Origin of the sequence: uncultured Dokdonia sp., assembly GCF_947492815.1 — a bacterium.
GTDB lineage: Bacteria > Bacteroidota > Bacteroidia > Flavobacteriales > Flavobacteriaceae > Dokdonia.
On the sequence record NZ_CANLOB010000002.1, the window covers coordinates 57,672 to 288,357 of the forward strand.

Genomic DNA, 230,686 nt, shown 5'->3' on the forward strand with positions numbered 1-230,686 from the left:
CAAGCACTCACCCGTGTGAATAGAACCTATAAAGACTATCAATATGGATTTGTTGTAGACTTTGCTGATATCTCTAAAGAATTTGATAAAACCAACCGAGCGTATTTTGATGAACTTCAAGAAGTGCTAGGCGATGAAATGGAGAGCTATTCAGATCTATTTATGTCTCGGGAAGAGATGGAAGAAAAAATACGAGATATTAAAGAAATATTAGCCGATTATGATGTAAAGAATGGAGAACATTTCTCTATGCAGATTTCTGAAATTTATAATCGTGGTGAGATGCTCAAGATTAAAAAATCTCTAGAAGATGCAAAATCGTTGTATAATATCATTCGTTTAGTAGGAGATTACGAATTGTTAGAGCGTCTTGATTTTAGAAAACTAAGTGCATTACGTATTATGGCAGTAGATAGACTTGCCTTACTCAATGCAAAAGAAGCCTTTAAAAACAATGATGAGGTAGGCAATTTATTAAACATTGCTTTAGAAGACATTCTATTTGAATTTACCAAAACGGGAGAAGCAGAAATGATTCTGGGCGATGCTTTAAAAGATATCCTTAAGAAAACCAGAGAAGCTCTTGGAAATAATTTTGATCCTAAAGACCCACAATGGGTAAGCCTATATGATGAACTAAGACGTTTGTTTGAAAATAAGAATTTGAATGAAGTCACTCAAGATGAGATGCGAGATAATATGAAATCGCTCAAACATATCCATGAAGCCATCAAAGAACTTAACCGTAAAAACGACCTCTTAAAAAGTAAATACGAAGGCGATCCTAAATATGCACGTGTACAAAAACGATTACTGGAAGCAGGTCGCCCTTCTAAAATAAAAACTGCGATCATAGAAGCATTGCAAACTATAAAAGCAGCAACAGACACCCGAGTGTTGCAACAAAATGATATCTTGACCAACGAAAGCTATTTTACAAAACAAGTAGCCAAAATGGTCAATAGTACCTTTAAAGAAACCCTACAACAATCGCTAGATTATGATACGGTCGTTTTTATAAGCGACATTATTGTAAAAGAATACCTAGACGAATATTTTGACAGAACCGCATGACAGCAGATATTACAACGCAACACATTATAAAAACCAAAGAACTTATAGACGACTTAAAAGCTGTCTGTGTTAGTTTTGGATTAGGTAATGATGGAGATGAATTTAAAATTATTACCCAAATATTTTTATATAAATACCTCAATGATAAGTTTACGTATGAACTGAAGAAAATACATCCGGATTGGTTTACAGATGACCAATGGATAGAGAATCTTAAAGCATTGCCTGATGATGATTATAAAAAACTAGAGTTTGAAATAGATAGCGATATTGCGTTTTTAAAGCCACATCATTTTTTACCCTATTTATTTAACAGACAAGACGAACCCGATTTTGCAAAGCAATTGGATGAAACCTTGCTAGATATTGCAGCAGAAAATAATGAACTTTTTGCTTTAACTACGGCAGATGGTGTCAAGGTTAGACTGTTTACAGCTATTACAGAATATGTGAAAAGTAAGCGAGACGCCTTTGCCAAAGCCTTAATCAATAAGTTGGTGATCTTTAATTTTGAAGATGTGATGGGAGAAGGTTTTGATTTTTTCTCTACTATTTTTGAATACTTAATCAAAGGTTATAACAATGATGCAGGAGGCACATATGCAGAGTATTATACGCCACATGCGGTAGCTAAAGTTATGGCAGCCATTATGATTCCTTCTCCTGTAAGTAATGTCACTATTTTTGACCCAAGTGCAGGCTCAGGAACCTTATTGATGAATTTGGCACATGCCATAGGGCCTAAAAAATGTACGGTATATTCTCAGGATATATCTCAGAAATCCTCCAATCTATTAAGATTAAATCTCACACTTAATAATCTCGTACATAGTATTCAGAATGTCATAGAAGGAAATACCTTAACAGAACCTTATCATCGCGATCAAAAATTTGACTATATCGTGAGTAATCCTCCTTTTAAGTTAGATTTTAGTGATGATTTAGATGCGCTTTCGCGAAAAGAAAACAAGCAACGTTTCTTTGCAGGATTACCGAATGTTCCTAAGAAAGCCAAAGATAAAATGGCCATCTATCCTTTATTTATCCAACACATCATGCACGTATTGGCTGATCATGGAAAAGCAGCGGTTGTTGTCCCTACAGGATTTATTACCGCACAAAGTGGGATAGAAAAACGTATCAGAACCAAACTTGTAGAAGAAAAAATGTTGGCAGGTGTAGTGAGTATGCCAAGTAATATTTTTGCGACCACTGGCACCAATGTTTCCATCTTATTTTTAGATAAAACCAATAGCGCAGATGATGCTAAAGTGGTATTAATAGATGCTAGTGGTTTAGGAAAAACCATCAAAGAAGGCAAAAATCAAAAAACAGTCTTACAGCCCGACGAAGAACAGCAAATCATTAATACGTTTATCAAGCAGGAAGTCATAGACGATTTTTCAGTAGCTGTTAGTTATGATGAGATCAAAGAAAAAAACTATTCTCTAAGTGCAGGGCAGTATTTTGAAATTAAGATTGAATATGATGAGATTAGTGAAAATCAATTCAATTCGATAATTAATAAAAAGCAAGAATATGTTGATGCGCTTTTTAGCAAATCAAAACTACTAGAAAAGAAAATATCTGAAACCTTAAAATCTATTTCTTATGAATGATTGGAACAGGTTGGGTGATTATGTTTCTTCTTCACTAAAGGGTATTACTCCTAAGTATGTTACTAATAGCTCTATTATTGTACTAAATCAAAAATGTATTCGTAATAATAGAGTTGATTATAGCTTTTCAAAGTTTCATAATGGTGATAAACCGTTTAATGAAAATAAAATTGTTAAGGTGGGGGATCTATTGTTTAATTCTACTGGGCAAGGTACGGCTGGTCGTTGCGCTTTTGTACGAAAACTACCAATTGATAAAACTGTAATTACCGATAGCCATATTTTAATAATTAGGATAGATGATTATTACTTATCAGAATGTTTTAGTTATAGTTTATATAAAGAAGAGGATCTTATTCAGTCTTTTATGGACGGAAGTACTGGTCAAGGAGAGTTAGATAAACTCAGATTGTTCAATATTGAATTTAAATTGCCAAGCATAAAGTATCGAAAGAATGTATGCGTATTTTTAAATACAATAGATCAAAAAATAGAGGTTAATAACAAAATCAACCAAGAATTAGAGTCGCTAGCCAAATTAATCTACGACTATTGGTTTGTTCAGTTTGATTTTCCAGATGCCAATGGCAAACCGTATAAATCTTCTGGCGGGAAGATGGTGTATAATGCCGTGTTAAAACGGGAGATTCCTGAGGGGTGGGAATCTGGAACTTTTGAAGATGTTGCAGTAATAATAGGAGGTAGTACACCATCTAAAGCTGAAAAGGTCTATTATACCAAAGATAATGGAACACCATGGATAACCCCAAAAGATCTTTCAATTAATAAAGGGAAAAAATATATTACAAGAGGAGAAATTGATGTGACAGAAAAAGGAATTAATAAAGCTTCCTTAAAATTAATGCCCGCGGGGACAATATTGCTTAGCTCTAGAGCACCAATTGGGTATTTAGCAATTTCTAGAGAAATTGTTACTACAAACCAAGGTTTCAAATCATTTGTCCCTAGAGATTATTTCACAAGTGAATTTTTGTTTTATCAAATTAAAAATAAAATACCACTCATTGAAGCAAGATCAAGTGGCTCTACATTTAAAGAAGTTTCTGCTTCAATATTAAAAGGAATTAAAATTATAATTCCTCCAAAAAAAATAATTGAAGAGTATCAAAAAATAATAAAACCAATTTTTTCAAAGCAAAACTTAGTTGAGTTAGAAAACCAAGAACTAGCTTCCTTACGCGATTGGTTATTGCCTATGTTAATGAATGGGCAGGTCACAGTTGGGGAGGCAAAAGAGCAATTGGGTATGGTTGCGGAGGAGAATGTTAAATATGGGGAGAGATGAGTGGGTTTAAGTTATTGGGAATACGTCCTTTGAAAAGGTGTGGAGATAGGTTTAGGAAAAATTTAGTTGAAGATGAAATTTATACGTTCTACAATGAGTATACCTTTGATCTAAATAGAGAAAATGAAGTTGAATGTATTGAATATAGAAACACCTATCCTAAAAATTTTTTCTATATAGATGGTCCCGTAAATGAATTAACAGGAGATAAGTCAGATCCTATAAAAATTAATATCTCAGCGATTGTAGGGAAAAATGGAAGTGGTAAAAGTGCGCTATCTGAACTTTTACTATACAGTCTTTTTGTATGCTCAAGACATTTTAAATTTATTGATGAAAATTTGTTTTTAAATATAAAGAGTAAAAAACAAAAAGATATTAGTCAGGATGATAGACAAGAAGAAGTTACATATATTAAAGATTTAGAAGAAATTGGGGACGGTTTAAGAGTAGAAATCTTTTATACACTAGATGAGAAACTCTTTAAATTAAAAATAGATGGAGATGAAGTTTTAATTGAAGAAGGGATTTTAAAAGAACAATTTTATTATTTTAAAGGAGATTTAAAACCACTAACAAATGAGAGAAAAGAATTTTCTTTTTTTTACTCTGTAGTTATAAATTATTCTCTCTATGGGTTCAATACTAATCAAATAGGTGTTTGGATTAAATCACTTTTTCATAAAAATGATGGTTATCAAACCCCTGTAGTTATTAACCCATACAGAAATAAGGGAAATATAGATGTGAATAGAGAAGCATACCTCACAAGTTCCCGATTATTAGCTAATATTTTAAGTATAGAACAATATAAAGAAATTAACACGAAATCGGAGATAGATGTTATCCAATTATATTTTGATAAAAGAAAAGATTATGAATATTTAAGAGGTGAAGAATATGAAAAATTACCAGAATTTATAACTGAAAGATTTACAAAAGAATTTAAAGAATCTTTTAGAAAACATATTTTGATTCCATTATTTAATAAAACATTCAATGATAGATCTGATCCTGAAAAAGAGTTTGAATACCCAAAGATTGAAGATAAAAGCATATTTTACTTTGCAGAGATTTATTTGATTAAAAAACTCATTACAATTCCTACTAGATATAAGATTTTTGATGACTTTGATAAGCAAATAAATAAAAAGAAAGAGCTACAGGATAATTATAAAATTAATCCAGAAAATGCAAAAGAATACGTTGCGGCACTTTATAAATACAAAAGTCATATCACTTTAAAAGTACAGCAGACATTAAACTTTTTAAGAGAGGATATTTTTTCAATTAATACTGAAAAAGAAGATTTTGAAACTACACTGAAAATAAATGAAATTGTCGATAAAGTACAGAGTATACAGTTGAAATCATGGTTTTCTGAAGCTGTTGAACATGTTCCTCCACCATTTTTTGTAAATAAAATACAATTTAAAGATAGAAGTTACTTTAGAGATATGAGTTCAGGAGAGAAGCAAAAGATATATGCTTTAAACTCCATTGTATATCATATAAAAAATGTTGATTCCGTTCATAAAAATGAAGAAAGGAATGAAGAAAAAGAAATTATTACGTATGATGCGATCAATCTAGTTCTTGACGAAATAGAACTCTATTACCATCCTGACTTTCAAAGAGAATTTATTTATGAATTACTGGCATTCTTTAAAAGTGCAAAGTTTAATTATATTAAAACCATAAATATTTTATTCTTAACACATTCTCCTTTTATACTTTCTGATATTCCAAACCAAAATGTGCTGAAATTAGAAAAAGGTGAAAAGCAACCTTATAATGCTTTAGATAGGACTTTTGGGGCAAATATTTATGCCCTATTAGATGATACGTTTTATATGAATAATACGTTGGGTGCATTTGCAGAGCAAAAACTCAAAAAACTATTAGAAGAACTAATAGAAAAGGATAGTTCCTTAGGATCACATAAAATAAAAGAACGCAATAGAAAAATAGAAACTTTATTAGATAGTTTTCCTAAAGAGAATACGGATAAAGAAATACAACAGATCATAGAACTTATAGGCGAACCTATAATTAAAGATCAATTTGAGCAACTTTATTTTAAAAATTCTATTGATGAATTGACATTGTTACAAGAACGTATTAAAACTTTAGAGGCTGAACTTAATAAACCAAAGGAGGAATGATCACTTTAATTCAGAGTTCAAATAATACTAAATTGTATTATGATCTAATTGATACTGATTTAGGTAATTATAAGTCAATTTCAAAAAAACTTCAAAATTGGATTGTAAATAACTCAGAGAGTCAGGATCTTGATATAGTAGAGTACATTAAGGAAAATATAGAAGAAATAATTACTAGTCTACCTAGAAAATTACAACTTTTTATAAATGAATTTATTAATAAAGGATTTCAAAATAGGATTTACGATTCTACAGAAGAAGAATTACAAAGTATAGGTAAAGAACTCGAAAAAATATTTAATTATAAATCCTTTAGAAGTAGTAAAAAAGCAATCTGGCTAGCTAAAACTATTAATATCAAATCTTGTGTAACTTGTAATACACAATTTGCCTTAACTACTCATAAAAAAGGAGAAGAGAAACTATTATTTCATCTGGACCATTATTTTCCTAAAAGTGTATACCCTTATTTAAGTTTATCTTATTATAACTTAATTCCCTGTTGTGCAAGTTGTAATATGGGCAAATCGAATAAAATATTTACATTAGAAAATAATATTCACCCGTATTTAGAGAGTTTTCATGAGATTGCAGCTTTTAAAATTAAAAAGGAAAGCTTATTAAAATATTTAATTAATACTAAAGAAAATGAAGATTTAATACGTTATGAAGTAAATCTTAGGGAAAAATATATAGATAATGACAAATATGAAGAGAAGCTTAACAATTATTTAAGAGAGTACCGTATTGAGGAACAATATATTCAATTTAAGGATGTTGCTTCAGAGCTATTTTTAAAATCTAAATATTACCATAAAAGTAGAAGAAAGGAAATAATAGACTTTTTTGAATGTGAAGGAATTAAAGTTTCACATGAATTAATTAAAAGATTTATAATTGGAAACTATTATCAAGATAAAGATTTGTTAAAAAGACCGTTAGCTAAATTCACACAAGATATTGCAAAACAATTAAAACTAATCTAAATGGCAGACATCAAACTCTATTCAATAAAAGGAGAGATTGCAACTTCAAACACTCCTATTGATTTTAAATATGAACGTGAGATTCAAAATTTGTGTGAAAGAAATTTAGAAACCTTTTTTGGTATACGATTTTTAGCTTCAGAATATTCTACAGGGAATAAACACAAAGGAAGAATAGATAGTCTTGGAATAGATGAAAATAATTGCCCAGTTATTATAGAATATAAATTAGACAGTAAAGAAAATGTAATTAATCAAGGGCTTTTCTACCTAGATTGGTTAATGGATCATAAAGCAAATTTTGAATTACTGTGTATGAAAAAAGAGATGCTGTCTAAAAATGAAGAAGTAGATTGGTCAAACCCTAGATTGCTTTGTATTGCAAAAGATTTCACCCGTTATGATGATTATGCTATCGGACAAATAAATAGAAATATAGAACTGATACGATATCGAGCTTTTGATGGAGGAAGCATTATATTTGAATTAGCTGGAACATCTCAAAAAAATGATGCTGAAAAATCAACTTCTCGGGGGACTATAAAATATAGAGATATGAACGATGCAGTAAATGCAGCATCTGATGATTTACTTGCATTATATCAAGAAATTGAAGATTTTATATTCTCACTTGGCGATGATATTCAGAAAAAGGAATTAAAATATTATCATGCGTTTTCAAGAATTAAAAACTTTGTATGTTCTGAAATATTTTCAAAAAAGAAAGAAATTCGTCTTTATCTAAAAGTAGATTTCACTAATATTAAAAATCCTACAAAGAATATAAGAGATGTTTCTACTACGGGACATTACGGAACTGGTGATACAGAAGTAACAATTAAAAAAACAGAAGATCTTAATGATTTTATAAAGAAATTGATAGAAGACTCGTATAATATTAGTTAGTTGAGAATAGTTCAATCCCCATACCCAATCCGTTCCCGAATCCCACCACTGGCACGATGAATAATCACATCGGCTTTCTTTCTTTTAGCGATAACTTTAGCCTTATTAATAGCTGTACTTTGTTTACGATGTTTGGAAGTAATCCGTTTATTCCCTTCACGACGTACCGCCCAACCATCCTCATACGGCACCACATGTTGATGCCAAGTTCTCGCTCGTGAGGTACCACTTAAACTTTCAGAAATTGCTTTTGCAAGATCTAAAAAGAGCTGTTTCCAGGATTTTTCTTTAGGCATAGTTCATGTAATTACAGATGTTCAATATACTATATTTTTAGAATGTTGGTCTACCCGGTCATTTCGATACACCTCGCTTGCAGCGAGCCACTCAATGACCTTACTTTTTTCAATCAAAGTTGGCTGAGTGATCTCAATGAAATTGAGATTGTATCGAAGTCCGGTCATTTCGGTACTATTTCAAAATCCTTTTTAGGATTTTAAAATCACTCAATGTCCTATGTTTTTATTACAAAACAAAACAAAACAAAACGTAAGGCGGCTACCTTATTTTTTACTTTCGCGAAAGCTTATAAAATTGTATCGAAGCCCCGACTCAATAATTGTTATATTTAAATCATGGCAAAAGGCTACATGTATATTCTCAAATGTAATGATGACACCTATTATACAGGTAGCACAAAGTATATAGAGCGGAGATTGGAAGAACATCAACAAGGAAATGGAGCAATACATACCAAAAAGCGACTTCCGGTAGAATTGCTGTACTATGAAGAATATGATCGTATTGATCATGCTTTTTACCGTGAAAAACAAGTGCAAGGTTGGAGTCGTAAAAAGAAAGAAGCCTTAATGAGTGGAGAAGTAGCACTTTTGTCAGATCTAGCTAAAAAAGTATTTAAGAAATAGTAATCCGGCATTTCGGTACTATTTCAAAATCCTTTTTCAGGATTTTAAAATCACTCAATGTCCTATGTTTTTATTACAAAACAAAACAAAACAAAACAAAACGCAAGGCGGCTACCTTATTTTTTGCTTTCGCGAAAGCTTATAAAATAAACGAATCAAAGGCGGCTGAGTGATTTTACAATTGCCGAAAAGGCAATTATAAAATTGTATCGAAGCCCCGCATTGAAACTATCTTTGATATCCTATTTTTATACCCTAATTTTACATCAAAAAAAATGAAATCCTCTTTCTCAGAAATTATCAATTCAGAAACACCTGTTTTAGTTGACTTCTTCGCAACTTGGTGTGGACCCTGTAAAACCTTAGGTCCTATCCTAGAACAAGTGAAAGATGAACTAGGTGATGCTGTCAAAATTGTCAAAATAGACGTAGACAAAAACCAACCGTTGGCTGCCAAGTATCAAGTGCGTGGTGTTCCTACTATGATCCTATACAAAAACGGAAAACAAGTATGGAGACAATCGGGTGTGGTCCCTAAAGAACAGTTAAAACAAGTGATCGCGTCTAGTTAGTAATAACAAATGAATTCCTGCGAAGGCGGGAATCTAATGCTAACATCTTTTAGGCTTCTATTCTTTTTTTCATTGCCAAAAAAAGAATCAAAAAAGGCTAGGCTGACGAAACCTTATCTAAATGTATTACTCCATTCCTGAATTTTGGAATCTCGCTACGCTCAAACAGTATGAAATTCTACGGAATACTCGCTTCACATTTTACGATAACTTTTCGAAGGCCGAAATAAAGAATTTTAAGTGCTATAAGATCAATCCAATTCCTCATAGATAAATTAAAGCGTATTTTTACGTTATGATGAGATTCCCATCTTCATGGGAATAAAAACAAACCCAATCAATCATGATCCTACTGATATCTCCAGAACAAACCAATGACACTGAAATCCAAACGCTTCATCAACTCTTTGAAGCAGGATTAGAATACTTCCATTTTAGAAAACCTGGTGCTACCTTAGAAGAACATCGTGTCTATTTAGATAAAGTGAACCCGAAGTATTATCAGTATATCATGACCCATAATTTCCCACAAGAACTCACTCAGGAATACGCGATTAAAGGAATTCACTTGGAAGAACGCAAATGGCGTGCACAAGAAGAGCAGTTGGAAACCTATGTAACATCATTTACAGACAAAGGATTTGCGGTGAGTAGTTCGTATCACGAGCCCGAAGATCTCGCAGCTCAAAAAGTGGAATTTGCATACCACCTATTAAGTCCTGTATTTGCAGCGATATCTAAAAGTGACATGCAAGGCAGAGGCTTTGATGTACGTGAGATTCCTAAATTTATAGCAGGGATGGGCGGTATTAATGCAAGTACAACCCCCGAGGCCGTTAAACTTGGTTTTCAAGGCGTAGGAGCATTAGGTGGTGTATGGAATGCAGATGACCCTGTAGAAGCTTTTAAAGAGATGCAATCCGCTTTCGCGAAATCAAGCTTGCGAGATTCACGACCAGAGGGAGAGTGAAACGGTAAAGCGAACTAGTGAGACCTTCCAGCAGGCAGGTTCACAACCAAAGGCGTCGCACAGTTTTAAAGTGAATTAAAGCCAGTCATTTCTAATTATAAGCTAAGGTGGTTGAGTGATTTCGAAGCATGAGAAATTGTATCGAAACAACCGATATAGTAATGAAATCTATTCTTCCGATCCTCCTCATCAAAAAGAAGGAATTTAATACCTTAGCCATCTATTCTTTTTTACCTATATTTCATAAAAATCCTCCATATGTCAAAAATCTTATATACCCTATTTCTTTGTCTTAGTATAAGTATGACACTGTTTGCACAAGAAGAAACCGTCTTAACTTGTAAAGACTTTAAAGAAGGAACTTTTATTGTACCAGGTAATGAAAGATTTCCAGATACATTTATCATCCGTAATGGCAATCAACAAACAGAAATTCTTGAAATTAATGGAAAACGAGAAGAGTCTGTTATTGATCTTATCTGGGTAAGTGATTGTGTATATACAATGACCTTTAACAAAGAAGTTGAAGATACTTCATTACCTAAGTCTGAAGAAGTGATGAATATGGTTATTACGATAACAATGAAATCTATAGAGGGGAATTGTGCTTATTTTGAAGCCGTAGGATCTGGACGTGCCAAAGATTTTGTTGTTCCAGGGACAATTTGTAAAGAAGAAACGCTTTAACAATAGACAGATGGCAAAAGCAGGAAGTCCAAAAAACACAAAAAATAAAGCCAAGCATTCTAAGCTTATGGCTCAAAAGAAAAAGAAGGAACGCGAAAAAAAAGAAGCGCATAAAGCACGCCTAAAAGCTTTGAATGAAAAGATAAAATTACAAAATAATATATCTTCTCTCCCCTAGGGAGAGGATTAAGGTGAGGGAGTTGATCGCAATAATCCCTCGCTTCCCTTCATCCTAACCTTCTCCTCGAGGGAGAAGGAATTTTAACATCTAATAATCAATTATTATACGCTTTCGCGAAAGCGTATAACAAAATGCATCAAAGGTGGCTGAGTAATTTCGAAGTATGAGAAATTGTACCGAAGTTATTATATCGAAATCAAAGGAGGCTGAGTGATTTTTATAATTGCTGAAAGCAATTCTAAAAATTGTACCGAAGTCCCGAATTCTAAGTAACACAATCCTCTTAAAATCGTCATAAAAAAAGAGCCCAGGCAACCATTTGTAAAAATGAAGCGTCTTTATAAAAAAACAACCATCCATCATGACGACAATCATCAAATACATCATCACATTACTTACCGTATTACTGGTCTCTAATATGACCGCACAAACCATATCGGCAACACTTATAGATAGTAAAACGCAAGAACCTATTCCATTTGCTACCATTGAACTTTCAGAAAATCAAGGCGTAATTTCAAATGAAGAAGGTGTTTTTACCATCAATCCTGAGCAATTAAAAAAAATAAAAGATTCTATATATATATCTTCTATGGGATATGAACGTAAGGGAATTTTTTTAGCATCACTTACAGATAGCATCATTACACTCGCTCCTAAATCTTTTGAGTTAAAAGGCGTTTTTCTTTCTAGTAATCCGCTTTCTGTAGATGAGGTGATCGAAAAAGTGAAAGAAAATCTTGATAAAAACTACTATGTAAAAGAACTATCTAAAAAGAAGATATTCTTCAGACAATCTGATTTTAATACAATGAAAAAAGTAGATTTTGGATTTAAGAAGTCAACGATTGAAGAGTTAAATAAAGAATTAATAGATAGTATTGCGACCTTAGTACCTCGTGAGTCTTCGTATTACCGAGAAGTGGTAGGAGATTTTTATGGAAATTACAATAAGCATAAATTCCATATTGATAAAGCAGCAGAGTTGTATGATAAATCCAAAGATGTTTCTGTCGACGGACTCAGTGAACGTCTAGAAACAATTTTCAAAGAAAACGTAAAACCAGATTCGTATCTTAAAATTAAATCAGGATTATTTGGAACAAAAGTACAACTAGACTCTATCACTGCGGCTAATGAAGATGCCAATAAAGTAAAGGTAGAAGTAGAAAATGCAAGTGATAAAAACTACTTCCAGCAACAAATGAAAGATCGTATTTCAGAGCTGTACACACAACTCTTTTTTAATGAAGACTCTAAGATTGATATTCTAGAAAAATCAAATCGTTACGAGTTTGAAATCAGAGATTACACCTTTATTGATCAAGAACCTGTGTATATTATTGATTTTTCGCCGAAAGGCAAAAAAGATTTTCAAGGAACTGCATTTGTAAACACCAACGATTTTGCTATTGTACGTCTAGAATTTAACAATGTGCGTCCATTATTTAAGTTTGGATTATTAGGGATTAAATATGGTGAAAACGTGTATAGAGGTAAGATGCTATTTGCCAAAAATAGTAGCGGTAGTTATAGTCCGCGCTATTTGGAACTTGAAAACGGAAATTACTTTGGTGTAGATCGCCCTTTAAAAGTGATAGAAAAGAATAAGCATGTAAAGGGACGTCGTAAGCAAAATGAACTTTCGCTTGCCTTAGATGTGCAAGGAACATCCCTTTCTAAGTATGAAATGGTCGTGTTTAACTCTGAAGATATTTCAGATACAGCCTATGAAGCTGCTTCTGAAAATGAAAATGTAAAAGCAACGTATTTATCTAAATACGATCCTAGTTTCTGGGCCGGCTATAGCATCATGGAACCCAATGCCGCCATTCAAGCTTTTGAGGTAGTGGAGTAATAGAAAGTCGGTCGTTTCGATACAATCCGCTTGCAGCAGATTACTCAATGTCCTTACGTTGGAATTATACAAGGAGGCTGAGTGATTTTAGCGTAAGCATAAATTGTATCGAAGTCCGCTTTCGCGAAATCGAGCTTGCGAGACCTGTCTGCCTGCAGGTTCATGATCAGAGGGAGAGTAAAACGGTAGTATCTATAAATATGTATAAACTGTAAAAGAATATTTTTAAAGGAAAAAATGACAAAAAAATAAGGTTTTAAATTTTTCTTCGACAAATCGGTTGTAATTGACTATAGTATTACTACCAGCCATTTTATAAATCAAAAACCTTTTATGTCATGAGAACATATATTCTCTTATTGATAAGTCTTCTTAGTGTCTCAAATATGTTAATTGCTCAAAAAGCAATGCCACATGCAAGTCCAAAAGAAAGAACAACACCTACCTATTTAAGTAAAGAAGAAATCACAGTTTCTACTATTTATAAAAAAGCACTTCCAGCGGTTGTGACTATTTTTACGACTTCTAATAATTTTACAGAAAAGGGAGCTATAAAAAGTCAAGGACAAGGGTCTGGAGTACTTATTTCTCATGATTGTTATATTCTTACAGCGGCTCATGTGGTAGATGGAGCCTCTGAGATTTTAGTCAAAACACAAGATGGAAAAATGCGTAAAGCGTCTATCCTGTTTAGTGAAAAAACAGCAGACATTGCATTACTTCAATTAAAAGTGTTAGACCCTACTTTAGCACATGCAAAACTTGGGGATTCAGATAATCTAGTGGTAGGTCAAAATGTATATGCCATAGGAAGTCCGTATGGTCTTGAAAATTCATTTTCATCAGGGATTATCTCAGCTTTTAGAGGAGATGACCGACTGTATGATGGAACGGTTCGTGTGGAGTTTATCCAAACTGATGCAGCCATCAACTCAGGAAATAGTGGAGGTCCTCTTTTTAATTCACAAGGTGAAGTCGTAGGGATTGCATCAAGTATATTGACCGTTTCAGGCGGATTTCAAGGCATAGGAATGGTGGTGTCTATCAATACCGCAAAAGATTTACTTGCTTTTGAAGATCGCCCTTGGGTAGGTGTAGAAAGTGTTTTCTTAACACAAGAAGAATACGCACGCTTGTTTAATCTCCCTATTCAAAATGGAGGATTACTTATACAACGTGTAGCAGCCAATAGTCCCGCAGAAAAAGCAGGATTACGAGGAGGGTATATCTCGGCAAATGTAGCAGGAAGAGAAATTTTATTTGGGGGCGATATTATTCTTCAGATAGGGAAACAAGTAACCTGTCACGTAGATTGTTTAGAACACTCAAAAAACGCACATGCAGATGAAAATAAAATTGACATACGCTATCTAAGAGAAGGAAAACAATATACAGCTACATTAGATATTACAGATACCCGTCGTAATTTTTTAGTAAAGAAGTAATAGTTAATTGAGATTATCTAAAAAGATGTAATTGTCGTCAAATTGAACTTGTTTTAATTTTTCATTGTATTGATAATTAATGATATAAAGTTCTGTAATAAATTCATAATGACGTGTCAAGTTATTTTTTAGACAGCCTTTTAATGCGGCTGAGTATGTTTATATTTTCAGAAAGCAACTATGAAACTTGTATTGAAGTGACCGCTTTCGCAAACCTGCCTCGTCGGCAAGCAGAAGCGTACTCAGAAAAGAACATCTATTTCTTATAACGTAACTCTTCTTGTGAGATAGTATAATCCCATACTTTTTGCCCTTTCTGATCGTAAATGGTAAGGAGTAATGTACGCTTCCCATAAGCTCCAGAAATATTAACGAGTCCAAAGTTACGTTCATAATAGGTTTTGTCTTTTACCTGAAGTGTATTTCCTTCATCACGCGCTTTATGGGTTCCTGATGTAAGCGGTGAACACGTAATGTCAATAAGCGGATATGCATCTGGGCGTTCTAAACGAGAAATCTCTGTGTGATGACGATCACCACTCATAAATACGACACCTTCTATCTTCTCAGAAGCAATACGGTCTAGTAGACGCTTGCGTGCTTCCGGATACGTAGCATAATTTTCATATACCGCAGCATCACTGATGGTTTGTCCTCCAATACATACGATCTTAAAAGCAGCTTTACTTGCGGTCAGGGCATCAATAAGCCAAGTAAGTTGTGCGTCTCCTAAATAGTCTTTGTCGGTGTCAAGACTTCTGTTAGGTGCACGATGATATCGATCATCCATCAAGAAAAACTCCACATCATTCCATACAAATTGTCCTGTAATACCTCCTTCTCCAGTAGCATTAGTGCTTGGATTTCCCCAATACTCATTAAAGGCTTTTTCAGCTACTTTTTTATGTACAAAACTACGGTCAGAATCATTAGGTCCATAGTCATGATCATCCCAAATAGCATAATGATGTACACTTCCTAATAAAGGTTGTAATTCAGGAGTTGTTCGTGCTTCTCTGTTACGATGACGAATGCCGCGTTCGGTTTGGAAATCGGGTGTGCGTAAATAAATATTATCTCCTAACCAGACCATGAAATCAGGATCTTTCTGAACAATACTTTCAAAGATTTCGTAGGCATCTCCATAAGGCCTTCCTGGTCGGTCGTCTTTTGGTTCGTTTTTATAAAAACAAGATCCAATAGCAAATGTAAATGGCGGTGGATCGGTACGATATTGCCATAAGGTTTGTGTTTGGAATTCTAATGGATAGGGACGAGATACGTATTGATCATTAATGTATAATTTATAGGTGTATGTAGTTCCATAGGCTACATCACTTGGGTATAATTTTGCAATATAGTCTCCTGTTTCTGTGGTAGCAACAGTTTGGGTGAATCGTTCTTTTTCGCCTTGAGCGAAATATCCTATTTTAATATCAGCAGGCGCTTTGGTTTGTACCCAGATCAAAGCTTCTCTAAAATCTGAATATCCAACCATAGGTCCTGATTGTAATAGGTTAGCTTGCGCGAAAATAGCTGTAGAAATAAAAAAACTGACTAAAAAAGAAAAAATTGAACGATTCATAGATGGTTGTTTTGTGCAAATTTTTTAAAAAGAAAGGATATATATGTTATCCTAGTATTAAAAGTAAGATATGAAAAATACATATTTCGATGTTTTCTATTATTTTACAAAAAAAATAGTATCTTAAAGTGCTAAATAATTGATTATGAACAAACAATTGCTTTTTATCGTATCGATATTTTTCATGATATCTCAAGGCATATTTGCGCAAGATCCCCTACTTTTTGAAGGTATATGGAAATTAGAATCTTTAGTTATAGATGGAGAAGAGTTTTTTCCACCCTTTAATGATGAGGTACATACGGTAGGACTTACTTTTGAAGACGAAGAAGGTGCAGATGTATTTAATAGTTGGGTTTGTAATAGTTTTTTTGCTTCTATAAATTTTGAAGAAGGAGGGAATGAATCGGATTTTTCATTTTCGTTTACAGAAGATTATGCTATAACATTACTTGAATGTGATTTAGCTGAAAATACTACTTTTGAAAATCAGTATTTTAATTTTTATTTGAATACGATACAAGATCCATTTGGATATTATATTGAGATTCCGGAAGAAACTGTAACATTAGTAGTAATTGCTTCCAATGGAGATATCGCTGTTTATACTAATGATTCTTTGTCTTTAAGTGAGAATACATTGCTTTCTTTTTCTATCTACCCAAATCCTGTTCAAGATCGATTATTTATTCAGACAGAAAATAGTCTAGAAGACTTTACAGTGACTGTATTTGATATGTTAGGAAGAACACTTATAACTACTTCAAAAGAAGCACTAGAGACAAGTCCAATAGATGTTCAAGATTGGAAGTCAGGAATCTATTTTCTTCGTATGGAAGATCAGAATGGAGGAGCTATAACAAAACGATTTATTAAAAACTAACTAATTATTTATGAAAACATATCGATTCTTTTTAGTGTTATTGTGCTTTGTTGTTTCTCAAAATAGTTTTGCTCAAGATCCCCTTCTTTTTGAAGGAGAATGGGAATTATATTCTTTGGAAGTAAACGGAGAACAATTTCTGCCAGAATCAAATGACGAAGTAGAGTCTATTCAACTTATTTTTGAAGAAGAAAATGATAACAATCCTAACTATTTTAACACCTATGTGTGTAATTCTTTTTTAGGCTCAGTGATATTTAATAATAACACATTTACCTTAGATGATTATGGAATCACATTAATAGAATGTGAACTTGCAGAGAATACTATTTTTGAAAATCAATATTTCAATTTTTACCTGAATACTATATCAGATCCATTTCAATATAGTATAGAATTTCTTGGTGATAATGCGACATTACATGTAATCGCTTCAAATGGTGATACTGCAGATTATGGTAATAGTTTATTAGCTACGAGTGATTTTATAAAACCTTTTTTTTCTATCTATCCAAATCCTGTTCAAGATCAATTACATGTACAAATAAATAGTCAAGAAGACTATACTGTAAGCGTATTTGATATGTTGGGAAGAACACTTATGACTACTTCAAAAGAAGCACTAGAGACAAGTCCAATAGATGTTCAAAATTGGAAGTCGGGAATCTATTTTCTTCGTATGGAAGATCAGAATGGAAGAGTGACAATAAAACGATTTATTAAAAACTAAATCAAACATAAATGTGTTGAATCCCCATATAAAAGAGTAATTTTGGGTAATAACTTTTTGGCATGGCATCACACACTTCTTCTCTTACACCAATTCATAAAGAACTTCCCTATTATGCAGTTATTTTTGCAAGTGAACAAACAAGTATCACTAGAGGATATAGTATGGCAGCACAGCATTTAGAAGAGCTTGCACAAGGAATGCCAGGGTTCTTAGGAATAGACCATGCACGCAACGAAGTAGGGATTACAATTTCTTATTGGAAAACTCTAGAAGATATTGCAAGATGGAAAGCACAAACAGATCATCAAGCAGCGCAAGTGAAAGGAAAAAGTACGTGGTATGAAGCGTATACTATACGTATTTGCAAAGTAGAGCGTCAGTATGATTTTTCTGCTCTTTAATAACGTATATGTGTAAAACGGGTGTTCCCTCCTAGAAAGGAGGGTTAGGGAGGTTTTCTTTCTTATAAAATAATCAGACACACTAGATATGCTGATATAAGCTCTCATTCAAAGTGCAAAGATGGTAAAACTGTTAAATCCGTCACAAATGTTAAAACTCGCATACTAGAAATTTTAACAGTTACGTTACCACCATAACCACTCGATTTTCTATACCTTTTTTCTATGTTAGATTGACCAATCTCAATATAGAAAAAACATCATTTTAAATTCATATTAATCCGTTTAAAATCTGTTATCTTTAGTAGCATATTTTGAATACCTTTTTATCTAGTTTTGCCCTTTTTAGAGCAGAAGATAGAGAGGGTAACTAACACCATCATTATGCGTAACATCCATGTTTTTCTCACCGCAGTACTAAGTCTTTTTTTGATCACTTGTGATAAAAAAGGTGCCGACCAACCCACTGATAATCTATTTAAATATAAAGAGTATATTTCTTATGCCACAAGTGGTAGGCAGTCTGTTTCGAGTCCCATTATAGTGAAAGTGGCAAAAGCATTGACGCAATATGAAGTAGATCAAGAAATTCCTGCAGATCTGTTTGAGATTACACCTAAAGCATCTGGTAAATTGATGGTGCATGGGCAGCGCTCATTACTATTTGAGCCAGATGAACCACTACATCCAGATACTGAATATACTGTGGTCTTACGCTTAGATAAACTCTATGATGATCTCCCGAAGGAGATACGTGATTTTACATTTAGCTTTAAAACCATTACACCCGATTTTAAAGTAGACCTTCGTGCGATACAGTCCTATGATAAAGAGTATCAATACCTGGAAGGGCAAATAGAGAGTTCTGATGTCATTGCTTTCGCGAAAGCAAAACAACTCATAAACGCAGCTCAAAATGGAAAACCACTATCTATAAATTGGTTAAGTGATGACAAGCCAGGTAAGTATCATGTGTTTAAAATAGATAGCATATTCAGGGAAATAGAAGATTCAAATATTCAGGTATCTTGGAATGGGAAAGCCATTGGCGCTAAAGAGACAAAAGGAGAAAATGAAGTGCTTATCCCTGGACGTAATAATTTTAAAATTATAAACCTTAATCAAACGTTAGGAGCCAATGCGTCATTAACACTTAATTTTTCTGATCCATTAGAAGAGAAACAAAATTTTAGAGGATTAGTCACTATACAACGTGCTGGTGAATTGCGTTTTGAGGTAGATGGAAATGTACTACACATATATCCTGAAAATAAAATTGTAGGAAATTCACTTGTTGAGGTATTTCAAGGAATTAAAAGCACCGATGGTTATAAACTAAAAACTCCCTTTTCAGAAACGATTTCTTTTGAACAACTAAAACCTGGTTTACGTGCCATTACAAATGGAGTTATATTACCTAATTCAGGGAGTAATCCGTTTTATTTTGAGTCTGTTAATTTGAGTCATGTAGATGTACGTATTATTAAAATATTTGAAAATAACGTATTAGAATATCTACAAGAAAATAATTTAAATAGTACTAATTCCTATGGATTAAAACAAGTGGGAAGACGTGTTGCTAAGCAAACGATAAATTTACAAGAAAGCAGTTTTAATAATGAAGATGTAGGAGATAGTCAATGGCGTGTGCATGGAGTAGATTTATCTAAGATGTTTCAAGCAGATCCAGGTGCCTTGTATCGTGTTGAAATAAGCTATAAAAAAGACTATGTAGCTTATGAGTGTACAGATGATGAAACTGATGTAGAAGAAGATAGTTATGATGATTACTATGAAGAGGATTATGGGTATTATGAAGACGACTATGCAGAGGCCGAAAGTGCTGATGAGGATGAGCGCGAAGAGCAATATTGGGATAATAGAGTATATCGCTGGCGTAACCAAGTATATAATTGGAGACAAGAAGATAATCCTTGCCATCCTGCGTATTATCAAGAAGGGAAATTTATAAGCAGCAACATTTTAGGATCTGATCTTGGACTTATTGTCAAAAAAGGAAAAGATAATAGCTATCACTTTGCGGCAACAGATATTGTATCTACAACACCAGAAGCCAATACAAAAATAACCCTATATAATTATCAAAAACAACCTATAGGAACGGTGACAACAGATGCTTCAGGGCTTGCAACAGTAATTCCAGAAGGATACGCTGTATTTGCGGTAGCTCAAAAAGGAGCCAACTATGCGTATCTTAAAATAGAAGACGGAAATGCACTCTCCATGAGTAAATTTGATATCTCAGGAAAGCAATTACAAAAAGGATTAAAAGGATTTATCTATGCAGAGCGCGGGGTGCATCGTCCGGGAGATAGTATTCACTTATCATTTGTGCTCAATGATGCAAACAATCCATTGCCTAAAGATCATCCTGTAAAATTAGAAGTAACAGATGCTAGAGGAAAGCTTACCTATCGTAAAGTAATTAGCAGTAATAAAGCAACACAATCCCGTACAGGAAAAGCTGTAAATAATGTGTATTATTTTCCTGTTACCACGATGCCCACAGCGCCTACAGGAAATTGGAATGCTACCATTAGTGTAGGAGGTGCTAGCTTTTCTAAATCCTTAAAAGTAGAAACGATAAAACCTAACCGTCTAAAAGTTAATTTAGATTTTAAAAATGAGATTATCAATGCAAGTGATAACATAGAAGGTACTGTAAAAGTAGCGTGGTTGCATGGAGCACCAGGACGTAATCTTAAAATTAAAACAGATGCCACTATCCGTAGTTCAAGTAGTGGGTTTAAGGGATATCCTAATTATAATTTTTTTGACCCTATTCGTAGTTTTGATCAAGTAGACTTAACCGTTTTAGATGGACAGGTAAATGAAGAAGGAATCACCCAAATTAATGAAGAACTCAATCTTAGTAAGCGAGCTCCGGGAATGCTTAAAGCTACTTTTGTGACGAAAGCTTATGAGGGTGGAGGAGATTTTTCATTAGATGTAGTGAGTAAAGATGTAGCTCCTTTTGATCATTTTGTAGGATTACAATCCCCTAAAGGTCGTGCCTATGGAAGTTATTATACAGATGATAATACAGAGTTTGATGTAGTAACTACAGATGCACAAGGAAAAGCTTCAGGAAATAGAACGTTGGAAGTAAAAGTGTTTAAAATGAGTTGGCGCTGGTGGTGGAGCAGAGGAAGAGATAATTATTCTCGTTATGAAACAGGTACTGTACACACGCCAGTAAAAGATTTTAAAGTCACTACAGGAAGTAATGGAAAAACTAGTTTTTCTGTTACTATTCCAGAAAAAAGTAATGGCCGTTATTTAATACGTGTGATTGACCCTGAAAGTGGTCATGCGACAGGTCGTATCGCTTACTTCTATCGTAATTGGAGCGGACTACAAAGCGACTCAGAAAGTGCAAAAATGCTTGTCTTCTCTTCAGATAAAGAAATGTATCAAGTAGGAGATGAAGCTATCATTACATTCCCTTCTGGGAATAGTTCGCGAGCACTAGTCAGCCTTGAAAATGGAACTCAAGTATTAGATAGCTGGTGGGTAGATACGCAAAAAGGAGATACACAATTCAAAATCCCTGTCACTTCAGAGATGGCACCAAATGTATATGTGAATATCTCTCTATTACAAGCCCATGAACAAACTAAAAACGATTTGCCTATTCGTTTGTATGGAGTTATACCATTGCTTGTAGAAGATCAAAATACCATTATTACTCCTAAAATTACGATGCCAGATGTACTCAAGCCAGAAACATCCTATACCGTAAAAGTGAGTGAGACAAATGCCAAGGCAATGACCTATACCATTGCGGTAGTAGATGAAGGCTTATTAGATCTTACAAGGTATAAAACCCCAGCTATTCATAAGCATTTTTATAGTAGAGAAGCATTAGGCGTCAAGACATTTGATATGTTTGATTATGTCATTGGTGCCTATTCTGGAAGTGTAGATAATATCTATGCGATAGGAGGAGGAGATGCGGCTGCAGCTGCAAAAAACAGAAAAGCAGAACGATTCAAACCTGTAGTTACTTATTTAGGCCCTTTCGCTTTAAGCGAAAATGAAACCAAAACACACACCCTTCAAATGCCTAATTATGTAGGCTCGGTACGTGTTATGGTTGTTGCAGGAGATCATAAAGCATCGGCTTATGGTACAGCCGAAAAGACGGTTCCTGTGCGTAAACCTTTAATGGTATTAGGTTCGCTTCCGCGAAAACTGTCTCCGGGAGAACATGTGACCTTACCTGTTACCGTATTTGCGATGGAGTCTAAAGTAAAACAAGCAAAAATTACAGTCAATACATCGGAAGCGTTTAAAGCAACACAAGGCACAACAAAGACGGTAAACTTTGCTTCTGTAGGAGAAAAAATTGTTCCTTTTGAATTTGATGTGACTGCTGTAAGCGATATTCAAACCATCGAAATTATCGCTGAAGGTAATGGAGAACGTGCCACATATCAAGTCGAAATAGATGTCGAAAATCCAAATCCAATTACACAGGAAGTAACCGATTATGAACTGTTAGGATCAAGTGACTTAACGATAGATTATACCACATTTGGAGTGTCAGGATCTAATGAGTCTGCTATAGAATTTTCTACCTTACCTCCTATGGATTTTACCAAACGTATACAATACTTGATACGTTATCCTCATGGATGTGTAGAGCAAACCACTTCTAGTGTATTTCCTCAATTATTTATGGATGATATTTTTGATTTGACCTATGAACAAAAACGAAAAGTACAAGAAAATATCAAGCAAGGCGTAGCACGTTTGGGTCGTTTTCAGAATGCAGACGGAGGTCTTGGTTATTGGCAAGGAGAAACCAATGCAGATGCATGGGGAACCAATTATGCAGGGCATTTTATGATAGAAGCTCAGAAAAAAGGCTATGCATTACCACTTACATTTATGAGTAATTGGTTACGTTTTCAAAAGAAAGCTGCTCGGGAGTGGAGATTAGGACAAGATGCTAGAAACAGCAAACTTACACAGGCTTATCGTTTATATACTTTAGCATTAGCAGGGCAGCCTGATTTAGCTGCAATGAACCGCTTACGCGAAAGCAGAAACCTGAGTAACGATAGTAAATGGCGACTTGCAGGAGCTTATGCATTAGCAGGACAAACAAAAGCTGCTCAGGAATTAGCTTCTACAGCAAATATTGATTTTAAACCAAGCCAAAGCGATTACCATACCTATGGTTCTGTATTTCGTAACCGAGCAATGGCGTTAGAAACCATGGTAGTTATGGGAGATGCTAAACAAAAAGATTTAGCCGTTTCTATTGCTAAGACATTATCGTCAAATCGTTGGTTGAGTACACAAGAAACAAGCTATTCATTGTTAGCTATGGCTAAAATGCTTGTCAAAAATGGTGGAAAATCTATTAAGTTAACCTATACGAAAGATGGAAAGGCAATGACTATAGACACACAACAGTCTATTGCACTAAGAAATCTAAGTACAAAAGATGGAAGTAATAGCATTACACTCCAAAACACAAAAGATAATGTAGTATTTGTACGCTTAGTAAAAAGCGGAAAATTACCATTAGGAGAAGAACTTGCGAGTAGTAGTAAACTTAAAGTAACTACAGCCTTTATAGGAACAGATGGAGAGCGTATTGATATTTCTAAACTTAGACAAGGAGAAGAGTTTGTAGCTAAAATTAGCGTTAGTAATGACAGTCGTGATTATGTAGATAATGTTGCACTTACACAAATCTTCCCTAGTGGATGGGAAATTGTAAATACACGATTTACGGATGCTAATGGAGGTACAGAAGGAGCTGCTAGATATACAGATATACGTGATGATCGTGTCAATTTTTACTTTGATATGAGTAAAGCAAGTACTAAAACATTCACCGTGCGATTAAATGCATCCTATTTAGGGAAGTATTACTTACCAGGTACGCAAGTAGAAGCGATGTATGATAACACCTATTATGCTCGTAATAAAGGAGCATGGGTGACTATTCAGAAGTAAAATAGTGATGAAGTGACGAAGGGACCCACCCCGTCATTCGCTTAGGCGAATGCCACCTCTCCCTTTCAAGGAGGGGAGCTCTTTAGAGTTCAAATGCAAATAGCATTTGATAACTGATTTAAAAAAGACATAGACAGTAGCTCCTTTCCCTTGGAGGGAAAGGTGGCGATTGAGAAGCGATAGCGAAACAATTGTCGGAAAGGGTAGTACAAGGAATAGGGAAGATGGTGATAGCGAAACAATAGACGGAAGGGGTTAAAATACAATAAGAAAATAGTTTATAAAAAAAGTGAAGATCACAAAACAACATATCAGTATTAAACTTAAAAAACACAAAATCAAACTGTCGATTTTAGTGGTGGTGTTTGTGTATTGGTTGTTTTGCTTGCCTACAATTTTATTTAAAGAAACAACATCTACTGTAGTAGAAAGTCATACGGGAGAGTTATTAGGAGCTCGTATTGCAGATGATGGGCAATGGCGATTTCCAGCATTAGATAGTGTGCCGTATCGTTTTGAGCAATGTGTGTTGTTTTTTGAAGATGAATATTTCTATAAGCATCCAGGATTTAATCCCGTAGCGATGGGAAAAGCATTGTATGGGAATATCATGACTGATAAACGAAGAGGAGGTAGTACGATCACACAGCAAGTAATTCGGCTTTCTCGGAAAAATAGCAAACGCACCTATGCTGAAAAATTGGTAGAGCTTATAAAAGCAACACGTTTAGAAACACGCTATACAAAAGAAGAGATTCTAACAATGTATGCAACGTATGCACCTTTTGGAGGAAATGTAGTAGGATTAGAAACTGCTGCTTGGCGTTATTTTGGATTGCCTGCAGATCAATTAAGTTGGGGGCAAAGCGCAGCACTTGCAGTCTTACCTAATAATCCAGCAATGGTTCGTCCGGGAAAGAATGAGGGCACGCTTTCGCGAAAGCGGAATCAACTTTTAAAAAAGTTATGGGAAAATGACATTATAGATGAAGCTACATATGAACTTTCGATTCTAGAAGACTTGCCAGGAAAACCATATCCATTACCGCAAATAGCACCACACCTTACAGAGCGTATCCGAAAAGAGTACAAAGGACAGCGTATTAAAACTACAATACAAGGAAATATACAATCGCAACTGAATCGAGTGGCGAAAGAACATCACCAACAATTACGTCAAAACGAAATATATAACCTTGCTATTGTTGTGATGGATGTCAATACCAAAGAAGTGATAGGATATGTAGGGAATGCACCTACAACGGCAAAGCATCAAAAAGATGTAGATATTATTACACGACCCAGAAGCACAGGGAGTGTCCTAAAGCCTTTATTATATGCAGGTATGCTTGATGCAGGAACTATTTTACCAGAGACATTAGTAACAGATATTCCAACCTATATAAATGGGTATCAACCTCAAAATTTTGATAAAGAATTTCAAGGAGTAGTGCCTGCGAGTAATGCTTTGGCAAGGTCTTTAAATGTTCCAGCAGTGCGTATGTTACAAAAATATGGTTTACCTAAGTTTTATGGAGACATACAAGATATGGAGATTGCACATATTGATAAGTCGGCAAATTACTATGGATTGTCACTCATCTTAGGAGGCGCAGAAAGTAGTTTATGGGAGATTACAAAAACTTATGCAGGACTAGCTCATACCTTAAATATATATACAAACTCTTCAAGTGAGTATGTGCAAAATGCGTTTCAGGGATATTCATACAGATTTAAAGAAAATGATATAGCTACTCAGCTTGTTTCGAATGCTCCCATTTATGATGCTGGAGCGATTTATAATACCTTGGAAACATTGCGTGATGTTAATAGGCCAACTGGAGAAGAAAACTGGCAATTTTATGAAGATGCACAGCCTATTGCATGGAAAACGGGAACGAGTTATGGTTTTAAGGATGCATGGGCTGTGGGGGTTACTCCTCAATATGCAATTGGAGTCTGGGTAGGGAATGCAGATGGAGAAGGTAGACCAGGTGTTACAGGAATACAAGCAGCAGCTCCTTTATTTTTTGATGTATTACGAACCTTGCCTAATGAAGGAAGTTGGTTTGCTAAGCCTTATGATGCACTTACAGAAATTAAAGTATGCTCAAAAACAGGTGCAGCAGCAAGTATTTATTGTCAGGACACAAAAAATATACTAATACCAGAAGCGGGTATTCATAGTGAGGCTTGTTCCTATCATAAACAAATTTATGTGACTACTTCGGGTAATTATCGCGTGAATTCAGCATGTTATGAATTGGATCAAATGAAAGCTGAGGTGCGATTTGTAGTCTCTCCAGCTATTGCCTATTATTATGCAAATAAACATCCCGATTATAAAGAATTACCCCCTTTACATCCTGATTGTACTATTCTAGGAGAGCAACCGATGTCTTTTATATATCCTAAGAAAAATGAGGATGTTATTCTTCCTAAAGATTTTGATGGAACACGTAATGATCTTATCCTTAAACTAGCGCACCGCAATCCTGATAGTAAGGTATTTTGGTACCTTAATGATACGTTTATAGGAGATACAGAAACATTTCATGAGTTGGCAGTTTTACCCCAAGAAGGTGATTATACAATTACTGTAGTAGATGAAGATGGGAATCAATTGCAACAACAAATAAAAGTGTCAAAATCTTAAACATGTAATTTTGTCGTAAATATTACGACAAAATTCATTATCTTTGTGTAAAATTGAAAATGTCATGAGTGACGATATGGTATACAATACACCAGGAAATCTTGTCCAAAATTTGGTTTCTGGTAGTGATATTGAAGTTTCTGGGGTTTCAGAACCTGCAGTAGTGATGCGTGATGATCCATTAAGTGATCGTTCTACGTTACGATTAGTTCATATATCTAGGGAAGGATTATCCTATCCAAAATTTTTACTAGCGGTAACAGCATTTGATTTTTCAAAACAAGAGCTGGCGCAGTTACTCCATATTTCTGAACGTACGTTAGAACGTATACATAAAGATAAGAAACGCTTATCCACGCCTCAAACAGAACGTATTTTAGAAGTCTCTATTCTTTTTGAGAAAGGATGGGACTTTTTTGGTGATAGGGATAGTTTTAGGAAATGGTTAAATATTCCTAACTATGCTTTTGAAAATCAGACACCTTTATCTATGTTAGATACAAAGTATGGTATTACATCTGTAGAGATGCTACTAGATAGAATGGCTCATGGTATTGTAGTATAGGATGCGTGTTTATAGAATAGCGAAAGGAAGATATGCTCAAGATTTATCTGGGGAAGGTGCTCGTCTTTATGGAGGTAGGTGGAACCGTAGAGGGACTTCTGTATTATATACTGCTGGGAATAGTTCACTCGCGATGCTAGAAAAATTAGTACATATTCCACCGTATGTATTTCCAAAAGACTTAAAGATTACAGTGCTAGAATTTCCAGATACTATGGGTGTAGGCCAAATTACATTGGATGATTTACCGGTCGACTGGATGTATAGATCAGAGCATCCTAGTGTATTAGATATAGGTGATCAATTTGTGACGCAATCGGAGTTTTTATGTCTTAAAGTACCTTCTGCTATAAATCCTATAGATGAAAATGTATTACTGAATCCTAAGCATCCTGATTTTTCTAAAGTCAAAATTATAGATGAGTTGCCTATTATATTTGATAAGCGTTTGCTTAAAGAGGTATGATGAGGGTATTGTAAACCATATTGTACCTAGTTATTTTCTACGTCCAATTGATGTTTTTCTGAAAGACATGGTTCTGCATATTCTAAAATCCCATCTTTCTCATATTCAGTTAGTATCTCTTTAATTCTAAAATAATCTACTTTTTCCAAAACCTCCATAGAAAAGTAGGAGTCATTTAGCCCTTCAGATGTACAATTCAAATCTTTAAATTGGTCTCGAATGATTTCTTTATCAAATCCATCTTGAGTGATAACAACTAATACAATCGAATTTCCAGAAAATTTAGTTGTTTTTTGATAAGTTAGCATTTGTTCAGATTCGTCAAATTCTGCATAAAATTCGTCATCTGTTGCAATCATTGGTCCATAAAATGGAATACTATCTAGTTTATAAATACCATTCTTTTTATCTATTACTTCTGCCCACATCGTTTCTAAGGTCAATTCATCTAATACATTGCTATGGTATTTGAATAAAATCTTTTCGTATTTGTTTTTTGTCATTCTTTAATTAGGTTTAACATATAACTACCGCAACGGATACCCTTTTCCCACCCACCATGGCTTGATTTCAACTTTAAGTCTTCCAGCTTTCATCATGGAGTCTAGATTTGCTAAACTATCAGCCATTTTAAGGGTAGGTACATTATATACTGTGATTCCTCTTAATTCTCCATCATCTCCAAAAGGTCCAGAAATATCTGCATATCCTAACTCATACATGCGTCCTAAATACGCTTGATGTGCTTTTTGTAATTTTGTAGCTTCTTCTTCCGATTGATCGCGATTAAGACCCTTCTTTAGGAAAGCCATATAATACTGTTGCATGATCACGGTATCTCCCGTTGCTTCATCTACATAATTAAAAATTTGAAAACCATCTGCTTTTAATGTTGCTATTTGAGAAGCGACAGAAATCTTTTTTTCTTCACTTTCTTTTTCTGTAAATATATTCTCTTTGAGGTGTGTTTTGTACACAAGAGATACCTATAAATAATAAACAGTAAATAGGGATAAGTGATTTCATAATAAAGAATTTTAGTTGGTTTCTTTCCAAGTATTAAATGGATGAGTACTAATATAAGAATTGTAATATTTTTTAGTTCCAGTAACCTCTTTCCCAATCCAAGATGGTTGAGCGAAGGATTCGTTTTCGTTAGAGAGTTCTATTTCGGCGAGTAGAAGACCTTCGTTTTCGCCATAAAATTCATCAATTTCCCATGTCTGCTTGTTGATCGTAACTTCATATCGGGTTTTGTCTATGATTCCGGGAAGGCAAAGTTTGAGGAGTGTTTCCGCTTTCGCGAAAGCGATCTCTTCCTCCACTTCCATACGCGTCATACCACTATCACTAGATTTTCCTTTTATGGTTAAAAAACCTCTATTTCCTTTAGTGCGAATACGTACTGTACGTTCAGGATCAGTACTTAAATATCCTTGTTTGATACGTGTTTTGGTGTGAGCTGCTTCTTTAAAAGCGTCTGAAGTCAATAAAAACTTACGTTCAATTTCTAAAGAGTTACTTTCGTTCCTGTGAAGGCGGGAATCTTCTGCAGTTTCAACTTTATCTTCCTCTATTCGCCAAGGCGGGCTTTTCCTATGATCACCTCCATAAAATAAAATGAGCTGATTCCCATCTGGGTCTTTTAGTCTAGCTTCTCTCCATAACCATGGCTGATCAGTAGGAAGAAGGTCAAAAATTGTGCTATCGCCATGCAAATTTAGATCTTGTAATTCGTTGACTTTTTGATCTAAGTTTTCTATCTCAAAATAGACGATCACACCTTCATTTGTAGGTAATGTATCTACTTTGTGAATAGAAAATGTACTATCTCCATCTGGACATTCAAAGCGAGCATACTGCATAGGGACATGCACAATTATTTTTAGCCCTAGTTTTTTATAGAATAGAATAGACGTTTCTACATCTATTGAGGGAATAGTAACTTGATTAAGATTCATACTGATGACTTAGTGTTTTGATTTGATGATTACCAATATTTGCTTCTTTATGATAGTTTGTCCCAAGATGAGCCATGGCTTTTGCAATTTGTGAGGCTTGTGCAGATTTATATTTTTTAAGTGGACCTATCATAAAAAAGTCTGTGACTTTCATTAAAAGTTTAAGTAATTTTTCGCCTTTTCTATCTTCATCTGGACGACCATTGATAAAGGCAGGTTTCATAATGTATGTGTTAGGAATTCCAATTTTTAAGAGGTCACGTTCCATTTCTCCTTTGGTACGAACATAGAAAAAAGGACTCTTGTCTGATGTACCTACAGAAGAAATGACTAGAAAAGTATCTATGCTGTTTTCTTTGGCGAGTTGAGCGGCCTCTATTGGGATGCCATAATCAATCTTGTAATATAAGTCTCTATTAGGTGTTTTGGCTTTGGTGGTACCAATACAGCAAAAAATAATGTCTCCTGTAAATTCAGTTTTTACAACATTCAGATTCAATAAATCACATTTAATTTCTTCGATTTTTGGGTCTGAAAAAGTTGTAGGTCTTCTTGTAAAGAGTTTGATTTTACAATAATTTGGATCTTTTATAAGAAGTGCTGTTAAGAGACTTCCTGTGAGTCCTGTTGCCCCTAATATGATGGCTGTTTTTGGCATTAGTTACAAGTTTTGTCAGGTGGCTGTTTTAGTAAACATCCATTAGTATCATAATATTCTGTGTATTCGGTTTTTGTTGTTGTATGTATATTCTCTCTTATGTTATATTTCCAACATCCTATTGGCTGTTTATTAATATTAAGTTTGCCAAAAGCTATAGTATCTCCTGTTTTATTGGTTTCTACGATCATATTTGAGTTTTTCAAAGTAGAAAGGTTCTCAAGAAGGTTTTTGTGTATTTCATTGTATGTTTTTTCAATACTTGTAAAATTAGTTTTCCCCTTTAATTTTGTGATGTTTATATTTAGAGCACAAGCCGATGTATAGCCGTTTATTGCATAAATGATCCAAGAAGACTTATCATCAATATATTGACCACAAGCTGCTGCGCTACTTGGAGTTTGTATCACAAAAATTTCATCTTCAATAACCCCTTTGTAAGCTACTTCTACTTTGAGATGATAACTGACTAAATGAGCAGGTGCGTTAAATTCTTTTTTTATAAGTCGACCTTGAAATATTTCTGTAAATGCATTAAACTTTTTGAAAATAGGTTTTCTATCTACAGGGTAACAAGTGCATGCAAAGCCAGTATAACTAAATAATAGTAATAAAAATAATGAATTTTTCATATCTGAAAATTGGTACTTACAAGGTATAACAATTTTCAAAATCCGTACCTTGCAAGTAATGGAAACCTCGCTCCCTATACGTAAGATTATTCATGTAGATATGGATGCATTTTATGCTTCTGTAGCACAGCTAGATGATCCTAGTTTACGAGGAAAAGCTATTGCTGTGGGAGGTGGTGGTGATCGAGGGGTAGTAAGTGCTGCAAGTTATGAAGCCCGTAAGTTTGGTGTGCGAAGTGCGATGAGTGGAGTACTAGCCCGTAAATTATGTCCAGAACTTATTTTTGTGCGATCTGATTTTGCTAGATATAATGAAGTATCAAAACAAATACGAGAAGTCTTTCATGAATACACAGATCTTGTAGAGCCACTATCATTAGACGAGGCATATCTTGATGTAACCGAAAATAAAGTCGGCATGCCTAGTGCTACCGTGATTGCAACATGGATACGTCAAAAAATCAAAGAGAAAACAGGGCTAAATGCTTCGGCGGGAATAAGCATTAATAAGTTTGTTGCCAAGGTTGCCAGCGATATTAATAAACCTAATGGTCAGAAAACCATTCCACCTGAAGAAGTGGTTGCTTTTTTAGAGACATTGGATATTCGTAAGTTTTATGGAATTGGAAAAGTAACGGCCGAAAAGATGTATCAAAAAGGCATTTTTACAGGACTCGATATGAAAAAGAAGTCCAAAGAATATCTACAACAGCATTTTGGGAAGAGTGGTGCTTATTATTATGATATTGTACGAGGGATTCAACATAGTCAGGTAAAACCCAATCGAATTCGTAAATCACTCGCAGCCGAGCGCACCTTTTCTGAAAATATTACATCAGAGGTGTTTATGATAGAGCGTTTAGATCATATTGCTTCAGAAGTTGAGAAACGATTATCTAAAAGTAACGTGGCTGGTAAAACAATCACTCTTAAAATTAAATATTCAGATTTTACGCTTCAAACACGTAGTAGAACCCTTGATTATTATATACGATCTAAGGATATTATTCTAGAAATGGCCAAAGAGTTATTGTATCAAGAGAAAATGAAAGATAGTGTTCGCTTATTAGGGATTTCACTTTCCAATTTGAATACGGAAGACAAAAAGAAGACAAAAACTGAACCAGAAGAAAAGGAAATCGATGTGCAATTACGGTTTGAGTTTTAGTCGTAGGGCGGAAAAGCATTCCTGTAATTTTACTTTTCTGAATGGAGACCTCAAGCGCGTATGGTGTTTTGTTGAGTACGCTTTCGCGAAAGCGAAGTTTACGAGATTCACGACTGAAAGGAGAGCGCAGCGGTAAAGCGTGTAAAACCATTTTTTAAGATGTATAAAAAACTCGTATCTTTACCTCGATGTCAAGTAAAAGTTGGACATACTTACCTTTATTACTGAAATTTCTTATTAAGAGGAATCCAGAATAGCCTTTGATTGCCTGATTTTAAGTAACTTTAAAGCAATCTAAATTCTTACAATACATGCCTTTTTATCATAGACTAGGAGAAATTCCTCCTAAACGTCATACTCAATTCCGTAAACCCGACGGAACGTTGTACTCAGAACAATTATTTGGAACCATTGGTTTTGATGGAATGAGTACCAATAGTTATCATATGCAACGACCTACACAGGTCAAAGAAATCCGTAAGCAGTATTCTGTAGCGCCAAAAATAGCGTTGGAGAATAGCATAAAATCCTATCGTTTTAGAGGGTTTCAAATTGCACCGGAACAAGATTATTTGGAAAGTCGTAAACCTGTACTCACCAATAGTGATTGTACAATTATTTTGGCGGCACCTAAGCAAAGAACTCAAGACTATTTTTATAAAAATACGGATGCCGACGAACTTATATTCATACATAAAGGCTCTGGGAAATTGCGTACACACTTAGGAAATTTAGATTTTAAATATGGAGACTATTTATTAATTCCGCGAGGCGTGATTTATAAAATAGATTTTGATACAGATGATAATAGGCTTTTTATTGTAGAATCTCGCAGACCTATCTATACCCCTAAACGTTATCGCAACTGGTTTGGGCAATTGTTAGAACACTCTCCATTTTGTGAACGCGATTTGCGTCAGCCATATGAATTAGAAACCAATGATGAGAAGGGAGATTTTCTGATCAAAGTAAAAAAGCAAGACGATATTTTTGAAATGGTCTATGCGTCTCATCCTTTTGATGTAGTTGGATATGATGGGTATAACTATCCGTATGCGTTTAGTATTCATGATTTTGAACCAATAACAGGGCGAATACATCAGCCGCCTCCTGTGCATCAAACTTTTGAAACGGATGCTTTTGTAGTGTGTAGTTTTGTGCCTCGTAAGTATGACTATCATCCGCAAAGTATTCCAGCACCTTATAATCATAGTAATATAGATAGTGATGAGGTACTGTATTATGTAGATGGGGATTTTATGAGTCGTTCTGATGTAGAGGCAGGTCATATTTCATTACACCCAGCTGGAATTCCCCATGGTCCACACCCAGGAACGGTAGAGAAAAGTATTGGCAAAGAAGGTACTGAGGAACTCGCCGTGATGGTAGATACCTTCAAGCCTTTAAAGGTTTGTGAGGCAGCGATGGGAATCGCGGATGAGAGTTATCACACATCGTGGCTAGATCACTAATCAATTTTTAAAAAGTTCACTACTGTCTGCCATCAAGCAGGTTTTCGAAAACAAAAGTAACCACCAATAAAAGCGTATAAAATTAATATATATGTCAAATAACAAATTACCAGCAGATCCATTATCATTAATATTAGGAATTCTTGCCCTTGTGCTAGGGGTAGCAGGATGTTGTTGTTATGGAATCACAGCCTTAATACCATTGATTATGGCAATCATAGGTCTTGTCGCAGCTAATAAAAGTTTAAAATTATACGAAGAAAACACTGAAGGGTTTTCTGAAATAAGTAGAAGTAATGTCTCCATGGCAAGAATCATCAATATTATAGCTGTTGTCTTTAATGGACTAATAGTTTTAGTATTTATAGGAATATTTATCATATATGGAACATTTCTTTCTTCTGCGATTATGGATGAGTATAAAAATGGAGATTTTAATACTAGTGATCCTTATGAATGGGAGACAGATACCCTTTATGATTATGAACAAGAGTATGAGTATGATACCATAGAAGTTGATACTATAGAGATCGATTCAACAATCAGATACGAAATAAAAGAAATAGAAACCACAGAAAACCAATAGTATGAGTAAGGATATACAACCCGTAAATTACGGACTGGAAAAAATATTTGAAGGAGCGCAAGATTTTTTACCCTTATTAGGTACAGACTACGTTGAATTTTATGTAGGAAATGCTAAGCAAGCAGCTCATTTTTATAAAACAGCTTTTGGGTTTCAGTCTTTTGCTTATAAGGGCTTAGAGACTGGGTCTAGAGATGAAGTAAGTTATGTGTTAAAGCAGGATAAAATCAAAATTGTGTTGACCACACCATTGAATAGTAAATCACCTATTAACGATCATATTGTAAAACATGGTGATGGTGTAAAGGTGGTCGCTCTATGGGTAGAAGATGCACGAAAATCTTTTGAAGAAACCACCAAAAGAGGTGCTAAACCTTATATGGAACCTACCGTTGAAACTGATGAGCATGGAGAAACAGTAAGAGCTGGTATTTATACCTATGGAGAGACTGTACATATGTTTGTAGAACGTAAGAATTATAAAGGTGCGTTCCTTCCAGGATTTAGAGAATGGAAATCTGATTATAATCCAACGTCTACAGGTTTAAAATATATAGATCACATGGTAGGTAATGTGGGTTGGGGTCAAATGAATACATGGGTAAAATGGTATGAAGAAGTCATGGGGTTTGTAAACTTCTTGTCATTTGATGATAAACAAATTCATACAGAGTACTCCGCATTAATGAGTAAAGTAATGAGTAATGGGAATGGACGTATTAAATTCCCAATTAATGAACCTGCTAAAGCTGCAAAAAAATCACAAATAGAAGAATATTTGGATTTTTATGAAGGGGCAGGTGTGCAACATCTCGCGATGGCTACCGATGATATTATTAAAACAGTAGCACAATTAAAAGCAAGAGGTATTGAGTTTTTACCACCACCACCGCAAACCTATTATGATGATATCCCACAACGATTAGGAGAGCATATGAAGGTGATGAAAGAAGATATTGAAAAACTACAAGAACTTTCTATCCTTGTAGATGCTGATGAGGATGGATATTTACTACAAATATTCACAAAGCCATTAGAAGATAGACCCACCTTATTTTTTGAAATTATTCAGCGTATGGGAGCCAAAGGTTTTGGAGCAGGAAACTTTAAAGCCCTTTTTGAATCTATAGAAAGAGAACAGGAACAAAGAGGTACGTTGTAATTTTTCTTTCATACTTTGATAAACTCAATGTAGATTTCACTTACGTGAAAATGTACACTTTATAAATACTGATAAAGCGGCTACCTGAAAAGGTAGCCGCTTTTGTTTTAGTGAGATAATATGCTTCTATTTATAGATGTCTGAAGCGATGACATTTAATTGCATGACAATAGCCAAGTCTTTAATTTCCAGTGCTTACACCGATGTTGTTTTTCAGGATTAGATACCTAGTATTCTTGTGTCGAGGTAGTCCATTGTATTACCGTAATTAATTAATGTTTATAGTGTCGCCACAACCTGAATTTGCAGTATATACCTTTGAGGTAGTACTTTTAAAAGATCTAGTGTTACTTACTTTAGTGACAGTTTGTAGATACCCATCCCGTTTACAACTCCAAACAGCCGTGCGTCCAGGTCCTATTTCTGTTCCTCTATTATTGCTCCCATTAGATCCTATGTAAATAGTGCTAGAAGAGTTGTTTTTTAACGTTACGTTGTCAGTTCGAGATGCACCTTCTGCTCTGCGTCTGTTTTCTAAGATAGCTTGACCTTCTTCACTTGCCCAGTATTCATCATTCTTCTTTTTGGCATAAGCATCATCTGCTTTTGCACCGTTATATAGTGTCTCTAGATTTTTTCTGTCTTGAGAAGTCATCGTGTATGAAGCTTGTTTTTCTTTCATTTTCTTTAGATACTCTCTTACCAATTTTTCAGGGTCTTTTGCCATTAATTCTTTATACTCTGGACTGCTACCTTCACCACTTGGTCTTTCATTAAGTGCAGCTTCTTTAAGTTGCTTCCAGAATTTTCCTTTCTTTTTTTTCTTCCCTGTTTTTGATGCACTTCCATCTAAAATCATGATAGATCGTATTTCACTAAAACCGGTTTGATCTTTAGATATGCCATGAAGAAAGAATATGTAATTATCAAAGGCAACGTATCCTCTATTGTATCCTGTATGGTGAAGGATTGAAGTGTTTGGAAATCCTACATACTTGATGGCGCTTATACTGATGCCATTGTAGTTACTTGACAATGCAGTTTTACCATCATCCAAAACTTTAGAAATAGTGATCCCAGAAGGAAGCCCTTGGTATTGGTGTTTTTCAATTTTGTTTTTATAAGTTGTTACCTCTTGTGCAGCTGGTTCTCCTTTGTCATTTTTATACAAATCACCATATACTTGATATGTAGCATCTGGTCCATGTGCATCTATAGTTTCAAAAAAAGATTGTTGAGCAGTTACTGTTATACTAAACGATAAGAGTATGATTAAAAAATTAATTGTTTTCATTGTACTATGGTTTTGTTTTCTTGGGGCTAAAGTATTTTCTAATGGACAACAATTAGATGGAGACTTTCTGAGTAACCGTATTTATTTCTAAAATGTATGTTTTGGATGATATGGTATTTTCTTTCTATCCGCTTTCGCGAAAGCGTGTAATCGTAAAAAACGAGTCTTAAGGTGTTTGATCCAAATAAAAAAGACTTACCTAATTATAGATAAGCCTTCTTTAAAAAAAACGTGTCCCCCAACTCGTTTACAATATATATGTTGGTTATTCTTCTCCTGTTAAATTGTATACTAATAATAAAGGAAGATATGGCCCATTGCTACCATCTACACTTACTGTAATTTCTGCTGTGTAGAGCATATCTATAACGCTATCAGGATCGGCAAAGGTGACAAAGCTATTAAGATATAATCTACCATCAAAAGTGTCATCTATGTACTCTAAGACGAAATCCTCAGGGTCAGCATCACTTCCACCATCTTGCGGAGTTAGAAAAACAGCTATTTGCTCTATTAATTCAACACTGTTTCCAGATACCTCCATAGAGAGCGTAAATGTTTCTCCATCATCGTTTTGAGTTAGAGATGCTTGTATAATTCCTATAATCTCTTCTTCTACGACGTCAAAAACTACATTTGTGGTACCTAGTATTTGGTCTGATTCATTTAGTATTGTTGCCTCAGTTTCATAGTGCGTACTGAATATATCTGTATTGATATCTCCATAAATTCCATCAAAATTGTAAAGGTCTGGATTGTTCTCATCGGGCTGCAATACTAAGTTCATTTCTAAAGCAGTACCATCTAGATTTCCTTCTGGTATGATAATACGGTTATTTATTGGTCCAGAAGTGTTAACTGGTGCTCCAGCAGTAGGATTTGCTTGGACTTGACCTTTAATACGAATAACACCTGTACTATTTTTAGTAATCACTGTTTGAGTAAATTCATAGGGCATTTGTCTATCTTCTATTGTAAAAGTCACATCTTCTATTCCTATAGGTTCATTTGCTGAGTTGTATGTTGTGACTTGCGTTGTATAGTCCGTACCGTCAGGATTATTGTTTATATAGTCGTATACAAAATCACCATCAATGCGGAATATACCGCCGTCAGAATTGCTAATAGCTTCTAGGGTGATACTATCAACTTCTCCTTCAATAATATCAGAAGCAATCGTCATCGTAGCATACGCTACCTCTTGTGCAATTGGGTCTTTCAATCCCATACGAATACGAGTCACGCCATTCGGTCTTATGATATGTTTTGGATTACGAGTAATTCCTTCAAGTAATGTAATAGCGCTTTGCACAGTCTCGTCTGTAGCGTTGCCGTCAGTATCTATAATAGTCATTTGGTGTATTATATTTTGTGCTGCATCTACGGCACTTACAAATGTTGGGTTTTCATGACCAACAGATCTGAACGTAATGGTGTTTTCGTTTTCTGAAACAGGAAATAATTCAAGTTCAAAAGGTTCAAAGTCTTGTCCTTCTAATGGTATGATAACAGTCATTACTTTGTCGATATTAGAACCAGTCTCAGCAGTTACTCGCGTTTCTATATACACGGTTTCTCCAAAAACAAATGACTCTGAGCGTCTTACGGTATTTGAATTGGATGAAAGTGTTACAGTAGTAATAAAATAATCTTCATCAATGGTTTGTCCGCTTGCATCTTTTGTAGTGATAGAGATTTGCAACTCGTCGCCAGGTATAATATCACTTCCTCCTGTAAGTTCAGCTAGTTGTGCTATGGCAGTTCCTGTGAGTCCTATGTTTCCATCAGTTTCATCATATACAGTCATCTCCATTTCTAAAGGTTCTCCTTTAATGAGAATTCTACCATACAACTCTACACGGGCAAATACAGTAATGCCTTCTGGTTGATCTGTACGTAAACGTAGTGGAATTGAGACACTGCTTGGTGATAGGTAAAGACTTTCAATACGATTTATATCGGTCCCGTCATTATCTTGTGCCGTTACCCATGTTTCACTTTGATCTCCAACGGGTTCTCCAAGTTCATTATATAAAGTAGCTGTTTGTTGAAAAGGTTTTCCAGCTGGAAACAAATGCGCATCGTTAAGCATTGATTGTGTTTTCTGCATTTTGCGTATGCTTTTACGTATGCTAGATACTTCCATTTCAAAAGGCTCTGGAAATGGATTTTCTCCGTCTATAGGCGTGTATTGTACAGCAGCATTTGTTACTGAGTTTGTTGGATCGTCTACTAAAATGACACTTTTGTAATTACGTCTTGGTTTTTGTTTAAGTTTATTACGATTTCCAATTATGACAGCATTGGCTGTTGTGGTACTATTTGCTGTAATAAGAGTTTCTTCGTGTTCTATGAAATCGTCTTGCTCACAGCTAAGCATTGTTATAAAAGCAAAACAAAGGATAGAAAGGAATTTAATGGTCTTCATAATTAAAAGAATGGTTTTGGTTTTTCTGACCACGAAAATACTTTGAGAACCTATCTAGATATCGAAGAAGTTTCTGAATAACCTAATTTACTTCTAAACAACGTTTTTTAGTTATAATACTGCCTTAGTGGTTGGGTTGTAGTATACGCTTTCGCGAAAGCGTATTTATAAACAGTCCCGTATATATCAAAAATATGGTAGTTTATAATATGTTTATTGGCACTGCTAAAGGGATTTATAATATATGGCTTGTCTCGAGGTAGTTTACTAGAGATTGGTCACTAGCGTAAGAAACTCTTCTTTTTTATCTCTGGAAATTGAAACGATCTCTTCGTTATCCATGATAATATAACCACCATCACTTTTGACGTATTCTTTAATACACGATAAATTAATGAGAAATGAGCGGTGAGGTTTATAAAAGAGATGATTGTTTTTGAAGAGATCTACGTAGTGTTTTAAAGGTTTTGTGATCAATATGGTACCTTCATCTCGCGTATATACCTTTGTATACATACCATCTGCTTGCAACATAATGATAGCGTCAAAAGGCATGAATTTGATGCTGTTTGCGACAGGAAGTGCAATTTTTTCAAATGATTTTTTAGTAAAACTTTCTTTGAGTGCTTCTAGTTTTAAATGAATTTCTGATTTCCCGATTACTTTAATTGCTTTATTTACAGCTTCTTTAACTTGGTTGGGTCGTATAGGTTTTAATAAATAATCTATGGCAGCTAGTTGAAAAGCTTTGATGGCATACTCACTATATGCAGTGGTAAATATGATTTCAAAATTTAAGATGTCTTTATCTATAAAATTGAGAATTTCTAACCCAGAATGTTTAGGCATCTCAATGTCTAAAAAAACAATATTTGGTTCTTCTTTTTTAATAATATTAATACCGTCTAGTAGATTAGAAGCTTCATATATTTCCTTTATTTTAGGGCAATTTTCTGTAATAAGTATGTGTAGAAGGTTGCGAGCTCGTTTCTCATCATCTATAACTATTGCTTTCATGTATCACGGTTTTAAAAGAGGTATGTCTAGAATTACTTTTGTGCCTTGTGCCTTGCCTAATTGATCATATAGATCTATAATTTCTACACCTATTTTTTTGTTTTCTTTATAATTTAAGAGCTGTAATCTGTTTTCATTTGCTTGTGTAGCAAATGATTGATGTATGATTCCTTGTTTTTCTTTCATAGTGGCCGAGGCTTTTCTGCCTATTCCATTGTCTAGTATCATGCAGCATAAGATTTCCTTTTTAGGCTTAGAGAAAGAAATATTTAATACACGTTCCCCATCCTTATGGAGTAATCCATGTTTTAGTGCGTTTTCTACATAGGGTTGTATAAGCATTGTAGGGAGTTTTACAATATCTGTTTGTACGTTTTCATCTATATTTATTTTATAGATTAGTGTGTCTTCAAATCGTAATGCTTCCAAATCAAGATACATTTGTAGACTATCTATTTCTTCTTGTACTGTAATAAACCCTGCATCGCTATGATCAAGATATTTTCGCATAAGATCTGCAAATTTCCCTAGATAATCGCTTGCTATATTTTTCTCGTTGAGGATGATGTACTCTTGAATAGAATTGAGTGCATTAAAAATAAAATGCGGATTCATTTGTGCTTTGAGAGCTTTGAGTTCGCTATTGCGATATTGTTTTTCCAAAGCAAGACGTTTTTGTGTTTCGCGAAGTTCTAGAGTGATAAGTTGCGCTTTTTTCTGGGCGCGTAGCCTACTAAAATAGAGAATGCCAGCCGCTAGTAATAGGATTGCCACTGTAAGCGCACTAATAAAATAAATGCGATTTCGTTCACTTTGAGTTTTAGTAAGTGCTACCGTAGCTTCAGCAACGTCCTTTTGAGCGGTGATTTTTTCTGTTTCATATTTGGTTTGTAATTCTTCGATTACTTGAACCTTTTCTGCAGAAAAAATAGAGTCATTAAGGCGATGGTAATTTTTTAAAGCTTCGTTTTCACCCTTGAGATTATCTACTGCAGCATGATAACTTATGTGATTTCGGTAGGCGTTGCGAAGGTCTACTTTTCTATCTTGATTCTTGTAAATAGTTATAGCTTCCTCATTGCGTTTTATGGCTTCTGTATGCTTCCCAATATTAGCATAACTATGGGCAAGAGCAAATTGAGTATTTGCAACAGAGTAAGATTGTTTGTGTGTTCTATGAAAAGCAAGTGCTTCTGTGAGTGGAGGGATAGCTTTTGCAAATTCATTGCGCTTGTTGTAAAGACTTCCTAACGCTGCAGACGATAGCACTTTTCCCAAAGAGAAGTTTGCTTTCTCGCTCACATTATATGCCTCTTGATACATTATTTGTGCCTGATCAAGGCTATCTAAAATCTCATACGCTTGTGCTGTATAATAGTAAAAACCACCTTTTTGATCGCTAGCAGGTTTGTTTTTTATGAGTTGGATGTTATCTAAGTGCATCGCTAGTGCCTTTTCTGATTGACCGTCTCTTGAATATATGCGAGCAAGAAGATTATTGTTAAAAGTAAGATTACTTACATCATTTATTTTTTGAAGGATCGTATTTGCTTCAAGAGCTTTTGTTAGAGCACTTTCTATTTCTCCTTTCATTAGAAAATAAGTCGCCAGTGTATTACGAGAGTAACCCGCTCCTTTTTTATATCCTAATTCATCAGAAATAGCAATAGCTTCTTTTACTAGAGGCAACATACTGTCTACGTTTCGTACTTGATGATATTTTGTGTAGTCAATAAGTAGACTTACACGAGTGGTGTCTCTGTCTTGATGTTTTTGTAAAGCTTGGTATACACTATCCAGATTTTTTTCTTGAGCAATAATCGCTATGGAGAAAAGAAAAAATAGTACAATGGCTAGTTGTTTCATAAACTCGAAAATAGATTTTTGTTAAATTTACGACTCGTATCTCTTAGAAATAGCTTTTTTTTCTGAATCACTGTTTTTTCTTTTCGAATTGTATGAAATCTATATATAGTTTTCAGTTATGCTCTAGTTAATATTCTAACATTCTATTGTGTTATATTTTTACCTAGTAATAGCGTATTCGTTTAATCCGTTATATATTTTGACAAATCAAATAGTATTTATAGGTGCTAAATCTTTATTCTTTGTCAAATCATAAAGGGCATACTAAAGATTTTATCACTCACTCTTTATGGATGAGGAAATGGTAGGAATATAATTACATATCTCTCAATAGTAACTTTATAAAGTACTTAACACAATATTTGTGCAAAAACTTCGTCCTTTATAGGGCGAAGTTTTTTATTATAGTATTTTTGGAATAACTATTGTAAATACTCCTACTAAATAACCAAATCTTACCACGAATGAGAACATCGGTAAAACACATAAAACAATGGCTCTTAATAGGGGTTTTGATACTAGTGAGTACTACTGGAACATCACAAGAAATAAAAGCTGCTTATCAAGAAGGAGAATGGTTTAAGTTTAGAGTGCATTATGGATTGATTACAGCGGGCTATGCGACACTCACAGTAGAAGACTCAAACTATAATAATACTCCAGTATACCACGTGAAAGGCTATGGAGAAACAAGTGGTGTTTCTAGATGGTTTTTTAAAGTAGAAGATTATTACGAAAGCTACATAGATAAGAAAACAGATTTACCCTATCAATTTATTCGTAAAATAGATGAAGGAGGTCATACTAAAGATAAAATCATTGATTTTGATCAGCAAAATCACAAAGCACATATATTTAATAGAAAACATAATACCCGTGATACGGTAGATACAGCTATTAATGTACAAGATATGGTATCTGCATTTTACTATTTACGTAATCATATAGATGCTACAAATCTCAAGGAAGGAGACGAAACAACATTAACGATGTTCTTTGACAAAGAAAATTACCCTTTTAAACTCCGTTTTTTAGGAAGAGAAGTTATGAATACTGAGTTTGGTAAGATAAGATGTCTTAAATTTAGACCTTTAGTACAATCGGGGCGTGTCTTTAAAGAAAAAGAAAGTCTTACCGTTTGGGTAAGTGATGATGATAATAAGGTTCCTATTCGTATTAAGGCAAGCTTAGCTGTAGGATCTCTTAAAGCAGATTTAGAAGCATTTAAAGGGCTTAAACACTCCTTTAAAATTGTAGTAGATAATTAACCAAATACTATGAAGAAAAAAATCGAACCAGATATTGAGCGTATTATAGACGCCCTTGATGATAAGTACGAAAAAATAGATCAAGATCTTGATGATCATCTGGAAGGATTATTACAAAGCAAACCCATTACCTATTGGGATTATATTCATACAGATGCATTACTAAACCTGCAACTACCACGCACCAATTTTCCTGATGAGAATGTATTCATCATGTATCATCAGGTTACTGAGATTTTTTTTAAAATGATACTATGGGAAATAGAACAAGTTGCCCATCACAAAAACCTTACAGCAACATTTTTTGCATCACGCTTAGATCGAATAAGTCGCTATTTTGATATGCTAACCTCCTCTTTTACAATTATGAAAGACGGGATGGATCTAGATCAATACATGAAATTTAGAAAGACCTTAACCCCAGCGAGTGGATTTCAAAGCGCACAATATCGAAAAATAGAATTTGCGAGTACAGATTTAATTAATCTAATAGATGCCCGCTTTCGCGAAACCATAGATAGAAACACTCCCTATGAACATGCTTTAGAGCATTTATATTGGCAAGCTGCAGGAAAGAATTACCAGACTGGGAAAAAGAGTTATTTGCTATATGCTTTTGAAGAAAAATATAAAAATGAATTTATAGCATTCACAAAAGAATATAATACTATAAATTTGTACGCTAAATTCAAGTCCCTACCAGAAGTAGATCGAAATGATCCAACCTTGCGAAAAGCAATGCGTCATTATGATTATACAGTAAACGTAACTTGGGTGATGTCGCACTACCACACGGCAAACCATTATTTAAATAATGGAGAAGAAGTCGTAGAAGCAACAGGGGGAAGCGAATGGACAAAATATATGCATCCTAAATATCAGCGTAGAATATTTTTTCCAGATGTTTGGACAGCCGAAGAATTAGCAAATTGGGGACAAGATGTGTAAAGGATAGATACTAAAACCTGTGAGAATAAGAACCATATTAGCCATACTAGTAGTTGCAATAAGCATTTCCGCTTGTGGTGATAAAGAAGAAGAAAAAAAACTGCCAATCCAAGAGTTAAAGCCTGTTGAGAAGTCTCCACTTCAAGCTTATGGATACATTCTTGATGATTATATAGTACAACGAGATACGGTAAAATCTGGTGATAGTTTTGGGAAAATACTTTTTGAATCTCACGTAGATTATGGAACTATCCAACAAATTTCTGATACTATTAAAGAAGTTTTTGATACGCGCAGAATACAAGTAGGCAAGCCTTATGTATTATTAAAATCTAAGGACACAACAGAAACAGCACAGGTTTTTATTTATGAAAAAAATAAAGAAGACTATGTTGTTGTAGATTTTCAAGATGACATCACTGCGGCAGAAAAATCACACCCAGTGACTATAGTAGAAAGAGAAGTCTCAGGAATAATTAATAGTAACCTCTCTTCTACATTTGACGAATTAGATACCAATGTACTAGTGGCCTATAAAATGGCAGATATCTATGCATGGACGATAGACTTCTTTAAACTCCAAGCAGGAGATCGGTTTAAAGTAATATATGAAGAGCGTTATGTAAACGATAGTATAGCTGCTGGAATAGGGAGAATAAAAGCCAGTGTTTTTGAGCATAAAGGAAGACCTGTATATGCATATCTTTTTGAGCATGATTCACTTCCTGGAGGATCAGACTATTTTGATGAAAAAGGAGATAATTTAAGACGTGCATTTCTGAAAGGACCGCTTAAGTTTAATAGAGTGTCTTCCCGATACAACTTAAAGAGACGTATCAAGTATTATGGGTATAAAGTACGCCCTCATAAAGGAACTGATTTTGCAGGCGCAATCGGTACCCCGATTCTTGCTACCGCAGACGGTACGGTTACAAAATCTGAACGTAGGGGAGGTAATGGAAATTATGTGAAAATACGTCATAACGGAACTTATGAAACCCAATATTTACATATGCAGAAACGTATTGCAAGAGTTGGAGACTTCGTAAGACAAGGAGAAGTGATAGGAACTATAGGGATGACAGGAAACACAGGAGGGCCTCATGTGTGTTATCGTTTTTGGAAAAATGGACGACAAGTAGATCCTTTTAAAGAAGATCTACCTGCTTCAGAACCTCTTGCTGAAGATTTAAAACCTATTTATGATAGCATCATGCAACCTTTAGAAAAACAATTAGAACGAATTTCTTTTCCTGAAGATGACACAGATGTAGATGCTTCTACTACACAACAAGAACAAGATTTATAAGCTACGGTAAATAACTACCCACATGAAAAACTCTAACCCAAACCAAACCAATGCGTGGAAGAAATTACAAGCGCATTTTGAAGCTGTAAAAGACACACATCTTACGTCACTTTTTGAAGATGCCAATAGAGCGGCTACATTTACGATACAATGGCAAGATTTTCTGGTAGATTACAGTAAAAATAGAATCACAGAAGAAACCAAAAAACTTTTAATAGAACTTGCAGAAGAAGTAGGACTTTCTGAAGCTATTGCTAGCTATTTTGGAGGTGATTCTATAAATGCTACAGAAGACCGTGCTGTAATGCATACAGCTTTGAGAGATTTTACAGCTACTGCTTTTCAAAAAGAAGAAGTTCAAAAAGTTCGTGCTTCTATACAGGGCTTTACAAAAAGCATTATAGAAGGAACGCACAAAGGTGCTACGGGAAAAACAATTACTGATGTTGTAAATATTGGTATTGGAGGATCAGATTTAGGTCCCGTTATGGTTGTAGAAGCACTTCAGTATTATAAAAATCATCTTACTACCCACTTTATTTCAAATGTAGATGGAGATCACGTCATGGAGACTATTAAAGATCTTGATCCAGAAACAACACTCTTTGTAATTGTTTCTAAAACATTTACGACCCAAGAAACATTAAGTAATGCTACTACAGTGCGTAAATGGTTTGTAAATAAATTAGGAGAAGAAGCTGTAGGGAATCATTTTGTAGCAGTATCTACAAATTTAGAAGCCGTTCAGAATTTTGGAATTGCTTCACAGAATATTTTCCCAATGTGGAACTGGGTGGGAGGACGTTTCTCATTATGGAGTTCGGTAGGGCTTACTATTGCCCTTGCAGTTGGATATGATCATTTTGAAGAATTACTTAAAGGAGCCCATGAGATGGATGTTCACTTTAAAGAACAGCCTTTCGGCGAAAATATTCCTGTGATTACGGCACTATTAAGTATTTGGTATAATAATTTCTTTGGTGCCGAAAGTGAAGCTGTTATTCCATATACACAATATTTACATAGATTGCCTGCCTATTTACAGCAAGCCATTATGGAAAGTAATGGAAAAAGTGTAGATCGTAATGGGAATCGTGTTACTTATGAAACTGGAAATATTATTTGGGGAGAACCAGGAACCAACTCTCAACACGCATTTTTTCAGTTAATTCACCAAGGAACAAAATTAATCCCTGCCGATTTTATCGGATTTAAGAAAAGCCTTCATGGTAATACAGATCATCATGATAAATTAATGGCCAATTTCTTTGCGCAGACAGAGGCTTTGATGAATGGTAAAACTGAAGCTCAGGTAATAGCTGAATTTGAAGGAAGTACGCTTTCGCGAAAGCGTATAGAGCAACTTACCCCTTTTAAAGTTTTTGAAGGAAATAAACCTACAACAACATATCTTATTGATACGCTTTCTCCGAAGACTTTAGGGGCATTAATTGCTATGTATGAGCATAAAATATTTGTACAAGGAGTTGTTTGGAATATCTATAGCTATGACCAATGGGGTGTAGAGTTAGGTAAACAACTTGCAAAACAGATACTTGGTGATTTTGAAGATGTAAATACTTCCAAACACGACGCTTCGACAAAACAACTGATGAATTCTTACAAAAAAGCCTAATTAATTGTGTAATTCTCGCTTGAAGCATGTTTTTTTGAAGAATTCTATCAAGTTAGTGATAATGTTGCTATTATGTTTATAAAAATAGCAATAGTGTTAATTAATTAACGTTGTGATAATCTTAACAGATAGAAGAATTGGTTAATTTTGCGTTGCTTAATTCAATCAATTCATTATGAAGAAAATTACACTTTTATCTGTAATTGCTCTTTTCTTTATGACAGCGATGTCATTTGCACAAGGGGTAACTACAAGTTCAATTAACGGTCGAGTATTAGACAATAATGGAGGTCCATTACCAGGGGCTAACATTGTTGCTACTCACGTTCCAACAGGTTCTGTTTATGGAGCTGTTACAGACTTTGACGGTTTTTACCGTATTACTAACATGAAATCTGGAGGGCCATACAACCTAACGATCTCTTATGTTGGTTTTGAAGATTTTACAAATAATGGGTTTGTTCTTTCCTTAGGAGAGTCTAAACGTATTAGTACTACGATGGCAGAATCTGCCAATGCGCTTGATGAAATTATTATTACTGGCCAAAACAACAGTGTTTTTAACAGTAATAAAACAGGTTCTGAAACGTCAATATCTCAAAAAGAGATTAACAGTCTTCCTACAGTATCTAGATCTGTAGCAGATTTTGCGCGTGTAACACCATCTGCACAACTTACAGAAGGAAATGATGGTTTTTCTATCTCTTTAGGAGGGCAAAATAACCGTTATAACGCTGTTTATATTGACGGTGCTGTAAACAACGATGTATTTGGTCTTGCGGGATCAGGAACCAATGGAGGACAAACAGGAGTAAATCCTTTTTCAATAGATGCTATTGAGTCTTTCCAAATTAACTTAGCTCCTTTTGATGTACGTCAATCAGGATTCTCAGGAGGATCTATAAACGCAGTAACGCGTTCTGGTTCTAATAATTGGGAGGGTTCTGTATATGGATTATATAGAGATGAGAGTTTAGCAGGAAAAACACCTACAGATCTTGTAAATGAAGGTGATTCTCGTGAAAAATTAGATGAATTTTCTGCCTTATTATACGGTTTCCGTGTTGGAGGTCCTATTATTAAGGACAAATTATTTGTATTTGCAAATTATGAGCGTCAAGAAGAAGAGACGCCACAACCTTTTACTAGTAGTAACTACCAAGGAGATATAGGTCAAATTGCAGATCCTAATAACCCAGGACAAACTATTTTTGATCAGGCAACTTTTGATAATAATGTGAATGCATTAACAGGATTCCTTCAGAATCAGTATGGATATGATCCAGGTGTATTTAATGCAAATACAAGAACATTAGATAGTGATAAATTAAATTTGCGTTTTGACTTAAATGCAGGTCAAAACCACAAATTATATTTACGTCTAGGAGTTGTACAAGCTGAAAATCTTGAAGCACGTAACTCTGGAAATAGAGGGATAGGATTTCTTAATGGATCTGAGTTCTTTGAAACAAACACCTATTCTGGAGCTTTTGAGTGGAGTGCTACATTAGGACCAAAATATGCAAACAACCTTAAAATAGGATATACAGCTGTACGTGATGATCGTGACCCTGATGGAAATCCATTTCCAACAGTTCAAATTAATGATGGTGCAGGTTCAATTAACTTTGGAGCAGAGCCATTCTCTACAGCAAACTTATTAGATCAGGATATCTTTACGATAAATAACAACTTTGAGATCTTCTCTGGACGTCACACAGTAACGTTGGGAACTAACTTAGAGTGGGCTTCTGCTAAGAACTTATTCTTTGCATTTAACTTTGGTTCTTATGAATTTAATGACTTAACAGATTTCTTAAATAGTGCAGACCCAGTAAACCCTGCATTACCTATTGAGTACCAGCATGGATATTCTTTAGTAGGAGATGGTACTGTTGGAGATGAGTCAGCTGGATCTGCAGATTTCTCTACATTCCAAGCTGGATTCTATGTACAAGATGAAGTACAAGTTGCAGACAACTTTAAATTAACAGGAGGTATCCGTGTTGATTTACCATACTACGAAGATGGACCTGTAAATGATGATTTCAACACAAGAACTGTTGGGTTATTAGAAGCAGAAGGGAAAGATCTTCAAGGTGCTAGAGTAGGTCAAGGATTGAATGGTCCTGCAATGATTGCTCCTCGTGTTGGCTTTAACTGGGATGTATTTGATAACAATACAACACAAGTACGTGGTGGTGTAGGTGTATTTACATCTAGATTACCATTAGTATGGCCTGGAGGAACGTATAACAACAATGGTGTAACTGGAGGGTTTACATTTAGAAGTGGATTCTTTGGAGATCCACCACCAGCATTTAATCCAGATGTAAACCAGCAGTTTACAGATGTTGCTCCTGGATCAGGAGGTTTAGGAGGTAATATTGATCTTATTGCTAGAGATTTTAAATTACCACAAGTTGCTAAATATAACATTGCTATTGATCAGAAACTTCCTTTCTGGAACCTTATTGCTTCTGTTGATTTCTCTTATACAGATGTATTACAAGATGTATTTTACGAAAACTTAAACTTAAAAGATGCTGTAGGTAATTATTTAGGTGCAGATAACCGTCCTTTCTATAATAGAGGAGATGAAATAGATGATACATATGGACGTATTATCTTACTTTCTAATACAAGTGAAGGTAATGCAACAAATGCATCATTTACACTTAGAAAACCATTACAGAACGGTTTCCAAGGGCAGATTTCATATGCATATGGAGAGTCTAATAAAGTTTTTGATGGTACATCATCACAAAACAGTTCTCAGTGGAGAAACCTTCAAACTGTAAATGGTAAAAATGCAAATCCTGGAGCTTCACGTTCTGATTTTGCATTAGGAAGTCGTATTTCTGCAAACGTATCTTATGAGATTGAGTACGGTGGAGATTTCGGAGGGAAGACTTTACTAGGTCTTTTCTACGAAGGAGCACAATCTACTCCATATAGTTTTACATACCAAGATGGTGGAGGACGTGATCTTCTTAATGATGATTCTCGTGATAATGCATTAATTTATGTACCTGCAAATGCAAGTGAGATTATATTTGCTCCTATCACAAACGGTGATGGTGATGTAGTTCTAAGTGCTGCACGTCAGTGGGAATTATTTAACACATTTATCGAAAATGATGATTACTTAAGAACTCGTAGAGGTCAGTATGCAGAGCGTAACGGAGCTAGAGGTCCTTGGAATCATATTGTTGATTTAAGATTATTACAAGACATCTACTTCAAGTCTGGAGATAAGAAGCATACATTACAATTATCTTTTGATATTTTCAACTTTACTAACTTAATCAATAAAGATTGGGGGGTGCGTAAATTTGTAGGAGGAAGTGTAAGTCCACTTAGAACAGTATCTACTTCAGATGCAACACCTGAGTTTAACTTCATTACTAGCTTTTTAGATTTTGATGAAGCAGGAAATGTAACAGGAAACGATGTTGAGCAGATAGATGATTTCGGTCTTCAGTCTTCAAGATGGCAAGCACAAATAGGAGTACGTTATATCTTTAACTAATCTTATAGCTATTATATATTTTCGCGAAAGCGAAAACTTAAAAACCGACACTGTAATTAGTGTCGGTTTTTTGCTTTAAAATGCCCTATCTTTGAGTAGTAATTATTTAAACACATACTATTATGTATTCTACGATTCAATTTGTACACTCTATATGGGCTTATTTAGTACTTGCCATATTAGTGATCACTACTATCAACTCATTAGCTAAGTTCTTTGGTAAAAAAGAATATGGTGCAAAAGATATGCGTTTGGCGCTTTTTACATTAATCACGATGCACCTTCAGTTACTAATAGGTTTAGTATTGTTTTTTGTATCCCCTAATGGGTTGAATGCAATTACAACAAATGGTATGGGGGGATTATCCAGTGCTGCTCGTAAACTAGCAGTAGAACACCCTACATTAATGATTATTGCTATTGTACTGGTAACTATCGGATATTCTAAACATAAAAAACAACGTTTATCAACACCTAAATTTAAGAAACTAGCTATTTTTTATACACTAGCACTTATTGCAGTACTGGCCATGATTCCTTGGAATCAATGGTTTTAAAAGATAGAAAATATGATATATTGAAAAAGGGAAGATATAACATCTTCCCTTTTTTATTTTTGGTATACGCTTTTGCAAACCAGCCTGTCGGTAGGTAAGAGCCTAAAGCACTATACTTATTTTGTAGTGACTTCTTTAATTAAAATGATATATACTGGGAAATGATCACTATATCCTCCTGTATATCCACCATTGGCAAAACTACGATATGGATACCCTTTATAACGTCCTTTAGGATTGCTTAAGTAGTTTTTGTTATAAATGCCTACTTTAAAATATCTGTAAGAGCTATAATCTTTGCGAAGTAGTGGTTCTGTAACTAAAATTTGATCAAAAAGATTCCATCCATCTCTATATGCTAAGGTGCCTATTCCTTTTTTGAACATAGGTTCCATTGGATTGTAGATCATTTTATCTTTTACCTTGTCTTTATTTCCTTGTGCTTTTAATACCTTTTTGACACTTGGACTTGTTGGGTCATCATTAAGATCTCCCATGGTAATGATCTTCGCATATGGGTCATTGCTTTGTAGACTATCAATAAGTTTTTTATTGAGTGCTGCCGCTGCCATACGTTTTTTACGACTACGTGCTTCTCCTCCAGAACGTGATGGCCAGTGGTTTACAATAATATGAATCATATCACCATCTAATAAACCAGAGACTAATAATTGATCTCTTGTAAATCTACGTTTTGTGGGATCTTCATTGTCATAAATAATAAGCTCGTGCTTACTGATATCTGTAGGAGTAAATAATGCTTTTTGATACATGAGAGCTACATCAATCCCTCTTCTATCTGGAGAGTCAAAATGTGCAATTCCATAATCTTTATCTAATAACTGAGGATCATTTGCAAGGTCTTCGACTGTTTTTCTGTTTTCAACTTCTGCTAATCCAATGAGGGCAGGAGCATTCTTAGTAACGTCTAGGCCTATTTCTGAAATAACCTTTGCCATCTTCTGCACTTTGTCTGCATAAATGGCTTCTGTCCAATGGTCTTTTCCGTCGGGTGTACGGTCATCATCAAATGTAATGGGGTCATTTTCTGTATCAAACAGATTTTCAACATTGTAGAATGCAATAGTGTGGGGCTTGTATGTTTTTTGATCTTGCGCTTTCGCGAAAGCGAACGATGCGATAAAAACAATAGATAGATACTTTTTTAAGTACATGTGATGTTTGTATTAATTTTCTGTAAAGAGATAAACATATCTCGTGCCAAAGGTAATGATTCCCACGAAAATGAGTACTTTTGCGCGGCAAATGTAATGGTTTCTTAACGAAGGAAACCTGATGTTAACTAAACTAATTTATGAAGTACATTATTTTTAAACTTTTACTAGTTTTTGCGATGCTACCAGTGATTGCTCAAACATCTGTAAAAGGAACAGTAATTGACAGAATTACCGCAGAAAACATAGCTGGCGCTACTGTTTTTGTAGAAGGTACGAGTCAAACAATGCAGACAGATGAAAATGGAGCATTTGTTTTAACACAAGTTCCAGTTGGAGATCAAATTCTTTCGATCTCAAAAAATGGATACGTTACTAGACGTTTTCCTGTGGTTATTAATGAAGGACAAACACTAGACTTAGCAGAGGTAACTCTTGAGGTAGATGTTAAAAAAGAAGAAGAGTTAAACGGACTTATCTCATTATCTGATAATGATCTTAATGGAGAAGATGATGATATAGGAGGTTTGAATGTATCGGGATTGCTCTCTGCGGGACGTGATACGTATTTAAGTGCGGCAGCCTTTGATTGGAGTGCTACTTTTTTCAGACCAAGAGGACTTGATAATGCTAATGGTAAATTATTGATCAATGGTGTTGAAATGAACAAGCAGTTCAATGGTCGTCCACAATGGGGAAATTGGGGAGGTCTTAATGATGCACAGCGTAATCGTGAGTTTACACAAGGACTTTCTGCAAATGAATACTCTTTTGGAGGATTAGCCGGAACAACCAATATTGATATGAGAGCTTCTCAATATCGTAAAGGAGGTCGTATTTCTTATGCAGCGGCAAATCGTTCGTATACAGGAAGAGTAATGGCAAGTTATAGTTCTGGATTACAGGCAGACGGCTGGGCATATACAGTACTGGCTTCAAGACGTTTTGGAAATGAAGGATATATAGATGGTACATTATATGATGCAAATTCGTTTTTTGCTTCTGTAGAAAAGAAATTTAACGATCAGCATAGTCTTAACTTTACGTCTATTTATACACCTAATAGAAGAGGGCGTAGTACGGCGCTTACGCAAGAGATTTTTAATCTTAAAGGAAGACAGTACAATCCTTTTTGGGGATATCAGAATGGTCAAATACGTAATACACGTATCAGAGAAATAGAAGAGCCTATTTTGATGTTAAATCATACATGGAATATTTCTGAAAAAACAACCATAAATACGAACCTTGGATACCAAACAGGTACGATCAAGAATAGTAGAATCGATAATAACGGAACAACACTTGTTGAATCTAATGGACAACAATTTTTTGCTGGAGGAGCTCGTAACCCTTCACCAGATTATTACCAATTACTGCCAAGTTTCTTTTTACAAGATGCAAACCCTTCGCCTAGTGATTTCCAAAATGCATTTTTAGCACAGCAAGATTTTGTAAATGATGGTCAGTTTGATTGGAATTTTCTATACGAAAGTAATGCTACATTAAGAGAGCAAGGAAGAAATGCACTGTATGTAGTTCAAAATGACGTTATAGAAGACAATCAACTAAGTGCAAACATTATCGTAAATAGTGCACTTACAGATAATATTACTCTTAATGGTAATGTAAGCTATCGTAACTTGAGTAGTGAAAACTATGCAGAAGTAGAAGACTTACTAGGAGCTACAGGATATTTAGATATTGATAACTTTACCGAAGCAGAGTCTGGAGATTCATCAGGAATTATCTCTACGGCTAGTGCACAAAGTGATGTGCGTAACCCTAATCGAATTGTAGGAGAGGGAGATCGTTACAAATATAATTATGAAATAGATGCAGATGTTGTATCTGCTTTCGCGCAAGCGCAATTTAAATATAACAAAGTAGATTTTTATGTAGGAGGGACAGTTACACAAACAACCTACCAACGTAATGGTTTATTTGAAAATGGAAACTTCCAAAATGTAGAAGGTTCTGTAGGTTCTTTTGGAAATAGTGAGAAGTTAGATTTTACTACAGGAGGATTAAAAGGAGGATTTACGTATAAAATTACAGGACGTCACGTCATAGATGTAAATGGAGGGTATTATACAAATGCACCAACGATACGTAATTCTTTTGTAAATGCACGTCAAAATAATGAAGTAGTAGAAGGATTAGAAAGTGAGCAAATACAATCTGTAGATGTGAGTTATATTTTTAGATCCCCTCTTGTAAAAGGAAGACTTACTGGATACTATACAGGATTTGAAAAAGGAACAGAGATTGGATTCTATTTTACAGAAGATCTTGGAGGTTTAGGAGATGATGGAGATGCTTTTGTGCAAGAGGTCCTTACCAATGTAGGAAGGCGTAATATGGGTATAGAACTTGGTCTTGAGGCGCAAGTGTTGCCAACTCTTAAGTTAAAAGCGGCAGCAAGTATAGGACAGTATACGTTTACGAATAATCCTAACTTATATTTACGTAGTGATGACTTTGATGGAGCATTGCGTTTTGGTGATGGAACAACAAATTTAGAAGATTTGCATGTAGCTGGTGGTCCTGAAAGAGCTTTCCAACTTGGATTCGAATATAGAGATCCAGACTTTTGGAATATTGGAGTGACAACTAATTATTTTTCTAATGCTTATATTGATGTAAGTAATCTAGCACGTTCTGCAAATTTTGTTACAGATGGTGATGGATTACCTATTAACGATTTTGATTCAAATGTTGCGAGAGGTTTATTGCAACAACAACAGTTTGATGATTACTTCTTAGTAAATATTGTAGGTGGGAAATCATGGAGAGTAAATGATTACTTCTTAGGGTTTTTTGCAACTATAAATAATGTATTAGATCAGGAGTATGTAACAGGAGGTTTTGAGCAATCACGTAATGCTACCTTTAGAAATGTACGTGATGACCAAGCAAGAGAAAATGGGCCTGTATTTGGACCAAGATTCTTTTTCGGAAACGGAACTACATACTACGTAAACTTTTACGTTCGCTTTTAATTAAAATATCAAGAAATTATAGAATTATATACGATTATGAAAACAATTAAAATAACACAAATATTTACAATGCTAGTAGCGGTAGTTTTACTAGTGTCTTGTATACAAGATGATGATTTTTCTGTGCCAGCATTAGACAATGAAGTAACAGGAATTGATGGACAACTTGTAGCTTTAAGTACTATTGCAAGTTTAGTAGCTCAAGAAGGAGGGCCTGTTACTTTCGAAACACCAGGTCAATACGTAGAAGGATACGTAATTTCTAGTGACGAAGCTGGAAACTTTTTTGAAGAGTTTATCATTCAGGATAGCCCAGAAAATCCTACAACAGCAATTAGAGTTCTTATAGATGTAAATCCATTATTTACAACTTACGAATTTGGAAGAAAAGTATTTATTAGACTAGATAGATTAACAGCAGGAGAATCAAATGGAGTACTTACCATGTCTCTTTTAGGAGTTAATAATGAAGCTATAAAAATTCCAGCAACACTTCAAGATGAAATTATCGTAAGGAGTTCTGAAGTTGCAGAAATTGTTCCTGTAGAAGTTTCTATTAGTGATTTTAGTGAAGATTTAGAAAATGTATATATCCGTCTTGTTGATATGCAATTTATCAAAGAAGAAGTGGTAGACCAATCACTGACTTATGCGGCAGAGGAGTTAGATCAATTTGATGGAGAACGTACATTATTTAGTTGTTCAACTGGGCAAACAGCAATCTTCAGTACAAGTACATTTGCAGATTTTAAAGCATTGTCTTTACCAGCAGGAAGAGGAACAGTAGATGGAATCTTAACAAGAAACTTTTTTGGAGATACCTTTAATGTAGTTGTAAATGATCCTTCAAGTATAGACTTTAGTCAAGAAGATCGTTGTGATCCGGTAGAGATTGATTGTGGTGTAGCTTCTAGTGCAGGAGCAACCGTATTATTTGAAGATTTCTTTGAAACTCAAAATACCAATCAACCTATTTCTGGAAACGGATGGACAAACTTCCAACAAGAAGGAACAGAAACTTGGGAAGCTTTTTCTAGTACAGGTCAAAATGCTTCTTTAGGTATTTCTGCTAGAGTTGGATCTTTCATGTCTGGTGACGCTTCTACCATTGCTTGGTTAGTGACGCCTCAGCTTGATTTAGATGCTCAGGATGGAGAAACGCTTCAGTTTATGACATCTAATAGCTTCTCTGATGGAAGTACGTTAGAATTGCTCTTTTCAAGTGATTGGGATGGTGTAGCAGAAAACATTCCTTCTGCAACATGGGATGCAATTCCTGCAGGTGTGATTGTAGACGATGCAGATTTCTTTGGAGATTGGATCGATTCTGGAATAGTAGATCTTTCTTGTATTGAAGGAAGCGGTTATATCGCTTTTAGATACATAGGAAGCGGAACTGGAGATTTTGATGGAACTTATGAACTTGATGAGATTCAAATCAACGCACAGTAAGTAAATAGTATACTAAAATTCAAAATCCCGATACTCGTACGTATCGGGATTTTTTTATGCCTACTAATTTTTAATGCTAATTGGATGTTTCTTTATACGCTTTCGCGAAAGCAAACTTAGGGGACTTTACATGGTATATTCTTTAGTATTATAATTAATTGCTTTTGTTTATATGAATGATTGTAGGGTTATTTCCATCTTTATCTCGTTTTGAGCGTCCAAATAATCCAATGGTAATATCATTTGGAGAATCGGTATCTAATTCGTTAGGATGTACATAGGTGTAGATGCCGTATCCATGCCCAGATACAATCTAGCCTTTGGTTCTATTGAGTGATATGACGTTAAAGTCTCCTGCAGATCCTCCAGTGCTAACGGGTCCAAATTCTTTTATTAATTTTATAGCTTCAACTTCTATATTTTCTACACTATTGGTTTCGTCAAAAATAATATAAGTTCCGTTTTCAAATAACACCCAGTCTTCAAATGTAGGATTTATCGCTAACTTAACATTGTCAAGTAATGATATAGATGTATTGTCAGGACTTTCCATTTTAAGAGTATTTTCAGTTTGTTCTATATCCTTTTTACAGCCAATGCTAATAAGGCAGGCTACTAGTATTAGATTAATGGTTCTGAATGTCATTTTTTTTAAATAAATATATAGTTGCTTTTTTTTTATAGAGCACTATTAAATATACACATATATAAAAAGGCTTCCTACAAGTAGAAAGCCTTTTTAATTGAGTGAGTGTTTAAACTATGATTTGTTATTTTACGATCTTAAAGATACAACGTCTATTAAGTTGGTGATCATCTTTTGAGCAAGCAGATTCTTCACAAGACACTGCTAATTCGCTTTCTCCTTTTCCGATTCCAGAAATACGATTTGCATCTATTCCTTTGCTTACTACATAGTCACGCATAGATTCAGCTCTTTTCTGAGAAAGTGTTTGGTTATATGATTCTGGTCCACGAACGTCTGTATGACTTTCTGCCGAGATTACAAGCTCTGGATACTTATTCATAGTAGCAACAAGACGATCTAGTTCTGCTGCGGCATCAGGACGTATATTCCACTTATCAAAATCAAAGTAAATTGGGTTTAATACCACTTCATCAGGAGTGATTGTTGGTTCTTTTTGAAGTGTAATCACAAGATTTACTGAGTTTTTAGCGACATTAATTGATCTTTCAGCAGGTAAGTACCCATCTGCAGATGCCATTACTTTATAATCTCTTTTACACTTAGAGCTAAATAAATATTTTCCAGTAGTCGTTGCTGTGTCAGAATCTGTAGTACCTTCCGTTACATTCATAATTTCTACTAAGGCTTTAGAGATTCCGTTACCATCTGTATCTTCTACTGTGATAGTTACATCTACATCACATGGAGGTAACTTCCCTAATAGATAGATGTCATCTCCACCTTTTCCACCTTTTCTATTTGAAGAAACATAACCAGTTCCTTTTTCTGGATCTATGTTTGCACCAAAGTCATCATTTCCACTATTTACGCCAGGGCCTAAATTTTCAGGCGTAGCAAATGAATTTCCATTTTTCTCAGCAAGAAATACATCCAAACCTCCAAGACCTAAATGACCATTACTTGCAAAGTATAAGGATCCATTTGCATCTATAAAAGGGAAAGCTTCTGTAGCAATAGTATTAATACCACTTCCTAAGTTTTTAGGTTCACCATATGTGTTGTCAGCTTTAATCTCTACAGAATAAAGATCAGATCCTCCTTGTCCTCCTGGTTTATCACTAGAGAAGTATAAGGTTTTTCCATCTGGACTAATTGCTGGATGTCCTGTTGAATAATTATCATCATTAAAAGGGACAGGCTCAATATTTACCCATTCTCCAGCTACTTTTTCTGCAGTATAAAGATTAATTTGGTTTACACCTTCTTCATCTTTTTCTAAATCACCTTCAAAATAATTATTACGATCAAAGAACATGCGGTTTCCATCTGGAGTAATAGCTACAGTACCTTCGTGATATTTTGAATTTACATCACCATTTAATAATTCAACATTACTCATTTTAGATCCATCTGTTGTAGCAGAATAGATATCTAAGAATGGCTCGCCATTTAAATTATGATTTTTACGATCTGTATTTCTAGAAGAAGAGAAATAAACTTTATTTCCTTGTGTAAATGATCCAAAGTCAGAGTATTTTGTGTTGATAGTACCTGCATTTGTAATCGTATATAATGGATCACGATCTTCTAGTTCTTCTAGGTAATCTTGATTGCTTAGATAGATAGCAGCCCTAGGATCATTTGGATTTGCTTTTACAAAGCGTTTCATCCATTTTTTGTAGTCACCAGACTTTCCATTTGCCTTTAATATTTCTGCATATGCAAATAAGGTTTCAGGATTTGCTTTTTTGTTCTTAACAACACGCTTATAAAAAGATTCTGCTTTTTTAGTGTCATTAAGAATTGTATAGGTACGTGCTAATTGCGTGTAGACATACTCATCGGCTTTTCCTTTTTCAATAAGGCTGGTATATTCTTCGATAGCTTCAGTGTATGCTAATCTATCAAATAATTGATCTGCCTTTTTTGTGTCTTTGCTTTGTGCATTTGCAAAATTAATACTCGTAGCAACAAGTAATATGTATATGTAAAACTTCTTCATCTTGTACTGTATTTTATTTTAGAAGTATCTTGGTGAGCGTAATGCACGCTTATTAAAGATGATATTATAGGTTAGTATTATTTCATGTGATGATGGGGCTACATTATTTATTTCTGAAACAACAGCATCATACGCATATCCTATTCTTAAATCTGGAGTGGCTTGAAAACCTACAATACCACTAAAAGAGTCGTCTAATCTATAAGACACCCCTAATTCGAATTTTTCTAGGAATAATGCGTTAAAATTCACATCAAATGAAGTAGGAGCATCGAAAGCAGATTTTACTAAAACAGAAGGTTTTAACTTTATATTTTCTGTTGCTTGAAAAACATAACCTGATGTTACAAAATAGTGACTTGTTTCTGATCCAAACTGTAATCCATTTTCATCTAAATGAAGTGAACTTAATATATTAGGGACAGATGCTCCAAAGTAGAAGTTGTCGCTATATAGAAATACACCCGCTCCTATATTTGGAGTTGTTTGACTTACATTTTGAGAAAAGAATGGGTCTCCAGGATCTTGCAATTCAAGATCGGCTAATCCAATATCGTGAAAAGTAGCTCCAGCTTTTAATCCAAAGGCTAATTGGTAATTATTGCTTACAGGAATTGTATATGAGAAATCTACATACGCATTGGTCTCTTTAACAGGACCTAGTTCATCTCTAATAATAGAGATTCCTAATCCCGTTCTTTCACCTACAGGCGCATGCGCATTGAAGGTAAATGTCTCAGGAGCTCCGTCAAGAGCAGACCATTGATTTCTATACAATAAACCCAGAGCAAGGCCTTCTTGCAAACCAGCATATGCAGGGTTAACTACATTTTGGTTATACATATATTGTGTATACTGCGGATCTTGCTGTGCTGTTGCAAAATCAACACATAAAATGCTTGTAATAAGGGTTAATAAAAATAGTTTTTTCATTTTTAAAAATTTATTTATTGCATAAATGATGCGTTATGCGCGATAATAAATATTATCTATTAGTCTATTTGCTGTCCTGTGTTTATTCTCCTCTGTTAATGTAAATCCATCCAGTAGCTTGTCTTCCATATACAGAATCTTCAGTTTCAAGATTTATTACATAGAAGTAAGTCCCTGTTGGAAGATCATTTCCATTATCAGTTTGACCTCTCCATTGATTTACGTAGTCACTTTGTTCGTATACCAATGTACCTAGTCTATTATAAATCTGAAGAACATCTATTCCAGATCTAGCAGCTAAGAATTCCAAGTCTAATGTGTCATTAAATCCTGGAGTATCATCTGGTGATATTCCTTGAGATATCACGCAATTTCCTACGTCAAATAATGATACTTCAACAGTATCAGAGCTTGTACACCCTAATGCAGATGTAATAACAACTGAGTATTCTTGAGTACCAACAGCAGTTTCAGGAACTACAAAATCTAATGTGCTTGATGTTTCACCAGTGATAATGTCCCCATTTAAGAACCACTCATAAGTTACATTAGGATCTTCACTTACAGCTGTAAGCGTGTTAGGGAATTCTCTACAGGTAGTAAAATCTTCCCCTACAGATATGCCTATTGGAGATTCAACATTGATTGTGATATCATCTGTTACAGTACATCCACCTACAGTAGTTATTGTAAGAGAAACTGTACCTGAAGTATTTACAGTAATGCTACTAGTTGTTTCACCAGTACTCCAGTTATATACGATACCTGTTGTATCTCCTGTTGTTGTTGGAATAATAGTAAATGATCCATCGTCACATATTACTTGATCTGCTCCTAAATCTAATGTTGGAGGTATTGAAATTAGATCAAAATCTACCACGCTGAAACAAGAATCATCTGTTAGGCGTTCTACACGTACAAATATTGTTTCTGGAGTAGTTGTGTTTGTATATGCAGTTGGACTTGCAATTTCATTCACACCACCTTCAGCATCTAATAATGTGTTGTGGAATGTGATTTGGAAATCTGCAGGATCTAATCCATTAAGAATCGCATCAATTTGAGATGTTAAATCAATGGTTCCTACAGGTATATTACATATGTTAATGTCATTTGGTGTTTCAATTACTGGAGTATCCCCATTAAAAGAAATCGAAATATCATCAATAGCGAAGTCATTTCCACAAACTCCAGTTGCGTTATTTATTAATACAAGTTGAACATCAGTATTCCCAGCAGTGTTAAAACTAAATGTGAATGGAATCCATGTTAAGTCTGATTCATTCTGGATATCTCCAGTGCCTAATTCAGAGATTGTATTCCCAGCCATATCTTCAATTCTAAAGATCACATTAGATGGATCTCCTGTGTCTGGGCAAATAAAGGTATCTATGTCATAAGTTGTTGAGACAAAAGCTTCAAAATTATAGTCTGTATTAGCTTGTAATGTAATAGGTCTTCTGTAGAATTCATCTATTACGGTGTCACCGTTTACATAAAATGCTCTACCATTAATATCTCCCTCAGTATTGTCTTCAGCGTCTTGATGCCATCCTCCATTCATTAAATCAGGAGTTGAATTTGAATTTATAATTGCATATTGAGCTCCATCTACTTGACCAGCTGGCACAAATGTATAAGAGGAGAAAGGTGTTGATACACGCTCTGTTCCAGTTCCAAAATCCTCTTGAAAATCTATTACAAGACAATCTGCTTCAATAGTACAAGGACTAGTTAAGAAAGTGATCATCACTTCATCTGTCATCACACACCCATCTACCGTTACTTCTACCGTGTATATTCCAGATTCAGTAACTGTTATTGTTTCTGTTACTTCGCCAGTACTCCATAAGAAAGTAGGATCTGTAACATCTCCGGTTAATGAAGGAATAATCTCGAAAGAATTAACATCACAGAATACTTCATCGTCTCCTAAATTAACGTTATAATCTACTACGTTTGCAGTAACAATAACATCGTCAGAAATTGTAGTTACAGTTCCATCAGGGTTTGTAAAAGTTAATGTAGCTGTATATGTCGTCGTTTCGGTAGGACATACGTTAAATATTAAATCATTACTGATTACATTTCCATCTTCATCTAACCAAGCAAATTCAGCATCATCACTTACTTCTCCGTCCGGTATAAATCTCCAGCTTTCGTCAATACCTTCCCAGTTATCAGTATTTCTTCCAGGAGGCACTGCAAATTCAGTGTTGTCATTACCTGATATTGCTAAAGTTGCTAAACCATCGTTCCAAGTGTCACATACAGGTTTATTGATAATATTAACTTCTATAACATTTAAAGATTCATAAAGTACAATTTGTTGCGAAGTCAATAAGTCATTACAACTAAATTGAGCAACCATATCAAAGTTTAATACAAATGTTCTGTAGGGTGCATCACCACTTACAAAGAAGTTGATAGCATCTGGATCATTATTTACACCAGGGTCTATATCGTGAAAAGCACCATAAATTGTATTAAATGGGAATGTTGCTTGATCATCATTAGGAATTGTTTGTCCTAAATCGATATTCCAATCATTAAATCCGCCTGCTAATGTAGTGTCAAATGAAATTTGTCCATTTGCTCCTATGATAAGGCTTGTGTAATCATTCTGGTAATAATTAAATGTAAATGGTAAGTCTATAACCTCACTCCAAGTATCATCCATCGTTAAGTTTGTAGGATCTCCATCGGTAGGAGGATTAGGACATTCTATTTGTTCTATTCTGTAAGATGATGTAGAAGTAAGCGGTAATGTGATGATAGATGCATTTAAGTCTACACAAGGATTTTCGCAATCTACTTCTAAATCTACTCCTGCATCAACAATTGTACATTCAGATGGTTCAGGTTCTGTACAAGGAGTTCCGTCAGCGTTAGCAAGTGTAACGGTTATTGTATCTGTATTTGAGCAAATTCCAAATGTTACCGTAACATCATACGTACCTTCTTCTGTTATGGTAAGCATAGGTGCAGTTTCTCCTGCAATAATAGTTCCATTAAGAGACCACTCATATGTAGCTCCAGCAGGATCTACATTCGTTGGAGAGGCATCTAATGTGACAGTTTCTTCAAAACAAGTATTGAAATCATCTCCTAATTCAAAAAGAAGTGCAAGGGGATTTACTATTACAGAATCTGTAACTACACAAGCTCCAGATGTAACAGTAACTTCATAAGTCCCTTGTTGTGTAATATCTAATGTTGGATTTGTTTCTCCAGCGATTACCACTCCATTTAATGTCCAAGAGTATGTTGCATCTGCTGGATCTATATTTGTTGGTGTAGCGTCTAGTGTAGTAAGGTTTTCTAAGCAGCTATTTATAGTATCTCCTAATTCAATAACAGGAGCTTCTTGAAAACTAACTTCAATAACATCAGAAAAAGAACATCCTGAATTGAAAGTAATAACTACAGCATATTCTCCAGCTTGTGTTACATCAAGAGTAGGTCCAACTTCATCTATAAGAACCGCACTATTAAAGAACCAAGCATAAGAAGCAATACCATCTATGAATCCTGTATCTAACGTAACAGTGTCTCCTTCACAACCTGTAATGTCATCTCCTAGATTTACATCATCTGCAGAAATAAATTCAACCAGCACCTCATCTTCAATAACACAATCAGTATTACTAAGTGCAACAACAACACTATATACGCCAGGTAGTGTAACATCTAATGTTGGATTTGTTTCTCCAACAATCTCTACACCATCCATAAACCACATATAAGATACTGCATCAGGATCTTCTGCGTTCAGTGTAATAGTATCTCCTTCACAAGCAGCATTTCCATTAGCTACTAAAATGTCATCTCCTAAATCTGTTGCTCCAATATTGAAACTCCCAGCTTCTAAGAATACACCAATATCAAAAGCACTATCTCCTTGATCTGCTACTACTAATTTTATAGTATATGGATTCCCTGCTGTTACATCTGCCATTGCAGTAAGCGCCACTGTTTGTCCGTTAAAGTTGGTAGCGGCAGTATTTTCATCATTAAATGGTTGAAAGTTATATCTATCAAAAAACTCTTCATTAACAGCATCACATTGTCCAGGTACTTCTGGACGAATGTTAGTTACCTCAATAGGTGTGTTGGTGCCTGGTATAACGGCAAGGTTTTGAACATCACCAGTAGTAACATCTGTAAGAATAAAAGCAAAAGCATCAGAAAATGTACACTCAAAGTTTTGATCGTACTCTTCAGACGCCATAATAAAGTCAAAACTTATTTGCTCGATAAACGGCGTGAAGTCAAACTCTATAAATGATGCATTGTTGGTGTTTATCGCAGTTGTGTTTGCTTCTAAATCGGCATCTCCAGGCCATGCACCATTACTCTGTGTAGTTAAATTTGGTCCAGGTGCTTCTTGTACATCTCCAGACATTAAAAGAATTCCTTCCTCAAAAGGGAAGTCAGATCCATTTGCAGAAAAGAAGGAAATACCATTTACATCTCCAAAATCAACTCCAGTAGAAGAGACAATGTTTGAAACTTCAGCACAAGACGAGTTTATTAAAACATCTTCTACAAGCTCTTGGGCAGTTAAAGACTCATCTATGGTGATTTGTCCATAACCTAGAATAGAAAGAAGGCTTGCGAATAAAAACGAAAATAATTGTTTTCTCATTTGATAGAAAATTAGTTGTTGTATTCGATACTATTGATATAGTTCGACGGGTATCTTTTTTTGATTAGTAGGATTTATTTTTTCTAAAAACAAAAGCAACTATAAAAAGAAGATATTTTGTCTTTTAATGTTACTAAGGTTAAACAAAAAAAGAAGGTTACAAAACGTTAACTTTTTTTTTAGATATAAAGCACAAAATCATCGACGACTAACAATTGTTATCTTCTTTATTTGTGATTTCGAAAGTCGTAATTGTGTTAAAAAGCATCTTTTAAGGTTTTTATAAAGTATGGTAATTCCAGAAAACAGTCTGTTTAAGCATAGCTTTTGGTATGTGAATGCTTTTTTTAGGATTATGATGAATCTCATGAGGTATGGCTAAAACACTCAATCCGACTGAGTGATTTTTTATTTGTATATTACACGTTGCTAATTAATTAAACCAAAATTTATGAAATTTAAACTACTATTTTTAGTGTTCTGTCTACTTCCCTTTTTGTCTTATGGACAAATAGAAGACAAGGAAAAGCCTTTTTTCCAAGGTAAAATCTCTTCTGTAGAGTATGTGAGTTCTTTATTATCTAGGCCTAATGACCTTGTAGCACCAGATAATTCTGTAAAAGAAGCCAAAGACAAGAGGTCTTTAGCTCCACAAATTGTTCAAGGGAAAGATCCTCAAGTTGAGAATGATTATTTTGTAAGAAATAGGCATGAAATGGAGCAAAGTGTTCGCATGGCTCCTGCAAGTGTTGTTTTTGATGCGTATGCATCGGGATCACAGCCTACAGATCCTTCACTGGCTGTGGGTCCTAATCATGTAATGGTTGTATTCAATACAGGTTTTGCTATTTATGATAAATCTGGGAATCAATTATTGGGGCAAACTGCTCCAAATCCTGCCATTTTTCCTTCTGGAGGTTGTTGTGATCTTACAGTGTCTTATGATAATGCTGCAGATAGATGGGTGCTTTCATTCTTAGGATCAGGAGCTCAAGTAGCAGTTTCTGACGGTCCAAACCCGCTTACAGCAAACTGGTTTGTGTATACAATTTCTGGAATACAAGATTACCAAAAATTATCGGTATGGAGTGATGGATATTATATCACTGAAAACACAGGTGGTTCAAATAGATTATGGGCATTAGAGAGAGATGCCATGTTAGTAGGAGATCCAAATGCTCAAATTTTAGGGTTTAATCTTCCTGGGATAGTAACAAGTGGATTTTTTAGCCCGCAAGCATTAAATGTAACAGATAGCAATTTGCCTGCACCAGGAGGAGCAACCATTGTATACCTCCAAGATGATGCTTGGAATGGAGTATCTGTAGATCACATCAAAGTTTGGACTGCTGATGTGAATTGGTCTAACCCGTCAAGTTCAACAGTGTCCAATCCAACACAAATTAATACAACTCCTTTTATAAGTGTATTTGATAATGGAAGTTTTTCAAATTTATTACAACCAGGAAATGGAAGACGTATTAGTATAGATGCATTACAAGCAACTATTATGAATCAAGCGCAATTTAGAAAGTTTGCTACGCATAACTCAGCTGTTTTTAATTTTGTAGTAGATGCCGATGCGAGTTCTGGGGAACAAGCAGCAGTACGTTGGTATGAATTTCGCCAGAGTGGAGATAATCAACCTTGGTCATTATATCAAGAAGGTACATATACAGCACCAGATGGCAGACATGCTTGGAATGCAAGTATGGCTATGGATGCACAAGGTAATATAGGAATGGGATATACGTCTATGTCAGGACCTAGTACACCATCAACTGTGTTTGTAAGTTCATATTATACAGGAAGAATGAGTACAGATCCATTAGGAACTATGACAGTTATGGAAGGATTGATAGCTAATGGTGATGCTAAAATTCCTGGCACTCGTTATGGTGATTATAGTAAAATGGATGTAGATCCTTCTGACGGTTCTACCTTCTGGTTTATTAATGAGTATATGAATAGTGGAAGGAGAGGTGTTGTTGGTGCGTTCCAATTACAAGCGGGACCTCCAGATACTGAAGCTCCAACTGATCCAACAAACCTAGTCGCTTCTAATATTACTTCCAATAGTGCAACACTTAGTTGGAATGCTTCTTCAGATAATGTAGGTGTCGTGAGTTATACTATTTCTATAGATGGGAATAGTGTAGGTTCTTCTGCAACCACAACATTTGATGTGACGGGACTTACAGAACTAACATTATATAATGCTTCTGTAAATGCTGTGGATGCAGCAGGAAATGTTTCAGGAGATGCTACTACCTCATTTACCACACTTGAAGATAATGGTGGTACTCCGGGTGTGATTGCTGGTTATTTCTTTGAGACTGGCTTTGATGGATGGATCGATGGAGGAAGTGATTGTGCAAGGCAATCTACCACAAATTCTTTTGAAGGATCATTCTCAATACGATTAAGAGATAACTCTAATTCTTCAAATATGGTCTCACCTGTATTAGATTTATCAGGAAATAATCAAGTAACGATCGAATTCCATTCGTTTGCAACTAGTATGGAAAATGGAGAAGATTATTTTGTTGAATTCTTTAATGGATCTTCGTATCAAGTAATTGGTCAGTATGTGAGTGGAACAGATTTTTCTAATGGATCTTTCTTTACAGATACCATCACATTAGATAGCAGTAATTTTAACTTTAATGCTTCCAATAGATTTCGTATTCGTTGTGATGCGAGCGCAAATAATGATCAAATATGGATAGATCAGGTAATTGTATCTGGTGATAATGTAAGTTCATTAAGAACAAAAGATGAAGCACCTACAATTACAGCTTTACGCTCATTTACTGAAGCTTCAAAAGATAATATTAAGCTGTATCCTAATCCAGCTAAATCACAGTTGACAATTGATGTTCTGGATGAAACTTATGAAGAGATCATTATTTTCTCTTCTACAGGAACTATTGTGCAAAAGATGAATCCTAAGCAAGATTCTCTTTCTGTTGATGTGTCTAAATTATCATCAGGAATGTATTTCGTGAGATTTGTTTCGAAAGATGGACTCGCTGTAACTAAAAGATTTATAAAGCAGTAATTAAAAATACTGAGTTGTCATAGAAAAGCCTGCGGTATTTAACGCAGGCTTTTTAATTTATAAATGCTTAAAGATGCAGTACACAGGAAAGTGATCACTGTATCCTCCTAAGTATCTTCTACCTGCATAAGTCCGAAACGGATTGCCTTTAAAACGTCCTTTAAATTCTGTTAAGTGATGTTTATTATAGATATCTGATTTATCATATCTAAGTGTATTTTCATGCATACGCATAAAATTTGTAGATAAAATAATCTGGTCAAAAAGATACCATTCAAAATCATGATTAAGGCTTCCTTCATACCTAGTATTTAGAAATACCATAGGATTGTAAAGATCTTTTTGGACGAGATGGTTTTTAATACTTTCATTATGTGGCCCATCATTAAAATCACCCATAACAATGATACGAGCTTCTGGTTCTTCTGCTTCAATGCGCTCTATAATCATTCGGTTTTTTTGAGCAGCTGTAATTCGTTTAGGTTGCGACTCTTCTACGCCACTTCGTCTGGAAGGCCAGTGATTTATGAGGATATGTGTTCTTACACCCATTAAGTTTCCAGTTACATGTAATATATCACGCGTGTAGTCACGTTCTCCATATTCTGATTCTAAGTATACAGAAACGGTCTCGCTGTCTATAACTTCAAAATCTTCTTTTAGGTATAATAAACCTACATCAATACCTCGCTCATCTGGAGAATCATAATGCACAATGTCATATCCAAGATCTTCAAGGGCTTGAGTTTCTATGAGTTTTTGAAGTACAGCTTTATTTTCTACTTCTGCTACACCTATTATTGATGGAGAGCTATTGGTTTCTTCGTGTCCAATTTCTGAGATCACACGACTTAGCTTGTTTAGCTTTTTGGTGTATCGTTTGCTGTTCCAGTTTTTATATCCTTCGGCGGTAAAATCGTCATCCAATGTTTCAGGGTCATCCTGAGTGTCAAAGAGATTTTCTAGGTTGTAAAATGCAACGCTTATTTTTTTTGATGCTGGGTTCGCTTTCGCGAAAGCGGAATTATCTTTCATAAAAATGATATCGGGTTACTAATTTACTAAAAAGGATAGAACCTATTTGCTACCTTTGCCTTTATGCTAGAAGCCGAGAAAACAAATTATGAAAAATGTGTCCTGATAGGACTGGTTACACGTTCTCAAAATGAGGAGAAGATGATCGAATATCTGGACGAGTTAGAATTTCTAGCCTATACGGCAGGAGGGCAAGTGCTTAAGAGGTTTACTCAAAAGCTAGAAAAACCGAACCCTAAAACGTTTATAGGTACAGGAAAAATGGAAGATGTTGCTGCGTATGTAGAGCAACATGAAGTGGGGACAGTTATTTTTGATGATGAGCTTACACCTGCACAACAAAAAAATATAGAGCGTATTTTACGATGTAAAATTGTAGATAGAACGTATCTGATCCTTGATATTTTTGCGCAAAGAGCACAAACAAGTTATGCACGTACACAAGTGGAGCTTGCGCAATATGAGTATTTATTACCAAGACTTGTTGGATTATGGACTCACTTAGAGCGTCAACGAGGAGGTATTGGAATGCGTGGTCCTGGGGAAACAGAAATTGAAACGGATAGACGTATTGTAAGAGATCGTATTTCGTTGCTTAAAAAGAAAATACTAACTATAGATAAACAAATGGCTACGCAACGTGGTAATCGTGGAGCACTAGTACGTGTAGCTTTAGTAGGATATACCAATGTAGGAAAGTCTACACTCATGAATACTTTGAGTAAAAGTGAAGTGTTTGCAGAAAATAAACTCTTTGCTACGTTAGATACTACAGTGCGTAAAGTAGTGATTGGAAATTTACCTTTCTTGCTTTCTGATACAGTAGGGTTTATACGTAAGTTGCCTACGCAGTTGGTAGATTCTTTTAAGAGTACACTAGATGAAGTGCGAGAAGCCGATTTGTTATTGCATGTGGTAGATATCTCTCATCCTCAGTTTGAAGATCATATTGCTTCTGTAAATCAGATTTTAGATGAAATCAAAAGTGCTGACAAGCCAGTGCTTATGGTGTTTAATAAAATAGATGCGTATCAACCTGAAGCTTATGATGAAGAAGATTTGATGATAGAGCGTACGATGGCGCATTACTCATTAGATGAGTGGAAGCAAACTTGGATGGCGCGTACTAATGGAGATTCTATTTTTATATCTGCATTAAATAAAGATAATTTTGAAGTATTTAGGAAGAAAGTGTATGAACGTGTGCGTGAGATTCATGTGACGCGTTTTCCTTATAATAGTTTTCTGTATCCAGAATATGAAGAAGGGATATGATAAGTATCTCATACTAAGATAAAAAAATGCAAGTCTATTAGACTTGCATTTTTTTGTAACAATTTTTTAAAAATCTTTACTTATTATTGTGTAACTAACCATCTCACATATGCTTCCTAAACACGAAGATTCTAAGTTTAAAAAATGGCTTGACATTTTACAGCAAGAAAGTTGGCAATTGGAACTCATTATTTCTGGAGTTGCTATTTTGGGATTGATTCAAGCTTTTGAACCTATTATTAAGATCACCAATTCTGTTGGTGCAAAATCAATGGATGATAATACGCTTAGTGCTATTGCAGGAATTGGATTTGCTGCAATTATTATATGCCTTTTGTCTCTGACTATTTGTTTGATTATTCATGTGATTTTAAGAGGACTTTGGATTGGTGCTGTAGGGTTGCGTTATTTTTCAGGAGATATAGATTATGATGTGTTGAATTATACAGATAAATTTAAAAAATATCTCCAAAAGCGTATTGGGTCTTTTGATAAATACATTGCAAAACTAGAAGATTACTGTAGTCTCATATTTGCATTATCCTTTTTATTAGTCTTTTTCTTTCTCTCCTTTTTTATTACCATTGGTTTTTTTGCTGCCGTAGTAGGAATTATTGATTATGTGTTTGGAGCTAGTGCAGTAGGTGAGGTGATAGGTTCTATTATAGTTGTATTTATGATTATCGCTATCCTTATGACAGCGGTTGATTTTTTTACGCAAGGGTTTTTGAAAAAGAAAAAATGGTTGGCTTTAATCTATTTCCCGATTTATAGACTAATGAGTAGAGTGACCTTTTCGTTTTTATATAGGCCTTTACTTTATAACTTATTAGATAATAAACTTGGAAAGCGTATTTTGGCAGTATTGATTCCTGTTTTTATTGGAGGTCTTTTGTTGTTTTCTGTAAATATAAGAGAGTCAAATTTTCATATAGATCGTTGGAATAATAGATCAGAGTATGCTCGTGTTTTAAATTATGATGATGAAATAGCAGATAAAGCAAGTGCTTTTGTGAAATCGGCTGCTATTCCTTCTAAGATTATAAGGGAATCTGCATTGCCAGTTTTTATAAAACATAGGATTGCTATAGAGGATGTTATTTATAAAATAGATAGCACATTAGTACCTGAAAAAGATAAGCGAGGCTATGAATTAGGAGGAATTAATTTGCAATTTAATATTGAAAATGATAGTACTGCATACCCTAAGTTTAAGAACTATATAAGTTTGCTAGAAGGAGTGATTACAATTAAATTGGATGATACAATTATACCTGCTAGTTATATTATGTCACATAATCTTAAGAATCAAAGAGGGTATGAGACGGTTTTAGATTTAAAAGATCTTACTCGCGGAATGCATACATTATATATTACTAGAAAAGCACTGAGAAGAGATTCTATTGTAACAAGGGATGTTGCTAGGATTCCCTTTTGGTATTATCCTGATTAAATTTTCTTGGTACGCTCCTGCCAGTGAGGCAGGTTTGCGAAAGCATAAAAAAACCCACTCAAAACGAGTGGGTTCTTATTTTTCGAATTAATTTTTTATTAGAAAGCGTAGCTTAGTCCAAATGTCCAATAGCTTTGGATTTCATCATCTACACTATCATCACCTAATTCAAAAGGTGTAGCCATAGGCATTGCAGCAAGTAATTGATTATTTACAAAGTTTATAGTTTCTTGTCTATTACCTCTTAAACCAAAATCAAATCCAACACCAATCTTTTTCCATAATGTATATCCAAAAGAGTTGGTCCATGTCCAGTTTGATAAATCACTAGATTCATAACTTTGGAATGCAGAAAGGTTAGACTTGAAATTAATTGCTCCTATTTTACGCGTATAGTCTACTAAAATTTTTGCTCCTAAAGAAGATTCAAAAACAGTGTCTCCACTACTAAATACAAAGTTGTAGTTTAATGGGTGTACTACTACTACTAAATTTGGAATAGGTGTCCATGTACCTCCAACCCCAAGATCTAAATATCCAGGATCATTGAAGTTGTCTAGAATAGTTGTTCTATATTCGGCAAGTCCTGAAATTGCAAAGTTTTTTGCAACATTTCTACCATATAAAGAAGAGATGTTAAATACATCTGTTCCTGCTCTAAAGCTATCATCATCATCAGGGTTATCTTTATCGTCAAACTTTACCCATCCTAAATTGATATTTGCAGCATTACGCCAGAAGAATTTTTCTTCTTTAAGATTTGCATATCCATTTACAGTAAATGCTATGTTTCCAGAAGATACATTAGGAGTTCCTTGAGAAAACCAATCACTAAATTGAGAAATACTTCCTCCTATCGTTCCAAAAGCTCCTTTTTTCCATCCTGGCAATGCGTCTATTTGAGCTTGTAATGCATCTACTTCTCCTTGTAATTTTGCTATCTCTGCCTTTTTAGGTGCTTGCTGCTCTTTTAACTCTTCTTCTGTTTGTGCAGATAAGTTGATAGTCAGTAGCATGGCTGTCGCTAATACAACGATTTTTTTCATAATATAATTGATTTGTAATTTCTAATACAAAGATAGACTTTCTGATCAAAAATTAATTTTAATTAATGATAAGCTTATTTTTTGTGTAGTACGACGTTTAAAAATAATGTTTTGTCGATTTGGAGGTCGATATTTTATTATTTTCACTATTTGTACAAATCGGATTATGATTTCCAATCAAAGAAAGAATACTTAAGCCCTACCCCTAGAACTTCTCGTACTTGAAGTCCGCTTATAGCATTTTCATCATAAATAAGTTGTAGTGCCACATTGGTGGTGATATGTTTATTTACTGTCATCGCAATATTAAGAGTGTAGTCTAAATCTACATTTTTTGTGTTTTCTAAATAATCAGAATATAGATTTAATGTGTTTTCAAATATAATATTGTCAATGAGTTCTTCCTTGTAATAAGCACTTAAAGAAGCACCTAGTTCAAAACGTGTTGTTCTGTTTGCTTCTACTCCAAAAAATGGAACATAATTTTCTAGAGCTTCAGGATCATTTTCATCTACGCTAGTAAAACGAGGGCTTACAAAAATAAATCGAGCAGTTGCAGGCGCTATATTGATTTTGAAATCATCACTTTCTTTCCATAAGATTCCAGGGCCTATTTGTAAGTAAGCAGGAGAAAAGGCATCTGTTATTTTTCTTCTGTCTTGTGCAATTTCTGTAATTTCTCCTTGTTCATTAAGGATATCCTTGTTAAAAAACTCAAAACCTGCGAGAAGCTGTGTTCTAAAGTTGATAATCCCAGAATAGTACCATTTTGTTTCTGGTATTTTACTTCCAAAAATACTATTTATCTCAAATCGATCTGTAGTTTTTCGCACAAATTCTTGGTCTCTTGCAATGGCTAATCCTAAGTTGATTATTAGTTTTGTGTCCCAGCTTATTTTTTTAGTTTTATAATTAAGATCTTGGCTTAAATTAAAGTTGCCAGCTATATTTGAAGTCCCTCCGCCTTGCCATTCATCATTAAAAGCACTTTGGTTAAATAAGAGTTCAAGCATACCCTTGCTTTTCCAACCCGTTTCAATAGAATCTTTTTTAGTTTTCTTTTCTTTTGACTTGTCTTGAGCAAAAAGAGAAAATGATAACAGGCATGTTAGAGTTAGAATGTAAAAACGCATTATTAGTGAGATTGAATAAGCGCGCTAAAGTAGTGTAAATGCTAAAAAAATCAAATGGAGTTATTTCTTTTTCTTGTATAAGGGCACCGAAGAGCAGGCTTCTCCAAAGAGTAAACTTTTGGTAACAGGTTGTAATTTTTCTATAAGCAATAAATACGCATTTTTAGGAACGGGTTTGTTAGCACATCCTTTTACAATCACGGGACTATCTTGGTAAGGTGTTGTATCTAATGTTGAGATAGCTTCTGTGTATAGAATTGTTTCTAGCGTTTCTAATGATCCTGTAATTGTTTTTTTTGCAATGCCCTGTAATTGTGTAGCAACAAGCATGTGTGCCCAAGCAGGAATAATAGCATCTGTACTACAATGTAATACTACATAGGCATCTTGATATTGTGTCCAGTCATGGTTGGATACGCTTTCGCGAAAGCGTTTTTCTCTTAATATGAAGCCTTCTTCTAGCCATTGAGAAATATCTATGGTTATGCGCGCTCCTGATGCATACAAATCTTCAAGATCAAACGTGATCAGTTTACTATTGGCTACTCTATTTACAATTTCATCCATGAGGTGCTATTTTTTAAATGTAAGCTCATTTATAGTAGTGAACAACTACCAAAACTCCTTGGTTTACAGTAAATTATTTATTGCTATTTTACAACATACCAAGCTCTAATTTTGCTTCTTCGCTCATCAGTTCTTGAGACCAAGGAGGGTCAAAGGTAATTTCGACTTCGCAATCATTTACTCCTTTAATAGACTTTATTTTTTCTTCTACTTCTAATGGAAGTGTTTCTGCGACAGGACAGTTCGGAGTGGTTAATGTCATTAAAACCTTTGTGTCATAATCTTCATTTACAAATACGTCGTAAATCAACCCAAGTTCGTAAATATCTACTGGGATTTCTGGATCGTATATTGTTTTGATAACACGAACTATTTTTTCGCCTAACTCTTCTGTGTTTATTGTTGTGTCGCTCATAATTTGTTTTATTCTCACGAAGGTGATAATCTCATCGCATCTTCGTAATTATTAGTGTCATTTCCACATAGGTGGAAATCTCATGATTATTAGTTTAAAATGGGAATTTCACCCAAGTTATCAAGGATTTTGTTTTTGTTTATAACGTTAATTCAATTGCGTTTGATATGCAATTGCATATAACTTTAATTGTTTAATCATACTTACAAGACCATTTGCTCTTGTTGGTGATAAATGTTCTTTAAGACCTATTTCATCTATAAACGCAGTATCTGCATCTATAATATTTTGTGGTGATTGTCCTGAGAAAGCTCTGATTAAAATAGCGATAATCCCTTTAGTAATAATGGCATCACTATCTGCAGTAAATTCAATAGCACCTTCTTTCATGTCGGCATGTACCCACACTTTACTTTGACACCCTTTAATAATATAATCGTCTGTTTTGTATTGTTCGCTAATCAGAGGTAATGATTTTCCTAAGTCTATCATATATTCATAACGTTGCATCCAGTCGTCAAACATAGAAAACTCGTCAATGATCTCTTCTTGTATTTCTTGTATTGTTGCCATAATTAAAATATAAAGCGTGTTGCTTTTAAAATTTCTTTTCCATTATCATATAACACCAAGGTGTCTTTTTGGATGCTAAATTCTTTTGTAGTCGTAAAGATATTTAAAAACTGTCTTTCTTTTTCCATTACTCCTTCCTCGCAAAGAACCCTTGTACTTATTATATGAGAAAAGGTCACAGTGTTTTTATTTTCTGTATATCCAAGGCTATAGGTGTTACACCCCGCAAATCCTGAAATTTTTGAAGTTCGATCATTAATTTTAATATTTAAATCATTTCCTTCAACCGCTTGGCCATACAAGCTATTGACTATAAAGGTGCCTACAAAAGGAGCAGGCGTCTCCTGAGTGCTTACTTCTTGAGTTGTAGTACATGAGTATGTCATGCTCAAGGAAATTAATACTATATATAATCGTAACATCATTGTATACTAGTTAGGCAAAGATAATGCCCAAATAGCCAACTGTCATCGTGACGGTATAGAAATTATAGATGTTTGTATAGATACCACATAGGACGATAGATTGGATATAGCAATTCAAAGTCTAAACTTTGTAAGTTTCCTTTTACATATCCTAATCTATTGTAAAATGACATTGCCTGTGGGTGTTGGTCCATGGCATCTAGCCATATGAGTTGATGCCCCGTCTCCTTAGCACGCGTTTGCGCATATTGCATAAGCTGTTTTCCAAAGCCTTTGCCTTGTATGGATGTGTCCAAATAAATGCGGTGTACTTTAAAACTAAGCATTTCGGGTTGTTCGGGATAGATGCAATTTTCTATAATTTTAAATATACCTATTGTAGTATACTTGTTTTGTACGCTTTCGCGAACCTGCCTCGCCGGCAGGCAGGAGCGTATAAAGTAATAATACGATCCTTTTTCTTGAAGCTCTTTTTTAAGGTTTTCAAGAGTATATAAATTATTGATGTACCAATTCCCTTGATCCTGCCAGAAATGTTTATAGGCTGGCGGATAGATACGCTTCATGAGTTCAAACAACTTAGGTTGATCTTCTGCCGTGATAGGTTGTAATACTAATTGATCAGAAATAGTAATCATAGTAAGCGATTCTTTATGAGAGCATCATCACAGCACGCTCAACGCCCTTTACAAACGTGTCTATTTCCTCTTTTGTATTATAGAACGAAAAGGATGCTCTTACGGTACCAGGAATTTGATAAAAATCCATGATAGGTTGTGCGCAGTGGTGTCCTGTACGTACAGCAATACCTAATTTGTCTAAGATCGTACCGATGTCATAGGGATGGATAGCTCCTACATTAAAAGAAATTACAGCAGTTTTTTTGGAAGACTCTCCATAGATTTTAAGCTCTTCAATTTGAAGTAATTTTTGAGTAGCATATTGAAGTAATTCTTCTTCATAATTTGCAATCACATCAAACCCTATCGCATTCATGTAATCGAGTCCAACCCCCGTTGCAATACCACCACAAATATTTGGTGTTCCTGCTTCAAATTTATGAGGTAGTCCTGCATATGTGGTTTTTTCAAAGGTTACTTGATCTATCATCTCACCACCACCTTGGTATGGCGGAAGTTTTTCTAATAACGCTTCTTTTCCGTATAAAATACCTACTCCCGTTGGACCACATATTTTATGAGCACTGGCTACATAAAAATCGGCGTCGAGTGCTTGTACATCTGGTTTGATATGTGGTGTTGCTTGTGCGCCATCTATCACTACAGCAGCGCCTACTTTATGTGCTTCAGCGATAATATGTTCTATAGGGTTTATAGTTCCCAATGCGTTTGATACGTGATTTACAAATACAAGTTTCAGTTTGTTTGAGATCGCTTTCGCGAAAGCGTCCATATCTAACTCCCCACTTTGCGTCATAGGAATGACCTTTAAAATAGCGCCTGTACGCTCACAAAGCATTTGCCAAGGCACGATATTACTATGATGTTCTAATGCCGATACCAATATCTCGTCTCCCTTTTGTAACAGGGCACTGTATCCATTTGCAATTAAGTTAATGGCATGTGTTGTTCCGGCAGTGAGTATCACCTCATGTGACTTTGCCGCATTAAAATGTTTTTGAATCTTAATGCGTGCTTCTTCATAAGCATCTGTGGCTTCTTGAGAAAGTGCATGCACGCCTCTATGAATATTTGCATTGTAGTTTGAATAATAATCTACAATAGCATCAATCACTGCTTGTGGTGTTTGAGAAGTAGCAGCATTATCAAAATAGATTAAAGGTTGTCCATTTACTTTTCTGGAAAGTATTGGAAAATCTTTTCGGATGTTTTGTACGTCAAAAGTGGTATGTGATGTTGTTGCTGCCATTTTAGTAGAGCCTTCTTAGTATCAAAATACCCGCTTTTAGGGCGGGTATTTTTGATATATGATTATAATTTATTTTATATCTCAAACCCTATGCTTACGCCGATTTTCTTGGCAATAAGCTTAGTGATACGCTGTTTTAATTGCGGTATTTTCACACTGGATAATACCGTGTTTGCAAATGCATACATTAATAATGCTCTTGCCTCTTTCTTTGCAATTCCTCTAGATTGTAAATAGAATAAAGCGCTTTCATCTAGTTGTCCAATAGTACAACCATGTGAACAACGTACGTCATCTGCAAAAATCTCTAATTGAGGTTTTGAATTGATGGTTGCCTTATCATCTATCAGGATATTATTGTTAGATTGATAAGCGTTTGTTTTTTGTGCTTCTTTTTCTACAACGACCTTTCCATTAAAAACACCTGTTGCACTCTCTGCAAAGATACCTTTGTAGTCTTGGTGTGATTCACAATTTGGCTCTATATGATGAACCAATGTATTATGATCTACGTGTTGTTTTCCTTCTATGAGTGTTACTCCTTTTAGGATAGAATCTATACGTTCTCCTTTTTGATAGTAATTAAGATTATTACGCGTAATATTTCCTCCTAGTGAAAAGGTGTGTACAGAGACAATGCTTTCTCCATGTTGTTCTATTTCTGTAGTATCTACAAGAGACGCATCTAACTTGTCATTTTGGATTTTATAATAATCTACAATTGCACGTTTTGCGGCATATACTTCAGTAACAGAGTTTGTAAATGTAGGACTATCTGATAGACTCTGATGACGTTCTATAATCTGTACTTCTGAATTCTCTTCGGCAACAATAAGGTTACGTGGTTGCAGAAGTGCTGCTTCTTGTGATCCTGTTGCAAAATGAATAATCTGAATAGGCTTGTCTGCTACTTTTCCTTTAGGAATGTAGATGTAAGCACCATCTCTTGCGTATGCAGTGTTTAGCGAAGTTAAACTTTCTTCTTTTGCAATCTTATTAAAGTATACGTCAATGACTTGTTGATACTTAGATTTTGTTAAGGCAGAATTCATAGTGCATACATCAATGCCATCATGTGTAGTTGATGATAAGTGTGCATTAAAAACACCATCTACAAAAATGATATTGTATGTATCTATATCATTAATGAAATAACGTTCTACATCTTTAAAATCTAATGAAGATTTTTTAGTAGGAAAGATATTGTAGTCTTTCTTTAAAATGCTATTAAGTGATGTATATTTCCAAGCCTCGTCCTTTTTAGTAGGAAAGCCTTCTGCTTCAAATGTTTTTATAGCATTGCCACGTATGTCGTATATAGGAGAATCTGGATCAAGACTGTCTTGAAAAACGATGTGTGAACTTACTAATTTATCTTTTAAACTCATATTTTTTGGTTGTGAGTTATGAGTCGTGAGTCTAAAATTTTATAATACTTTAAACCTACGCTTTTAACTTATAACTTATTTATACGTTAACTTCTTCTTTAAGCCAATCGTATCCTTTTTCTTCAAGCTCGTGAGCAAGTTCTTTTCCTCCTGTTTTTACAATTTTACCATCCATAAGTACGTGTACTACGTCTGGTACGATATAATCTAAAAGTCTTTGGTAATGTGTAATTACTAGAACAGCATTGTCTTCACTACGTAACTTGTTTACACCATTAGCTACAATACGTAACGCATCGATATCAAGACCAGAATCAGTTTCATCAAGTATCGCTAATTTAGGCTCAAGCATTGCCATTTGGAAAATCTCATTACGTTTCTTTTCTCCTCCAGAAAACCCAACATTAAGAGATCTAGATAAAAACTTGCGATCTATTTCAAGAAGCTCTGACTTTTCACGTATCATTTTAAGCATTTCGCTAGCAGGCATGTCTTCTAGTCCTTTTGCTTTACGAGTTTGATTGATAGCCGTTTTAATAAAGTTTGTAACGGTTACCCCAGGGATTTCAACGGGATACTGAAAAGATAAAAACACACCTTCATGTGCACGTTCTTCCGGATCCATTTCTAAAATAGATTCTTTATTAAGAAAGATATCACCATCAGTAACTTCATATTCTTCTTTTCCAGCTATCACAGATGATAGTGTACTTTTACCAGAACCATTAGGTCCCATTATGGCATGTACTTCTCCAGCTTTAATCTCAAGATTGATTCCTTTAAGGATATCTTTTTCTTCTATACCTGCGTGCAGGTTTTTTACTGTTAACATAGTGCTTTTTATTACTTTTTGTTGCAGGCTGTTTATTTTCCTGTTTCTATTTTTATAGGCTCTTCTCCTTTTGGAGGAAGAACTTTAATAATTTCTTTAATCGTTACAATCTCATCCCAAACATCACTGCCTTCAGGTTTAGGATTGATTTCTCCTTTTATAATCACAGGGACCATATCAAATTTGTCTCTTTGTTGTGATGAAACTTGTTTGATGAGTGTTTCTGTCATTTCATCTATAGACACTCCATAAATAAAATTCTTACCCATAATAACACCAGCTCCTTCTACAAATAGAAATTCTCCTTCTATGGTTTTTAATCCATCATTACTTTTGCTATCAGTAGCTACGTTTGTCTCTGTAGGAACTTCTTCAGATTTAGTTTCGTTTTTACAGCTTATAATACTTACTGTTAGAACCAATAAAATGACAATTTTTTTCATAAGGCTTATTAGTTAAGTGCTTTAGGAGCTACAGGCATTTTAGCAAAGTCTGCAGGCTCGTGTTGTATATATACTTTAGCATTTTTTGCTTTCGCGAAAGCTTCAAAATCAGCTATCGCAGTTTTACTTTGCTCAAGGTCGTGATTGAATGCTGGAATGATCTTTCCATCCCTGTTTTCTTGAAAATGATACATGTCTCCAGAAAGTAATGTGGGTCCATTTTCTGGTAAATCAATAAAAAGTACTTGATGTCCAGGTGTGTGACCAGGCATTGACTTTATAATAACACTACCGTCTCCAAATACATCGTGGTCTCCAGAAAGTCCAATTACATTCGTAAGTTCTTTAAAGGTGTCAGTAACATAAAAACCATTTCCTTTGATGTCTTCACTTATTGCAAAATTAAATTCAGGTTTTTGTACGAGCCATTTTGATGCTGCAAAGTGATTGGCAGCACCTGTATGATCAAAGTGAATATGAGAAAACGCAATATAATCTACATCTTCTTTTTTGATTCCGATGGTAGCTAGTTGATTTAAGATAGAATCTTTGCGAGAAACGGTAAAAGCTCCATCAGGAGTTGTGTAAGGTTCTTGACCCACAAAACCTTCAGGTAATCCAGTATCCCATAATAAAACACCTTTAGGATGTTTTACCACATAAAAAGCATCAACTAATTGTTTAGATTCTCCTTTGTAAGTGTCTCCTTGAGCAAATACATTTAAATTATTTGCACCTACAGAACCTCCGTCAAATGTATATAATGCAACAGCGGGTTTAGCAGGAGTTTTAATCTCTTCTTGAACAGGTGTGTTTTCTGTAGAAGATTCCTTACAAGCAATCATAATAATTGCAATAGCTACTAATGTGATAATCTTTTTCATGATTTTACCAGATGCTTATAGATATTGATTATCCTACACTTCCCTCTAAACTAATTTCTAGTAATTTTTGTGCCTCTACAGCAAATTCCATAGGAAGTTTATTAAGAACCTCTTTACTAAAACCATTTACAATAAGTGCTATTGCTTTCTCGGTATCGATTCCGCGTTGGTTACAGTAAAAGATTTGATCTTCTCCAATTTTACTGGTCGTCGCCTCATGCTCAATTTGTGCAGATTTGTTTTTTGCCTCTATATATGGGAATGTATGTGCTCCACATGCATTACCCATTAATAAACTATCACATTGTGAAAAGTTACGGGCATTGTCTGCATTTGCATTTATTTTTACTAAACCACGATAAGAATTTTGTGATTTTCCAGCAGAAATTCCTTTAGAAATAATAGTACTCTTAGTGTTTTTTCCTAAGTGTATCATTTTTGTTCCTGTATCTGCTTGTTGGTAATTATTAGTGACAGCTATAGAGTAAAACTCTCCAATAGAATTATCTCCCTTAAGTACACAGCTAGGATATTTCCAAGTAACTGCACTTCCTGTTTCTACTTGTGTCCAAGATATTTTTGCATTCTTCTCGCAAATACCACGTTTTGTTACAAAGTTAAATACTCCTCCTTTTCCTTCACTGTTTCCAGGATACCAGTTTTGCACTGTAGAATATTTAATTTCAGCATCGTCAAGAGCAATTAATTCAACAACTGCGGCATGCAGTTGATTTTCATCACGACTAGGAGCTGTACATCCTTCTAGGTAACTTACATAACTACCTTCATCAGCAATAACAAGTGTACGTTCAAATTGGCCTGTTCCTGCTTGGTTAATTCTAAAATAAGTAGAAAGCTCCATAGGACAGCGAACCCCTTTTGGAATGTAACAAAAAGATCCATCTGAGAATACGGCACTATTTAGTGCAGCATAAAAGTTGTCTTTTTGTGGTACAACAGTTCCGATATATTTTTTTACAAGTTCTGGATGTTCTTTGATCGCTTCAGAAATACTCATAAAAATAATCCCTTTTTTTGCAAGGGTGTCTTTAAAAGTAGTTGCTACAGAAACAGAATCTACAACGACATCCATCGCTACATTAGCAAGTTTCTTTTGCTCATCAATAGAAATACCTAATTTTTTAAAAGTTTCCAGTAATTCAGGGTCAACTTCATCTAAGCTATCATACTTAGGCTTTGAGTTGGGAGCAGAATAATAAGAAATTGCCTGAAAATCTGGCTTGTCATAATTAACATTTGCCCATTCTGGTTCTTCCATTTTTGACCAATGGCGAAAAGCTTCAAGGCGCCACTTTGTCATCCATTCTGGTTCTTCTTTTTTCTTTGAGATGGCTATCACAATATCTTCGTTAAGCCCTACAGGAAATGTTTCAGAATCAATATCGGTATAAAAACCGTATTCGTATTCTTTAGTTTTAAGCTCTTCCCTTAAATCGTCTTCAGTATATGCCATTTTTTTTTTGCTATGATTGATTTTTATAATCAATCTATGTACGTTTAATAATACACTTAATAGGGCTTTAGGAGAACAAAAAGGTGGTGCGTTTATCTCTAAACTGTTTCATTCTCCCGTTGGCCCATTAGTTTTATTATAATGAAAAACTTTCTCCGCATCCACAGGTACGCTGTGCATTTGGATTGTTAAATACAAACCCTTTTCCATTAAGACCTCCACTATATTCTAGTGTAGTGCCAATGAGATATAAAAAACTACGCTTGTCTACAATTAAGCGTACATCATTATCTTCAAAAACTTTATCCTCGTCTGCCTGTGATTTGTCAAATTTCAAATCATATGATAAACCTGAGCATCCACCGCTCTTTACACCTACTCTTACATAGTCTGTAGCAATGTCATACCCGTCGTCTTGCATAAGACTCGCGATTCTTGTTTTTGCTTCTGTTGTTACTTTAATCATAAGATTTTAAATAATATGCAAATATACGCCATAAGTAGCTTTTTTCAATAGAACCTAACATTATTCTAACATATACTGAGATAGGGTTTTTCTATAGATAAGTAATTGAAAAAACTAAAAAGCGAGTAGTAAATCTGCTTTACAAGATATTATGCATTTTTTAAAGCTTTATTTTTTTATAAAACGATGTGTAGTTTCTGTTTGTATTCCTTGTAATTTTAAAAAGTACATACCTGTAGCAAGGCTTTCTACATCAATAGTGATAGTAAATGTATTTTTAGAGACAACCCTTCCTTGAATATCTATTATTTGATAGGATTGTATGCGATCTATCTCTTCTCCAGTAATGGTGAGTTTGTCTGATGAAGGATTAGGAAATAATTCAACAGCAACTTGAGTAAATTCTTCTGTACCTAAAAAGGCATTGGTGTAAAAAATGCGATCTCCATTAGTGTCCGTAAGAATAAGGCGTCTTCCTTGCCCTTCTTCTATGATTTCATAGGTGTGTGTTTTACCTTCTAATTGCGTTGTAAATGCTCCATCATAATTATTTAAAATTTCTACACCGCAATCCATGGCAAGTTGAGCAAGATAACTTATAGAGATTGTTTGTGTTCCAAAATAATTAAATGCTGAATAAGTGCCGCCTCCGCCATAAAAACATATGTATCCTTGGTTTAATTCGGCTCCTGTTTCAAAATAACTAATAGAATAATCATTAAGTTGTCCGTCTTGTTGAGTTGGATAGTTTTGGGCGACTCCATCTATTTCAAAATAATCTAAATACCAAGGTTCTTGTGTGAGATTTTCAGGAATATTAGGATTTGTAGAACTATAGACAGCGGTATCTCCATTGGATTTTGTAATCACTAACTCTATGCTAAAGTCTCCTTGTTGTGCAATACTATAATTAAAATCTTGAGATTCGGGCGTTCCTAAAAAATTAAAATAAGCAAATTCAAAATCAATTTCTTCTTGTGTTTCACAAAAAACAAGCGTATGAGAAATGTCTAATGTAATCATGGTTTCTGTAGTAGAAATTGGCATGGAGGATAGAAAACTATTGCAAATACCAATGCCTTCTACTTGACCTTCTGCGTCATTTATTAAAATAGATAATGTAGGATATCCATCTTGACCTTCTTCATTAGGGATATTTATAGCATTTCCATCTACGGTAAGCTCTGTTAAAAACCAAGTGCGGTTTAAATCTTCTTGAGCAAGAAGCGAAAAAGGGAATACTAATAAAAATATGAAGTAAATTAATTTCATGATGATTGATGTTTAGATTAAAAATACTAATTTTCAGTTAGTTGTAGCTTTTAATTTTGTTAAAAGTAATGTTGTGTTATATAGACTTCATATGTGTCATAAATTATCTCAAATTTGAAGATGTATACGCTTTCGCGAAAGCGTATAATAGAAGCATCAAACTAGTAGTTCATAAAACCAATGTCATCTATAATAATAACTCCCTCTGTAGTTTTGTCAAAAACAAAATCAATCCTTTGAATGGAAGTAATATCAAAAGAAATGTTTCGTAATTGAATGTCTTCAAGCGGATATGAAAATGTTTGAAATACGGTCTCAGATTGATCATCATTTGTGATAAATTGAGATTTCCATAACCGAACTTTTAATTCACGTTGTAGGGAAGAAAAATGACTTAAAGGAAAAACAATGACCTCTCCAGTACTATCTGTGATTTGTATAGAAAAATCAATAGGGTCTTTAGGAGCATCTTCTTCTTTAGAATCACTTTCGTCACTTTCAGAAGTTTCTTCTTCTTCTTCTTCTTCTTCTTCTTCTTCTTCTTCTTCTTCTTCTTCTGCATTATCATCTTGATTCGTATCTGAATTTACCCATTTACCGCTAGATTTTGGATTTGAATCTTCTGTAGATGCTGCCATTGAAAAAGTAAACACACTTGTACTATCTATCGTTTTTAATGTATCCGCTATATGTATAGAATAGGTGGCTCGGATAGAGTCAGGAATAGGTTCTCCCTTTTCTATATCCTTATAATGCCAGCCTATATGGGCAGCACGACTTCCTTTTTTACTCCATTTCAGTTTGATTTCCTGTTCTCTCCAAACAGATAAATGTTCTGAAGTAAGTGTAATACGATCGTTTGTTGCTGTGTTTACATTGAAATCTTCATCAAATGAAGCCAATGCCTGAAAACTAGCATCTTTATATTGATTCAGGTAAATAGTTTTAGGTAGCCAGTCTTTTCCTTTTCGAGAATCTTTAAATAAAGGACGATACGTACTATTATTTTTAAGAGTGGTCTCTAAAAAAGCACTTATATATACACTTGCTATTTTTCGTTGATCTTCTCCAGATAATAATGGTTTGTTGTTTAGAAATCGTGTAAATGCCCCAGTGTCATTATCTCCCCAACTAGTATTGAATTGTCCATGATTGGCTCCTTGAATATATATTCCTGATTTAAAATAATCAGTACTATCAGAAAAAGTGATACGCTCGTATTGTTTAGATCCTGAAAAAGAATCGACATCACTGTCATGAGATCCATGTAAAACAAGGTAATTAATGTCTTCTAACGAGGTACGTGTATCTCCAGGTTGATATTGCCCATCTACAGGAGCAATAGCAATAATGGATTGAATATCATAATTGTAGTTTAATGAAATGGTAGCGTCATCATAGTAATACGGCATCTTGTTAAGCAAAGCCGCATGTCCCACAGCTTCACCTCCACGAGAATGACCAATAAGTCCCAGTTTTGTAGTGTCTACTTTATTGTAAAACTGACTGCTTTTATCTTTATTCCATTCATGCCATACTCGTAAGTGCTCTAGGAGCATCCAGCCACGAGCATCATTTTCTTCTTCTAGACCTCCAGTAACATCAGTAAAAGAACTATTTAGAAAATTTTCATCTACTGAGACAAAAATGATTCCGCGTGAGGCAAGTAGTTCTCCCAAATATTCATATCCAACATCTGAAAAATCTTGCATTGGGTGATTACCATGTACAGTAAGTACTAATGGAAAAGGACCTTCTCCTTCGGGATACCATGCATACCCATTTACTGGTAATGCTTTAGCGTCAAAACCCCAAAACTTTTCTCTATACCAACCAGCAAATCCCTTCCAATTATCTAGAAAAGGAACTCCATTTACAGAAGTTGTCTTTATTGTAACTGCTTCGGCAAATTCAGGCCTATGTGTATCTGTACCACTTCCATACGTAAGTGTTTTTACGTTATAAGTTCCTTTTTCTGCAGGAGATGCCGCTTGTATATTTTGTATCTCTGAACTATTCTGGGAAGCAGCATTAACTATGGGTTTGGCATCAAATCCTACTGGTAAGTATCCTATAATAGTTCCTATAAGCCCTCCTAAACTAATGCCGAGTCCTAATAAGGTAATTCCCTTTTTAAGAGGCGTCAATTTTTTAAATGTCCCTTTTGAAAAGACAGCAATAGCAGCGCCTAATAATGATAAAATAAGAATAGCTGCGATTACATAAATACCTTCAAAAGCCAATGCAAAAAGAAGTAACGGAATAGAAATTAATAAAGCCCGTTTATATCCTTTGGGAATGTTGTTGAATTTTTTTAACGCCCATAAACTTATACAAACAGAAAGAACGCATAAAATGATAAAACTAATAAAGAGGAGTAATAACCATGGATCTTTAGATGCAGAAGTAATCCAAATAGCAAAGCATAAAAAGAGAAAAATTGCCCCTGTCAGTAATGCATATGTTGCTCCCTTTGTAGCTGTTTTTCCAGGGGTAATTTTAGCTAGTTGAGTAAATGTCCACTTTTTAGGCTTCTTAAAGAATCGTATCATGAGTTGTTAGTTAGTCTCTTAAAGATACCTTAATTTTCTAACTTTATTTTGAGGTTTCTACACAAGGACGTACTTTTCAAAAAAATAACAATCCGTTGAAAAAGATTTTACTTAGCACTCTTGGTTTATTCCTATGTATGATACATCTTGGTTATAGTCAAACTGATCCCGTGCCGTCCCAAAAATTAGATACTGTTTTTTTACAATCTTCTCGTATCAATAGTACGCTTCAAAAGTTGCCTGCTGCTGTGTCTGTATATCAAACAACGCGAGATGATGCCACAAGACAACAGCTTTCTTTACAAGAATTTACACAGCAAAGCCCTGGTCTATTTGCACAAAACACCAATAATTTTGCACAAGATTTACGTATTTCTATACGCGGTTTTGGTGCGAGAGCTGCTTTTGGAATACGTGGTATCAAGTTAATAGTAGATGGAATTCCAGAAACCACACCAGATGGTCAAGGACAATTAGATAATCTTACATTAGGGATTATAGATCGCATCGAAGTATTAAAAGGACCCAGTTCCAGTTTATATGGAAATGCATCTGGAGGTGTCATTGATATCCAAACTATAGATAACGTAGAAAAGCCTTTTTCTCATTGGAAAGGAAGTGTAGGTTCTTATGGATTTCAGAACTTTCAAGCAACAGGCGGTATCAATTCTGAAAACGCAACCTATATATTTCATGGAAATTATGTGGCTTCTGATGGCTACCGAGACCAAAGTGGTTTCCAACAAGTAAACACCAATTTTAAAGCAAAATTTGATGTTAGTGATCGTTTAACTATACGAGCACTGCTTAATTACAGCGACTCTCCCGAAGCAGACGATCCGGGTAGTTTAACCTTGGAAGCTGTTCAAGAAAATAGGAGACAAGCCAGAGATAGAAATGTCCTTTTTGAAACTGGAGAGGCTATACGTCAATTTAAGATAGGGATCAGTACTACGTGGACTAAAAATAAATTTACAACTGTAGATAGTTATTTGTTTTATAATAACAGACAGTTTGATGGAAAACTCCCTTTTGAGTTTGGCGGTATTGTAGATTTAGGAAGAGATTACTTAGGACAAGGAACATCTATTACCTATTCAAAAGGACGGAATACCTTAAAAGCAGGTTATGATTTTGCCTATCAGAATGACGACAGACAACGTTTTAGAAATCTGGAAGGAACACAAGGAGATCAAACCCTAAACCAGAAAGAACGCTTTACAAATCTAGGGATATACGTGACAGATCATTTAGAAATTGATAAATGGTATATTACAGGAGGGATTCGTTTTGATTATAATAAACTCACAGCAGATGATGCTTTTTTAGGCAATGGTGACGACTCTGATGATATTACATTAAATGCTGTAAACCCAAGTGTTGGGGTAAATTACGCTTTCGCGAAAGCGCATAGCGTCTACACCAGTTTTTCCACAAGTTTTGAAACACCTGCGTTATCTGAACTCTCAGCAGATCCAAATGGAGATCAAGGATTTAATGAAGATTTAGAAGCACAGAAAGCCACTAATTATGAGATTGGATTTAAAGGACAGTTTGCCAATTCGTTTCGATACCAAGTAGCATTTTTCCGAATTGATACCCGAGATGACCTAGTGCCTTTTGAATTGGAAGCCTTTCCAGATCGTACGTTCTTTAGAAATGCTGGAAAAACAGCACGTAATGGGGTTGAGGTTGAAGGGGTATACGCTTTCGCGAAAGCGTGGACAGTATCAGCAGCCTATGCCTACTCTGATTTTACGTACGACGATTTCACAACACCTAACGGTACTTTTGATGGTAATGCATTGCCAGGTGTTCCAAAACACGTAGGGAATATAAGCGTACAATATCGCTCTGAAAAAGGATTTTATGCAGGACTCCAAACAGCTATCGTAGGATTGCAATATGCCAATGATAGTAATGAAACAGAAGCACAAGGGTATGAAAATATAAACTTACGTAGCGGGTATGATTTTAAATATAAAAATGTAATCATACAACCTTATATTGGAATCAATAATCTACTGGATCAGGAGTATACAGATAACGTACGTATCAATGCCTTTGGAGGACGCTTTTTTGAACCTGCACCTGGTTTTAATGGATATGGTGGAGTTGCAGTAAGGTTTTAGTCAGGAGTCAGTAAAATATATAAGTTATGATTTTCTTTTTAAGAGTTCCTAGAAAATAAGGTTAGGGAGTTTTATAAAAGATATATAAGTTATTACTATAATGATTGTATTGAAAGATCAGATTTTTTTTCATAAACTCATAAACCCTAGATGACAGATATTCAATTGTACATAATAGCTATTATAGGAGCTATGTTTGCTGGTGGAATTAATACGCTTGCGGGAAATGGAAGTGCTATTACCTTAACGATCTTAACAGAAGTACTTGGACTTACACCTAATATGGCCAATGGAACCAATCGTATAGGAGTCTTTACACAATGTACAGCTACTTCATGGGTGTTTTACAAAAATGGAAAACTCAATCTGTCGAACACAAAAAAATACGTATATCCCATTTTTATTGGAGCTATTGCTGGTGCTATTCTAGCACTTAACGTAAGTAATGAGCAATTCAGAGCGGTATTTCGATTTATGATGGTATTTATGCTGATTGCAGTCTTGGTAAAACCTAAAAGGTGGTTACGTAAAACTGATGCCGATTTTCAACCTAAATGGTATATATATTGGCCGTTGCTCCTTGCATTGGGTTTTTATGGAGGATTTATTCAAATGGGAATGGGCGTATTCTTTTTGATTATTATGGTGCTAGGGATGCGTCTTAATATTATTGAAGGGAATGCCTTAAAATCATTTGTGATTGCGTTATATACTTTGGTGATCATATTTTTGTTCCATTATCAGGGATTGATTGATTGGAAACTAGGAGGTGTGATGGCAATAGGGCAAACCATAGGAGGTTATTTTACTGCCCGATTTGCTAGTAAGAGCAAATGGGCAGATCAAGTAGCCTATTATGTGCTTATTGTGGTTTTGATAGTGGCTATTGGGAAACTGTTTTTTACTTAAGTTTTAAAACCTCTTATAAATTTTCTTAGGTTTATTTTATGATTAAATGATTGATTGTCAGTATGCAGTTAAAACTCAGCAAAACGTCTGTCTTCTATAAAATCATTGTCTGTCAATGTTTTTAAGAATGCGATTAATTGTACTTTTTCTTCTGGACTAATATCAAGTCCAAATGTGCCGTCAGGACGTCTAAATTGATCATCTAGTGTTGGACTATCTACCATGCCATCGGTATAAAAATCAAGTACATCTTCCAGCGTTCCTAAACGACCATCATGCATATATGGAAATGTGATTTCTATATTACGTAAACTAGGTACTTTAAATTTGCGATTATCAGTTGATAACCCAGTAACACGCTCACGTCCTATATCATTATACACTGGATCTATAGGGAGACCATTATTGCGATACGACTGATCTGTCTGTAAAGTGCCTGCATGGCAAGAAGCACATTTGGTGTTAAATACCGCACGACCTGCATGTTCTTGATCTGTAAATGTAACAGCTTCGCCACGTTCCCATTTATCATATTTAGAATTAGCACTTACCATCATGACCATAAATTGTGATAAGGCTTTAAACATTCTATCAGCACTTACACCTTCAGATCCGAAAGCTTCTGCAAATAGTGTAGGGTAGTCATCATCTGCACTTAACTTTGAAAGTACATTAGATACTGTTTCATTCATTTCTACTTCTGCCGTGATAGGAATAATAGGTTGTGTGTCTAGAAATGTAGCAGCGCCATCCCATGTAAATTCATTCATAAAGGCTAGATTATGTAACGGTTGTGCATTACGTGTCCCTATTTGCCCATCTACGCCATGACTTGTAATATGGGTATGATGTGTAAATGAAAAGGATTGAATATGACAAAATCCGCAAGAAACTACACCATCTGAAGCTAATTGCCCGTCATAGAATAGTTTTTTACCTAATTCAAACCCTTTTTCAGTAGGAGGGTTTTGTGCAATACTATAAGTCGCATCAGGAAAATTAGAAGGCACCGTAAAATCCAACAACGGATTTGTAACCGTCATAGCATCATCATCTGTAGGAGTTGTTGCATCCCCATCACTAGCGTCTGAACTACAGCTCCAACAAAAAAGGATCAATATAAAATAGTATGCTATTTTCATTATTCAATGATACTAAAAGCAGTGCTTGTGTTTTCTGCAATTTTTGGTGCATTTTCAGGATCAACCATGATTTCATTTTTTTCTTCTAAAGAAAGTGTATGAACACTATCAAAGATTTTAGCTACATCAAATTGAATGGTTTTCGACATCGTATTTTCGCCGCTTATTTGAAACTCGTTCAGAGTAAGTGTTACTTCTTTGTAATTGTCAAGGTTTGCACCATGACTTCCTACGTGATATAGGAAAGGAGTTACATCATCAGGATTTGTAGCATCAGTAAAATCACCTTCAAACTTTAAAAACTTATATCCAGCAGACCATGTCCATAACATGCCTGCTTCTTCAGCTAATGGAATAAAATTAAGTGTTCCAGACTCGATAGGGTATTTTGTTGGATCTACTCCAAAACCAAATTTGATCCCTTTATAAGTATCCGCTGGAATATCAGATAAATTAGCAGTTTTACTTCCGTCTTCATTAATCAAGAAATAACTGTTTTCTACGGGATATATATATTCCGTATTATCTGTTTTGATTAATGTAATATTAGAAATGATATACTTTAATTCATTTATAGTATAGGTTTCATTGCTGCTGTTTGTATAGGTGACAGGAGCCATCGCTAAAGGGGTCCCATCTACAGTGTTTTCAAATACCAGATTAAGACTTCCGGGATCTGATATTATATTTCCAGGTTCATCATTATTATTACATGCGGTAAACAGGATAGCAACCCCTGCTAAAAGTGCAATATACTTTCTCATATCAATTTTCTTAGTTTATTTTTATTAATACTGCGTCTAGAGATCCATTACTACTTGTAAGTTCTCCAGTGTTACTTTGAGTTTCACCTGCAATGATGATATCTCCCTGATTGTTGGATGCGATTCCTAGCCCAAAATCAATACCATCTCCCCCGATAGCTCGTTGGTCTTGTAAATTACCATTATCATCTAATAAAGCAATCCAAATATCATTTTGACCTCCATTGGTAGTGACATCTATATCATTACTTCGTGAAGATCCTGTAATAGCAATTCCATTGGTTGTAGCCACTACAGCTCTGGCAGAATCAAAGTTGGTGCCTCCTAAGGTTTTTTCCCAAAGTAAACTACCTTGATCATTTATTTTGATTATCCAGACATCAGCATTACCATTAAATTCAGTGACATCACCATCATTACTTCGTGTATCACCAGCAATGATATAATTACCATCAGCTGTTTTTGTGGCCGCATAAGCAATATCAATTTCTGATCCTCCAAAAGAACGTTCCCATACTAAGGTACCTGAAGCATCTAAACGTACTGCCCAGAAGTCGTAACTCCCTTTAGGATTTGCGATATCAAAATCATTACTTTCACTAGCGCCTATCATGAGAATGCCTCCATCATCTGCTTGTACCGTTGCGTATGCTCTATCGTTGTTAGTACCTCCAAAGTAGCGGCGCCATTCTTTATTACCATTGGCATCTAGTTTATGACCCCAAAACTCGCCAACACCATGTAGGGTAGCTCTTGTATCTGCATCGTCAGATTCTGTAAGATCATTACCTTCTCCTCCTGAAGCGGTTACATCTAAAAATCCTGATGTAAAATACCCTCCATCTGAGGTTTGTATAATAGAAAAAGCCTGATCAGAACCCGGGAATCCGTAACTTTTTTCCCACTGAATTTCTCCTTGTGCATCTAACTTTACTACCCAGTGATCTTGAAACCCTTCATTTGTACTTACATCACCATCACTACTTCTGCTATATCCTACCATTGCATATCCGCCATCAGAAGTTTGTATTACTTCTTCCCCACGATCATCATCAGTACCTCCATAAGTTTTTGACCATTGTACGTTTCCTTCACTGTCTGTTTTTACAAGCCAATACATATTTACTTGGTTGCTATTATCTACAATGTCACCATCTATGCTTTGAGAGTATCCTAATGCTATAAATCCTCCATCGTTAGTGGCGGTTACATCGTGAAAAGTATCATCTTCACTTCCTCCATACACACGTGTAAAATCTAATGTAATAGATACGGTTTCAGTATCAGGATCAGGTGTGTCTGTTTCTGTATCGGTACTATCTGGAGCTGGTAAGACAGCTTCATCTTCACTACAACTTATGAGCGCTGTAGTAACTAATAGAAGCGCAAGTGTATACCTTTTTGATATGTTCTGTATACGCTTTATCACTTCGTTCTCCCTTTGGTCGTGAATCTCACAAGTTCGATTTCGCGAAAGCGTAAAAAGCAATTTTTTCATTTCTCTTCTTCTTAATTTAGGTTCCAGTTCTTCTAAGGATAAATAACCCGCCATCAATATCACTTACGATAATATTATTGCTGTCAAAATAAGGGTAGATGCTCCATACGCCATTAAAAGAAGTGTTGTTATTTGATGGAAAGGTGTCAAAAGAACCTGTGTCAAACAAATTACCAGTAGCAATATCTGATATGTCTGCTACACGAATGCCTCGTGTGTAGTTTGACAAAAATACTTCATTTCCTTTTACATATAAATTATGATCTATTGCCGCCGAATCTCCAGTAAAAGTCCCCGAGAATGTAGGGTTGTCTAGATCTGTAAAATCAAATAAAAGCGTACGTGTATTAAAACCTACATTGCTTTCATCTAATTCGTCGTTTGCTATAAAATAGTCTTGATCTTTTGTGAGCCATCCTTGATGTGTGTATCCTATGTTAGGGTAATTTACTTCAGCTATTTGAAATATGTTTGTTTTATCAGTAACATCAATAATGACGACTTCATCTTCGTTGCTTCCTATGTAAATTTCTCTCCCTGTATAGTCTGCATCTGGTCCATTATAGGTTACTACTTGTGCATCATGTGTATATCCTTCTCCAGAAAAGCCACCTGCAAATGTAGGATTTAACGGGTTGCTAATATCTACAATATGTGGCCCTCCGCTAAAGGTGCTTGTGCCTACAACATAAGCAAAAGCTTGTTGCTCATTAATGACAATATTATGTGCATTTCCAAATTCTGTGTATACAGCGCTGGGTGTAAATGTTATATTTTCACCTGAAGCTATATCTCGAAGTAGCGAGAGGTCAAATACTTGCATTCCATGTTCGCTGGCTTCACTCACAATAAATGCATACTCATTATATACTTTAATATCTCTCCATTGTGAACTACTTGTTTCTGAAGGTAGGAATCCTACAATTCTAGGTTCTGTAGGTGTTGAGATGTCTATAAAAGAGGTGCCTTCTCGCTGTCCGAAAAGTGCATATTCTGTATTGGTGACTGGATCTGTCCACCCCCAGATATCATTGCCTCCTGAGGAGTTGCCAAATTGAGAAAGATCAATTTGTGCCATGAGATCAAAATCATCACAAGGGAAAACACCTGCAAATCCGTTTTCACATACTAGGCGGCCATCAGCGACAGGTGGATTTTGGTTTTCTTCCTCTTCTTCAGTGTCATCAGGAGCGACTACTACAATAGGTGCTGTGCTTTCATCGTCATCACTACAACTTAGTATAATTCCTAAAATAATCAGAGAAAAGAAAAGCCTTAATTTCATTTTAATATCAGTTTTTGTGTACTATCTGCTGTTTTTACAAAATAGAGACCTGTTTGTAAATGCGTGAGGTCTAATTGTATTTCTGTAGCAGTACTTTTTGTTTCGTGTACGAGTTGTCCTGTAGTGTTGTATACGGCTATTAATCCAATAGGACTGTTTTTGTTTATGCTTACAATTCCTAAGGAAGGATTTGGAAACATATCGACTTCATTAGGTGCTTCAACAGTAGTAACGCTTAGGCTTTCATTTTGTTTTACAAGTATAAAACCGCCGTCTTGATCACTAATAACAATATTTCCACTTTCAAAAAATGGATATACATTCCAAGCGCCAGAACCTGTTCCTACATTATTTGTGCTTGGTACGGTGTCAAAATATCCTATTTCAGTTATGTTTTGATTAGCAATATCAGTGATGTCTATCACCCTCATTCCTGCTCTATAACTAGCAAGATAAAATAAGTTTCCAACCACATATCCATTATGATCTGTAGAAGGATTGGTTCCTTCATATTCAAAATGGAGTTGAGGTGCATCTAGATCGTTAAAGTCAAAAACAACAGTTCTGGTATTAAAGCCGAAACTTATTTCGTCTATTTCATCACCAAGAAGGAAGTAACGTTGATCTTCTGTAAACCACCCTTGATGCGTGTAGCCTATGTTAGGATATGAAATGGTTGATATTTCCATAGGATTTGCTTTGTCTGTAATATCTACAATGGCAATCTCATTTTCATTACTTCCTATTAGGATTTCTTTTCCAATATAATCAGCATCTGGGCCATTATAGGTTACTACTTGCGCATCATGGCTGTAACTATTATCAGCATATCCACCTTCTCCTACAGGATTTGTTGGGTCTTGAATATTTACAAAATGAGGTCCACCAGAAAAGGTTTGTGTTCCTACACCGTATGCATACCCAGTTTCTGTATTGATAACAATATTATGAGCGCTTCCAAAACCATCATAGTGAGCCGTCTCAGAAAAGGTAATTGGAGGGTTGGTAATATTTCGTAATTGCGTAAGGTCAAACACTTGCATTCCATGTCCGCCAGCTTCACTTACTACAAAAGCATGATTTTGATATACTTTAATATCTCTCCATACACTATTGCTAGTATGTGTAGGTAGCGTACCAAGATATACGATATCGTTTGGATTTGAAATATCTACAAATGCGGTTCCATTTGCTAGCCCAATAATGGCATATTCTTTTCCGTCTTCAGCATCTGTCCATCCCCAACTATCATTAGAAAAATTAGTGCCCATTTCATTATTTGTAAGTCTGTCTTGTAATGTATATCCTTCACAAGGAAAGCCTCCTGCCATATTCCCTTCACAAGGTGTTTGTGCTGTTACAATAATTGAGCATTGAAGGAGTCCTAAAAGGATACATAATTTAGTTAGGTAAGATTTCATTAGGTAGTTTTGTATAGGGTTATGGTAAACTTATAAAATTTTCATAATACATATGAAATATCCGATCAAGTATTACTTGTCAATATATACTTATATAACAAATAAAACGTAAAAATCCCCCGTATTGTACTATAATAACTTGAAATCAAGTATAAAATTATACCCTTAAAAGGTTGTTTAGTACCTTTGCAGTTATGTTAGAAAACAAAGATCAATCACGAACTTCTTTAGGAGAATTGGGTGAGTTTGGACTCATAAACCATCTCACAGAGCATTTTAAAATTACACAAGAAACTACTGTAAAAGGTATTGGAGATGATGCTGCCGTATTATCATTTCCGGAACATCAAATTGTCGTAACTACAGACCTTTTGATAGAAGGAGTTCACTTTGATCTAAGTTATGTGCCTTTAAAACATTTAGGGTATAAAGCAGTGATGGTAAACTTATCTGATGTGTATGCTATGAATGCTACAGCAAGTCAGATCACTGTTTCGATAGCTGTTTCTAATCGTTTTCCATTAGAAGCGTTAGAAGATTTGTATGTTGGAATTCAGACAGCTTGTACTAATTATAAAGTAGATTTGGTAGGTGGAGATACTACATCTTCTACCACAGGACTAGTTATTAGTATTACAGCTATAGGGCATGCTTCAAAAGAAAAAATAGTAGGTAGGAATACTGCAAAGCCAAGTGATTTAGTTGTGGTTACTGGTGATGTAGGTGCTGCTTATATGGGATTGCAGATTCTTGAAAGAGAAAAAGCTGTGTTTAAAGTAAACCCTAATAGCCAGCCTGACTTAGAGCAATACGCTTATATCGTGGAGCGTCAGTTAAAACCTGAAGCAAGGAAAGATATAATTTCATTATTTGAATCTCTAGAAGTGTTACCAACATCTATGATAGATGTGAGTGATGGTTTATCTTCAGAGATTTTGCATTTATGTAAAAACTCTAAAGTGGGGTGTAACTTATACGAAGAAAAAATACCATTAGATCCTCAGGTAATAAGTGCTTGTGAAGAGTTTAAATTAGACAGTACAACTATTGCGTTAAGTGGAGGAGAAGATTATGAACTATTGTTTACAATATCACAAGAGGATTATCCTAAGATTAAAGCAAATCCGAATTTTACAGTGATAGGTCATATGACAGAAGAGAGAGAGGGGGCTCATCTTATCACAAGAGCTAATACGAAAATTCCTTTAGTTGCAAGAGGCTGGAATGCATTGCAATCAGAATAATTTCATTAACGTGCCGCTAGTCTTCTTGTGTAGAAATTTTCATACACTTCATTAATACGACGTAATTTTGGAGTAAGTGGGGTATAGTGGCCATATCCATCTAATGTAAATTGCTTTTTACAATTAGCACACTCGAATTCTTTTATATTTGATTCATATCTTTTTGTGATTCTATATTTGTGTCCAAATACTTTGCATTGTAGGTTTGAAAAAGGGCTGTAGGTAGGCTCGTTTTTAGTTTTGATAGTATTCATTGGTTTGGGGTTTTAACTTGAGTACTAATGTAAAAAAAATCTACAAACAACACAAAAATATCGATGAAATGCACTAAAATTTAACAATTGAATGTTTTGCGCTAACATATTGACAAAATGTAACTACTGTTTTTACAGTAATTTACTTGTTAAAATTCAAAATATCATATTTTAATCTAGAAAGCTTAAAACGTGTTTGATTACTACATCTTTATTAGAAATATGACTCATATGCCCTCCTTTAATGATAGCAAAATGGTCTATATATGGTGTAAATGTATCTTTTTGGCGTTGTGCATCAATAATCCAATCGGTTTCTCCCAAGATCATTCCTTTTTTAAAAGGCGCACTTTTCCAGAAATCACTTGTGTCTTCTCTTAATCGCATTCCTTCATTAGATGCGATGTATCCTTGCACAGGTGTTTGTAATGCATGGTGTAAAGCCGTTGTAATAGTGTCACTAAATTGTGCTTTAGAAGTAGGGTCAAAAAGATTCATAAAAGACATGCGAACCAATTGTTTGTACTGTGTTTTTGCCATTTCATTGGCACGAAGACGTACCTGCTTTCTTTCTTTGGAATCTGCTTCTGGGGTAGCATTTAATAGACATATTGCGTTGACTTTTTCTGGGTACGCTTTCGCGAAAGCAATCCCAACATACCCTCCCATAGAATGTCCGATAATTGTACTTTGATGAATGTGAAGTTCATTCATTACTGCAAGCACAGCGTCAGAAAAGTCTTGCATTGTATGTACGTATCCTAAGCATGCTGTCTTGCCATGTCCTAAAAGATCGATACAGATGACACGATGTTTTTTTATGAGAAAAGGAAGTAAGTCATTCCACATCGAACTATTTTCCAAAAAGCCATGTAATAATATAATGGTAGCTCCAACTCCTTGATCTGTATAAAAAATACGGCTCCCTTTATGTGTAATCTCCATTTTGACTTATATTGAAGCGCAAATATCAACGAACCTATGAAAATCACCAAACAAACTTTTGTTACTTCTTTTGCCTTGTTTTCTCTATTTTTTGGAGCGGGGAACCTTATATTTCCTTCTTTTTTGGGCTATAATGCAGGAGATGGATGGTTTATGGTGGCTGTAGGTTTTGTGATTTCTGCAGTAGTGATTCCTATTTTAGCTATTTATGGACATGCGCGATTGCAGGGTACTATGATGGATTTCGGTAAAAAAGTATCTCCTGTATTTGCTTTCGTATACAGTCTTATCGTTTATGTGATTTCTGTTTCTTTCCCAAGTCCAAGAACAGCTTCAGTTACGTATGAAATGGCTGTACAACCTTATATTGATATCCCCTCTTGGGGATGGATAGGCAACTATTTTCCATTAATATTGAGTGCGATCTACTTTATGCTTGTATTACTATTTGTGTTGAATCGTTCTAAAATCATAGATATTATAGGGAAGTTTTTGACTCCAGGTATTTTAATTATTCTTGGTTCTATTATATGTATAGGTCTTTTTGGAGATTATGACTCTATGCGGGCTTCTACCTATGCAAGTAACTTAACCAGTGGGATTTTAGAAGGATATCAAACCTTTGATGCCATAGGAGGTGTCTTAGTAGGAGGTGTACTTGTGGTTTCACTTAGTTTGAAAGGGATATCAAAAGAAGAAAGTAAAAGCGTAATTGCAAAAGCAGGTTTGTTTGCAGGAATAGGATTTGTGATTATGTATGTAGGTTTAATTGCTCTTGGCGCTGCCAATAGTGGAACATTAGAAGCAGCTAATAGAACAGACTTATTAAGTCAATTAAGCTATAATACTCTAGGAGGAATAGGAAGAACGGCTTTGGGAGTATTAGTAGCGCTTGCTTGTTTTACGACAGCTGTTGGTATTGTAACTGGAACTGCCGACTTTTTTAAAGGTTTGTTTAAAGACTCTCAAAGAGCCTATGTTATTACTGCTATAATTAGTTGTATTCTTGGTGTAGGGATGGGACAGCTAGATGTGCATTCTATTATTGTTGTCGCACTTCCAGCACTTATGTTTATTTATCCAATTACTATTGTACTTATATTACTGAATGTCCTTCCGGATAGATATGCTTCACCTATGGTATTTAAGGCCGTAGTGTTTATTACTGTTGTATTTAGTTTGCCTGATTTTTTATCTTCGATAGGACTTTCAAAATTGGTACAACCTATTCAAGAATCGGTGCCATTAGGAACGGTGACTTTGGGTTGGTTATTACCTGCAATCATTATATTTATTGTGGTGAATTTAATAAGCTTTAAGAAGTCACCTCACTCTTAAGTCCTTTAATAACAGAAAAAGCACGATCTACTAGAACGTCTTTAACTAAGATGGTAAACTCATTGGTAGTAGATACCACTTCGTGTAAGGCAATACCTTCCCAAGCAAGCCTTTTGAAAAGTTGATAATAAAGCCCTGGCACAGTAGAATTATCATGCGGTAAATTAATACTAATAGCCGATAAATTTTCTTGACGATCTAATAGCGTTTCTTCTGTAAAGTTGCTAATGACTTTATCCTTCTCTGAAGAAGATACAATAATAGTACTCTCTAAAATCCCTCTTGTAAAGGCGTAAAAAATACTTCGATCTGTAGTAATATGATCTAATATCTTTGCATGACTTTGTATTAAAGTAGGTGAGTTTTGAAATGTAAAATCTACTAAGTTTGAACGTACAGTGATATCTCCTAGATTTTTAAGAATGCGTTGCATCTTTAAACTATTACTCGCATGAATAGGAGGATTATAACGGCGTAATGCCATCATGATAGCTCCTGTTTTAATGGTTTTATGCAGGCGCTTTTCTATAAGCGGTTGTATATGCTCTGCTAAAGCAGAATAGTTAATAATGTTTTTTGATAACCCTTCTTCAATAAAAGGCTGTGTAATGATGATTTCCTCTACACAAGATGCAATTGTTTTCATATTGTTAAATATATAACATATTGTGCAAAATTAGAGTAATTTTATCATTTATATGGTTTCGATGCATGATAATAATACTTTTGGTCTCAATAAAATGAAATACGAATGCGTGTACTAAAATTTGGAGGAACTTCTGTAGGATCTGTAGAAAATATGATCCAAGTGAAAGATATTATCAATGATCAAGAGAAAAAGATTGTTGTGCTTTCAGCAATGTCAGGTACTACCAATGCATTAGTTACTATTTCTGAATATATAAAAACTAGAGATACGGCAAAAGCTTCTGCACGTATCGATGCATTAGAGGTTTCGTATGTACATACAATTCAGTCCTTATTTACTAATGAGGAGGTGCTATATGATGTGCAAGAGTATGTGCAAGATATATTTTATTATTTAAGAGCAACTACAGCAAAAACATATGATCAATTCATATATAATACAGTTGTCTCTTACGGAGAGTTACTTTCTACCTATATATTTAGTGCTTATTTACGTCAAGAAGGCATTAAAGTGCAATTGTTACCTGCATTAGATTTTATGCGAATTGATAGAAATAATGAGCCTGATAATTTTTATATACGTCAAAACATACATCGAATTATAGATGAATTACCAGCTGCAAATATATACATTACGCAAGGTTTTATTTGTCTTGATGTAGATGGCGAGGTGTCTAACTTGCAAAGAGGCGGTAGTGATTATACCGCTACGATTATAGGAGCAGCTATTCGTGCCGAGGAAGTTCAAATATGGACAGACATAGATGGTTTCCATAATAACGATCCTCGTTTTGTTGATACTACAACTCCTATTTCAAATTTATCTTTTGATGAGGCAGCAGAGTTGGCTTACTTCGGAGCTAAAATTTTACACCCACAAACAGTAATGCCAGTTCGTGAACTTGATATTCCTGTTCGCTTAAAAAACACCATGGCACCCACTTCACATGGTACCTTAATTACAAATAAGGTGCATGGTGAAGGTATTAAAGCTATTGCAGCAAAAGATGGTATTACAGCCATAAAAATTAAATCAGGTAGAATGCTGCTTGCTCATGGATTTCTGAAAAAAGTTTTCGAAATCTTTGAGCGCTATGAGACAGCTATCGATATGATTACTACGTCAGAAATTGCAGTTTCATTAACGATAGATGACGCGACACATTTAGTTCCTATCGTAGAAGAGTTAGAACGATTCTCTTTTGTAGAAGTAGATCAACAGCAATCTATTGTTTGCTTAGTTGGAAACTCCATTATATATCACCACCAAACACATAAATTATTTCAAATCCTTCAGGACGTGCCTATTCGTATGATTTCGTATGGAGGAAGTCACAATAATATTTCTTTATTGATTCATTCCGATCATAAAGTAGCAACCCTACAACGGTTACATACCTATCTTTTTGATAATGTAACTGCGTAAAATAAATGAAAAAGGAAGTTAAGTTAGTTTAGTTATTGTTGGGAGATTACTGTTTTTAGTAATCTCCCTTTTTTATACGCTTTCGCGAAAGCGTACCAAGACAAACAACCCTTTTGATGTCTATTTTTCAAATCTTATAGGCAATATAGTTCAACAGAATTAATGTAAAACGAAACCATAAGAGTGTAAGTTGTGTTCTTTTGTATACAATGATTGTTCTAAGAGTAGTACTGTTTAATGTATTGTCAATATTTCTTCACAAAGAATTGATAAACCTTGTAGGTGACGTTTTTTGAGCATGATGTGCACTAAAAAATGTCAATTTTCCAAAAATAAAGTTTAAGTTTGAGCCATGACTATATATTTTATACAAAATATAGTTGCTGAATATGCTATTTACTAAATCAAAGATTATGAAGAAAGTTATTTTTGGAATGGCATTTTTGACAATAATTATATCTTGTCAAAATGACGACGATTATCAAGAAATTGATCAATCTTTATTAGACGATACACTAAGTGAACTAATATTAGACGCTTCAGAGGGGGAAGGGAATTCATTTTTTATTTTGCCGGATAGTGATGATTTTACAGCAATTCCTCAAGATCCTTTAAATCCAATTACATCAGCAAAAGTTGCTTTAGGACAATTGTTATTACATGATACAGCTATGGGTGGCGATCCAAAAATAGAGGGGCGTGAGTTTCAATTTGCTTGTGCGACATGTCATCCAGTGGCGGCAGGTTTTAATGCTGGAAGAAGACAAGGAATAGGCGAAGGAGGTATTGGTTTTGGAAGTAGTGGGGAAGGACGTTTTATAGATCCGCTCATGCCTATAGATTCAGTAGATGTACAACCTGTACGTGTGCCTACGCTATTAAACTTGGCCTACCAAGATGTTGCGTTATGGGATGGTCGTTTTGGAGGCACGGGTACTAATGAGGGTACAGAAGCAGGATGGGATCTTATTCCAGAGAATTTTGAAGGATTTCAGGGGATTGAAGTACAAGCCATGCAAGGACAAGACGAACACCGACTTCTAATAGATGAAGCTTTTGTAGATACACATAATTATAGAGATTTATTTGATGCCGCATTTTCAGATATCCCTGAAGCAGAACGTTATACTAGAAGGACTGCAGGACTGGCTATTGCAGCTTTTAACAGAACATTGCTCTCTAATAGAGCACCTTGGCAAGACTATTTAAAAGGAGATATAAGTGCTATGACACGACAGCAAAAAAGAGGCGCTGTTGTCTTTTTTGACCAAGGAAAATGCGTACAGTGTCATACAGGACCAGCTCTAAAAGACAAAGCATTTCATGCCTTTGGTTTTGGAGATTTTGATGGAAGTCCAGATGCTGTTATCAGACCCGATGTAGATATTACTGCTGTTGCAAGAGGAAGAGGAAACTTTACAGGAAATACAGCTGATGATTATAAGTTCAAAACACCTACCCTATATAATCTAGCAGACGGAGGATTCTTTGGTCATGGAAGTACGTTTACAGCTATAAGAGATGTTGTCGCTTATAAAAATGAAGGCGTTCCTCAAAATACAAGCGTTCCTTCTAGTCAATTGGCAGAAGAGTTTGGTGGATTAGAATTAACCGAAACACAAATCAGTGATCTTACTGCATTTTTATCTGAGGCACTTCGAGATCGAGATTTAACAAGGTATGTTCCTGAGGCATCCAATAGTGGTTTTTGTTTTCCTGCAAATGACCCACAAGCAAGGATAGATTTAGGATGTGATTAAAAAAACGGTTGCGCATATAGAGAATCCTACTTTTATTTTATCAATTCTAACTAGCTTACCAATTAATTATGATAAAATAAAAAAACATACATATCGTTATCTTGATTAGGGCAAAGTAATGGTGCATGTTTTTCTAAATGCGCAACTTTTTTATTAGAATATAGTAGCTTCTATAGGAAGTAATCTTGAATCTTCAAGAGCAGCTGTGCGATGTCCTGCAATAGATAAATATGCTTCGTTTTGCGCAAATTTCAAAAATGTACCAGCGTCCTTATGCTTTACTAATAAAACTAAATCCCAATCTTCATGAGAAGGTCCTATTAAGAAAGAGGCACTTTTACCACTGAATACAACCTCACTACCCGCTTCTTTTAGAAAAGGTAGCGTATGGTTCATGTATAAATCATAGGCTTCTTTACCTGATATTGCTGTTTCTGGAGCAAGCGCTGGTGTTTGAGAATACTCTGCAATCTCTTTAAATTTTAAAAGATTTAACATGACGATTTCCCCTTTTGGCGGATTAGAAAAATAAGATCTCCCAGCTTCTGGGGTTACGTCTAGAAAAGATATTCTTGACATGTTTTTTTATGTTAATAAATTAAAAGTATCTGTATATGCGCTTTACCGTTTCACTCTCCCTTTGGTCGTGAATCTCGCAAGCTCAATTTCGCGAAAGCGTATATATAAACAATATCATCTAGTGGATAATATTATGAATTCATAAGATCTTCAATCTCCTCAACAGTAATTGGAATGTCGCGCATTAAGTTAAAAGGAGCTCCATTTTCTTGAATGACCACATCATCTTCTAGTCGAATACCGAAACCTTCATCTGGAAGATAAATACCTGGTTCTACCGTAAAGACATTGTTGGTTTGCATAGGTTCGTGTAAGAGTCCGTAATCATGCGTATCTAATCCCATATGATGACTGGTACCATGCATAAAGTATTTTTTATATGCAGGCCAATCTGGGTTTTCATTTTGCACATCGGCTTTATCTAATAAACCTAAGCCTAGTAATTCTGAAGTCATTAACTTCCCCACTTCTATATGATATTGCTCCCAGTATGCTCCAGGAACAAGCATTTTAGTAGCCTCATCTTTTACACGTAATACAGCATTGTATACTGCTTTTTGACGGGCTGTAAAACGACCATTAACGGGAACAGTACGTGTCATATCACTAGCATAGTTTGCATATTCAGCACCTACATCCATAAGGATTAAGTCACCATCTTTACATTGCTGGTTGTTTTCTATATAATGCAATACATTGGCATTATTTCCTGAAGCTATGATAGGTGTGTAAGCAAACTTTTTAGAGCGATTACGTAAAAACTCATGGATATATTCAGCTTCGATTTCATATTCCCAAACGCCTGGTTTTACAAAACCTAATACACGTCGGAATCCCTTGTTTGTGATATTACAAGCAGTTTGTAATAAATCAATTTCAATAGGACTTTTTACAGAGCGTAAACGTTGTAAAATAGGATTGCTCTTAGCAACACTATGTGCAGGATATTTAGCTTTCCACCATTTTGTAAAACGATCTTCTCGTGTTTCTGTCTCTACAGCGGCACGATAATGTTCGTTTGTGTTTACATAAACAGTGTCTGCATAGGTCATTAACTCTGCAAATATTTTCTCTAGATCCTGAAGCCAAAAAACTGTTTTTATACCTGAGGTTTCTAATGCTTTTTCCTTAGTAAGTTTCTCTCCTTCCCAAACAGCAATATGCTCATTGGTCTCTTTTAAAAATAGCATCTCCCGATATTTCTCTTTTGGACAATCTGGAAATAGGACTAGAATAGATTCCTCCTGATCAACCCCACTTAAATAAAAAATATCTCTATGTTGCTCAAAAGGCATGGTGCTATCTGCACTAATAGGATAGATGTCATTGCTATTAAAAACCGCAAGACTATTTGGCTTCATCTGCGCCATAAAGTTTTTGCGATTTTTTATAAAGAGCGTGTTGTCTATTAGGTGGTATTTCATAACAGTGGTATTTCTAAATTAGATATACCCAAAAATAAGGATTGCAATTTTTAATAAATACGCCAAATGGCATTATTTTATATTTTTTCGAATTCTACTCATATGCCTTAGAGAAATCCCTAAAAAAGAAGCTAAGTAATGTAATGGCACTTTTTGAAGTAATGTAGGTTCGTTTTGCAATAGCTTTTGATAGCGCTCTTCAGGAGGTAATGTCAATAAATCAATACGATGATCGTCTATTTTATAAATCTGGTTCTCAATAAGGTTGTAATAAAAGGTGTAAAATGCTTGATTATGTTGCATCAAATATTCAAATTCTTCAATGGTGATCACTAGTAAAGTGCAATCAGTAATAGCTTTGATACTCTTTCTGGATGGAACGCTGTTTTTAAAACTGTTTAATGAAGCTGTACAAGAGTTTTTTAATGCTAAATAGGTGGTTTTTTCTTCTTCTAAAACTACTAACGAGTGCTGTAAAATGCCTGTTTCTATATAACAAAAGTGTTTACAGATAGATCCACTAGCAACAAAAAAATCATTTTTTGATAATTGGATTTGAGAAAACGTATCTAAAATTTCTGGAATAAGAGGACGAAGCGATGTGTCATTAATAACACAGTGTAAAAATGTTTCAAAAGTAGAATTAGCTGTCATTTAAATAAGGTTCCTCTTGTAATGGATTAAAAGTACGAAATGTGTTTAGTATTGTTTATGTATACGCTTTCGCGAAAGCATATTTCCCTATTTGAAATGCTTATTTCCCTCAAAATAGGTTTTTGTCTCATTAAGTAATAGGTATTTTTGAGTAATATAACAACATACCTGTTTATGAAACAATGTTTATATATTGTGTTTTTAATTTTCATAGTCCATTGCGTAAAAGCTCAAAAGGTAACAGGTCACTATTTGGCCTTTGATCAAATTTCACTTTATGATGTTACAGTAGGAATAGATTCTACACGAGTTATTGAATATGAGTATGATGATTATCTACTTGAAAAAACACATCTTTCATATCCAGATTTACAATCATTTAAAAATGATAATCATATAGATGAAGACGAAGTATTTATGAATACAGATTCTATCTCTAATAGATTTGAGTTACAAGAGAGAGATGCATTTTCTCTAAATAGTCATCCAGATATAATTCTTGAAGTCATCCCTAATAATATGATGAGATCTCACTATAAATTTGATGTTGAAGTTCCAGATGCTATGCGTGGTTGTACTTTGCGATTAAAAAAAATAAAAACAAAAAACTTTAGTGTATACCTAGTGTTAGATTGTGAAGGGCCAAATACAACAAGTTTACTATTTCAAAACACAAAAGGACAGCTATATGCAGATGCAGAAGAATTAATTTGGGAATTAGATTTGCCTAGAGTACAAAAAGTTGTTGAAAGAAAAATAGATAGTGGTTTTGTGAAAAAACAAACGCCTTATGCAGGAGGACTAAAAGTTTATGAACATGAAAATAAAAAAGGAATTAAGGACTTGGTGTCTAACACTATTTTTCTTCCAGCCGAATATGATGATATTCAATTAAAGGGTGCAATTGTTGTTCAAAAAGAAACTTATTATGGAGCGTATGATTATGGGTTAAATACAATGCTAGAAATTGAAAATAAAATAGTTGAATCGAGAGATAGACATGGACAAAATATCGTTTTTATTAATGCTAATAATCAGATTGGAATTGTAACTATTTACGGGAATAAAATTTTAGGAAATAAAATAATAAATAGAGACTCTTTAGGTAAAAGTTATCATTATAAAATTCAAAAAGATGAAGGTTTTTTTTATTTGAGAAGTCTGAGTGAAAAAGGGTATAGAAATCAATATTTGTCAAAAATAGCAAGTACAGATGAATATGAAAACATCTTCTTTGAATCAAAAAGTTCAGATTTTTATTACAACTTTCCTAATATTCTATTCGGTGTTAAGAAAGACGGCGGGTATGATCTTTTTTCTTTTATAAAGTATCATCCACCTACTGGGACCAAGGTGTATGATTTTAAAGAATACGTACAAGATTATAAGTTAATTCCTGGATATCCAAGATATTTATACACGCCTGATAGAATTGTTGTAAAATCAAATAATAAAGAACGCATCTTTTTAAATAATAAAATATCTGATAATAGATATGTTTCTATAGACACATATTTTGAAGACTTTTATTACTTCACATTACCAAATGGTCGTAAAGGTTGGGTGCATACTTCAGGAAAAGAATATTTTGATGATGAATAGTTTTGGAATATGATGTTAAACTCCTTCCAAAAACTTTCACATAATTTCACATTTCCGTACTTTCAAGGCGCTAAAACAAAAACCAAAATGAAATTACGCACTTCTCTCTTTGTAGGTGTTGCTGTGTTTGCTTTCGCGAAAGCGTACCCACAACAACCTGCAACTTCAGCAGCTCAAGTACAACAAGGCATTGCTCAAAAACGTACCGCACAACAAAACTCGCTGGTTAAGAATCTTCCTTTTGAAAATATAGGGCCTACCGTGATGAGTGGTCGTGTAGTAGATCTGGCCGTAAATCCTGACAAACCATCAGAATTTTATGTGGGGTATGCCAGTGGTGGATTGTGGTATACCAATAATAACGGAACTACCTTTGAGCCTGTTTTAGATACCAGTGATACACAAAATGTAGGAGATGTTGCTGTCGACTGGAAAAGTGGTACTATTTGGGTGGGAACAGGAGAGAATAATTCTTCTCGTTCTAGTTATGCAGGAATCGGAATCTTAAAATCAACAGATAAAGGAGCGACTTGGCAACATGTAGGCCTTGCAGATTCACATCATATAGGCCGTATTTTGATTAATCCATCAAATCCTGATGAGGTGGTTGTAGGAGTTACGGGACACCTATACTCTTCAAATGATGAACGTGGTGTTTATAAAACCACCGATGGAGGGAAGACATGGAATAAGACACTATTTGTAAATAGTGAAAGTGGGATTATAGATATAGATCATGACCCAGCAAATTTTAATTTAATGTATGCATCGGCTTGGGATAAAGACCGTAAAGCATGGCATTTTGAAGGAAGCGGTGCTGGGTCTGGTGTGTATAAAAGTACGGATGGCGGAACTACGTGGCAAAAACTCAATGGATTTCCTTCTGGAAATGGCGTAGGTCGTATCGGAATTGCAGTGTATGATGCAAATACCGTATATGCTGTACACGATAGTCAGTTTAGACGTGAAGGAGGTGATAAAGGCAATAAAAGCAATGGTGCCTTAACAAAAGACGACTTCAAAACCATGAGTAAAGATGCGCTTTTGGCATTGGATAATAAAAAACTCAATGGGTTTCTAAAACGTAATAATTTTCAAGAAAAGTACCGTGCAGAAAATGTAAAAGCAATGGTGCGTAATGGATCTGTACAACCAGAAGATCTTGCCAAGTATTTAGAAACTGCAAATACACAATTATTTGATACCCCTGTTGTAGGTGCCGAAGTATACAGATCTGACGATGCAGGAAAAACATGGAAGAAGACACATGACGGCTATCTGGATGATATCTACTATAGTTATGGGTATTACTTTGGGGAAATTCACGTAAACCCTCAAGATGATAAAGATATTTACATTTACGGAGTACCTATTGTTGCTTCAAAAGATGGAGGGAAAACCTTTAAAAGTATTGGGGCAGAAAATGTACATGCAGATCACCACGCGTTATGGATCAATCCTAAAAACGAAAAACATCTCATCAATGGAAATGACGGAGGCGTAAATATTACCTATGATGATGGTGAAAACTGGATCAAGGCAAATGATCCTTCGGTAGGACAGTTTTATTACATTCAAGTAGATAATGAAGAACCTTATAATGTATATGGAGGGCTTCAGGATAATGGCGTTTGGGTAGGTGAAAATACCGCTCAGCAAAATAAAAGCTGGCATCAAAGTGGGCAATATCCTTGGGAAAGTATCATGGGAGGTGACGGTATGCAAGTGCAGGTAGATAATCGTGATGCTAATGTAGTGTATACAGGATTTCAGTTTGGAAATTACTTTAGAATCAATCGCGAAACCGAAGATTTTAAACGTTTTAATATCAAGCATGAATTAGGTGAAAAACCATATCGTTTTAATTGGCAAACTCCTATTTTATTGAGTCCGCATAATCAAGATATTCTGTATTTAGGAGGTAATAAATTAATGCGTTCTATGAATCAAGGAAATGATTGGACGGCTATTAGTGACGATTTAACCAATGGTGGAAAAGAAGGAAACGTAGCCTATGGAACACTTGCTACTGTAAGTGAATCTCCATTCCAATTTGGATTGATTTATACAGGAAGTGATGATGGAAAAGTATATGTGACTAAAAATTCTGGAGGAAGTTGGACAGATGTTAGTGCAAGTTTTCCAAAAGATCTTTGGGTGTCACGTGTAGTGGCTTCAGAACATAAGAAAGAACGTGTGTATGCAACGTTGAACGGATATCGTTGGGATGATTTTAAAACATACGTATACGTCTCAGATAATTATGGTCAAACTTGGAGAAACATCTCTGGAAATATCCCAATGTCACCAGTAAATGTAATTGTAGAAGACCCTAAAAAAGAAAATATTATTTATGTAGGAACAGATAATGGTGCCTATGTAAGTGTAGATGGTGGATCTAGTTATCACGCTTTCGCGAAAGGATTGCCAGCCGTAGCGGTACACGATATAAAAATTCAGAAAAGAGAAAATCACCTCTTATTAGGAACACACGGAAGAAGCATTTATAGAGCAGATATCACCACTATTCAACAAATGGATGCTTCTCAAAAAGTGCAACTCTTTGAAGTAGCTTCCTTACGTAACTCACCACGTTGGGGGAATAGTTTTAGTAAGTGGGGAGATGCCTTCGAACCTTCTGTAGATATCGCTTATTTTTCGAGCTATGCAGGTAAATTCTCCATGGTCATCAAAGATGCCAACGGAAAAGAATTACAACGTATGCCATTAGTGCCTCAAGCAGGGGTTAATGTGCTTGATTATGATATGTCTATCACCGAAAAAGGAAAAAAGACATTAGAAAAAGCAAATACAGAACTCAATATTAGAAAAGCTAGTAATGGAAAGTATTACTTACCTAAAGGAATGTATACGATAGAGCTAGATGGAGGTGGTGGAAATGCTACCGCAGCAACGACTAAGCTAGAAGTGAAATAATAATATCTTATAATAATATGAATAACATAATTGGAAAAATAGATAGTTTGAAAAGTTTTAAATTATCAAATCTTCATTCAATTAATGGAGGTACTGAAAATTCTAATAATAGTAGTGATGATTCTTTACAGGTTAATGATAATTTTATCATAGGACCATATTTCGTAACTCCTGATTAAAAATGTAATTACTATAATGTGGTGGTATTTTACATTTAAAGCGCTATTACTCTTGTTTTATATAGTGAGATAGAAATGCTATTAGCCCAACTGCAAAACTGTATATGATTTTAATAAAAGAGTCTTCTTTTTGAGGGCTCTTTTCTATTTGTATACTTGTTGCTTAAAAAGACTTTCATCCAATCCTATTGTTTATTCGTACATTATATATCTAAACACCTATAGTATTGGATTGGAATATTGGAAATAGCGCAATACTTATTTTATCATCACTGCTTGTCATTTGTGCTGTATGGCGATTGATAAGAGGCCATGAGATAGTGGCTACTGGAAAATACCTTAATTGGCTTCTTATTGCATCGGGTATGACAATTATTCAAGTGATACTCGTAGATGCTAAGGTAGTTTCCGTTTTTCCAGTAGTATATATATTCTTTATTCCCTGGCAATTTATAGCACCTGTCTTTTTCTCATTATTTATATGTTCTTATCTAGATAGAATGTGGGAATTTAAGAAGTATAAAAAGTTTTTGCTTGCTCCTTTTATCTTGTTTTTTATACTATACACAATTCTAAAGATAAATGCATTTACAGGATATGCTTTTTTTTCAAAAACAATATCACTTACCATTGGAGCCGAATGGGATGAAAATCTAGCGGTTCTTTTTGCTTTCATTAATGGAATATGGAATTATAGAATGATTAAAAGTTACGAGCGTAATTTATTAGGAGCTTCTTATAAAACGGTCATAGAAAAGACAAATTGGTTGCGAATCATGTATACGCTATTGGTAGTGTTGTGCAGTGTTTGGATATTGGTAATATTATATCTTAAAGTTACAAAATTTGAAAGAGGAATGATGGCGTATTATCCGTTATGGTTTTTGTTTCTAGGGTTTTACTTTGTTTTTTTATACATAGGAGATCGTCATTTAAAAGGGAAAAAAGAAGAAGAAGAAAAAAGACAAGTAGCTTTTGAAACGATCGTTACTGATTTCCAGATAGAAGGACTCAATAAGATTTTTGAAACCAAAGAATTACAAAATATTATTGATGGCGATACATACGATATTACACGTGTGTTAAGTTATTTTGCAACCTCACTTTTTGATAAACGTACTACAGATGATGTGCTTTGGGATATTGTGAGAAATGCCATAGGAAAGTTAGATTTAGAAGATTGTGTTATTTACATGTTGGATACACAACGTAATGTATTAGTGCAAAAAGCAGCCTATGGAAATAAAGATAAAGGAACTCGTAAAGTAGTGAGTCCAATAGAAGTTCCTTTTGGAGAAGGTATTGTAGGTGCTGTTGCAAAATCCTGTAAATGGGAATGTATTTCTGATGTGAGTCAAGATGTCAGATATGTGTTAGATGATATGAAACGACAATCAGAACTCGCGGTTCCTATTCATGATGAAGGAACTATTTTGGGAGTCTTAGATTCTGAGCATTCTGAGAAAGATTTTTTCAAAAAGCAACATATATTTATCTTTCAGCTTATAGCAAAACTTACAGCTACAAAACTCAAACAACTTGTAAAAAAAGAAGCAACTACAATTACAAATGATAATGGATACTATAAGAAATTGTGTTTTCTGCTAGAGAATGAAAAAATATACAAAAATCCAGAGGTTAGTTTAGGTAGCATAGCAACTCGACTAGATATAAGTTTGACATACTTATCCCAACTCGTCAATAAAATAAGTGGGGTTAATTTTTCTGATTTTATCAATGAATATCGAGTGAAAGAAGCTAAAAGATTATTGACGCATCCTAACTATACAAGCTATGCAATTCTTTCTATAGGATTGGAATCTGGGTTTAATTCAAAAAGTACGTTCTATGCTGCTTTTAAAAAACATACAGGCGTAACCCCATCTGTATACAGGGCAAAAGCCCCATTTGAGTCCTAAATCTTTCAGATTGTATGATTACGGACACGTTTGGAAGGCGCCCAATATAAGTTTGCTGCATTATTAACTATAAAATTTTTATGATGAAAAATGCAATGCAAATTAGCAAACAACTATTAGCCGCAATACTACTAATCAGTTTAGTAATAAGCTGTTCTCCAGAAGATGGGGAAATTGGACCTCAAGGCCCACAAGGAGAACAGGGCATTCCAGGCCCAGCCGGAGAAGATGGTCAAGATGGTGAGCAAGGAGAACAAGGGGAGACAGGAACAGCAAATGTGATTTATTCAGAATGGATTCCTTCTGGCTTTGCAAGTCCTATTACTGATGATTTTGATCAATTTGAATTAGATGTGCCTCAATTAAATGAAGTGCTTCAGGATTCAGGAGTGATATTAGTATACGCTCGTAGATCAACATTAATCTACCCAATTCCTATTACTTTTTTTGGAAGTCTAGATGAAAACTACAACTGGAGATTATTAACAACTAATGATGATATCATTGCAGTTCGTGTAAACTCAACCGATGGCGGTGTCATAGGAGAACCCTTTTTAAATGATGAGTACCGTTATGTACTTATTCCAGGAGGTCAAGAAGCAGAAGGTGGGCGTACAATGAGTGCTCAAGAGTATCAGAATATGAGCTATGAAGAAATCGCTCATCTATTTAATATTAAAGATTAAGGACGCAAACGTAAAGTCCTTTCATTCCCTGATTATCAAAAGCAGTTAAGGATTCTTAACTGCTTTTTTTGTATTTTAGAATATGGCGCATCATCACAATCATACGCATGGTCACAGTCACGATACTGGTAATATTAAAGTTGCTTTTTTTATTAATCTGCTCTTTACGATTATTGAGATCATTGGTGGTGTTCTAACAAATAGTGTTGCCATTCTATCAGATGCGGTACATGACTTAGGAGATAGTTTGTCATTAGGACTCGCATGGTACTTTCAAAACTATTCTAAGAAAAAAAGAAGTCCTTCGTTTAGTTATGGGTATGGTCGTTTCTCTCTGCTTGGAGCGATTATAAACTCGATTGTTTTAGTAGTGGGAAGTATCTTTATTTTTATTGAAGCAATCCCTAGATTAATAGCGCCGCAACAACCAGAAACAGAAGGGGTGATGTTACTAGCAATACTAGGTGTTATTTTTAATGGCGCTGCTGTGCTACGCCTAAAAAAGGAACAAGTGTTAATGAACGCTTAGTGTCTCTTCATTTATTGGAAGATGTCTTAGGGTGGATCGCAGTACTTACAGGATCTATTATTATGCACTTTTTCGATATTCCTATTATCGATCCTATTTTGTCGTTAGGAATCGCACTATTTATTTTAATAAATGTGTATAAAAACCTAAAAGAAACGATTCAGATTGTGATGCAAGGTGTGCCAGAAAACACCAATGTGAAAGAAGTGGAACAAAGATTACTTTCCTATCCAGAAATAGTTGCTGTGCATGATATTCATATCTGGTCTATGGATGGAGAATATACCATTATGACAGCCCACATTGTAGTACAAGATAAAGAGACTTTTACGGCGCTAGATCCGCTTAAAAAGAAAATACGAAAAGATTTAAAAGAATTCCATGTAGAGCATGTTACCTTAGAGTTTGAAAATGTGGGTAACCACTGTGGAGTAGTAGACGTATAATAAATATGATTTTTTGTAACATTAAGAATCGTTTGTTGTCTATTAAATCATCAATCAAAATATACAAGCCATCATCTTATTACAAATTACAGCACAACCTCAATTTTCACTTTTTGACCTTCTTATGTTAATAGGGATCACACAAGGTGTGGTGATGAGTGTGTTGTTATTTCGTTCAAAGAATAATAAACGAAACAATCCTTTTTTGGCATTGGGGATTCTAGCATTCTCTTGGGTAAGTACGAAACCGCTATTGCATACATTACACCTTTGGGACACTCCCTTTTTTAGGTATTTTCCTAATGGCGCCGATTTGGCAATAGCCCCATTACTGTATTTATACTTGGTTTCTTTGATAGATGCCGAGTTTCGCTTTTCGCGAAAGCATATCATACATTTTATCCCTTTTATAGTATTACAAGGATATCTAATGTTTATCTATTTTTCATTAGTAGGAACTTCAGATTTAGTAATGAAAGATCAATTAGCAAATAGTCTTTATTTTAATCCTGTGAAAGATATAGAAAGTCATGGTGCTGCGTTATCTTCTGTGATCTATATTTTGCTTTCATTCAGAAAATTTAAGGAATACAGAGAATGGCTTTCCAATACAATATCCGATAGTTCATTTCCAGAATTTAAATGGATCAAACAGTTGTTACTTTTGTGTCTTGTAGTAGGAGGTTTTTTAGTTTTCAATTACAGTGCCGATTTACTTTTTAATCTAAATAAAGTTACAGGGCTTCATTGGACCATATTTTCTCTTTTCGGGGCGTTTAGTATTTATTATATGGGAGTAGCAGGATATAAGCAACCTAATTACGAATTAGAGCCTCAGCAAGAAATCGCTATGACATCTGTAAAAGAAGAGAAAACAACTATAGCAGTTGCAGAACTATCTGAACGCGATACCCAAATAGTCAAAGCAATTAATGACGCATTAAAAAAAGATAAAGTATTTCTAAATCCTACCTTAAATATTCAAGAGCTTTCGCGAAAGCTATCATTGCCACAACAAGAAATTTCTCAAGTGATTAATGCTCATTTTCATAAAAAGTTTAGAGATCTTATTAACGAATATCGTGTAGAAGAAGTAAAGAAAATGCTTCATAGCGAAAAGATGTCTCATATGTCTATTTTAGGAGTTGCCTTAGAATGTGGGTTTAATTCGGAAGCTACTTTTTATAGAATATTTAAAAAGAATACAGGTCTTTCTCCAAAAGAATATAGACGGCAATCTGCATAAGTCTATTTTTTTACTCTCAAAACGTGTTTTGGGAAGTTTGATGTCTTTAAAAACACGTTGTTTGACGCATCAATCAAAAATCAATCAAAATGAAACTTAAAAAAATCACTATAATTAGTATTGCCTTAGCGCTATGTGTATGGGGCGTATTTTCAATGTCTATCCAAAACTGGTTTTATAGTAATCCCGCTTATGTAGGGAAAGCTTTTCAAAAACAAATCACTTTTAAAAATTCAAGTTTTACCCAAGAAAAATTAGATGAAATTACATCCTATTTAGAAGATGAGTCAGAAACATCTAGTATGCTTGTTTTGGAAAATGGAAAAGTAATCTATGAATATGGAGATGTATCTCAAGTAAGTTACATTGCATCCTGTAGAAAAAGTGTGCTGGCGATGCTTTATGGCAAGTATGTAGCTAATGGAACTATAGATTTGGAACAAACAATAGGAGATATTGGAATCGATGAAGACGACGGCTTATTGACTATAGAAAAACAAGCCACAATAGAGAATATTATTAGTTCTAGGTCTGGGGTGTTTCACATTCCTGCAAATGGTGGTTATGATGAAAAAAATATTAAAGAAAGAGGTACTGTACAACCTGGAGAATACTTTGTGTATAATAACTGGGATTTTAATGTAGCGGGCTATATTCTAGAACAAAAATCAGGAAAATCTATATATGAAGAAATTGAAGAACAGTTAGCTATTCCATTGGGATTTGAAGATTGGAATATTGAAAATCAAAAGAGAACCATTAATGAAGATAAATCTAGATATTCTGCCTATCACATTCATATATCTACTCGAGATATGGCAAAAATAGGGCAATTGATGCTTCAGAAAGGTCAATGGGAAGGCAAACAGCTCATCTCAAAAGAATGGGTTGAAAAAATAACTTCTACGATTACACCAGTTGAAACAGTAAACCAGAGAGATCAAATAGATATTTCAAGCCCTGTTCAATTTTCTTATGGAAATATGTGGTGGCTTGTTGAGCGGTTCTATGATAATCCAGATTTTGAAGGATCATATACAGCGAGTGGCTATGCAGGGCAATTCATCACGGTAATTCCTAAGCGTAATGTAGTTATAGCGCATAAAACAAATATGGATTTATTGACCTATGCAGGATTATCACAACGCTCTTCAACACCATCATGGCGATATTGGGTGATACTGAGAAAATTATTGTTAAATAAGAAAAACCTTAAAGAACTAGCAAAAGAAAAATCGGTAAATGAGATGATTGCCTTTGTTAAAGAAACAAAGAATGAGCAATCAATATATGATATTTCTGAAGGCGCACTTAGAGTATATGGAAAAACTCTAATGGATCAAGGAAATTACGAAGAAGCTATTCAATTTTTTGAGTTGTCAATTGCACGACATCCTTCAGGATATTATACACACTACACGCTGGATTATTATGGGAAATGCCTGTTAAAACTAAATAGGAATCAAGAAGCTATTAAAGTATTTGAAAACTCCTTAAAATTTAATCCTGACAATGAGGAAATTGTGGCTATACTAAGTGATTTGAAATGACTTTTTTATTCTAAATTTTCAAAGTCTGCTTTCGCGAAAGCGAATAAAACCCTAAAATTAGTTTAAAATACTTTCATAAATATTGAAAGTGTTCAATTTTACACTTTTGATTATGGAGTCTTAAGAATAATAGGTTAAACACAGGTAGGATGCTTCTTATAATCATTCTAAATAGAAGCAATCCCTGCCTGTTAAAGTTGTTAAAATAACGTTTGCGCCGTACATTTGTGTGAATTATTTAAATCAACTTTTTAATGAGCGGATTATTAAAATCTTCAATAGGTAGAAAAGTCGCAATGGCGCTTTCAGGCCTTTTTCTCGTTGTTTTTCTTACACAACATTTTGTAATCAACCTTTCTTCAGTATTGTCTCCAGACACCTTTAATACATGGTCTCATTTTATGGGAACCAATGGATTAGTGCAGTTTGGATTGCAACCCATATTGATTTTTGGAGTTGTTTTTCACTTTGTAATGGGAATCAGACTAGAACTTCAAAATAGAAAGGCACGTCCTGTAAAGTATGTGAGTTATAAAGGAAGTGCAAATGCAAACTGGATGTCACGTAATATGATCATTACGGGACTTGTAATATTAGCATTTTTTGGACTTCATTTTTATGACTTCTTTTTTCCAGAACTTGCGCATAAGTATATAGATGGTGATATGTCAGGACTTCTAGATCCTAATAATCCAGCTTTAGGATATAAATATCATCCCGAAACTGTACATAAATTTGAGCCATTTTGGAGAGTTGTACTCTATGTAATTTCATTTGTATTATTGATGTTACACCTATTACACGGTTTCCAATCGTCACTCCAATCTATAGGATTTAATAATAAATATTCTAGAGCACTTAAAGTGGTGACAAAAGCATGGGCAATTATCATTCCAGTAGGATTTATTTTTATTGCATTATATCATCACTTTAATCAACTTTCACACTAAAAAATCGCTATGGCATTAGATTCAAAAATACCTTCAGGACCACTAGCAGATAAGTGGACAAAACATAAAAATGATATTAATCTTGTCAATCCAGCAAACAAACGTCTTATTGATGTGATTGTTGTAGGAACTGGACTTGCAGGAGGATCTGCAGCGGCAACGCTAGCAGAATTAGGATATAACGTAAAAGCATTTTGCTTTCAAGATTCGCCGCGTCGTGCACACTCTATTGCAGCACAAGGAGGAATCAATGCAGCAAAAAATTACCAAGGGGATGGTGATTCTACTTATCGTCTTTTTTATGATACCGTAAAAGGAGGAGATTACCGTAGCCGTGAGGCCAATGTATATCGTCTTGCTGAGGTGTCTGCAAATATTATAGATCAATGTGTAGCACAAGGAGTGCCATTTGCACGTGATTATGGAGGATTACTAGATAACCGTTCTTTTGGTGGGGTATTAGTAAGTCGTACGTTTTATGCTAAAGGACAAACTGGTCAACAGTTGCTATTAGGAGCTTATTCTGCGATGAACCGTCAGATAGGTCGTGGGAAGATCAAAATGTACAACCGTCACGAAATGCTAGACGTTGTAAAAGTAGATGGAAAAGCAAGAGGAATCATTACACGTAATCTGGTTACTGGTGAGATTGAACGTCATTCAGCACATGCCGTTGTATTAGGAACAGGAGGATACGGAAATGTATTCTATCTTTCTACCAACGCTATGGGGTCTAATGTAACAGCAGCTTGGAAAGCCCACAAACGTGGAGCTCATTTTGCAAACCCTTGTTATACGCAAATTCACCCAACGTGTATTCCAGTATCTGGAGATCATCAGTCTAAATTAACATTAATGTCTGAATCTCTTCGTAATGATGGACGTATTTGGGTGCCTGCAAAGAAAGAAGATGCAGAAGCAATTAGAGCAGGTAAATTAAAACCTACTGAAATTGCTGAAGAAAATAGAGATTACTATCTAGAACGCCGTTACCCAGCCTTTGGAAACTTAGTGCCACGTGATGTAGCATCAAGAGCTGCAAAAGAACGTTGTGATGCAGGATTTGGTGTTAATAAAACAGGAGAAGCAGTATATCTTGATTTTGCAAGCGCCATTGAGCGTTATGGAAAAGAACAAGCGTATGTAACGCATCAAGATGCAAATAATGCAGCGCTTGTTAAGAAATTAGGTCAAGAGATTGTAAAGACAAAATATGGAAACTTATTCCAGATGTACGAGAAGATTGTAGATCAAAACCCATATGAAACACCTATGATGATTTATCCAGCGGTTCACTATACAATGGGAGGTCTTTGGGTAGATTATAACCTACAAACATCTGTAGAAGGATTATATGCGATTGGAGAAGCAAACTTCTCAGATCACGGAGCCAATCGTTTAGGAGCCTCTGCATTAATGCAGGGACTTGCAGATGGATACTTTGTGTTGCCTTATACAATCGGAGATTACCTGTCGCATGATATACGTACAGGACCTATTTCTACCGATACGAAAGAGTTTGAAGAAGCAGAAAAGAATGTGCGTTCTCAAATAGATGCACTTGTAAATAATAACGGTACAAAAGCAGTTGATTATTTCCATAAGAAATTAGGAAAAATCATGTGGAACAAATGTGGAATGTCTCGTAACGCTAAAGATTTAGAAAGCGCTATCAATGAGATTTCTGATTTACGTGATGAGTTCTATAAAGAAGTGCGTGTGCCAGGAGGAGAAGATGAGTATAATGAAGAGCTTGCAAAAGCATTACGTGTAGCTGATTTCTTAGAGTTAGGAGAGCTATTTGCTAAAGATGCGCTTACGCGAAATGAATCTTGTGGAGGACACTTTAGAGAAGAATCTGTAGAAGAAGATGGACCACAAAAAGGAGAAGCGAAACGTGATGATAAGAACTTCACATTTGTATCTGCTTGGGAATACAAAGGAGCACCTAAAGATGCAGTATTGCATAAAGAAGAGCTTACGTATGATAATATTGAATTGAAACAAAGAAGTTATAAATAGAAGTTCGTTAATTGTTTAAAAGTTGATTAAGTAAAGTTTAGTGAGTGATATTAAAAGTTTTGAAGATTTAGGATGCTGGCAAAAAGCAAGAGAACTTCGAAATGATGTTAAGAATCTTATTAATACTTTTCCGGACTTCGAAAAATATGAATTAGTTTCACAGATGCGTAGAGCCTCTCGGTCTGTGACTCACAATATAGCAGAAGGCTACGGACGTTTTCATTATTAAGAAAACATTCAATTCTGTAGAATGTCAAGAGGTTCGTTATACGAGCTGTTAGATCAGTTTATTACCGCTTTAGATGAAAGTTATATTTCAGAAGAAGCATATTTGAAATATAAAAAACAAGTTAATGGTTGTTTGGCAATATTAAATGGATATATCAATTATCTAAAGAAAGCTAAAAGCTCCGATTAACTTTTAACATTTAACTTTTAACTATGAAGTTAACATTGAAAATTTGGCGTCAAAAGAACGCTCAAGCTAAAGGACAAATGGTGACATACCCTATTGATGGAATTGATGGAGATATGTCTTTCTTAGAAATGATGGATGTGCTTAACAATGAGCTTATCAATAAAGGAGATGATCCTGTAGTTTTTGATCATGATTGTCGTGAAGGAATCTGTGGGTCTTGCTCTATGTTTATTAATGGGGAAGCACATGGTCCAGACCGTTTAGTGACTACCTGTCAACTTCATATGCGTAAATTTAAAGATGGTGATACCATTACCATAGAGCCATTTCGTGCAGGAGGTTTCCCAGTGATTAAAGATTTAATGGTAGACCGTTCTGCTTTTGATCGTATACAGCATGCTGGAGGGTTTATCTCTATTAATACCTCTGGTAATACACAAGATGCAAATGCGATTCCTATTGAAAAAGCTGATGCCGATGCAGCATTTGATGCAGCTACTTGTATAGGTTGTGGAGCCTGTGTAGCAAGTTGTAAAAACTCAAGCGCGATGCTTTTTGTAAGTGCAAAAGTGAGTCAGTTCTCATTATTGCCACAAGGAAAAGTAGAAGCGACAGACCGTGTGATGAACATGGTGAAACAAATGGATGAAGAAGGTTTTGGTAACTGTACTAATACCGGAGCCTGTGAAGTAGAATGTCCTAAAGGAATTTCTCTAGAGAATATTGCACGTATGAATCGTGAATATCTATCTGCTAGTGTGAAAGGATAATTACATTCCTGCGTAAGCGGGAATTTTATAATATGAATCCCAAAACTTCAAAAAGTCTTGGGATTTTTTTTGCTTTCATATGTTGCTCTTCTGAAGGTAGTGCATCTTAAAACTTCGCTTTCGCGAAAGCTTCTAAAATATAAATCTAAATTTCCAGAATAGATTAAAATCTAAGTTCAAGTAATAAGTGCAACACGAATATTTAAAACAGATGGGGCTAGCCTCATCTGTTTTAGGCTCAATATTTATATTCGTTTTGGATGAAACACTATAAACAATTGACCTTGTCTCAAAGGTATCAAATCCAAAGTCTTTTGCAACTTGGATTTACACAGACTCAAATTGCTTCTAAAGTAAATGTAAACAAGAGTAGAATAAGTCGTGAACTTAAGCGAAATATCCCTACAAGGGGACAGACAGCTTATCGTTATTTAGCTGACCACGCAGAACGTAAAACACGCGATCGACACTCAAAGAAAGCCAAGGCAGTTCTTTTGACAGAACAACTAAAACTGCGCATATCTGATTTGATGCGTTATAACAAATGGAGCCCAGAACTTATTGCTAAGCGTCTTACTAAAGAAGGAGAACAATGTGTTAGTCACGAGACTATTTATAAGTGGATATGGACTGCAAAACATAGCCATCATCGCAAACACAAAGACTATAAAAACCTTCATAAACATCTACGCCATACAGGCAGAAGACACAAAAGAAGTAATTTAAAGGATAATCGAGGGGCTATTCAAAAAAGAGTGCCAATAGAGCAACGACCAGCAGTCGTTGCTGATCGTAAACGCATAGGAGATATTGAAGTAGATTTAATGATGGGAAGTAATCATAAGTCTGCACTTCTTGTAATGACTGATAGAGCAACACTGGTCACCATGTTAGAGAAGCTTAACGGAAAAGGCGCAGAACAGGTATATCAAAAAATGAAGAAACGCCTATCCAATTTTAATAGTTCTTGGATAAAAACGATCACCTTTGATAATGGAAAAGAGTTCGCTTATCATTATAAACTAGCACTAGATTTAAACACTAAGACTTACTTTGCAAGACCATACACCTCCCAAGATAAAGGAACTGTAGAGAATAGAATAGGTGTCATTAGACGTTTCTTCCCTAAGAAAACCGACTTAAATCTAGTGACAAAAGAGAGAATTAAAGAAGTAGAATTATTACTAAATTACAGACCTATTAGAAAGTTTAACTATAATAACCCTATTGAAGTCCTAAAAAATAAGTGTGTTGCACTTATGAGTTGAACACAGCAAATCTAAGTTTTAGTTATATGAAAATTAATGGATATTAGTAGTCTTTATAAGTATATGAGTATTTCGTTACTGATATTATATTCTTTTTAAATATTTCAAACAGGAGTGAAGAATATTTTGTCACGTTGAATCAATAAGAAGTAATTATCTTTGATGCATTAGATGCGATCAGCACTTTTGTAAAAGAAATTTAACTTAAATTATAATAGTTGTAATTTAAATATTAAAATTTTATTAAACCGAGGGCATCGGCATACAACTTGCACTATACAAGACCTAACTCTGAAAATAAATTATGTATAAAATAAAATTTTTCATAACAATATTCTTTATAGCGATTCAAGTGAAAGCGCAACGAACACTTCCGTTGCAAACAGATGGTGTTATTTCTCCAATATCTGAATTGCAAGATGATAAGTTGCAGCAATTGTTAACTTACGAAATCATGCGCAATCCTATTTGGAAACAGCTTATAAAAAATAAGCAAATGTCTGTGGGTCTTGTGGATTTAAGTGACCTTAATGATATTAAATACGCTGGGTTAAATGATAAAGAGCTCATGTATGCTGCAAGTCTGCCAAAAATTGCAGTTTTATTAGCGGCCATGGATGCTATAGAAAATGGAGAATTAAAAGAAACGAAAGAGGTCAAAAGAGACATGCGATTAATGATTAGTAAATCTGATAATAGAGCCTCGACAAGAATGATTGATCGTGTGGGATATGAAAAAATTGAAGCAGTATTAAGAGCTCCAAAAACAAAGCTCTATGATGAAGAAGTTGGAGGGGGGCTATGGGTAGGTAAACGTTACGCTGCAGGTGGTAGGCGTTATCCAGAACCTTTAAAGGGATTAAGCCATGCTGCTACAACCTTACAAGTATGTAGTTTTTATTACCAACTTGTATTAGGCAATTTGGTAAGCACTGATCGTTCGAAGGAAATGTTAGATATTATGAAGGACCCAGCTTTACATCACAAATTTGTAAACACGCTAGATAAGATAGCACCTAATGCAAAGGTCTACAGAAAATCGGGATCTTGGAAAAACTATCACTCAGATTCAGCACTTGTATGGGGTCCAAAAAGGAAGTATATTATTGTCGCTTTGATTGATAATAATCTTGGAGAGCAAATTATTAGAGATTTAGTGTTACCTTTTGAAAATGTCCTTAAAAAATCAAAGTTGGCTAGTAAATAAATTAAAGCTGATTTGAAAAAAATTATAAATAAAACATTTGGATTAAGAGATGGTGAAATATATATCTCTTTTTTAATGCAGTTATATATCTTTATTATTATAACAGTGTTGCTTATTGTAAAGCCTACAGTAAATGCTTTATTTTTAAGTGAATTAGGTGCCGATTATCTTCCTTTTGGATACTTGCTTGTTGCTGGGGTTGCTGTATCAACAACATATTTGTATAATAGAGCAATTCGTAATTTTTCTCTTTTAAAAATTACCATAATATCACTCATATTTTTTAGCTTAGGTTTTCTATTCCTTAGTGTAATTTTAAATTTTAATGTATTAAGTAATTTTCTTGTATATGCATACTACATTTTAGTGTCATTATTTGCAGTGATCTCAACATCCCAGTTCTGGGTTCTTGCTAATATGGTTTTTAATGCTAGAGAAGGCAAACGACTGTTTGGATTTATTGGTGCTGGAGCTATCGCAGGTGGAATCATTGGTGGTTATATTACTAGTATAATCACGGCTTCTTTTGGAAATAAAACTGCTATTTTTTTAGCAGGAATTCTAATTCTTTCTTGCATTCCAATTATTCAAAAAATATGGCAATTGAGAATACGTGAGATGAACACTTACATACGTAAAAAAGTGGCACACAATACTATTCATAAACAAGTATCTTCAATAAAACTTGTTTCAAAATCGAAACACCTCACATATTTAGCTTTAACAACTGGGGTAGGAGTTATTGTTGCCAAACTTGTCGATTTTCAATTTAGTGATTTTGCAAATACAAGAATACTGGATGTTGATGAACTCGCCTCCTTTTTTGGTTTTTGGTTTTCAACATTTAATATTATTGCTTTTTTGTTACAGTTATTCGTGACTAATAAGTTCCTAAGTCGATTTGGAGTCTCCTCTACATTAATAGTTTTACCATTGGGTATTGCTTTGGGAAGTTTATTGTTTTTAACATTCCCAGAGCTTTGGGTTCTTATCATCATTAAAGGATTTGAAGGGAGTTTTAAACAATCCCTTAATAAAGCAGCTATAGAATTATCTATTATGCCTATACCTCTCCAAATTAAAAACCAAGCAAAATCATTTATAGATGTAGCAGTAGATAGTATCGCTACCGGAATTGCTGGTTTTATATTAATATTTTTAATTAGAAAACTAGATTTAGGGACAACATATATTACAGTTATCATATTACTGTTTGTGCTTATATGGATTGTATTAATTTATAGGTTAAGAGAAGCGTATTTTGAATCTTTTAGGAAAAATATTCAAGACTCACTTAGTTTAAAAGGTACTAAAAAAGGAAGTAGAGAAACTACAGTGGTTACGTCTAGGCGTATCCTAACCAAGGGGTCTCCTGAAGAAATTCTTAATCTATTAGAAAAATTAGGTACTTACAAATTGACTTCGCTTAAAGATGCTATTATTGCTTTACTAGATCATCCTTACCATCAGGTGAAAATAGCAGCAATTAAGCATTTATATCTTTATGAGAAGGGGACGGCACTTGATAAAGTATCTTCTCTTATTACTATAGAAGATGATCGGTTGGTCTACGCTTGCTTAGATTATGTTATTCATCACTCAGAGATGAACGAGGATCTATTTTTTAAAAATTACTTAGATCACTCATCTGATTATATTGCAAATGCAGCGTTACTTTGTCTTGCAAAAGAGGCTTCTCATAACAGTGTATTTTGTAAAGGATATGAATTAGAGGAAAGGATAGAAAAGCAAATTAATATACTTAAACAACAGCAAGCCTATGTTAGAAAAGAGGCGCTTGCAAGTTTATTGCTTACTATAGGATATGCTAGAATTAAAAAATACTATTATTTCATATCAGTTCATCTTAATAATAGACATCCATTTATAGCAAAACAAGCAATCAAAGCTGCTGGGATTACGTCAAGTGATTTATTTATTCAAGATTTATTACTCAAACTAACTCGAAGTAAGTATAGGAAAGCTAGTATAAAAGCCTTACGTAAATATGGTCCAGAAATTACAGAAACCATTGTTAAGATGGATAAGGCAGAAAATATTCGGGACAACGTAAAAGTTCATATCCCGAAGGTAATTGAATCCTTTAATACACAAGGATCTATAAGTGTTTTGATTAGACTATTAAAAAGTAATGATGTTGTTATCAGGCTGGAAGCTTCTAAATCTTTATTGAAATTAAGATCCAAAAACCAATCATTAACATTTAATATAAGGACATTAAAGAAAAAAATTATTAATGAAAGTACATATTATAGAAACACTATGATTTCTATAGATTCTATAAGAGAACTAATGATAGCATCCCACAATGAAATTATTACTGATGCCTCAGTAGATATAGAAACTGCTCGACAGAATCTAGTAGAAGTTTTAGAAGAACAGCTAGAAGCGAGTTTAAAATGTATTTTTAGACTGTTGAGCCTTGTGTATGATGAAACTGACATAAGTGTTAGTTATTCTGGCCTGTTGAGTAATGTAACAGAGGCTAGAATTAATGCAATAGAGTTTTTAGATAACTTATTACAAAGTCAGTTAAAATCTAGGATATTGCCATTGATAGAATACACGGTTCTTGAAAAGGAGTCTAATAGCGAGTCTCGATTGAGGTTAGACATTTTGTCAGAAAGAAATTATGTTGCACTATTACTGAGAAGAAGAGGTAAACGAGTAAAGCTTCTAGTGCTTGAACTCATCAAGGTTCTAAATGATACAAGCTATATTCCTTTAGTACAGCCATTAACCAAACATCTTAATAAAGAAGTGAATGGGCGTGCGGAAGCAATTTTGAGACTGTTGGATACAACAAAAGCAGCTTGATTTTAGATTAAAAGAAACCCAACTATGCTATAGAATTGATTAATGAAACGCTATTTCGTAAAATCTGTAATATGTATCTAAAATAGATAGTTGAATTACTCTCGTTTTTCACTGAGATTGTTTCAGCATCTAGCGGGATCTTGGTTTAACACTTCGATCCTTTGGTTGACTTCTTTTATAAGATTCAGGACTCACCATTGGGTTTAATACTCTTTATTATCATCGCAAAAAGGTATATTAATCAGGAGCTTGCCTTGGAAAAGTTTGCTTGTTATTTCAAATTAATATTTTAAGCTTACATCTGCTGAGCACGCTTTCGCGAAAGCGTATTTATGAGATTCTTAAACATTTAGAGGACAAAGCGTTAAATTCAAAACACATTCAAGTGAATTTAAATTAATAGTATCTACGCTATAAATGCTACCTAAAGTATAGCTATTTTAGTTTTGTCCACCATCTCCGTCACCACCTTGATCATCTACATCTTTGTAATTTTCGTCTAACGTTATCTCTTCCTTATTTGAATTCATTATGACATCGTCTATTTTACTAGCCAAGTACATATGTGCTCCGGCAGAATTTTTGTTTAAGACGTTAGACATTAGACATACTATATATTTTGTATTATTAGGATGCTCTACTATAATGACAGAATTCATATAATTAAATACGTTACCTGCATAGCTTTTACAATTAGGATTTTTTTCTCGATCACATTTATAATAACTTCCAGATTTAAAATAAACGGCTGCACTGTCCAAACGACTTGATTTTGCATAGCGTATACGTCTGTCTGTAAGATATAATAAACGCTTCATTTCAAGGCTTGAATTTTGATCTACTACTTTACCTTGTTCAAGTTTGATAAGAAATTTCATAAGTCCTTTAGGCGTTCCTATACTTCCTCCTTTACGTCCTACATATTTTCCTGCAGGTCTTGTAAACATACCTCCTAGTCGCCATTCATCTTCAGTAATTCCTAACTCTCTTAGTGGCTGATTTACAACCATATTAGCAAGATTAGTAAGAGAATCTCGTGGAGTCTCTTTAAAGTAATTTTCTCCCTGTTCTTCCGTGAGAAATACATATTCAGGACCAAAGGCAGCCATGAGCATGGCCTCACGATACATAACGCTTGCTGCGCCGTTATTACTTACAGATACCATATGATCTAACCATTCATATAAAGAAAAAACATCCGTAGATCTGACTTGTCTTTTTGTAAGATTATCTTTTTCTATATCGTAAATAGGCACTGTGTGATGATCACCTGTTCCCCAGTATCTTGATGATACTTTAATATCTTTTAAATACATAACTCTGTCCTCCCAAGAGTTAGGGCATACTTTTGCCATTTGTGTAAATACAGCGTTCAGCACAGCAATTTTACCTACACTACCAGGTTGATAGCCCACATTCTCTCTATATCCTGCATATTTTAGAGCATCTGGATTTGTCATGTCTAAAACAGAAGCCGAATAAGCACCTGAAGGTAATAGACGGGTAATCTTTTGGGCAAAATCTTTGTCTTCTACAAGTAAATCATTTACGCTATCTTCTGGTCTAGATAGTAATTGAAGCTTAATTTCATCTAATTTTTTATAAGCTCCGAAAGGAATTCTATTGTAAGGGATACTATCATCCTGCATTTTTTTTATTTGATATAAACGCTTTATGCCTGTGCGCTTATATCCATCTATAGGATATGAAATCATGCTTATAGCAATCAGTGTAGAAATTCCCAATAAGGTGTATAATACTTTGGTCATATTTATAGTTTTTCAGAAAGTGATACGGTGGTGTTTTTTGCTGCTTTTGGAGAAATAGAGGTTAGATATTCAGAACTTTTGGCTTGTTTGTTTTCTACAAAAGGTCTAATTTGAAATAGCCATAATTTATCATTTTTAAAACCAAATTCTACATCATATGCTTGCGTATCTTCTGTAGATTCTGAGGTTAATGTAGCTCTAATTTTTGAGGCTAAAACCCTTATGTCTTCTATATTACGTTCATTTAAAATAGGTGCTTCAAAAGTAGTATGATGTCCAGAAGTACCTCCAGAAGCCGGAAGCCTTATATAATCAGGTTGTCTTGCTGGTGCCAATAGGGAGTGTGTGGTTGGGGTAATGAGTCTTGTTTCAGCAGATTGCCCGTCTACAGCACCTCCAGCACCTCTGCTAAAAGCAACTGTAAGATCATTGTCATCACCAGCGTTGATTCCTTTTGTAATCATTACTCCAGAATAATCAACATCTACACTGGGAATGATTAAAATAGACGGAAATACATTTTCAGGATTTGATAAATATTTCTGTCTCCATTTAAAGCTACGCTCGGTATAAGCAGATGCCCAAACACGTTTAATTCCTTTAATAATTTCATCTTCTTTTTTTATGTTAAATAATGTCAAGTTAAGACCAGCTCCTGTAAATTCCTTTAGGTCTTCCATATTTGTGTCACTGCGTAAGAAAACGGGTACCTGACCTATTTCATTTTTAAAAGCAGATTTAAAGTTGCTCTTTAAATCATTGGTAAAACTGTTTTTTAATGGCATTTCAATAATAGCTTTATTCAAAATGCTAAGTGCCTTCAATTGATACTCTTCTATAATTTCTTCAGAGATGTTATCTTTTCTCATGGAGTCCGCTTTCGCGAAAGCGCTATTAAGATATTCCCAATAGGTTTTATCTTGTCTTGGCATAGATTGTTCCATGTGATTTCTAAAGATACCAAATGGAATAATAATTCCTTCAACCACTTGTTCTGGAAATAAGCGCTTTAGTTCACCAAGGTTTGCCGCTTTCGGACCACATAATTTACCAGAATCTTTTGCGCTTACGTCACGCATATTTAATACAGTAGATACATCCAGTCGTATGTTCTCAACGGGAACGGTTATAATATTTTTATTGCGTTCTTTTTTGTTGAAAAGTGCTTTTTCTTGATCAGACATGTCATCTTCTTTTTTGAGGATCACATTGCCTTTGTTAGAGACTGCATAAAAAACATTTTTACCACTATATTTCTTAAGGGCTTTTAAATTTTCATAGGATAATGCAGCATTTGGAATTCCCAGATTACGGGCTAATAATTGTACATGAGACACTAAATTTCCTTCTGAGACAGTCATTATACCAGCAACAGGTTTCAAGTCTGCTGGCGGTCTCTCAAAAATATAAATTTTGTTTGTGTTTACTTCTATATCATCTGGGTTACCATCTACTACGACAAGTTCGCCAAAAGTATATCCAGGATTTAAACCACGTATACTGCTTTGATTGTCTATAGTCATTACACGGTTTGTAATGTTAGATGCTTTTGCAACTATTTTCCCTAATTCACTTACAGCTTCTCCCAAGGGAAGTGCTACACTACTGCGTATACGGTCATCTATAAAGCCATAGGCTAAAGGTTCGAATTCGGTATAGGTATTTATAATTTCTTGATAATTAGCTTTTGTCATGGCTGTACTCCATTCGACGATACTTCTACTTTTAGTGAGTAATGAACTAAGTTGCTCTATTGTAAGTTGCTCTTCTTGAATAAGTTTTTCAATGGAAGGAGCTACTGCATCGTACTCCCATCGTTCTATCAAACCTGTCCCAACCGCTGCGCAACTCATTACATTTATTTTGTTTAATTGCTCTCTTAAAGTGGTTGTTTCCCAACTTTGTAATTCAGTAAGTAATGTGCGTTCTAATCTATTTGAAATGTCTAATAAGAAAAGGCGGTCTTTACTTTTTGGATATGTAGCAATACTAAAACGGATTTCATTGAGAATATTTGAAATATCTGTAACTAACGAAACAGCTGTTTTATTGGCAGTATTACCCGTAACAAAATCAATCATTCTTTCTGTAGATGGATTTGAGGCAGGAAGTACTTTTAATTTTTTTTCTAATTCATAAAAGTCTATAGGTGCATAGAAAGCTTCCATAGTTTTTATAAGTGATTGAAGCTCTTTTATTGTTTCACTCGATAATGATGATTTTTTTTCAGAGATAAAGTTTTTAACAAGTACTACATCTGCTGCCTCAGGTTTGCCATGTATTTTTATACGTGCATCCATAAAAGCCGGCGTGTTTTCAGAGATTGCTTTAGATTGACTACGCATTAATTGAGCTAAATTACTATCTCCACTGTGTGGTATATCTTTTAATGATTGACGGATTAAGTAGAAATGAGATTTAATTATCTCATTATCATTTAATAACCATTCAAAAAACTCCTTTCCCCAGGCTTCTTCATCTTCACTTTGCAATGCACCTCTATAATATTGTGCTTTACGAAGTATCCAACCATCATCTACACTTTCTAAATATTTACCAATTTGATATTGCTTTAAACGGTTGTAATTATTTTTTTTATCCAGAAAATCATTTTTAGCTACAGCGGCCAATATTTCTCCAAAATATAAATTATTAGTAGATCGTAGTTTGAGGGCAGACTCCTTGAAGCTGGCATGCTGGATTCCTCCACCAATATCATCTGGGCAAGGATCTCGGGGTTCTCTTTCTGTACCGTCTTTACAGAACCATTTAATACGGTAATAAGGACCTCGGACATCTTTTTTATAGCTATCTACTACTGTTGAAACCTGTTTAGCCGAAAGTGATTGTGCCTTTGTAGGAACGTAGAAAAAAACTAAGATGAGAAGAGAAAAAATGTACTTGATTGGCATATTGCAATTTTATTTTAATGAGTGTAAATACAAGATAATCTATGTATTAAGTTACTTTATGTTATTAACAAAAGTTCCTACGAATAGTGTGATAAGTCCTATTCCTATGGCAATATATGCATTTGTATTGTCTTGAGCCTGGATACTCAGAGGTCCTAAACTTACAGATGCCTCTGGAACTATAAGTGTATATACACCATAAGCAAGTAATACAATACCTACAATGATTATAATTAGTTTAATAGTTTTATGCATAAATATATATATATATTAATTTTTATCTTTTTACGCTTCCTCTTATAATAGAAATAAATAACAGTGTCGCAAATAATAAGAGTGACACTCTTGCAGTTCCCACATAATTTGGAGATACATTACCAAAACATGCCAGTGCAGATACTAATACGATCACAAAACATATAATAGTCCAATTATTCATAGCGTTTTATTTTTTCATTAATTATTTTATAGTATGGGAGTAACAATACTGCAAATGTGCATTCATATTCATATTTTTACATTACAGAATTATAAATAATGGTTATAAGATTACAAGTAGCGGTGTGGTGCGTGAGTTAAAAGTAAATTATGTAATAACCCTCAATAATATTGTAACTAGTGATTTCTATCTTGTAGATAGTTTTGTATTGTCTATAGTCTCTGAATACTTTACGCAATGACCATAAAAACGACTCCATCAAATTTTGCATTTAATATCATTGCGCTTATTGCAGTAATATTTGCATTATATATACTTAAACCTCTCATCATGCCATTGTTGCTAGCGGCTATATTTGGAATTATGATTTTTCCAGTCCAATCTTTTTTTGAGAAAAAGTGGAGGTGTAATCGTCTATTTGCTACTATTTTTTCGATAATCATCATGTTTGGTCTTACGATACTCTTAGTATACTTAATCATTACACAACTTCGAAATTTTATGGATAACGGGAATGAATACATTTCCAAGATTACAGAAGTGTATACAAGTATCATAGGTAATGTAGAAAAATCTCTAGATGTCAGTGATCGCAATTCTTTGTTAGAACAAGATATCGGATTTAGCGAATTATTAAAGGGTAATTTTGACAAAATTTCTACATTTATTTTTGAGTCAGGGTCTCTTTTTAGTGACGTTGTTCTAATACCGATCTATTTATTCTTTTTTCTATACTATCGTCGTTTCTTAAGAAACTTTGCATATCGCTTATTTTCAAAAAAATCAAAGTCTTACATAAATTTAGTTATCAAGGAGGTATATCACATACAGCAAAACTATCTTGCGGGTTTACTGAAAGTTATGGTTATTGTAGGGGTTTTAAATACAGTAGGATTATTACTATTAGGTATTGAAAATGCAGTCTTTTTTGGATTTTTCGCGGCACTTTTATTAGTGATACCATATATAGGGGTTGTGATTGGAGCATTGTTGCCAGCATTGGTAGCATTGGTCACTAAAGATAGTTATTGGTATGTTTTCGGAGTGTTGGCTCTATTTAGTTTTATTCAGTTTATAGAAGGAAATTTTATTACTCCTAAAGTAACAGGCGGAAAGGTAAGTGTAAACTCATTCATTGTCATCTTTTCACTTATCGCATTTGCTATGCTTTGGGGCGTTGCAGGAATGGTTGTAGCAATTCCTATAACAGCAACAATCAAAATATTATGCGACCACTCTGAACAATACAAAGCTTTTGGGTTTTTAATAGGAGAACCTGAAAATAAATTCTTAAGAAGCACGGCTAGGAGTCGATTAAAAAAATGGAAATCGATAAGAAAAAAACGATAAAGGTCAAATTATGGTAAAGTACGATTTTAGTACTAAAAATTTAAACCATATTTTTACGTACCAATTTCAATATAATGAAACTCTTTATAAAATTTGATTTTAATACAGTTTGCAATACTGTTTTGAAAGAACAATTAGATGCTCTAGATTTAAAGTACGAAATACTCAATTTTGGAGAAGTTGCTTTTTTAGAAAAAGTGCCCGACCATAAACATGATGAGTTTACAAAGGCTTTAGAACCGTACGGAATTGAAATTGTAGAGGATCATAAGAGTATTTTAGTTCAGAAAATGAAAGATACAATCATAGATATGGTGTATAATTCAGATACAGAAGTGCACGTAAAAAGTTCAGTATATCTTTCTGAAAAATTAGGGCATAGCTATGGATATTTATCTAATCTTTTTTCTGAAGTTACCTATACTTCTGTAGAAAATTTTATCATTCTGCAAAAGATAGAATACACAAAGCGACTTATTATTAATGAGAATAAAAGCCTTACAGAAATAGCTTTTCAATTAAACTATTCTAGTGTTGCGCATTTAAGTACACAATTTAAAAATACAACAGGAATAACACCTTCTGCTTTTCAAAGGATTATTGCCAAAAGAAGAGAAGAAAACAACTAACTTAATACCTAATACCTATGGCAACTGATTATACACACATTATACTCGCTGACGATGATGAGGATGATAGAATGTTTTTTACAGACGCTTTTGATGAATTAAAAATGACTGTAAAAGTTACTACTTATAATGACGGTGTGTATCTTATGGATTACTTGAATCAAGAAGATGCCATCTTACCTAATATTCTATTTTTGGATTTAAATATGCCTCGTAAATCAGGAATGGAATGCTTGAAAGAGATCAAAGAAAACTCAAGATTTAAGGATGTTGTTATTGCGATATACTCTACCTCTGCTTCGGAAGAAGATATTGAGAATACATTTATAAAAGGCGCTAATATTTATATAAAGAAGCCAAGTGATTTTAAGGTGCTTAAAAAGGTATTGTCCAACGTTGTGACAACTAACTGGCAATACCACACTAATGGCTTAAACAAGGATAACTTTTTACTGAGACTCTAAGCGTATTATGATCATAAAAAGGATATATAAGTCTTCTTGGTTTGTAAAGGTTGTATTTGTAGTAAGTCTTTTTGCTATTATTTTTATAGCAGGGCTAGGGTACAAACATATTACCAATCTATCTAAGTCTACAGAGATGGTCATTCATACCTATAAAGTAAATGTAGAGCTAGAACAAATACTTTCATATCTTAAAGATTCAGAAACTGGACAGCGAGGCTATATCATTACGCAAGATTCATTGTACTTAAAACCCTTTATAGAAGGACGTAAAAAAGTAAATAATAGTTTTGCAGAACTTAAATACTTAACTAGCGATAATCCAGAACAGCAAAAAAATCTTAAGGAATTAAGTTCATTAATCGATAAGAGATTAGATAATCTTGAAATTGCTAGTAATTATGCTGCAAATGATCAAACAGATTTAACAAGATTTAAAGATGTTTTTCAGGAAGGGAAAAATTATATGGGAGCTATTAGAAATAAACTCAACTATATGATTTCTATAGAAAATGATCTACTTAAAAAACGAAAAGAAGAGTATGTAAGTGATGCAAGATTCACACCTGTCTTTTTATATAGTTTGATTTTACTTACACTGGTCTTAATGTATGCTGCTTACGCGAAAATAAACTCAAACCTAGAAAAACTAAAAAAGTCTAATCAGCAATTAGAAATCTTCAAAGAATCAACAAATCAATCTGAAATCATTAATAAACATGGAAGTTGGCGCTGGAATGTAGAAGAAGATAGTTTTTATTTTTCAGATAATTTATTTAGACTCTTAGGAGAAGAACCAGGATCATTTGCGCAAACTATAGAAAATTTCATGAAGTTTGTTCACCCAGAAGATGTAGAAAAGCTCTCTTCTCAGGTAGATGAAATGAAAGAAAACAAAGATCTTCCTTTTATAGTGTATAGAGTGATTCATAAAAGTGGAGACACCCGTTATTTAAAGGCATATGGGAAGAGTACCGTAAATTCTGAAGGTATAACTCAATTATTAGGCACAACAACAGACATTACAGATGAGATAGATCATTACAATACGTTGGAAAAACGAAATCAAGAACTGGAATTAAATAATAAAGAATTACAAGCTTTTAATTATGTTGCTAGTCATGATTTACAAGAACCTTTACGTAAAATACAGACTTTTCTCTCCAGATTAGAAGATAGAGAACAAGATAATTTTTCTGAGTCTGGCAAAAAATATGTAGAACGTATAAACAATGCAGCAAGTAGAATGCGATTGCTTATTGATGATTTGTTACAATATTCAAGAACAAATAAATCTGATGAAATACTGAAAAATAGTGATATTAATAAATTATTAGAAGATGCTCAACAAGATTTAGCAGAAGTAATCATAGCAAAAAATGCAACCATTACTACAGTAAAAATTCCAGAGATGAAAGTAATTCCTTTTCAGATACAGCAACTGTTTGGTAATTTGATAGGAAATTCACTAAAATACAGTGCAAAAGACCGAAATCCGATCATTGCAATTTCATACGATAAAGTAGAAGCAAGTGATGATCAACAATTGTCAAAAGCTCTATATGACGAATACCATAGGATTACGATTTCAGATAATGGTATTGGTTTTGAACAAGAATATGCAGAAAAGATTTTTACACTATTTAATAGACTCCATAATAAAGATGAATATTCTGGTACAGGAATAGGACTTTCTATTTGTAAAAAAATAGTAGATAATCATAGTGGATTTATCTTTGCAAAAGGTGAGCCTAATATAGGAGCTGTTTTTTCGATATATCTTCCTTTAGTATAACAGTACATTTTTGAAAAATTAAAATAGCCGTATTCAGTTACTGAATACGGCTATTTTACATGATACCTACACTTTATATTGTAATTACATAACATTCTCTATAAATCGTGTAATACGTAAAGTACTCTTTGATTGCATCTTTGTATCAACAAAGGAAAGGATAATATTTTCTTTTAATAATAAGATAAATCAACATGATGTAAATCTTATAACCATTAAGAAAAATCCTGTAACGCTAAAACTTATTACTCTAGCGACCTTTGTAAGAGAAAAGAAAAGGATTATGAAAAAGGCTACAATCAGAATAATAACATCACTTCTACTAACAATAGTATTTGTTATATCGTGCAAAAAAATAATTAATTCAAAAGAAGGAAGTAAAGTTGTCAATGAGAAAATTTTAAATGATAAACTGGAAGCTACATTATTAGTAAAAGCAGCACAAAATAACCTAAATACAATAGCACTCTGTAATGCAGTAGAAAAAATAGAGGAAGATCAAGAAATAAAAAGTGTAGCAATCGCTATAAAAGAGGAACAACAAAAAATATTTGATGGTATTCAGAATTTAGCATCAGAAAATATGATATCTGTAGCTAGTAAGCCAACATATCAGGCTGATGTCTTAAAATATTTTAAAAATGAAAATATAGTAACAGTAGACATTCTAGATAATATCAAAGACAAACTTGAGACACAAATAGAAGTTTTAGATACTTTAAGATTAAAAACAGATGATAATGCCATAGAGTTAGCTGTAGAAGAATATTTAGAGGTTCTAAAGGAAAATAAAGCAATAACCCAAAATACTTTAGAAAGTCTAGAGTAAATTAAAATAAATAAAAAGCTATGAGAAGTTTATTATACATAATTGCAGTAATACTTGTAATAGGATGGGCATTAGGATTTTTTGTCTACAGTGTAGGAGGTCTAATTCACATTTTATTAGTAATCGCAGTGATCGCAATATTATTAAGACTCATAGGCGGCAAAGGCGTCTAGAAAAGAAAAGAAAATTAACTTAATTAATAACAATTTAAAATTTAAAAAACATGAACAATTCAGTAGTAGGAACATTAGCAGGAATCGCAATAGGAACAATAGTAGGAATGTTGATAGCTCCTGATAAAGGATCTAACACACGTAAGAAAATTGCGGAAAAAAGTAAGGAAACTTCAGATAATCTTAAAGATGAGATAAACGTATTACTAGAGAAAGTATCTCAGAAATACGATGTTGTAAAACAAGCGGGAAGTGAAATCGCTCAAACCACTAAGAAAGCTGGAAATGAAATTTCAAATACTACAAAGAGAGAGTTATCTAAAATGAATGGACAAGTAGTATCATAATATAAAGCACAAAATATATTTTAAACAATGAGCGGTACAGTAGATCATATTGAAAATCTTTATAACAAAGCAAAACAATATACTGAGACAAGTATAGAACTATATAAGTTAAGCGCAATCGATACTTCGGCAGATGTAGTATCATCATTAGCAAGCAGAGCTATATTGATCTTAGTCATCTCTACCTGTATTATTTTCTTAAACCTAGGATTGGCACTATATCTCGGTGACCTTCTCGGAGATTACTTTAAAGGATTTCTAATAGTAGCGCTCTTTTATTTATTGTTAGCAATCATTATATACTTTTTTAATAAAACACTTATTAGAAAGCCTATAACAAATCTGATGATAACAAAATTAATGAAGCCTAGATTAAAGGAAAAAGAAATAGAAGAAGTAATAGCAAATTCTAACAATAGGAATAATGGGACGATACACTAGTAAAGAGATAGAACTCAGACAGACAATAATGCTACTCCGAAAAGAAAGAAATCAAATTTCTGGAGAATTAAGGGAGCAAGCTTACGCTATGGGTAATTATTTAAAGCCTTCTAATATTCTAACAAGAACATTACAGGATTTTAATAAAGAACCCGAGTTTAAGAGTTCAGTAATAGGCTCTGTGTCTGGTATTATTGGTGGATATGTATCTCGAAAATTTCTGTTTGGAAAATCCAACTCCATATTTAAAAAAGTATTAGGAATAGGATTGCAACTTGCGACGACAAAACTAATCGCTCAAAAAGTAAAATAAATCGATCATCTGTCAGAAAAATAATAATAATTTAAAAAAAATACACACTATGAAAATTTCAGAAAACAATAAACAACAAGTAGAAGCTTTACAAGAATTATTACAAAAAACGTATGATGCAGAAGCAGGATATAAACAAGTAATGACTAAAGCAGAAAAAGAACCTCTTAAAAATTGGTTACAAGAAAAGGCAGTACGCAGATCACAATTTGCAAATGAGTTAGATGCGCACATTAGAGAATTTAATGCAGAACCAGTAGCTAAAGGTACAACCTTAGGTAGTGCACATAGAACTTGGATCGATGTAAAATCAGCACTGAGCTTCAATACAGATGAAGCAATATTGGAAGAATGTGTGCGAGGTGAGGAAGCAACAATTAGTGAGTATAACGAACAAATTTCGAATACAAACTTTGCTCCAGAAGTAAGAAGCTTGTTGGAAAATCAAAAACAGATGATAACTTCAGATCTAAGAACTGTAAAATCTTTAGAAGAGGTAGTATCGTAATTAGATAAAATGATTTTACATGCTCTAGTCAAAGCAGTATAATACACAAAAAAACTCTTGGTTTTATAATTGACTTCTAATTTTAGAAGCGTACCTATACTTCATACCCCCTTATAGAAGTATATATAAACCAAGTATAAACCAAGAGTTTTTAACAACCACCCGACTAAATACGACAACTATGAAAAAATACATATATATAGCATCTTTAATCTTCTTGATAGGTTTTATAACTACGTCTTGTAGGGAAAAAACACCAGAAGAAAAAATCATTGAACAAATGGAAAATCAAGGAGCTGAAATCAAGGTGAAAGATGATGGAGAAAAGATAAAAATGGAAACAGAAGACACCAAAGTGAAAATAAAAAAAGACGATGGTGAAACCGACATAAAAATAAAACAAGAAGAAAAATAATATCCACATAAATTGTTATGAAACTAGATTTTTCAAATCTGAAAACACTTTTTATTAACTGCACGCTTAAAGATTCATCAAAAAATTCCCACACGGAAGGATTAATGACACTATCGATGAATATCATGCGTGCAGAAAAAGTGAGTGTAGAATACATAAGACTAGTAGACTATACTATTCCTTTGGACTGAAACATAGAGGGTATAACAACAACCAGAACGGAAGGGACCATAAATTCGAGTATAATGGGATGGAGCTCGAACAGGCTCTCGGCGTCAATATGATGGAGATGGAGATGCGACAGTTCGATGCAGCTATTGGCCGATGGATTGTGCAAGACCCGATTATCCATCATGATTTTTCACCTTATAATAGTTTTGATAACAATCCTATCTTTTGGGCAGACCCATCTGGAGCCAACAGTGAAGATCCAAAATTAATTGGCTCCTCTCATCACAACGGTGGGACTTTTAACAATGGTATTAAATCATCTAACGGAGGAGGTGAAAATAATTGTTGTCTAACACCTTATAATGGTCCTGGAGTAGCAGTTGGAAATGATGTTGTCAATCCATTAGATGGTGTTACCGTTTCTGGTATCGATAAATCAGGAGGTAATACACAAGGAGTAGTTCTACAAAACAACGCATCAATAAGTGCACCTATTTTCGGCGGTAGATTTAATACTTTTTATATGCCTGAATTGGATCGAAATTATTATTTGGATGTACCTGGTTCTATCCAAAGACCTAGCGATATAGCATCATTAAATTCATTACAAAGAATGTCATTAGTTTCTTTGGGTAGTGTTAAAATGATTCAAGCTAGTGGAGAAGCACTATTAGCGCCAATTAGAGTAGTTGATACAGAACAATATGGAAATAACATTTGGGATCAGCCTGCACTTCCTCTACCTTTTTCAGGTGCTTCAAATACGGGTACTGCCGCCAATAGTGCTTTTGCATGGATTAATTTTACTAAATTAGCTAAAAAGTTTCCTTTTAGAACCACGAAACATTTTCTTGTAAGAATTCATGGAAGAGCTAGTCGAGGAATTACTCCAAGATTGGCCATAAATACATACAATAATGGACGTTTATTCTATAATCCTGCAACAGGCAACTTTATTAGACACCTTACAGCTCAAAAAATTTCTGTTGTAGTAAGCAAACCTACTGGTGGTCGTGCAATTACGGTTTTTACAGGTAATCCTTCACCAACTTGGAACGTAGTTAAATTTAAAAAATAATGATAAAGTGTGAAATTTTAGAAAACGAAAAGATCTTAAGGTTATATCCAAAGTATGATTCTGAGTCGGGTATATTAGAAATTCAAACGAAAACACCGACAGATTGGGTTTTCGGATTAGACATTAATGGAACGATTATTTTTGATATTAACGATAAATTTATAATTGAGAATATTGATATTCTGATTCCAAAATGGAAATGGGAAAAATACTCTGGAAAGCTCCCTTGGTCTGAGAAAGTATTAAAGAATAAATCTGTAATTTTTACTAAAGAAACTATAAATAAAAAAAGTTTCTATATCAATGAAGGTATTCAAGCATTTTTTGATGACAAAAATCTCTTTTTTGGATTTAGTTCAAATTCAAAATATGATATATTAAATAAATCTAAAGGAATTATCTTATCAGAAGATTGTTATCTTTTAATTCAAGAAAGTTATATTGTAGGTGTTATTCTAGCAAAAGATAAAATTAATTGATATTTAGGAAAAAAGGCACTTTTGAAAAGCTATTAAATTAAAACATTTATTACCCCTGCTAGCGCAAGTTTATAATTCGTGCCGTTAAGAGCAAGTAAGAAAAGCCACAGATTAATAGGATGTAGTGTTTTCATAAATGGTAAACACTACAACTACTCTTATAATGACTAAGAATAAAAGTTGTTGATAACAAGAAGTATGTATCCATTTCCTGCATTAAATAACCTAGTATTCTAAAATAGAGCAACACGCTATTCCATGCTTTTATAGATAGTATTAAAAACAATGATATGAAATCATTTCTAATAAGAAATATGTATATTTATAGCTTGATACTTATGATGTCTTATAATCAGATAGTAACATTCAAGCACCACACTCATTTTTATTAGAAAACAGGTTTCCTTTGATAGGATACGCTATATATCATTATAAGATATGATATATAGGTGTTTTCTAGTATATTTATTGAATAAACATATGGTATTTTGAAAAGAACATCTAAACATAAGCTTGCAGCATTTAATCTTCAAGAAATGCTCATTGTATTAGCCATTATTGGAATATTGCTTTTGCTTGCAATGCCAAAACTCATGCCTTTAATATCTAAGGCAAAAGCTATAGAAGCGCAAGCACAATTAAAGCAGATACATAATATGCAGGTACTGTATAGTTATTCCTATTCTAAATTTTCAGGAGATTTTAATGAGATCGATTTTGAAGCTCCTAAAACAGTGAAAGAAGGAGGTACTGCAAATTATGAATATGCTATTATATCTGTAACAGGAGAAGGCTTTAAAGCAAGAGCTACAGCAATTACAGATTTTGATAGAGATGGAATTTTTAACGTTTGGGAAATTGATGAAAATGGAAATCCAAAACAAATCGTTAAAGATTGATGTTGATAGTCCTTTTAAAAATAATAGCATTGGCTAGTTTACTAGCCATTTTTTATCAAGACCAAAAAGATAGAATGGTCTATTGGTGGTTTTTTCTCATAGGAGCTGTAGGGTTTTCAATACTACATATTCAAGAAGTAGGCTGGTTGCAATTTGGAATTCATTGTGCATTTAATATAGGACTTGTATCCACTATTTTAGTTGTTTTGATGCTTTACATACGTATTAGATTTCAAACCTTCCGTTTACAAAATGTGTTAGGCTTAGGTGATATCTTATTATTTTATGCATTAGCCCTAAGTTTTGCTACGCTAAGTTTTGTGACGCTATTTGTTTTTGGACTTCTTTTTTCTTTAGTCCTTCATCTTGTTTTTAAAAATAAACATCAATATACGCTTTCGCGAAAGCGTATAAATTCTGAATCTAGTTCTCAAGAAATAACAGTGCCTTTAGCAGGGTATTTGTCATTATTTTTTGCTGGCGTATTACTAGTCCATTGGTTAGGGTTTTATGAAAATCTATATGTCATCTAAATGGTAGGAGAAACCACATATATAATCCCTGTTGAATTGCAACAACGTATTAGTGCTGAGCAAGCCTATCAGTATCGTATTGTTCCTATTAAAGAGGATAGGAATAGTCTTGTTTTCTATTCAGATACCACGACTCCTAAAATCTTATCTCAAGAACTGCTCATCTTTTTAGGATATGAGGTAGTTATAGAACAAGTAAATACAGTTGTACTTGATAAATATTTAAGCACAAACTTTCGAAAAGCGTTTGATAGCGAAAAACAAACGTTTACATATACAAAAGACTTTTTAGAGAAAATCCTTTTGACAGCTAAAGCCATTGGGAGTAGTGATATACATTTTGAGCCTTTTGAAAATCGATGCCGTATTCGTTTTCGATTAGATGGAAAATTAAAAGAGCAATATAGTATTCCGAAAGATGAATATCCCGTCATTATCAATAAAATAAAGAATCAAGCGAATCTTGATATTTCTCAAAATCGTTTACCACAAGATGGACGTATTACGGTGAAGACGCAAGTAGATGAGTTTGATATCAGGGTATCTACATTACCTACTTTGGATGGTGAAAGTATTGTACTTCGTATTTTAAGTAAAGATACATCCAATATACATCTGGATCAACTAGGGTTTACGGAAGAAGAATTACAGATTTATAAAGAGGGTGTTCGCAATCCTAATGGGATTGTACTCATTTCTGGGCCTACAGGATCAGGTAAGACTACTACTTTATATGCGACACTTAAGCTTTTAAATAAGACAGATACTAAAATTCTAACGATTGAAGATCCTATAGAATATACATTAGAAGGTGTGATGCAAATGCAGCTTCGTGAAGATATAGGATTAGATTTTGAGACAGCACTCAAGACGTTTTTACGTCAAGATCCAGATATTATTATGGTAGGTGAGATACGTGATGTAAAAACAGCGAATATGGCAATACGTGCAGCTCTTACAGGACATTTAGTACTGTCTACGATTCATACCAATTCTGCTTGGGGAACTATTTCAAGACTCATAGATATGGGAGTACCAGCGCATCTTATTGCAAGTACGCTAAATTTAAGTGTTGCACAGCGACTAGTGCGTAAACTTTGTACTCATTGTAAGAAAGAAATGTCTATAGAAAAGGATACGTTTCCAATAAATTACAGTATTCCCGAGGAATTAAAAAAACATTACATTGCACAGGGATGTTCTCATTGTTATCATACAGGGTATCTGGGAAGAAAAGCCATTTATGAGCTACTTCCTATTACTAATGAGTTAACAATACATATAAAAAATAACGAAACACAGATAGATACCTATCTGGAAGAGAAAAATATAAAGCAATTAAGCGATCAAGCGATACATCTAATCCAAATGGGGGAAACATCTGTAGATGATGTATTTGCGTTACTAGCGGGATAAATAAATGATAAAAAAAATAGTATGTATATGGGTATGCGTCTTTATGACACAACTCAACATTGCACAAGAATATGATCAACAGCGTATAGATCAATTAGAAAATGAGCTTACGGCTATTTCTACAGATGTACCTGGACTATCGGAAAAACTCAATATAGAATTACAACAAAGTAATCTCTCCACATTTCTTTTAGGAATATCTGAAATTCACAAGATTAATATTGATGTAAACCCTGAGTTACAAAACACTCAGATTATTAATAATTTTAAAGATGTAGAAGTACTAGATGTACTTTCATATGTCTGTAAGATTTATAATTTGACTATTGATTTTACAGGTAATATTTTATATATCACACCTTATCAAAAAGAAGAAATTCCTGAAAATCGTGCCATTGAAATTCAATATGATCCCACTGCTCAGATCCTAAGTGTGGATTTAAAGAACGATAATCTTTCAGAAGTTTTTAAATTAATTTCAAATACTTCAGGGAAAGGGATATTTTATACGCCTGAATTAGCAAATAAAACAATATCTGGTTTTATCAAAGACCTTCCGTTTGCTATTGCTATGGAGAAAATAGCATATTCTAATGATCTAATTGTTTCCAAAACTAAAGACGGTTCTTTTGAATTTACATCAGGAATTATACAATCTTCAGCAGGGAATGGAGATGGAAATCAACAACAAACTCGTCCTATCAGAGCTCGGAATGCTAATTTTTTCTTTAAAGTTATAGATAAAGAAAATGGCATTTTAGATGTTGATATTCAAAATGTGCCGATAGCTGATATTATTTATGATGTAGGCAATGAATTAGGATTAGATATTTTTACAGCATCTCCTTTAAATGAGGCGGGCTTTGCAAGTGTCAGTGCAAAAAACATTTCTTTTGATAGCTTACTAACTAAGATTTTTGAGAATACTACACTGGCTTTGAACTCATCTCAAAATAGTAATAATCAAAATAATAACGGGAGAACAGATAGAGGTCAGGATATTACCCCATCAAGTCCTGTAAACCGATTTACGTTTAAGAAAGAAAATGGAGTTTATTATTTTGGAACCTATAGACAGCTTACGCTACGTTCAGCAGAGGTAATCCCGCTTCGTTATCGCTCAATTGGTCTGCTATCAGATCCTCAACGCTCTGGGAGAAGTGCAGGGAGATCTAATACAAGTTTTGGTTTTAATTCTGGATTTAGAGGAAATGGATCAAATGTAGGAAATACAACAGGTACATTTAATCCAAACCAACAAGCAACAGGTCAAAGAAATTTAAGAAATCAAGACCAAGATATATCTGATATTAGTTCACTTATTCCTGATGATGTAAAACAAGATTTGAATATCATAGCAGATAAAGAACTGAATAGCTTTATTGTTAGTGGTGCTAGCGCAGATATAGGACGTTTTAAACGGTTTGTTAAAGAAATTGATAAACAAGTACCTATCGTAATTGTCGAGGTAATGATTTTGGAAGTAAATAAAAACTCTACATTAGATACAGGTATAGAATGGGGAATTGGTTCAGAACCTACTACCACACAGGGAGCCATATTTCCTGAAACCAATATCAATTTAGGGGCTAGTACGATCAATCGTATTTTAGGGCGTATTGATGGGTCTAGTTTTTTTAATATAGGGCAAGTTGGACCTAACTTTTTTGCAAATATCAGAGCTTCTGAATCTAATGGCAACTTTAAAATTAAATCTTCTCCTCGTATTACAACCCTCAATGGACACCGGGCTTATTTTTCAAATGGACAAACAAGTTATTTTGAGGTGACACAAAATCAGTTTGTAGGAACTCAAAACCCAATATTAAGTGAGAGTGTAAATTTTGTTCCTGTAGATGCAGAGCTTTCTCTTGAAGTACTTCCCTTTGTTTCGGCAGATGGAGAAGTAACGATGGATATTAAAGTAATTCAGTCAAGTTTTAATGGAGAACGAGTTACAGAAAATGGTCCACCCGAAATTAGCTCTAGAGAATTTACGTCTATCATTAAATCTCGCACCAATGATATTGTTGTCTTAGGAGGATTGGAAGAAAATCGAAAAAGTAATTCTGGCTCTGGCGTTCCTTTTTTAGCACGTATTCCAATTATAAAATTTTTATTTAGTAAACGCGTACGGACTGCCTCTACTTCAAAACTCACCGTGCTTATAAAACCAACAGTTATTTACTAATGTTAGATAGCTTAAAGCGAAATATCATCTATGGGAATACCTATTGCTGTATAGAGCATCTAGGCTCGGATACTGATCCTGTAATTAAAGCTCTTGTCTGTAAAAAACAAAAAGGAGAACTGGTGACCTCTGATAAAACGGAAGTTGCTACCATAAAAGATGTTCGAGCATTTGATGCAAAACTGAAATATGCGCATCTGATTATTAATAATCATCAGGTACTTCAAAAAACAGTAGAAAATGGTCAGTCACTTTCAGAAATCGCTATAGTAAACCAAGCATTTCCCAATATTGATGTAGACTCTTTTTATTATGAGATTCTTAGAGTAAAAGAAAAAGTATATGTATATATCTGCAGGAAAGCTTATGTAGATGAATTAATTAAGAGTTATGAGAAGGAGCGTATTTATATCACTCAGTGGAGTTTAGGAAGTACGCCTATCCATGGGGTAGCACCGTTTTTAAAAAATAAACTAGCGATTCATACTCCTACAACTACCATATCTCTTGCCAGTGGTGAAATTCATACTATAGATCGTATAGTATCAGATGCTTTTCAAAATGAGTATTATGCTATTGAGGGTATTCAAATAGAAGGAGGTTATATTAATACCTTAGGAGGTATTATAACTACTGTTGGAGGAGTTGATAAAAATCAAGTAGCTACTAATTTCAGTGAAGAACAATTATTAAAACAATCAAATTTTAAACAACATCGTTTTTTTGCATTGGGACTGCCTTTAGCACTAGGGGCTTTACTTCTTATTCTGTTAGTTAATTTTTTAATCTATAATCATTATTATAATGAGGTCGCTGTATTGCAGGAGATTGGATTCAGCAATACATTACAAAAAAAACGATTAGTTAAAAAAGATTCTATTGTAAGTCAAAAACAAAAACTCTTTGAAGATGTAATCGCTTCGGCGTCCTCTTCAACCTCTTATTTTGTAGATGCTATTGCAAGTGAGATGCCACATACCATTCTTTTAGAAAAACTTCAATATCAGCCTTTAGAAAAAAAGATACGTAATAATAAACCTGTCCAAGTAGAAGCAAATAACATCATTATTACAGGGGAAACGGCTGTGAATAAGGATTTATCTTCTTGGGTTTCATCATTAGAAGACTTGGAATTTACTGATAGTGTTTCAATGAATATTGAGAAAAAAGGAAAAAATATACATTTTAGTATTACGCTTTTAATGAAATCATAAATGACGATTAAACAAAAAAATATTGCCTTACTTATTAGCTTCTTTGGAGTTCTTATCCTAGGGTATTTTTTGTCTATATCAGAAACACTTTCTTTAAAAAAGAATTATGATAGTTTAAAACAGCAAGAAAAACTATATGCTAATATTCCTAAGCGATTACAAGTATTAGCACAAAAAGAAAGATATTATGATTCGCTACTAAAACATTATCAAATCACAAAAACTTCTTTGCAGAATAATCTATTAAAAACCATAGATAGATATGCCGTAGATCATAGCATCAAAATTGTTTCTTTCGATGAACCTCATAGTGTTTTTGAAAAAGGCAAACAAACAAACTCCTATGCATTTAGAGTATCGGGAGATTTTAAATCAATCTTAGGACTAGCTTATCAATTAGAACAGCGAAGCAAGTTTGGGATGGTAAAATCATTAGAGTTTGAAAAAATCAAAAGTTTTAGAACAGGAAATACAACACTAGAAGGACAATTCATATTACAATTAGTTCAATAAAAATTAAATAATGAGATTTATAAAAACAGATTTTAATATAGGCCTATTCTCTTTAGGTTGTTTTATTCTTTTATTAGGATGTAGTACTGCCAAGCAATTGCAGTTTATTAAAGACAAGACTAATACTACAGTACTAGGAACTATTGTGAAAAAAGAAGGTGTTTTAAAGAATAATATTGAGATCAAAGGAATTCCTCATCTTGATCAAAAAATACGTGTTTCGCTTATAGAAAAAGAATTTACTAAAACCTCTTTTTCTAAATACACAAAGGTATTTGACAAACAAAAGCCATCTGTTTCATTTAATAATGATTCGGAAAATGCACCAACGTATTTTGAGATAGAGCTTATCGATGATATTGGATATGCCAGTAGTATCAATAATGACATCACTTCTAGAGAATATGTGAAAAATTCCAAGAAGGCAGGAGTTATAAGTAAAATAGCAATGGTCTCTCAAGGCACTATCGATATTAAAAATATAACATCCGCTTTTCTGGAGCAAATAGAAAATCAGTATGTAATTAATTTATATACTAATGGAGAGCTACTGACGACGCTTTCTTTTTCTGAAATGACCATCTTTGATTACCAGACCTCTTATTTCTGTTACGGAAAAAATGAGCGTAATCAAGTAGTGGTGATGGATATTGTTGAGGAAGGGAAGACGTGTAAAAGACCCTTGGAAAGAAAAGCAAAAAAATTAGAGACGATCAAAAAACTAGCTGACTATTAAAATGAATGTTATGAAGAGATTAATCGTATGTGTTTTTGGTGTTCTACTCTTTTATAGTTGTGAAGATATTTTAAGTGTGCCTGATATTTCAGAAGATTTGATTACCCTTATTGCTCCTACAGATGATGCGGTATTAGAAAACCCAGAAGTAACCTTTACTTGGGAAGAAATCGAATTTGCAGATCAATATCAGATTCAAGTGGCAACGCCAAATTTCGCAGAGGCAAACCAAGTCGTATTAGATACTATTTTAGGAGACTCACTACAAAGCTTTCGAAGCTTTACAACGAATTTAATATCTAGTAACTATCAGTGGCGTGTACGTGGGCTTAATGATAATTTCCAAACAGATTATACTACTCAAAGTTTTGAAGTAGACACACCAAATACAGAAATCAACTTATCTGATCAAATGGTTACAATTTTAGCTCCTGAAGATAATTTTGAAACTTCAGAGACTATGATACAACTATCATGGGAAGAAATAGAAGAAGCTAGTATATATAGGATCATTATTACAAATACAGCTGATAATAGCTTTTTTTTAGAACAAACAACTACAGATACAGAAATCACTATAGAATTTGTTTCAGGAATGTATACTTGGGAAGTACGAGGTGAAAATGAGAGTCAAAACACACCGTATACTCAGCAAACGATTACAATCTTATAGAAGATGAATAAAAAGAAGCGGACGAGATATTTATTAATTGCTGTTGTCATTATATATGGTGCAGTTATTGCTCGTTTTTATATGCTTAGTAATGATGGGGATTATATCTTGCCTACAAATGATCTAGTGGCTTCTTTTAAACCTGTCACCTATCATGTGAAAGAAAACTTCACTATCAATAACAATTATAGAGATCCATTTTTAGGAACATTAGTGAGAAATAATAAAAATACATCTAACACTTCAAGAAAAGGAACTACAGATAATAAGGAGGACACTTACTTTCCAGCGATAACATATTTAGGAATTATTTCTGATGTTGGATCTTCTAAAAAAGTAATGTCTCTTAGAATAAATTCTGAAGAGTATGTGATTAAAGAGGGAAATACGGTTGATAGTATTCAGATCATTTCAGGAAATACAAAAAGCGTTTTAGTTTCATACAAAGGAAAACGTAAACGCATTACAATTTCAGATTAATGTTACTACACAAAAAAATAAGAGCAGGAGCATTGCAATTTGCTATTTTAGTAAGTGTTGTAATAGCAGCAATACTTAGTGCTTTTATCTTAATTAGTTATTCTCAGTTACGATTTGAAAAGCAACTACAACGATCTTCCAATACGATAAAACTAGTTCATGATGGTATATCCTATGCAAAACAAAAATCTATTTCTTATAATGATAGTATTATAATACAATTGGAAGAAGAGATAGCGGAAGAAATCATACTTTATAAAACACACTGGGGGATATTTGATAAAGTAATTTCTATTGGAAAAAGTAAAAATTTTGTATCTCAGAATATAGCACTCTTAGGCGGACAGTTATCCAAAGAACAGCGACCTGCTATTTACTTAGAAGACAGTAATTCTCCTTTAGTTGTTGTAGGGGATACAAGAATTCAAGGGAATGTAGTTCTTCCGAGACAAGGAGTGAGACCAGGAAATATCGCTGGTAATTATTATAATGGTACTTCATTAGTGTATGGGGGAATTATGCAAAATGCCTCTGTAAAACCTCAAATCTCAGAACAAAAAAAAGATTACATAAAGAGTTTGTTATTTGGAGATTTTCCACAAGAAGATTCGTTATTTATTCGCACTAACACACCGAGGATTACTTCTACATTCAAAACAAACTCTAAATGGCTGTATCGTCCTGATATGATAGAAATAGGGAGTCAAGAGATTACTAATAATATTATTATAAAATCGGATAGTTTAATTCGTGTATCCGCTTTCGCGAAAGCGTATAATATCATATTAATTGCTCCTTATATTGAAATTGAAGCCAATGTAGAAGGCTCTTTTCAAGCATTTGCATCAAAAGGTATTAGTGTGGCAGAAAATGCGAAACTATCATACCCTTCAGCCTTAGTGCTTTTTGAAGATGAAGATGAAAATAATCGTCTTAAAGAGTTCCAAGGAATTATTTTAGAAAATGGAAGTAGTGTTTTTGGAAGTGTGATTCATTTGAGTATTGAGAAAAATACTGATCAAAAACCTTTAATTACGATTAATGAAGGAGCTTTAGTACGAGGAGAAATATACAGTGATCATATTGTACAAATAGAGGGAGAAGTTACAGGGTCTATATATACTCATCAGTTTGCAATACAGAAAAGAGGATCGATCTATAAAAATCATCTTTTTGATGCGATTATTGATAGCAGAAATTTTCCTGAATCATTTTGTGGTATTGAGACAGAACAAACACAAACAAATGTAGTGCAATGGGTAGATTAAAAAAGAAAATACCTGCCTCTACACTCATGGAAACACTGGTTGCAACTAGTATTATTTTAATTGTATTCGTGGTTGCTTCTTTGGTGCTAATGAATACATTTAAATCTGTAGCAGAACGAGATACATTTTCTGTAAAGAATCGATTAGAGAAATTACAATATTTACTTGCTAATGAAAAAATAACACTTCCGTATGATGAGACATTTGAAGTTTATGAAATATCAATAGAAACAATTCAAGAAGAGGGAATAGCTTATATAATCTACATTGCAAAAAAACCAGAACAAGAAAAGACATTAGTTATAAAGCAAATTAAATGACACAAAAACATAAAATACCTGCTTTTACTCTTAGTGAGATACTCGTGGTCTTAGCGATTACAAGTATCGTTATTACAATAGCATTTACGGTTCTGAGTTTAATTTCAAAGCAATTTATAACTATGCAATCACGATATGAAGAGCGTACAGAAGTAACGAAATTTAAACAACGATTACTTTTTGATTTTGAAAAAGGATCTCAGGTATTTTGGAATGAAAAATTACAACAACTAACTATTGCTATTAAAGACGAAACGATTCGTTACGAGATCATGTCAGAATATGTGTTACGAGATTCAGATACGATTGATTTGAAAATTTTAAACACACAATTCTATCACAAAGGAGATACCATAGAAGAAGGAATAGTTGATGGTGTACAAATAGGTTTAGAAGCAACAGGACAACCGGTTCAATTTTTTGTTTCAAGAGAAATAGACGCTAGGCAGGCAGTACAAGAGGTATGGGATTAAAAATAAAAGATATAAAAAAAGAAAAGCTATCAAAGAATAGCGAATCTTCTCTTGATACTATCTTGAAGAAAGAGATTACACTGTTTGGAAATTCTTTCGGATCTAAAAAGAAAGAGCAATTTTATACAGAGCTAAGTGTACTTCTCAAATCGGGAATTCGTCTTAAAGATGCCTTGTATTTAATTTCTGAATCTCAAAAAAAGAAAGAAGATGCAGAATTGTTTTTAGGTATTGGAGATCGTATTGTCGCAGGAGATGACTTTTCTAAAACACTTAAAGAGCATAAATATTTCTCTTCCTATGAAGAGCATTCGGTAAGAATAGGAGAAGAAAGTGGCGCTTTGGAAAAGGTGACAACATCATTGGCTGATTTTTATAAACGTAAAAATGAACAACGACGTAATATTAAAAATGCATTAACCTATCCTATTTTTTTATTAATTACTGCTTTTTTAGCGGTGACTTTTATGTTGCGATTTGTAGTTCCTATTTTTCAAGATATGTTTAGACAAAATGATGTAGACCTTCCTGTAATTACACAATCAGTAATTTCAATATCTGAATGGATTGGCACCTACGGTTGGTTATTTTTAATAATAATTCTTTTATTCATTCTTTTTCAAAAGCAATTAACTAAAAAGAAGTGGTATCGATCTAAAAGAGATGTCTTTTTAATGAGACTACCGTTGATAGGTGCTTTTATAAAAACGTCTAACATTGCTCGTTTTACCCAAGCTGTTTCTTTATTAGTAAGTACGAAAGTATCTATTGTTCAGAGCATACATTTAGCTAAAAAGATGATTGATTTTTACCCATTGGAAAGAGATTTAGAAAAAGTAGAAGAAGATATATTAAAAGGGAGGAGTTTAAGTGAGAGCTTAAAGGAATATCCCTTTTTTGATAATAAAATGGTTGCTCTTGTTCGAGTAGCAGAAGAAACTAATAAAACAGAGTTCGTATTTCAACGCCTTAGCGAGCAATATAACGAAGAAGTATTACAAAAATCGAAAACGTTTTCTACGCTTTTAGAGCCTATCATCATCCTGATCGTAGGTTTTATTATTGGGGTTATTTTGATAGCAATGTATTTGCCTATGTTTGAGCTAGGAAACGTTCTGAAATAAAAAAGACCGGCACACCCTAAATGACCGATCTTAATATTGAATAATAGTTTGTTAGTCCTTCAGAAACCTTCAAGTAAAAGAAAGAACTTCTATTATGAAAAGAAAGTACAATAGTAGTCTTTAGGATAAAATCCCACAAATTTTTAGATACTGCCTTTCAGTAGTTTCGGTGATGTAGTAAACTGGTGCTTTTGAGAAATGTAATATTTTGATAATTGATTATCAGTGTAATAAATAAAGAATGAATCTCTGAATTGAGACTCATTCTTGTTTTTTGAAATAATGAAAGTTTGTTAGAAGCCATCAAATATGAATTCTTTATCCTTACGTGTAGTAAATTGGTGCTTTTGTATTTTATGTCATTGTCATTAGTAGTAAAATACATAGGTATATACGTCGGGCTTATTCCTTATGGATTACAGTAGTCTTGTTTTCTTCTCTTTTAAGTCGTAAAACGTAACCATCTTAAGCTTATTTATGACAACTCTTTTTCTGAAAAAAGGCTGTTAACATAAAAATAACACACAATAATGCTTTATTTACCAATGTATTAAGGAATATTGACATTTGTTTCTCAGTTATTTCAGTAACAAAGTGTTAAAATTTCATACTTATTTTTTAATTTTGGAGTTATAAATATGAAATGATTATGCTGATTAACCATCATAACCGTCATTTCATTTTTACCAAAACAAGCACCACCACCCCTTTTATTGAAAAACAGATACGTCTGTGGAAATCTATTACATCTATTTTGATTTGATGTATGTGATGATTTCTATGCGTGTCTTAATACCAAATTAGTAACCATTATATATTCATCACTATGAGTAGAATATCTTTGTTTTTATCTTTTATTTTTTTAATATCCTTCTCTCCTCTCTATTCGCAAATAGATGGAGATTCAGGAAATGGAACATCTGGCTACCAAGCTCCTGATATTACTCCTGTAAACCCGCAAACAGCTAGTCTTGGTCGTTATGGTAATGTGCCTATTAATACGGCCACAGGAAAAATGGGCTTTAGTGTACCTATTTATAACATAGCCGTAGACGGAGGTAGCATGCCTGTAAGTTTAGAATATAGTTATGGAGGGCTTATTTTAGAAGCTGCTCCTTCATTATGGGGACTGGGGTGGAATTTAAATGCCTATGGCTCTATTACAAAAGAAGTACGAGGACTCCCTGACGGGCATCCCGACGGATATTATGGAGCCAATAATGTAAAAGGAACCATTTTAGAACCTTTTATGGCTAATTGGAATGACCCTAATAATGCGACTTTAGGGCCTATGGAAATCTATGATTTTATTGAAATATTATATAATAAGTATGACTCTGAAGTAGATAAATATACTGTAAATGTAGGGGGGATGCAGTTTTCTTTTAAACTGCGATATGAAGGTAATACAGTAGTACCGTATTACCTATCTCAGCATAACTATAAAGTAGACGTTACCATGAGTACTACAGAATATTTTGCTGTGGGCTCTTTTGTGGTGACCAGTGATCAAGGTGTTAAATACTATTTTGATAATGACAATACAGAATCTGTGTATACAGAACCTGTAGGACTTACTAAGTATACAGAAGATAAAAATACTTCTTGGGTATTAAGTCGTGTCTTATATCCTAATGGGGAAGATATTGAATATACCTATGAAGAAGAGCAGTATGACCTATGGGGCTACGCTGCTTGGGGGACAACCCTTATTTCTGGATTTGAAGGCACACCTTCTGGAGATCCCAACTCTTTTGTTGCAGGCTATGGAGATCGTATCAGCAAAACAGTAATGCGTCGTATGAATTTAAGTCGTATTGATTTCCCAGAAGGATCATTAGATTTTGGAACCGCTACAACCGCAGATGGGCGGTTACTTTACAATAGTATTACGCTTAAGAATATTGAAAATACGGTAGTAGATCAATATGATATTAGTTATTTAGGAGTACGCGAAGGATTAGTCAATATTCAAAAAAATAATGAGTTTCTTTATGGATTTGAATATCACGGAATCCATACGCCTGAAGATATGCCCGTTTATTTTCTGAATGAAAATGATCTGCCGTTAGATCAGGATTCTTGGAAGTATTTTAATGATGCAAATAATGACTATGCTGTTAACTTAGAACAAGGGGGATATATCGCAGATAAGTCTCCAGATTTTTCAAGTACTCGTTTAGGAGCTATGAGACGTATCTTATACCCTACAGGTGGATATTCTACAATTGAATATGAGCAAAACCAAATAGCTGATGATTATAATGAATCTGTAGGAAATGGTCCTGTTGCTTTTAATAGACAATTACTAGTTCAGTTAAATCCATCTGTAGATAATGATGAGAGAGAAGTTACTTTTCAATATACTTTTAATGAGCCTACCGAAGCCTATATTTCTCATAAATTAGAAGGGGATGCGTTAAATAATTTTTTAGAAGCAAAAATTACAAAAATAGGAGGAGGACCTTGTAATGAGTATAATTGTTACAGTGGGGGTTATGATACATCAGGGTATTATTACGAACAAGCTCCAAGCATGAGAGAAGTGCTCAGTGTCAATTGTTCTTTTTACCCGCTTCCTGTATTATGTCCAACATTAATTACTTCCATAGAATTAGATAATACACCAAGTGGATACGGATATAAAGAAGAGAATTCTGCTGGACGTGTAGTGATTGCTCCTGGTACTTATGAATTTACTATTACAACAAAACCTAATAATGGAAATTCTCCACCACTGTTTTCTACAGGTTCTATGCATGGAGAAATTAGAATAGGATTTTATGAACCCCCAACCGATCAGAATAATGAAGTGCCAGAGTCTGCCAATGTAAATATAGGAGGGATTCGTGTGACTAGAATTAATCATTATACTGATGGGGCGTTAGCAACAAAAACCATCTATGATTATAATGACGATGAAGGGCTCTCTACAGGGCGTATTAATCATATACCTCAAGAAATATTTACTCAGCATTTAACACGATTAAATCATCCGTCTGGAAATGAATATCAAGAAGTAAGAATACATGATATCAAAGCATTTAGCTATCTAAATGATGCCAATGGTGTTCCTGTCTATTACGGAAAAGTACGTACCTATTCTGAAGAAGGTGAGGTATTTCAACCAGTATCTGGAGAAGAAGCATTATCGGTATCTACGATTCCTTTAGACACCAATCCTAACGGTTCAAGAATTATCACGGTTAGTGGCCCAAACCCTAATGCTGTAGTAAATGTAGATGGCGTGATAGGTAGGTATACCGATGTATATCCAGAAGGATACACAACACAAGAGTTTACATTTCCACAAGAGTACCCTTATTTCAGATATCCAGGAGTTCCTACACAAGAAGATTTGACTAAGGCAGTACCTAAAGGAGGTGAGACATTTGTTTATAACCCCAATACTGTTGATTATGATACAGTTCGTTCTAATGAAACGTTACATGGGATTTTAAAAAAACCAAGTAGTAATCACGAATATTTTGATAATGGAGAAACCTATAGCTATGATACCAATACAGATCATCCTTGGAGTTTTAAAATAGTTATAAAACCACATCGTATCCTCGATTATTCGCTATATGATTATGATGAACCGTATCCTTCAGATCCTGCAGAAGCTCAAGCACTCAAAGATCTTCATGATGTGCATCCGTACAGAGAGACAGTTCTTAGTAGGCGCCCTACTCAAACCACGACCTATACACAAGGAATCACTAGTATTCAGAGTATAGAATATGATAGCTATACACAGGTGAAAAAACAAACCACGACCACTAGCGAAGGAGAAGTTACTTCACAAGAGTTATTCTATCCATATAGTACTGAAGTAGCTTCAGAGGAGCAATATCAGGATATGGTTGCAAATAATGTTATTACCACACCAGTGATGACCAAAGCAACGCAGGATGGTACATTGCTGGCAACTCAGAAAACAAATTTCACGCAAGTGGAAAATGGATTTAAACCTAGTAGTATCGAAAGCGCTAAAGCAACCGATGCATTAGAAGAACGTATCCGTTTTGAGGGATATAGTGAGATAGGAAATATTCAGGAAGTGAGAAATACAGCAGGAGAATATACCTCATTTATCTGGGGATATGACGGGAAGTATGTTGTCGCAAAAGTGGCTAATGCTCGCTATCTAAATGCAACAAATGGATTAGATTTTGAAATCATTAATAGTCCAGCATCAGATGCCGTCTTACAATCAGAATTAGATGAGATAAGACAAAATAATCCAAATGCACAGGTGACCACTTATACGTACAAACCACTTGTAGGGGTTACATCAGTTACCGATCCCCGAGGCTATACCATGTTCTATGAGTATGACACTCAGAATAGGCTGAAGTATGTCAAAGATCAAGACGGAAAAGTCTATTCTAAAAATGAATATCACTATAGTACCTCTAACTAATTATAAATCGGAAAAACAGATGAAAAAATATATAATCACCATCGCATTACTCATTCCGATGTTAATTATCGGACAATCACAGGATAAGAATTACGTAAAAACAACGAGCTATCAACAGCCAGTTGAAGAGGGACAAGAAGATAATCTTGATCCGTCTCAAAAGATTGAATCTATTGGCTATGTAGATGGTCTTGGACGACCTATTCAATCTATTGCTGTAGGTGCAGGAGGTCAAGGACAAAATATCATGTCCTATACAGAATATGATGCTTTAGGAAGAACACCAAAGCAATATCTTCCTTATGCTACACCTTCGCAAATACCGAATCCATTAGATTTTATGGATCAAACGGTTCTTAAAGCTAACATAGGAAGTTTCTATAATAGCTCTAAATATGAAAATACTCTGAATCCATATTCAGAGATGGTGTATGAAAACTCACCGCTTAATAGAGTATTAAAACAAGGAGCGCCTGGGGCTTCTTGGGTAGTAGGACAAGATGATACCGATCATACTATCAAATTTGAATATCTACATAATATAGCAAATGAAGTACGCTTTTTTGATGTGAGTTTTACTGGAGGGAATACCCAGACTCCTTCTCTTACCTTATCTGGATTTTATTCAGCGAATGAGCTTTATAAAAACATCACTAAGGATGAGAACTGGACAATAGCTTCTGGAGATAATCATACTACGGAGGAATTCGCTAATAAGAAAGGACAGGTTGTTTTAAAACGCACCTATAATAATGATATTCCACATGATACCTATTATATCTATGATGATTATGGTAATCTATCTTTTGTGCTTTCTCCAGAAGGGAGTGATCAAATTGTAAACGGAAATGTACTTAGAAGTAATTATCAGCAAATACTTAATGATTTGTGTTATCAATATAAGTATGACTATCGAAACAGACTTATTGAGAAGAAAGTCCCTGCCAAAGGGTGGGAGTCTATTGTATATAATAAACTAGATCAGCCTATCTTAACTCAAGATGCAAATCAATACGCTGTGACTCCTCAAAGAGAATGGCTTTTTACCAAGTATGATGCTTTTGGAAGAGTCGTTTATACAGGAATTAAAAATGCGAATATTTCAAGAACAACCTATCAAAGTGTTGCAGATAATACTTTTGGGCAAGTACAACAATATGAGTCGCGAATAACAAATCCTGTAACTACAGGGGGAATTGATTTATACTATACCCAAAATACTGTACCAACAACATTCAATGAGGTGCTTACGGTTAACTATTATGATACGTATGAAGACCTAGGTGGATATAGTTTGCCAAATTCAGTATACGGACAAATCCTTACTTCAAATACCCAAGGATTACCAACTGTATCAAAAGTACGCGTATTAGGAACTGATGATTGGATTACAACCATTACTGGTTATGATGATAAAGGACGCCCGATCTTTGTTCGTAGTGAAAACACCTATTTAGGCACGATAGACACTTCAGAATCACTTTTAGATTTTACAGGAAAAGTACTTGAGACAAGAACAACACATCAAAAAGCTGGACATCAAGCAGTGGTAACAAAAGATTTCTTTAGTTATGACCATCAAAATAGGCTGATCAATCATTTGCAACAAATTGATAACGAGCCTGTGCAACTCATAGCGAGCAATACCTATGATGAATTAGGACAATTAGAATCAAAGCGAGTAGGAGGACAACTCTTTGAATCAGGATATACTGATATTACTGCTGGTCGTATCGATGTATCAGAAGAAGGAATAATTACCAAAACCTATGCGACGAGTTCTTATGATTCAGGACTAGCTACCGTTGGAAAGATAGAAGGAGATGGAGGACTTTCTTTTATAAATCTTTCAGAGAATAAAAGATATGTAGTAGGACTTAATGATAACAATCAGTATACAAATTCTGTTAATGAGATTGAATATGCCTTCTTTTTTAATTGGAATAACCCAGGAAGATATAAGGTTAGAATACTTGAAAATGGATCTTTTTCTTATTTATCTGGATATATCAATTACAATGCAAATGATCACTTTGCTATAGAGCGAGAAGCAAATGTGCTTTCTTTTATCCACAATGGAGCTGTTGTAGCGACCTATACCATGACACAGAACTTCCCTTCGTTAGTCGGTGATATGGTGATGGCTGACCAAGGAGCGCAGATAAGTAGTTTGAATTTATATGCGACAACTATTGATAAGAGTCTTCAAAAAGTAGATTATCAGTATAACGTACGAGGATGGCTCACTGATATTAACGATATTAATAGTAATTCTGGAGAACGTGATTTGTTCAACTTCCATATCAATTACGACACAAAAGATGGAATGAATGCTACAGGTAGTGTTCAACCTTTATACAATGGTAATATTTCTCAGACGATGTGGAGTACTGCTAATTCTGATAATCAAACAAGAGCTTATGGCTATGCCTATGATGATTTAAATAGGATTAATAGTGGCTTTAGTAGGCGTGGGACAAACTACGATACTGTAGATAGTTATAGTTTGCTTGGGGTTAATTATGATAAGAATGGAAACATTGGTGCTTTAGAGCGTAGAGGAGCTATTCCAAACACAACAAGCACAGGAATAATGGATAATCTAACCTATATTTATAATGGGAACCAATTACTCAGTGTAACTGATAATGCGAATACACAAAGTATCAAAAAACAAGGGTTCTATGATGGAAATACTACTGGTGATGATTATCAATATGATGTGAATGGAAATATGATCCTAGATAATAATAAAGGGATTGACAATATTGAGTATAATTATCTTAATCTTCCTGAAACTGTAACCATTAATACAATTGATGCTGAAGGAGATGCTCAACAAGGAACAATTAACTATATTTACGATGCGACAGGAATAAAACTTGCCAAAGTAGTGAATGATGTAAATCAAAATGGACCGATTATAACCTATTATGCAGGAGGGTATATTTATGAAAACAGTAATAATACTGAATCTCTAAAGATGTTTCCACATCCTGAAGGATATGTAGAGCCCGTATATGGTACTTCTAAATCTATTCAGAAGTTTAGTTCACAAACGCAAACGACATCTTTTTCATCATATCAGTATGCGTTTAATTATACTGATCATCTAGGAAATGTACGACTAACTTATAGTGACTCGGATGGAGATGGATCAATTAAACCGTCATCAGAAATTATATCTGAGAAGCACTATTATCCATTTGGATTGCAACAAAAAGGATATAATGACGTGGTTACATCAAATGTAAACAGCGTTGCAAACCGATTTGGGTATGGAAATAAAGAATTAGGAGAAGAACTTGGGCTTGATTGGTATGATATTTCTGCTCGTAACTATGATCCTGCTATAGGAAGATGGATGAATATTGATCCACTTGCAGATAAAATGAGGAGACATTCTCCATATAATTATGCTTTCGATAACCCTATATTTTTTACAGACCCTGACGGTATGGCGCCTCAAGGACCTGGAAATCCAGTCAAGGGATTGTTAAAGACAGCTTTGAGATCACTGAAAAAAGCTGGTAGGCAAGGAAAACAGGCAAAGTTAAGATCATTACTTAGCGACCCTAATGTTAGTAGAGCTGATAAGGGATGGATAAAGTCAGACCTTAATCATATTAAAAGGAAAAGTAAAAATAAAAGAGGAAATCCCAGAAAAAACCTTAGGAATCCACCTGGAAAAGATTTAGCACATGAAAGAGGAAGAGAAGCTGCTAAAGGATATGGTTATGAACACTCAAATGTTCAAGACAGGTTTTTACATAGGCTTCAGCATAAATATGATAATAATGGCAGAAAAAATAAAGAACGTCCAATAATTGCAGGGCTTTTAATAGTAGGGGCATCAACATCAGTATCAGCAGAGGAAGAAATTGATTCAGAGCCATCAGCAGCGGAGAAATCTGAACAATTTGCAGCTGCTTATGCTGCTTGGCTGGCACCGATATCAGATGGTATAGAAAACCCTGCTAAAAAAATATTTGGAGAAAATGAAATCACTCAATTTTTAGATGAAATGAATCCTATGAATTGGGGTCTTTCTGGACTTGTACAATATACTGACGAAGTTTTAAATGAAAATAATGGTTCTAGTGAAAGTCAAGATAATTCAAACAATAACAACCAACAGCAAGGAGATACTTGTAATGAGGAGAGTTGTGATGGATGATTTAATAATAGATAACTGTTTATTGTAAATAAGCATAAATTAAAAGGCTAGACCAATATTATTGATCTAGCCTTTTAATTTTTTTGAGTTGAAGAAAGATATCCTTTCTTATCTTATTTAAGAATATCTTTTATTTGTTGCTCTAAGTCATTGATCCCTTCAAATTTTCTAAAGTTTAAATCTTTTTTTAGAGAGTTTAGTTCATTTATTAAATCGAGAATCAATTCTAAAGGTTCAGCTTCGAAACCAAACATATTTTGGTCAAATTCTGAACCTACTAATAGATTGTCATTCTCCATGCCAATACACCAATTTTCTATAAAATCAACAAGGGAAATTTCTATTACTTTATATTTTATCCACTCACCTTTTATACAAGACTTTGCTAGTGCTTTTTCTGCCCAAAAACAAATAAGACCAATAGGGTTTCCATCATCATCATCATATTGAGTCGAACTAGAAGTTGCGAAACCTCCACTACTTTTCAAAACATACACTACTTCAGATTTACATATAGTTTTTATAAATCTTTTATGTCTTTTTTCAATTAGTAATGAATCTTGTAACATTTTATTATTCTTTATATCAGTTAAACTTCTACAACAAATTTAACTGATTTTTAGCTTAAACTCAAAATGGATGAATGAGTCCAATACAATGAATACCATTTTTATATAGAATAGTAAATTATACTTGGACTTTCACATCTATAAAGTTTAGAATTTTACGATATGAAAAGAGTTACCATTTGATTAGTATTTCGAAATGAAGATCATGATATCTTCAATATTGTCTTCATCGTCTCATTTTCTGTGTTTAATTTATCGATTGATTCTTTATAAGCTTTGGTATCAAAATCTATTTCATGTTTTTTAAGTTCTTCTATAGTACTATTTAATATTAAATGCGAACGCTCAAGACGTTTATGTAAGTTTTTATCTCGTTCAATTTTTTTCTTTTTTACAACTCGAATGACAGAAAGAAAATACAGAATTAGAGCAATAATAATTACCGCAGCTAAAGCAATGAAGAAATTTGTAATTGGATTATCAAAAACTTCTCCTGCATCATTATGATAGGCTTCATGACAATGGTTAGGACCATCTACAGGATAAAATGTAGTATCAATTATCCTCATCAGTTCTGCAACACTTTTCATATGAGACTTTTTTTAAAAAGGGAAGTGAGAAGGATATCATTTTTGACAAATGAAACGATTCCTAAAAGAGAAGATATAATTCCTATAATCGTCCATATATCCATTATACGAAATGATCATTTATAACAACCAACATAGTAAGAACAAATAAAATAAATATGTTCGCTAATACAATTTCTTTTCTTTTTAAAGATTGTGTTTTAAAGACAAATTGAATCTAGTCTCTATTGAAGTGAGAGAGTTCTCGGAGTCCTTGTTTAAATACTTTCATATAATGGTGTCTTCAGATTTCTTGCTTATACGTATTCAATAATTTCCCCTTAATCCAAATATAGGTGTTTTTCCTACAAATAATTAATTGTTAGTTAGTTATATTTGCCTGATTAATGTGTTAATTGGGGGATTAACACTAAAACGATTAGTAAAAGCACCTTAAACAAGGTGCTTTGCTAATTACTATTTATCTCTTTAACTATTGGTTTTTACATAGAAAAGTACACCCACATTTAGTGTTAGTAATATGGCAATGCCTAGATATACTAATGTTTTCGTATTCTTAGCTACCTTTAAATCGGTATCACGAGATACACGAGCGTTATATAATAATTCCATGAGAATTTGCCTATCAGTATAATGACCTCTGCTATTTTCAAACCTCTTTTGATTGCTTGATTTTCGTTTTGTATGCTGTTCTTGTTCCACAATTAAATTTACTAATTATAAGTTTTTTCTTACAAACATATAAATAAATTTTGTATCTTAATTGAGCATAGTATAACCCTAGATTAGATCGGTAAACGTGTGTAAAAATCGGATAAAGAGTATTGTCAACTTTTAGAGCACTATGGTATTCATTATCTTAATCTGATGAAATCATATTAATTACCCAACTTCAGCAAAGCATCTTTTTTAAGATGCTTTGTCATTTCGTACATAGAGGTATAAAAATCATTGCATCAGATAATTATATTAATATAATTGTGAATTTAATTTTATAATTAATGGATAATGAGTACATTGTAATTAATATTTTATTAAAAACATAATGTAAGTACTTGCTCCCTAACAGTTACTTTCTATACACCCCAATTATATAAAGGATGACTGATATAAATACCTATTTCTCTTATGCTTCTCATAAGTTAGACCATTATTCCATTTCACTACTACAAGAAACAGAAACAAATGTGAGAGAAGTTGTTAATGGGGAAAAACATTATTGCTTTGGAGTACAGGTCTATAAAACGGGAAAATATTTTATTTTCTATGTAGATAATATCAATAATACATTAAGCGGTATGGGTTTGGATTTACATTTGAAAATAGATGTCGATACTAGAACAAGCTATACCTTACTGGATACCACTAAAAATCTTGTGTGTATATGTAACAAGTATCTTCCGAAAGTAAGTAATGAAGAACAGGCACTTCATAACAGTTATGAGTTAATTACAAGTTGGGAAGCTTCGGTATACGAGGTTCTACAATTACATAAGTTATTTAATAAAAAGAGGATAATGGATTCTTGGTTTGATCTAGATTTTGAAGATTTGAAGTTTATTAAGTATAGAATGGAGAAGTATAAGGTGGCATAATCACGTTATGATCATCATAAAGTATTCAATTATTCTAACCAAATCTCTCTGATTTATTGAATCTACCCCACTTCACCTCTTTATCATACCCACGAGCAGATAACCAAACCTATTTCTCTTATATAAAAAATGAATGCCCTTGGACATACATCACAAGTGCACTCGAAACCTTTATTTAGGGATAAAAGGCTAATTTATAATCTCCTTCTTTATCTTCTTACACTGATATTCTTTTGTAATATTGTAAATTATACAGCAATTTTATAATCATCATTAATGTCATTAACCATTTTTCGTCTATTACTAGATTTTGGATTAGTTGTTTTAATTTGGATTATCCAACTTATTGTATATCCTAGTTTTCATTATTATGACAGAAATAGCCTTGTCGAATGGCATAGTAACTATACTTCTCGTTTTAGTTTTATTGTTATTCCTTTAATGTTAGGTCAGTTAGGCATTGCTTTCTATAGCTTAACGCTAACAATAAATTTCAATACAATCATCAACTTAGTCATTATTGTGATTATATGGCTTATTACTTTTTTAATATTTGTTCCCATTCATTCAAAAATTTCAAGAGGTAAAATCAGCGATAGAATGTTATCATCATTAGTAAGAAAGAATTGGTTGCGGACAATATTTTGGAATACACTGTTTGCATATAATTTTGCACAACTATCTAATATTTAAATAACTGAAAATTAATTTGTTACATATGCAGCCCATCTGCTGCTTTTTGCGTAATAATCGTTGAGAATTAAACAACAGCCTACATATATGGTGTAGAGTCAATCAATTGGTAAGGGGGCAGAACATAGACCACAAGGTCATGAACGACAATATAAGATTGATTAGATTGTAGAAATATTTCCAATAAATCATAACGCTCAATTAATCAGTAGTTTAGCAATTGTCAATTAAAGTATTCTCGAAAAAATCTAAAAATATTGAAAGACCTTTATTATAATGGACATCGTGTTTAATTATTTTTAACAAAACTGTTAAAAAATGAATTAAAAATATGATATTTACAATAATTAGAGCGTATTGTAAATATTTTATGAAAATAATAGGTATTTACTTATATATTCATTAATATTATAGTGCTGATAGATTCATTAACTTTTTAAAATTAAAATATATTGTCTATATTTGCACCCCCTCTGATGGGAGTCACTTTATGCCCCAGTAAAGCAACTCACGTAAACTCAATTTAAGTTTTTTGTCTAGAATACCATCGTGAAAAACGATGCTCGTTTATTTGGACATTAGCGCTTATTTTGAAACATTCTGGAAGAATACAATATTCCTCAGAATAAACATTAGAGCATTTGATAAATAGAATTGACGAAAATAAAAACGCCAAAAAGGTACACTTAATAAGTGAATAAGATGTGAGAATCATATTTATTAATTTTAAGTTAAACTTATTGGTATACAAAGCCCTTACTCTGACCAGTAAGGGTTTTTCTATTTTAGATTAATGCTCTGACCAGCAAAAATGTTATCATAGAAAAGTCCAAGACTATTAGATACCTATTTTATTATTTTATCTATATCATTATCATTTTTTAGTTTTTAAATTTTGAGACTTCTATACCATACAGATATATTCACCTATTGTTTAAATGCGCAACTACTTCTAATTACTTACTTGTTTTGCATACAAGTCTTTTATATTTCCGATTTTGTGAAGTGTCTTTAAAAATATCTTGATCAGATAGTTTTAAATTTTTTAGAAAGCTTAGTTATGCTAACAATAATCGAGAATTACTGATCTCTGCATAATAAACCCAACTTCAACAATTTATCACATTGAAACTATTAATTTCCTCCAATAAATCTGTCGCTCACTTATATCTAAGTATTCAATAAATTGTTTTACTATTAATATGATTCAAGTTGGGTACTACAAATATAATTGATTAAAATACCACTGAAATATATTATTTTAGTTTTTAGACCTTTGTGACTAAAACATCGATGAACTACACAAATTTTAACTTTAGATTGCGTATTTTATGGTGATTACTTAACCATTTATAGAGTTTTTGGTAAAATCATTGTTAAAATAAACTATTCTTAATGCCATTAAAAAACATCTACACGAATGTAGATGTTTAGGTATTCAATTATTCTAACCAAATCTCTTTGGCTTTATTAAATCCAACCCACTTCATTTCCTTGTCATACCCACGAGCAGACAAACTATAACGAATAAGTTTTTCAAGCGGTATATCATAGGCAAGAATGAATCTTAAAAGTTCTCCGTTCAAAGTTCCAAAAGTACCTTTAAGCTCTTCCCAAAACCATAATGGATTACGATCTGCAAAGATTTCAGCAATTCGATCATAGGAGAGGGAAGTGTAACTTTTGGGTAATACTTCAAAAGTTTCTCCAACAACCGTTGGATGATCGACTGGTACAATCAAATAATCATGATCGATACTTTGAATAACTCCATACTCTTTATCAGTAGTACGGTTTTCAAAGTTGAGCCATAAGGCATTGTCTATTGCCTTACTTTTTTGTTGCTGTCGTATCATCTTTCTTGTCTTTGAGAGTTCCTTTTTTTAAAGCAATAGTTTTAACAGGCTCTTTCTTTTCAGATTGTTTTGCATCATCTTTTACTTCGGATGTTTCTTTTACCCCTTGTACTCCGTCTTTTACATCTTCCTTTTTAATAGACGTTCCATTGAGTGAAATGATGTCTTCACGAGAAGATAATCCCTCTGCTGCTTTTTTGCGAATCAATCGTTGAGAATTAAATAGTGGTCTACATTTAATATTAAAGGCGGTATAGTTTACTACCTCCTTCGGATTTTCATGACTTCCTGCATAGATAGTATAGAGTTCATCGTTTGTTAAAGAATAATTTTTAGCTTCCATAATGATATTAAGTGCTTTGGTCGCTACGTCATTTAGTGAACTTTTGGTCTCTGATGAATCAAAGCCTAATGCTTCAATCTGTTTCTTTTGTTCTTCATTGGCATACTTTAAAAAAACTTCTGCTTCTTTTCGATAGCCTTTGAGACGATCTGCAACAGTTGCTTTTTCTTCTTTTGCTTGAGTGATCTTTGCATCAGCATCTTTTAAGAGTTCTTGATCGGTAGTGATATTCTGTATCAGCGTATCAACAATACTTGGTGTTTTCATAATATTCAGTTTTAAAAATTAGTAATTGAGTTATTTGATTTTATAGAGCGGATAGACCACAAGGTCTCCTTTGCTATAGTTTTCTTTTTCGATAAGGCGAGTGATTTCCGCTTCCGCTTCTTCTTTGGTATCGTAAAACACTTTTGGTGGAGATTCCACGATGTATTTATCCTCTTCTTTTACTGAAGAAGAATAAATACCGTAGACCTGAATGGTAAATCCAGCTTTGTAGAGTAATGAGATGTAGTTATTCCTGTCATAGCTATCCCACTCTGAAGTAGGCTTCATATACAAGTAATGAATCTGATTGTTTGTTTTAGTAAACAAAGCATCGACTTCCTCATCTGAAAAGCTAATCGGTTGAGATAACTTCACAGTCCATTTATGAATGATGTATAACAGGATGTTATAGTCAGTCACAAGTAGGCTATGTAGTTTATCATCATCAAAGGATTCTAGTTCTTTTCTATGTTTATCTGGAAAAATCCAAAGTGCAATTTCAATACATTCTTCTTTGGTAAGAAGTTCTTTTATTTCTTGAGCTATAGGAAGAGATTTAGAAAATCGTAAGTGTGCTTCCAGTACTTCAAAGAAATACAGAAACAAGCGTTGTTGTTTGAGTGTCATGTTTAGTTGTGTTTGTGCATCCATTGATGCTGGTTATTATTTCTTTTTGTATTGGCTCTTTTGGAGTTTAGTGATGACGGCATGTTCTAAGAGAGAATGGGCTACTTGAACGGTTGCTCCTTTTTCAAAAGCTTCATCCATACAGACTTGTATTTCTTTCTCAGTCCATCCGTCTTTAAGGGCTTGAGCTTCAAAAGCCTTAAGAAATGCCCATACTCCGTAATCTACATGGTAGAGGCTCAGGCGTAATTTCTTTTTAGACATATTTTTAAATAGGATAATTAGCGGTTAAGACTTCTATCTTTCGGGAAGTATTCTTTTCTCCTTTTTTACCAAGACTGGCGTTAAGAGGTTTTTCAAAATGTTTGGTATACCATCCGTTCTTTTGGATATACTCATCCAAAATATCAGAAGGATACGAAGACAAGAGAAACTTTCCTTTGATAGTAGAAAGCGTGTCTAAGAGTTTACGATAATCGTTTTCGGTATAGCCTTCATACAATCCTTGATCAGAATTGATATACGGCGGGTCGATATAATGAAATGCATCTACGGCATCACGACTAGCTATTACTTTTAATGCATCGTTATTCTCAATCTGTACATTCTCTAATCGCTTATAAATCGACTGATCAAATGCAATCTTCTTATTCCTAAAAGCCTTAACTCGTTTTCCATACTTGTCATAGCCCCATGACCCCACGTTATGAGCAAAGCCCATCTGCGTGGCTATATAAAATGCCCAAGCACGAAACCGTTTATCTCCAAAAGATGGCTTTTTATAAATAAGGTGTGCTTCTGAATACGCATCACGAGCAAAAAGGGTTGCTTCAATACGTGTTTTAAGCCAGTCAAAATCAGTTTTTACTATTTCATAAAAATTGACGACCATCCCATTGGTATCATTGATCGTTTCTGATTCCGAAGGTTCTTTTGCATAGAATACAGCACCACCGCCAAAAAAGGCTTCGGTGTAGATTCTGTGTTGTGGGATAAGAGGAAGAATATGAGAAAGCATATTCAGCTTCCCTCCGTAATATGAGATTGGGGTTTTGAGTTTAGGCATGTTTTTTCAGAAGGGTCGAGCCATCCTTTATCAGTAAAGGAGACATAGCTTTCTGTAGTTAGGATAATATGGTCGAGTAATTTCATATCAAGTAAGCCAAGAGCTTGTTTGATACGTTTGGTAATAATTTCATCTGTTGTCGATTTTTTGAGAGTGCCAGAAGGGTGATTGTGGCAGAGAAGAACACCTGATGCGTTTGTCAGAAAAGCGAGTTGTAAAATTTCTTTGGTGTTTACGAGCGTTCCTGTGGTAACGCCAACTGATATTTCACTGATTGCTAATACTTGATTTGCATTAGTCAGGAGCATTACCAAGAAAAACTCTTTATAATCTAATCGTTCGGTATCGATGAAATCACGAAAGATACTTTGAGCAGATTGACTGCTTCGTATTATTCTTGTTTCGTCATAGAGCGGACGTTTGTAATGAATTTGAACTTCGTGGCACAAGGAAATATCTAATGGGTAGACTTCTTTTGTTGGTTTCATAAATTATTGAATTAAGGTTCGTTTGAAACCAGTATGAAGCAATAGGATTTTAATTATAGATATGCCTATTTTCTATTTTGTCAAATACTACTATATCTCATTAATGGTTATTGTTTTTGCTGAAAAAGCTGTAGATGTTTTCCCATTAATCAATAGTTTTAAATAGATATGATAATGTTCGAGATTGGTGAAATCTGTTGTCTCAAAAACTGGACTGAATTCTTGAGCCATATACTTTGCATCTGCTTGCCCCAGCTTGAAACAAATAATCGTTCCTATATTTCCAAGTACCGCATTTTTAATATTAGGCGTTAATTGATGTAGATACTGATGGGCAATTACAAAATTCACTTTAAATTTTCTGAGTTCCGCAAACATTCCTGAAAGCGATTCGGTAGTATAGTTTTGGAATTCATCAAGGTAGATAAAAAAGGGAACTCGCCTGTTTTCTTCAATATTTATGCGTGAAAAAGAAGCAGAAGCTAAAGCGGTTAATAAAAGTGAACCTAATAAATTTGCACCATCATTTCCTAGACTTCCTTTAGAAAGATTTACCAGTAGTATTTTTCGAGAATCCATAATACCTCTCAACGAGATTTGCTCGGTATTATCAACCAAGATCTTTTTGAGCATCGGAATGGATAAAAAACTCCCTACTTTGTTTAAGACAGGAAGTATGTCAGTACGAGTATATTTAGGGAATTCCACTTGCCAAAACCGCTTAACATTTTCACTTATAATATTCGGCAAACATTGCTTCTGATATTCAGATTCTAAAAGTAATTTAGGGATATCATCAAAAGTAGCTTTAGGTTGATCGAGGAGCGTTAAAATAACATTTCGTAAAATGTATTCCAGTTTTAAACCCCACGATTGACCACCCCATAGTTTTTGAAAAGTCTCTAAGATACTCGAAGCTATTAATGCACGCTTAGTGTAACTCACTTTCTTTAGAGGATTGTATCCGAGAGTAAGATTGAAATTAGTAGCATCTAAATACACCACATCTTTCTTGCGTTCTTCTGGAATAAACGCCAGAACTTCTTTAAGCAGATCACCATTAATATCAAAAAGGCAACATCCTCTACTCTTATACACGTCCTGATATAAAAGTGTTTTAAGCAAATTCGTTTTTCCACTTCCTGTCTTCCCGAGTAAGTACATTCCAAACATGCGATCAGCTTGATAGATACCAAAAAGGTCATTGGTATTTCTAAAATCAGTTCTAGCAAAGTATGAGATATCAGGATTTCGTATAAAGTGCATACGGTAAGTATGACGTGTCGGAGAAACAAAAAATAGATATCCCTTTTAGAGATTTATTTCGAGTTGCCGATATGCCAAAAAGGCGTATCTATATTATAGTGTTCTTTATGATTAGTATGGTAATATGTCTAATTCCGAAAAAATGAGTTCATCATTTAAACTTTCTAATACAGCATACAATGAACTGATCGACATTTTAAAACGCCAAATGAATAAAGATATCTTTGAATCCTTATCTCCAGAAGACATCCATCATATAGGATTCCATTTGCTTACTGTTACTAATATTCAATTACGTCTTGCTATCAAAAAAGAAAAACTTGCTCTTATAGACAGGACTCACGATTTATCCTAAACTATAGAAGTCAAACTCTAGGAAATTATATAATCGTGTATAGAACTTTTTCTGTACATAAAAATAGGGTGATAAGTGATTTTTCCTAGAGTTTGACGATAATAGGAATTTGCTTGTCACCCTTTTTTTGCACTTACATATATTTTATGAACACTCATATCATTCACAATTTTATCTATGGAGGGTATGTACGAAAATCTTCGGAATCCGAGGACCGACAAGTGCAGTCTATTGAACGACAAAAAGATGATTTACTTTCTGTAATAGAAAAAGAAGGATTAATACTTCACGACTCCATTTTCGAAGAAACAAAATCCGCATTTTCTATTGGTCGGCAAGAGTTTAATCAACTTATTAAACAAACTGAAAAGGGGGCAGTAAATGCTTGGTTATGTTGGCATCCTAATCGGTTATCTCGGAATCCCATGGATGCAGGAATGATTATCTATTTACTAGATATTGGAAAACTTCATCATATTAAAACTCCGTCTCGTGTGTACTATAATACTCCAACAGACAAAATGATGCTCCAGTTTGAGTTTATGATGTCTAAAAAAGATAGTGATGACAAAAGTAGTTTTGTCAAAAGTGGGCTTAATAAAAGATATCAAAAAGGATTTCCTTGTGGAAAAGCACCTATAGGCTATCTCAATAATAAATCAGAGGAACGAGGTAATAGAGGTTGGTTAGTAGATAAACAACGTTTTGAAAAACTACATTTATTATTTAACCGATTTCTGGAGGGTAACGATTCACTTTCTTCTATTACTGAGTATGCTCGAAATACACTCAAGCTAACTACACCACTTTCTAAACGACAGGGAGGAAAATTCCTTGGTCAGTCTATGATAGAACATGTTTTAAAAAATCCTATTTACGCTGGTTTTTTCTATTCCAAAAATGAAAAAGACAATGGCACTACCTTGCGGATACTCCACAAAGATGTTCCTCGAATTATCAAAGAAGAAGACCATTCTAAAATACGTGTCATTCTTGGTAAACGTAATCACCCCAATGTACAAAAACACTTTACACCGTACACGGGACATATAATTGGAGAAGACGGTAATACCATTGGCGCTGATGTTAAGTTTCAGCTCATCTGTGACTGTAATAAGAAATTCGCTTATAGGGCGAAAGAAACATGTCCAGAATGTGGTATTGCAATTTCAAAAATGAAACACCCTAAATATCTATCTTATACTTACTACTTCAATATTAAGCGTAGAAAAACCAAAGGGTATTCCGCAAAGGGTATTGAAGAAAAAAAGATAGATGCATTTCTTATTGATTTTTACGATACCGATTTAAAGATGTCACCTGAAGAATTTGCTTGGACAAAGAAACATTTAAAAGAATTACGAGATCGAGAACTGGAAACAGACAAAAGATTACTGAAGATTCATCAAAAGGGAATCGCTTCCCTTGAAACGAAAAGAGAAAAACTGAGAAGGCTTTTTGTTGAGGGTATGATCTCAATGGACGAATTTAAAAAAGATATAGCCACACTAGAGGAAGAACTTAATTTAAAACAGAAAGGAAAAAAATACGCCGAAGATTGGTACAATGAAATGGATGGCTTGTTAGATAACTTGCAAAGTCTTGGACAGATTATCAAAAAGGCAGACTATAATTCTAAAAAAGAGCTTTTGAAGAGTCTTGGTTCGAACCTAGTCTGGAATGAAGAAAAACTCTTTATTATAAAGCCCGATTGGTTAGAACACTTCATTAAAGGACGAAAAATGCTACATAAGAAATACAAGTCGTTCGAACCTAAAAATAACGTTATAAATAAAGGGTTAAATAGTGTTTTGGACGTTAGATGTCCTACTGTGCTGTGTTGGTTGGGTAAAATTCGAACTTACTACTATAAATGATATGCACTTTAGTCACATACATCTAAAAGGCATATCATAATATTCATTTCATATTAAAATAGATACACTTACAATACATAGAAACTCCATAGATAAAGTAAAAGGACTATTATACTAATGGTTCTTTTTTATACAGATATAATTAGTATCTAAAAGACTTTATTTCTAGCATACTTTAAAAGCAAAAGATAAATAGATATTCTTTTTAGCAATGTTGTCTAATAGGAGTATCTATATTAGGTAACTATTATTATATATGCTCATACTATGGCATATATTAACCGAACAGGTGTACCCAATGAAGTATTTGATATTCACTTACAGCATCTAGGGTATGCGGAATTAAAAGTATTACTCGTCATTATCCGTCAGACGTATGGTTGGGTAGATAAGCAAACTGGATCTCACAAGTCTCGGGATTGGATTTCAAGGCAGTTTTTTGTTAAAAAAACAGGACTCTCCAAACGGGCTGTCTCGAAAGCTATAGCCGGATTACAAGGGAAGAACCTCATTGTTATTACCGATAGCAAGGGAAGCTCTCTAAACTCTGCAAACTGTCGAAAAAAACTAACAAAACTATACTTCTCAGCTCATTTTCCACAAAGCAGTGACTTTAGGAGCATAAAAGCAGTGACGTATCGTACCCCTACAATAATTAAACATACAAAACTGTACAGGGAAGAAAGGTCACTAGGAATGCAAAAGATCTCATTCAACAATAAAAATAAGGCTTCCTAGCATATTCAAGAAACTACCTTGTTAATACCTAATTCATAAATATCAGAGAGACAGCGATTTTTTTTAGACATTTTGACAAAAAGGCGTATCTATTTTTAATAATAAATATCGGATAAGATGTGTCTCGGTGTTGAACAGAAATAACAATCAACACCCTATTAATTTAATATGAACAACACATTTTATCACTTAAAAACCTATCGAGAGCGTTCGGGTATCGCTTTACAAGATATGGCAGAGATCATTGGAATTGATATTGCAAGTCTTTCCAAGATTGAAAAAGGGAAGCGTAAGCCCCCTTTGTCCATTGTATTGAGTTACCATTTTATACTCAGTATACCGATAGAAAAATTATGTAAAAATAAATATGCAGAATTATTAAAAGAAAATACGCTGCAAGCAGTCGCTTTAAAAGATCGTTTATTAGAAGCTATGACGGGACCAAATATTAGTGATCGTATTAAAAATATAGATGCCATCATTGATCAATTAGTAAGTACTGAATCACAGTATGCAAGCAAATGAATTGATACTTGCACTCTATCCTAATGCAACAGGGATGGGGTACGTGATTTGTGAGAACCCAAAAGAACTTATCGGATACGGAGTTGCACGCATTAAATTAATCACCAAAGATGCCCATTTAAAACGATTGGAAGAATTCTTTAAGGAGTACCGCCCGTCACTAGTTATCTTAAGAGGATATCGAGATACCGATAAGCGTATTAGTAAACGGATTACCTCTATTATTGATGCTTTTGAAAAGAAAGCGAAAATTCAAGGATTACCCGTTTTCAAATATGCACGGGAAGATATTAAAACAACCTTTTTACAATTTGGGAGCAACACAAAGTATGGTATCTCAAAAACCATTAGTACATGGTATCCCGAGTTAAAAACTCGTATGCCTGACTCACGAATTAATACGAAAGGAGAACATTATCAGATGGGCGTTTTTGATGTATTTGCATTAATGCTAACTCATTTCTATGTAGAGTAACTTAAAACACCATTTATAATGGTGTTTTCTTATTGCATTTCCATTGTATTATAAAATATACGAAAGCAATTACAGAGAGATAACTAGGATATCTAGTTGTATTTTTGCTTTGTAAGAAATAGTAAAAGCTTAGGTTTTTTAATAAGAAGTGTATATTAATTACTAGTCAATGCGAAATTTATTAAAAAACGGATGGTATTGAAATTGTTTTAATCCTCTGATTTTTCAATAAATTATTGATCCAAGTTGATTAATTGAACTTAAAAAGTGTTATTTAGATACTATATTTTTATTTCTTCTTAAAACTATATTTCCATGTAATTTTACACTCATTGAGATTCACATTATGATGCTTTCTTGCATATAAGTAATTTCCTGCGACCCTTTTATCCTTTGGATAATTAATTTCTAAAATTTCTGGGAAAAGTAATTTAATCCTGCAAAAATCTTTTTGGATACTATCGTTTGGTTTCAAATCATTATTCACAGACCAAGGGTCTCTTATATCAGATAGCATAAGGGAACGTTGTTCAGCCTCCGTTTTCAATATAACTGGAAGAACATGTGAAGCTATATAATTATCTTTTGCATTTGGGTTTTGACGCAAAGTCTTTGCTATTTCCAGAGAGTCAGATTGAATGTGTGTTTTAATTCCTATTTTTTTTTGAGTGTCAAATCTATAATTTAAAATTTGATATCTCTTTTCTGGAAAAATAGAAAGTGCTTCATTGGATAGTTTAATATTCTCATCAAATAAATCCAATTGATCGTTAATTGCGTATAACAGATTAAATACTTCAATACTTGGTTTGATTAAATATGCAATTTGGGTATGAAATTTAGCCAAATCGTATTTTTCAAACATAGCATAAAAGTTCCCTAAATTTATATGCGAAATATATTTATTACCATCGTTATAGTTTAAAGATTTATAGATTTCATCTAAAAATAATTCATACTTCAATAACTTTTGAAAAGCTAATGATTTAAATAAATGAATGGTCCCTTTTTTGTCTGATTTTAAATTTAAAAGGATATTGCAGTATTTTATAACTAAATGCGGTTTATTTGCATCAAATGCGGTAAGCATTGCATTATAATAAATCAAAAAATCTAGATTTTCTTGTAAAGCTCCTTTATTAAGTTCTTCTAAGGATGTTTCTTTAAAGAGACCGAGACTATTACTTGTGAATTTTGGACCAATAAAAGACCCTATATCTGAATAATCAGTTATATAGTTTAGAATGGTTTTGTCATTTTTAGTATTACTACGGAGTCTATCACTATAAAAACCATAGATTATATGATTTGAATTATATGATTTCCTAAGTTCATCAAAATAGAACTCATCTTCTTTATTCGGAACGATTTCTTTACAATACTTTAATTCAATATTTAAATTATCAGCTTTATTTAAGGAATCAAAACGTTTATGTATTGTAAATCCAATGTCTTCATTGTCTTTTTTTCCATTAATGTCTTTAAATGGAAGTATTAAAATCTGATTTTTATTTATATCTGGTGTGAAAATGCACTTATATTCTATTAAAGGTTTAAATTTTAAATAAGAGTCTTGGTTATTTTTCTTGAGGTAAGAGAGACCAAAATATATCAACAAAAGCGTATCAATTATAGATAGAATAATTATGATTTTTTTTGATCTAGATTTTCCTTCTGTTTTATTTTTCGTTGATTTAGGGTAATTTCCTCTATCTTTCTTTTTTTTCTTAATCTTCTTTATTTTAAACTCCCAAGTCTTTGGACTTATCGAGTATTCGTATTTTTTAAATTCTTCAGATAAGTGAGGCCTAATTAGTTCGATGAAATAACTAAAAGAAGAGATACTATCAATATTCTTATCGTCATCTTGAACTTTTAAATTTTTTAAAAAGTCCTTCACGTCATCTATCTTAAATGCTTTACCTGAATGCTCAGAAAAAAATAAACAAAGTATAGTATTTATATTACGAAGACTTTGAAAGGGTTGATCTTTTATTGTGTTATTGTAAATGTCTTTAGCACCTCCTTGATAATTAACCAATGATCTAAATGTATTTTTATCATCATCTTCTGTTAAAAGCTTATCAAAATTTTTAGCTGCATTATTTGCCTTTCTATAATATCCCCTAAAGCCTAAATAAGTATTATAATCTTTAATCTCAATGATATTAAACTTAGTGTCTACATTAAATTTTCCTTCCATAAAAGTAAAAATAACTTAATCATCTAAAAATGCTAATAAAAATGCTAAAATGCTAACTTAAATGCTGTTTTATATGCTTTTCAATCAGCCATATAACAAAAGGTTATTGTGATATTTCCATTATTAAATATTGGCACTCTTGCTATCAAAATTCGGGAGATATTCTAGATAAAAAAACCCGAATTATAAATAATTCGGGACGCCAAGATTCACTGCGAAAATCTGACGATTCGCTTAGAAGAGAGATTACGCCCTCTCGACTAAACTGAATATAGTATGAACAGTTTAATGGAATTGTCAAGCCTTTTCAAAGTGGTTTCAAATGAAGTATAACCTTTAAATGAAAACCGCAAATGGAACATTTAAATTCAGAGCAAGAAGCTCATCAAAAAAAGACCTATTCAAATAACTACCTAATAGGTTATCTAATTAAACATCATTACTTACCTGTAGATTCTAAAGATGAAGAATGCATAGTTTTCTTTAATCCTAGAAAGAACCAGTTTTTAAAATTCTCAAGTAGACAGAGAGCTTTTAGTAAAATGGAAATTAAAGAACTCTTTTCAAGTGAGGCAATGGACTTGCCCAAAAAAGCAGAGTGGTTACGCTTTCGCTTTTTCAAATACACGATATAAGACCTTAAAAAAGATGTATTTAAGATACATCTTTTAGACTTCCTACTACTTGTGATATACCACAAGTAGTAGGTCATCCAATTATTTTAAAAACATATTCTCATGAAATTTTTAAAAAAAAGTGATGTACCTAAGCGTACACAAATTGTTCACACAGAATTGTCCACGGATATTAAAAAAACTGATGCGACACTCATCACAAAACATAAAAAGACCGCACAGCAAATTGCAGCGATGGACTTCGCAAAGTTAAAGAAGGAAAGTAAGATCAAAAATTTTATCGGCTCCATGACGTCCGATTACAAGCGTCTGATCGACAAAATTGATCAAGCTTTAGCAGGAGCCTTAAGTATTTTTCAGTCTAAGAAGGATATTGAAAACGCAAAAACTACAGTTGAAGATTATGAGCGTAAGATTCAAGAGGTTGATGATAAGCTTGCCTTGTATAAAGGCAAGATCAATGAAGCTTCAGAAAAGATTGTTAGTAAATGTAATGGGTGGCTTAATGGAAAACTGTGGGTATTGTATGGACTTGCTGGAGTGGAATTAGTAAGTAACTATGCGGTATACCAGTTATTAGGCGGATCATTGCTAGCTGCAATTTCTATTTCTATCATTTCTGCATTCATTGTGTTCTGGTGGGGGCATGTTACCCCAAAATATGTAGTGCAACTAGGTAGAGGAAATACACTAAGACAAACACTGATATTTTCACTTTTTGCAACACCAATATTTATTCTTTTTTATCTGTTTTCACAATTAAGAATTGAGTCTTTGATTGCAGAAAATCCTGAGATGGCAGATATTTTTGTCTCTAGTCCTATTATTCCGACCCTTATTAACTTCTTCGGCTACCTCATCTCATGTTATCTAGTGTACAATTATCGCCCCAGTAAGGCGGAACTTGATGCCTATAAAAAGTACAAGCAAGACACTCAGAAAATTGAAGAACTGAATCAACAAAGAGAAGGTTTAATAGCAAAGAAAAATACAGAAGTGTTACAACTCCAACAAAAACTTACCGAACATTATAATTTCTTACTCCTTGCACAACAACTAGAAGAAGATGTTATCACTTGTTATGAAGGATGTTTTCAAGAATTCCGAACCGAACTGTATTTGCGTACCAATTCCAAATGTGACCCACTCTTTAGTGGAGATATCAAAAAGGATCTGCCACCCCTTGAGCGTAAGTATAAAACTATTGATAAAAGCCAGTTTGAACTATGAAAAAGCTATTGATACTTTCAGTATTGGTGTTGTTGTCTTCTTGTGAGATGACAACACCTAAAACAACAGCCATTACCATACTAGCTGACCGTACCGATCCTGTTATCCCAGAACCTGTTATTACTGATATATTGCCTCTACTATCTGTAAAAGAACATCCAAATATGGGATTGGATTTACGTTTACAGAATATTGGTGATGTGGATTATCAGCCTGTATATCCTTTGATTTTGAAGCCCGCTGGAATGTTTGATAACACGCTTCAACGTAAATCAAACATCAAGCATTTTATGAATGCAGTAGATACCTTACTTACACGTCATAATCGTACAATCTATGATTATGAGAAATCCAGTATTCTTTTTTCGGTAACAGATCATTTAATAAAACTCAAAGATGCAAAAGCAGAGGATAAATACCTTGTACTATATAGCGATCTTGCTGAATCATCTGATTTGTTTGATAGCTATTCTCATCGATCTCTGATATTAAAACATTCAGATAAAGTAGCTGAAAACCTTATTAAGCAGATAACAATTCCTGATTTGAGTGGGGTTACTTTGTATATCAAGTATCACCCTAATACTTCTTCCAATAACAGACTCTTTAAAGCGTGGTGCGAAGTATATACCATATTATTTAAAAGTTCAGGCTTGGACATTCAGATAGGAATTAATACAAACTATGGACAATGAATGATTCCATCCTATCGCAGATCATACGAGTCATGCTAAGACTCTTATGGAAATTGATCCTTAATATCTTTTACATACTTACCAGAATATGTGAATGGATTATTACAGAATTCAATAACTATTTAAAAAAACACCTATGAAAACAACGATATATGATTTTTTAGAAAAAGCTGGAGATTATATTAATAATAATCTACAAGATCTGCTTGCTTACTTAGATAAAGACAAACACCGTTTAAAAGGCGAATTAATACCTAGTGATAGGGTGCTTTCTTCAAGACATAAGGGATTTAATTTAAACGGGAAAAATATTACACCAGAACTCTCTAGACAAGGCGTACTTATTAATGGAGAGACAGGGTCAATGAAAAGTGCTGGAGCGGTCATACGTTCTATTTTGACCGTTAATGGCTCTCAAATTATCCATGATCCTTCTTCAGAATTACACCAAAAGACAAGCGGAGCATTAGCCAAACGAGGCTATACGATCTTGCAACTTGATTTTGCAAAACCTACTCGAAGCTTGCGCTACAATCCTATAGAACGTGCCAATACCCGAAGTCAGATTACTCAGTTAGCAACACAGCTTGTGACGATTAATGGTGATACGACAACTGACGATGCATCCTTTTGGAATCAGAAGGCTATCGAGGTGTTATACATCCTCATATCAATTGTAAAGACACAGGATAAGGAATATCAAACCTTGTATCAGGTCGCTAATTTATTAGATCAAATGCAGTCCAAAGAAACGGCACCACTGGTGGATAAGTTTTTTGCAAAATATGCACCGAATGATGAATTATTTGTAAAGTATTCTTCGGTAGTCTCACAATCTCCCAACACCCTTTCTTCGGTGCTGGCATCAGCGCAGACAGCAGTGCAGATATTTTCATTGGATGAAAATATTGCCGAAATAACCGCTAGCGATTCTATTGGTGATTTCAAGGATTTACGTATTCAGGGCACGTGTTTGTACATTCACTCAAGTACCTCAAAAATGAGATATTACAGTAAGGTTACAAGCATTTTCCTGTCACAATATTTTGAAAGCTTCTTTGAGGAATTACCAACGGAAAATATGGAAGATATGTATTTTCATTTGGATGAGACGCCCATTTTATCCATCGGATCTCTTGATATTATCGCTGCAAATATTCGTAAGTATCGTGGGGCATTGATGCTGGTATGCCAAAATGCAAAAGCGCAACTTACGGCAAAATATGGCAGACGTGCTGATGCTATCTTAAGTAATCTACGCACCAAAGTATATATGTCGGCTGATCTTAATACTGCTACAGCCTTGGAAATAACCTTAGGGAGATATGAGTTTAACGATGACCAGGACTATAACAGGCTTAAATCTCGTTCTGTTTTAAATGCAGATGAAATCATGAGTTTGCCACCAGAGAAAGCACTCATTATGGTATCAGGAATGCGAGGGGTTTTAGCTCGTGTAAAACCGTATTTTAAAGTACGTGCCTTACGTGAACTTACGTCATTACCGCCATACAGGAATGATCAGCACTATGCCATGAGTGATTCAATTCCACTTTTAGTACTCAAAGAAATGTTCCCAAATACGGAGAGTGATGAAAGTGCCGACTAAATTCACAGGTGTCCATGATTATCTCGATGAACTCTTTGCCAGTAGCGATCCTAGCGATGCTGATATCATACTGGCAAAGAAATGGTACTGGCGTTGTTATAACAGCCATTTAAAACGACAGCGAAAGCACTACAGTAATTTATCCGTGTATTTCTCGCAAGAACAAATTACACGTATTAAAACCTATGCAGAAAAGGGAAAGGTGTCTGATTTTATTAAACTAGTTGTACTGTCATATATGGACAGTACAACTTCTGTTGTAAAGACGGTAGATACCGCGATTATTGAACAACAACTCTTTCGTATTTCAGATTATCTAGAGGAACTTATACAAAATAATAGCGTAATCAATACGATAGAACTACAAGCGCTTGAAACTAAAATCATCGTATTACAAGCCTACATTGACGAGTTATGATTATAAAAAGTAAATCATATAAAACAGAATGCTATCAGAATGTTATAGCATACGTCTTACGGGAGTCAGAATTGGAAAATGGCTTTGTTATTTCTCGTTTTATCAAAGGGAATAACAGAGATGTAGAAGCTATATCAAAGCAATACAAGACCAATGAAAGTTATAGAAAACATATTCGTAAGAATAATGTAAAACTCTATATGGATATCCTTTCTTTTAAAGCCGAAGACGCTAGATTACTTACCAATGATAAGTTAGAAAAGATTGCAAAAAAGTATATCTCATTACGCTCTCCATTAGGTATGTCATTATGTACGGTGCATAGAAATGAGAAATCTCATACTCATTTACATTTTGTGTTTTCAGGTACGCACTATCGCATAGGAATTGCCAATCGTATCTCCAGAGATGATTTTAAAAATAAGGTCAAAATTCCTATGGAAACCTATCAAAAAAAGCATTTTCCAGAACTCAAAGCTTCGGAAATTTCTCATCAGAAGAAGGTGTCACCTTCAAAAAAAAAGCAGTAACCAAAGATGCTGAATGGCAAATGAAGCATCATCGTAATGCTGTTTCAGAAAAACAGAAATTCATTAGCATACTAGATGGTATCTATTCAAAGTCGTCATCACAACAAGCCTTTTTTAAAGAAGTACAACAGCAAGGTTTAGAAATATATTCTCAAAGAGGGAAGGCAAAGGGTATTAAGGGCAAACGTAAATTTCGATTTAAAACCTTGGGTTATACGCCTGAAATGTTAAAGCTATTGGATAAAAAGATAGAAAAGAATGTCCGCTTGGAAGCTCTAAAACGAATACGAGAGAACCAACAGGAGCATTCTATGGAAAAGGAACGAACAAGAAAGAGAAGCCGTTAAAGCTTCTCTTTTTAGTTTAGGAATGAAAGGGGTTCTAGGGGCTCCCTAGCAGGAATAGCATTATGAAAAGGAGCTTGTGAATTTCATAATGCAATCCTGCTCACGATGTCGCTCAAAGGAATAGAAACTATTCTGATTTACGACCATCGTGACCTAAATGTCCTCAAATGCTCCATGGTAAGCAGATGAGGACATTTTCGAATTTAGGGATAAAAGACAATTATTGAGATTCTAATCTCCAACCAGAATCATAGTATACAAAATGGGCAGTAGCTTCTTTAAGGACAGACTTACATTCAGAGTTCTTATTCTTCCTCAACATATAGAAAGGAGATGCGACCGCTTCATACGAAAATCGAACTGATGCTGTCTTGGCTTCTTCATTAACAGAGATACCTATAATATCCTTGATAAGAGCACTTGTTATAAGATATACATAACCTCCTTTTTTAAATTCTGTTTCAGATTGTTCTGTAGGTTTCCATCGATATTCAGTCGCTACGCTATTAATACCATATCCTACATTCTTTTGTTGTATGGTGATGAGTCCTAAACCTTCAAGTTCTTTCATTATTGCATAAGTAGTACGATGCGTATCCCAATTCGTAAGTGTTCGTTGAGTCATTAGGTCGTAACAATCTTCTGTGAATGATGCTCGTAATATCTCTATAGCCTTATCATTAGATATGGCTATTCCCGAATCACAGGAACAGAGCATAAAAACGCTCAATGTTAAAAACAGTAATTGTTGTTTCATGATACTTTGATTTACTGTGCATCTTTTTCACTGTAGATTTTCCCGCTAAAATCTGCGTCATATATTTTGCCGCATCCTTCAATTTGGTATCGGGTCATCCAACTTACTTTTCGCTTACTGATGACTTTTAAATTTTCTGCGGGGCAATCGGTAGCGATAGAAAGATTGGTGATAGCGTTCTTTTCAGTATCTCCGTTAATACTTCTGGTTAGAGAACCACAAGCTGATAAGGATAATACAAGAATTACGAGTGAGATGAGTTTTTTTTGTCTCATTATAAATGGTTTAAAAGTTACTAATGAAGCAAACATAGAAAAAATGTTTGAAAAAACTACTTTAAAATTACTATTTGTAAGTAGTAACGTTTTAATAGGAACTCTAAGTACTTTGTTTTATGGCAACACAGGACAAAAACATTGAAAAACAGTTAGTCAAACTAGGTGAGCGTTTTCAAGAACTTAGAAAGGCAAAGGGCTATAGTAACTACGAACTTTTTGCTTTTGATAATAATATTCCACGCGCTCAGTATGGACGATATGAGAAGGGGCAAGATTTAAAATTCAGTAGCCTTTCTAAAGTACTCAAAGCACTTGATGTTACTTTTGAGGAGTTCTTTAAAGATTTCGAGGAAAAATAAAAACATCTTAGAAATAAGATGTTTTAAGAAATATTGAGAAATAAAAAAAGGCTATATCTCAAGCCCTAATTCTTTTGCCGTTCTAATAGCGGTTTCTTCAATAACGATCCAGCAAAGGTTAGCAACATTGTCTCCTTTAAATTTAGAAAGATCTTTCTCTGTAATGCCATACTCTTTTTGTTTTTTAAGAATGTCATTTTTATAGATGGTATAAAAGCTATCAACATCTGAATATTCCATAAACTGAAATGTCATACCCATTGAAGTTTTAGGATTAATAATGTTTTTGATGTAGGCTGTACAATCATTCTCATCATAGTTTAAAGAATCATAAGAAATGAAACCTTCTATAGTTGTTTCAGCTTCTTTTTCTGCAATAGTTTCTAAAGTATTTTTAATTTCAAGATTAGTCATAGTATTATATAAAGGTTAACGAATAATACGCTGACGGTAAAGCCCAGTGGCAAAGCTTTTTTGACAAGGGGGAATCTGCTAAGAGCATTCCTTGCGAAAAAGGTGTACTGGGCTAGTGTCGGAAGTATTTATTTGGAATTTATATATGACTAGGAAAAGTTTTTTTAAAGAAAATAAAGAATTATGAATTAAGACTTTTTAAGAATGAAAATTAAAATAGTTTGAATTAATGAATTAAATATCTGTTGATTACGGTTTCCCGTAAAGAAATTACATTTATCTAATGTAACTTTAAAAATTAGTTTAATTAGTTAGCTGAAAGTTTTCTTTAAACTAATTTTTGGTACAATAATTTAAGTTATTAAAAGCGTTTTATAGTGACTTATTTATTAATATAAATTTTATAGTTATGAATGATGAATATTCAATAGTTTTAACTACCTCTGATTCTGATGAAGAAACAAAGAAGATAGCTAATATACTATTAGAGAAAAAATTAGCAGCTTGTATTCAAGTTTCTAAGATAGAGAGCTATTATACTTGGGAGAATAAAATAAATGTTGATAATGAGAATTTATTATCAATAAAATCTAAAAAAGAAGACTATCTAAAAATAGAAAAATGTATTAAAGAAGTTCACTCATATGATGTTCCTGAGATAGTGCAAATTCCTATTGTGAATGGTGCTGAGTCTTATTTGAGTTGGATCAATGATGTAACAATCTAGAGAATGGTTATTGATTCGGAATTAGTCTTGAAAATAGCCATTCCAATTGGCTCAATGATTCTTGGATTAATTCTTGGTTCAGTTATAGACGGGTATAAAAGTAAAAGGAAATTTAAAAAGGAGTTAAAGAATAATAATTTTATTGATATTTCAGGAAATGACTGGTTTGCTGCTTGGCAAACTAGTGTTGAAAATACAATGAATTTGAATACAGAATGTGTTTTAATGCAACAAAAAGGGCAAACTGTAAAAATCTGTAACACAGAAAAAGCACCTGAAAATCCTAAAGGAGGATATCTTTGGGAAGCTCAATTACAATTTTTTCATGGAAAAACTTTAATGGGCTGGTACTTTCCACTACAACAAGAAAATATTACATCTAAAGGCATAATGTTTTTAACCTACCAATCCTCTAAAAGAGTGTTTTTTGGTAAATGGGTTGGATCCTCTTATGACGGTGACTTATCTAATGGCTTCGTTGTCATATCTAAAGATCGAGATGATTCTTTAAGATTATTAAAAGAAATTATAGGTAAGCACACAGATAAGGTTAACATTATTTATGATGCTATTTAAAGAAAATATATGACAAATAACGACTATGTTTTTTATGGACAAACTACATCTCTTTGTGAAGAGTGTTTGAAACCAGTTGAAGCAAAAATAATTTTTGAAAATAACGAAGTATTCTATTTAAAATATTGTTTAGAACATAAATATCAAAAAACTCTTATTTCTACAGATATAGAATATTTTAAAAGATCTAGAAATGTTGCAGAGAAAACAAGAAGACCTATAAAAATAAGTCATACAATAGAAAAAGGATGTCCCTATGATTGTGGCTTATGCGAAAGTCATGAACAGCACACTGCTATGGGTATTGTAGAAATTCTTGACGAATGTAACCTAAAGTGCCCAACTTGTATAGCAGCTTCTTTTCCTGGAGCTGGCAATATTAAATCTATCTCAACAATTGAACGAATGGTCGACACTTTGATTAAACATGAAGGTGTATTAGATTTGTTAATGGTAAGTGGAGGAGAACCTACTATTCATCCGCAAATTTTCGAAGTATTGGACTTAGTTCAAAAAAAGGAAATAAAACAAATAATGCTTATTTCTAATGGCGTTCGTATAGCTAAAGATTTAGACTTTGTGGAAAAACTTAAAAAATACAAGGATAATTTTGAGATTTATCTTCAATTTGATTCACTTCAGTCATCTGTTCTAAAAAATATTAGAGGAGAAGATTTATCTAGTGTAAGAAGAAAAGCTGTCGAAAATTTAGAGAGAGCTGAAATTCATTCTACATTGATTAGCGTAGTTAAAAAGGGATTAAATAATTTCGAAATGTCAGATGTTATTGATTTTGCCTTAAAATATAAATATGTTAGAGGTGTAACCTTTCAGCCTTGTAAAATAACTGGTCGAAATAATGGTTTTCAAAAAGAATTAGATTATATAACTCTTTCTGAGGTTCGTCAACAAATAATAGAATCTTCTAATTTTTTTACTAATGAAAACTTCATCCCACACCCCCTGAATCCTGAAAATATATGTATCAGTTATTTACAAAAAGATATAAATATAGAGAACTGTACTAATTTGTTGTTTAGTAATAGTTTTAAGAATGTTGATGATTTAAAAAAGCAAATGTATTTTTTGAAAGAATTAGATACTGATGATATTAGATATGAAAACCTTTTCAGGGTCTCAATAGTATCTTTTTTAGATAAATTTAATTTTTGTACATCGTCAGTAAAAAAATCTTGCATTCATTTTGTTACAGATAGTGATGAAATTATACCTTTAGATACATATTATATGCTGTATAGTTAATTCTTTATATTCAATATAAAAAGATATTAGATTGTCAAAGGAGATTAATTAACTATGTATAGTTTATTGCCTACCAATAATTGGGTTTATTTGTTCTCTAAACTTTGATTCAAGAATTGGCATAATAACACTGTAATTTGTTACATTACATTTTAGTGTGCTCAATCTGAATGTTTCATTAAATAAATTATCTCTTGCATTTAGTTTAAGAGCAAATGTAGTTTTATGTAATTCTTTAAAGAGATGCTCGTGAATCCTACCTTCAATCTTCTTTGATTTACCTATGTAGAGTGGTATCCAATCGTTAAGTTTGGTATGCCTTTCAATACGTTTCTTTTTTAAATTTGATGTAAAAGACTTTAGATATTTTTTATCTGCCCATTTTAAACGGAAATCTTCAACCCAATCAGAAAATGTATTAAAAGCACCTTGATTCTTAATTTCTATTAAATAAAGACCAGAGTATTTTAACGAACCCCAAGGTATTTCAGGTATATGATGTTTATTGAGTTTGAATTCACAAATTTCAAGAAAGGTTAAATCTAGGATTATCTTTTCTATAAGAAGTTTAATTTCTGTAATATCGTCATCTATTTGATTCAGGCTATCCATATAAAATTTATTTTTCCCTTACCTTATTCAATTCCTCCAATCTCTTCTTCATTGTCACCGCTTGCGACTTCTCAAGCTTATCCTTCTCAATAATAGAATCCAATAAGATTTCTACCACATTGCGGTTATACTCAGACAATCCTGATATGGCTTCAAGTTTCTCAACAGTTGTTTGATCTTTCACTTCACGAGAACGAAATAAATCTACCACAGGAATACCAATTGCATCACATACACGCTCCAGAGTTTGCAGTTGCGGAGATACCTGCCCTGTTTCTAATCGAGAATACGTACTTGGAAGCATATCACAAGACTTGGCAACATTGGCTTGGGTAAGCTTCTTTTCTACTCTATAAAACTTCAAGTTATCTATCAGTAATTGCTGTACTTCGGTCATAACGGTGGAATTATTTACCTCAAAAGTAGGTTATTTAGCTATAAACACCAAAAAACACACTAATTTATATATTTAGTGTGTTTAAAGTCAATTTATTTATATATTTGTGTGTATAACGCTGACATTCAGAATATGAATACTTTTAATACTACAAATCCGAACCATTACTCATATATCACAGAGGTGTTGGAATTCCATATTCTCGGTGGTATTTCAATCGCAGGACTAGATCGTATGCGAGTGACCTTAAAGATACATAAGGTGGATGCTCCTTTTCACGCCTTACGACATACCATGGATTTATATAATGCGAATGCTCTTGAAAAGTTTGTACGCAAGATTGCTGAATTTTTAGAAGTAGGTACTTCTATTATACGACGTGCATTACAAGAACTGATTCATAAACTGGAAACTTATCGATTAGAGTTATTAGAAATAGAAAACTCTGATGAGGTGTTTGAATATGAGCTTTCGCAAAAAGAACGGAGACAAGCCATAACGATACTACGTTCTGATAAGCTCATGGAAAAAACAAATAAACTCATTGGTGCTAGTGGCGTGATTGGAGAAATTGATAATCGATTACTGATGTATTTGATATTTACCTCCCGTAAAATGCAGAATCCGCTGCATTGTATTTCCTTTGGAAGTTCAGGTGTTGGTAAGACACATTTACAATCTAAAATTGCAGCACTTATTCCAGATGAAGATAAGGTAGAAATGACGGTCTTATCGGCTAATGCTTTCTATTACTACAAACGGAATGAATTAAAGCATAAGCTTATCCTTATTGAAGATATGGATGGTGCCGAAGAAGTATTATATCCCCTTAGAGAGTTACAAACCAAAAAACGTATTACCAAGAGTGTCGTACAAAAAGGTACTGGCGGGGAAGGCATCACCAAAAGCTTAACGGTAGAAGGACCTATTTGTGTTGCAGGGTGTACCACCCAAGAAAGTATCTATGAAGATAATTCTAATCGTTCTTTCTTACTGTATATAGATGAGAGTGAAGAACAGGACGAGCGTATTATGAAATACCAGCGTTTAGAATCGGCAGGACGGATTAATAAGCAAGATCAAATAGATGCGCAAAAGATACTCAATAACGTACAGAGACTTTTAAAGCCAGTACGTATTATCAATCCTTATGCAGAACATTTGATATTACCTAAATCAGTTTTTAAACCACGACGTAGTAATGCACATTATCTGCAATTCATAGAAGTTGTTACTTTCTATCATCAACATCAAAGAGAGTCACAATTTGATGTGTATACTGGAGAAGAATATATCGAAACGACGCTTGAAGATATCAAAGTAGCCAATGCGCTAATCAAAGATACTTTGCTTCGTAAGTCTGACCCATTAAACGGAGCAACGAGAAACTATCTAGAGGGACTTAAAGCCCATTTACATAAAAAACAGAATACGGTATTTACCAATCAAGAAATCAGAAGAGAATTGCGCATTAAAGAATCCACCTTGAGACGATATCATCAACTGCTTTTGCAAGAAGGATATATGAAACGTAGAACAGATATTCAAAAGGAATCCTTTTGTTATGAAATTGTCGATGTAGATGAGTTTACTCATTTAGAAACAACCATCGATATGGCGCTGAATATGTGTATCGAAAAGTTGCAAAAAGTGGCAAAAGTATAAATGCCTGCCCGTGCTACGGGTCGCCACTTCGCCAGTGGTTCGCCACTGGTGCAATGGCGAGACTAAGTATTTGATACACAAAATAGAACGAGAAGTTCGCCACGAAAACCAAAAAATGTAAAAGGGTATAGAAATTTATACGCTTTCGCGAAAGCAAACTATGAAAAAACTACAACTTAAAAACGAGGTATTTATACAGCTCCTCTACTCATATACCAATTGGCTGGACGTACTTGGCTATGCTCCTACTACGGTCTATAATCTGCCGAATCATTTAAAAGAATTCTTTCATTATCTGGAGAGAAGAGGACATCGTAATCTTGATCTAGTAACGACTTTACTTATCCAAGAATATTACACCCAACTATCACAACGTGGAAACCAAAGACGTGGCGGGGGATTATCAAAAGCCTTTTTAAACAAACACCAACAAGCTCTAAAGAAATTCTTAGTCTATCTCAAAGAACACAATGCCAATATCAAATTTGGCGTGCATCTCAAAGGAGAGAAAATATCCTATCACAATACAGATAAAGTCATCCTCACCCAAGACGAAATCAAACGACTCTTTAAAGCCTGTGATTATTCTCACATGAGTGAACACTTTCAAATGAGAGACCGTGCAATACTTGTATTACTCTATAGTTGCGGACTCAGGCGAAATGAAGCAGTACATATCAATTGTGAAGATATCTTATTTGATAAAGGTCGTATCTATGTTCGTAAAGGTAAAAACTACAAAGAACGCTTTGTGCCAATTAATCCATACAATCTAAGTATCCTCCAAGACTATCTCTATGAAGGAAGACCAGAGTTTCAGAATAACTATCAAACGGATGCTTTTTTGATTTCACAACGAGGAACCCGTATCAATGATATGTCGATAGCTAATAGACTGAAGTATATTGTTGATGCCAGTGAAGATGAAAATATCCAAGCAAAGAATATTACCCTGCATACCTTACGTCATAGCATCGCTACGCACCTCATGCAAAATAAAGTGCCGATGAAATCTATTAGTCAATTTCTCGGTCATTCTTCGCTTGAATCAACGCAGATATATACTCATTTAGTAACGATGAACGAACATGAAATCATTTGACACCTATCTCTATGAAAAGGCGTATGCCAAATCAACAATCAATACCTATTTGATCTGTTACGATAAGTTTATGAGGTGGTGTGAATCAAAAGACTATGACCCGTATACCATTGATTATAAAACCTGTTTAACCTACGCAAAGAAAATACAACGTCCCACAGCAGGGAAGCGACCTTCAAAGAGAACGACCAAACTACGCATTGGAGCCTTAAAAGTATTCTTTAACTATCTGATAGAAGAAAACCATAGAGGAGATAATCCAATGGAGAATATGAACATCAGAGGAGCAAAACGAACCCTCAATCATAACCTCCTTGAATATGAAGAACTAGAAGATTTGTTTTATAGTTTCCCAACGCAGAATATAGAATTACCTCATAGTCCGTCGGTAGCGATACGGGATAAGGTAATCATAGGACTTATGGTATATCAAGGACTTTCTATTACCTCTATCAAACATCTGAAGATACAGCACGTAAATCTAGAACGGGGGAATATCTATGTACCAAGTACTCGTAAAACCAACTATCGTAAGCTAGAAATCAAATCGCCACAGGTGCTTTCCTTAGCTCAATATATACAAACAGACAGGGAAACCCTGCAAAATGCTATAGCGTGCCACACAGAGGCTTTTATACCGCAAAATTCGGATCGTTTTACAGTTGCTTGCCAGCTGTTTAAAAAACTCCGCAGAATTAACCTTAATATTAAAAACGCACATCAGATACGAGCATCAGTGATTACCCATTGGTTAAAACTTCACAACATACGTGAAGTGCAATATATGGCAGGGCATCGCTATATTTCTTCAACCGAACGATTCCTGCAAGATGATATTGAAAACTTGCAAGAAATGATTGATAATTTGCATCCTATCAATTAATTACATAGATTGTAATTCCTTAAATTAAATGTATTACTCTAAACAAACCTCAATATTCATTGGGGATTATTTGTTTATTCTCCTCTGATTACGGGAAACCGTAACATTAAAAAGATTTAAAATTGTTATTTAACGGTTTGAAGAAATTATCAAGCTTTTACTATTTTAAATATGTTTGATAACGAGATATATAGTTCCTATGATAACTATATTCAATAATTAGGTTCAAACTGAAAACCCACATTATGAAAAAAATACTACTATTAGGAATTTCGATTGTCCTTAGCTTAAACATCTATGGGCAAGACTCATTTTTTGAAAAAGGTTCTACAAAATTCAATTTCGAAAGCCCAATATCTAATATCCCAAAAGATGACGTCTCTTTTATTGATTTTACACATAATAATATTGTGAATCACCCATTAGATAAGAAAGGCACAGGCAGTATATCAAGTAATTTTATAAAAGTTCCTCAAGTAATAATTCAGAAAAAAAATATTGCAAGAATAGTTTTCTACACTCAAAATCAAAATGAGAATACTGATGTTGAAAACGTACTTATAAATAACGATATCAATGGAGAAATGTCAATTACTTACTATAGTGATAACGTTGTGAAATTAGAAGAAAAAGTTGACTTGAGAAATAATTGGGTGGAATACCATAAAAATATTGACATCTACAATATTAATAAGGTTTCAATCACTTTTAATTCATCGAGTTTAAAGTCAAAACTTTTTGTTGATAAAATAAAAATCAGTCAATACTCGGAGAAAGGAGCTGATTACTATAAGTCAAGAGAGGATAATGAAAAATTAATATTAAGTACTGTTAATGGCACGAATTATAGTGAACAAATAAATGCGATAAAAAATGTATATGATGATAATATATTGGATTTATTCGAATACAGAGAGCAAGTAATCAAAGTCAAATCATTTGGAGAAGGTGTTGATTTAGGTATACAAAAAGAAGCCCTTATTAATCCATTTAAATATCCAAGTTTCACTCTTTATTTCAACAAACTGAAAAATAAAGCAGATAGTGCGACAAAATTAGAATTAGAAAACATTAGTTCTGAAATCAACAAAGGAAGCTGGCTAAATATTGTTGGAAATATTGCTAATGTAATAACAGGAGGAACATTCAATAGTCTTATAGAATCTATAAATGATATCGTAAATGAACAGATTATTACATACAATAATTCGGAGATATACAAATTGAGTGGTAAACTATTTACTCTAAAAAGTAATGGAGGACTTAAACCATTTGATGATCCAAGTGGAGTGAGGGCTTATAATGATAGTATATCTAAAGACAAAGATTATATAACATTTTTAAAAAGACTTCAGATTTTACAACTTTCAAGAAATGAGAATTATAATCAATTTGCAAAAACAAAAAATAAGATTGACATCTTAGAAGAAAATATTGATTTATTACTTAATCGGATTCTACAAGAAGCTGATTTAAGTTTGATAATTAATGATGCTTACCGAAATGGAAGATTAAACAATATAAAATACTATGATTTATTTGATGAAAAGTTTGACGCTACAGTAGATGATGTGAATATTTTAATTGATAAAAAAATCAAATACTCTTTAATCAAAAACGATTTAAACAACCTGAAAAAAGAATATTCTATACTAATGAGTGCTGTAAAAACTCATTATGATAATTCTTTTACATCTATTTCGTTCAGGGAAGATTTATTTGATAAATTAAATACATCTGATGGTTTTGATAAAATCAAAGAGGATTGGAAGACAAACGTAAGGTCGCTTTCTGAAACTTACAGGAAAAGTTCAATATTGAAAGATTTGAAAGAAATCACAAAGAGTAGTAAGCTGAAATAGTGAATGATATAAAACATTATGTGAATTACTGCCAACAATATGATTTGTGTGTTTTCGGGAAGGCACAAAATTTTTAATTGGATGAATTGCCAAAAATAAAATAATAAGTAAAATTTAAAATTTTGACTTGTGTTTAATCCGAAATAAAACTGCTTTTTAACAGCACTACGTTTCATATACAAGCACATTGTAGGATATTAAAATAAGATTGAATGAGAAGAATAAATGTATTAATAGCAAGTAATTCATTTAAAGAGAGTCTATCTTCAAGTGAAGCTAATGACTCAATTGAAAAAGGCTTGAGGTTATTTGAACCACTTTCGAATATAAACTTCTCTTTTCGGAAAAAAGAGATTTGTGATGGAGGGACAGGGTTTTCAGAAATTCTATCGAAGTCGCTTAATGGACATTTAGAAATAACTAAAAGCAGAAACCCCTTAATGAAAGAGATTAATTCTCATTATGGTGTTTGTGAAACTAAAGAAAATGTTTTTATAGAAGTTGCCCAAACTGCTGGTCTAGCACTTTTAAATAGAGAGGAGAGAAACCCTATCAATACAACTTCATTCGGTGTAGGCTTGCAAATCAAGGACTCAATAAAAAAATTTAAACCAAAAAACATATATATAGGGTGTGGCGACACAGCAATTAATGATTATGGAGTTGGTATGCTAACAGCTTTGGGTGTTGAGTTTTTAGATGAAAAAGAAAATATCATTGATGCAAAAACACCAAAAGATATTCTGAGTATTAAAAAAATAAATCTAAATAAGAGTGATTCAATCAATTTCTTAAGAAATAATTGTAACGTATTTATCTGTGGAAATTTGAGCAGCATTATTGGAGGGAAGACAGGAACTTCTAATGTTTATGCCAAACAAAAAGGTGCAAGTGATGAAGATATTGATATTTTAAATAAAGTCAAAACACATTGGCTCAAGCTAACAAAATTACATTTTTCTGAAAATATTGAGTATATTCCAGGATGTGGAGCTGGTGGAGGAATTGGAGGTTCAGCATATTTGTTTTTAACCGCAAGATTGACTTATAGCTTTGAAAAAATATTTGAAATTATTAACCTAGAAAAAGACATAATTTGGGCTAATTTAGTATTAACAGGGGAAGGTTTACTCGACTTAAACTCCCTAAAAGGAAAGGCTCCAATTTGCGTTGCACTTCATTCAAAAAAATTTAATAAACAAGTTGGTTTAATAGCTGGTTCAGTTGGAGATGATTGTTCAAATGTTATGATTAGAGCAGGTGTTGATTTTGTTGAACCTTTGACAAATAGTGATATTTCTGTTTTAAATTACATTAGCAAGGCAAAACAATTAGTTACTCAAGCAAGTTTTAGATTGGCAAGAAAATTATATAACTAATGAAAAAAAGAGCATTTGTTTTTGATTTATGGAATACCTTAGTTGTAAAAGAAGGGAAAAAAGAAACGGATTTGGTAGCTGAATATTTTGACTTACCAAGAAATGAAGTACACGAATGGATTAGAATATCTAGTGTTGGTAAGAATGGAAAAGAAAAATATAAAGTATTTGAGTCTTTATGTTTAGAAAACGATTTAGAGTTTACCAAAAAAGATGCTGATTTTATTGATAGTCTTTATGATATTTATTCAAAGGAAGTCCATTGGATTGATGGAGCGAAAGAATTATTAAAAGATCTTAAAAAAAAGGGATATATCATTGGTGTTTTATCAAACACAACTGAATTGTCACATTCTGTAATAAAACAACTAGGATTGGATGAGTTGGCAGATTTTGTGGTATTATCTTGTGATGTGGGATATTTAAAGCCTGATCCTAGAATTTTTCAAATCATGTTAGATAAGATTGGTATAGAAAGTCAAGAAGCATTTATGATTGGAGATAAAATAACAACTGACATTCTTGGTGCAAAAACCGTGAATATGGACACGATCCTTTTTGACCCAAAAATAGATAATAATAAAAACAAATATAATTCTTCGATTAATGGAATAGTAAACAAAATATCTAACGTAATAGAATTCACTTAATAAAATAGAACAAAATGAAAATAACAAAGTATTCTCAATTCACATATACTGTAGAAAACAAGCAAGGTAAAAAATTGCTTATTGATCCTGGAAAATATAATTATGAAAATAATTTTACAACAAAAGACTTCGGTCATATTGATTTAATGATAATCACTCATAAGCATGCAGATCATCACGATATAAACGCAGAAGGAGAAATAGTTAAAAATTCAACCCCTATAGTCTACACAAATACAGAGATTGGTGAAAAAGATTTTGCAAAAGAAAGAGGCTATCGTATAGCAAAAGTCGGTGATGTAATTAATGAGCTTGGTTTTAAAATCACTTTAACTTTTACTGACCACTTTGCGAAAGGAGAATTTGTAATTAATTTTGGTATGTTCATAGAATGTGACGGAAAGTCATTTTATCATACTAGTGACACGAGATTTTTAGAACAAAATATGTATGATTATGAGTTAGTTAAGAATCCAAATGTTTTGACTTTACCAATTAGTAACAGAGGGGTTGTTATGGGCATAGAAGACGCTATTGTTTTCACTTCTCAAATTGTACCTGAAATTGTAATTCCAGCTCATTATGACAGCCCAAAAGATAGTGTTAGAGTTAATCCACAAGATTTTGTAGATAGATTTAAAGTTTTAGAAAATCGTATAGAAACTCTCAAAAAAGTAAAAGTCCAAGTCTTAAATTTTGGAGAATCTCTAAATCCATAATATGCCAAATTTAATCTTATTTGAAGGAACAGATGGTTCTGGCAAAACGACATTAATTAATAATTTCAAAAATTTTCTTGAGAAGAAGAAAAAAACTTGCCAGATTATAGACAAATTGTCTATTGATACAGCTAAAAGCATTACTTCTGTTTATAACAAAGCAGAACTACATAAACTAACAGAAATATATTTAAGAGTGGCTCGTGAATTCTCTAAAATTAATGCTATTGATAATAGTTATGACTACATAATAATTGATAGAGCAATAATTAGTCTTATTTCTACAATAAATATTTATGGCTTTAAAACAGAAGAGTTTGATGCGGTAATAAATAAAATAATAGAACATTACGATATTTATTCAACTGTATTTTGTTGCCCACCTTTCGAAATTGCTCGAAAGAGAATAGAAGAAAGAGCATTAACAACAAAAACTCCTCTTTCAAAAAAAGAACAAAAAGGTTTTGAATACAATAAAATGATTTATGATAATCTTGTTTCATTATCTCAAAACAAAAAAATAACTGGGAATCAAGTTTTGATTATAGATTCTCATGAGAATAACGAAGAGCAATGCTTAAAGTTAGTAACAGAATTCTATAAAGAATAACCACTTACAACAAAAGATTATTCGTAAAACCAACTATCGCAAGCTAGAAATCAAATCGCCACAAGTCATTTCCTTAGCCCAGTATATACAAACGGATAGGAAACCTTGCAAAATGCTATAGCGTCCCACACAGAGGCTTTTATACCGCAAAATTCGGATCGTTTTACCGTTGGCAACCAACTGTTTAAAAAACTCCGTAGAATTAATCTGAATATCAAAAACGCACATCAGATACGTGCATCAGTGATTACACATTGGTTAAAGCTTCACAACATACGAGAAGTGCAATATATGGCAGGGCATCGCTATATTTCTTCTACCGAGAGATTTCTGGAAGACAGTATTGAAAACCTACAAGAAATGATTGATAATTTGCATCCTATCAATTAATTACTGTATCTTGTTAATTCCTTAAATTAAATGTATTACTCTAAACAAGCCTCAATATTCATTGGGGATTATTTGTTTATTCTCCTCTGATTACGGAAACCCGTAAAACTAAACTATTTTAAAATTGTTATTTAACGGTTTTAATGTTTTCATTGAATTAAAATTAATAATAAAATATGGCTAAAAGCTTTGTCAAAGAAAAGGGGAAGGAACATTTAGATAAAGATTTTCTTGAAGAATTGAAACATAAAATTTGGGCTACCAAAGGAACTAGATTTACAGCAAATAATCGTCTTAAGACAATTGATCGATACTCTACATTGAGTTTGAGTTTTGTTTCTGCATATTTGATAATTTTTGGATTAATATCTGTATATAACCTTTATAATCCTGAAACTATTAATCCCGATATAATAGCTTTTACAATTACGGCTCTTTCCATATTAGTATTAGTCTTCTCTTTATTGGAAAATGCTCAGAATTATCCAGTTAAAGCTAAAAATTTTCACGACTGCGCATTAGATTTAGCAGATTTATATAATGAGTTACAGAATTACAAATCATATAATGCAAAAGCTACTAAAGAAGAAAAATTGGAATTTTGTATGAATTTACAAAAGGAATATCAAAATGTTTTAAGAAGGTATCAAAATCATTCACCTATAGATAATAAAAGATTTAGATTAAATCACCCTGATTATTATCCTATAAAATGGTTTGAATGGATTACAACACCATTATGGTACTTTGTTAAATCAAGATTAATTTATTTATTGACAATAATAATACCTGGAGTAATACTTTACTTACTTCTTCAAAAACTACTTTAATTTAAAATATTAAATATGGATTTTAAAGTATTATTAAGTGATTTTTTTTCAACTTTTTGTAAAGATTCTAGTCTGAACCCTATAGCTAAAAAAAAGGTGCTTAGTTTAATTAATGATTTTGAAGATGGAAATTGGAGATACACAAAGTTTCAAAATTTTATATGGGATAATATTGCAGATACTGCATTATCCTTTAGAGAAAGAGATAGCTTAATTAATCAACCTTTATCTCAACTATCTGAATCTGCTAAGAAGCTAAGATTGACTGATAAAGATAGTGATCTAAGTAAAGGAAGTGAATTATCAGAAATCTTACTTTATGGAATAATGAAACATTATTATAAAGCACTACCTGTTGTCCCAAAAATATATTATAAACAGAATCCTAATGATAATGCAAAAGGTGCTGATAGTGTACATATTGTTGTTGAAGATAATGACTTTAGTATTTGGTTTGGTGAAGCTAAATTCTATAATAGTATAGAAGATGCTCGCTTAGGTGAAATTATAACATCAGTAGAGAACTCTCTTAAAACAGATAAGATAAAAAAAGAAAATAGTATCATAACTGACTTGCAAGATTTAGATCTCTTAATAGACGATAATCTAGAATTAAGAGAAAGGATAAAAAATGCATTATCCACGCGAGAATCTATTGATGATTTAAAGCCAAAGTTACATATCCCTATTTTGTTATTACATGAATGCCCAATTACACCTAAATACGATCAATTAACTTCAGCTTATGAGTTAGAAATTTCTAATTATCATAAACAAAGAGCTCAATCATATTTTAAAAAACAGATAAATAAATTTGGGAATACATTACATAATTATTCTGAAATAAGTTTCCATCTTATTTTGTTTCCAGTACCTGTTAAGAAAGATATTATTGATGAATTTATAAAAATTGCAAACTTTCATAAGAACAGATAGTATATGGATGTAATTAATGTGTCTTCAATGGACGATTACGTATTTGATATTTGTCATATAATCAATAACCTTTTATTGGATAGTCAAGAAAAAGCGGCTAGAGATGAATTGATAAAATTATTGGATTATCATGAAATTAATAATATTCAATATACTCCAATAGTAAATCATTTAATAAGAAAGATAGGACTATATCCATACATAGATTATAAGACTGCTGGATGGCAAGAGAGATATGTTTATGAAGTATTTAAAGTTGATACAGGAGAAAAAGAAAAACTTACTCTGCATAGAGAACAATCTTTCTTGTTAAAGAAACTAATAAATGGAGAAAGTATTGCTGTAAGTGCTCCTACTAGTTTTGGGAAAAGCTTTGTTATAGATTCTTTTATATCAATAAATAATCCTAAAAACGTAATGATTATTGTTCCTACGCTAGCATTAACTGATGAGACCAGAAGAAGGTTATACAAGAAATTTGCTAACAAATATAAAATAATAACAACTACCGATATTGATCTTGCCCAAAAGAATATATTTATTTTCCCTCAAGAAAGAGCAATAAATTATGTGGATAAAATTGAAGAAATAGATTTATTAATAGTAGATGAATTTTATAAAGCTAGTGTAAACTTTGATAAAGATAGATCGCCAACCTTAATTAAAGCAATTTTAAAACTTAGTAAAATTGCTAAACAAAGGTACTTTCTTGCACCTAATATTTCTGTTTTAAAAGATAATCCTTTCACGGTAGGAATGGAATTTCTTCCTCTTGAATTTAATACTGTTTTCCTTGAACAGCACAAACTTTATTTAAATATTAAAGATGATGAGCAGTTAAAAAACGATACATTATTAGGAATAATAAAAGAGAAAGAAACAAAAACTTTAATTTATGCAGGTACTTATTCAAATATAGATAGTATTTCAACATTACTTTTGACTAATACTTCAATAAAAGAAAAATCTTTATTGGAAGATTTTTCAAATTGGTTAGGTGTTAATTATAGTCTTAGTTGGAATCTGACAAATTTAGTTAAAAGAGGTACAGGTATCCATAATGGAAGATTACATCGGTCTCTTAGTCAAATTCAAGTAAAATTGTTTGAAGAAAAAGAAGAAGGGTTAGATAATATGGTATCAACTTCCTCAATTATTGAAGGGGTAAATACATCTGCCGAGAATGTAGTTCTTTGGATGAATAAAAATGGAACGTCAAACCTAAATGATTTTACCTATAAGAATATTATAGGACGTGGAGGTCGAATGTTTAAACATTTTATAGGCAAAATTTACATATTAGATGCTCCACCCAGAGAAGAGAAAACACAATTAGACTTACCATTTCCTGAAAAAATATTAGGAGATTTAGATAAAGAGAATTTTAAAAATGAACTAACTAAAGAGCAAGTGGCTAAAATTATTCTTTACGAAGAAGAAATGTCCGAAGTCTTAGGATCAGATGTCTATGAAAGATTAAAATCTGAAAATGTATTTCAATCTAGTGATTCAGATCTAATCAAAAGGATTGCTATTGATTTATCAAATAACCCTAAAAGTTGGAATGGGTTAAGTTATTTAAATTCCCCTAATGTAAATAATTGGGATAGATTCTTGTATAAGATAATAGGTTTTGAAAGAAGTGGATGGGATGATAAGTATTCTAATATAGTTGAATTTACCAAAGTTTTAAGAGTTAACTGGTTTAGATCAATTCCTAATATGTTAAAACGACTAGAGCCTTTTGATATAGGTCTTGATGATTTTTTTAAGCTTGAGAGAAAAGTTAGTTTCAAGCTCGGAGCCTTATTAATGGATGTTAATAATCTTCAAAAAGTAATTCTAAGTGATAAAAATTATGATATTTCAAGATTTGTTAATCATGTATCACATGCGTTTCTTCCTAAAGCAGTTTTTCAACTAGAAGAATTTGGTTTACCTAGAATGATCTCTAAAAAAATTCACAATAGTAATGTGTTAAAATTTTATGATGAAAATTCAAGCATTGAACTTCATACAGCTATAGATAAGTTAAATGAAATTGGCGCACAAAAAGTTAAAAAAGAATGCAATTTATCAGGATTCGAAAATTATATAGTTGATTACTTTTTTGAAGGGATAAAAACAAATACTTAATATAAATTATTAATCTAGAATTAAATGACATTTCGATTTCCTATTGAATGTAATATATGCAATTTTCAAAGTGTAGTTAAGGTACAAGCTGGCTACTTAGAAAAGTCTTTCGTGTGCATAGGTTGTCCTAGTTGTGGAAGTTTATTTAAAGGAGAATTATTACAAATACCTCCTAATGTAAAAATAGATTTTGACAATGCAAAACATATAAATTTAGAAGAAATACCAATAGATACGCCTATAATTCCAATTTCAACAGAATTACCAATCCCTAAAATATCTAAACAAATTATAGGTGGTGCGTCAGGAATAACCTTGAACCCTTATATAGCTCTTGGTGAGTCAATGGATTATGAAACTATCTCTATTTTTAAGAATAAATATTTAGCTTTTGCAGAATATAGATCTGAAAAAGAAGCTATTCTTGAAAATATCATTTCTTTATTTCAAGCTAATAAATGGGAGCTGGTAATATCAGAATCTAAAAAGCATTTTGCACCAAGTTTGCCAGAGCTTAATAAAACATTTTCTATAAGTATTGAAAGCTGTTTTTTTATAATCAGTGAAATTTTCAAACTCTTTATCTTAAATGTTATTCCTAAAAGTTATGAGAATAGTTATACTATTCGATTGTTATTTCGAGATACAATTAATCGAGTACAAAAAGATAAAACATCTCTTGCACATTTAAAAAAATCATTAGGTGATTTTTATAATATAGAAAAGGAGTTCATCATTGCGTGTAAAATCCTCATTACTTTTATAAAGAATTCTATTTCTTTCGTTCCAGTAATAGCACTAAGTTATATTGGCTTTAACGAAACCTTTAATGATAGTTATGGAATAACTACTTTTTCTTTTGATGAATTAAAAGATAATTATAAAGATTCTTTTGAGTTAATAGCTCGATCTTCGATTTTATATATAGGATTTTCAAATTATTATAAAAATAGAGATGAGAACAATTTTAAAAGTGTTTCCTCATGTAATTCTTTAAATGAATATTACAAATTAAATAATGGCAATAAAAGAATGGTTATTGAACAATACCCATATCTAAAAAAGTATTTTAGATTTTTATTAGATAATCAATTAAGGAATGCTATTGGTCACACAAAGACTGAATTTTTTACTTATGAGCAACTAATAAAATATTATCCATATACAGCTTTAAATAAAAAAGATAAGTTTAAAGAAAAAACGCTTGTCGATTTTGCATACCATACTTTTCTTTTGAATTTATCTGTTTTAGATCTGGTAAGCTTTATTGGTAAATGGCATAAACGGATAATCTAGCTATTTCTTAGATAAATAAAGTTTCATAAGAGAGTTTAATAAAATAGTAAATATCATAAGATATTTGAGAAAGCGAGATTATTTGGAATAATTCTTGAATTTCCATCTCATAGGAAAAAAAGGTATAATTCTCTATATTTGTTTAGAGTAAGAATTAATGATATGAGTACAACCGAACTTAAAAATATAATAAGTCAGTACATCGATACAGCAGACGATAAGCTATTGCGAATTGTTAAAGCTGTTTTTGAATCATATCAAAAAGAAGAGACTGATGTAGAAATGCCAGAAGTTTTCCAAAAGCTTATTGAAAAAGGATTGGAAGACTCAAAAGCAGGTCGAGTACGATCACATGATGATGTTATGGCTGATATTAAAAAGCGATATAACATAGCAAGTTAATGTATAAGATTGAATGGACGCTCAGAGCAGAGTTGACCTATGAAGCTGAGATTAACTTTATCTTACTTAAAGAATGGCCGTTTAAAGAGGTTGAAAAGTTCATAGCACTTGTTGAAGATAAAATCCAATTATTACGTGCTGGAACAATAACAGGGAAGACATCGAGTATTGAAGATGTCCGAATACTCGTTATTTCAAAACAAACCTCATTAGCGTATAAGATATTTGAAGATGAATTGAGGATTGAATTGTTGACCTTTTGGAATAATACCGTAGATCCTCGGGCATACGATGATTATTTAGAAATATAGACTATATCCTTAGTGCTAATATTAAAAAGTAATGATTATTATATCATTACTTTTTTTAGTTTCTTTGTTATTGCTAAAGAGTATATAAAGATCTAAGTTGCTTATATACTTGCAGTTCGAATATTCGAACAAGGTGCTAAGAAATGATGAAGTTCTTTAAAAGAATACTATTGATTCGTTAAAAAGGAATTCGTTTGATTTCTTAAAAAAGAAACAATACGTTCATTGATATATTGAAAGATAAAAAGGGAAGAATGAGTATGATTTTGGCTTTAGTTTGCTAAAACCTTAATTCGATTCCATAAGAAGTTTACAACAGTAGTTTCTGTTGGCTTCTAATCGGGCTTGATTACATTTTGATAAATGAGGTATTGAATCCAAAATATCAGGTTCGACATGAACCTCGTGAGGCGTGAAATACCGATGCTTGTGACAGGGTTTATTGTAGTTATAATCAAAGACAAAAAAATCTACTTCATCTTTTAAATCTGAGGCATAGATATCTTTCTTTCTAAAGTAATAGCTTTTCATAATCTTATATGGTCCTTCGACGATAGAATTAGAAAAAGTAACGTCCTTAAGGGCTATTTTCTTTTGAATAGAAATCGCACAAGATTTGATAAATTCGGCAACGGTAGAATTGTTATTCTCCGAGCCACCATCGACGATAAGGTCGAGTGATTGATCTTTGATCTCGACATCAAATTCATTTTTGATGGCTTGGCGTAAACTCTTAACTCGAATACGACCTGAGAGCTTTCGCGAAACATGATGAGATACGATTTTTCGTGAGAAATTGTCAACCACGGTATAGATATAGAATTTCACATTATCCAAGGTTTTGTATTGGGAGACATCCATGTGCCACGTGTGATTAGGATGTTCGGCATTAAATGAACCTCGTTTTTGAATTTTCTTTTTTGGCTTATGAGCTTGTGAAAGACCAAGTTTACGAGAATACTTATACCAAGAAGCTGAAGACATTTCTACAGAACCATCTCTAATAGCCTTACCCCAAATAGCACCAATAGACCAATACTTATGTGCTTTCTTAGTCATATAGTTTTTGAGGATGTCGATTTCAAATAAAGCAATTTGATTAGGACGCTTTTTAAAACAGGTATTGGAAAGAGACTTTTCGCACGCATTCTTATGAATACCTAACCACAACATATATTGTCTTGGCGATACGTTTAAAAATAGCAATAGAAGGTGTTTGGTAAAAGGGAAATTAGGATGCAGGTTTTCTAGGAGCTGAACGATAATTCCTTTGTTTCCATTAATAGAATTAAAGACACGTTCTTTACCAATCAAATTGAGAATAGTGATATAGAAACGAGCCATTTGCATAAAGACTTCTTTACCGAGATGAATACGAGGATCAAGAAAGACTTTGGTATCATTGAGGTTGGATTGGATACTTGATGCTAATTCGCCACCAACATACCGTTCAGGTTTTTCATTCTCTTTCCAGTAAGAAGCTGTTGAGTTTGGAATTTGATTTTTAAACTCATGTGGTAAGAGTTCATTTTGTAGACCGAGGGCATAGGTAGATTTAACATCAGAATGATACTTTTTGTATTTCCCCATTTCACTTTATAGCAATTAAAAAAGTGGCGAAAATAACAATCTTTTGATATGCAGTTGAAATAAAGAAAAGATAAATGTTAGATGATATTATATACACTTTTGATAAAAACTTTCTAAGAATAAAACAACTTATTAAGTTATACAAAGATGTCTTAGTACCTTCTAATGTGTCTTCTAAAGGAGATGTTTTAAGAGCAGTAACTGTATTGACTCATTCTACTTTTGAAGATTTTTTGAGAAATTTATTACGATGGAAATTGCCTAATGCTGATCCAGATGTTTTGAATAAAATCTCATTAACAGGAAAAGAAAGAAGAACAAAAATTGAATTTAGAGATATTGTTAATTTACGAGGGAAAACAGTAGACGAGGTTATTAAAGCCTCTATACAAGAACATTTAAATAAAGTCAGTTTTAATAATACAGCTGATATAGAATCCCACCTTAACGATATGGGAGTTGATACAAATCCTCTTAAAAAATATTACAGTATGTTGAATGATATGATTAAAAGACGTCATAACATTGTACACAAGGCAGACAGAACAAATGATGATGATATAAGTAAAACAAGAATAAAAACAATCAGGATTAGTCAAGTTGAGAGATGGATTGAAAATGTAGATAGTTTTGTTGTTGATTTAATTAGCCAAATGAGATAATGGGAAAATTTGAAATATATAGAGCGAAGAATAACGATTATTTTTTTAGACTAAAAGCAATGAATGGTCAAATCATTCTTGCAAGTGAAGGATATAAAGCTAAAAATAGTTGTAATAATGGAATTCAATCTGTAAAAAGAAATTCTATTAACTTGGATATGTATGCCAGAAAGATAGCTAAAAATGGTCAACACTATTTTGTATTAAAATCTATTAATGGGGAAATTATTGGTAAAAGCGAATTTTATTCTACAAAAGCAGGTCTTGAAAACGGTATATTTTCTGTAAAACACAATGCACCTTCGGCTGATGTATTTGATTTAACTTAATAATTTAAGTTTAAATTGGGCTGTTAAAAATTCCATATTGAAAAAGAACCGACACTAAGAGTGGCATACTCCCAAAAAGGTAAAAGCCCTTAAAAATTAGTGTTAGTTCACTCGTTAAAAACGAGCGTCAGCAGGGGAATTTTGAAGCATATTTATTAATATTTATTTTAGCGAATAATTTTAAAAACAAAAACTGAGAGTTATGAAGAAAAAGAATAATCTTAATAAGTTGACATTGAGTAAAATAATTGTTTCCAAATTAGAATCTTTACAAATGAAAGAAATTTATGGTGGAAGTATGAATGGTATTTGTAGACCACCAGAGACTAGAGGTCATAAATGTCGAACTATGAATTCTTGTCTAAATTGAATATATTAAGCAACGCAGCAGATATTAATTTTATAATAGAATCATTAAATTATATAAAGTTAAAATTTGAAAACTATGAACAATATCTTAGCTACGAGTTTAAGCAAAAACGAATTGAAGATGTGAATAATGTTTTACAAAAAGTTAGAGAACTTAAAAAACAATTTAATAATTATTCAGAATTAAGAAAAGCAGCTTTATAAATAAATGTTCATTGAAATAACCTCTATTAGTGTGAGGCATTGTTAGAAAAAGGTCAAAAGCCCTTAAAAAACACCCTTAGTTACTATCCATTTGGATTACAGCAACGTGGGTACAATGACGTGGTTACATCCAATTCTAACTCCATGGCGGAACGTTTTGCCTACAATGGAAAAGAAAATAATCCAGAACTCGGACTCGAATGGTATGATTTTGATGCCAGAAATTATGATGCTAGTCTTGGAAGATGGATGAATATTGATCCATTGGCAGAAGTATTTTATGAATGGTCTCCATATAATTTTAATTATAATAATCCCATGAGATATATAGACCCAACTGGATTAGGACCTCAAGATTTGATTTTTAAAGGAAGTATAAAATCTCTGGAAAAAGTTCAAAATAATTTAAATGCTGGATTAGGAGGAGAAGGAATAGCCACAGTTGGTAGTGATGGAAAAGTATCTATAAAAGAAGGGGTAACTAGAGATGATTTTGAAACCGATGAACAAAAAGCATTTTTTGATGTTATTAGTGAAGCTGCTGATCCTGAAAAAGATGATACTGTTATAAACGTTGTAGATGGAGATGAAAGAATAAGACTTGGCAATCATACAAAAGAAACTATAGATATTGGAGATATTAATGCATTTGGGGAAGGTGAAGGAGCAAATCAGAATAGTATCCTTGGTCATGAAGTAAAAGAACAATTTGAAAAACAAGTTGGTAATCCTAACGGAACGAAAGATGAACATCATACCGCAGGAAAGCAAGCAGAATTTAATATTAATGGTGGTTATGAGAGATTACCAGATACAGAAAACTTCAGACCAGAACAAGGAACTGTAAGAACTCGTAGAGGAACAGTGCAGTATACTACACCTACAGGTACAGGAGCATTTAATTTTAGGAAAGGCAATGAAACGATAAGTGTTCCGTTTCTTGTTATTAGAGGAAATTTTCAAAAAATAAAAGATTAGAAATTATGAAAAAGTTACATATTATATTATTACTATTCGTTTGCTCTGTTTTTTTGAATTGTAAAAATTCTAATGCTCAAGCCGATAATAACTCTATTGTTTTTTTAGAATATGTTAATCATATAGAGGATTCTTTTATTAAAGAAAAAACTCAAAAGGGTTTTAATATAAGTGAAGCTATTTTAAAAATAGAAGACATTTCTAATATTAAATCTTATATGGAAGAAGGATATTCAGATTATAAAATTCCTAATCAATGGAATATCAAAGATTGGAAAGATTGGTATGACTTGAATAAAAGTAATTTACGATTTGATAAGGAAAAAGAGAAATTCTATCTTGACAGTGATATCAAATACTTAAGAAAAAACCCTGTTGAAGTGTTTAAGGTTCACTTGAGTATTCTTAAAAAGAACAATGGTATTGAAAATGAAAATATCAATGCAAATCATCTTGATTATGCGATAACATTCTTTGAAAATTTGACTGGCTATAAAAAAATTGAATTAGAAGAAGACTGGGGAGAAAGAATTCCTAAACAATCAGATATTGATTTTTTAAATAATTGGTTAGATCAAAATAAAGGGAAACTTTCCTGGGATGAAAAAAATCAAGAAGTAAAAATCAAGTAATTACAAAACATACAGTTTAGAAAGACACTCATCATTAGGTGAGTGTCTTTGTTTATAAACAATTATTCCAAATCAAAACCAAGTCTTCTACAACTGTTTGTAAGTAAACTTCTGGTAATTTGCTCGAAAATTTGCTTAATTAATCTTTTTAATTTGTTAATATACTGTAAACACTATGTGATATGGTAGATGTATGAAATACTATAATTATGGCAAAGTGGTTAGTAAAGAAGAATTTGATAAGGAGCGCAAACGTATCATTGCTCAGCGTATCAAGGAAGCAGAAGATGATGATAACCTAATTGATGATGAGGATTTGGATTACTATTTAGATGAGCTACAAAAAATGTCATAGTTATGCTTTCACGCTAATAAAAGCATCGAATAATCTCGTCTTAATAACATAGCTAGGATCAAAAATACGTCCTCTCTCATAGTCTATAAAACCGAAATACGACAAACCTTTTTCGAAGGTTCTGAAAGCATATCCTCGATACGCACTATTTTTTATTTCTGGTGTAAAAGGATGAAAATCTAAGAGGTCTGGAAAAGCCTTGTAATACTTCTCTGCATAAAAAGAATCTTTTCGTTTCAAACTTCCATATTTATGTAACAGCATAAGAGAGAATCCAACTCCATACTGACCCCATTCATCAAGTTCGTATCCATCAAAATATCCCCAATTAAATTCCTGACAAAAAGCAGTAAAAACAAGTTCTAATAATCGGTGGTCGTTTTCTAAAATCTTTTTCGCTTTTTTAGTAAGACTGAGTTTATTATTTCTTTTTTTAGTAAACCCGATAAGTTCTAAGAGTATTCGTGATAACTGTATAGTATGACTATCAGATTCTCTTCGAAGAAACGTATATCCTTCTTCTATAAATTCTTCTGTGAGTCCTCCGTTATGATAAGTATCTTTTACAATTTTAGTAGGAAGTGCTCCTGTTTTGGTTAGTTTTACTTCTGTTTCATTTCCTATGGACTTAACTAGGTATTTTATTTGATTCAGTAGAGGGATACTTTGATATTGTTGTTCTGAAAGTCTATTGAGTTTAATGATACTTTGTTTTGCAAAAGGTTCTCGTAAGAGGTAATGCATTTGATTAGGTGATATGCCGTCAAATTCTTCTAACCCTGTATTATTTTGTTTTTCAAAATGCTTCTTAATCTCTTTTTCTATATCATCTGAAAACATAATTACATATTTAGTGAAATAAAAATACAATTTTGTAGTAAAAAACACTCATCAAGACTGATAAGTGTTTAGAAAATATTCAATTATTCTAACCAAATTTCTTTGGCTTTGTTAAATCCTACCCATCGCATTTCTTTATCATACCCGCGAGCAGACAAACTGTAACGAATGAGTTTTTCAAGCGGAATGTCATAGGCAAGAATGAATCGCAAGAGTTCTCCGTTCAAAGTTGCAAGCGTACCTTTAAGCTCTTCCCAGAACCATAATGGATTACGATCTGCAAAGATCTCAGCAATCCGATCATAGGAAAGGGAAGTATAACTAGTAGGTAATACTTCAAAGGCTTCTCCAATAACCGTTGGATGATCAACAGGCACGATTAAATAATCATGGTCAATACTTTGTACAACACCGTAAACCTTATCAGTCGTACGGTTTTCAAAGTTGAGCCACAAGGCATTGTCAATTGCCTTACTTTTTTGTTGCTGTCGTATCATTATTTTTGTCTTTAGCTAATGTTCCTTTTTTAAGAGCAATGGTTTTAACAGGCTCTTTCTTTTTTACTTGCTTTGCATCATCTTTTATTTCGGGTGTTTCTTTTACTTCTTCAGTTTCACCTTTTGCATCTTCCTTTTTAATAGGCGTACCATTGAGTGAAATAATATCTTCACGAGACGTCAAACCTTCTGCTGCTTTTTTGCGAAGTAATCGCTGAGAATTAAACAGTGGTCTACATTTAATATTAAAAGCAGTATAGTTTAGTGCCTCTTTTGGATTTTTGTGACTCCCTGCATAGATGGTATAAAGCTCATCATTAGTAAGGGTATGATCTCTAGCATCCATAATAATATTGAATGCTCGTGTGGCCACGTCATTTAATGAGCCTTTCGTTTCAGAAGTATCAAAGCCTAATGCTTCAATCTGTTTCTTTTGTTCTTCATTGGCATACTTTAAAAAAACTTCTGCTTCTTTTCGATAGCCTTTGAGACGATCTGCAACAGTTGCTTTTTCTTCTTTGGCTTGAGTGATCTTTGCATCAGCATCTTTTAAGAGTTCTTGATCGGTAGTGATATTCTGTATCAGCGTATCAACAATACTTGGTGTTTCCATAATATTCAGTTTTAAAAATTAGTAATTGAGTTATTTGATTTTATAGAGCGGATAGACCACAAGGTCTCCTTTGTTATAGTTTTCTTTTTCGATAAGGCGAGTGATTTCCGCTTCCGCTTCTTCTTTGGTATCGTAAAACACTTTTGGTGGAGATTCCACGATGTATTTATCCTCTTCTTTTACTGAAGAAGAATAAATACCGTAGACCTGAATGGTAAATCCAGCTTTGTAGAGTAATGAGATGTAGTTATTCCTGTCATAGCTATCCCACTCTGAAGTAGGCTTCATATACAAGTAATGAATCTGATTGTTTGTTTTAGTAAACAAAGCATCGACTTCCTCATCTGAAAAGCTAATCGGTTGAGATAACTTCACAGTCCATTTATGAATGATGTATAACAAGATGTTATAACCCTACTTATCCAAGAATACTACACCCAATTATCACAGCGAGGAAATCAAAGACGTGGCGGGGGATTATCAAAAGCCTTTTTAAATAAACATCAACAAGCACTTAAGAAGTTCCTAGTTTACTTAAAAGAACACAATGCCAGTATTAAATTTGGCGTACATCTTAAAGGAGAGAAAATATCCTATCACAATACGGATAAGGTAATCCTTACCCAAGAGGAAATCAAACGACTTTTTAAAGCCTGCGCATACTCCCACATGAGTGAACACTTTCAAATGAGAGATCGTGCAATACTCGTATTGTTATATAGTTGCGGATTAAGGCGAAATGAAGCAGTACATATCAATTGTGAAGATATCTTATTTGATAAAGGACGCATCTATGTCCGTAAAGGCAAAAACTACAAAGAACGCTTTGTGCCGATTAATACCTATAATTTAAGTATCCTTCAAGACTATCTCTATGAAGGCAGACCAGAGTTTCAGAATAACTATCAAACCGATGCTTTTTTGATTTCGCAACGAGGAACCCGTATCAATGATATGTCGATAGCTAATAGGCTCAAGTATATAGTTGATGCCAGCGAGGATGAAAATATCCAAGCAAAGAATATTACCCTGCATACCTTACGTCATAGCATCGCCACGCATCTCATGCAAAACAAGGTGCCTATGAAATCCATTAGTCAATTCCTCGGCCATTCTTCGCTTGAATCAACGCAGATATACACGCATTTGGTAAATATGAACGAACATGAAATCATTTGATACTTATCTCTATGAAAAGGCGTATGCCAAATCAACAATCAATACCTATTTGATCTGTTACGATAAGTTTATGAGTTGGTGTGAATCAAAAGACTATGATCCCTATACCATTGATTATAAAACCTGTTTAACCTACGCAAAGAAAATACAACGTCCCATAGCAGGGAAGCGACCTTCAAAGAAAACCACCAAACTACGTATTGGAGCCTCGTAACGCTAAAGGGAGATATCAAAGCACTTAAAGAGCGTATTGATGCCATTCCCGATGAGATCAATAAACGATTAGCAGATTTGCACCAGCTTCAGTGTATGGGGAAACACTACGAAAATGAAGTAGTTTCTGAATACCACAAAGCACATTCCTTATTTGTTACGGAAAACCTCTACAGACGTAAAGATGGTGTTACGGCTCCTGATGCCTTTTTAAAAGCACCGCCAAAGCTTACCACCTACTTCGATCATATTGTTGAACCTATTAAAAAATCATAATTATGAAAAATTTATATACATATATCACCTTGTTTGTTATTGCAATATTTACCATAGGGTGTGAACAAGAAACACCAAATAATCATCACGTATCTCTTATTGTTGATCGTAGTGAAGAAGATAGTTATGCTCCTGATACAGATGATGTCGAAACCTATCTTACAGATACAAGTCCTAATGATGGAATTACTATAGGGTTGAGTTATGTTTCTGATACGCCTTATGCTTCTAAATATAGTTTTGTGTTAAAGCCAGGGACTACCGGACTTCTTTCTAATGAAGATCAGCGTCGTAAACAAATCAGAAGATTTCATAAACAGTTCAACGATTCTTTGGATTATTATAATAATGAGCAAGAACCGTTACGACGTTCTGATATTTTCAGAGTGGTAGTCCGAGAGTTAGATTATCTTTCCAAACAACAAGGAGAACGTACCTTGCTTATATTCTCTGACCTTAAAGAGCATAGCTCGCTCTATTCAGTTTATCACCCAAGAAATCGTCAGCAGATAGTAAAGAATCCTATTAAGGTGGGTGATTATTTTAATGAAGAGACACAGCCTAGCAAGAGTTTAGAAGGGATTACTGTTCATATTATTTATGAACCCTCTATTGAAGATACTGAAGTCTTCACGGCTATGGTAGTGATTTATCGAAACCTTATAGAACCCTATGGAGGGAAGCTTCTTATAGGACGTCATACTAAAATTGAGCACCTGTAATGGAAGATTCTTTATTCTTCCGCTTTATCAAAGGGGTTTTCAGATTACTCTGGAAACTCCTTTTGAATCTGATCTACATCATCGGTAAACTCCTTGAGAGTATCATCATACAACTCAATAACCTTATACAACAATACTTATGAATTTCTTTGAATTGATCGTAGATGCGCTGGAAGACCTTTTGGCGTTTCTCGATCCTAATAAACATCGACTCAAAGGCAAGTTTATGCCTTCTTATAAAGTACTTAAGCGTAGATATAAGGGTTTTAATGTGAATGGTAAAAGTATTACTCCCAAACTCTCTATGCAGGGACTTTTAGTTAATGGAGAAACAGGGTCATATAAGACTTCTGGAGTAATCATAAGATCTATTCTTACCGTTACAGGAAGCCAATTAATTCATGACCCATCGAAAGAGCTTTTTGAAAAAACTTCTGGTGCATTAGCAGAAAAAGGCGTCAACATTTTTCAACTAGATTTTACCAACCCGAGTGGCAGTTTACGCTTTAGTCCAATGTTACGCGCAAATACTAAATCACAGATTACCCAATTAGCTACAAATCTAGTGACGATTAATGGCGATGATAAAGGAGAAGATGCTAGTTTTTGGAATCAGAAGGCAATTGAGACGCTATATGTACTTATCTCAATCCTTAAAACACAAGATGTGAAATATCAAAATTTAAGTAATGTCGCTTATCTTTTAGATATGATGCAAGCGGGACATACAACGGCTCTTGTTGATGCGTTTTTTGATGCTTATGGATCAGAGGAACTTTTTGTAAAATATTCTTCTATCAAATCACAATCTCCTAATACACTTTCCTCAGTACTTGGTACGGCACAGACCGCCGTACAACTCTTTACTCTCGATGAGAACATAGCTGCCATTACGGCTACAGACAATATTGGAGATTTTATTGATTTACGTAAAAGCCCTTCCGTTATCTATATTCATTCCAGTATTGCTAAGATGCACTACTACAGTAAGATTTCAAGTATTTTCTTATCCCAATTTTTCGAACGCTTTTTCGAAGAGCTCCCTCAAAAAGAGATGCTGGATATGTACTTCCATCTTGATGAGCTTCCTGTATTAAGTATTAATTCATTAGATGTGATATGTGCCAATATCCGAAAATACAGAGGAGCAATCATGGCAGTAACTCAAGATGCTAAAGCACAACTTACAGCTCGTTATGGTTATAGAGCGCAGGCGATACTGAGCAATCTTCGTACAAAGATTTACCTATCTGCTAATTTGAATACGGCAATGGAACTAGAACGTACACTTGGGCGATATGATTTCAATGACAAACAAGATGGAGATCGACTCAAAAGCAGATCTGTTCTTGCAGCTGATGAAATCATGGCATTGCCATCTAATAAAGCATTGGTATTTGTTTCAGGAATGCGGATGATGAAAGTACGGGTAACACCATATTTTAAGATCAAAAAGCTTCGTAAACTCTCAGAATTACCACCATTTGTAAGTGATGTGAATATATCCTCTGATACGATTGCGTTAATTTCATTAGAAAACCTTCTTCCAAATACTGATACCGATGAAAGTGCCGACTAAATTTACAGGGATACACGATTATCTCAATGAGATATTTGGGGGTATTGATCCTACAGATACAGAGATTGCATTAGCTAAAAAAGTATATTGGAGAGCCTATAATACGGATTTTAAAAGACGGATGCGAGCATCAAGTTCAAGTATCCATATCCGCTTGGAAAAGGAAGATATTAAGCAATTACAATCTGCTCTTTCCGAAGGACAGGAAATTGCACATCTGGTACGGGATATTTTGGTGCAGTACATCAGTAAAGGGCAGTCTAATCAACCTGTAATCAATACAGCACTTATTGAACAGCAGTTGTTCCTGATAAATGAATACTTACAGGAACTATTACTACTCGAAAAGATAGATGAGCAACGATTGCAGCAGTTAGAGGACTATATTCTTGCCATTGAAAAAGCCCTAATATGATTATCAAATCTAAAAGCTACAAGCATATAGGGGCATGTAAGACCCTCGTTTCTTATCTCCTGCGAGAGTCAGAACGAGACGAGGGTTTTGTACTCACTCGTTTTATCAAAGGCAAGAATCCAAGCCAAGAGCAGATTGTACATGCCTTTGAAGAGAACGAGAAGTATAGACTTACTAAGCGTAAAAATTCCGTGAGAGTTTATATGGAAATACTCTCCTTTCATAAAGACAATGCAAAAGATCTTACAAACGAAAAACTTCAAAAGATTGCTCGTAAGTACATCTCCCTACGCTCCAATCTATCCATAGCATTTGCCACCGTACATCGAAATGAGAAAGACCATGTACATCTCCATATATTGTTGAGCGGGACAGAATACAAAACTGGAAAGTCAGTCCGAATTTCAAGAGATGATTTTAAAAATAAGGTCAAGGTACCTGCCGAACAATATGTTAGAAGATATTTTCCAGAATTGGAAAAATCTGCAATTGATCATAATAAGAATTTACTCTCAAAAAAAAAGTCTTAATTCGAGATTCTGAATATCAGATGCAAGCTCGTGGGGTAGTGTCTGAAAAACAACGACTTCTACCCATACTAGAAAAAGCCTATGCTAAGGCAACGTCTCAAAAGGCTTTTTATATCGATTTACAGAAAAAGGGAATACAACTTTATACTTATCGGGGCGAAATACGAGGTGTTAAATCCACTCGTAAATTTCGTTTTCGGACTTTAGGATATAATACTGAAATTTTAAAATTATTGGATAAAAAAGTAGAGAAGAGTGCCCGTTTAGAGGCTCTTCGAAACATTAGAGAAAGCCAACAGGAACATTCTCTGGGAAGGGAGCGCACAAGAAAGAGATAAAATTACTTATTTTTAAAAATGGAACACAGAGAATTTGCGAATAAATTATCAGCTTGGATTCCTCCGAATATTATATCATTCGTTTTAAATGAGGATTTATCAGGCGCTTCTGATATTTCTAATGAAATGGAAATTCCTTTTGAATCAGATGTAATATCATCTAGTAAAGAAGTTAATCTTGAATTTTTTGTAAATCTTTATCTGAAAGGATTTTATTTGCCAGAAAATCTATGTAAGTTATTATTTTTTTATTATCCGAGCTATTGTACGAATAGTAATTTATCACTTTTAGGAAATATAAAATTCACAGGAAAAGTGGAGTATTATTCAAATGAAAAAGGTGAATACAGAAATTACCGTCTAATGAAAATTACCTCAACAAAAAGAGAACTCTTATTAATTAGAAGTCCTTTATTAACTTTAATTAAATTGCTGGAAGATGCTATAAAATTTTGGAAACCTATATCAATAAATGAAGACCTTGATTCCATATCTCATAGATCAACAGAAGATAGACTACATTCATTTATATCTCTTAAGACTATGGAGTATTTTGGTTTTAAGGATGCAGGAAATTCTGGATTAATCTCTGATCAATATAAAATAATGAGTTATAAAGGTTATTTTCATTGTTATGGACCTATGCCAGTCACACAAGAGGTAAAAGAAGCTATAATTATAAATAAGCCACGTTTTACATCTGAAGAATATAAATACTCAAAATATTATAAAGAATAATATGCTAGATGGTTTTGTACAAAGAGACAGTAGTCTACTTAATAATGGATCTTTAGAGAATATTTCTAGGTATAGAAATACTTTCTCTCCTTATTCTGAAATAGATAAAATAACTAAAATCACACCTAAAAAACATGTACATATAGATAAGTATTATGGATTAGCATATGACCATTGGATAGAAGAAGGAGGAGCCTTTTATGGAAAAACAGACAAAATGGAATTTTATGGTATCGATCATAAGGCAGATATGGGGTTTTTAAGAATTCCATTTAGAAGAATCCCTAGAATTTCTATTAAAAAACATGATGATATAAATAGTATTCTTCACGATTTAAAAAAACATTATAAAGATCATGATATCCTTTATCGAGGTCAAACAAAAGAATATTTTCTATCACGAGGGAAAGAGTCATTAAAGAAAATTTATGGGTGTGAGAATACATTAGAGCCATCATTATTGAATACAAGTTCAAGGACAAATACTAATATAGATTCAATAATACCAGAATGGAGTGGACTTTTGAGAGTTTCATTTGGAATGTATGCGCAATTATTAGATAACAAAGTATTAAGTGATAAGATTAATGACGAATTCAATTATTATCCATTTATGCATTATGCACTGTCAATTGCTCAACATTATGGACTACCTACAAATGGGTTAGATGTAACATCAGATATAGAAACAGCACTTTTTTTTGCTTTAAATACATATCACAAAACAGGGGCGTATAAAGCTAATTATCTTCATAAAAGGGATTGGAAATCGAAGTCTGTAATTTATATTTTTGCTTTACCACATAAATATTATAGTATTAATCATGAAGAAATATTATCTGGTATAATACCTAAATCAAGACCTTCTTTTCAGAATGCCTTTTTTTTACATAATAGTAGAGGATTGAATATAAATAACGCTACGGAACATTTAGTTGCAGCATTGTACCTAGATAATTCAGATGCTTTTAAGCAAAAAACATCTGAATTATTATTTCCAAATAGACAAAAAGATTTGATAGGTAATATCATTTTTGAAAATCTATTTAAGGCAAAATCAATCATACCGAATTTAGATTCTTATCTAAAATATTTTTACTGGATAAATTAATACAGAAAGTATTTCCCATTTATATAAAAGAGGCTTTTAGTAGCCTCTTTTTTGTGGTCGTGGTTGGGGTTTTAGGGGTTTCCCCTAACAGGATTCGCATTGTGAATAGGAGCTTGTGACATCACAATGCAATCCTGCGTTACTGTCTTAAAAGCAAAAGCGACTTGAGACCGTGACGCAGTCTGTCCGAAAAGCAACCTCAAAAAATTGCGACTTTGGACAGATATAAAATGTCCTCAAATGCTTAAACGATAAAAGCAGATGAGGACATTTTTTCTTAAGGACATTGGAAAATAGTTATGTTAAGTTTTCAGCAAATTCTTCAGCGATTTCTCCAATTTTCCAAGGAGCCGTATTGTCTTCTTCTCCATTGGTGTTTTCATTATCGAAATGAGTAAACTCTAATGTATCATTATTAAAATCTACACAATGGACATATTCGTGTATGATAGTATTTACTACTTTGGGAATGGTTCTTTTTCTGCCTAAGCGTAGGGTATTTATTTTAAAAAACTTAGAACTACTTGCAACTGCATTACCTATTCTTGGATTCCAGATAGTTCGTATGATAACAACAGTTCTGTATGATCTTATTTGTTCAGCAATTTCTGCTGGCGAAATGTTTGAATTATCAAAACTAGTAATAGATTCGATTTTACTATAAAACTCATCAAGAGCTAGTATTTTCTCAGCAATTTTCATTGCCTGTTTAATTTTTTTGTTTCGTTTGTAAAATTTAAATCTCATAATGTAATTTATTTAACTCTTAAAGTTATAAATAATTGATACAAAGGAATAAAAAATCCTCAAATTGCGTAGATAGTAAACGCAAGATGAGGACATTTTTCGTTAAAAGACATTGAATTATTATTCAATAGACTCCGTAGCATAATTGGTTATAAAATTCTCTCTGTATTGCTTAAAAATATCCGTTTGATGACCATAACTATTCGTAGATGATTTACGTCCTGTTACAGCAATTAAATACCATTTGTCATCAGTACTTTTATTAAATACAAAAGTGACTTTGTCTTTTTGTTTATTACTATCTCTTCTTTTACCTATATGGAGATTTTCAATATAACGTATTGTTACCTTAACGGTAGCTTGGTTTTCATTAACCATCTGTACTACGCCAATAGTATCAATAGTAACTTCATTTATTTGATAGTTATATTTCCAAATCTTTCCATACGGTTTGTATTCAATAGAATGTTTAAAATAGCTGTTATCTTCAATTTTTTGTTGTATCCAGTTTTCAACGGTTTCTTGTTTGAGTGTGTTTGAAGAACAGCTAAGGAATAAGGGGAGAAAGGCAATTAGATAGATTACATTTTTCATAATATGGTTATTTATATTTTTTCAATTGATGTAGCTACAAATTCAATAATCTTTATACCGTTGAGATGGTATTTCTGTACTCGAGTACCACCACGTAATTGAATCTTATCGCCACGTTTTAAATTGAATATGATATCGCTTTGATCCTTTGGAAGAAATACATAATCTCCAAGTTGTCCACCACCAAAAGGAGCATCTTTAGGTGTGCCTCCTATAGGTAGTACTTGAAATACAACATGATCTTTAGGAACTTTGGTCGCTTGGTTACGTGCCTTACCAGCACTATAAAATTCTACTTCGGTAACGATATCCGCTCCAATGTAATCCGTAGCGTATGCAGGATTCACCACTTTTGAATAATTGACGGTAGTACCCGCAGGTACACTTGCTGTAGCTTTTAGCGTCTTTGTTGTTATACAGCTAGTAAGTGAAGAAGCAAAAAGCAGTAAAAGGATGTAGTTAAATGTTTTCATAAATCTATGTTTTTGAGTTACTAATGAAGCAAACATAGTTAAATACATATAAAAAGCCTAATATATACAGCCTTGTATTAATTGCCTCATAACTAAGACTTCATTTGTAGGTTTACTCGTATTAATACTTTAGTAGGTGTTGTTATGAGATATCCAGATTCAGAAGCGTTTTATAAACAAGTAGGAGATAAAATACGTCAGTTACGTAAAGAGAAAGAATGGTCACAAACCGAACTTGGATATCAATCAGAATTAGATAAGTCCGTTATTCAAAGAATTGAACGCGGTGCAGGTAATAGTACCTTGAAGACACTTCTTAAAGTTGCCAACGCGCTAGATGTTCAATTCTATGAGCTTTTTCTTTTTTAAGTATTAGGAAATAAAAAACACCACATATAATGGTATTTTTTGACTAAATATTACCGAATGATTTTCCAATTTCAGATCTGAATGTCAATACTAATTAATGCATAACGCATTAATATCTTTCTTTTTACAGGTTTTACGATCATAAGGGTAAAAATCTGTTCCACTGCTTAACTTTCCAAATTCAGGAGTAAATGCAACTCCATGATAATGATTTCCTTCTGTGTCAGCACTTGCAATAACTCGCATTTCTAGTAAATCTGGATGCTTTTTTGCAAGAGCGTTTAAATGATCTAAATAGTCATTAAATGTCATATGTTTTTTGTCTCATCAGAAATAGACATCGGAGAAAAGATTTAAGTGTAAAGCAAAAATCATCCGATGTCTATTTCTGATCTTAAATCTTAATAATGATAATTGCTTTACATTATTATTCTATCATAATTGATCGTGTAATACAAGGTATATAGAGATAGTTATTTGGAGATGTATATATACTACCACTTAAGGACAGTCATTATTGGTCATTCAGATGCCTCAAAGATTAAAATATTATAGTAGTTCCAATATAAATAATTGATTTTTATTTGTTTATATGGAATAAAGATCATATATTAGCATTGTTCAAGTCATTTTATATCCAATAGTTAGCACACAATATTCTTTGTGGTGCTGTTTTTTTGTACCCAAGAATTTTTTATCGTGTGATCATCCTTTATGGTTATTTGGTGATCCAAGCATATACATTTTAATAGACTTTGTGTGTATGTATTGTAGACTCTTAATCTGAGAGAGAGTATAACTGTTCTCAGCTTGTAAAACTTAAATTTTTTATTATGAAAAACAGAACAGATTATTTAATAGATAGCAGATAACAACTATCTAAAAATCAACTTTACATCTATCAAGATGTACCCTCTTTAATGTCGAGGAGAGGTTAATTAACACTTGACTATTTTTTAACTTTTAAATTTTAAAATTATGAAAACCACAAAATTGTTTATTAGTAGTAGCTGTACTTGGTCCACTGTATTCGAGATTAAAGATTATCTCCGTAAGCAGAAGGATTTTCAAGTGAATCTATAAAAACAGAAAAAGATGAAAACTTTTAATAAAAAACAGCATTCTGTAATTAGGAAGCTGTCTGAATTTTCGATGAGTATTAACCCTAAAAACAAAAGTCTATGCAACAGGGTAATAAATCTGGAGGGAATGTATTTTATGTCATTCTTGTCCTCGCTAACTTGCTGGTATTTTCACTACCAGCAGAACTATGGTGGCATTTTGCATTAGTGCTTATAACACTAGCAATTGTATTAGTAATAGGAAAGAAATACCTACAGTAATACAAAATCACCAAAAACTTAAGAGGTGCGTAACTGCTAACTTTGGTTAGAATGACTTGAACAATCAGGTTACGCTCTCTTTAAGTTGTAATTATAAAGGGTGGCTAAGCCATCCTTTTTTGTTTTTAAACAATCCGCTTAACTATATAGTATTTATTATATAAAGAGACACTATTTTCCCCTCACTTTATTCAATTCCTCCAACCTCTTCTTCATCGTCACCGCTTGCGACTTCTCCAACTTATCCTTCTCAATAATAGAGTCCAGTAAGATCTCCACCACATTACGATTGTAGTCTGATAATCCCGCTATGGCTTCAAGTTTCTCAACAGTTGTTTGATCCTTTACCTCACGAGAACGAAATAAATCTACTACGTGAATTCCAATCGCATCGCATACACGTTCCAATGTTTGCAATTGCGGAGATACTTGTCCTGTTTCTAATCGGGAATAGGTACTTGGAAGCATATCACAAGACTTAGCAACATTGGCTTGGGTAAGCTTCTTTTCTACTCTATAAAACTTCAAGTTATCTATCAGTAATTGCTGTACTTCGGTCATAACGGCGGTTTTGTTTACCTCAAAAGTAGGTCATTTAGTCATAAACACCAAAAAACACACTAATTTATATATTTAGTGTGTTTAAAGTCAATTTATTTATATATTTGTGTGTATAACGCTGACATTCAGAATATGAATACTTTTAATACCACAAATCCGAACCATTACTCATATATCACAGAGGTGTTGGAATTCCATATTCTCGGTGGTATTTCAATCGCAGGACTAGATCGTATGCGCGTTACCTTAAAAATACATAAGGTGGATGCTCCTTTTCACGCCTTACGGCATACCATTGATTTATATAATGCGAATGCTCTTGAAAAGTTTGTACGCAAGATTGCTGAATTTTTAGAAGTAGGTACCTCTATTATACGACGTGCCTTGCAAGAACTGATTCATAAGCTAGAAACCTACCGATTAGAGTTATTAGAAATAGAAAATTCAGATGAGGTATTTGAATATGAACTTTCGCAAAAAGAAAGGAGACAAGCCATAACGATACTACGTTCTGATAGGCTGATGGAAAAGACAAATAAACTCATTGGAGCAAGTGGCGTGATTGGAGAAGTTGATAATCGATTACTGATGTATTTGATATTTACCTCTCGCATGATGCAGAATCCACTGCATTGTATATCCTTTGGAAGTTCAGGTGTTGGTAAGACGCATTTACAATCAAAAGTTGCAGCACTTATTCCAGATGAAGATAAAGTGGAGATGACAGTCTTATCGGCTAATGCTTTCTACTACTACAAACGAAATGAACTGAAGCATAAGCTTATCCTAATCGAAGATATGGATGGAGCCGAAGAAGTATTATATCCCCTTAGAGAATTACAAACCAAAAAACGTATTACCAAGTCTGTCGTACAAAAAGGAACTGGTGGGGAAGGCATCACCAAAAGCTTAACCGTAGAAGGACCTATATGTGTCGCAGGGTGTACCACCCAAGAAAGTATCTATGAAGATAATTCTAATCGTTCCTTCTTACTGTATATCGATGAAAGCGAAGAACAAGACGAGTGTATTATGAAATACCAGCGTTTGGAGTCGGCAGGACGAGTTAATAAGCAAGATCAAATAGATGCACAAAAGATACTCAATAACGTACAGAGACTTTTAAAGCCGGTACGTATTATCAATCCCTATGCAGAACATTTGATATTGCCTAAATCTGTTTTTAAACCACGACGTAGTAATGCGCATTATCTGCAATTCATAGAAGTGGTTACTTTCTATCATCAACATCAAAGGGAATCACAATTTGATGTACATACAGGAGAGGAATATATCGAAACTACGCTCGAAGATATTAAAGTAGCTAATGCACTTATCAAAGATACTTTGCTTCGTAAGTCTGACCCATTAAACGGAGTAACCAGAAACTACTTAGAAGCACTTAAAGTGTATTTACATAAAAAACAGAATACCGTATTTACCAATCAAGAGATCAGAAGGGAATTACGGATTAAGGAATCGACTTTGAGACGATATCATCAGTTACTTATCCAAGAAGGATATATCAAACGCAGAACAGATATTCAAAAGGAATCCTTTTGTTATGAAATTGTCGATGTAGATGAGTTTAGCCATTTAGAAACAACCATCGATATGGCGCTTAATATATGTGTCGAAAAGTTGCAAAAAGTGACAAAAGTATAAACGTCCGTGGCGACTCGCCACCGCCACTTCGCCAGCGGTTCGCCATTTGTAAAATGGCGAGGCTAAGTGTTTGATAAATAGAAAGTAATCGATGGTTCGCCACGAAAACTAAAAAATGTAAAAGGGTATGAAAAAACTACAACTTAAAAACGAGGTATTTATACAGCTCCTCTACTCATATACGAATTGGTTAGACGTACTTGGCTATGCTCCTACTACGGTCTATAACCTGCCGAATCACTTAAAAGAGTTCTTCTATTACTTAGAGAAGCGAGGACATCGTAATCTTGATTTAGTAACGACTCTACTTATCCAAGAATACTACACCCAACTATCACAACGTGGTAACCAAAGACGTGGCGGAGGATTATCAAAAGCCTTTTTAAATAAACACCAACAAGCCTTAAAGAAGTTCTTAGTTTACTTAAAAGAGCACAATGCCAATATTAAATTTGGTGTACACCTGAAAGGAGAGAAAATATCCTATCACAATACAGATAAGGTAATCCTTACCCAAGATGAAATCAAACGACTCTTTAAAGCTTGTGATTACTCCCACATGAGTGAACACTTTCAAATGAGAGACCGTGCAATACTCGTATTGTTATATAGTTGCGGACTCAGGCGAAATGAAGCAGTCCATATCAATTGCGAAGATATCTTATTTGATAAAGGACGTATCTATGTACGTAAAGGCAAAAACTACAAAGAACGCTTTGTGCCGATTAATGCTTATAATCTAAGTATTCTCCAAGACTATCTCTATGAAGGCAGACCAGAGTTTCAGAATAACTATCAAACCGATGCTTTTTTAATCTCGCAATTAGGAAAACGCATCAATGATATGTCGATAGCTAATAGGCTTAAGTATATAGTTGAAGCTAGCGAAGACGAAAACATCCAAGCAAAGGATATTACCCTGCATACCTTACGTCATAGCATCGCCACGCATCTCATGCAAAACAAGGTGCCTATGAAATCCATTAGTCAATTCTTAGGCCATTCTTCGCTTGAATCGACGCAAATCTATACGCACCTAGTAACGATGAACGAACATGAAATCATTTGACACCTATCTCTATGAAAAGGCGTATGCCAAATCAACAATCAACACCTATTTGATCTGTTGTGATAAGTTTATGAGTTGGTGTGAATCAAAAGACTATGACCCCTATACCATTGATTATAAAACCTGTTTAACCTACGCAAAGAAAATACAACGTCCCACAGCAGGGAAGCGACCCTCAAAGAAAACGACCAAACTACGCATTGGAGCCTTAAAAGTATTCTTTAACTATCTGATAGAAGAAAACCATAGAGGAGATAACCCGATGGAGAATATGAATATCAGAGGAGCAAAACGAACGCTGAATCATAATCTTTTAGAATATGAGGAACTGGAAGATTTGTTTTATAGTTTCAAAACGCAAAATATAGAATTACCCAATAGTCCATCGGTAGCAATACGAGATAAGGTGATTATAGGACTTATGATATATCAAGGACTTTCTATAACATCTATAAAACATCTTAAAATACACCACGTAAATCTAGAGCGAGGGAATATCTATGTTCCAAGCACACGGAAAACCAACTATCGCAAGCTAGAAATCAAATCGCCACAGGTGCTTTCCTTAGCCCAGTATATACAAACGGATAGGGAAACCTTGCAAAATGCTATAGCGTGCCACACAGAAGCGTTTATACCGCAAAACTCGGATCGTTTTACCATTGCTTGTCAGCTTTTTAAAAAACTCCGTACCATTAACCTCAATATCAAAAACGCACATCAGATACGAGCATCGGTTATTACCCATTGGTTAAAACTTCACAACATACGAGAGGTGCAATATATGGCAGGGCATCGGTATATTTCTTCTACCGAAAGATTTGTGCAAGATGATATCGAAAATCTACAAGAAATGATTGATAATTTGCATCCTATCAATTAATTACATTATTTTTTTAAATTACGGAAAGCCGTAAAGTTAATTTATCAAATGAGATTAACTTTTACCTCAATTATAAAATAACTTTACTAACATGTATTATGAGACTAATTATACTTCTTATCGTAATTAACATTCTTTACGGATGTAATAGTGTTAATTTTAAAAGTACTCAAAAGAGTGATAACAATACTAATAATTCAAATTATTTTTTTTTTTGAAAACATTATAGATGACTTAACAATTACTAAAGTAGCAGCAGATTCCATAAATAGTGATAGCGGGAAAATCGTTATTCCTGCTTCATATAGAACAATAACTATTCAATTAGGAGAAGAAAAAAATCTATACTCTGAATTAATAAAATTATTTGATCCAAATAATTTTGCTTGCCAATATGATGAGAAACTAAAAAAAAGATTAAAAAAAATTAAGGGAAAGAAAGGTGCTGAATTTGGTTTTATACCAAATATAATTTTAGAAAATGATTTAATTAAAGATACAGAGACAGTTGTTGAACTGAAAAGAGGAGGTAGTAATTTATTAGTTCACGGCTTTCATTTGATTGACAGTACTAACATTCAAAGCGACTTGATTTTTGCAAGAAAAGCACCAACAATACCCAATTATAATGAACTAGACTATTTTGAACGTAATAAGAATACTTATAATAATTTTTCCTACACATTAGATTGTTCTGGTTTTTTATCAGCAGCAATATCTGCTGATTTAGGATTAAAATCTAACTCTATAACTAGTAGTGCAAAAGGGGCACTAGATTCTGACAAATCACTAATTATAGTCAGTGGAGTTATTTATTCGCCTCTTTATCAAGCTTATAAAGGAGAGGGGCGATTTGAAGGGGTAGATAGTATTACAAAAAAACTTAGAATTGATGTGTTAAAATCAATTCTAAACGAAATTCCGAAAAAATATACTGAAAACACTAAGGTATTTATAAGCTCTAATTATGAAGTAATATTATCATCTAATTCTGGTAAATCTAGTTTTAATGGAGAAGCAAGTATTGGTCTAAATGGAAATTTAAGTTATGTTTTAGGAAATGTATCTGCAACTGGTCAGGCTAGTACTAAAATTGGAAGACAAAGCGAATTTATACAATATAACACATATATAGTTGATCAAAATATAAACGTTCTATTAGAAGATATTACAATAAAATCATTGAAAGATCTAATTACTAATTTAAGTGAATAGATTATTAACAAGTATGGATAGGGAGACCCTCCATAATATTATAGCGTGCCACACAAAGGCTTTTATATCGCAAAATTCGGATCGTTTTAGAATTGCTTGTCAGCTGTTTAAAAACTCCGTACCATTATCCTGAATATCAAAAACGCACATCAGATACGTGCATCGGTAATTACGCATTGGTTAAAACTTCACAACATACGTGAAGTTCAATATATGGCAGGACATCGCTATATTTCTTCTACCGAACGATTCCTGCAAGATGATATTGAAAATCTACAAGAAATGATTGATAATTTGCATCCTATCAATTAATTACTGTATCTTACAAATCCCTTAAGTTAAATGTATTACTCTAAACAAACCTCAATTTTCATTGGGGGTTATTTGTTTATTCTCCTCTGATTACGGGAAACCACAATTGTATTCGAATTTAAAATTGTTATTTGATAATCTTATAACACATTGTAAAGTATGCTTAAAAATTATAAGTGATGAATAAATCAGTAAAATTAAACTCATTATTTAATGAGTTCTACTTGTCAAAAAGTAAAGAAACCGCCCTTCAAAATTCAAAAGAAATTATAAAGTTTATTGAGGAAATTCATTTTAAGGAAATGGATGAATTATCAGCAAATATGAGTAGAAAAATGTATCAAAATAACTTTAATGATTACTTAGATAATTTTGAATCAGAAAAAAACCCATTCTTATCTACTGTTGATACTATTAGACAGATTTTATCTTTTCATTATAGGTTTGATTAAAATATTATAAATGAAAATAACTTTTGACTCTAATACTTGGAGAAAAATAGCATCTCCTAAGAATTTCCCCAAAGACCCTTTTAAAAAGGCTTATTTTGAGATTAATAAATCTATAAGATTAGGAAAAATAGAAGCATATTTAAGTGAAACTATTTTCACTTTGGAAGCCGTTAAACGAGTAGAAAGAAAGAGTTTTTTTAGAACATATTCTCCAAAAAAAACATATAATATTTCTGAAAAAAATGGAATTGTAAATATTTCTGCTTCAATTGCTCCAGATCCTAAACTTCACCCAGGAAATAATGAATTCCTTAACGAACATTTAAATGATGCTTTAAATCTTGGATTTAAAATAATAAATATTCCACGAATAGGAACAAGTGTTAATCCAGATATTGAAGGAAAGAAAATAGACTTGCATAATGTCAATGTAGAAAAATTAGCAATAGTCTCTGGTAGGATCGAAGAATTAAAAGCAGGCCTTTATGATATTAAGAAAATTGGAGAGAAGTACTACCCGAATAGTTGGTTTATAGGCGTAGGTAAAGCTCCTGATTCAGAAAATCAAAAGATTGCATCAGCAGTTGCTGAATGGGCAGATGGTGATTCTGTAGCAGCACATATAGGCCTTAATGGAGATTATTTTTGTACAAATGATAGTGCAAAGAAAGCTGGTTCGACTTCTGTATTAAGTATTGAAAATACTAGAATTTTGCACGAGGAATTTAATTTTAAAAAAATTACTCCATTAGAACTTTCAGAATTAATTTAATATTAAGTATAAGTTTTGAATTAAATGACATACAAAGATAAGATAGCTGAGTCTAGAGAAAAAGCACATACAAGACATGTAGCAACTAAAATATTAGACTTAATGAGAAAACTTCGGTTAGAAAATACCGAAAACTCAAAAAGGCGCTGGATATGGGAACTTATTCAAAATGCAATGGATGTTTCATTTGATAATAACTCAATCAAAATAAGGATTGAATTTGATCAAAAAGATTCTTATTCTTTGAAATTTAGCCATAATGGAAAACCATTTTCAGTTGAGAATATTACTTTTTTAATTGAGCAAGTTTCTACTAAGGATCGCGGTAGTTCCAATTCTAAAGATAAAAAGACTATAGGGAAATTTGGAACAGGTTTTTTGACAACTCATCTTTTATCAGAAAAAGTTCAAATAGAATCATTTTTGCACGAAGAAGGTGAACCCTATAGACGGATTGAAATTAATTTAGATAGAAGTGGCCGAGAGATTGAAGAAATTAGTAAATCTGTTGATGAATCTTTTAAAAACCTTGAAGAAGCAATATGGCAGGACCAAAATGAAAATTTCATTACTTCTAATTATAATACATGCTTTCACTATTCTTTAGACGAAAGTAAGATTCCAATTGCTCAATATGGATTGGATGACCTGACTATAAATCTCTCTTTTGTATTAGTCTTTGCTAATCAGATTGAAGAGGTACATCTTGCTCATGAGAAATTAAAATATTCTTTAAATCCAAAGCCAGAAAAACTCATAGAGAATATCTTGCTTCATAGGGTAAACATAACGGATGAACTACTATTTGATACAGAGAATTTAATTGTAACAATATCTGATAACGAAACAGTAATAGCTATTGAAGTAGAAAAGAATGACAGAGGTCAAATCTTAGTGAAGAAACATAATCAAAAAACGCCAAAATTATTTTGTACTTTTCCACTTATAGGAACAGAACTCTTCCCGTTCCCTGTCATTATTAATAATCCTTATTTTAATCCAACGGAACCAAGAGATGGGGTTTATCTTACAGATATAGATGAGCCAGATATTTTTCAAAACAAAAAGATACTTGAAAGTTCGGTTAATCTTTATCTTGAATTATTAAAATATGCAAGTAGCAATAAGTGGGGAAGTCTATATAACTTAGTTCATATAAATAACAATTTAGAATCAGAACTTATTTCAAATAATTGGTATGAAAATTTTATTAGAAACCCTATTATAGAAGGGCTTAACACCACTCCAATAATAACAACCTCTGAAGGAGAATTATTAAGCGTTAAAAATAGTAAAAGTAAACCTCAAATATATTTCCCATATCATATAGATAAAGATTCTAGAAGTTCTATTTGGCAATTTTCTCATGATTTAAATCCGTTTAACGTTCCTACAGAAATAGATATAGATAATTGGTATGAAGTAATTTGGAAAGGTTGCTATAAAGAAACTTATAAAACTATAATAGAAGATATTAAGGATTTAAAGGAACTCTCAACTCTTTCTGAAAGATTAGATTATGACGATGAAAATAAATCTATTATTTGGTTAGAGAAATTCTACAAAACTTTACATAAAGAAAGTAATATAAAAGGGGAATTCTTTTCTCTTCAAATATTCCCTAATCAAAATGGAGAATTTAACTCTACTAATGGACTTTTTGGTGATAATGAAATTGATGAAAAACTTAAAAAAATAGCAAAACTTTTGGGTTATGATATAAAAAGTGAGCTTTTAGATAGTAGAATATCTTTTATAAAATTTCCTGAAAGTAGATTTAGAGACAATAAATATATAGCAAGTACAATTAGAGACTTAATACAATCCAAACTAAATGAGGTAGATAGAAGCGCGGAAACTAAGCAAATTTTCAAAGAAATATATTTATGGTTTAACGAAAACAATCTCTTAGCAAAAGATATTTTTGGGAGTTTATATAAGAATAAACATCGTCTTTATGATGATGAGATAGTAATTGAAAATATGAAAAAAGCAGAAGAGCTAGATGTTTTGATGGAGGAATATGGTATAGACAACATGAATGTTTTAAAAGAAAAGCTTAGTACATTAAAGTCAAATGAGATAGTATCTGTACCTGAAGAAGAGTTTCGTCATGATTCGATAAGTGAAAATGTTTTATTGATCTACGGTATCACGTCAGAACAACAACTTAAAGAAATGTTATTAGATGTTAAGTTTAGTAATAGATTTATACATATAAATACTCCTACACAGAAAATGTATGATTATGCTCAAAATTTAATAGAACGAGCTATAAAAAATGTAAAAGAATACCTGATAAGTCTTCCAAATTACGGTTCTGACTGGGAGGATATTGCTCCAACAATCATTTCAGGTGAAAAAGAAGAAAAATCAATTTCGATAGTAGTAAGACCATCAGATAATGGTGAGGTTATATTTTATTATGGTTCAGAACGAGATGCTCTT

213 protein-coding genes and 3 pseudogenes (2 of these 216 only partly in view) are annotated in these 230,686 nt (G+C 33.6%); 141 read left to right on the forward strand and 75 right to left on the reverse strand.

Annotated elements, in window-relative coordinates:
* The 6 genes in view from Q1A01_RS02970 to Q1A01_RS02995 are tightly spaced (each overlapping or abutting the next) and all read left to right on the forward strand, a layout consistent with a single transcriptional unit that may run on beyond the window.
* Positions 1-1,074: the end of an HsdR family type I site-specific deoxyribonuclease gene (locus Q1A01_RS02970; RefSeq protein ID WP_299675762.1), read on the forward strand. 2,004 nt of this gene lie to the left of the window's left edge; the window shows 1,074 of its 3,078 coding nt (coding positions 2,005-3,078); its start codon lies off the left edge, out of view; the stop codon is at positions 1,072-1,074.
* Complete coding sequence (locus tag Q1A01_RS02975; RefSeq protein ID WP_299675764.1) at positions 1,071-2,693, forward strand: class I SAM-dependent DNA methyltransferase; 1,623 nt, start codon at positions 1,071-1,073, stop codon at positions 2,691-2,693. Before Q1A01_RS02970 ends, Q1A01_RS02975 begins: the two co-directional genes overlap by 4 nt.
* The gene (locus tag Q1A01_RS02980; protein ID WP_299675766.1) at positions 2,686-3,999 is read left to right on the forward strand and encodes a restriction endonuclease subunit S; all 1,314 of its coding nucleotides are present in this window, start codon (positions 2,686-2,688) and stop codon (positions 3,997-3,999) included. Before Q1A01_RS02975 ends, Q1A01_RS02980 begins: the two co-directional genes overlap by 8 nt.
* Complete coding sequence (locus tag Q1A01_RS02985; RefSeq protein WP_299675768.1) at positions 3,996-6,164, forward strand: AAA family ATPase; 2,169 nt, start codon at positions 3,996-3,998, stop codon at positions 6,162-6,164. Before Q1A01_RS02980 ends, Q1A01_RS02985 begins: the two co-directional genes overlap by 4 nt.
* Entirely contained in the window at positions 6,161-7,150 is a 990-nt protein-coding gene (locus tag Q1A01_RS02990) for a hypothetical protein (RefSeq protein ID WP_299675770.1), read from the forward strand. The genes Q1A01_RS02985 and Q1A01_RS02990 overlap by 4 nt, the downstream gene beginning before the upstream one ends.
* Positions 7,151-8,056, forward strand: a complete 906-nt coding sequence (locus tag Q1A01_RS02995; RefSeq protein ID WP_299675772.1) for a DUF5655 domain-containing protein — start codon at positions 7,151-7,153, stop codon at positions 8,054-8,056.
* 11 nt (positions 8,057-8,067) lie between these two features.
* On the opposite strand, the gene Q1A01_RS03000 is transcribed toward Q1A01_RS02995, so the two are convergent.
* Entirely contained in the window at positions 8,068-8,352 is a 285-nt protein-coding gene (locus Q1A01_RS03000; protein WP_299675774.1) for a DUF2188 domain-containing protein, read from the reverse strand.
* A gap of 339 nt (positions 8,353-8,691) precedes the next feature.
* Between Q1A01_RS03000 and Q1A01_RS03005 the strand changes: the two genes are divergently transcribed.
* The 7 genes from Q1A01_RS03005 (at position 8,692) to Q1A01_RS03035 (ending at position 14,695) form a co-directional block, all read left to right on the forward strand.
* Complete coding sequence (locus Q1A01_RS03005; protein WP_299675777.1) at positions 8,692-8,982, forward strand: GIY-YIG nuclease family protein; 291 nt, start codon at positions 8,692-8,694, stop codon at positions 8,980-8,982.
* A gap of 239 nt (positions 8,983-9,221) precedes the next feature.
* The gene (gene trxA / locus Q1A01_RS03010; RefSeq protein ID WP_299676609.1) at positions 9,222-9,554 is read left to right on the forward strand and encodes a thioredoxin; all 333 of its coding nucleotides are present in this window, start codon (positions 9,222-9,224) and stop codon (positions 9,552-9,554) included.
* A gap of 343 nt (positions 9,555-9,897) precedes the next feature.
* Positions 9,898-10,524: a thiamine phosphate synthase gene (locus Q1A01_RS03015; RefSeq protein WP_299675780.1), complete on the forward strand. Its 627-nt coding sequence runs from the start codon at positions 9,898-9,900 to the stop codon at positions 10,522-10,524.
* Positions 10,525-10,782: 258 nt separating this feature from the next.
* Positions 10,783-11,211, forward strand: a complete 429-nt coding sequence (locus Q1A01_RS03020; RefSeq protein WP_299675783.1) for a hypothetical protein — start codon at positions 10,783-10,785, stop codon at positions 11,209-11,211.
* Positions 11,212-11,221: 10 nt separating this feature from the next.
* Entirely contained in the window at positions 11,222-11,389 is a 168-nt protein-coding gene (locus Q1A01_RS03025) for a hypothetical protein (RefSeq protein WP_299675786.1), read from the forward strand.
* A gap of 364 nt (positions 11,390-11,753) precedes the next feature.
* Positions 11,754-13,250 (forward strand): carboxypeptidase-like regulatory domain-containing protein, encoded by a 1,497-nt coding sequence (locus tag Q1A01_RS03030; protein WP_299675789.1) that lies wholly within the window; start codon positions 11,754-11,756, stop codon positions 13,248-13,250.
* A 338-nt stretch (positions 13,251-13,588) separates the two neighbouring features.
* Complete coding sequence (locus Q1A01_RS03035; protein WP_299675792.1) at positions 13,589-14,695, forward strand: trypsin-like peptidase domain-containing protein; 1,107 nt, start codon at positions 13,589-13,591, stop codon at positions 14,693-14,695.
* Between the two features lie 256 nt (positions 14,696-14,951).
* Here Q1A01_RS03035 and Q1A01_RS03040 read toward each other — a convergent pair whose 3' ends face one another.
* Positions 14,952-16,280, reverse strand: a complete 1,329-nt coding sequence (locus tag Q1A01_RS03040; protein ID WP_299675795.1) for an alkaline phosphatase D family protein — start codon at positions 16,278-16,280, stop codon at positions 14,952-14,954.
* A 145-nt stretch (positions 16,281-16,425) separates the two neighbouring features.
* Between Q1A01_RS03040 and Q1A01_RS03045 the strand changes: the two genes are divergently transcribed.
* The 7 genes from Q1A01_RS03045 (at position 16,426) to Q1A01_RS03075 (ending at position 27,978) form a co-directional block, all read left to right on the forward strand.
* Complete coding sequence (locus tag Q1A01_RS03045) at positions 16,426-17,163, forward strand: T9SS type A sorting domain-containing protein (protein WP_299675798.1); 738 nt, start codon at positions 16,426-16,428, stop codon at positions 17,161-17,163.
* Positions 17,164-17,173: 10 nt separating this feature from the next.
* A complete protein-coding gene (locus Q1A01_RS03050) occupies positions 17,174-17,893 on the forward strand; it encodes a T9SS type A sorting domain-containing protein (protein ID WP_299675801.1) in 720 nt (239 codons plus the stop codon).
* 62 nt (positions 17,894-17,955) lie between these two features.
* Entirely contained in the window at positions 17,956-18,297 is a 342-nt protein-coding gene (locus Q1A01_RS03055) for an antibiotic biosynthesis monooxygenase (protein ID WP_299675804.1), read from the forward strand.
* 384 nt (positions 18,298-18,681) lie between these two features.
* Positions 18,682-24,291: an MG2 domain-containing protein gene (locus Q1A01_RS03060; protein WP_299675806.1), complete on the forward strand. Its 5,610-nt coding sequence runs from the start codon at positions 18,682-18,684 to the stop codon at positions 24,289-24,291.
* A 289-nt stretch (positions 24,292-24,580) separates the two neighbouring features.
* Positions 24,581-26,947, forward strand: a complete 2,367-nt coding sequence (gene pbpC / locus Q1A01_RS03065) for a penicillin-binding protein 1C (RefSeq protein WP_299675809.1) — start codon at positions 24,581-24,583, stop codon at positions 26,945-26,947.
* 64 nt (positions 26,948-27,011) lie between these two features.
* Entirely contained in the window at positions 27,012-27,512 is a 501-nt protein-coding gene (locus tag Q1A01_RS03070; protein ID WP_299675813.1) for an antitoxin Xre/MbcA/ParS toxin-binding domain-containing protein, read from the forward strand.
* A gap of 1 nt (position 27,513) precedes the next feature.
* Positions 27,514-27,978 carry an RES family NAD+ phosphorylase gene (locus Q1A01_RS03075; RefSeq protein WP_299675816.1) on the forward strand — a complete coding sequence of 155 codons (465 nt, stop codon included), beginning with the start codon at positions 27,514-27,516 and terminating at the stop codon, positions 27,976-27,978.
* A 26-nt stretch (positions 27,979-28,004) separates the two neighbouring features.
* Here the strand turns inward: Q1A01_RS03075 and Q1A01_RS03080 are convergent, their stop codons facing one another.
* From Q1A01_RS03080 to Q1A01_RS03100, 6 genes and pseudogenes are all read right to left on the reverse strand, one after another.
* Positions 28,005-28,481, reverse strand: a complete 477-nt coding sequence (locus Q1A01_RS03080) for a DUF4265 domain-containing protein (protein ID WP_299675819.1) — start codon at positions 28,479-28,481, stop codon at positions 28,005-28,007.
* 24 nt (positions 28,482-28,505) lie between these two features.
* Entirely contained in the window at positions 28,506-28,895 is a 390-nt protein-coding gene (locus Q1A01_RS03085; RefSeq protein WP_299676612.1) for a YciI family protein, read from the reverse strand.
* A gap of 120 nt (positions 28,896-29,015) precedes the next feature.
* Positions 29,016-29,486, reverse strand: coding sequence for a CYTH domain-containing protein (locus Q1A01_RS03090; protein WP_299676615.1), 471 nt, complete (start codon positions 29,484-29,486; stop codon positions 29,016-29,018).
* A 174-nt stretch (positions 29,487-29,660) separates the two neighbouring features.
* Positions 29,661-29,939: pseudogene (locus Q1A01_RS23875) on the reverse strand (VOC family protein); the annotation flags it as partial.
* A complete protein-coding gene (locus Q1A01_RS03095) occupies positions 29,929-30,597 on the reverse strand; it encodes an NAD(P)H-binding protein (protein ID WP_299675822.1) in 669 nt (222 codons plus the stop codon). The gene Q1A01_RS03095 and the pseudogene Q1A01_RS23875, both read right to left, overlap by 11 nt.
* Positions 30,597-31,229, reverse strand: a complete 633-nt coding sequence (locus tag Q1A01_RS03100) for a hypothetical protein (protein WP_299675825.1) — start codon at positions 31,227-31,229, stop codon at positions 30,597-30,599. Before Q1A01_RS03100 ends, Q1A01_RS03095 begins: the two co-directional genes overlap by 1 nt.
* Positions 31,230-31,287: 58 nt before the next feature.
* Here Q1A01_RS03100 and dinB point away from each other — a divergent pair, with 58 nt between their 5' ends.
* From dinB to hppD, 4 genes are all read left to right on the forward strand, one after another.
* Positions 31,288-32,397, forward strand: coding sequence for a DNA polymerase IV (gene dinB / locus Q1A01_RS03105; RefSeq protein WP_299675828.1), 1,110 nt, complete (start codon positions 31,288-31,290; stop codon positions 32,395-32,397).
* 311 nt (positions 32,398-32,708) lie between these two features.
* Positions 32,709-33,869 carry a homogentisate 1,2-dioxygenase gene (locus Q1A01_RS03110; protein WP_299675831.1) on the forward strand — a complete coding sequence of 387 codons (1,161 nt, stop codon included), beginning with the start codon at positions 32,709-32,711 and terminating at the stop codon, positions 33,867-33,869.
* A gap of 91 nt (positions 33,870-33,960) precedes the next feature.
* Complete coding sequence (locus Q1A01_RS03115) at positions 33,961-34,455, forward strand: CCC motif membrane protein (protein ID WP_299675834.1); 495 nt, start codon at positions 33,961-33,963, stop codon at positions 34,453-34,455.
* Position 34,456: 1 nt separating this feature from the next.
* A complete protein-coding gene (hppD, locus tag Q1A01_RS03120; protein ID WP_299675837.1) occupies positions 34,457-35,617 on the forward strand; it encodes a 4-hydroxyphenylpyruvate dioxygenase in 1,161 nt (386 codons plus the stop codon).
* 268 nt (positions 35,618-35,885) lie between these two features.
* Here the strand turns inward: hppD and Q1A01_RS03125 are convergent, their stop codons facing one another.
* The 4 genes from Q1A01_RS03125 to Q1A01_RS03140 all read right to left on the reverse strand — a co-directional run bounded on the left by Q1A01_RS03125 (position 35,886) and on the right by Q1A01_RS03140 (position 42,222).
* Positions 35,886-36,911: a hypothetical protein gene (locus Q1A01_RS03125; RefSeq protein ID WP_299675840.1), complete on the reverse strand. Its 1,026-nt coding sequence runs from the start codon at positions 36,909-36,911 to the stop codon at positions 35,886-35,888.
* A 265-nt stretch (positions 36,912-37,176) separates the two neighbouring features.
* Positions 37,177-39,339 (reverse strand): hypothetical protein, encoded by a 2,163-nt coding sequence (locus Q1A01_RS03130; protein ID WP_299675843.1) that lies wholly within the window; start codon positions 39,337-39,339, stop codon positions 37,177-37,179.
* Positions 39,340-39,606: 267 nt separating this feature from the next.
* Positions 39,607-40,356, reverse strand: a complete 750-nt coding sequence (locus Q1A01_RS03135) for a response regulator (RefSeq protein WP_299675846.1) — start codon at positions 40,354-40,356, stop codon at positions 39,607-39,609.
* Between the two features lie 3 nt (positions 40,357-40,359).
* Complete coding sequence (locus Q1A01_RS03140; protein WP_299675849.1) at positions 40,360-42,222, reverse strand: histidine kinase; 1,863 nt, start codon at positions 42,220-42,222, stop codon at positions 40,360-40,362.
* Between the two features lie 464 nt (positions 42,223-42,686).
* Between Q1A01_RS03140 and Q1A01_RS03145 the strand changes: the two genes are divergently transcribed.
* The 6 genes from Q1A01_RS03145 (at position 42,687) to Q1A01_RS03170 (ending at position 51,472) form a co-directional block, all read left to right on the forward strand.
* A complete protein-coding gene (locus Q1A01_RS03145) occupies positions 42,687-43,490 on the forward strand; it encodes a DUF3108 domain-containing protein (RefSeq protein WP_299675851.1) in 804 nt (267 codons plus the stop codon).
* 9 nt (positions 43,491-43,499) lie between these two features.
* Complete coding sequence (locus Q1A01_RS03150) at positions 43,500-44,438, forward strand: tryptophan 2,3-dioxygenase family protein (RefSeq protein WP_299675853.1); 939 nt, start codon at positions 43,500-43,502, stop codon at positions 44,436-44,438.
* 19 nt (positions 44,439-44,457) lie between these two features.
* Complete coding sequence (locus Q1A01_RS03155; protein WP_366520083.1) at positions 44,458-45,747, forward strand: peptidoglycan DD-metalloendopeptidase family protein; 1,290 nt, start codon at positions 44,458-44,460, stop codon at positions 45,745-45,747.
* Between the two features lie 22 nt (positions 45,748-45,769).
* Positions 45,770-47,383, forward strand: a complete 1,614-nt coding sequence (gene pgi / locus Q1A01_RS03160; RefSeq protein ID WP_299675856.1) for a glucose-6-phosphate isomerase — start codon at positions 45,770-45,772, stop codon at positions 47,381-47,383.
* 175 nt (positions 47,384-47,558) lie between these two features.
* On the forward strand, positions 47,559-50,915 hold the full coding sequence (locus Q1A01_RS03165; RefSeq protein ID WP_299675859.1) for a TonB-dependent receptor: 3,357 nt from the start codon (positions 47,559-47,561) through the stop codon (positions 50,913-50,915).
* 122 nt (positions 50,916-51,037) lie between these two features.
* Positions 51,038-51,472 (forward strand): hypothetical protein, encoded by a 435-nt coding sequence (locus tag Q1A01_RS03170; protein WP_299675862.1) that lies wholly within the window; start codon positions 51,038-51,040, stop codon positions 51,470-51,472.
* A 116-nt stretch (positions 51,473-51,588) separates the two neighbouring features.
* On the opposite strand, the gene Q1A01_RS03175 is transcribed toward Q1A01_RS03170, so the two are convergent.
* Positions 51,589-52,647 (reverse strand): endonuclease/exonuclease/phosphatase family protein, encoded by a 1,059-nt coding sequence (locus Q1A01_RS03175; protein ID WP_299675865.1) that lies wholly within the window; start codon positions 52,645-52,647, stop codon positions 51,589-51,591.
* A 140-nt stretch (positions 52,648-52,787) separates the two neighbouring features.
* Here Q1A01_RS03175 and Q1A01_RS03180 point away from each other — a divergent pair, with 140 nt between their 5' ends.
* Positions 52,788-55,649, forward strand: coding sequence for a TonB-dependent receptor (locus Q1A01_RS03180; RefSeq protein WP_299675868.1), 2,862 nt, complete (start codon positions 52,788-52,790; stop codon positions 55,647-55,649).
* Positions 55,650-55,685: 36 nt separating this feature from the next.
* On the forward strand, positions 55,686-57,101 hold the full coding sequence (locus Q1A01_RS03185) for a DUF5689 domain-containing protein (RefSeq protein ID WP_299675871.1): 1,416 nt from the start codon (positions 55,686-55,688) through the stop codon (positions 57,099-57,101).
* 313 nt (positions 57,102-57,414) lie between these two features.
* On the opposite strand, the gene Q1A01_RS03190 is transcribed toward Q1A01_RS03185, so the two are convergent.
* The 4 genes from Q1A01_RS03190 to Q1A01_RS03205 form a co-directional block, all read right to left on the reverse strand.
* A complete protein-coding gene (locus tag Q1A01_RS03190; RefSeq protein WP_299675874.1) occupies positions 57,415-57,747 on the reverse strand; it encodes a hypothetical protein in 333 nt (110 codons plus the stop codon).
* Positions 57,748-57,871: 124 nt separating this feature from the next.
* On the reverse strand, positions 57,872-59,752 hold the full coding sequence (locus Q1A01_RS03195) for an OmpA family protein (RefSeq protein WP_299675877.1): 1,881 nt from the start codon (positions 59,750-59,752) through the stop codon (positions 57,872-57,874).
* 18 nt (positions 59,753-59,770) lie between these two features.
* Positions 59,771-60,685: a type IX secretion system membrane protein PorP/SprF gene (locus Q1A01_RS03200; protein WP_089369924.1), complete on the reverse strand. Its 915-nt coding sequence runs from the start codon at positions 60,683-60,685 to the stop codon at positions 59,771-59,773.
* Between the two features lie 82 nt (positions 60,686-60,767).
* Positions 60,768-65,333 (reverse strand): choice-of-anchor L domain-containing protein, encoded by a 4,566-nt coding sequence (locus tag Q1A01_RS03205; RefSeq protein WP_299675885.1) that lies wholly within the window; start codon positions 65,331-65,333, stop codon positions 60,768-60,770.
* A gap of 451 nt (positions 65,334-65,784) precedes the next feature.
* Here Q1A01_RS03205 and Q1A01_RS03210 point away from each other — a divergent pair, with 451 nt between their 5' ends.
* On the forward strand, positions 65,785-68,394 hold the full coding sequence (locus Q1A01_RS03210) for a T9SS type A sorting domain-containing protein (RefSeq protein ID WP_299675888.1): 2,610 nt from the start codon (positions 65,785-65,787) through the stop codon (positions 68,392-68,394).
* 57 nt (positions 68,395-68,451) lie between these two features.
* Here Q1A01_RS03210 and Q1A01_RS03215 read toward each other — a convergent pair whose 3' ends face one another.
* On the reverse strand, positions 68,452-69,429 hold the full coding sequence (locus Q1A01_RS03215; RefSeq protein WP_299675891.1) for an endonuclease: 978 nt from the start codon (positions 69,427-69,429) through the stop codon (positions 68,452-68,454).
* Between the two features lie 63 nt (positions 69,430-69,492).
* On the opposite strand from Q1A01_RS03215, the gene hflX reads away from it, so the two are divergent.
* Both hflX and Q1A01_RS03225 read left to right on the forward strand, forming a co-directional pair.
* A complete protein-coding gene (gene hflX, locus Q1A01_RS03220) occupies positions 69,493-70,704 on the forward strand; it encodes a GTPase HflX (RefSeq protein WP_299675894.1) in 1,212 nt (403 codons plus the stop codon).
* Positions 70,705-70,813: 109 nt separating this feature from the next.
* A complete protein-coding gene (locus Q1A01_RS03225) occupies positions 70,814-72,157 on the forward strand; it encodes a hypothetical protein (RefSeq protein ID WP_299675897.1) in 1,344 nt (447 codons plus the stop codon).
* 98 nt (positions 72,158-72,255) lie between these two features.
* On the opposite strand, the gene Q1A01_RS03230 is transcribed toward Q1A01_RS03225, so the two are convergent.
* The 16 genes from Q1A01_RS03230 to Q1A01_RS03305 form a co-directional block, all read right to left on the reverse strand.
* On the reverse strand, positions 72,256-73,203 hold the full coding sequence (locus tag Q1A01_RS03230) for a DUF3078 domain-containing protein (RefSeq protein ID WP_299675900.1): 948 nt from the start codon (positions 73,201-73,203) through the stop codon (positions 72,256-72,258).
* Between the two features lie 164 nt (positions 73,204-73,367).
* The gene (locus Q1A01_RS03235; protein ID WP_299675903.1) at positions 73,368-74,336 is read right to left on the reverse strand and encodes a DUF3078 domain-containing protein; all 969 of its coding nucleotides are present in this window, start codon (positions 74,334-74,336) and stop codon (positions 73,368-73,370) included.
* A gap of 60 nt (positions 74,337-74,396) precedes the next feature.
* Positions 74,397-74,903: a DUF2480 family protein gene (locus Q1A01_RS03240; RefSeq protein WP_299675906.1), complete on the reverse strand. Its 507-nt coding sequence runs from the start codon at positions 74,901-74,903 to the stop codon at positions 74,397-74,399.
* An 88-nt stretch (positions 74,904-74,991) separates the two neighbouring features.
* Positions 74,992-75,318, reverse strand: a complete 327-nt coding sequence (locus Q1A01_RS03245; RefSeq protein ID WP_299675909.1) for an SUF system Fe-S cluster assembly protein — start codon at positions 75,316-75,318, stop codon at positions 74,992-74,994.
* A 147-nt stretch (positions 75,319-75,465) separates the two neighbouring features.
* Positions 75,466-75,891: a SufE family protein gene (locus tag Q1A01_RS03250; protein WP_299675912.1), complete on the reverse strand. Its 426-nt coding sequence runs from the start codon at positions 75,889-75,891 to the stop codon at positions 75,466-75,468.
* Between the two features lie 2 nt (positions 75,892-75,893).
* On the reverse strand, positions 75,894-76,277 hold the full coding sequence (locus Q1A01_RS03255) for an META domain-containing protein (RefSeq protein WP_299675914.1): 384 nt from the start codon (positions 76,275-76,277) through the stop codon (positions 75,894-75,896).
* A 101-nt stretch (positions 76,278-76,378) separates the two neighbouring features.
* On the reverse strand, positions 76,379-76,954 hold the full coding sequence (locus tag Q1A01_RS03260; RefSeq protein WP_299675916.1) for a GNAT family N-acetyltransferase: 576 nt from the start codon (positions 76,952-76,954) through the stop codon (positions 76,379-76,381).
* A gap of 13 nt (positions 76,955-76,967) precedes the next feature.
* Positions 76,968-78,206, reverse strand: a complete 1,239-nt coding sequence (locus Q1A01_RS03265) for a cysteine desulfurase (protein ID WP_299675918.1) — start codon at positions 78,204-78,206, stop codon at positions 76,968-76,970.
* Between the two features lie 74 nt (positions 78,207-78,280).
* Positions 78,281-79,594 carry a Fe-S cluster assembly protein SufD gene (gene sufD / locus Q1A01_RS03270; protein WP_299675921.1) on the reverse strand — a complete coding sequence of 438 codons (1,314 nt, stop codon included), beginning with the start codon at positions 79,592-79,594 and terminating at the stop codon, positions 78,281-78,283.
* 79 nt (positions 79,595-79,673) lie between these two features.
* Positions 79,674-80,426, reverse strand: coding sequence for a Fe-S cluster assembly ATPase SufC (gene sufC, locus Q1A01_RS03275; protein ID WP_299675924.1), 753 nt, complete (start codon positions 80,424-80,426; stop codon positions 79,674-79,676).
* 32 nt (positions 80,427-80,458) lie between these two features.
* The gene (locus Q1A01_RS03280; RefSeq protein WP_299675927.1) at positions 80,459-80,869 is read right to left on the reverse strand and encodes a hypothetical protein; all 411 of its coding nucleotides are present in this window, start codon (positions 80,867-80,869) and stop codon (positions 80,459-80,461) included.
* Positions 80,870-80,877: 8 nt separating this feature from the next.
* A complete protein-coding gene (locus tag Q1A01_RS03285; protein ID WP_299675930.1) occupies positions 80,878-81,753 on the reverse strand; it encodes an N-acyl homoserine lactonase family protein in 876 nt (291 codons plus the stop codon).
* Positions 81,754-81,781: 28 nt separating this feature from the next.
* Positions 81,782-83,227: a Fe-S cluster assembly protein SufB gene (gene sufB / locus Q1A01_RS03290; RefSeq protein WP_299675933.1), complete on the reverse strand. Its 1,446-nt coding sequence runs from the start codon at positions 83,225-83,227 to the stop codon at positions 81,782-81,784.
* Between the two features lie 136 nt (positions 83,228-83,363).
* Positions 83,364-83,693, reverse strand: a complete 330-nt coding sequence (locus Q1A01_RS03295) for an iron-sulfur cluster assembly accessory protein (protein WP_299675936.1) — start codon at positions 83,691-83,693, stop codon at positions 83,364-83,366.
* A gap of 168 nt (positions 83,694-83,861) precedes the next feature.
* Complete coding sequence (locus Q1A01_RS03300; RefSeq protein ID WP_299675939.1) at positions 83,862-84,965, reverse strand: T9SS type A sorting domain-containing protein; 1,104 nt, start codon at positions 84,963-84,965, stop codon at positions 83,862-83,864.
* A 161-nt stretch (positions 84,966-85,126) separates the two neighbouring features.
* Entirely contained in the window at positions 85,127-87,517 is a 2,391-nt protein-coding gene (locus tag Q1A01_RS03305) for a hypothetical protein (RefSeq protein WP_299675942.1), read from the reverse strand.
* Positions 87,518-87,612: 95 nt separating this feature from the next.
* On the opposite strand from Q1A01_RS03305, the gene Q1A01_RS03310 reads away from it, so the two are divergent.
* Positions 87,613-89,649 (forward strand): TonB-dependent receptor, encoded by a 2,037-nt coding sequence (locus Q1A01_RS03310; RefSeq protein ID WP_299675945.1) that lies wholly within the window; start codon positions 87,613-87,615, stop codon positions 89,647-89,649.
* Positions 89,650-89,799: 150 nt separating this feature from the next.
* On the forward strand, positions 89,800-90,558 hold the full coding sequence (locus Q1A01_RS03315; protein WP_299675949.1) for a sulfite exporter TauE/SafE family protein: 759 nt from the start codon (positions 89,800-89,802) through the stop codon (positions 90,556-90,558).
* 68 nt (positions 90,559-90,626) lie between these two features.
* Here the strand turns inward: Q1A01_RS03315 and Q1A01_RS03320 are convergent, their stop codons facing one another.
* From Q1A01_RS03320 to Q1A01_RS03340, 5 genes are read right to left on the reverse strand one after another with little or no spacing between them, the layout of a single operon-like run.
* Positions 90,627-91,700, reverse strand: a complete 1,074-nt coding sequence (locus Q1A01_RS03320) for a cytochrome c peroxidase (protein WP_299675952.1) — start codon at positions 91,698-91,700, stop codon at positions 90,627-90,629.
* The gene (locus Q1A01_RS03325) at positions 91,700-92,464 is read right to left on the reverse strand and encodes an MbnP family protein (protein WP_299675955.1); all 765 of its coding nucleotides are present in this window, start codon (positions 92,462-92,464) and stop codon (positions 91,700-91,702) included. The genes Q1A01_RS03320 and Q1A01_RS03325 overlap by 1 nt, the downstream gene beginning before the upstream one ends.
* 10 nt (positions 92,465-92,474) lie before the next feature.
* Complete coding sequence (locus tag Q1A01_RS03330; RefSeq protein WP_299675958.1) at positions 92,475-93,962, reverse strand: hypothetical protein; 1,488 nt, start codon at positions 93,960-93,962, stop codon at positions 92,475-92,477.
* A gap of 16 nt (positions 93,963-93,978) precedes the next feature.
* Positions 93,979-95,247, reverse strand: a complete 1,269-nt coding sequence (locus Q1A01_RS03335) for a choice-of-anchor B family protein (RefSeq protein WP_299675961.1) — start codon at positions 95,245-95,247, stop codon at positions 93,979-93,981.
* Complete coding sequence (locus tag Q1A01_RS03340; protein ID WP_299675964.1) at positions 95,244-96,668, reverse strand: choice-of-anchor B family protein; 1,425 nt, start codon at positions 96,666-96,668, stop codon at positions 95,244-95,246. Before Q1A01_RS03340 ends, Q1A01_RS03335 begins: the two co-directional genes overlap by 4 nt.
* A gap of 194 nt (positions 96,669-96,862) precedes the next feature.
* Between Q1A01_RS03340 and thiL the strand changes: the two genes are divergently transcribed.
* Positions 96,863-97,912 carry a thiamine-phosphate kinase gene (thiL, locus tag Q1A01_RS03345; RefSeq protein ID WP_299675967.1) on the forward strand — a complete coding sequence of 350 codons (1,050 nt, stop codon included), beginning with the start codon at positions 96,863-96,865 and terminating at the stop codon, positions 97,910-97,912.
* Between the two features lie 5 nt (positions 97,913-97,917).
* Here thiL and Q1A01_RS03350 read toward each other — a convergent pair whose 3' ends face one another.
* The gene (locus Q1A01_RS03350; protein ID WP_299675970.1) at positions 97,918-98,166 is read right to left on the reverse strand and encodes a hypothetical protein; all 249 of its coding nucleotides are present in this window, start codon (positions 98,164-98,166) and stop codon (positions 97,918-97,920) included.
* Between the two features lie 171 nt (positions 98,167-98,337).
* Complete coding sequence (locus tag Q1A01_RS03355) at positions 98,338-99,111, reverse strand: alpha/beta hydrolase (protein WP_299675972.1); 774 nt, start codon at positions 99,109-99,111, stop codon at positions 98,338-98,340.
* 36 nt (positions 99,112-99,147) lie between these two features.
* Here Q1A01_RS03355 and brnQ point away from each other — a divergent pair, with 36 nt between their 5' ends.
* Positions 99,148-100,449: a branched-chain amino acid transport system II carrier protein gene (gene brnQ / locus Q1A01_RS03360; RefSeq protein WP_299675975.1), complete on the forward strand. Its 1,302-nt coding sequence runs from the start codon at positions 99,148-99,150 to the stop codon at positions 100,447-100,449.
* On the opposite strand, the gene Q1A01_RS03365 is transcribed toward brnQ, so the two are convergent.
* Positions 100,427-101,095 (reverse strand): hypothetical protein, encoded by a 669-nt coding sequence (locus tag Q1A01_RS03365; protein ID WP_299675978.1) that lies wholly within the window; start codon positions 101,093-101,095, stop codon positions 100,427-100,429. The two genes, brnQ and Q1A01_RS03365, sit on opposite strands and share 23 nt — an antisense overlap.
* A gap of 105 nt (positions 101,096-101,200) precedes the next feature.
* Here Q1A01_RS03365 and Q1A01_RS03370 point away from each other — a divergent pair, with 105 nt between their 5' ends.
* Complete coding sequence (locus Q1A01_RS03370) at positions 101,201-102,523, forward strand: aspartate kinase (protein WP_299675981.1); 1,323 nt, start codon at positions 101,201-101,203, stop codon at positions 102,521-102,523.
* A 413-nt stretch (positions 102,524-102,936) separates the two neighbouring features.
* The gene (locus tag Q1A01_RS03375) at positions 102,937-104,283 is read left to right on the forward strand and encodes a cytochrome c peroxidase (RefSeq protein WP_299675984.1); all 1,347 of its coding nucleotides are present in this window, start codon (positions 102,937-102,939) and stop codon (positions 104,281-104,283) included.
* A 153-nt stretch (positions 104,284-104,436) separates the two neighbouring features.
* Here the strand turns inward: Q1A01_RS03375 and Q1A01_RS03380 are convergent, their stop codons facing one another.
* The 3 genes from Q1A01_RS03380 to Q1A01_RS03390 form a co-directional block, all read right to left on the reverse strand.
* On the reverse strand, positions 104,437-104,862 hold the full coding sequence (locus Q1A01_RS03380) for a DUF1330 domain-containing protein (protein WP_299675987.1): 426 nt from the start codon (positions 104,860-104,862) through the stop codon (positions 104,437-104,439).
* 131 nt (positions 104,863-104,993) lie between these two features.
* Positions 104,994-106,286 carry an aminopeptidase P family protein gene (locus Q1A01_RS03385; RefSeq protein WP_299675990.1) on the reverse strand — a complete coding sequence of 431 codons (1,293 nt, stop codon included), beginning with the start codon at positions 106,284-106,286 and terminating at the stop codon, positions 104,994-104,996.
* Positions 106,287-106,358: 72 nt separating this feature from the next.
* Positions 106,359-106,940 carry a Crp/Fnr family transcriptional regulator gene (locus Q1A01_RS03390; RefSeq protein WP_299675993.1) on the reverse strand — a complete coding sequence of 194 codons (582 nt, stop codon included), beginning with the start codon at positions 106,938-106,940 and terminating at the stop codon, positions 106,359-106,361.
* A 252-nt stretch (positions 106,941-107,192) separates the two neighbouring features.
* Between Q1A01_RS03390 and Q1A01_RS03395 the strand changes: the two genes are divergently transcribed.
* The 15 genes and pseudogenes from Q1A01_RS03395 (at position 107,193) to Q1A01_RS03465 (ending at position 127,507) form a co-directional block, all read left to right on the forward strand.
* On the forward strand, positions 107,193-108,542 hold the full coding sequence (locus Q1A01_RS03395) for a hypothetical protein (RefSeq protein WP_299675996.1): 1,350 nt from the start codon (positions 107,193-107,195) through the stop codon (positions 108,540-108,542).
* A gap of 87 nt (positions 108,543-108,629) precedes the next feature.
* Entirely contained in the window at positions 108,630-111,479 is a 2,850-nt protein-coding gene (locus tag Q1A01_RS03400; protein WP_299675999.1) for a glycosyl hydrolase, read from the forward strand.
* 17 nt (positions 111,480-111,496) lie between these two features.
* Positions 111,497-111,658, forward strand: coding sequence for a hypothetical protein (locus tag Q1A01_RS03405; RefSeq protein ID WP_299676002.1), 162 nt, complete (start codon positions 111,497-111,499; stop codon positions 111,656-111,658).
* Between the two features lie 227 nt (positions 111,659-111,885).
* Positions 111,886-113,577: a helix-turn-helix domain-containing protein gene (locus Q1A01_RS03410; protein ID WP_299676005.1), complete on the forward strand. Its 1,692-nt coding sequence runs from the start codon at positions 111,886-111,888 to the stop codon at positions 113,575-113,577.
* A gap of 80 nt (positions 113,578-113,657) precedes the next feature.
* Positions 113,658-114,263 carry a hypothetical protein gene (locus Q1A01_RS03415; protein WP_299676008.1) on the forward strand — a complete coding sequence of 202 codons (606 nt, stop codon included), beginning with the start codon at positions 113,658-113,660 and terminating at the stop codon, positions 114,261-114,263.
* An 82-nt stretch (positions 114,264-114,345) separates the two neighbouring features.
* Positions 114,346-115,238: pseudogene (locus tag Q1A01_RS03420) on the forward strand (cation diffusion facilitator family transporter).
* 124 nt (positions 115,239-115,362) lie between these two features.
* A complete protein-coding gene (locus Q1A01_RS03425; protein WP_299676011.1) occupies positions 115,363-116,484 on the forward strand; it encodes a helix-turn-helix domain-containing protein in 1,122 nt (373 codons plus the stop codon).
* A gap of 89 nt (positions 116,485-116,573) precedes the next feature.
* On the forward strand, positions 116,574-118,034 hold the full coding sequence (locus Q1A01_RS03430; RefSeq protein WP_299676014.1) for a serine hydrolase: 1,461 nt from the start codon (positions 116,574-116,576) through the stop codon (positions 118,032-118,034).
* Positions 118,035-118,288: 254 nt separating this feature from the next.
* Positions 118,289-118,984, forward strand: a complete 696-nt coding sequence (locus tag Q1A01_RS03435) for a succinate dehydrogenase cytochrome b subunit (protein ID WP_299676017.1) — start codon at positions 118,289-118,291, stop codon at positions 118,982-118,984.
* 9 nt (positions 118,985-118,993) lie between these two features.
* Positions 118,994-121,006, forward strand: coding sequence for a fumarate reductase/succinate dehydrogenase flavoprotein subunit (locus Q1A01_RS03440; protein ID WP_299676020.1), 2,013 nt, complete (start codon positions 118,994-118,996; stop codon positions 121,004-121,006).
* Between the two features lie 40 nt (positions 121,007-121,046).
* Positions 121,047-121,424: pseudogene (locus Q1A01_RS03445) on the forward strand (four helix bundle protein).
* A gap of 23 nt (positions 121,425-121,447) precedes the next feature.
* Complete coding sequence (locus Q1A01_RS03450) at positions 121,448-122,194, forward strand: succinate dehydrogenase/fumarate reductase iron-sulfur subunit (RefSeq protein ID WP_299676023.1); 747 nt, start codon at positions 121,448-121,450, stop codon at positions 122,192-122,194.
* A 260-nt stretch (positions 122,195-122,454) separates the two neighbouring features.
* Positions 122,455-123,462 (forward strand): IS30 family transposase, encoded by a 1,008-nt coding sequence (locus Q1A01_RS03455; RefSeq protein ID WP_299676026.1) that lies wholly within the window; start codon positions 122,455-122,457, stop codon positions 123,460-123,462.
* 304 nt (positions 123,463-123,766) lie between these two features.
* Positions 123,767-124,669 carry a serine hydrolase gene (locus Q1A01_RS03460; protein ID WP_299676029.1) on the forward strand — a complete coding sequence of 301 codons (903 nt, stop codon included), beginning with the start codon at positions 123,767-123,769 and terminating at the stop codon, positions 124,667-124,669.
* Positions 124,670-124,681: 12 nt separating this feature from the next.
* Positions 124,682-127,507, forward strand: coding sequence for an Npt1/Npt2 family nucleotide transporter (locus tag Q1A01_RS03465; RefSeq protein WP_299676032.1), 2,826 nt, complete (start codon positions 124,682-124,684; stop codon positions 127,505-127,507).
* A gap of 440 nt (positions 127,508-127,947) precedes the next feature.
* Here Q1A01_RS03465 and Q1A01_RS03470 read toward each other — a convergent pair whose 3' ends face one another.
* From Q1A01_RS03470 to Q1A01_RS03485, 4 genes are read right to left on the reverse strand one after another with little or no spacing between them, the layout of a single operon-like run.
* Positions 127,948-129,276 carry a serine hydrolase gene (locus Q1A01_RS03470; protein ID WP_299676035.1) on the reverse strand — a complete coding sequence of 443 codons (1,329 nt, stop codon included), beginning with the start codon at positions 129,274-129,276 and terminating at the stop codon, positions 127,948-127,950.
* Positions 129,277-129,278: 2 nt separating this feature from the next.
* A complete protein-coding gene (locus Q1A01_RS03475; protein WP_299676038.1) occupies positions 129,279-132,188 on the reverse strand; it encodes a PEP/pyruvate-binding domain-containing protein in 2,910 nt (969 codons plus the stop codon).
* A gap of 51 nt (positions 132,189-132,239) precedes the next feature.
* On the reverse strand, positions 132,240-132,443 hold the full coding sequence (locus tag Q1A01_RS03480) for a hypothetical protein (RefSeq protein ID WP_299676041.1): 204 nt from the start codon (positions 132,441-132,443) through the stop codon (positions 132,240-132,242).
* A gap of 22 nt (positions 132,444-132,465) precedes the next feature.
* The gene (locus Q1A01_RS03485; RefSeq protein WP_299676043.1) at positions 132,466-132,627 is read right to left on the reverse strand and encodes a hypothetical protein; all 162 of its coding nucleotides are present in this window, start codon (positions 132,625-132,627) and stop codon (positions 132,466-132,468) included.
* A gap of 330 nt (positions 132,628-132,957) precedes the next feature.
* Between Q1A01_RS03485 and Q1A01_RS03490 the strand changes: the two genes are divergently transcribed.
* The 28 genes from Q1A01_RS03490 to Q1A01_RS03625 all read left to right on the forward strand — a co-directional run bounded on the left by Q1A01_RS03490 (position 132,958) and on the right by Q1A01_RS03625 (position 162,062).
* Positions 132,958-133,977: an AI-2E family transporter gene (locus Q1A01_RS03490; protein WP_299676621.1), complete on the forward strand. Its 1,020-nt coding sequence runs from the start codon at positions 132,958-132,960 to the stop codon at positions 133,975-133,977.
* A gap of 74 nt (positions 133,978-134,051) precedes the next feature.
* Positions 134,052-134,606 (forward strand): AraC family transcriptional regulator, encoded by a 555-nt coding sequence (locus tag Q1A01_RS03495; RefSeq protein WP_299676046.1) that lies wholly within the window; start codon positions 134,052-134,054, stop codon positions 134,604-134,606.
* 17 nt (positions 134,607-134,623) lie between these two features.
* On the forward strand, positions 134,624-135,070 hold the full coding sequence (locus Q1A01_RS03500) for a response regulator (RefSeq protein WP_299676049.1): 447 nt from the start codon (positions 134,624-134,626) through the stop codon (positions 135,068-135,070).
* Between the two features lie 7 nt (positions 135,071-135,077).
* Positions 135,078-136,865: a CHASE3 domain-containing protein gene (locus tag Q1A01_RS03505; protein ID WP_299676052.1), complete on the forward strand. Its 1,788-nt coding sequence runs from the start codon at positions 135,078-135,080 to the stop codon at positions 136,863-136,865.
* A 283-nt stretch (positions 136,866-137,148) separates the two neighbouring features.
* Positions 137,149-137,694: a hypothetical protein gene (locus tag Q1A01_RS03510; RefSeq protein WP_299676055.1), complete on the forward strand. Its 546-nt coding sequence runs from the start codon at positions 137,149-137,151 to the stop codon at positions 137,692-137,694.
* Between the two features lie 20 nt (positions 137,695-137,714).
* Positions 137,715-137,867, forward strand: a complete 153-nt coding sequence (locus Q1A01_RS03515; RefSeq protein ID WP_299676058.1) for a lmo0937 family membrane protein — start codon at positions 137,715-137,717, stop codon at positions 137,865-137,867.
* A 50-nt stretch (positions 137,868-137,917) separates the two neighbouring features.
* On the forward strand, positions 137,918-138,214 hold the full coding sequence (locus Q1A01_RS03520; RefSeq protein WP_299676060.1) for a YtxH domain-containing protein: 297 nt from the start codon (positions 137,918-137,920) through the stop codon (positions 138,212-138,214).
* A gap of 27 nt (positions 138,215-138,241) precedes the next feature.
* A complete protein-coding gene (locus tag Q1A01_RS03525) occupies positions 138,242-138,655 on the forward strand; it encodes a hypothetical protein (protein WP_299676063.1) in 414 nt (137 codons plus the stop codon).
* Positions 138,639-138,968 carry a hypothetical protein gene (locus tag Q1A01_RS03530; RefSeq protein WP_299676066.1) on the forward strand — a complete coding sequence of 110 codons (330 nt, stop codon included), beginning with the start codon at positions 138,639-138,641 and terminating at the stop codon, positions 138,966-138,968. Before Q1A01_RS03525 ends, Q1A01_RS03530 begins: the two co-directional genes overlap by 17 nt.
* 49 nt (positions 138,969-139,017) lie before the next feature.
* Entirely contained in the window at positions 139,018-139,476 is a 459-nt protein-coding gene (locus tag Q1A01_RS03535; protein ID WP_299676069.1) for a PA2169 family four-helix-bundle protein, read from the forward strand.
* Positions 139,477-139,657: 181 nt separating this feature from the next.
* On the forward strand, positions 139,658-139,891 hold the full coding sequence (locus Q1A01_RS03540) for a hypothetical protein (RefSeq protein WP_299676072.1): 234 nt from the start codon (positions 139,658-139,660) through the stop codon (positions 139,889-139,891).
* A 187-nt stretch (positions 139,892-140,078) separates the two neighbouring features.
* Entirely contained in the window at positions 140,079-141,140 is a 1,062-nt protein-coding gene (locus tag Q1A01_RS03545; RefSeq protein WP_299676624.1) for an RHS repeat-associated core domain-containing protein, read from the forward strand.
* Complete coding sequence (locus Q1A01_RS03550) at positions 141,140-141,619, forward strand: hypothetical protein (RefSeq protein WP_299676075.1); 480 nt, start codon at positions 141,140-141,142, stop codon at positions 141,617-141,619. The genes Q1A01_RS03545 and Q1A01_RS03550 overlap by 1 nt, the downstream gene beginning before the upstream one ends.
* 488 nt (positions 141,620-142,107) lie before the next feature.
* Entirely contained in the window at positions 142,108-142,518 is a 411-nt protein-coding gene (locus tag Q1A01_RS03555; RefSeq protein WP_299676078.1) for a prepilin-type N-terminal cleavage/methylation domain-containing protein, read from the forward strand.
* A complete protein-coding gene (locus Q1A01_RS03560; protein WP_299676081.1) occupies positions 142,518-143,051 on the forward strand; it encodes a hypothetical protein in 534 nt (177 codons plus the stop codon). Before Q1A01_RS03555 ends, Q1A01_RS03560 begins: the two co-directional genes overlap by 1 nt.
* Positions 143,052-144,467, forward strand: coding sequence for a GspE/PulE family protein (locus Q1A01_RS03565; RefSeq protein WP_299676084.1), 1,416 nt, complete (start codon positions 143,052-143,054; stop codon positions 144,465-144,467).
* A 43-nt stretch (positions 144,468-144,510) separates the two neighbouring features.
* Positions 144,511-146,658, forward strand: coding sequence for a general secretion pathway protein GspD (locus tag Q1A01_RS03570; protein WP_299676087.1), 2,148 nt, complete (start codon positions 144,511-144,513; stop codon positions 146,656-146,658).
* Entirely contained in the window at positions 146,658-147,872 is a 1,215-nt protein-coding gene (locus tag Q1A01_RS03575; RefSeq protein WP_299676090.1) for a hypothetical protein, read from the forward strand. The genes Q1A01_RS03570 and Q1A01_RS03575 overlap by 1 nt, the downstream gene beginning before the upstream one ends.
* A complete protein-coding gene (locus Q1A01_RS03580) occupies positions 147,873-148,385 on the forward strand; it encodes a hypothetical protein (RefSeq protein WP_299676093.1) in 513 nt (170 codons plus the stop codon). It abuts the gene before it with no gap.
* A 10-nt stretch (positions 148,386-148,395) separates the two neighbouring features.
* Positions 148,396-149,121, forward strand: coding sequence for a hypothetical protein (locus Q1A01_RS03585; RefSeq protein ID WP_299676096.1), 726 nt, complete (start codon positions 148,396-148,398; stop codon positions 149,119-149,121).
* A 10-nt stretch (positions 149,122-149,131) separates the two neighbouring features.
* Positions 149,132-149,794 (forward strand): hypothetical protein, encoded by a 663-nt coding sequence (locus Q1A01_RS03590; RefSeq protein WP_299676098.1) that lies wholly within the window; start codon positions 149,132-149,134, stop codon positions 149,792-149,794.
* 3 nt (positions 149,795-149,797) lie between these two features.
* Positions 149,798-150,274, forward strand: coding sequence for a hypothetical protein (locus Q1A01_RS03595; RefSeq protein ID WP_299676101.1), 477 nt, complete (start codon positions 149,798-149,800; stop codon positions 150,272-150,274).
* Complete coding sequence (locus tag Q1A01_RS03600; RefSeq protein ID WP_299676104.1) at positions 150,274-151,542, forward strand: hypothetical protein; 1,269 nt, start codon at positions 150,274-150,276, stop codon at positions 151,540-151,542. The genes Q1A01_RS03595 and Q1A01_RS03600 overlap by 1 nt, the downstream gene beginning before the upstream one ends.
* Entirely contained in the window at positions 151,530-151,862 is a 333-nt protein-coding gene (locus Q1A01_RS03605) for a hypothetical protein (RefSeq protein WP_299676107.1), read from the forward strand. The genes Q1A01_RS03600 and Q1A01_RS03605 overlap by 13 nt, the downstream gene beginning before the upstream one ends.
* Positions 151,859-152,335: a prepilin-type N-terminal cleavage/methylation domain-containing protein gene (locus Q1A01_RS03610; RefSeq protein ID WP_299676110.1), complete on the forward strand. Its 477-nt coding sequence runs from the start codon at positions 151,859-151,861 to the stop codon at positions 152,333-152,335. The genes Q1A01_RS03605 and Q1A01_RS03610 overlap by 4 nt, the downstream gene beginning before the upstream one ends.
* The gene (locus Q1A01_RS03615; RefSeq protein WP_299676113.1) at positions 152,326-153,459 is read left to right on the forward strand and encodes a type II secretion system F family protein; all 1,134 of its coding nucleotides are present in this window, start codon (positions 152,326-152,328) and stop codon (positions 153,457-153,459) included. Before Q1A01_RS03610 ends, Q1A01_RS03615 begins: the two co-directional genes overlap by 10 nt.
* Positions 153,460-154,285: 826 nt before the next feature.
* Positions 154,286-157,885: a hypothetical protein gene (locus Q1A01_RS03620; protein ID WP_299676116.1), complete on the forward strand. Its 3,600-nt coding sequence runs from the start codon at positions 154,286-154,288 to the stop codon at positions 157,883-157,885.
* 19 nt (positions 157,886-157,904) lie between these two features.
* Positions 157,905-162,062: a DUF6443 domain-containing protein gene (locus tag Q1A01_RS03625; RefSeq protein WP_299676119.1), complete on the forward strand. Its 4,158-nt coding sequence runs from the start codon at positions 157,905-157,907 to the stop codon at positions 162,060-162,062.
* Between the two features lie 113 nt (positions 162,063-162,175).
* Here the strand turns inward: Q1A01_RS03625 and Q1A01_RS03630 are convergent, their stop codons facing one another.
* The 3 genes from Q1A01_RS03630 to Q1A01_RS03640 all read right to left on the reverse strand — a co-directional run bounded on the left by Q1A01_RS03630 (position 162,176) and on the right by Q1A01_RS03640 (position 163,923).
* Complete coding sequence (locus Q1A01_RS03630) at positions 162,176-162,631, reverse strand: DUF2750 domain-containing protein (protein ID WP_299676122.1); 456 nt, start codon at positions 162,629-162,631, stop codon at positions 162,176-162,178.
* 203 nt (positions 162,632-162,834) lie between these two features.
* A complete protein-coding gene (locus Q1A01_RS03635; RefSeq protein WP_299676125.1) occupies positions 162,835-163,221 on the reverse strand; it encodes a hypothetical protein in 387 nt (128 codons plus the stop codon).
* 468 nt (positions 163,222-163,689) lie between these two features.
* Positions 163,690-163,923: a hypothetical protein gene (locus Q1A01_RS03640; protein WP_299676128.1), complete on the reverse strand. Its 234-nt coding sequence runs from the start codon at positions 163,921-163,923 to the stop codon at positions 163,690-163,692.
* 398 nt (positions 163,924-164,321) lie between these two features.
* Here Q1A01_RS03640 and Q1A01_RS03645 point away from each other — a divergent pair, with 398 nt between their 5' ends.
* Complete coding sequence (locus tag Q1A01_RS03645) at positions 164,322-164,816, forward strand: hypothetical protein (protein ID WP_299676131.1); 495 nt, start codon at positions 164,322-164,324, stop codon at positions 164,814-164,816.
* A 276-nt stretch (positions 164,817-165,092) separates the two neighbouring features.
* Positions 165,093-165,509, forward strand: a complete 417-nt coding sequence (locus tag Q1A01_RS03650) for a hypothetical protein (RefSeq protein ID WP_299676134.1) — start codon at positions 165,093-165,095, stop codon at positions 165,507-165,509.
* Between the two features lie 1,442 nt (positions 165,510-166,951).
* Here Q1A01_RS03650 and Q1A01_RS03655 read toward each other — a convergent pair.
* The 7 genes from Q1A01_RS03655 to Q1A01_RS03685 form a co-directional block, all read right to left on the reverse strand.
* Positions 166,952-167,365: a hypothetical protein gene (locus Q1A01_RS03655; RefSeq protein ID WP_299676137.1), complete on the reverse strand. Its 414-nt coding sequence runs from the start codon at positions 167,363-167,365 to the stop codon at positions 166,952-166,954.
* Entirely contained in the window at positions 167,340-167,975 is a 636-nt protein-coding gene (locus Q1A01_RS03660; RefSeq protein ID WP_299676140.1) for a hypothetical protein, read from the reverse strand. Before Q1A01_RS03660 ends, Q1A01_RS03655 begins: the two co-directional genes overlap by 26 nt.
* A 30-nt stretch (positions 167,976-168,005) precedes the next feature.
* Entirely contained in the window at positions 168,006-168,626 is a 621-nt protein-coding gene (locus Q1A01_RS03665; protein ID WP_299676143.1) for a hypothetical protein, read from the reverse strand.
* Positions 168,627-168,638: 12 nt separating this feature from the next.
* Complete coding sequence (locus Q1A01_RS03670) at positions 168,639-168,866, reverse strand: hypothetical protein (protein WP_299676146.1); 228 nt, start codon at positions 168,864-168,866, stop codon at positions 168,639-168,641.
* A gap of 4 nt (positions 168,867-168,870) precedes the next feature.
* Entirely contained in the window at positions 168,871-169,668 is a 798-nt protein-coding gene (locus Q1A01_RS03675) for a DNA adenine methylase (protein ID WP_299676149.1), read from the reverse strand.
* Positions 169,623-170,156, reverse strand: coding sequence for a JAB domain-containing protein (locus tag Q1A01_RS03680; protein WP_299676152.1), 534 nt, complete (start codon positions 170,154-170,156; stop codon positions 169,623-169,625). Before Q1A01_RS03680 ends, Q1A01_RS03675 begins: the two co-directional genes overlap by 46 nt.
* Before the next feature lie 90 nt (positions 170,157-170,246).
* The gene (locus Q1A01_RS03685) at positions 170,247-171,422 is read right to left on the reverse strand and encodes a type IV secretion system DNA-binding domain-containing protein (RefSeq protein WP_299676155.1); all 1,176 of its coding nucleotides are present in this window, start codon (positions 171,420-171,422) and stop codon (positions 170,247-170,249) included.
* A gap of 142 nt (positions 171,423-171,564) precedes the next feature.
* On the opposite strand from Q1A01_RS03685, the gene Q1A01_RS03690 reads away from it, so the two are divergent.
* The 5 genes from Q1A01_RS03690 to Q1A01_RS03710 all read left to right on the forward strand — a co-directional run bounded on the left by Q1A01_RS03690 (position 171,565) and on the right by Q1A01_RS03710 (position 175,392).
* Positions 171,565-171,777, forward strand: coding sequence for a hypothetical protein (locus Q1A01_RS03690; protein WP_299676158.1), 213 nt, complete (start codon positions 171,565-171,567; stop codon positions 171,775-171,777).
* Between the two features lie 146 nt (positions 171,778-171,923).
* Positions 171,924-173,654 carry a recombinase family protein gene (locus Q1A01_RS03695; RefSeq protein ID WP_299676160.1) on the forward strand — a complete coding sequence of 577 codons (1,731 nt, stop codon included), beginning with the start codon at positions 171,924-171,926 and terminating at the stop codon, positions 173,652-173,654.
* A gap of 267 nt (positions 173,655-173,921) precedes the next feature.
* Complete coding sequence (locus Q1A01_RS03700; RefSeq protein WP_299676162.1) at positions 173,922-174,392, forward strand: replication protein; 471 nt, start codon at positions 173,922-173,924, stop codon at positions 174,390-174,392.
* Between the two features lie 168 nt (positions 174,393-174,560).
* Positions 174,561-174,917, forward strand: coding sequence for a helix-turn-helix transcriptional regulator (locus Q1A01_RS03705; protein WP_299676165.1), 357 nt, complete (start codon positions 174,561-174,563; stop codon positions 174,915-174,917).
* Positions 174,904-175,392, forward strand: a complete 489-nt coding sequence (locus Q1A01_RS03710) for a hypothetical protein (protein WP_299676168.1) — start codon at positions 174,904-174,906, stop codon at positions 175,390-175,392. The genes Q1A01_RS03705 and Q1A01_RS03710 overlap by 14 nt, the downstream gene beginning before the upstream one ends.
* A gap of 289 nt (positions 175,393-175,681) precedes the next feature.
* Here Q1A01_RS03710 and Q1A01_RS03715 read toward each other — a convergent pair whose 3' ends face one another.
* Entirely contained in the window at positions 175,682-177,595 is a 1,914-nt protein-coding gene (locus Q1A01_RS03715; protein WP_299676171.1) for a hypothetical protein, read from the reverse strand.
* A 353-nt stretch (positions 177,596-177,948) separates the two neighbouring features.
* Here Q1A01_RS03715 and Q1A01_RS03720 point away from each other — a divergent pair, with 353 nt between their 5' ends.
* The 7 genes from Q1A01_RS03720 to Q1A01_RS03750 all read left to right on the forward strand — a co-directional run bounded on the left by Q1A01_RS03720 (position 177,949) and on the right by Q1A01_RS03750 (position 183,059).
* Positions 177,949-178,230 carry a hypothetical protein gene (locus Q1A01_RS03720; RefSeq protein WP_299676174.1) on the forward strand — a complete coding sequence of 94 codons (282 nt, stop codon included), beginning with the start codon at positions 177,949-177,951 and terminating at the stop codon, positions 178,228-178,230.
* 102 nt (positions 178,231-178,332) lie between these two features.
* Positions 178,333-179,460 carry a hypothetical protein gene (locus Q1A01_RS03725; RefSeq protein WP_299676177.1) on the forward strand — a complete coding sequence of 376 codons (1,128 nt, stop codon included), beginning with the start codon at positions 178,333-178,335 and terminating at the stop codon, positions 179,458-179,460.
* Positions 179,457-180,155: a hypothetical protein gene (locus Q1A01_RS03730; RefSeq protein WP_299676180.1), complete on the forward strand. Its 699-nt coding sequence runs from the start codon at positions 179,457-179,459 to the stop codon at positions 180,153-180,155. The genes Q1A01_RS03725 and Q1A01_RS03730 overlap by 4 nt, the downstream gene beginning before the upstream one ends.
* A 136-nt stretch (positions 180,156-180,291) precedes the next feature.
* Entirely contained in the window at positions 180,292-181,764 is a 1,473-nt protein-coding gene (locus Q1A01_RS03735) for a type IV secretory system conjugative DNA transfer family protein (protein ID WP_299676183.1), read from the forward strand.
* Positions 181,748-182,182: a hypothetical protein gene (locus Q1A01_RS03740; protein ID WP_299676186.1), complete on the forward strand. Its 435-nt coding sequence runs from the start codon at positions 181,748-181,750 to the stop codon at positions 182,180-182,182. Before Q1A01_RS03735 ends, Q1A01_RS03740 begins: the two co-directional genes overlap by 17 nt.
* A complete protein-coding gene (locus Q1A01_RS03745) occupies positions 182,179-182,712 on the forward strand; it encodes a hypothetical protein (RefSeq protein WP_299676189.1) in 534 nt (177 codons plus the stop codon). Before Q1A01_RS03740 ends, Q1A01_RS03745 begins: the two co-directional genes overlap by 4 nt.
* A 20-nt stretch (positions 182,713-182,732) precedes the next feature.
* Entirely contained in the window at positions 182,733-183,059 is a 327-nt protein-coding gene (locus Q1A01_RS03750) for a hypothetical protein (RefSeq protein ID WP_299676191.1), read from the forward strand.
* A 220-nt stretch (positions 183,060-183,279) separates the two neighbouring features.
* On the opposite strand, the gene Q1A01_RS03755 is transcribed toward Q1A01_RS03750, so the two are convergent.
* Positions 183,280-183,816, reverse strand: a complete 537-nt coding sequence (locus Q1A01_RS03755; protein ID WP_299676194.1) for a hypothetical protein — start codon at positions 183,814-183,816, stop codon at positions 183,280-183,282.
* A gap of 11 nt (positions 183,817-183,827) precedes the next feature.
* The gene (locus Q1A01_RS03760; protein ID WP_299676197.1) at positions 183,828-184,127 is read right to left on the reverse strand and encodes a hypothetical protein; all 300 of its coding nucleotides are present in this window, start codon (positions 184,125-184,127) and stop codon (positions 183,828-183,830) included.
* An 83-nt stretch (positions 184,128-184,210) separates the two neighbouring features.
* Between Q1A01_RS03760 and Q1A01_RS03765 the strand changes: the two genes are divergently transcribed.
* Positions 184,211-184,453, forward strand: a complete 243-nt coding sequence (locus Q1A01_RS03765) for a helix-turn-helix transcriptional regulator (RefSeq protein WP_299676200.1) — start codon at positions 184,211-184,213, stop codon at positions 184,451-184,453.
* Positions 184,454-184,504: 51 nt separating this feature from the next.
* On the opposite strand, the gene Q1A01_RS03770 is transcribed toward Q1A01_RS03765, so the two are convergent.
* Entirely contained in the window at positions 184,505-184,867 is a 363-nt protein-coding gene (locus Q1A01_RS03770; protein ID WP_299676203.1) for a hypothetical protein, read from the reverse strand.
* Between the two features lie 409 nt (positions 184,868-185,276).
* Between Q1A01_RS03770 and cutA the strand changes: the two genes are divergently transcribed.
* The 3 genes from cutA to Q1A01_RS03785 are packed head-to-tail and all read left to right on the forward strand — an operon-like array spanning position 185,277 to position 187,433.
* Positions 185,277-185,594: a divalent-cation tolerance protein CutA gene (gene cutA, locus Q1A01_RS03775; RefSeq protein ID WP_299676206.1), complete on the forward strand. Its 318-nt coding sequence runs from the start codon at positions 185,277-185,279 to the stop codon at positions 185,592-185,594.
* 3 nt (positions 185,595-185,597) lie between these two features.
* Positions 185,598-186,170: a hypothetical protein gene (locus tag Q1A01_RS03780; RefSeq protein WP_299676209.1), complete on the forward strand. Its 573-nt coding sequence runs from the start codon at positions 185,598-185,600 to the stop codon at positions 186,168-186,170.
* Between the two features lie 9 nt (positions 186,171-186,179).
* The gene (locus Q1A01_RS03785) at positions 186,180-187,433 is read left to right on the forward strand and encodes a radical SAM protein (RefSeq protein ID WP_299676212.1); all 1,254 of its coding nucleotides are present in this window, start codon (positions 186,180-186,182) and stop codon (positions 187,431-187,433) included.
* A gap of 63 nt (positions 187,434-187,496) precedes the next feature.
* On the opposite strand, the gene Q1A01_RS03790 is transcribed toward Q1A01_RS03785, so the two are convergent.
* A complete protein-coding gene (locus Q1A01_RS03790; RefSeq protein WP_299676215.1) occupies positions 187,497-188,045 on the reverse strand; it encodes a hypothetical protein in 549 nt (182 codons plus the stop codon).
* A gap of 7 nt (positions 188,046-188,052) precedes the next feature.
* Entirely contained in the window at positions 188,053-188,442 is a 390-nt protein-coding gene (locus Q1A01_RS03795) for a helix-turn-helix transcriptional regulator (RefSeq protein ID WP_299676218.1), read from the reverse strand.
* A 132-nt stretch (positions 188,443-188,574) separates the two neighbouring features.
* On the opposite strand from Q1A01_RS03795, the gene Q1A01_RS03800 reads away from it, so the two are divergent.
* From Q1A01_RS03800 to Q1A01_RS03865, 14 genes are all read left to right on the forward strand, one after another.
* Complete coding sequence (locus Q1A01_RS03800; RefSeq protein WP_299676221.1) at positions 188,575-190,107, forward strand: hypothetical protein; 1,533 nt, start codon at positions 188,575-188,577, stop codon at positions 190,105-190,107.
* A 160-nt stretch (positions 190,108-190,267) separates the two neighbouring features.
* Positions 190,268-191,209 carry a tyrosine-type recombinase/integrase gene (locus tag Q1A01_RS03805; protein ID WP_299676224.1) on the forward strand — a complete coding sequence of 314 codons (942 nt, stop codon included), beginning with the start codon at positions 190,268-190,270 and terminating at the stop codon, positions 191,207-191,209.
* A complete protein-coding gene (locus tag Q1A01_RS03810; protein WP_299676227.1) occupies positions 191,196-192,092 on the forward strand; it encodes a tyrosine-type recombinase/integrase in 897 nt (298 codons plus the stop codon). Before Q1A01_RS03805 ends, Q1A01_RS03810 begins: the two co-directional genes overlap by 14 nt.
* A gap of 245 nt (positions 192,093-192,337) precedes the next feature.
* Positions 192,338-193,954 carry a hypothetical protein gene (locus Q1A01_RS03815; RefSeq protein WP_299676230.1) on the forward strand — a complete coding sequence of 539 codons (1,617 nt, stop codon included), beginning with the start codon at positions 192,338-192,340 and terminating at the stop codon, positions 193,952-193,954.
* Positions 193,955-194,166: 212 nt separating this feature from the next.
* Entirely contained in the window at positions 194,167-195,333 is a 1,167-nt protein-coding gene (locus tag Q1A01_RS03820) for a glycerate kinase (RefSeq protein WP_299676233.1), read from the forward strand.
* Entirely contained in the window at positions 195,333-195,983 is a 651-nt protein-coding gene (locus Q1A01_RS03825; protein WP_299676236.1) for an HAD family hydrolase, read from the forward strand. Before Q1A01_RS03820 ends, Q1A01_RS03825 begins: the two co-directional genes overlap by 1 nt.
* A 14-nt stretch (positions 195,984-195,997) precedes the next feature.
* Positions 195,998-196,702, forward strand: a complete 705-nt coding sequence (locus Q1A01_RS03830; protein ID WP_299676239.1) for an MBL fold metallo-hydrolase — start codon at positions 195,998-196,000, stop codon at positions 196,700-196,702.
* A 1-nt stretch (position 196,703) separates the two neighbouring features.
* Positions 196,704-197,312: a hypothetical protein gene (locus Q1A01_RS03835; protein ID WP_299676242.1), complete on the forward strand. Its 609-nt coding sequence runs from the start codon at positions 196,704-196,706 to the stop codon at positions 197,310-197,312.
* Positions 197,313-197,878: 566 nt separating this feature from the next.
* The gene (locus Q1A01_RS03840) at positions 197,879-198,532 is read left to right on the forward strand and encodes an SLATT domain-containing protein (protein WP_299676245.1); all 654 of its coding nucleotides are present in this window, start codon (positions 197,879-197,881) and stop codon (positions 198,530-198,532) included.
* A 15-nt stretch (positions 198,533-198,547) separates the two neighbouring features.
* On the forward strand, positions 198,548-199,468 hold the full coding sequence (locus Q1A01_RS03845; protein ID WP_299676247.1) for a DUF1837 domain-containing protein: 921 nt from the start codon (positions 198,548-198,550) through the stop codon (positions 199,466-199,468).
* A 3-nt stretch (positions 199,469-199,471) separates the two neighbouring features.
* Complete coding sequence (locus tag Q1A01_RS03850; RefSeq protein ID WP_299676250.1) at positions 199,472-201,604, forward strand: DEAD/DEAH box helicase; 2,133 nt, start codon at positions 199,472-199,474, stop codon at positions 201,602-201,604.
* A gap of 24 nt (positions 201,605-201,628) precedes the next feature.
* Positions 201,629-202,900, forward strand: a complete 1,272-nt coding sequence (locus Q1A01_RS03855) for a hypothetical protein (RefSeq protein WP_299676253.1) — start codon at positions 201,629-201,631, stop codon at positions 202,898-202,900.
* Between the two features lie 162 nt (positions 202,901-203,062).
* Positions 203,063-203,302, forward strand: coding sequence for a hypothetical protein (locus tag Q1A01_RS03860; protein WP_299676256.1), 240 nt, complete (start codon positions 203,063-203,065; stop codon positions 203,300-203,302).
* Positions 203,302-203,613 carry a hypothetical protein gene (locus tag Q1A01_RS03865; RefSeq protein ID WP_299676259.1) on the forward strand — a complete coding sequence of 104 codons (312 nt, stop codon included), beginning with the start codon at positions 203,302-203,304 and terminating at the stop codon, positions 203,611-203,613. Before Q1A01_RS03860 ends, Q1A01_RS03865 begins: the two co-directional genes overlap by 1 nt.
* Before the next feature lie 288 nt (positions 203,614-203,901).
* On the opposite strand, the gene Q1A01_RS03870 is transcribed toward Q1A01_RS03865, so the two are convergent.
* The gene (locus Q1A01_RS03870; protein ID WP_299676262.1) at positions 203,902-205,203 is read right to left on the reverse strand and encodes a DDE-type integrase/transposase/recombinase; all 1,302 of its coding nucleotides are present in this window, start codon (positions 205,201-205,203) and stop codon (positions 203,902-203,904) included.
* 74 nt (positions 205,204-205,277) lie between these two features.
* Here Q1A01_RS03870 and Q1A01_RS03875 point away from each other — a divergent pair, with 74 nt between their 5' ends.
* From Q1A01_RS03875 to Q1A01_RS03895, 6 genes are all read left to right on the forward strand, one after another.
* Complete coding sequence (locus Q1A01_RS03875; RefSeq protein WP_299676265.1) at positions 205,278-205,865, forward strand: HEPN domain-containing protein; 588 nt, start codon at positions 205,278-205,280, stop codon at positions 205,863-205,865.
* A complete protein-coding gene (locus tag Q1A01_RS03880) occupies positions 205,865-206,194 on the forward strand; it encodes a YegP family protein (protein ID WP_299676268.1) in 330 nt (109 codons plus the stop codon). The genes Q1A01_RS03875 and Q1A01_RS03880 overlap by 1 nt, the downstream gene beginning before the upstream one ends.
* Before the next feature lie 202 nt (positions 206,195-206,396).
* Positions 206,397-206,564, forward strand: coding sequence for a class I lanthipeptide (locus Q1A01_RS23880; protein ID WP_366520084.1), 168 nt, complete (start codon positions 206,397-206,399; stop codon positions 206,562-206,564).
* Positions 206,565-206,806: 242 nt separating this feature from the next.
* The gene (locus Q1A01_RS03885; RefSeq protein ID WP_299676270.1) at positions 206,807-207,745 is read left to right on the forward strand and encodes an RHS repeat-associated core domain-containing protein; all 939 of its coding nucleotides are present in this window, start codon (positions 206,807-206,809) and stop codon (positions 207,743-207,745) included.
* Between the two features lie 5 nt (positions 207,746-207,750).
* Complete coding sequence (locus tag Q1A01_RS03890) at positions 207,751-208,377, forward strand: hypothetical protein (RefSeq protein WP_299676272.1); 627 nt, start codon at positions 207,751-207,753, stop codon at positions 208,375-208,377.
* A 193-nt stretch (positions 208,378-208,570) separates the two neighbouring features.
* A complete protein-coding gene (locus tag Q1A01_RS03895) occupies positions 208,571-208,732 on the forward strand; it encodes a hypothetical protein (RefSeq protein ID WP_299676274.1) in 162 nt (53 codons plus the stop codon).
* Here Q1A01_RS03895 and Q1A01_RS03900 read toward each other — a convergent pair whose 3' ends face one another.
* From Q1A01_RS03900 to Q1A01_RS03915, 4 genes are all read right to left on the reverse strand, one after another.
* A complete protein-coding gene (locus Q1A01_RS03900; protein WP_299676277.1) occupies positions 208,733-209,572 on the reverse strand; it encodes a hypothetical protein in 840 nt (279 codons plus the stop codon).
* Between the two features lie 83 nt (positions 209,573-209,655).
* Entirely contained in the window at positions 209,656-210,069 is a 414-nt protein-coding gene (locus Q1A01_RS03905) for a hypothetical protein (protein WP_299676280.1), read from the reverse strand.
* Positions 210,044-210,682, reverse strand: a complete 639-nt coding sequence (locus Q1A01_RS03910; protein ID WP_299676283.1) for a hypothetical protein — start codon at positions 210,680-210,682, stop codon at positions 210,044-210,046. Before Q1A01_RS03910 ends, Q1A01_RS03905 begins: the two co-directional genes overlap by 26 nt.
* 30 nt (positions 210,683-210,712) lie before the next feature.
* On the reverse strand, positions 210,713-211,057 hold the full coding sequence (locus tag Q1A01_RS03915) for a hypothetical protein (protein ID WP_299676286.1): 345 nt from the start codon (positions 211,055-211,057) through the stop codon (positions 210,713-210,715).
* A gap of 240 nt (positions 211,058-211,297) precedes the next feature.
* On the opposite strand from Q1A01_RS03915, the gene Q1A01_RS03920 reads away from it, so the two are divergent.
* From Q1A01_RS03920 to Q1A01_RS03965, 10 genes are all read left to right on the forward strand, one after another.
* The gene (locus Q1A01_RS03920; RefSeq protein WP_299676627.1) at positions 211,298-211,861 is read left to right on the forward strand and encodes a tyrosine-type recombinase/integrase; all 564 of its coding nucleotides are present in this window, start codon (positions 211,298-211,300) and stop codon (positions 211,859-211,861) included.
* A complete protein-coding gene (locus Q1A01_RS03925) occupies positions 211,848-212,075 on the forward strand; it encodes a hypothetical protein (RefSeq protein WP_299676289.1) in 228 nt (75 codons plus the stop codon). The genes Q1A01_RS03920 and Q1A01_RS03925 overlap by 14 nt, the downstream gene beginning before the upstream one ends.
* Before the next feature lie 95 nt (positions 212,076-212,170).
* Positions 212,171-212,350 carry a hypothetical protein gene (locus tag Q1A01_RS03930; protein WP_299676292.1) on the forward strand — a complete coding sequence of 60 codons (180 nt, stop codon included), beginning with the start codon at positions 212,171-212,173 and terminating at the stop codon, positions 212,348-212,350.
* 2 nt (positions 212,351-212,352) lie between these two features.
* Positions 212,353-213,072 carry a hypothetical protein gene (locus tag Q1A01_RS03935; RefSeq protein ID WP_299676295.1) on the forward strand — a complete coding sequence of 240 codons (720 nt, stop codon included), beginning with the start codon at positions 212,353-212,355 and terminating at the stop codon, positions 213,070-213,072.
* Between the two features lie 139 nt (positions 213,073-213,211).
* Entirely contained in the window at positions 213,212-214,651 is a 1,440-nt protein-coding gene (locus Q1A01_RS03940) for a type IV secretory system conjugative DNA transfer family protein (RefSeq protein WP_299676299.1), read from the forward strand.
* Positions 214,635-215,066, forward strand: coding sequence for a hypothetical protein (locus tag Q1A01_RS03945; protein WP_299676302.1), 432 nt, complete (start codon positions 214,635-214,637; stop codon positions 215,064-215,066). The genes Q1A01_RS03940 and Q1A01_RS03945 overlap by 17 nt, the downstream gene beginning before the upstream one ends.
* Positions 215,063-215,596 carry a relaxase/mobilization nuclease domain-containing protein gene (locus tag Q1A01_RS03950; RefSeq protein WP_299676305.1) on the forward strand — a complete coding sequence of 178 codons (534 nt, stop codon included), beginning with the start codon at positions 215,063-215,065 and terminating at the stop codon, positions 215,594-215,596. Before Q1A01_RS03945 ends, Q1A01_RS03950 begins: the two co-directional genes overlap by 4 nt.
* Before the next feature lie 38 nt (positions 215,597-215,634).
* Positions 215,635-215,934: a hypothetical protein gene (locus tag Q1A01_RS03955; protein ID WP_299676308.1), complete on the forward strand. Its 300-nt coding sequence runs from the start codon at positions 215,635-215,637 to the stop codon at positions 215,932-215,934.
* A gap of 18 nt (positions 215,935-215,952) precedes the next feature.
* The gene (locus tag Q1A01_RS03960; protein WP_299676311.1) at positions 215,953-216,672 is read left to right on the forward strand and encodes a hypothetical protein; all 720 of its coding nucleotides are present in this window, start codon (positions 215,953-215,955) and stop codon (positions 216,670-216,672) included.
* 1 nt (position 216,673) lies between these two features.
* Entirely contained in the window at positions 216,674-217,783 is a 1,110-nt protein-coding gene (locus Q1A01_RS03965; protein WP_299676314.1) for an FRG domain-containing protein, read from the forward strand.
* A gap of 297 nt (positions 217,784-218,080) precedes the next feature.
* On the opposite strand, the gene Q1A01_RS03970 is transcribed toward Q1A01_RS03965, so the two are convergent.
* The 3 genes from Q1A01_RS03970 to Q1A01_RS03980 form a co-directional block, all read right to left on the reverse strand.
* The gene (locus Q1A01_RS03970) at positions 218,081-218,530 is read right to left on the reverse strand and encodes a hypothetical protein (RefSeq protein ID WP_299676317.1); all 450 of its coding nucleotides are present in this window, start codon (positions 218,528-218,530) and stop codon (positions 218,081-218,083) included.
* Positions 218,531-218,650: 120 nt separating this feature from the next.
* Positions 218,651-219,124 carry a hypothetical protein gene (locus Q1A01_RS03975; protein ID WP_299676320.1) on the reverse strand — a complete coding sequence of 158 codons (474 nt, stop codon included), beginning with the start codon at positions 219,122-219,124 and terminating at the stop codon, positions 218,651-218,653.
* Between the two features lie 11 nt (positions 219,125-219,135).
* On the reverse strand, positions 219,136-219,597 hold the full coding sequence (locus Q1A01_RS03980; RefSeq protein ID WP_299676322.1) for a hypothetical protein: 462 nt from the start codon (positions 219,595-219,597) through the stop codon (positions 219,136-219,138).
* A 144-nt stretch (positions 219,598-219,741) separates the two neighbouring features.
* On the opposite strand from Q1A01_RS03980, the gene Q1A01_RS03985 reads away from it, so the two are divergent.
* Positions 219,742-219,966: a helix-turn-helix transcriptional regulator gene (locus tag Q1A01_RS03985; RefSeq protein ID WP_299676324.1), complete on the forward strand. Its 225-nt coding sequence runs from the start codon at positions 219,742-219,744 to the stop codon at positions 219,964-219,966.
* Positions 219,967-220,056: 90 nt separating this feature from the next.
* Here the strand turns inward: Q1A01_RS03985 and Q1A01_RS03990 are convergent, their stop codons facing one another.
* Entirely contained in the window at positions 220,057-220,278 is a 222-nt protein-coding gene (locus Q1A01_RS03990; RefSeq protein ID WP_299676326.1) for a hypothetical protein, read from the reverse strand.
* A gap of 869 nt (positions 220,279-221,147) precedes the next feature.
* Here Q1A01_RS03990 and Q1A01_RS03995 point away from each other — a divergent pair.
* Positions 221,148-221,309, forward strand: coding sequence for a hypothetical protein (locus tag Q1A01_RS03995; protein WP_299676328.1), 162 nt, complete (start codon positions 221,148-221,150; stop codon positions 221,307-221,309).
* A gap of 171 nt (positions 221,310-221,480) precedes the next feature.
* Here Q1A01_RS03995 and Q1A01_RS04000 read toward each other — a convergent pair whose 3' ends face one another.
* Positions 221,481-221,870 (reverse strand): helix-turn-helix transcriptional regulator, encoded by a 390-nt coding sequence (locus tag Q1A01_RS04000; RefSeq protein WP_299676331.1) that lies wholly within the window; start codon positions 221,868-221,870, stop codon positions 221,481-221,483.
* 132 nt (positions 221,871-222,002) lie between these two features.
* Between Q1A01_RS04000 and Q1A01_RS04005 the strand changes: the two genes are divergently transcribed.
* The 7 genes from Q1A01_RS04005 to Q1A01_RS04035 form a co-directional block, all read left to right on the forward strand.
* Positions 222,003-223,535, forward strand: coding sequence for a hypothetical protein (locus Q1A01_RS04005; RefSeq protein ID WP_299676334.1), 1,533 nt, complete (start codon positions 222,003-222,005; stop codon positions 223,533-223,535).
* Positions 223,536-223,662: 127 nt separating this feature from the next.
* On the forward strand, positions 223,663-224,604 hold the full coding sequence (locus Q1A01_RS04010; protein WP_299676337.1) for a tyrosine-type recombinase/integrase: 942 nt from the start codon (positions 223,663-223,665) through the stop codon (positions 224,602-224,604).
* Positions 224,591-225,487 carry a tyrosine-type recombinase/integrase gene (locus Q1A01_RS04015; protein ID WP_299676340.1) on the forward strand — a complete coding sequence of 299 codons (897 nt, stop codon included), beginning with the start codon at positions 224,591-224,593 and terminating at the stop codon, positions 225,485-225,487. The genes Q1A01_RS04010 and Q1A01_RS04015 overlap by 14 nt, the downstream gene beginning before the upstream one ends.
* 177 nt (positions 225,488-225,664) lie before the next feature.
* Positions 225,665-226,702: a hypothetical protein gene (locus Q1A01_RS04020; protein WP_299676343.1), complete on the forward strand. Its 1,038-nt coding sequence runs from the start codon at positions 225,665-225,667 to the stop codon at positions 226,700-226,702.
* A gap of 491 nt (positions 226,703-227,193) precedes the next feature.
* A complete protein-coding gene (locus tag Q1A01_RS04025; RefSeq protein WP_299676345.1) occupies positions 227,194-227,466 on the forward strand; it encodes a hypothetical protein in 273 nt (90 codons plus the stop codon).
* A 10-nt stretch (positions 227,467-227,476) separates the two neighbouring features.
* Complete coding sequence (locus tag Q1A01_RS04030; RefSeq protein WP_299676348.1) at positions 227,477-228,238, forward strand: hypothetical protein; 762 nt, start codon at positions 227,477-227,479, stop codon at positions 228,236-228,238.
* A gap of 24 nt (positions 228,239-228,262) precedes the next feature.
* Positions 228,263-230,686: the 5' portion of an ATP-binding protein gene (locus tag Q1A01_RS04035; protein ID WP_299676351.1), read on the forward strand. It continues 117 nt past the right edge of the window; the window shows 2,424 of its 2,541 coding nt (coding positions 1-2,424); the start codon lies at positions 228,263-228,265; its stop codon lies beyond the right edge, outside the window.

Excerpts from the sequence above, each read along its gene's own strand:
- Q1A01_RS03615 (WP_299676113.1), top strand. The coding sequence starts at position 152,326 with ATGGGATTAAAAATAAAAGATATAAAAAAAGAAAAGCTATCAAAGAAT.
- Q1A01_RS03490 (WP_299676621.1), top strand. The coding sequence starts at position 132,958 with ATGCCATTGTTGCTAGCGGCTATATTTGGAATTATGATTTTTCCAGTC.
- Q1A01_RS03760 (WP_299676197.1), bottom strand. The coding sequence starts at position 184,127 with ATGTTTGCTTCATTAGTAACTTTTAAACCATTTATAATGAGACAAAAA.
- Q1A01_RS03960 (WP_299676311.1), top strand. The coding sequence starts at position 215,953 with ATGGAACACAGAGAATTTGCGAATAAATTATCAGCTTGGATTCCTCCG.
- Q1A01_RS03585 (WP_299676096.1), top strand. The coding sequence starts at position 148,396 with ATGAGATTTATAAAAACAGATTTTAATATAGGCCTATTCTCTTTAGGT.
- Q1A01_RS03575 (WP_299676090.1), top strand. The coding sequence starts at position 146,658 with ATGTTAGATAGCTTAAAGCGAAATATCATCTATGGGAATACCTATTGC.
- Q1A01_RS03235 (WP_299675903.1), bottom strand. The coding sequence starts at position 74,336 with ATGCGTTTTTACATTCTAACTCTAACATGCCTGTTATCATTTTCTCTT.
- Q1A01_RS03350 (WP_299675970.1), bottom strand. The coding sequence starts at position 98,166 with ATGAATACTATCAAAACTAAAAACGAGCCTACCTACAGCCCTTTTTCA.
- Q1A01_RS03210 (WP_299675888.1), top strand. The coding sequence starts at position 65,785 with ATGAAATTTAAACTACTATTTTTAGTGTTCTGTCTACTTCCCTTTTTG.
- Q1A01_RS03025 (WP_299675786.1), top strand. The coding sequence starts at position 11,222 with ATGGCAAAAGCAGGAAGTCCAAAAAACACAAAAAATAAAGCCAAGCAT.
- Q1A01_RS03970 (WP_299676317.1), bottom strand. The coding sequence starts at position 218,530 with ATGAGATTTAAATTTTACAAACGAAACAAAAAAATTAAACAGGCAATG.
- Q1A01_RS03335 (WP_299675961.1), bottom strand. The coding sequence starts at position 95,247 with ATGAAATTAAGGCTTTTCTTTTCTCTGATTATTTTAGGAATTATACTA.
- Q1A01_RS03630 (WP_299676122.1), bottom strand. The coding sequence starts at position 162,631 with ATGTTACAAGATTCATTACTAATTGAAAAAAGACATAAAAGATTTATA.
- Q1A01_RS03035 (WP_299675792.1), top strand. The coding sequence starts at position 13,589 with ATGAGAACATATATTCTCTTATTGATAAGTCTTCTTAGTGTCTCAAAT.
- Q1A01_RS03800 (WP_299676221.1), top strand. The coding sequence starts at position 188,575 with ATGAATACTTTTAATACTACAAATCCGAACCATTACTCATATATCACA.
- Q1A01_RS03840 (WP_299676245.1), top strand. The coding sequence starts at position 197,879 with ATGGCTAAAAGCTTTGTCAAAGAAAAGGGGAAGGAACATTTAGATAAA.
- Q1A01_RS03315 (WP_299675949.1), top strand. The coding sequence starts at position 89,800 with ATGACAGATATTCAATTGTACATAATAGCTATTATAGGAGCTATGTTT.
- Q1A01_RS03505 (WP_299676052.1), top strand. The coding sequence starts at position 135,078 with ATGATCATAAAAAGGATATATAAGTCTTCTTGGTTTGTAAAGGTTGTA.
- Q1A01_RS03975 (WP_299676320.1), bottom strand. The coding sequence starts at position 219,124 with ATGAAAAATGTAATCTATCTAATTGCCTTTCTCCCCTTATTCCTTAGC.
- sufB (WP_299675933.1), bottom strand. The coding sequence starts at position 83,227 with ATGGCATATACTGAAGACGATTTAAGGGAAGAGCTTAAAACTAAAGAA.
- Q1A01_RS03100 (WP_299675825.1), bottom strand. The coding sequence starts at position 31,229 with ATGAAAAATTCATTATTTTTATTACTATTATTTAGTTATACTGGCTTT.
- Q1A01_RS03195 (WP_299675877.1), bottom strand. The coding sequence starts at position 59,752 with ATGAAGAAGTTTTACATATACATATTACTTGTTGCTACGAGTATTAAT.
- Q1A01_RS03455 (WP_299676026.1), top strand. The coding sequence starts at position 122,455 with ATGAAACACTATAAACAATTGACCTTGTCTCAAAGGTATCAAATCCAA.
- hflX (WP_299675894.1), top strand. The coding sequence starts at position 69,493 with ATGCTAGAAGCCGAGAAAACAAATTATGAAAAATGTGTCCTGATAGGA.
- Q1A01_RS03460 (WP_299676029.1), top strand. The coding sequence starts at position 123,767 with ATGTATAAAATAAAATTTTTCATAACAATATTCTTTATAGCGATTCAA.
- Q1A01_RS03415 (WP_299676008.1), top strand. The coding sequence starts at position 113,658 with ATGATGAAAAATGCAATGCAAATTAGCAAACAACTATTAGCCGCAATA.
- Q1A01_RS03020 (WP_299675783.1), top strand. The coding sequence starts at position 10,783 with ATGTCAAAAATCTTATATACCCTATTTCTTTGTCTTAGTATAAGTATG.
- sufD (WP_299675921.1), bottom strand. The coding sequence starts at position 79,594 with ATGAGTTTAAAAGATAAATTAGTAAGTTCACACATCGTTTTTCAAGAC.
- Q1A01_RS03045 (WP_299675798.1), top strand. The coding sequence starts at position 16,426 with ATGAACAAACAATTGCTTTTTATCGTATCGATATTTTTCATGATATCT.
- Q1A01_RS03695 (WP_299676160.1), top strand. The coding sequence starts at position 171,924 with ATGAACACTCATATCATTCACAATTTTATCTATGGAGGGTATGTACGA.
- Q1A01_RS03815 (WP_299676230.1), top strand. The coding sequence starts at position 192,338 with ATGAAAAAAATACTACTATTAGGAATTTCGATTGTCCTTAGCTTAAAC.
- Q1A01_RS03390 (WP_299675993.1), bottom strand. The coding sequence starts at position 106,940 with ATGACAGCTAATTCTACTTTTGAAACATTTTTACACTGTGTTATTAAT.
- Q1A01_RS03865 (WP_299676259.1), top strand. The coding sequence starts at position 203,302 with ATGTATAAGATTGAATGGACGCTCAGAGCAGAGTTGACCTATGAAGCT.
- Q1A01_RS04030 (WP_299676348.1), top strand. The coding sequence starts at position 227,477 with ATGAAAATAACTTTTGACTCTAATACTTGGAGAAAAATAGCATCTCCT.
- Q1A01_RS03980 (WP_299676322.1), bottom strand. The coding sequence starts at position 219,597 with ATGAAAACATTTAACTACATCCTTTTACTGCTTTTTGCTTCTTCACTT.
- Q1A01_RS03190 (WP_299675874.1), bottom strand. The coding sequence starts at position 57,747 with ATGACATTCAGAACCATTAATCTAATACTAGTAGCCTGCCTTATTAGC.
- Q1A01_RS03965 (WP_299676314.1), top strand. The coding sequence starts at position 216,674 with ATGCTAGATGGTTTTGTACAAAGAGACAGTAGTCTACTTAATAATGGA.
- pgi (WP_299675856.1), top strand. The coding sequence starts at position 45,770 with ATGAAAAACTCTAACCCAAACCAAACCAATGCGTGGAAGAAATTACAA.
- Q1A01_RS03825 (WP_299676236.1), top strand. The coding sequence starts at position 195,333 with ATGAAAAAAAGAGCATTTGTTTTTGATTTATGGAATACCTTAGTTGTA.
- Q1A01_RS03745 (WP_299676189.1), top strand. The coding sequence starts at position 182,179 with ATGATTATAAAAAGTAAATCATATAAAACAGAATGCTATCAGAATGTT.
- Q1A01_RS03595 (WP_299676101.1), top strand. The coding sequence starts at position 149,798 with ATGAATAAAAAGAAGCGGACGAGATATTTATTAATTGCTGTTGTCATT.
- Q1A01_RS03880 (WP_299676268.1), top strand. The coding sequence starts at position 205,865 with ATGGGAAAATTTGAAATATATAGAGCGAAGAATAACGATTATTTTTTT.
- Q1A01_RS02995 (WP_299675772.1), top strand. The coding sequence starts at position 7,151 with ATGGCAGACATCAAACTCTATTCAATAAAAGGAGAGATTGCAACTTCA.
- Q1A01_RS03660 (WP_299676140.1), bottom strand. The coding sequence starts at position 167,975 with ATGAAAACACCAAGTATTGTTGATACGCTGATACAGAATATCACTACC.
- Q1A01_RS03305 (WP_299675942.1), bottom strand. The coding sequence starts at position 87,517 with ATGATACGATTCTTTAAGAAGCCTAAAAAGTGGACATTTACTCAACTA.
- brnQ (WP_299675975.1), top strand. The coding sequence starts at position 99,148 with ATGAAAATCACCAAACAAACTTTTGTTACTTCTTTTGCCTTGTTTTCT.
- Q1A01_RS03625 (WP_299676119.1), top strand. The coding sequence starts at position 157,905 with ATGAAAAAATATATAATCACCATCGCATTACTCATTCCGATGTTAATT.
- Q1A01_RS03930 (WP_299676292.1), top strand. The coding sequence starts at position 212,171 with ATGGGGAAACACTACGAAAATGAAGTAGTTTCTGAATACCACAAAGCA.
- Q1A01_RS03400 (WP_299675999.1), top strand. The coding sequence starts at position 108,630 with ATGAAATTACGCACTTCTCTCTTTGTAGGTGTTGCTGTGTTTGCTTTC.
- Q1A01_RS03180 (WP_299675868.1), top strand. The coding sequence starts at position 52,788 with ATGAAGTACATTATTTTTAAACTTTTACTAGTTTTTGCGATGCTACCA.
- Q1A01_RS03675 (WP_299676149.1), bottom strand. The coding sequence starts at position 169,668 with ATGCCTAAACTCAAAACCCCAATCTCATATTACGGAGGGAAGCTGAAT.
- Q1A01_RS04010 (WP_299676337.1), top strand. The coding sequence starts at position 223,663 with ATGAAAAAACTACAACTTAAAAACGAGGTATTTATACAGCTCCTCTAC.
- sufC (WP_299675924.1), bottom strand. The coding sequence starts at position 80,426 with ATGTTAACAGTAAAAAACCTGCACGCAGGTATAGAAGAAAAAGATATC.
- Q1A01_RS03715 (WP_299676171.1), bottom strand. The coding sequence starts at position 177,595 with ATGGAAGGAAAATTTAATGTAGACACTAAGTTTAATATCATTGAGATT.
- Q1A01_RS03470 (WP_299676035.1), bottom strand. The coding sequence starts at position 129,276 with ATGACCAAAGTATTATACACCTTATTGGGAATTTCTACACTGATTGCT.
- Q1A01_RS03890 (WP_299676272.1), top strand. The coding sequence starts at position 207,751 with ATGAAAAAGTTACATATTATATTATTACTATTCGTTTGCTCTGTTTTT.
- Q1A01_RS03530 (WP_299676066.1), top strand. The coding sequence starts at position 138,639 with ATGGGACGATACACTAGTAAAGAGATAGAACTCAGACAGACAATAATG.
- Q1A01_RS03620 (WP_299676116.1), top strand. The coding sequence starts at position 154,286 with ATGAGTAGAATATCTTTGTTTTTATCTTTTATTTTTTTAATATCCTTC.
- Q1A01_RS03040 (WP_299675795.1), bottom strand. The coding sequence starts at position 16,280 with ATGAATCGTTCAATTTTTTCTTTTTTAGTCAGTTTTTTTATTTCTACA.
- Q1A01_RS03255 (WP_299675914.1), bottom strand. The coding sequence starts at position 76,277 with ATGACATACTCATGTACTACAACTCAAGAAGTAAGCACTCAGGAGACG.
- Q1A01_RS03135 (WP_299675846.1), bottom strand. The coding sequence starts at position 40,356 with ATGAAAGCAATAGTTATAGATGATGAGAAACGAGCTCGCAACCTTCTA.
- cutA (WP_299676206.1), top strand. The coding sequence starts at position 185,277 with ATGAATGATGAATATTCAATAGTTTTAACTACCTCTGATTCTGATGAA.
- Q1A01_RS03990 (WP_299676326.1), bottom strand. The coding sequence starts at position 220,278 with ATGACATTTAATGACTATTTAGATCATTTAAACGCTCTTGCAAAAAAG.
- Q1A01_RS03050 (WP_299675801.1), top strand. The coding sequence starts at position 17,174 with ATGAAAACATATCGATTCTTTTTAGTGTTATTGTGCTTTGTTGTTTCT.
- Q1A01_RS03225 (WP_299675897.1), top strand. The coding sequence starts at position 70,814 with ATGCTTCCTAAACACGAAGATTCTAAGTTTAAAAAATGGCTTGACATT.
- Q1A01_RS03665 (WP_299676143.1), bottom strand. The coding sequence starts at position 168,626 with ATGGATGCACAAACACAACTAAACATGACACTCAAACAACAACGCTTG.
- Q1A01_RS03000 (WP_299675774.1), bottom strand. The coding sequence starts at position 8,352 with ATGCCTAAAGAAAAATCCTGGAAACAGCTCTTTTTAGATCTTGCAAAA.
- Q1A01_RS03185 (WP_299675871.1), top strand. The coding sequence starts at position 55,686 with ATGAAAACAATTAAAATAACACAAATATTTACAATGCTAGTAGCGGTA.
- dinB (WP_299675828.1), top strand. The coding sequence starts at position 31,288 with ATGGAAACCTCGCTCCCTATACGTAAGATTATTCATGTAGATATGGAT.
- Q1A01_RS03720 (WP_299676174.1), top strand. The coding sequence starts at position 177,949 with ATGGAACATTTAAATTCAGAGCAAGAAGCTCATCAAAAAAAGACCTAT.
- Q1A01_RS03780 (WP_299676209.1), top strand. The coding sequence starts at position 185,598 with ATGGTTATTGATTCGGAATTAGTCTTGAAAATAGCCATTCCAATTGGC.
- Q1A01_RS03770 (WP_299676203.1), bottom strand. The coding sequence starts at position 184,867 with ATGACTAATCTTGAAATTAAAAATACTTTAGAAACTATTGCAGAAAAA.
- Q1A01_RS04025 (WP_299676345.1), top strand. The coding sequence starts at position 227,194 with ATGAATAAATCAGTAAAATTAAACTCATTATTTAATGAGTTCTACTTG.
- Q1A01_RS03485 (WP_299676043.1), bottom strand. The coding sequence starts at position 132,627 with ATGAATAATTGGACTATTATATGTTTTGTGATCGTATTAGTATCTGCA.
- Q1A01_RS03910 (WP_299676283.1), bottom strand. The coding sequence starts at position 210,682 with ATGGAAACACCAAGTATTGTTGATACGCTGATACAGAATATCACTACC.
- Q1A01_RS03985 (WP_299676324.1), top strand. The coding sequence starts at position 219,742 with ATGAGATATCCAGATTCAGAAGCGTTTTATAAACAAGTAGGAGATAAA.
- Q1A01_RS03005 (WP_299675777.1), top strand. The coding sequence starts at position 8,692 with ATGGCAAAAGGCTACATGTATATTCTCAAATGTAATGATGACACCTAT.
- Q1A01_RS03150 (WP_299675853.1), top strand. The coding sequence starts at position 43,500 with ATGAAGAAAAAAATCGAACCAGATATTGAGCGTATTATAGACGCCCTT.
- Q1A01_RS03950 (WP_299676305.1), top strand. The coding sequence starts at position 215,063 with ATGATTATCAAATCTAAAAGCTACAAGCATATAGGGGCATGTAAGACC.
- Q1A01_RS03260 (WP_299675916.1), bottom strand. The coding sequence starts at position 76,954 with ATGATTACTATTTCTGATCAATTAGTATTACAACCTATCACGGCAGAA.
- Q1A01_RS03170 (WP_299675862.1), top strand. The coding sequence starts at position 51,038 with ATGTATTCTACGATTCAATTTGTACACTCTATATGGGCTTATTTAGTA.
- Q1A01_RS03015 (WP_299675780.1), top strand. The coding sequence starts at position 9,898 with ATGATCCTACTGATATCTCCAGAACAAACCAATGACACTGAAATCCAA.
- Q1A01_RS03340 (WP_299675964.1), bottom strand. The coding sequence starts at position 96,668 with ATGAAATCTTACCTAACTAAATTATGTATCCTTTTAGGACTCCTTCAA.
- Q1A01_RS03115 (WP_299675834.1), top strand. The coding sequence starts at position 33,961 with ATGTCAAATAACAAATTACCAGCAGATCCATTATCATTAATATTAGGA.
- Q1A01_RS03610 (WP_299676110.1), top strand. The coding sequence starts at position 151,859 with ATGACACAAAAACATAAAATACCTGCTTTTACTCTTAGTGAGATACTC.
- Q1A01_RS03850 (WP_299676250.1), top strand. The coding sequence starts at position 199,472 with ATGGATGTAATTAATGTGTCTTCAATGGACGATTACGTATTTGATATT.
- Q1A01_RS03600 (WP_299676104.1), top strand. The coding sequence starts at position 150,274 with ATGTTACTACACAAAAAAATAAGAGCAGGAGCATTGCAATTTGCTATT.
- Q1A01_RS03250 (WP_299675912.1), bottom strand. The coding sequence starts at position 75,891 with ATGGCAACAATACAAGAAATACAAGAAGAGATCATTGACGAGTTTTCT.
- Q1A01_RS03900 (WP_299676277.1), bottom strand. The coding sequence starts at position 209,572 with ATGTTTTCAGATGATATAGAAAAAGAGATTAAGAAGCATTTTGAAAAA.
- Q1A01_RS03870 (WP_299676262.1), bottom strand. The coding sequence starts at position 205,203 with ATGGGGAAATACAAAAAGTATCATTCTGATGTTAAATCTACCTATGCC.
- Q1A01_RS03580 (WP_299676093.1), top strand. The coding sequence starts at position 147,873 with ATGACGATTAAACAAAAAAATATTGCCTTACTTATTAGCTTCTTTGGA.
- Q1A01_RS03565 (WP_299676084.1), top strand. The coding sequence starts at position 143,052 with ATGGTAGGAGAAACCACATATATAATCCCTGTTGAATTGCAACAACGT.
- Q1A01_RS03080 (WP_299675819.1), bottom strand. The coding sequence starts at position 28,481 with ATGACAAAAAACAAATACGAAAAGATTTTATTCAAATACCATAGCAAT.
- thiL (WP_299675967.1), top strand. The coding sequence starts at position 96,863 with ATGTTAGAAAACAAAGATCAATCACGAACTTCTTTAGGAGAATTGGGT.
- Q1A01_RS02980 (WP_299675766.1), top strand. The coding sequence starts at position 2,686 with ATGAATGATTGGAACAGGTTGGGTGATTATGTTTCTTCTTCACTAAAG.
- Q1A01_RS03320 (WP_299675952.1), bottom strand. The coding sequence starts at position 91,700 with ATGAAAATAGCATACTATTTTATATTGATCCTTTTTTGTTGGAGCTGT.
- Q1A01_RS03830 (WP_299676239.1), top strand. The coding sequence starts at position 195,998 with ATGAAAATAACAAAGTATTCTCAATTCACATATACTGTAGAAAACAAG.
- hppD (WP_299675837.1), top strand. The coding sequence starts at position 34,457 with ATGAGTAAGGATATACAACCCGTAAATTACGGACTGGAAAAAATATTT.
- Q1A01_RS03375 (WP_299675984.1), top strand. The coding sequence starts at position 102,937 with ATGAAGAAAGTTATTTTTGGAATGGCATTTTTGACAATAATTATATCT.
- Q1A01_RS03725 (WP_299676177.1), top strand. The coding sequence starts at position 178,333 with ATGAAATTTTTAAAAAAAAGTGATGTACCTAAGCGTACACAAATTGTT.
- Q1A01_RS03860 (WP_299676256.1), top strand. The coding sequence starts at position 203,063 with ATGAGTACAACCGAACTTAAAAATATAATAAGTCAGTACATCGATACA.
- Q1A01_RS03450 (WP_299676023.1), top strand. The coding sequence starts at position 121,448 with ATGAAGTTAACATTGAAAATTTGGCGTCAAAAGAACGCTCAAGCTAAA.
- Q1A01_RS03480 (WP_299676041.1), bottom strand. The coding sequence starts at position 132,443 with ATGCATAAAACTATTAAACTAATTATAATCATTGTAGGTATTGTATTA.
- Q1A01_RS03705 (WP_299676165.1), top strand. The coding sequence starts at position 174,561 with ATGAACAACACATTTTATCACTTAAAAACCTATCGAGAGCGTTCGGGT.
- Q1A01_RS03570 (WP_299676087.1), top strand. The coding sequence starts at position 144,511 with ATGACACAACTCAACATTGCACAAGAATATGATCAACAGCGTATAGAT.
- Q1A01_RS03755 (WP_299676194.1), bottom strand. The coding sequence starts at position 183,816 with ATGAAACAACAATTACTGTTTTTAACATTGAGCGTTTTTATGCTCTGT.
- Q1A01_RS03075 (WP_299675816.1), top strand. The coding sequence starts at position 27,514 with ATGCGTGTTTATAGAATAGCGAAAGGAAGATATGCTCAAGATTTATCT.
- Q1A01_RS03510 (WP_299676055.1), top strand. The coding sequence starts at position 137,149 with ATGAAAAAGGCTACAATCAGAATAATAACATCACTTCTACTAACAATA.
- Q1A01_RS03515 (WP_299676058.1), top strand. The coding sequence starts at position 137,715 with ATGAGAAGTTTATTATACATAATTGCAGTAATACTTGTAATAGGATGG.
- Q1A01_RS23880 (WP_366520084.1), top strand. The coding sequence starts at position 206,397 with ATGAAGAAAAAGAATAATCTTAATAAGTTGACATTGAGTAAAATAATT.
- Q1A01_RS03895 (WP_299676274.1), top strand. The coding sequence starts at position 208,571 with ATGAAATACTATAATTATGGCAAAGTGGTTAGTAAAGAAGAATTTGAT.
- Q1A01_RS02975 (WP_299675764.1), top strand. The coding sequence starts at position 1,071 with ATGACAGCAGATATTACAACGCAACACATTATAAAAACCAAAGAACTT.
- Q1A01_RS03670 (WP_299676146.1), bottom strand. The coding sequence starts at position 168,866 with ATGTCTAAAAAGAAATTACGCCTGAGCCTCTACCATGTAGATTACGGA.
- Q1A01_RS04005 (WP_299676334.1), top strand. The coding sequence starts at position 222,003 with ATGAATACTTTTAATACCACAAATCCGAACCATTACTCATATATCACA.
- Q1A01_RS03070 (WP_299675813.1), top strand. The coding sequence starts at position 27,012 with ATGAGTGACGATATGGTATACAATACACCAGGAAATCTTGTCCAAAAT.
- Q1A01_RS03765 (WP_299676200.1), top strand. The coding sequence starts at position 184,211 with ATGGCAACACAGGACAAAAACATTGAAAAACAGTTAGTCAAACTAGGT.
- Q1A01_RS03690 (WP_299676158.1), top strand. The coding sequence starts at position 171,565 with ATGAGTTCATCATTTAAACTTTCTAATACAGCATACAATGAACTGATC.
- Q1A01_RS02985 (WP_299675768.1), top strand. The coding sequence starts at position 3,996 with ATGAGTGGGTTTAAGTTATTGGGAATACGTCCTTTGAAAAGGTGTGGA.
- Q1A01_RS03750 (WP_299676191.1), top strand. The coding sequence starts at position 182,733 with ATGAAGCATCATCGTAATGCTGTTTCAGAAAAACAGAAATTCATTAGC.
- Q1A01_RS03685 (WP_299676155.1), bottom strand. The coding sequence starts at position 171,422 with ATGCACTTTATACGAAATCCTGATATCTCATACTTTGCTAGAACTGAT.
- Q1A01_RS03145 (WP_299675851.1), top strand. The coding sequence starts at position 42,687 with ATGAGAACATCGGTAAAACACATAAAACAATGGCTCTTAATAGGGGTT.
- Q1A01_RS03940 (WP_299676299.1), top strand. The coding sequence starts at position 213,212 with ATGAATTTCTTTGAATTGATCGTAGATGCGCTGGAAGACCTTTTGGCG.
- Q1A01_RS03875 (WP_299676265.1), top strand. The coding sequence starts at position 205,278 with ATGTTAGATGATATTATATACACTTTTGATAAAAACTTTCTAAGAATA.
- Q1A01_RS03240 (WP_299675906.1), bottom strand. The coding sequence starts at position 74,903 with ATGGATGAAATTGTAAATAGAGTAGCCAATAGTAAACTGATCACGTTT.
- Q1A01_RS03165 (WP_299675859.1), top strand. The coding sequence starts at position 47,559 with ATGAAGAAAATTACACTTTTATCTGTAATTGCTCTTTTCTTTATGACA.
- Q1A01_RS03605 (WP_299676107.1), top strand. The coding sequence starts at position 151,530 with ATGGGTAGATTAAAAAAGAAAATACCTGCCTCTACACTCATGGAAACA.
- Q1A01_RS03500 (WP_299676049.1), top strand. The coding sequence starts at position 134,624 with ATGGCAACTGATTATACACACATTATACTCGCTGACGATGATGAGGAT.
- Q1A01_RS03710 (WP_299676168.1), top strand. The coding sequence starts at position 174,904 with ATGCAAGCAAATGAATTGATACTTGCACTCTATCCTAATGCAACAGGG.
- Q1A01_RS03740 (WP_299676186.1), top strand. The coding sequence starts at position 181,748 with ATGAAAGTGCCGACTAAATTCACAGGTGTCCATGATTATCTCGATGAA.
- Q1A01_RS03060 (WP_299675806.1), top strand. The coding sequence starts at position 18,682 with ATGCGTAACATCCATGTTTTTCTCACCGCAGTACTAAGTCTTTTTTTG.
- Q1A01_RS03925 (WP_299676289.1), top strand. The coding sequence starts at position 211,848 with ATGAAATCATTTGATACTTATCTCTATGAAAAGGCGTATGCCAAATCA.
- Q1A01_RS03735 (WP_299676183.1), top strand. The coding sequence starts at position 180,292 with ATGAAAACAACGATATATGATTTTTTAGAAAAAGCTGGAGATTATATT.
- Q1A01_RS03905 (WP_299676280.1), bottom strand. The coding sequence starts at position 210,069 with ATGATACGACAGCAACAAAAAAGTAAGGCAATTGACAATGCCTTGTGG.
- Q1A01_RS03125 (WP_299675840.1), bottom strand. The coding sequence starts at position 36,911 with ATGAAAACAATTAATTTTTTAATCATACTCTTATCGTTTAGTATAACA.
- Q1A01_RS03245 (WP_299675909.1), bottom strand. The coding sequence starts at position 75,318 with ATGAGCGACACAACAATAAACACAGAAGAGTTAGGCGAAAAAATAGTT.
- Q1A01_RS03265 (WP_299675918.1), bottom strand. The coding sequence starts at position 78,206 with ATGGCAGCAACAACATCACATACCACTTTTGACGTACAAAACATCCGA.
- Q1A01_RS03835 (WP_299676242.1), top strand. The coding sequence starts at position 196,704 with ATGCCAAATTTAATCTTATTTGAAGGAACAGATGGTTCTGGCAAAACG.
- Q1A01_RS03855 (WP_299676253.1), top strand. The coding sequence starts at position 201,629 with ATGACATTTCGATTTCCTATTGAATGTAATATATGCAATTTTCAAAGT.
- Q1A01_RS03550 (WP_299676075.1), top strand. The coding sequence starts at position 141,140 with ATGATAAAGTGTGAAATTTTAGAAAACGAAAAGATCTTAAGGTTATAT.
- Q1A01_RS03405 (WP_299676002.1), top strand. The coding sequence starts at position 111,497 with ATGAATAACATAATTGGAAAAATAGATAGTTTGAAAAGTTTTAAATTA.
- Q1A01_RS03205 (WP_299675885.1), bottom strand. The coding sequence starts at position 65,333 with ATGAGAAAACAATTATTTTCGTTTTTATTCGCAAGCCTTCTTTCTATT.
- Q1A01_RS03130 (WP_299675843.1), bottom strand. The coding sequence starts at position 39,339 with ATGAAGACCATTAAATTCCTTTCTATCCTTTGTTTTGCTTTTATAACA.
- Q1A01_RS03365 (WP_299675978.1), bottom strand. The coding sequence starts at position 101,095 with ATGAAAACAATTGCATCTTGTGTAGAGGAAATCATCATTACACAGCCT.
- Q1A01_RS04000 (WP_299676331.1), bottom strand. The coding sequence starts at position 221,870 with ATGACCGAAGTACAGCAATTACTGATAGATAACTTGAAGTTTTATAGA.
- Q1A01_RS03995 (WP_299676328.1), top strand. The coding sequence starts at position 221,148 with ATGCAACAGGGTAATAAATCTGGAGGGAATGTATTTTATGTCATTCTT.
- Q1A01_RS03215 (WP_299675891.1), bottom strand. The coding sequence starts at position 69,429 with ATGAAAGATAATTCCGCTTTCGCGAAAGCGAACCCAGCATCAAAAAAA.
- Q1A01_RS03535 (WP_299676069.1), top strand. The coding sequence starts at position 139,018 with ATGAAAATTTCAGAAAACAATAAACAACAAGTAGAAGCTTTACAAGAA.
- Q1A01_RS03440 (WP_299676020.1), top strand. The coding sequence starts at position 118,994 with ATGGCATTAGATTCAAAAATACCTTCAGGACCACTAGCAGATAAGTGG.
- Q1A01_RS03030 (WP_299675789.1), top strand. The coding sequence starts at position 11,754 with ATGACGACAATCATCAAATACATCATCACATTACTTACCGTATTACTG.
- Q1A01_RS03280 (WP_299675927.1), bottom strand. The coding sequence starts at position 80,869 with ATGAAAAAAATTGTCATTTTATTGGTTCTAACAGTAAGTATTATAAGC.
- Q1A01_RS03435 (WP_299676017.1), top strand. The coding sequence starts at position 118,289 with ATGAGCGGATTATTAAAATCTTCAATAGGTAGAAAAGTCGCAATGGCG.
- Q1A01_RS03095 (WP_299675822.1), bottom strand. The coding sequence starts at position 30,597 with ATGCCAAAAACAGCCATCATATTAGGGGCAACAGGACTCACAGGAAGT.
- Q1A01_RS03285 (WP_299675930.1), bottom strand. The coding sequence starts at position 81,753 with ATGAAAAAGATTATCACATTAGTAGCTATTGCAATTATTATGATTGCT.
- Q1A01_RS03845 (WP_299676247.1), top strand. The coding sequence starts at position 198,548 with ATGGATTTTAAAGTATTATTAAGTGATTTTTTTTCAACTTTTTGTAAA.
- Q1A01_RS03730 (WP_299676180.1), top strand. The coding sequence starts at position 179,457 with ATGAAAAAGCTATTGATACTTTCAGTATTGGTGTTGTTGTCTTCTTGT.
- Q1A01_RS03370 (WP_299675981.1), top strand. The coding sequence starts at position 101,201 with ATGCGTGTACTAAAATTTGGAGGAACTTCTGTAGGATCTGTAGAAAAT.
- Q1A01_RS03590 (WP_299676098.1), top strand. The coding sequence starts at position 149,132 with ATGAAGAGATTAATCGTATGTGTTTTTGGTGTTCTACTCTTTTATAGT.
- Q1A01_RS03325 (WP_299675955.1), bottom strand. The coding sequence starts at position 92,464 with ATGAGAAAGTATATTGCACTTTTAGCAGGGGTTGCTATCCTGTTTACC.
- Q1A01_RS03805 (WP_299676224.1), top strand. The coding sequence starts at position 190,268 with ATGAAAAAACTACAACTTAAAAACGAGGTATTTATACAGCTCCTCTAC.
- Q1A01_RS03935 (WP_299676295.1), top strand. The coding sequence starts at position 212,353 with ATGAAAAATTTATATACATATATCACCTTGTTTGTTATTGCAATATTT.
- Q1A01_RS03560 (WP_299676081.1), top strand. The coding sequence starts at position 142,518 with ATGTTGATAGTCCTTTTAAAAATAATAGCATTGGCTAGTTTACTAGCC.
- Q1A01_RS03055 (WP_299675804.1), top strand. The coding sequence starts at position 17,956 with ATGGCATCACACACTTCTTCTCTTACACCAATTCATAAAGAACTTCCC.
- Q1A01_RS03525 (WP_299676063.1), top strand. The coding sequence starts at position 138,242 with ATGAGCGGTACAGTAGATCATATTGAAAATCTTTATAACAAAGCAAAA.
- Q1A01_RS03540 (WP_299676072.1), top strand. The coding sequence starts at position 139,658 with ATGAAAAAATACATATATATAGCATCTTTAATCTTCTTGATAGGTTTT.
- Q1A01_RS03945 (WP_299676302.1), top strand. The coding sequence starts at position 214,635 with ATGAAAGTGCCGACTAAATTTACAGGGATACACGATTATCTCAATGAG.
- Q1A01_RS03635 (WP_299676125.1), bottom strand. The coding sequence starts at position 163,221 with ATGAAAAGTGTTGCAGAACTGATGAGGATAATTGATACTACATTTTAT.
- Q1A01_RS03295 (WP_299675936.1), bottom strand. The coding sequence starts at position 83,693 with ATGATTAAAGTAACAACAGAAGCAAAAACAAGAATCGCGAGTCTTATG.
- Q1A01_RS03355 (WP_299675972.1), bottom strand. The coding sequence starts at position 99,111 with ATGGAGATTACACATAAAGGGAGCCGTATTTTTTATACAGATCAAGGA.
- Q1A01_RS04015 (WP_299676340.1), top strand. The coding sequence starts at position 224,591 with ATGAAATCATTTGACACCTATCTCTATGAAAAGGCGTATGCCAAATCA.
- Q1A01_RS03810 (WP_299676227.1), top strand. The coding sequence starts at position 191,196 with ATGAAATCATTTGACACCTATCTCTATGAAAAGGCGTATGCCAAATCA.
- Q1A01_RS03795 (WP_299676218.1), bottom strand. The coding sequence starts at position 188,442 with ATGACCGAAGTACAGCAATTACTGATAGATAACTTGAAGTTTTATAGA.
- Q1A01_RS03230 (WP_299675900.1), bottom strand. The coding sequence starts at position 73,203 with ATGAAAAAAATCGTTGTATTAGCGACAGCCATGCTACTGACTATCAAC.
- Q1A01_RS03680 (WP_299676152.1), bottom strand. The coding sequence starts at position 170,156 with ATGAAACCAACAAAAGAAGTCTACCCATTAGATATTTCCTTGTGCCAC.
- Q1A01_RS03655 (WP_299676137.1), bottom strand. The coding sequence starts at position 167,365 with ATGATACGACAGCAACAAAAAAGTAAGGCAATAGACAATGCCTTATGG.
- Q1A01_RS03495 (WP_299676046.1), top strand. The coding sequence starts at position 134,052 with ATGAAACTCTTTATAAAATTTGATTTTAATACAGTTTGCAATACTGTT.
- Q1A01_RS03430 (WP_299676014.1), top strand. The coding sequence starts at position 116,574 with ATGAAACTTAAAAAAATCACTATAATTAGTATTGCCTTAGCGCTATGT.
- Q1A01_RS03645 (WP_299676131.1), top strand. The coding sequence starts at position 164,322 with ATGACTGATATAAATACCTATTTCTCTTATGCTTCTCATAAGTTAGAC.
- Q1A01_RS03785 (WP_299676212.1), top strand. The coding sequence starts at position 186,180 with ATGACAAATAACGACTATGTTTTTTATGGACAAACTACATCTCTTTGT.
- Q1A01_RS03820 (WP_299676233.1), top strand. The coding sequence starts at position 194,167 with ATGAGAAGAATAAATGTATTAATAGCAAGTAATTCATTTAAAGAGAGT.
- Q1A01_RS03140 (WP_299675849.1), bottom strand. The coding sequence starts at position 42,222 with ATGAAACAACTAGCCATTGTACTATTTTTTCTTTTCTCCATAGCGATT.
- Q1A01_RS03790 (WP_299676215.1), bottom strand. The coding sequence starts at position 188,045 with ATGGATAGCCTGAATCAAATAGATGACGATATTACAGAAATTAAACTT.
- Q1A01_RS03700 (WP_299676162.1), top strand. The coding sequence starts at position 173,922 with ATGGCATATATTAACCGAACAGGTGTACCCAATGAAGTATTTGATATT.
- Q1A01_RS03110 (WP_299675831.1), top strand. The coding sequence starts at position 32,709 with ATGCCTTTTTATCATAGACTAGGAGAAATTCCTCCTAAACGTCATACT.
- Q1A01_RS03475 (WP_299676038.1), bottom strand. The coding sequence starts at position 132,188 with ATGCCAATCAAGTACATTTTTTCTCTTCTCATCTTAGTTTTTTTCTAC.
- Q1A01_RS03520 (WP_299676060.1), top strand. The coding sequence starts at position 137,918 with ATGAACAATTCAGTAGTAGGAACATTAGCAGGAATCGCAATAGGAACA.
- Q1A01_RS03200 (WP_089369924.1), bottom strand. The coding sequence starts at position 60,685 with ATGAAAAAACTATTTTTATTAACCCTTATTACAAGCATTTTATGTGTT.
- Q1A01_RS03425 (WP_299676011.1), top strand. The coding sequence starts at position 115,363 with ATGTTAATAGGGATCACACAAGGTGTGGTGATGAGTGTGTTGTTATTT.
- Q1A01_RS03385 (WP_299675990.1), bottom strand. The coding sequence starts at position 106,286 with ATGAAATACCACCTAATAGACAACACGCTCTTTATAAAAAATCGCAAA.
- Q1A01_RS03380 (WP_299675987.1), bottom strand. The coding sequence starts at position 104,862 with ATGTCAAGAATATCTTTTCTAGACGTAACCCCAGAAGCTGGGAGATCT.
- Q1A01_RS03175 (WP_299675865.1), bottom strand. The coding sequence starts at position 52,647 with ATGTACTTAAAAAAGTATCTATCTATTGTTTTTATCGCATCGTTCGCT.
- Q1A01_RS03650 (WP_299676134.1), top strand. The coding sequence starts at position 165,093 with ATGTCATTAACCATTTTTCGTCTATTACTAGATTTTGGATTAGTTGTT.
- Q1A01_RS02990 (WP_299675770.1), top strand. The coding sequence starts at position 6,161 with ATGATCACTTTAATTCAGAGTTCAAATAATACTAAATTGTATTATGAT.
- Q1A01_RS03300 (WP_299675939.1), bottom strand. The coding sequence starts at position 84,965 with ATGAAATTAATTTACTTCATATTTTTATTAGTATTCCCTTTTTCGCTT.
- Q1A01_RS03330 (WP_299675958.1), bottom strand. The coding sequence starts at position 93,962 with ATGAAAAAATTGCTTTTTACGCTTTCGCGAAATCGAACTTGTGAGATT.